The following is a 230,686-nucleotide window of genomic DNA, read 5'->3' on the forward strand; positions in this document are numbered from 1 at the left end:
AGGCAAAAGAAGGCAACAATCGAAAACTAATGGTGAATGAAAAATGGGAAGAGCAAAAAGAATATGTGAGAGCGAAGCTTTCAGAAGAGAAAACGAGTGCCATCTATCGAAAACGCAAAATTGATGTGGAACCAGTTTTTGGATTCCTGAAGGCTAATTTGCGTTTCACTCGATTTTCTGTACGAGGAAAATCAAAGGTAGAAAACGAAATGGGTCTCGCGTTAATGGCAGTGAATTTAAGAAAATTCACTGCCATTAACTAAGGTAATAGAAAAATTAACACACAAAAATAGAGAAAGGTGAATTTGAGTACCCTCAAATTCACCTTTCTCATTATTTGAAGCTAGTTATGTCCCAGCCTCTAAATATTTTTTCAGAATCAATTATTCAGTAATTTCCTCGTAAATCAGTGTTGGTGCAGCTGCTTTTTCAGCAGAAATTGTGATATTGTTGTAAAGTTTATTTTTAACTTCTTCAATATTTTCCGAGTTACTATAAATAGTAACGAGAGATTCCCCTTTTTGAACGGAATCACCAATTTTTTTATTGAGCATGAAGCCTACTGCCAAATCAATTTCAGATTCTTTTGTAGCTCGCCCAGCTCCAAGTAGCATAGCAGCTGTTCCGATCTCATCCGCTACCATATCAGAAACATACCCATCTTCTTTTGCTTCAAGTTCATAAATGAATTTGGCCTGCGGAAGCTTTGCCGGATCATCGACAACAGTTGGGTCTCCACCTTGTGATGCTAAGAAGACTTTAAATGCTTCAAGCGCAGCTCCATTTTTCATGACTTCCTGAAGTTTTGTACGTGCCTCTTCAAGAGTTTCTGCTTTGTTTGCTAGAAGGACCATATGACTACCTAATGCTAAGCAAAGTTCTGTTAAATCTTCAGGACCTTCACCTTTTAGGGTATCAATTGCTTCCTTTACCTCTAACGCATTTCCAATAGCAAATCCAAGTGGCTGGGTCATATCGGAGATAATAGCCATCGTCTTTCTTCCAACATTATTCCCGATGCGAACCATTGCTTTAGCTAGTTCTCGTGAATCATCAATTGTTTTCATAAATGCGCCTGCACCCGTTTTTACGTCTAAAACAATTGCGTCAGCGCCTGCCGCAATTTTTTTACTCATAATTGAGCTTGCAATTAACGGAATACTATCAACCGTTGCTGTTACGTCACGAAGAGCATATAGCTTTTTATCAGCTGGTGTAAGGTTTCCGGTTTGACCAATTACAGCAATTTTGTTTTTGTTTACTAGGTCAATAAATTCTTCCTTACTAATCTCAACGTGGAAGCCATCAATCGCTTCAAGCTTATCAATCGTTCCTCCAGTATGCCCAAGACCGCGTCCTGACATTTTTGCAACAGGTACACCAAGAGCTGCAACAAGCGGCCCTAAAACAAGTGTTGTTGTATCACCTACACCACCGGTAGAGTGCTTATCAACTTTAACACCTTCTATTGCAGAAAGGTCAATCTGCTCACCTGATTCAACCATAGCCATCGTTAAATCAGCTCTTTCTTTTTCCGTCATCCCTTTAAAGTAGATCGCCATTGTTAATGCACTCACTTGATAATCAGGGATCGAGCCATCTGTGTACCCTTCAATAATAAAATTAATTTCCTCTGTAGAAAGCTCTAATCCATCTCTTTTTTTCTCTATTAAGTCGACCATTCTCATATCATTCACCACTTTATTTAAGATAGAAGTTTATGCGCCCATTTCTTTAACCATTTCTTTTACAAAGCGAAGGAAGTTTTCTTTTACTCTCTCTGTCGTTTCAATAACTTCTTCGTGGTTTAACGGTTGATCCAAAATACCAGCAGCCATATTTGAAATACATGAAATTCCTAAAACTTGAAGTCCACTATGGCGAGCTATAATTACTTCTGGAACAGTTGACATTCCAACTGCGTCTCCACCTAGCGTTCTAAACATGCGAATCTCAGCCGGAGTTTCGTATGTAGGTCCAGTATTTCCAACATAAACTCCCTCTTGGAGCTTGATATGTAGGTTATTTGCTACAGCTTTTGCCTTTTGAATTAAATCCTTGGAATAAGCCTCAGACATATCCGGGAATCGAACACCCAATCTTGAATCATTCTTACCGATTAGTGGATTTGAACCCATATTGTTAATATGATCGGTAATGAGCATCAAGTCGCCTGGTTCAAAATCTTGGTTCACTCCACCGGCAGCATTTGTAACGATAAGTGATTCTACGCCAAGTTCTTTCATCACACGCACAGGGAAAGTTACTTGCTCAAAGCTATAGCCTTCATAGTAGTGGAATCTTCCTTGCATCGCGACTACTGGTACACCGTGGATTGTTCCAAATACGAGTTGACCAGCATGTCCCTCTACCGTTGAAACCGGAAAATCAGGGATTTGATCGTAAGGTGTGCGCACAGCATCTTCGATTTCCTCAGCCAAAACACCTAGTCCCGACCCAAGAATGAGACCAATTTTCGGTTGTACTTTTGCTTGTTCCTTTAAATAATTTGCAGCTTGCTGGATTTTTTGATAATCCATCTTATTCCCCTCCGAATCAATAGAAGTTAGTAGGCACCGCTTTAAAAAAGTTAGTGCTTATTTAGAGTTTTTTATTTCAATTCGCCAAGGAAGCTTTTGCCGTAGTTTGGCATTTTAACTGAGAAGTTCTCAGCAACCGTTGCTCCGATATCAGCGAATGTCTCACGTAATGGTAATTCCTTGCCTTCTAATTGCTTTGAATAAACTAATAAAGGTACATATTCACGAGTATGGTCTGTTCCAGGATGAACTGGATCATTCCCATGGTCAGCCGTAATGATCAGCAAATCATCGTCCTTCATTTTTGCAAACACTTCTGGAAGTCTAGCATCGTATTCTTCAAGTGCTTTTCCATAACCTTCTGGATCTCTTCTATGACCAAAAAGGGCATCAAAGTCTACTAAGTTTAAGAAGCTTAAGCCTGTGAAATCCATATCAAAAGTTTGTACAAGCTTATCCATTCCATCCATATTAGAAACGGTTCTTAATGATTCGGTTACTCCTTCTCCATCGTAAATATCAGAGATTTTACCGATAGCAATGACATCTAGTCCAGCATCCTTCATTTCGTTCATAACAGTTCGATCAAATGGCTTAAGCGCGTAATCATGACGGTTCGCCGTTCTTTTGAATGCCCCTGGCTCTCCGATAAATGGTCTTGCTATAACGCGTCCTACCATATATTTCTCATCAAGAGTTAATTCACGAGCAATTTTACAAATCTTATATTGTTCTTCAATAGGAACAATGTCTTCATGTGCAGCAATTTGAAGAACAGAGTCGGCAGACGTATATACGATAAGTGCCCCTGTTTTCATATGTTCTTCTCCAAGCTCATCAAGAATTTCTGTTCCACTTGCAGGTTTGTTTCCGATAATTTTTCTCCCAGTACGAGCTTCTAGCTCTGAAATTAATTCATTAGGAAATCCCTCTGGAAACACTTGAAATGGTGTGCTGATGTTCAGCCCCATGATCTCCCAGTGTCCGGTCATTGTATCCTTACCGCTTGAAGCTTCCTGCATTTTTGTGAAAAATGCTAGTGGTTTCTCTGCTTTCGTAATTCCTTTAATTTCACGAATATTGCTTAAGCCTAATTTCCCCATATTCGGCATGTCCAGCCCGTTCATTTTTTCAGCAATATGACCTAATGTATCTGATCCTAAATCACCAAATTTTTCTGCGTCTGGAGCTTCACCAATCCCCACAGAATCCATCACAACTAAAAATATACGTTTGTATTGAAAAGACATCTATATTCCTCCTAGCTCAAAAATCCTAATAAAAAATATAAAGCGTTTTCTAAAATAAGACTTTTACACCCATCTTATTTTCTCCTGCTTCTTCTTATAATAATCGAACAAATTCTATTTGTCAGAAGTCTGACAACTGTATTTTACTAAAAAACATAAAAAAAAGCTACCAACATCGGTAACTTTTCTGTGTCTATTCTATTAAACTATTAAGCGCGAGGATGAAATTGACTATAGACATCCTTAAGTCTCGTTTTCGTAACATGGGTGTATATTTGCGTTGTTGAAATATCAGCATGACCAAGCATTTCTTGTACAGCCCTTAAGTCTGCCCCATTTTCTAATAAATGGGTTGCAAAAGAATGGCGCAAAGTATGCGGTGTAAGCTCCTTCTGTATGCCAGCTTCAGCTGTAAGACGCTTTAGGATTTTCCAAAATCCTTGTCTTGTCAACCTTTTCCCATGATGATTCAAAAACAGTGCATCATCTTTATGCTTTTTTGATACAAATTGGGGGCGTCCCTCATCTAAGTATTTCTGGATCGATTCCGTTGCAGTTTTGCCAAGAGGTATAATTCTCTCTTTATTCCCTTTTCCGATACAACGAACAAATCCCATTGATAAATGAGCGTCTCCTGTATTTAAGCCGATAAGTTCACTAACACGAATGCCTGTCGCATACAAAAGTTCAAGCATTGCCTTGTCTCTTAATCCATAGTGGTCATTACTTTTTGGAGAATCTAGCAATCGTTCTACTTCTTTTAAATTCAAGACCTTCGGAAGCGTTCGTTCAAGCCTCGGTGTATCGATGTGAACAGAAGGGTCTTGGTCTACAATCTTTTCTCTAAATAAAAACTGATGAAAAGCACGGATAGATGCTATATGGCGTGCCAAAGTTTTCGATGATTTTCCCTGTTCCTTTAAATGACCTAAAAAATGAACAATCTGTAGCCTTTGAACATCTTGTAAATTTGTGATTTTTTCAACCTTTAGGAGAAAGTCAATGTAGCCTTTCAAATCTCTTTCATAAGAAATAATTGTATTTTGAGCTAGTCCTTTTTCTACGATTAAATAATGTGTAAAATCCTTGAGTTGAAGCTCCATTTTCATTACTCCCCGTTTAAATAAAACAAAATTAACCGATCGAGCCACGTGGGCTCCTCTTGAGTTCCGCTCGCAGACACCTTTACTGCCGTTCCATTCGGCTCATCATAGCGGTGATAATTTTGATATTCTTCATTTACCCACATGATACCATAGTAAAAGAGAATTGTGCATGTAGTGAACAGCAAAAATACCTTCAATGTATTAAATACTAACTTTAACCACGATCTCATTTGTTCTTTCCTCCAAAAGCAGCTTTTATAGTAAAGGTATGCCAAGTAGGACAAGAAATATACCTGTGGATATACAAAAGCGCAGGCGCCTTCGGAACAATCGAAGTACAGATTGCCCCTGTATTTTCTTCTTCTATGGAGTTTTCATTGATGTTCAACCCGACAAACGTTGGAAGAACCACTGGGTCTGAAACAACCCATGAAAAATTGAACTATATTTTTCAAAAAGAGGGGTTAGGCGCTCCTCCCACAAGCTATCGCATTCATGCGTGTGATATAAAAGCTACCTAAGCCTTCCTTTTGGAGCTAAACGTAGATACACCAAATCCATAACAGCGAAATCTGTAATTTCCTAGAGATCAAAAAAGCCTTTTTCCCATCGGAAAAGGCTTGGTTTCTATTCTTCTGTATCTTCCGCCTGCTCTTCGTCATTGTCGGAGCAACGATAGCAAATACCGTGAAATGTTAAACGATGGTCTTTAATTTTGAAATTCCATCTACGTTCAACAATTGCTTCTACGTCTTCTAATAAATCCTCTTGAATTTCATCAACCGCTCCACATTCTATACAAACAAGATGGTGGTGGAAGTGAGCAGCACCTTCCTGTCTCAAATCATAGCGTGAGACTCCATCTCCAAAGTTAATTTTATCTACTATTTTTAATTCAGTTAACAACTCTAGTGTTCTATAAACAGTTGCTAATCCGATTTCAGGCGACTTCTCTTTCACAAGGAGGTACACATCTTCAGCGCTTAAATGATCCTCTTCATGTTCTAATAAAACACGTACGGTAGCTTCACGCTGCGGTGTCAATTTATAGCTCGATGAATGTAAATGTTTCTTTATTCTCTCAATTCTTGTTTCCATTACGATAGTCCTCCTCGCCACTGTCACTTACTTATTATAACAGATGCTTCTTCGATTTCAAATTGAAAATTATTATAAATAAGCAACAATAACGATTATAAAATAATAATTATTATTAGATGATTTTATATTTTAAAAAGAATACTAGAATGATACAAAAAAATAATTAGCGCTTGAGTATCATATCCTATTTTTCTATATTGTGCAATTCGTCCTATGACTGTACGGCGTTCACTACAAGCTTCATGAGAGCTGGAGAAACGTACGCCTCGATACTTGCTGCTGCAACGAGTAAAAAGAGAGCTCCTAAGAAGGCAAGTGCATAGCGCCCTAGTAATGGAAAAATAGGCTGTCCTAATTTTTTCATAAATTGCTTCCGTATCATTTTCAACGAAAAAGCGACAGATAATGTAGCTCCAAAGATAAAGATCGGAATGATGATAAGATTTTGTGGCAAAATGGACACAAATGAAAGAAGAAAACCGTCCCATTGCATTTGATTAACAAGAAAGCCTACAGTGAAACCTACAACCATTCCCTTTATAAAAAGTAATACGAGTATAACGGGTAACCCAATAATTGAAATGCCCAATATCCACATTAATCCGACAAACTTAATGTTGTGAAAGAAGCTTTGAAGTAATATGTCATTAGAGGCAGCAACTTTTCCCGTTGACACCTGCCCAAAAAATTGTGACAAATAATAGAACAAATCTTCCTTCTGATTAAAACTTAAACTATTAACAACGATCGCTCCAAAAATGACACCCATTAAAAACAGTACAATCACAAACAAATATATGGACGAGTGCTCTCGGAAATGATTTGCTACGATATCCTGGTACATTCTTTTTTTCATGTGCTTCGAGCCTCCTAGAGATTATTCCGAACAACTTACATTAAAATGTATGCTCGTCTATTCCTCTCTATGACATGAGAATCTATTAAATTTCGCAAATCTATCAAAAAGACTAGCTCCTTCGATGCGAGCTAGCCTTGTTCAGATATTTTCCCGTAGATACCCCCGCCACCAGCATCAACCGATAGAGTTCCCCTACGGGCGCGAATGATAAGCCTAGCCACTTTAGCTGGGACCACTTTCTCTAACGCCGCTTCTGGCACGTCGTGAAGAATCGCCATTTCCGTTCCAAAATACTGAAGTAGCTTGTCTAGCAATTTTGGACCAATTCCCGGAATAAACTGCAGCGGCACTTGATGGATATAAGGCGGTCTACTTGAAGGACCTTTCTCCGCCGTTTTTAATTCAAGAATCCGTTCTGCCACGCCCTTTATGAATTTCTTATGGCCACATTCACTGCATTCTTCCGTTTTAAAATTAGCTTTGGCTGAACATTTAGCGCATACCGTTTGATGGTATTTTCCGAGCATGGGATCAAGTCCGTAATTCGCTAGAATCCGCTGATTATTTTCTCCTCGTAAAGCTTCTTTTAAATTTTCAAAAGTCGGCTCTAGCATTTGAATCAATTGATATTCTCGAGCAATTTTGGCAAGAGAATGCGCATCAGAATTCGTTAATAACGGATATCCATGTAGCTCTGCTAATTTGTCGGCCATATCCGTATTCGCGCTTAGACCGATTTCAATTCCATCTATTAAATCTGGATGAAATACTTCTTCTAAAGAGCTCTTAACCCCTTTTCCGTAAAGACTCTTAAACGGAGTGAATACATGAGCCGGAATGAACAAGCCTCCAAGTTCCTTCGTTTTTTCCTGTAGCATTCTTCCTGTAACGTAGACACGCTGGGAGCTTAGCTGAATGTTTTTTAAATGCTGAGAGAGCCAATGCGAAAATTCCTTCATTATATTCAAAGTGGGGAAATAACAAAGTACATGAATCGGTCCATTCGTTCCCTCATCATAAATCTCAAGCTCAGACCCCGGAATGATTGTTAAGCCTTCGTAAAAAAGCCCACCTTTTTCAAGCTCGATCAACTTTCCTTCATTTAAAAGTCTTTCCATTTCAATGATCACTTCAGGAGAATGACTATCGATGATTCCAACCATATGTAACCCTTTTAGATCTCTTGCATGTTCAATAATATTGGTAAAGGTGAGTGTACGCGAGCCAGTAATCTTAACCGGCTTTCCTGTTTCTGTTCGTCCAATATGAATATGCAAATCTACAAAGTATCGGTTCACTTTTTCAACGCCTCTTGAAGTTGAAGATATTGAATTGCATAAGCTGTTTTCGCATCATATACCTTTTGTTCTTTTACTAGCTCTAAAGCCTCTTCTAGCGTTACTTCGATCACGTTCACAAATTCATCCTCATCTAAGCTTGCCGCATCCTTTTTCTTCGATAATCCCTTGGCTATATACACATGGACAATTTCATCTGCAAATCCCGGAGATGTGTAAAAAGAGATTAACCACTCTAGGGATTCACATTCGTAGCCTGTTTCTTCTTCCAACTCTCTTACAGCTGTGTGCGCAGGTTCCTCACCTTTTTCAAGCTTTCCAGCTGGAATTTCTATCAATACCCTATCCATCGGCTTGCGATATTGCTCAACCATGACGATTTTATTGTCATCGGTTATTGGAAGAATCGCCACTGCTCCAGGATGCTTGACTATTTCACGTGTAGAGGTTTTTCCATTCGGTAATTCTACTTCATCTACTTGCAGGCTAATGACTCTTCCTGAAAAAATAGGTTCTGACTTAAGCGTTTTTTCTGCGAGGTTACTCATTTATTTGTCACTCCAGTTCTATTCCTAATTTGATTGTACATATAGTTTAGCATACTTGAATTGGAGGAGTAGGTATGAAGCTGTATGTACATGACAAAGGAGTCATACTTGTCGGGAAGGCTTGGGAAATTCGGCAAAAATTAAAGGAATACAATCAACATTATGATTTACTTTATGATTGGGTTCAAAACGTTCAAAAACAAGAAAACTCTTAAATTGTTTTTTCTTTTCTTTTTTCTATAAAATAGGCTTTAGAGGTGAAACGAAAATGAAGAAAAGAAGATTAGGAAAATCAGATCTACTAGTAACTGAATTAGGTCTTGGCTGCATGTCGCTTGGAACAGACAAGAATCATGCACAAAAAATCATAGAGGCAGCCTTGGATGAAGGAATCAATTATTTTGATACAGCTGATTTGTATGACTTCGGAGTCAATGAGGAAATCGTTGGTCAGACATTAAAATCCGTTCGAGACCAAGTGATTATTGCGACGAAGGTAGGGAATCGTTGGAATGAACAAAAAGACGGTTGGAGCTGGGATCCTTCCAAAGCGTATATTAAGGAAGCCTTGAAGCAAAGCCTGAAAAGACTTGATACGGATTATATTGATTTGTATCAGCTTCATGGGGGAACAATCGAGGACAATATTGATGAAACGATAGAAGCGTTTGAAGAATTACGTGAAGAAGGATTCATCCGTTTTTACGGTATTTCATCTATCCGTCCAAATGTTATTCGTGAATATGTCCAAAAATCCAATATAGTTTCGGTGATGATGCAATACAGTATTTTGGATCGCAAGCCAGAGGAAGAGGCACTTCCCATTTTACACGATCATAATATTAGTGTCGTAACCAGAGGCTCGGTTGCAAAAGGATTGTTAAGTGACAGAGCGCATGAAAAATTAAAATCTGGCTATTTAGAGCACAGCTCTGAAGATCTAAAAGAAATTATTCAAGGATTGCAGGAAAAAGTTGCTCATTCCCGTTCATTAACAGAGGTGGCACTTCGTTACAATCTTGCCCATCCGGCTGTGGCATCTGTAATCGTTGGCGCAAGTTCTGTCGGACAAATACAGACAAATGTAACGGCAGTTAACTCCACGCCATTAACTACCGTAGAAATCGCATTAATTCAAGAAATTGCCAAAGCACATACTTACCCTGCTCATCGATAAAAAGAAGGAAGCGCGTGCTTCCTTCTTTTTATTTATTTGAAACTCTTCCAGTCCATCGAACTTTCGTTTAATAGCTCTTCAAAGGATTTATTTTTTTCACGCTGACGGCGCTCTTCTCTTTTACGTTCTTCTTCCTCAATCTGCTTCTGCTCTTCCGCAGCCTTTAACTGTTGCTTTTGATCTTTCAACTGCTTCAGTAAATCTGCATTTAGCATGTCACCAAGTGTGACTGGCTTTTCTTCATTTCTTTTTTGAGAATTGTGTTGTTGTTTCTTTTTCTTCATGTGAACCCCTCACTAAATCTTAGTGAACTCATTATAACATTTTATGATAATTCGACCACTGTCGCGACTCCTTGGCCACCACCGATACAAAGCGTGGCAAGACCTGTTCTTGCTTCTCTTCTCACCATTTCATGAATCAAGGTCACAAGGATACGCGCTCCACTTGCACCAATTGGATGTCCTAGTGCAATGGCCCCACCGTTTACATTCAGAATTTCCTTTTTAAAATGTAGCTCCCTGTCAACAGCTAAACTTTGTGCAGCAAAGGCTTCATTTGCTTCAACAAGCTCGATTTCCTCAAGGGATACTTGTGCTTTTTTCAGTGCCTTCTTCACAGCTTTGACTGGCCCAATTCCCATGATACTTGGATCTACCCCAGCACTTCCATTTCCTCTAATCGTCACAAGCGGAGTGATGTTCAGCTCTTCGGCCTTTGCTTTACTCATGACAACTAATACAGCAGCTCCATCATTGATTCCTGAAGCATTTCCCGCTGTCACAGTGCCATCCTTTTTAAATGCTGGTCTTAATGTGGCAAGCTTTTCATGAGTTGTCCCCTTTTTCGGATATTCATCTGTATCAAAAACAATTGGCTCACCCTTACGCTGTGGAATGGCAACAGAAACAATCTCATCCTTAAACTTCCCTTGTTCGATTGCTTCTTGCGCCTTTTCTTGGCTCCAAGCCGAAAATTCGTCTTGTTCCTCTCGTGTAATTTCATATTGGTCAGCTAAATTCTCTGCCGTAATACCCATATGATAGTCATTAAAGGCACACCATAAGCCATCAGAAATCATGCTGTCGATAAGCTTTTGATCGCCCATCCGAAAACCATCACGTGCATTTTTTAACAAATATGGCGCTTGGCTCATATTTTCCATACCACCTGCTACAACAATATCTGCATCTCCTGCGATGATTGCTTGTGTTGCTAAATGAACGGCTTTTAAGCCTGAACCACATACTTTATTAATGGTCAATGCAGATACAGAGTCAGGTAATCCAGCCTTTAGCGCGGCTTGACGTGCCGGATTTTGGCCTAGACCTGCCTGCAACACATTTCCAAGGATTACTTCATCAACCTGTTCTGGCTTTACGCCCGCTTTTTCGAGGGCTCTTTTTATCGCAATGGCACCAAGCTCTGGTGCAGAAAACTTTGCAAGACTTCCATTAAAGCTTCCAATTGGCGTACGTACTGCACTAACTATCACTACCTCTGTTGACATTCTCTCATCCCCTTTTATCTTCTTAAATCTAAAATTCGACACGATTCAAGAAAACCCTTTCATTTTTGTATAACCCCTATAGTTTTTACTCAAGCTATTTATGATGTTATTTGAAGGGAGCCATAATTATGAGTCAAAAGAGAGAAAAAGGGTATAGTCAAAAAGGCCGTTCTAGTGCTCAAAATGTTAAGCAGACGATTGCCGCTGAAGAACTTGATCAAGCTACCCATCCAACAAAGAGACAGAATTCGAAGCAATAAGATAAATATTCACTTTAAAAAGGATCTCACATTTTTAGCAACCTCAAAATGTAGATCCTTTTTTCTTTTATTTATGTTCCGAAAATTACAAACATTAATTATAATAAGCTTATCAATGAACAAGGAGGAAAATCATATGAAAAACTTTAAGAAAATCGCACAAACATATAAGGGTCGGACACTTTCTTAAATTTAAAATGTGTATCCCCTTATATGTGTTTATTTAAATAACACAAAAAGGGGTAAATCATGAGTTTTCCAATTAAAAAATTTCTATCATATTATAGACCATATTTAGGGTTGTTTGTTTCAGTATTGGTATGCACTTTGATTGTATCAGGCGTTACTTTGGTATTTCCATTACTCGTTAGATATATTACAAAAGATGTTCTAGCAGGAGATTTGTCCAATGCCCTCAATGAAGTGTATTGGATTGGTGGACTAATGCTTGTATTAGTAGCTATTCAAAATATCGGGAATTATTTCGTTGACTACAAAGGACATGAAGTCGGGGCTCGGATGGAGAGTGATTTACGAAGAGAACTATTTGACCATATGCAACAGCTTTCCTTTTGTTTTTACGATAAGCATAGAACAGGTCAGCTCATGTCGAGATTAACGAATGACCTTCTTCTACTTTCTGAGCTGTACCATCATGGTCCAGAAGACTATCTTAAATATCTTGTTCGCTTAATTGGTGCATTTATCATTCTGTTTTTTATTAATGCACCTTTGACCATCGTTGTATTCTGCTTTTTACCTTTTTTAGGTGGTTTTGGTCTGTATTTTAATAAGATTTTGAATAAAGCTTACACAAGAAATAAAGAGCGAATTGCGGCTATAAATGAGCAAGTTGAAGATAGCCTATCGGGTATCCGCGTAGTAAAGTCCTTTGCTAATGAACAAATAGAAATGGATAAGTTTAATATTGAAAATAATCGTTTTCTCGATAGCAGGAAGAAAACCTATAAAGCAGAAGCATATTTTTATAATTGTTTTGAAACGATTATTCAATTGATTACGATCACAGTGATCATTTTCGGAAGTGTCAATATTGTTGGTGACAAGTTAGATTTAGCCGATTTGATTACGTTTATTCTGTATACGAGCTATTTTATTGAGCCAATCCAAAAACTGACTCATATGAGTACTCAGTTTCAGGAAGGAATTACTGGCTTTCAACGTTTTATGGAGATTATGAATCTTAAGCCGACAATTCAAAACAGATCGAATGCCATAACCCTTTCAGAGGTAAAAGGGGAAATTGAGTTCAAAGAAGTTTCATTCCGGTACGAAGAGCATGTGGACCCTGTTTTCATAAACCTTTCACTGACTATTCATCCAGGAGAATATGTTGCATTAGTTGGTCCTTCTGGTGTGGGTAAAACTACATTATGCTCACTCATCCCCCGCTTTTATGACGTAACAGATGGGGAAATGTTACTTGACGGGATCAATGTCTGCGACATCGAGATGCAGTCATTAAGAAAAGCCATTGGGATTGTCCAGCAAGATGTTTATCTTTTTGCAGGAACTGTTATGGAGAATATTCGCTACGGAAATCCGTCAGCACGTGATGAAGAAATTATCGAGGCTGCAAAGTACGCAAATGCCCATGATTTTATTATGAGCTTGCCAAACGGCTACTACTCTGAGATTGGACAACGAGGTGTCAAATTATCGGGCGGTCAAAAACAGCGCCTTAGCATTGCTCGTGTATTCTTAAAGAATCCGCCCATTCTCATTTTTGATGAGGCAACAAGTTCACTAGATAATGAGAGTGAAAACTATGTCAAAGAGTCACTAGAATTCTTAGCAAAAGGTCGCACAACGATTGTGATCGCCCATCGATTATCTACTATCCGTAATGCCCAGAGAATTATCGTATTATCAGACAATGGTATTGTCGAAGAAGGTACACACGATACATTGCTTGTAAGAAATGGATCATATGCTCATCTTTATTCTAAACAGTTTGAATTACAAGTATAAATGAAAAACGACCCGAGCTTGATCGTAAAGGGTTCTGTTTAAAGATGCATATCGATTAAATGACATTATAAATGACGTGCGAATTGGCACGTCATTTTTTCCTGCAATCAATGGGTTTTACCTTCTTTAAGAGGAAATTGACAAACAAAATGACACACCTTTTTCACTACGAGAAGAGGTGTGGTACAAACTAAAAGAATTGTCAGTTACTATCTCAATTTAAGTGTCAATTTGATAAAAAATTAACCCTGAAAATTTCCAATTATTAATATAATTATGAAAATCTTATTAAGCTACCGAAGCAGTTTTGTTGAACAACGTTCCTTCCCAAATTGATTTGAAACTTTTTAAAATTAAAATCGTACTTATAGTTAAAGTAAGTGCATTCTTATTGGAAAAACTTATTCCATATTAAGAATAGGGAGGGGCAATGGATGAAAACAGATTGGTATTGGTTACTAATATTCATTGTGTTGATGACAACTGTTGGATTTCTTTTGTTTGACAATATTGCTTCAAAGCTCATTTTTGGAATTGCAGTTGGTGGTATATTTGGTTGGATATTTATTACAAAAAAAACTAATAAAAAAGATAAACAATGATTCTTGTCTATTTTTGAATACAAATTTGCTTATTTTGGAAACAATGCATTTGAACTAAGAGGGATTAACGCTTTTGATGAATTTACTAACGAACAGGGCAGGATAATTGAAGAAGTGCAGGAGTAAATACGGTTATTATCGAATACACATTTATGGAAAATTGATTTAAGCGTGTAATTTTCTATGTTTTCTTGTTGAAAGGATGCTAGTTAAATAAAGGTTCGTCTTGGATATTAAGACAAACCTTATTTTTATGTTTTTTGTCTGCCATTTCATTAGTAATTTCTGCTGACATTTCTTATCTTTTTTTGAAAGTGCACCTCAAAACGGAATCCTTTAAGCTTGATCGTGGGTCGTTTTTTGCCATTACAAATTGAAGCTGTAGTTTAAATCTAAGCATTTTTCTCGATCAACTGAACGAACGTCCACACAACAGTGGAAATCAGTAGCGCTTGACCTACTCCAAATAATAATCCTGTTATGAAACGTAGGGTATTTGTACTTTTTCTCCATTTCCAAGCTTGAGTAAATCCGTCTATAATCATAGGGATTGCCATTACCAACGGGATCCACAAGGGAATGATTAGACTTGCTAGAACAGCAATAGGTGTTAACAAATACCCTAGCAAAATAGCGAAGCATCTTGTGCAAAGTAGCATTGGTTTCCCTTTAATATGTAAGCAACGTTCAGGGATTCGATGACATGGAATAACCATCAGAATTTCTTTCATTATCCTCATCCCCTTCTTAAGGCGAGCAATCTGGTGTACAATCTGGTGCACAATCACAATCTAGTTTCTTAGGAAATGGAACATCAATGCAACAATCACCATATCCACAATAGTCACTAATATCGCCTTTTTTCTTTTTTCTCTCTTTCTTCCTCTTTTCATAAAACCGAAAAAGCACAAAGGATGCACCGGCCCCAAATAAGACAACTGGTCCCCCAACTATATAAGATTGGAGAAAAAGTAGAACAATTCCTGTCATGAGTATCACTTGTGAAACAGTTAAGCCAACGAAAAACAATGTGGGTTCCTCCACTCATAGGATGATTTAGATATCACTTTAATTTAAATTCTATTATTTAGAAATGCAGTAATATTTTTTCCACTTATATTATTCCATACTTTTTTAAAGCAACATCAATACCATCTTCACTCGACTTTTTAGTGACAAAATCTGCAACCCGTTTCAATTTTTCATTCCCGTTTCCCATAGCTATGCCGAGTCCTACTAGTTCCAACATATCTATATCATTTTCTCCATCTCCAAATGCTATAGCCTCAGATTTATCAATACTAAAATACTCTAAAACTTTTATAATAGCTAAGGATTTTGAGACGTCTTCTTTTAAAACATTCAGTATGAATGGATGCCATCTCTTAAATGTTAACTGCGGGAAATGTTTAATATATTTCTCAAGCATTTTGTCATCTGCGAACAGACACATTAAGAATACTTCTTGAGCTACAACATCTTGGTTCACTTCTGGATAATCTTTTAAAGATAAAGTTTCTCGCAATGCTTGTAATATGTTGCTATCTTTAACACCATTCATACTGAAATCTTCCGTATAAAATGAGAGACCATGATTTTCAAGATGTGCAAAATCTACCACTTCTTTAACTATTCTTTTATCCATCGGAACTTTATAAATAACAATTTTATTATGTTTTACATATGCACCATTGGCGGTAATGAAAGTATCAATTCCTAATGCTTTTATTTCATCGCACATAGACAGTGGTCTACCTGTTGCGGCAACAACCTTTATTCCTTTCATTCTCAACGCTTTTATCGCTTTTTTTGTACTAGACGAAATACTTCCATTCTCATGATTCGTAATAGTTCCATCCACATCAAAAAATACAATCTTGTAGTTCATTTAAAATCCCTTTACCTCTACTTTTATACGAATTATATCAAAAATTGGTATTTTATGTTAATAAAAATACAAGAAATTCATTTTAAAATGGTGATTCAGTTGCTCGATATGTTTTTTCCAAGTCACGGGTAAGGGAAATGGGACAAAATCAATTTCTTCAGTTTTGATTATCAGAGACTATATTTGATGCAGGAAAATGTCAAGGTCATCTTGAATTAAGAATCCATAACTTAATTTTGGAGGATTACATATGTTATCTGAGTCAGAATTAATGGAGCATCATGTCAATGTGTTATTTAGACATGATAGTGGAAATCGAGTAACAGTAGTGAATGAGCCCCCATTCGAGGTTGCACCACGAATTTTTATAGGGGCTACTAGAGCCGGGAACATAGTGAGATTTTCAGATTCGCTGGATGAAAGTATTGTAAAGAGTTTGGGACAAGTTATAGGAGCAAATCCTGGTGCTCATTTAGGAGAGGTTATCAAGGTACTAACTAATGAACAACCAGTAAGTAATCTATGGATTGGACCAGCTTATGTATTCCCTAATGTCGTTGGTAGTACTTTTCCGAGAGCCATTAAAGTAACTCACGAAAACAAGGAAATTTTAAAACCTCATTTCCCTTATACATATGAGGATTTTAAGTATAAGCAGCCTTGCTTTGTCATACTGGAAGATAACATACCTGTATCCATTTGTTGTAGTGCCAGACAAACCTCAAAAGCATCTGAAGCGAGTATATTTACACATGAAGATTATCGTGGAAGAGGATACGGTGTTGAGGTTGCAAATGCTTGGGCACAAGATGTCCAAAACCAAGGACGAATCGCTCTGTACAGCACAGCTTGGGACAATTTCGCTTCCCAATCGGTAGCAAGGAAATTACAATTAGTTCAATATGGAACTGATATTCATATGAGTTAAATTTAAAAAACACTTGAAATATAAATCAAGTGTTTTTGTACTAATTATTGAGAACCATATAAATATGAATCCATCACCTGCCATTGTATAATTGTCCCATCCTTTATATGATACTTCAATAAAAGATACCCTCCTGTATGCCCATCATCAAATGGTGCAAATACCACTCATGAGACAATACTTTGAGTTTATCATAGAGAAAATGCATTTCACCGCCTAAAACACCTTGATATGGGATGATATCTTCATGTTTATTTAAATCCTCTTTTATATCATTGACCGTGCCTTTAAATCCTAGATTCGTAAGTTCTGCCTGAGCAAGTGCTGGAAATTCATTTTTCTCTTTTACTATAGTCGCCTCTTCAACATTGTCTGATCCTTTCAATGACTTAATCTCATTCTGCAATTCTTGTACTTGAATCACCAGATTTTCTATTTCTTTATTATTTTGTGGTTGGCGGGCGGTGACAGTTTCTTTTTGACATCCCATTAACAAGAAACAAACGAATGCACTTAGAAAAACGACAGATTTCCGCATCTTTTTAGCTACCTCTCCTAGAAATATTTTCCTCCTCATATTAATTAGACAGATTCTCCTCTATATCCTTTCATCAATTTGAAACATTCAAGTCATTTTCATGTTTCAACTGCTTCCAAAATGGTAAAATTAAGTAAAAATACTTCTTGGAGGGATCAGCTTGAAGAGAGCGTTCCGCTTCATTGTGTCGTTTCTATTCGCCTTCGTGACTATAGGTGTCTATTTTTCCAACCGCATCATGTATATGAAAAAGAAGGATGATGAATTTATCATCAATCGTGAAAAGTCAGCAGGAAGACTTGATTCAAATGTCTTCGAGCGTCTGCCTAAGCGAGAAATTCTGATTCCATCTCACTTCGGCTATAACTTAAAAGCACTTGTTGTAGAACCTCATAATACCAATAAATACATGATTTTTTGCCATGGTGTGACCGAGAATAAAATGAATTCCATTAAGTATATGAATTTATTTTTAGAGAGAGGCTTTAATGGGTTAATTTATGACCATCGAAGACATGGGGAATCTGGCGGCAAAACAACGAGCTATGGCTATTATGAAAAATTTGATTTAAAAACCATTGTGGATTGGCTAAAGCTCAATCGTGGGCCCGATTTAGTTCTGGGAATTCACGGGGAATCGATGGGTGCTGCAACGACGCTTCTTTACGCGGGAATGATTGAGGATGGAGCGAATTTTTATATTGCCGACTGTCCGTATTCGGACTTCAAAGAACAACTTGCCTATCGTTTAAAAACAGAGATGAAGCTACCCCCAAAACTGTTATTGCCTGTCGCAGACCTCTTTATCAAAATGCGCCAACGATATTCACTTAAAGACGTTGCTCCCATTTCAGTTATTGAAAATATCGAAAAACCGATTCTTTTCATCCATAGCAAAAAAGACGATTTTATTTTACCAACAATGACAGAAGCTCTTTATGAACATAAGCAGGGACCTAAAAAGCTGTTCATAGCTGAAAATGGTGTTCACGCACAATCGTTGAATGAGAATAAAGAGGACTATGAGAAGGTCGTAGATGAGTTTTTGGAGGAGTATGGGTTTTTGTAAGAATAAAGCTGACATACAATGACTGTTAATAATCGGTCGGATGTCAGCTTATTTTATTTCTACTCTAATAATTTACAAACTGGTAAAGGATAAACTATCGTCATTATTTTGATGTATTTTTCTATCAAGACAAAACACCTATTTTACAAGGTGGCCATTACTGTGAATTAGCTCTCTTTCGAACTAAATTGTTCACATGGATTTCTGGTATGTAGGCTCTATAAATACGGAGAAGTTGTTCGGACATATAAAGAGGAGTTTGCTCAAAATCATTTTCAATCCATTCTAATAGTAAGCCAATTGCCCCATGAATTCGATATGTAGCAAAGAGATGAATGTCCAAGTTATCATCATCTATCGTAGCCGAATAATCAAAATCCTTTCTAAATAATGGTTCTAAGTGTCTAATCAGCTTTTCTCTAAAACTATAACTTGAATTCTCTCCTAGCATCACTTGATAAAACTTTTTATACTCTAAAAAGTGGTCAAAAAAGGCAATGGATTCAGGTTGTAACCGGTTAAAATCAAGTACTTTTTGATCAAGATATGGCTTGCGATATGCCTCTGTTGCTTTTTTTAAAACTTCTTCAATCATTTCATTTAATAGGTCCTCTTTTCTTTCATAATGAGCATAGAAAGTTCCCCGATTAAAATTTGCTTCCTTTACTATCTCTGAAATAGTAATAGCACAAAAATTCTTTTTTTCCATTAAGGAAAATAGAACTCTTTTAAAATGATCCTTCGTTCTTCTCACACGTTTATCAGGATACTGAGTACTCATTAGTTACTCCCTCCTACTTTTAATCAACAATACCAGATTTTTTGTACGTTTCTGTACACTTTTCTTAATATTGTATATTGAGTTCCTACGATTTAAATCCTACAATAATTGTAATTAAATTTTAATTATTCTGTCAATTATGTAATTTGTAATCGGTTACATCCTTATTTTGTAATAGTGTCATTTATTGAAAAAACACTATTCTTGTAAAATTTATAGTGTTTATAAAATTTCTAAGGAGGAGACGCAATGGAAAACCATGCTCTTTCTGAGTTAAGGCTTTTAAATCAATTACTTCTCGGTATCATTATCGCCACGAATATTGGATTTTTCTTATTTTTATATACTTCTTCCTTTCCAGGATTAAGTTATGTTGGGATAGGGATTGGTGCTTCCATAATTCTTTGGTGTTGGCTTGGGAATCGATGTCTATTGTTTGTTTTTGGATTTATTGCTACTACAACTGTATTCACTATTACCTATGAATGGACAACAATTTTTCACTAATCAATTTAACGAACGGAGGGTCAATATGTCAGAAACCGAAAATAAACAAACACATAATCAATCAAGACGAAATTTCCTTAAAAACTCTGGCTTAACAGTTGGTGGACTCATCGTTGGTGGGGCCATAGGTAGGATCATCAGTATGAAACCTAATTCAACACCAACAACCACGCAACCAGTTGAAACACATCAAATGGCCAATTATAATGAAGCACTACAATTTTTTACACGGAAAGAAGATTTTGAAGCACTAGCAGCCGCAACAGAAGTTATTTTTCCAGAAGACGAAAATGGTCTGGGTGCAATAGGCTTAGGGGCACCCTATTATATCGACAAACAACTAGCTACTCCTTGGGGCAGAAATGCTGATGATTATATGATCCGACCATTCAAAAACGGACAAACGCCGTTAACTCGTGGAGATATCATGCTACAAGGCGTACGAAAGATAAACGAAGTTAGTCAAAAAACGCATAATGCATTATTCAACACATTAAGTGAAGAAGAGCAGGTTGCTATTTTACAAGAGTTTGAAGGTGGAACAGTAGAAATGGCCTATGTTTCATCGACTTCCTTTTTTGCTCTGTTAAGACAATTAACACTAGAGGGTTGTTATTGCGATCCAATGTATGGTGGTAACAAGAATATGGAAGGTTGGAAGATGAAAGAATGGCCTGGTGCACAGATGTCTCATGCTGATGTCGCTGATGCGAGTGATTTTGTTAAAAAAGAGCCTAAAAGTTTAAGCGATCATATGTAATACGAGAGGGGAAAAATCATGGCACAAAAATTACCTAAAGTTGATGTTGTAACTGTTGGAGTTGGCTGGTTCGGAGGTATTGTCGCTGCGGAACTTACAAAAGCAGGTTTTAATGTTGTTGGTCTTGATAAAGGGAAAGAAAAAAATCTGAAAGATTATATGCATACACATGATGAAGTTCGTTATCCTATCCGAGGGGAGGGTTATCAAAAATTAACAAAAGAATCTTACACTGTTCGAAACACTCTTAACCAAGAAGCCTATCCGATTCGAGATAAAGCGACTGCTGTAATTGGAGAAGGAGTTGGTGGAGGCGGTAGCCACTGGGGGGCGCAAACACATCGCTATTATCCATACGATTTTGAAATCCGATCAAAAACAATTGAAAAATATGGTGAAAACAAAATTCCTGAAAACATGACAATTCAAGACTGGGGTATCACCTATGATGAATTAGAACCCTATTATGATAAATTCGAAAAAATGGCAGGTATATCTGGAGAACCTGATCCGAACTATCCAGAACGAACAAATCCTTATCCAACACCACCTCTTAAGAAGAATATACAAATGCTTATGTTTGAAGAAGCAACCAAAAAAATGGGCTACAAACCATTTACGATTCCAACAGGTACACTCTCTGAAGTATATAAAAATCCAGATGGTGAAACGATTAATGCCTGTCAATATTGTGGATTCTGTGGTAGTAACTATTGTGAGTATGGTGCTAAAGCAGACCCTGTTGTAACAGTAATACCAACAGCCCAAAAAACTGGAAAATTCGAACTTCGTACTCATGCAAAAGTAACTCGAGTATTACATGACGGTACCAAAGCAACTGGCGTATTGTATCAAGATACAATAACAGGAGAAGAATTCGAACAACCAGCAGATATTGTGGTACTGACCAGCTATGTATTTAATAATGTACGTTTGCTATTGTTATCTCAAATTGGCAAACCTTATAATCCTCAATCGGGAACTGGGATTATCGGCAAAAACTTTACAGATCATCACGGAGTTACTATTAGTTACGGTTTATACGATGATAAAAAATTCAATAATTATGTATCAACTGGCGCTTGGGGAATGGCTATAACTGATTTTACTGGAGATCTATTTGACCATAGCAATTTAAATTTTGTACATGGTGGACAAATTGAATGTCGTATTACTGGTAATGATCCGATTTCAAATAGTATTACACCACCTGGCACTTCGAGTTGGGGAAAAGAATTCAAAAACAGTCCCTTTTTTATCACAATCGTTTCCTAATGTTATTTAGTCAAAAAGCTACCTTGCCTTATAAAGACCATTATCTAGATTTAGATCCAAATTATAAAGATGAAAACGGCGACCCACTTATTCGGATTACTTGGGATTATTCGGAGAATGACCGTGAAATTCATAAATTTATTCAAGCAAAGCAAGTAGAAATACTAAAAGAAATGGGTGCAAACCACATAATTGAAGTTCCGCTTGCTGAACATTATACAGGAGGACTTGCTTTCCAGCATAACTCTGGTGGAGTTATTATGGGATCTGCTCCTGAATCTTCAGCTGTTAATAAATATCTACAAATGTGGGACATGGAAAATTTATTTGTTTGTGGAGCTTCTGCATTCCCTCATTTTAGCTGTACAAACCCTACAACTACTGCAGCAGCATTAACCTATCACGCAACCGAAGGCATGATTAAATATCTGAAAGTAGGCGGTGGGCTTTTAGTTCAAGCGAAAAATCAAAAGCAATTTGCGTGAAATTTTTATGCGCATAAATCATTTTTAGAGGTGACATTATGTTTTCAAATATTGGTATTCCAGGTTTAATTCTTATTTTAATACTTGCATTAATCATATTTGGTCCAAAAAAGCTGCCCGAAATTGGCAGAGCATTTGGGCAGACTCTCCGTGAATTTAAAAAATCAACGAGTTCGCTTTTAGAGGATGAACCACCTAAATCGGAAAAAGATTCATCTCAAGTTGATAAAATATAAAGGTAAATAAAGGCGCTTAGACTTTTCGGTCTTTAGCGCCTTTTCTTCCATCCATTTATCCAATCTTATTCAAAAAGCTCATTCTTGGATTTAAGTATTCGCCTGGACTCTTTAGTTGAAAGCTGTTTGTACTTGGAGAAAAATCAATTTTAAGGTTGTCATTTAAAAAGACTTCCTTTGATTTTTCTACGTAAATTGGACCAATGCTCGTTTCGATTGCTCGATCCTCCTCATGAAGTTGATCGACAAGCCATAGTGCTGTTACGCCACTTACTACACAGCCACAGCCTTCTGTATCGTATTTCAGCTTAAGGAATCCTTCTTGTTGCCCCTTTTTCTCTGCTATTTTTTGCGCTGCTATATCTGTAATGGTAATTTCCATCTGTCATCCCCCTCTACTACTGTTATTGTAGCATAATCCACCTTTTCTTCCACGCTACTACGCCTCGGTTAACCGCACATCAACAATCGAAGAAAGGGAAATTCGATGCACTTCCTCAAATCGGTCGAGAACATGGAGCTTTCCGTTCAGTTCATCCCAATAATGAATATGTCCAATGACCACCTCATATTTGTGATTTTGATGGTGGGTAATCGTGACACTTTGGCCAAAACCCATTGCTTCAGAAATGGTTTCGTTCATTACCTCTAGATACTGTTCATCAACTTCCTTGATTTTTTCATAGGCATCCTCTTTCGCCCAATCGCGCAAAAGCTTCACATGCTCAGGGAGCATCATCGAAGTCCATTTCATTTTTCCACGGTCACGAATCACGCTAAGTCACCTCCCTACATTTTATGACCGCCGACTAGCTTCGCTCGCGCTAGTGCTGTTCCTGCATCCGTGTAAGATATCGCTCTTAATAACGAACCTGGTCCATACCTGCCACGAATCCGATCCACTACATACCCAAGCTCTCGTTTTTTCCAAGATCCTAAGTCAAACAAATTTAACTGGAACTCATTATCATCCACAATATTCCCTAAGGAAATCATAATTTGTCTGACTGTTTTTCCAGTGTAATGCTCCTCTAAAAGTTCAAGGCACACCTCATAAATTTCCATTGTCACATTGGTCGGCTGCTCAATCGATCGAGAACGGTAAAATCCCCCACCAAATTCATTCTTGCTATAGCCAAGACCAAAGCTAATCGTTCGCCCTGCCTTCCGTTGAAGACGCGCACGCCTCGCCACCTCTTCACACATTTCAAGAACAACATGCTTCACATCTTCCTTATCCTTATAATCACGAAGCAAAATTTGACTTTTTCCAAAGCTCACCTGCCCTTCCATAATCGGAGCGCCAACCTCAGAAAGGTCCACTCCCCAGGCATGGTAATAAAGCTGATTACCCATCACACCGAATTTCTTCTCCAGTTGTTCTAAGTCATATCGAGCCAGCTGTCCGACTGAAAAAATGCCCATGCTATTTAACGTTTTCTCCACTCTTCTTCCAATTCCCCACATTTCTCTTAATGGAGACACTGGCCAAAGCTTCTCGGGCACATCTTCATATGTCCACTCAGCGATTCCTTTTTTCTTGGCATCTAAATCAAGACAGAGCTTAGCAAGAAGCATGTTTGGACCAATACCAATGGCACAGGGAAGCTGAAATTCCCTATCAATATCAATCCTAATTTTCTCTGCAATCGTTTTAGCATCTCCCCAGAGCTTCAATGCTCCATCCACTTGAATAAAACTTTCATCAACGCTATACGTATGAATTGCTTCCTTCGGCACGTAGCGATGGAATACACGGGTAATCTCTAACGAAACCCGCATATACGTACCCATCTTCGGCTCCTCAACATGGATACGTGGATCATCAGGAATTTCATAAAGTCTTGAGCCTGTTTTGATTCCAAATTCCTTTTTTAATTTCGGCGAGGCAGCAAGGACAACACTGCCCTTCTGGTCCTTCGCACCAACTACTGCAAGATAGCATTCAAGAGGATCCCAGCCTTCCATAACCGCTGTACAGCTTGCATAGAAACTCTTCATGTCGACACATAAAATATTGTTTCGGGGCATCATGCTGTAATCGACCATTCCCCTTCCACCTCACAAGAAAAACACAAATTCGAACATCCGTTCTATTTTATCCTAATTCTAAGCGAATATACGTTCGTTTTCAATGGGCATTTTATGGAAATTAAAAAATCACCTCCTAGAAGGTGATTCAATCGTTTCTCTATTTCTTATTAAAGGACCGCTTCCCAAATCGCTCAAACAGGTTTGGAAAAAGTGCATAGAAGACACTACCGACATTCATCCATCGTGGTAGATTAATTTCTCGTCTCTTCGTTAGCATTGCGCTCACGATCTTTTCCGCCACATAATCAGGCTTAAGCATGATTCTCTGTACATTTTTCACGTACGTGCCCTTTTCATCCGCAATTTCAAAAAAGTTCGTCGCAATTGGACCTGGATTCACAGTCGTCATAAAAATATTCGAGTCAGTTACCTCCATCCTCAAGCTATTTGTATAACCAAGAACCGCATGCTTTGTGGCCGAATATACACTCGATTTAGGAGTAGCTATTTTCCCTGCTTGAGAAGCCACATTGACGATATGTCCACTTCGCTGAGTCTTCATTTTAGGAAGTACCACAGCGGAACACACCCTTTCCTAACTTTTTGGTCTGCAAAAAAAAAGCGATGGTGTTCATTTTTATATTAAAAGTTAAATGAATCCTTTTTCCATTTTTCACTTTTTAAATCAATGCAATAGTTAGTTTTTTACTGCGTGTATATAATGAATTGTTTCAAAAGCTTGCAAATCATCATCACGATTAGAAAAATACTGATTTTGAATATCTTGTGGAGACAAGTGTTCATACATTAATAGCTGTTGTTCAGCAAGTAATTGTTCAATTTCCGGAAGCGACGTAGCAAATTTCATCGATTCTCCGGAAGCATCTGCCATCTGAACCATATTTTGTACACGATTGTAAATACCTTGTTCTGTAAATAAGCGTTCATCAGCAACATCAAAAACAATTGAACTCCCTTTTGGCAAAACTTTAAATAGCGTACCTAATAGCTGTTGCAGCACTTCTTTTGTTAAATAATAAGTCACACCAAGCATACTAAAAATCGTTTTCTTTTTGGGATCAAATCCTGCGGAAATTAACTTTTCGAGTGAATGCTCCTTTGTAAAATCCATTGCTACAAATTTTAGATGGTTCGGGCATTCTAGTCCAGCTTGCTGCAAACGTTGTAATTTAAACCGTTGTGTCGATGGATGGTCAACTTCAAATACTTTTGTAGTGGAAAGCGCATGGCGCCAAGCAAATGTATCTAGACCTGCGCCTAAAATTACGTATTGTTCAGCTCCAAGCTTTATTTCATTTTCTACGACATTTTCAGCGAATGCAGCTCTAGCTAGTGGGGTCGGTGACAACTGGATTTGTGTTACCCATTTTAAAATCGCATCATTATTGCCTTTCAGCTTTTCAGCTGTTTTGGGACTAAAAAAAGAAATTCCTTTCACCATATTTGATGAAATAGCATTGTATTCTTCATTAGATAAAAATACTTGTGCCAGCGTATCGTTGAAGATAATAGGGCTGTCTTCTTTTACGTGATATGCTCTACTAAAAGCTGAAACAAGGGATGTTAAACTAGATTCATTATTTTTCATCTAAAACACTCCAATAAAAAAAGATTCCCCTGGCCAGGAGAATCTCATTTTATCATCGTAAATTTTTTTTGTAAATAATATCACACAAAAATATTTTTGTCAAATATTTTAACTGTAAAAACATCTCTTTTTTATGATTTTTTAAAAAAAATGTACCAAAACACTGTTTGGAAATCTTTTGTAAAACACCCGATACTCTTCTATACAATGGCCCACTTGTTGAATAAACGCAACTTCAAAAAATATGTATAAATATAAGTACTTCTACTAGAAAGGTGATTTAAATAATTCCTCACTTTTTATTAAAAGCCCGCTTTCCGAGTCGCTCAAACAGGTTTGGAAAAAGTGCATAGAAGACACTACCAGCATTCATCCATCGTGGCAGATTAATTTCTCGCCTTTTCGTTAGCATCGCACCCACGATCTTTTCTGCCACATAATCAGGCTTGAGCATGATTCGCTGTACACTTTTTACATACGTGCCCTTTTCATCCGCAACGTCAAAAAAGTTAGTCGCAATCGGACCTGGATTCACAGCTGTTACAAAAATATTCGAGTCAGCTACCTCCATCCTCAAGCTATTTGTATAACCAAGAACCGCATGTTTTGTGGCCGAATATACACTCGATTTAGGAGTAGCAATTTTCCCTGCTTGAGAAGCCACATTGATGATATGTCCATTTTCCTGTGCTTTCATTTTAGGAAGCACGACAGAGGTACAAGTCATCAAACCGACCACATTCACATCAAACATTCCTTTAATCTCTTCAATTGTTGCCTCATGGGCTGCGCGAAAGACACCATAGCCAGCGTTATTAACGAGTACATCAATACGACCAGCTTCATCAAGTGCTTCCTTAAACACACGAAGAATTTCATCTGTATTCGAAACATCCAATCGATACACATGAACCTCTCCAGAAAATTTCTGTTCTAACTCTTCTTTTAACGCCTCAAGCTTATCTAGACTTCGGGCAAAAAGGTAAAGATTCGCCCCTCTTTTCGCACAAAGTCGTGCTACTTCCGCTCCAATTCCCCCTGAAGCCCCCGTAATAAAAATATTCTTTCCTTGCAAATTCATGTTCACACCTCAGCTTGCAGTATAACGAAATACGCCATTCTCATCGTACTTCTTAATTTCCCCTAAATCGATTAAATAGTCAAATTGTCCAACTGTCTCTGACATTGTAAGAGACAACTGACGCTCGTATACCTTTGGAAAAAGCTTCTGACATGTTTCAAAAATCGTCAATGCATCCTCTTCTAAGAAATGCTTGACCTTTTGTGCTCTTTCATACTGACTAGCTAATCTTTTATGAATCAATTCATTTTTATTATATATTTCTTCTCCATGCCCTGAAAAGACCAGTTGCATCGGAATGTCTAGTAGTTTTTTCAAAGATGCATTGTATTGAAGCAACGATTTTGGTCGATCTCGTTCACCTGGGAGCGGAGGCTCCATAATGGGATTCGGCGAAACATGGGCGATTAAATGATCTCCTGCAATATAGTAGCCATCCTTTTCCCGATATAAACCGATATGGCTTTGGGCATGACCTGGCGTCTCAATCACTTTCCAGTCTGATAATCCTAGTGGAGAATCACCTTCCACTAATTGGCCAGTCAAAGTTCGACTACAAGAATACTTCAAATCCTTCTTGAGAGCTCCCGCTGCAGGTGACAGGTAGAACTCTGGAATACCAAATTCACGAAAAGCCTTTATAAAATACTGCATATTCTCTGTTAAAAAAGATTCTGTCGGGTTAAGCCATCGATTATTTAAAGGATGCCCATATACCGGTAAGGAAGCCGGAAAATAATCTAGTAAACCTGCATGGTCCGGATGATGATGAGTTAAAATCACTTGTTCAATATCTGAAGGCTTCAAGCCAAGTTCATTTAATTGAGTGGATAAAGACTCCCACGCCTCATCTGTTTTCGGTCCCACATCAACTAAGGTTAGGCACTCCCCTTTAACAACGTATACATTCACATCTCCAACTGCAAAAGGAGTTGGAAGGATGATTTTTGCAATTCCGTTCTTCCATTCGGTCATTTTAAATCTCCTTCAACATTATTTTTCTATAAATATTTATATACGTTCACGTGTCAATCATTCTTATATATGGATTAGTTTACTCTTATTCCATTCAATTGTCATTATTTTCACATAACTTAATGTTTGAAAATTTAAATAAATAATCTTGTTGTACTTGACAGACAAGCTGTTCCTCTTGCATAATCACTATTAATATTTCATAAAGGTTCTTTTCTCGAACTTTGTTGCTTTTGGAGCAAAAATATAAGTAATCAAGTAATGTTTTTTTACTAAATTGCTTAATATTAGTGAGAAAAGAGCTACAAACAGCGTAATAAGTACAAAATACGTATTACTACGTTAAAATCAGCTGATAGCCAGCGGCTGATAGCCAGCGGCTGATAGCCAGCGGCTGATAGCCAGCGGCTGATAGCCAGCGGCTGATAGCCAGTGGCCGCTGGCCTTTAGGCTTCAGGATTTTAACAACAGGTTTTTTTCGATAGAAAATAAACAATGATTACGAAAACAACCTTCATAAAAAGCGATGACTAGGACTAGTAAATGGGAAATGATGAAAGAGAGTGAGGCTCAACGGCTGAAAGGCTTCACCATCCACTTGACCATTGAACCTACCTTACGAGCTGTTAGCGAAATCTAACCGCAGGCCTGCGTTAACGGATATTGAGATCACCTATTTCTGTTTTAATAGGTGAAAAAAGGTGGTACCACGGAAGCAAGACCTTTCGTCCTTTACAGGATGAAGGGTCTTTTTATTTTAAAAGGGAGGGTGACGTGACGATGAATAAGATAGCGGTTATCGGAGCAGGTTCAATGGCAGAAGCGTTGATTTCTGGCATAATTGAAAAGCAATTAATAAAAGGTGAGCAAATTTGGGTTACCAATCGGAGCAATCAAGAAAAACTGAATAGCTTACAGAATCAATACAGAGTCCAAACTAGCTATGATTTGGAACAAATCCTTACAGGTGCTACGATCGTTATTTTAGCAATGAAGCCAAAGGACGTCGCCTCAGCTGTGGAACAAATTAGACCATATTTATCAGCTGATATTTTGGTTGTTTCATTGTTAGCCGGTGTATCGATGAATAGCATTGAAATGCTAGCAGGTATGTCTATTCCGATTATTAGGGCGATGCCAAATACTTCTGCCGCCATTGGCCAATCAGCTACTGCCCTCGCAGCGAACTCCATCGTATCGGATGAACAATTAGCATTAATCAAGACGATGTTTGATACAGTCGGTTTAACCGTAAATGTGAAAGAAGAACAGTTAGATGCCGTTACTGGGTTATCTGGAAGCGGACCAGCCTATATTTATTACCTAATCGAAGCAATGGAAAAAAGTGCTACTGAAATTGGCCTCGAAGGTGAGTTGGCACAAAAGCTTATTGTTCAAACGCTCATTGGTGCAGCTGGAATGGTTGCGAAATCAACCAAGCCACCAAAGCAACTAAGAAAAGAAGTAACGAGTCCAGGAGGAACAACTGAAGCTGGTTTAAAGGTGTTAAAAGAGAAGCAAGTGCAAGAAGCATTTATTCAATGTATCAAAGAAGCCACAGCCCAATCTGAACGAATGGGTGGCGCATTAGCGAAAGAACTAGAAGAAGGAAATCCGGAATTGGAGTAAGCAGATATTTTTAGAATTCTTCCTTTGACTGATATAATTTTAGAGGAATTAGATTCAGTCAGAAGGAGGATTCACAAATGGAGACAAAGCTTTTTTCTAGCTATACCATTAAAGATTTGACCTTGAAAAATCGGATTGTTATGGCACCTATGTGTATGTATTCAAGCGAAAATGAGGATGGGAAGGTAGAGGATTTCCACATTACTCATTATGTTAGTCGAGCAATTGGCCAGGTTGGTTTGATCATACAAGAAGCAACCGCTGTGACACCCCAAGGAAGGATCTCTTCAAAGGATCTCGGAATTTGGAGTGATGACCATATTGAGGGGCTGTCGCGATTAACGAGCCTCATTAAGAGCTATGGAACAAAAACAGGAATTCAGCTAGCACACGCTGGTCGAAAAGCAGTGTTAGATGGTGAAATCATCGCACCTTCGGCGATTCCATTTAACGAAGAAATGAAAACACCAAAGGAAATGACAATTGCGGACATTCGTGAAACGATAGAAGCTTTTAAGGAAGCAGCTGTAAGAGTTAAGAAGTCTGGTTATGATGTCATTGAAATTCATGCAGCACATGGATACTTAATTAATGAATTTTTATCTCCACTTTCTAATAAACGAGATGATGAGTATGGTGGGACTCCAGAAAACCGCTATCGTTTTTTACGAGAAGTCATAGATGCAGTGAAAGAAGTTTGGGACGGACCTTTATTTGTCAGAGTATCTGCTTCTGATTATCAGGCAGAAGGATTGCAACCTGAAGACTATGTAGTATTCTCTCGTTGGATGAAGGAGCAGGGCGTTGACCTAATCGATGTAAGTTCAGGTGCAGTCGTTCCTGCCCGAATTCATGCATATCCTGGCTACCAGGTTCCTTTTGCAGAGGCAATCAAGCATGGTGCAGATATTGCAACAGGAGCAGTCGGCCTTATCACAACAGGAAAACAAGCTGAAGAAATCTTGCAAAATGATCGTTCTGATCTGATTTTTATTGCTCGTGAGTTATTGCGTGATCCTTATTTCCCGAAAACCGCGGCTAAAGACTTGGGAATTTCGATTGAACCTCCAAAGCAATATGATCGTGGATGGTAATTAGTTTAGCGAAAGTTGAAAGGATTTGTACGTCAAGATTACTTAAATTAAGCTAGAGTTGGCGGGCAAATTCGATTTGCCGGTCACGTTCTGCGAAATCCTGCTTGAGCTGGCGTACAATCTCGATTTGTCGGTCACGTTTTCCGAAATTCGGCTTGAGCTGGCGCGTAAATTCGATTTGTCGGTCACGTTCTGCGAAATCCTGCTAGAGGTGGCGTACAATCTTGATTTGTCGGTCAGGATCTCCGAAATTCAGCTCGTGCTGGCGTACAAATATGAACAATATCAAAAAAGCTACCCTCCAAAGGTCCATCGACCATCACTAGGGTAGCTTTTTTCCATTACTCCTCTTTATCCAACGGAATAACGATTTCTTTAAAATCCTCTGCAATATCAGTCATTGGAAAAATTTCTTTTGCTTCCCCTACTAGCGTTCTCCAAGCATCTCGGTCATACCTTGAGCTAATATGGGTTAAACAAAGCATCTTTGCTTTAGCATCCTTCGCAACCGTGGCAGCTTGAGTCGTCGTCGAATGATAATACTCACGGGCTAGGCCTTCTTCTCCTGCCGCAAACGTCGCCTCATGAATCAGTAAATCAGCGTCCAAAGCTAATTCCTTTGAAGCCTCACAAAAACGTGTATCACCTAAGATAGTCACAACTCTGCCTTTGATATCTGGACCTGTAAACTGACTTCCCGTAATGACCGAACCATCCTCTAAGGTAACATCCTCACCATTTTTGATTTTCTTATAAAGAGGTCCAGGAGGAATTCCCGCTTCCTTCAATTTATCTACTAATAAAACACCAGGACGATCCTTTTCAACAATTCGATAGCCATAAGAAGCAATACCGTGCTCTAGCAGGCGGGCCTCTACCCTAAATTGTTCATCCTCAAAGACGATTCCCTCACTCACTTCAACAAAATGAATACGATATTTCAAGTAAGTTTGACTAACAGATAGATTCGTCTCTACAAAGGTTTGAATTCCTTTTGGGCCATAAATTGTTACGTCCGACTCTCCACCTTGAAAGGAACGGCTTGATAAAAAGCCTGGTAGTCCGTAAATATGGTCGCCATGTAAATGAGTAATAAAAATCTTTTCTACTCTTCTAGGTTTTAAAGATGTATGTAAAATTTGATGTTGGGTCGCTTCACCACAGTCAAATAGCCAAACAGAACCTCGTTCTTCCAGCAATTTTAAGGCAATGGACGTGACATTCCGAAGTTTCGCTGGAATCCCTGCTCCCGTCCCAAGAAAAAAAACTTCCACTTCAAATCCCCTTTCCTTTTAAACATATTACCAATACTATACCATAAAGAGATTTGCAAATATGGACATAAATGGATAGAACATACTTGATAGACAAAAAATAATTGCGTGCTCGCAACAAATTATTTGCGCATTAGTAGTAAAACCGATAAAATTCATATCTGGGTAACTTTTTTTCAGCGTCAATATTCATTTATACGAACTCTGAGAATACATAATGCGAAAAGAGGTCTAGAATCGTGAATCAAAACGATAATCAAACTGCACTGATTATGATATTTGGAGCTACTGGAGATCTTGCAAAACGCAAGCTATTTCCTTCTCTATATAGATTATTTGAGAAAAATAAGCTCTCAGATAAATTTGCCGTTATTGGGGTTGCAAGAAGACCTCTTACGAACGAAGAATTTCAACAGTCGATCAAGGATTCTGTGGAATCAGCGATTGAAAAAGAGGATCGAATCGAAGAATTCGCTTCTCACTTCTACTATCATTCACATGATGTCACTGATTCAGATTCTTATGCGGCTTTAAAAAATATGGCCAACGAATTGGACAATCGTTACGAATTAAACGGAAATCGCATCTTCTATTTAGCGATGGCTCCTGAATTTTTCGGACCAATTGCCCTTCATTTAAAATCTGATGGACTTACTGATGTGACCGGCTTCAAGCGTCTTGTGATCGAAAAACCATTTGGTCATGATCTTGAATCTGCAAAAGAACTAAATAATCAAATAAGAACAGCTTTTTCTGAGGATGAAGTCTACCGTATTGACCATTATCTTGGAAAAGAAATGGTTCAAAATATTGAAGTGATTCGATTTGCCAATGCGATTTTTGAACCGCTATGGAATAACCGTTTTATCTCCAACATCCAAGTAACTTCAAGTGAAACGCTTGGGGTTGAAGAAAGAGGAAGATACTACGAGAAAAGTGGCGCCTTACGAGATATGGTTCAAAACCATATGATTCAGATGGTAGCCTTACTTGCGATGGAACCACCTATTCGATTAAATACAGAAGAAATTCGCTCTGAAAAGGTCAAAGTGCTTAGAGCATTAAGACCTATTGAAGGAGAAGAAATTCATAAGTATTTTGCACGCGGTCAGTATGGTGAAGGAACTCTTAACAATCAATCCTTACCAGCTTACCGCCAAGAGACGATGGTCGACCCTAGCTCAAATACAGAAACCTTTGTTGCTGGAAAGCTTATGATTGATAATTTCCGCTGGGCAGGTGTTCCATTCTATATTCGCACAGGAAAAAGAATGGAGACGAAGTCCACTAAGATTGTCATCCAGTTTAAAGATATTCCGATGAATCTTTATTACCAAACAGAACAGCAATTAAAGCCGAATTTACTTGTTATTCATATTCAACCTGAAGAAGGAATTACCCTCCATCTGAACGCTAAAAGAGCTGGAACAGGAATGGAAGCAACTCCTATCAAATTGAATTATGCGAACAAAGGAATTGACGGTTTAAATACACCGGAAGCATACGAAAAACTGTTGTATGATTGCATGCGTGGAGATGCAACAAACTTCACTCACTGGGATGAGGTTGCCCTTTCATGGAGCTTTACTGATAAGATCTCAGCTGTTTGGGAGAATACGAAGGATGAAAGCTTCCCGAACTACGCTTCAGGAACAATGGGACCAAAAGCTGCTGATGAATTATTAGAACAAGACGGCTTTTTCTGGTGGCCAGTGACGAATTTAGATGTAGATAACTGTTAAAAAATAATGTAATCAACAAAAAAAGCTTGGGACTTCCAAGCTTTTTTTACTTTATAAGTCAATACAGATAGCTTAGTGGGTAGACAACCTCACACATTTCACTTTCTTCAAGAAATTTGTTAACTATAGTTGAATGTGAGCTACCTACGATGAATAAAATACGTTCTTCCTCCATTTGAAAAAGGCGTGTTAAATTTGAGAACATGATTAAATTTCTTTTGTACCACCAACTTAACCAGTTCATTCCAATATAATTGTTAAAATCACCTATACGTGAAATATTTACATACAATTTATGCAATCTATTAAGCAAAACTGGTTCATTGATCTCTTTATAATAATCTAATATACTCTTATTTTCCGTTAATTCAGGGTAAAAAAGCCCCTCATATATGTTACTTAAAAGTTCCGGCTGATTTACTTTTGCCCAAGTTTCAACTTCTCCATAATCCATATCAGCCTTACCCATCCAGTCAATTGGATAGATTTGTTCATGCCCCAGCAGTAATCCCAAACGAAATCCTATTTGATATATTTCGTTCATTTCTAAGTTGTATGTATTCAATTTGTATTGCCTATATTTTTCATTTAGGGCCTCATTCTCTTCTACTACCATTTCAACAGCAATTTTTGTTGGCTCAAAGTTTGCTAATTTAGATACTAATTCTGTAATCTCAGTTTGCCTTTTTTCAGAACATAAATCTTCATGTTCAACCATGTGAAAAGTTCCAAGTACAAGAACCTTCGCTTTTTGCCAGTTCAAAAAAAATCCCCCTGTTTAGTTCACCGTTTAGGAAAAATTAAATTATGTGTTGATCCAAAAACAACAAACTTCAAGAACAGCTTTACTTAATTGTTAGCTTGAGCCACAACACTAACCTCATTTGCATCATGGTCAGGAAGTTCTGTTTCTAAATTCCGAACCCTTGGATTCATATAGATGATAATAGCCATTAGAGCCCAACCTATTCCAACAATAGAGTTTAATAACCCCATCCCTCTTCCTTCTCCTACGCCAAAAAAAATTCCAAATGTGCTCGCAAGAATCCCATTTTCCTGCATCGCTGGTTCAAAAACATAGTCGATAAGTGGACCTGCCAAGACATAAGCAATAGGGCTCAAAGACATGGCAACCATCCTTCTTAAGGCAAATACTCGACCTTGCACCTCAAGAGCAACCTTGCTTTGCCAAATGGCCTGACTGCATCCATTGGTGATTGGGATAAAAAGACCAATCAGTGCGATCGAGATTGCGACTAAAACAGGGTCTGATCTAAATCCACCAAAAGTAAGAGCGATCCCTGATAATAAACCAAAGACCAAAAGTCCTTTGATTTTCTTCTTCGGTCCTCCCCAAATCCCCATTAAAATACCACCAACTAACAAACCTATTCCAAAACAAGAAAGAACCATTCCTAATACTGTTTCATTTGAGAAAGACAATATATACGGCTGCAGAAGGATATTAAAAAACCCAAGTAGAAAGTTTGAGACAGCAAAGAAAACAAGTAACCATTTTAATCCCGGACGCTCAACAATATATCTCCATCCGAATGCCGCTTCCTTCCAAATTGATTTCTTTATCTTGACTTCAATCTCCTCTCGAACATTTGGAAACCTAACAAATAACAATGTCAGCATAGCTATTATGAAAGTAGCGAAATCCAATAGGATAATACCCTGTAGATCAATAACATTTAAGAGAAATCCTGCTAGTACAGGAGCTACAATTATTGAAATGGATTCTGCCACTTGAACCAATCCACTCGCTCTACCTAGATGTTCTTTTTTCACGAGTGTAGATATCGCTGCTTGATAGGCCGGAAATTGCATTGAGCTAGCTACTGAGGAAATGGATAAAATAATATATAAATGCCAGATTTCCATCATTCCAGTTAAGTATAGAAAGAACATCGTCAGGGTTCCTAGACCAGCAATCGAGTCACTTACCATCATAACTGTTCGTCTGTTATACCGATCAACGATTACCCCAGCAAAGGGAGAAAAAAGAATCGCTGGTAGCGAAGAAAATAACAGAATAAGAGAAAACAAAGTAACCGAACCAGTATCCCTTAATACCCACACACCCAATGCAAATGAAGTTAATCCCGAACCAACCACCGAGAATAATTGACCCACCCAAACAATTAAAAATATCTTAAATCCGCCATTTCCCATAAGTATCCCCTTCACCCTTACTGACCTCAATTTATTTATCTTAATTACGCGATTTCTTAACTATATCTAATTTAGCGAAAATTCACAATTAAATAAACCATCATTTGACTGTTTTCACTTCAGTCTAAAGGCGGATACAATATTCAAAAAAAAAGACGCTCATGCGCCTTTTACTGTTCAACTTCAGTTTGACTTAGCTCTTCCTCGTTTGTCTTTTGAGACGTTGTATTAGCTTCAGTTTGTTCAAGCTCTTCTAGTTTTTTTCTGAGTTTCTGATTTTCTTCTTCTAGTTGAGCCATTTCGTCTTGTATAGAAGCATTCTTACTTTTTAAATTCTCCAATTCATTATTTTCCTCTATCAGCTTCTTCAAATGACCCATTAAATTAGGAGCAATGGCGCGAATCATGCTATCCTGATAAGATGACAGCGAATAATTCGATGTAAGTGAATTCATTCCCTTTGTTTCTTCCCAATTCATAGTTGAAGCCATTGTACTGATGAGTGTAGCCACTTCCATTTTTGCTACATCCTCATGCATCATTTTCTTTATCTCAGCTTCACTATTTATGATGTCTGCATCTATTCTGTTAAGTAAGTAATCAATATCAATCTCAATCACCTTTTGGTCAATCACTTTTCCGTCAAAATTTTTCACCTCTACAGAACCAGATACAGTATTCTTCTCCTGTGAAATCTTCATCAACAATAACTTCCAATACTGATGAAAATTAATATTTGGTACGATCGGAACATGATAAATGCCATTTTTATCAACTTTTACAGGATTGATATGCAAAATATATTCACTAATGTCCCCTTCAATCGCGAACCCTACGTCTGGCCTATATCCATACTCACTATCTCTCATGATCTCAATGACTAAGCTTTTATCTTCTTGTTCAATAATTTGAACATATTTAATTAAGTTCTCTGCGGAGGCTGAAGATGCTCCTAGCTGTTCCTGATACTTTGTAAAAAACAATGCATAAGAATCTTGGTTCGCCGTCATCAACAGTAACAACACGATCACTAAAAAGACAATACTCTTAAAACTTGTTTTTACAAATTTCATCTAGCTACCTCCTCCTAAAAAATCAGAATATGTATGTTTAACGGCATAGGCACTGCATTCTACCTATGCCATTAAACGATAAATTACTTGCCTGTAAACCAGTTATAAAGCTCTTGAGATTCAATAGAAAGATATGGTCCATTAATTTTGTTTAATCGAAGAACTCCCTTAACAGAGGTATCAACCTCACTAACTCTCCAAATCTGAGTTTCACTAGCGTAATATTCTTTGTCGGTATATACTCGGTACCATGTTGTTTTGCCTTCAACGGATTCAATGATTTTAAAGTTTCCTACTTTTTGTTCAAAAGTCCCTGAACCTTCTCCCATTGTTACTTCAATGACTTTTTTTCCTTGCTCGTTTTTATAAACATTTACTGTCTTATTAGAGGTTGTAAATGTTGAACCATTTGGTGTTGCCTTAAATGAAATGTCCCCTGAAGTGTACGGTGGTGTAGCAACTTCATCTTCATCTACCTGTGTAGCTAAAACCTCTAGCTTAATGTTTCCATTTTTTCCTTGGAAATCAATATCATTGTCACTATGTGGCCAATCAACTAAAACTCGATAGCTTTCCGTCTTACTTTCAGGTCGGATAGTTGTAGAATAATCCACATCTACCCACTCATTATTAATCGATCTTTGTAAGCTCAGCTTAATTGGCGTATTTTTCGAAAATAATTTTCCGCTTGGAGTTAACTGAACGGTATACTCTACCGGCACCTCAGTTTTGTTTTTGTTAATTTCAAAACTATAAGCCTCTAGCGTTTTCATACCAGGGTAAAAATCTTCCCCTAGGTCGAATTGTCCATCCCCAATAAGTTCACCCTGAGCATTCACTGCTTCTACATTAAACTTGGCTGCGGCTGCGGCGTTTCCGTCACTTGTAAAACTCTTGCTAAAATACGCAAGCGTACCAATACTTGCTATCGCTAGTAAAATGACTCCTATTAAACTAATGAACAGCTTATGTTTCATAAGAAATTTCATATTCATTTCTCCCATCTCTAGTATTTTCTCAAAATCAACTTAATAGAATTTAAAAACAGTCCTCAATAACGAACGTCTTGAGCGAAAAAATCCGTTCATTTTCCTGCGCACCATTCCTTCAAGTCATTTGAACCATCTTTCCTATAAAATCACCCCCTAAAGTTTTGAGTGGTTTCTTGGACTTGCTCTTTAGCGATCATTTTTTGGACGATACTAATGCTTATGAGAAGAAATGGAATCAAGATTAAAATTGTCATACCCCAAAAAGTTCTAAAAAAACCTAGTAATGTTCCGAGTTTCGGAATCTTTAAAATTACTGTTCCTATTAATTGATTCATAGATACCAAATCATTATCCACGACATTATTGGCATCCCCTTTTGTCTGGTAGAATATTGTTTCTTCCTCACTCACGATGTTCACAATCCTGTGGGTTACTAATGTACCAGCTTTATTCCGATACGTTACTACATCATTTATCTTTCTATTTTCCGAAGGACGAACGATGATTAAATCTCCACGCTTTATCGACGGCTCCATGCTACCAGATTGTACGGTCAATACATTAAATCCTAATATTGATGGTAGGTCGTCAGGGTTTCTTTTCGACTGAATTAAGGAATAGAGCGATGCTAGTAAAACCACGATAACGAGAAGCAATAATAGATTTCCTGAGAGAGTTAAAAATTTCTTAATCATATATTCACTCCTCTGTCAGTTTCGTTCTTTAAAAAGAACACTTTTGTTTAGTATAATACAATTTTACTAGTCAAACAAGACTAAATGTTCTTAATAATGTAATATCTGATAGGGTATGTTAGAATATTACAAATAGTTTCCTGGAGGGGTGAAGAGGATGAAGGTTAATAAAAAAGAAATACAGGCTAATAACGGAGTTATCAGTTATACCCATTATGAAAAAGGCGGCAATTCGATTTGCTTTATGTTTCGAGGAGGAGGCTATGGTTACGATAGACCTCTGTTTTATTATTCTACACGGATAATGCTTCGAAACAACATTGATGTCGTCCACATCCATTACTCCTACGATCAACAAACCATGAGGAAATCGGAAATAACGAAAATAATGATGGATGATATTAATCCAGTAATAGACGATGTTTTGAAAAATGGCCAATATAACGAAACGATGTTTTTAGGGAAATCGAACGGAACCATTCCTATTGCGAATGACCTAATGAAGAGAGAGGAATTTTTGGCATCAAAGATGATTTTACTGACGCCTCTAATTAAGTTTGATTCTGTATTTAACTCCATCTTGAACAGTGTACATCAGGGACTTTTAGTAATTGGTGACAATGACCTGCATTACAATCCAAGCCGAATTGAACAGTTAAGCGAGACAAATTTTATAATTGATGTTGTCCAAAATGCAGACCACTCCTTAGATATTGGAGAATTTGAAGCAACTGAATCAATACTAGCTTTACATAGAATGATGGAAAAACTTCAAGAAGCCATCAGTTCAAATTAGCGATAGCTTTAAATACTTAGCTAAAAACAAAAGCAAAGGAGGCGCTAAATTGTTTTGCACCTCCTTTGCACTCTTATATTTTTTATAGCCATGAACCACCCTAGACTTATTCTATACCTCAGCATATCGTTCCATATGCTGACGGAACAATTTCCAGGAGCCCTCCTCACACTTAAAAACTTCCATAGCCAAGGCTGAAGCCACCTTTTGGTCTGAAAAATAGAAATCAACGATGGCAGATAAGATAAGTTCATTTTCCGTTCTCATATTTCTAGTTAGATCTTGATAGACCCATTTAGCATTTTTATCTTTATATGCCCCAATGGTTTCAACATTCCCAAATTTATAGGCTTCTCCTCGATAAATCTCATAGTCTCTATCCGCATAATAGCCAAAGTATCCAATAAAATCATCAGAGATCCACTTATTTACTTCGTGTGCATTTCCACTATTTAATACATCCCTATATTTTTCGACAGCTAGTAAAGCTTCTTCTAGCACACACTTCCCTCCAATCATGCATCACTTTTTTGAATATTACTTTTCTCTAGTAATTCTATGATTCTCTTATTTTGATCAATTAGAGTTTGGTTCTGCCCAATCATTTTTGCAAAATCTAAAAACATAGCAAATAATAGTAGAATTATTATAATTAAACCTATGAGCACTTCCTCACCCCTTTAATTGTAAAACCATTAGTTCTTCATCAAAGTAGGTATCCCTGACTCTTAATGCACGTTTATCGAGTCCGAAAACTGCAAAACCTAAAGACTGATAAAGCTTTTTTGCAGGGACATTTGTGGCAACTACCGTTAAATAGATTTGTTCGATATAAACAGTTTCCTTCACTTTTTCAATCGCTTGCTCCATTAGGCTTTTGCCAATTCCGTTCGAGCGATAGTCTGGAAGAACATACATCCCGTAAATATTGGCACGATGTTTCATTTTTTCAGACTGCTCTAATACTAATCTAACTACGCCAACTAATTTGTCTTCTATCAATGCTCCAAATGTGAAAGCATGAGGATTTTCCAGCCTAGCGATAAATCTTTCTATTGGATAAAGTCTCTCTTCTTCATAACTTGCACTGAAGCTTTCCGGATTCGTTTGCAATGCTGTTAAACGAATCTCTCGATACTGCTCAGCAAACTCTGATTCTAGTGTTTTTATTTCCATATTTTCACAACCTAGTTTTTTTGATGATTATATCCCAATTTTTAAAAAGTTACAATTTTAAAAATGAACGCAAAAAAGCAGCTCGAAAATAATTTCGAACTGCTTTTTTAGCATTAAATTAATCTTCTAACCATTCTGTATGGAATGTGCCTTCTTTGTCCACACGTTGATACGTATGTGCTCCAAAGTAATCACGTTGAGCTTGTAAAAGATTTGCTGGTAATGTTTCTGTTCTGTAGCTATCATAGTAAGCTAATGCAGAAGCAAAACATGGTACTGGAATACCATTTTGAACAGCAGTTCCAATAATCTCACGCAATGCAGTTTGATAATTTTCCACGATATCCTTGAAGTAAGGGTCAAGTAGAAGGTTCTTCAGACCTGCATCTCGATCGTAAGCATCTTTAATCTTTTGTAAGAATTGTGCTCGGATAATACAGCCACCACGGAAAATCATCGCGATATCGCCATATTGTAAATCCCAACCGTATTCATCAGAAGCTGCACGCATTTGTGCGAAGCCTTGAGCATAAGAAACGATTTTGCTCATATATAGAGCTTTACGAACTGACTCAATGAACGCTTTGCGATCGCCAGAGAAAGGCTGAATAGCAGGACCATTTAATACCTTGCTTGCTGCCACACGCTCTTCCTTCATTGCTGAGATAAAGCGAGCGAATACCGATTCCGTAATAATCGGAAGTGGAACACCTAAGTCAAGAGCACTTTGGCTAGTCCATTTACCAGTTCCCTTTTGACCAGCTGTATCTAGGATAACATCGACCATTGGCTTGCCAGTGTCAGCATCCTTTTTCTTGAAAATATCAGCTGTAATTTCAATTAGATAGCTATCTAGCTCACCCTTGTTCCAGTCTGCAAATACTTCATGAAGCTCATCTGCAGATAAACCTAATACATTTTTCAGTAAAAAGTAGGATTCAGAGATAAGCTGCATATCACCATATTCAATCCCGTTATGAACCATTTTCACATAATGACCAGCCCCATCAGGACCGATGTAAGTTGTACAAGGCTCACCATTCACTTTTGCAGAAATATCTTGGAAAATAGGAGCAACTAATTCATAAGCTTCCTTTTGACCCCCAGGCATAATAGAAGGACCTTTTAATGCTCCCTCTTCACCACCAGAAACTCCAGTTCCGATAAAGTGAATACCTAGTTCACTTAGTTCTTTATTACGTCTTTGCGTATCAACAAAGAATGTATTTCCGCCATCAATAACGATGTCACCTTTATCTAAAAGAGGCTTTAACTGTTCAATTGTTGCATCAGTTGGTCCGCCTGCTTTTACCATAAGCATGATTTTGCGAGGCTTTTCTAAAGACTCGACAAACTCTTCCATTGTATATGTACCGACAAAATTTCTGCCTTCAACTTCCTTAAGCATTTCGTCTGTTTTTTCTCGAGAGCGATTGTATACAGAAACAGAATAGCCTCTGCTTTCAATGTTCATGGCAAGGTTTTTACCCATTACCGCAAGTCCAATCACACCAAATTGTTGTTTTGTCATTTTGCTACTTCCCTTCTTACCTTGATTACGATTGAAACATGAATCCACTTTACTTTAGCAAGAAATGAACAAAGATGCAAAAAATTGTACACATAAAGTAAAAAAATCCTTGCTCGTATATCAAAAAAATAAGCGCCCAGTGGGAGCTTTATTTTACATGATAAAATTTATCCCCTAATTTCATTTTTGCGTAATTGAATAGCAGACCTTTTTTCCGTTTTCGGATTCCCTCTATATTCCTTATTAAAAGTAAATAGGTGATGAATTCCAGAATCCCATAAAAAGCAAGTGTAGTTAATGAAATGGTTAAAATGCTGACAAAGCTCACTCCTTTTTCAAAGAAAAATGAAAGCTCTAAAGTAGATTATGTTATCAACATTCAACCTATTACATTTCACAGTTTGTGATAATACAGCAAGCACCCAAAAATAGCTAATCATCCTGTTTTTTCATTTTGTCTACTTGCAAAAAATCCTTATTAAAGCTTGTCTCAGTTCCAATCTGTTGCTTTTTGTCATTCGAAAGATTGCTTGCCTGTTCAATAATATGGGCACCGAATTTTTCTTTTAGCTTTGACACTGTATTGATAAGAGGCTCTTTCTTCGCATCCTTTTCATACGAGAAAAGGTCAAGTTGTTTCACTGCTTGATCGTTTTCAACTAAATCTGTTCCGGTAATCCCCAGGAGTCGAACCGCGTGCCCCGTCCAATGACTGACAAAAATTTGCTTCGCCATTTTCAAAATTTCCTCTTGTGTAGATACAGGATTCATCAGTTTTTTACTTCTCGTAATCGTATGCCGGTCCTTATATCGAATCGTAATACTTAATGTCGTAGCCATCACTTTTTTTCGCTTTAATCGAACCGAAACCTTCTCTGCTAATCGGTCAAGCACCTTAAATAATTCCTGCTGATTAGCTATATCTTTTGGAAGGGTCGTTGAGTTGCCAATACTTTTGAATTCAGAAATTGCATCAGGGTCGACTGGTCGATTATCAATACCATTCGCTCTTTCCCTAAGCCTGATTCCATTGATCCCAAGCAATGATTTCAATTGAATTTCATTCGCCTTCGCTAAATCTTCAATCGTATGGACACCTATATTTTTTAGCTTTTCAGCTGTTTTCTTTCCAACCCCATGCATTTCTCCCGCTTCCATCGGCCAGAGTACAGTCGGAATATCTCTTTTTCTTAAAACGGTAATCCCAAGAGGTTTTTTCATATCGGAGGCCATTTTCGCAAGAAATTTATTCGGAGCAATACCAATGCTGCAAGGTAAATCAAGCTGACGGATCAACTGCTTTTGTATTTGCTCAGCAATTTCAAGTGGAGAACCCAATTCAAAGCTATCGGTAATATCCATATATCCTTCATCAATCGATACTGGCTCAACAAGCTTGGAATATTGATTTAATAACTCGAACATCCCCATAGATGCCGCTCTATAGCGTTCAAAATCCGGCTTTTTCACAATCAGATTTGGGCAAAGCTTTTTTGCTTCCCATAGAGGCATTGTTGTTTTCACGCCAAATTTTCTGGCCTCATAGCTGCACGTCACAATAATGCCCCTTCTTTCCTCAGGATTGCCAGCAATCGCAAGCGGCTTTCCTTTTAAGGAAGGGTCATAAGCCATCTCTACAGAAGCATAGAAGCTATTCATATCCACATGTAAAATTACTCGACCGTTTTTCGGGTACATGTCTTTCATACTGGTAACACTTCCATAAGTAGAAATAAATACAACTTTAATTTTATCACAATAAATGCAAAAGAACCTTGCTCTGATTTACAGAATGGAGAACTAGATATAGATAAAAGAAATGACCGATACTGAAAATTTTATTTAATAATAATCTTTTTTTAGAGTCACTTTGGATTTATACCCCATATTTAAAAGGTTACAATCACAAACACAGCTCTTGTAGATTTGCTTATTCCACTTTTCCTTTTTACTTAGTTCTTCCTCACCTATTTACACGAACATATAAAATCAGTGAATTCTTTAGTCAGTATGATATATAACGGTAGATATTTAGGTGCTTATTTTTATAACAATTAATAAATACACAAATTAATTCTGTTTTCGAAAGACTAGATATTTCAACCAACTAGTTGTAATATTAAATAGATGATTCTGAATATTTTTAACAAATATATTACATTTATTTTTCCATATAGTGTTTGAGTTCCTAACATACGACTAAAATATTGTGGAAACAGAGGTGTTTCTATGGATGAAAAAGATTGGTTAATTTTAAGAACCATTCATGAAGAAGGTAGCATCACGAAAGCATCTGAAGCTTTATTCATGTCGCAACCCGCTTTGACTAAGCGAATCCAACTACTTGAACATGATTTCAAAGTGAAGATACTTTCTCGAAGTAGAAAAGGAATCACCTTCACCTCTGAAGGTGAATATTTGGTTAAATATTCAAGCCAAATGCTTTCACGTTTAAACGAAACTAAAGATCACCTAGTAAATATGAAAAGTAATTCCTTACAGGGTACACTTAAAATTGGGGTGTCTATAAACTATGCCTATAATATACTCCCAGGAGTATTAAAACAGTTTTCTAAACACTTTCCAAAAATAAAAACTAAAATTACGAGCGGTTATAGTAATGAGATGATTGATTTATTCAAACAAAAGAAGTTTCATATCGCTATCGCCCGAGGTGATTTCATTTGGGAGGGACCACGGCATCATATTGATTCCGACTATATTTGCATTGTGTCCAAAGAAAAGATTAAATTCGAATTACTGCCAGAGCTTCCACGACTTATTTACAAAACAGACACCTCTTTGACACGAATCTTAGATGACTGGTGGAAAGATCACTTTGACCACCCTCCATTTATTGCCTCAGAGGTGGATAATAGTCAAACATGTTTCGAGATGGTTACTCAAGGTTTAGGTTTTGCGATTATGCCTAGATTTTGTATAAAAACATTCAAAGACCTTTATGTAGAAAATATTTATTGGAAAAACGGTGACTTATTAATGAGAGATACATGGATGATTTATAGAGAAGAAGACTTAGATTTATCTGCAGTTAGAGAATTCATTTCTTTTATGGACGATAATAATCAATCTTTTATTTCAAAGAAAATTTATTAAACTATAATCGCTCTAAAATGAAACCGTTTTCCTTTTTACCCATAAATAAAAAACCGATTGAATAATCGGTTTTTTCATGAACCTTTCTAATCCCTGCCTTGTGCATTTTTTACTGCATTTTCAAAAGCCTTTCGTATGAGAAGAAGATCATGTCCAAAGGATAGAATATTAGCACCCTTTTCTAACCATTCTTCTACCAATGAAGAAAAATTTGGGACTGTCGGATCAAGTTGGGGAGAGATGGCAATGCCTCTTGATTTTGCTAATTGGAAGATTTTCTCTTCCGCCTCAAGAACGAGTGGATGGTTTTTTTGTCCAGGGACCCCTAAAGAATTCGATAAATCACCTCGTCCGCTCAATACCATATCAATACCCGGAACATTCAAAATTTCTTCAATATTCTCAATCGCTTCGATACTTTCAATTTGAATGGCTACAATGATTTCTTCATTTGTCCATTTTTTAAAAGAAGCACCATCGATAACTCCATAGCCAGATTTTCTTGGACAAGAAAACATCCCTCGATTTCCTATTGGAGAAAATTTTGCAGCATTTACAACTGCTTTTGCATCTTCTGCTGTTGAAATATCGGGAATGATTATTCCCATTATCCCCATTTCTAATACACTTGAAATCTTTTGTTCATTATTTTCTATTCGAATGAATGGAACAATATTATGACATTCTGCTGCCCTTACCATATTCTCGATTGTGGATAGATCTAATGGAGAGTGGCACCAGTCAATACGTACCCAGTCCAAACCAGCTAAACCAGCTAGCTCCACAATAATTGGTGAAGGAGTAGCCAAATACATTCCAAAAGAAGTTTTTCCTTCCCTTATCGATTTTTTCACAGGATTTTGTTTCAGCAAAAATGTCATTAAACATTCTCCTCTCTATCCCTGTTCAGAAAAATTAATAGCCGAAACAACTATTCCATCTGAATCAACGTATACATAATGTCCAGGAGTCCAATCAATTCCGCCAAAATCTAGTGTTGTATCACGTATTCCATCTTTCTCTTTTTTTGTAGCGAATCTACTAGATAACGGATGACTTCCCAAGGCCAAAACTCCAATATCCAAATTGGCTAATCCCTCGATATCACGGACATAGCCATTAATGATAATACCAGCGATCCCTCGATTTGCTGCAATGCCTGCCTTCCTATCTCCCATCCAAGCACATGGTTTAGATTGAATTCCATCTAAGATGATAACGGAACCTGGTTCCGCTATTTCTATTGCTTTCATAAAGACCTCATTGTGATTGTCATAAATTTTGACAGTTGTAATTGGTCCAGAAAAAGTTTTTATTTTCCCATAAGATTTAAAAACTTTTTCACAAATATAAAGTTCCCGATGAAATTGGTCACATAAATCAGAAGTTTTGATTTGTTTCATTTCGATCCCTACTCTCCTTTTTTACTTTTTCTATTTAAGGGGATATCCTTGTTCTTCTAAAAATGATTTCATATTCATCCTTCTGGGTATTTTACGTTTATCTGTAATCGTTTTGGACCATGTATCCTCTCTTTTGCTTTCTGACCTATTTCGATAATATTCCTTCATGGTTTCATCATATTTATTTATATATGGGTATACCTCATCAAAGTTTGGATATTCATTTTGATAAAAAACAGCTCCTAACGGGAGACGAGGTTTTTTCTCTGGAATTCTATTAGGATCGGGGTAACCAATACAAATTCCAAAGACAGGAAATGTTCTATACGGTAAGTTCAATAATTCGCTGACTTTTTCAGGATTATTTCGTATTCCACCTGTATAGACAATCCCATATCCTAGACTCTCAGCAGCCACAACTGTATTTTGTGCGACTAACGTAGCATCAATCGTAGCGATTAAAAACATTTCGGTACTATCTAATACTTTTTTCATTTCCACATTTAATCTTTGAGAAATTTGCTCCAATCTAAACAAGTCCGCGCAAAAAACTAAAAAGTTTGAACAGTCTTCTACTTGTTTCTGGGAACCGGCATAGTTTGCCAATTTTTTTTTCATTTCTTGATCTGTCACATTAATAATCGAAAACGCCTGACCATTACTCGATGTTGAGACGGATTGAGCAGCTGTTATTATTCTTCTAATATCGAAATCTGGTATCTTTTTATCAAGGAAATGGCGAATCGAACGATGATTTTCTAATAGTGATAGAAAATCGGATTGAACCTTATTCATATGAACCCTCCTCGTTACTTTTGAAATTCTATGATTAATCTACATTTAAGAACCTTATAATTTCATTTAGTTTGCATTGAGAAAGGGTCTCGTTTATTATCCGATAGATTTACCATGATATTTTTCATATGGGTATATTCATATAAAGTGTGCCAGCTACGTTCTCTTCCAAATCCGCTTTGCTTAATCCCCCCAAACGGAGTTCCCACCTGTGAAGTTCGATAAGTGTTAATCCAAACTGTTCCAGCTTCAATTTGTTGAGCCAATCGATGCGCTTTTTTAATATCTCTTGTCCAGATACCTGCTGCCAAACCATATACTGAATCATTCGCTAAGTGTATGGCTTCTTCCACTGAGTCAAACGGAAGGATGGTTAGGACTGGACCAAACACCTCTTCACAGGCGATATTTACTTTAGGATTTTCTGTATAAAAAATGGTCGGTTCTATATAGAATCCCTTCAAGTTAGAATTTTCAGATGATTTACCTCCGCACAGCAGTATAGCCCCTTGATTTTTTGCTTCCTCAATCATTCCAATTATTTTATTGAACTGATTAATATTTGCAACAGGGCCCATTTCAGTTTCAGAGTCTAGCGGATTTCCAAGCTTTATCTTATTTGTTTTTTCGACCAATGCCTGTTTAACGATTTCTAATATCGAACGCTGAACTAACAATCGTGAACCTGCGATGCAAGTCTGACCTGATGCACCAAAAATCCCAGCAACTGCCCCAATCACCGCTTCATCAATATCTGCATCTTCAAAAATAATGTTAGGAGATTTCCCACCTAATTCTAGGGTAATTGGAATTAACTTTTCACTTACCGCCCTTGAAATAACTTGAGCAGTTTGTGTTCCACCTGTAAAACTTACTTTCCCGACTAATGGATGACGAATCAGAGCATCACCAGCTTTACCATCTCCTGTCACAACATTGACAACTCCTGCTGGAAAACCTGCTTTTTCTATTAATCTTGCAAATTCTAAAGTGGATATACTTGCATGCTCGGACGGTTTAATCACTACGGTATTACCAGTGGCTAGAGCTGGAGCAAGCTTATTTGCCAACAGTGGTAAAGGTGAATTCCAGGCAGTGATTAAGGCTACAACTCCAATAGGCTCCATAATGGTATAATCAAGCAATTCTCTATTATCCAGAGGGATTGCTTCTCCCAATAATTTATCAGCATAACCTGCAAAATAACGATAATTTCTAGCAGTGAATAAAATTTGGTTTTTCGTTTCCCTTATGACTTTACCATTGTCAGTAGATTCAATTTCAGCTAGGTAGTCAGCATGCTCTTCAATTAAGTCGGATAATCGATGTAAAAGGGTAGCGCGATCGAGTCCACTCATATTCTTCCACTCTTTGAAGGATCGATGTGCACATTCTACCGCTTCAGAAATTTCCTCATTTGTTAACAAAGGGATTTGAGCCCATTCTTCTTGGTTATACGGATTGTAAGAAGGTAAGAACCGTTCACTTGAGCTTACTTTCCATTGTCCTCCAACTAGAGCCTGATAAATCTTCATTTTCTCCCTCCTTCTTACAATTCTCGGATAGCCTCAAATTGAGCATGATAGGAAGATGCATCAATTTTTGCTTCAATGATACTAGGCATTTGATTGGTCGATTGTAAGGCTTCTTGAATAGCACTTCTCAGTTCATCCTCAGTATCTGCAGTCCAGCCATTTGCCCCAAAGCTTTTCGCAAAAGTGACATAGTCGGGTGCTCGAAAACCATTACCTGCAGTTTTTTCATATCCTTTACTCTTTTGCTTCACATCCATTAAACTTAACCGTTGATCGGAAAAGATTATGGAAATAACAGGCCATTTATTCTGTACAGCTGTTGCAATATCAGGGAGTCTCATCATAAAACCACCATCTCCGGTTAATGAAGCAACTACTTTATTTGGAAAAAGGTGCTGAAGAGCCATTGCAGCAGGAAGTGCAAATCCCATCGTTGCTAATCCGTTTGACATGAAAAAACTTCTTGGGAGTGTAGAATTCCATAACTGAGTGACAATTAACTTACTTGCCCCCACATCAGTTGTCATCAAAGTATCAGCTGGTAAAACTTCTTGCGCAATTTCTACCACCCGATTCGCTGACAATCCTTTTACTATAATATCTAATTTTGCTTTCACACTTTCTTTATAAATAGTAATTTCATCTATGCTCCAATTACTATTGCTTTCCGTGATAGACTCATAAACCGCCTTTAGTCCAGTTTCTAAATTTCCTACTACTTCTACTTCAGCAAAATACATTTCCTCATTATTTGGAGCATCACTGATTGAAATTATAGAATGCGTGTACGGCCACTTCTTAGGCAAAAGTTCGACCGGATCAAGACCAATGGCTATAATTAAATCAGATTTCTCCAGAATCGGAGATTCTAATTTCCCACCCATAAACAGTCCAAGTGAAAGTTCATGGTCATCGGATACAGCTCCTTTAGCCTTTCCTGTTTTAAAAATGGGAATGTTCCATTTGGTCACCATACTTTCAAGGAGAGAAAACTGTTTGTTACTACCAAAATTGATTCCTAATCCAGCTATAATAATGGGATATTTAGCCTGTTCAATAACCTTTACTGCCTTTTTCACACATTTTTCATCTGGTAACACTTCATATCGACATGCGCCGCTTGGCTGAATTTCATCTTCTACTTCCTTTTTCACAATGTCATTGGGGACATCAAAGTGTACTGGTCCATAATTTGGTGTCAATGCTACTTTAAACCCACGATTTAACATTGAATTCCAATTTGTTGCTGATAAGGACGTCGAAAGTTTAGTAATTGGCTTAAAGCAATCGACATGAGGAATTTTTTGACGCAATGCATACTCTACATTTTCACTACCATACCGATCAGTTAGGGTAATTAATGGAGCCCGATCAAGTTGAGCATAAGCTAACCCTGGGGCAAGGGATAATGCCCCGGGCCCTAAGTCCGCAACACACACTCCAGGTATTTCTCTTATTTCTCCGACGATACTCGCCATAATAGCTGCCGTCGTTTCATGCTGTGTCAGGATGAAGTCAAGCCCATGATCATTCATATTACAGAGAAGATCACTGGAAGTTCCTCCTCCTGGAATTCCAAAAACTGTTTCAACTCCTGAAGCTCTTAATTTATGAACAATCGCTTCTCCTAATTTCATTGGAAACCTCCTAATCTAATTCTCAAAAAATCACAATCTAGAAAACAACACTTGTGTTTCTGAATTAAACTGACACATAATCAGGGAGCTGAATTTGTTGTTCATGGCAAAAAGAGAGAATCCTATCGAATATCCTTTCCGGTAGTTTAATTTTGTCATTCTTAAGACTTAACTTCGTTTTCCATTCCAGTTCACCTGGAAGATAGATTTCTGTATTTTCATTTATTTTTGGTACCGATTTTATCATGTTGATCAATTCATTTAATCGATTCTTAAACTCTTCTATACTCATAAACGCTTCTGGATTTAAGGAAATAAACAGGTGTCCATTATTTCTTTTCCCATCCTCCTCAATTCCTGGATTCTGATTTCCAAAATAGGCACCAGTTAACACACCAGTAAGAATATCAACCATAAGCGTAATTCCATATCCCTTATGATCACCAACTGGTAATATAAGCCCTTCTAGCGCTTCGTTTGCATCAGTGGTTGGTTCTCCTTTTGAATTAAGGGCCCATCCAACAGGTATAGGTTCCCCATTCAGGGCTTTTATCCTGATTTTCCCTCTCGCCACACTGTTAGCCATATCTAATGTAATAGGGTGTCCTATATGTGTAGGTACAGAAATGGACCAAGGATTATTTCCTAGTACTGGTTTTTTACCGCCCGTTGGTGCAATCGCAGGAGAGGCATTAGTCATGACAATTCCAATTTTATTTTGACTCGATGCTAATTCTGCGTAATAAGCAGCTGTACCAAAGTGGTTACTATTTCTCACACCGACTATACCGATGCCTTTTTCACTACTCAACTTAATCGCTTCTTTCATTGCATAGAAACTATTTACACTACCAAGTCCACTGTCTCCATCTAGTAATTTGATGTTTGACCCTTTTTCTATCAACTGAATAATTGGCTGGGGGTTAATATTACCTCTGCTAATCTGTTTAATATAAGTTGGTAGACGGAAAAGACCATGTGTATGAATTCCCTTTTGATCCGAATCTAGCAAGCTTTGGATGACAATATCTGAATGCTCTGTTGAAACACCCACTTGAATCAACGCAGATTTTCCTACCCGTATATATTCTTCATTACTGAGTAAATAGGTAGTTTCCACTAAAGAAATCATCTCCTTTCATATTTTTACAATTTAAGAACAAACTTAAAAAGTGATATTATAAATTCGGAATCTCCGTATCTTTAGATTTTCCTTTGGGATTTCGTTTTTGAAAAATCATAGCACCAAGCAAAAATAAAATTAAAATTAAAATAACGATGCTATATCCTCTTGTAAAAAAGATGCTGAAACTGCCATCTGAAAGACTTAGTGATCTCCTTAGACTCGTTTCAATAATTGGACCAAGGATAAAAGCGAGTATAAAAGCAGGTAATGAAAAATCTAATTTTTTCATAAAGTAGGCAACTACACCCGCAACAATCGCTACCCAAACATCAAAGATATTCATATTTGATGCATACACACCAATTAGAGCGATAATAAGAATAATTGGCGTAAGAGCATAGTTTGGCATAGTTAACATTCTTGCCCATAAAGATGTGGTATATTTCCCCAAGTAATACATAGCAATAGTTGCAACTAAAAACCCCCAAAAAATCCCATATACAAGATCCGGATGGGTTTCAAATACCTTTGGTCCTGGTTGAATCCCTTGTATTAGGAAGGCTCCTAAAATAACAGCTGTAGCCGGCGAACCTGGAATCCCTAAGGTTAATAAAGGAACTAGTGCTCCACCTACTGCCCCATTGTTAGCAGCTTCTGGAGCTGCTATTCCATTCGGTTCTCCCTTCCCAAATGTCTCTGGATTTTTGGAAGCTCTCTTTGCTTCAGTATAGGCAAACCACGAAGCTGGTCCAGCACCTAATCCCGGGAGAACTCCAACAAACGATCCTATGATGGAACCTCTTATCATCTCTTTGGCTACCATTTTTATCTCTTTCCAAGTTAATTTCGTTTTAAGATTTTTACTTTCAGTTACATAACGTTTATTTAGATCCCCAAGAGTAAACAGCACCTCAGATACAGCAAACATCCCTACTAGTAAAGCAATCATCGATACTCCATCTAATAGGCTAAGACTACCAAAGGTAAATCGTTGTGAACCTGTAAATCCATCTAAACCTACCATACCTAGCAACAAACCTAATAGAACAGAAATGATACTTTTGGGAATATCACTTGAACTAAGCCCCGCCACACATACTAATCCCAAGATTCCAAGTAAGAAAAATTCGGGATCTCCGAATTTAATGGCAACAGTAGATAAAGGTATTGTCAGTGTCATAAGTACCAAAGCCCCAACAAGTCCACCAATGTAAGATCCTGTAAGTGAATACCCCAGTGCTTTACCTGGATAACCCTTTTTAGCCATAACAGATCCGTCTATGACAGTTGCCGTTGCTGCAGGTGTCCCTGGTACGCCTAGTACAATCGATGAAATCGATCCACCGTATTCAGCTCCCTGATAGACAGCCACTAGTAGTAAAATGGCTCCCAATGGGGACATGGCATATGTGAACGGAAGAATCAAGGCAATTCCAATAGTGGCACCAAGACCAGGGAGTGCTCCAATCAAAAGACCATATAAGGTTCCTATTACGATGGCTATTAGATTTTCTATAGTGAAAAGGGTAGAAAAATCCATCGAAAAAAGTTCCATCGTCTCGCCTCCTTTGCATTTATCCTAAAATAGAACATTTAATAATTTTCCGAAAACAGCATATACAAAAAGAATTACAACCAATGAAATTCCAAGTGAGGTTAGAATTTTTTTGAACTTACTTCCATTGTTGTTATACAAATAAAGCAGGGCAAATAGGAAGATAAATGAGCACACATAAAAAAGCCCTAAAAATTGCCAACACATAACAAAAACAATAGCCGCCACAACCGTGTATATGACAAATTTAAATTTCTCTAACTCTACTTTTCTGTCTTCAGTCTTTTTCAGGGTTGTTATGAAACTAATAATGCAAGTAATAATTAACAAAATGGATATTACTTTTGGAAAAAAATCTGGTCCAATCGGCTGGTTCGTAGTCAAGGTCTTTAATGAAAAAGATTGATAAAGAAAAATTGCAGATACCAAAGTTATGAGAAGCAGCATTACATTTGTTCCTTTTTTATAACTCATTGAATTACCTCACTTTCATCTGGATAAAAGCATGGAGAGCATTCTGCTCTCCCGCTCCAACCATTTTTTTACTTCTTAATACTTTCAAACAGTTCTTTTCCATCCTCATAATAGTTGTTGAATACTTCTGTTAATTCCTCTCCAGTTTTAAAGTAAATATCTTGATTTGTGTTTTTAGCGTATTCCTTAAATTCAGGAGTCTCAGATACCTTTCGTAAAACCTCTGTTATTTTTTCCACTATTTCTTCAGGGGTACCTGGCCTAACAAAATAGGCTCTCCAAATAAGTTCATCATCAATACTTGTAATTCCTAATTCTTTAAACGTCGGTACATCCGGATGTGTTGGAAGTCGTTCTGCGCTGCTTACACCTAATAATCGAAGGTCGCCAGACTCAACCTGTTGCTGTACAACTTCACCGGAAGAAGTGATAGCGTCTCCATTCCCACCAAGAATTCTCGTTAACGCCTCAGAACCTCCGTCATAGGCAATATAGTTAAAGTTAATATCTGCTTCCTCCATAATTTTTAGAGAGAAAATATGTGTTGTACCATAAGTTTGTGAAGAAACAACATTCAATTTCCCAGGATTGTTTTTTGCATACTCAACAAAATCCTGAAAAGTTATGAATGGACTATCTTTTGGGACAGCTAATACCTGGTAGTTTGAAACCATTGTCGCTACCGGCTGTATATCTTTTGCTTCAAATGGAATTTCGCCAGAAGCCATTGTTAGTGGTAGAGTTGAAGAGTGGTTTAAGATAGTGTATCCATCTGCAGGTTTACTAAGCGCATAATTAAGTGCAATCGCACCACTTCCACCTTCTTTATTTTCAACAATAATTGTCTGGCCAAATTCTTTTTCAGCAAGTTTAGCCACTTCTCTTGTCATAATGTCTCCAGAACCACCAGCTGAAAACGGAACGACGAAAGTAATTGGTCTATTTGGGTAATCACTTGTGTTTTTTTCCCCACCTGACTGATTAGAATTTTCATTCGTTTTTGTACTAGAACTACACGCAACTAGAACGGTAGCTAATAATAAAAAAGTAATTACTAATATAGAACACTTTTTCCCCATCCATAGCACCCCTTTAATTATGATAAATAGTATCGCTAATAACTCTTTATTATTTGTAAATTTCGCCCTAAAAAGAAAACGCTTCCATTAATATTCTAAAAACATACCTCTATATCGAACAAGATTGAAGTTCGTTAAAGTTAACAATGTCTTTTTCATTCGGAAGTTTCCCATTGCTTAAGACAGAATTGATATTAAGGCATGCTTTCTGAATAACCGCTTCCATTGCTTCATTTGTTCCACCTCCGATATGGGGTGTTAGTATCACATTCGGTAAAGAAGCCAGTTTGTTATCTTTCTCTATTGGTTCAGTTTCAAATACATCCAAACCTGCACCTGTCAACCGTCCAGATTTTAACACGTCATAAAGAGCATCCTCATCAATGACTCCTCCACGACAAGTATTTATTAAAACCGCTGTTTCCTTCATCAACAAAAGTCGTTCTTTATTAACTAAGTGATACGTTCCAGAGTTTAAGGGAACATGTAATGAAACAACATCCGATTCTTGAATAAGTTTATCTAAATTCTTATAAGATACTCCTAACTCCGCTTCCTTTTCATTTGACAAACGATACGTGTCATAGTAGGAAATTTCACATTCAAATCCTTTTAAAAGTCTGCAGACTTCCCGTCCAATATTTCCAAATCCTATTAAACCGACTTTCTTATAAGAAAGCTGATAAGAATGGTCACGTAGCTGTGTCTTTAACCATTCACCTTTGTGAACAATATAGTTGTGAGCTGTGACTAAATGTTTAAAAACCGATAGCATTAAGATAACGGAATGCTCAGCAACAGCTGTTGAGTTTAATCCTGGCGCATTAGCTACTGGAATCTTACGTTTTGAAGCTTCTACTAGATCAATATTGTTTATACCTGCACCTAGTTTTTGAATAAAAACACAATCATCAGCCTTCTCAATCCATTCCTTTGAAATCCCGTGAGTAAACGTTATCAAAACATTAGCAGTTCTAATATGCTTTTCCCAATCCTTCTTGTCTTTACAAAAAACAATGTCTATCTCTTTTGATAGTTGCTCCATTATCAAAATTTCCATCCTCTTCGAGATGCTATCTAAACAAAGTACTTTTTTTCTATTCAATCCCATTAAAATTCCCCCTATCATGGATTAACTTTTAATTTCGTTTCTTATATTACTATCACCTCTTTTATTCCAGATTATTCTGAATTTTCCTTCTGTTATAATCATACTAAATTCTTTTCAATTTGAATAATAGATATCCGTTATCGTATACATAACCAGAAGTTATAAATAGCCAGTCATTTCCCCTAGTAGAAAAAAGTGATTTTAAAGCAAAATCTTTAGGTTGAGTAAATAACAATAATTTTAATGAACCAATTAGTATTTACTACTAACACAAAAAACAAATAGTTCGAATATCTTCTAAGATTTTTCGAACTATTTTACATGGATCTGATTTTCGGTTTCTTCTTCATAGTTGGTCCTTCTCTTGTTCTGATGCCTTTCGCTAATACGGCTCCTGCTCCAAGCAATATTGCTTCAAATATAAAAATTGCTCCCAAGCCAATTAAATTACTTATACCTGCAAATATTACAGGTGTGATAATTTGTGAAAATCTATTTCCTGCCAGACGAATTCCTAATACTTCGCCAGTATGTCCAATCGGGGCTAGATTATAGGAAACTATCGTCGTAAGGGGCTGAGTAATGCCCAATCCACATCCTAGTAATATCGAAATTAAAATGATTAAAGGATAATAGGAGGTTAATGGAACAGCAAGGTAAGAGACTGCACCACAAAACATAAAAATAGAAATAAGTTTTGCTCGGCCCAATTTCTCTGTAAGGGTAGAAATAAAAACTCGGATGGCTACACTTGCTAAAGCCGTAATCGTCAATATCCACCCAATTTCTGAAGGGCTCATGCCGATAGAACTTGAATAGAGAGGATAATAAACATTAAAAATATCTATAGCTGCTAAATTAATCATACTAATAAAAATGGATAGCTTTAGTTTAGGAATGGACAGCAATTTTCTTACACCCATCGTCTTAATTTTATCGCTGTTTAGCTTCTGTTGATTTGATTTTTTGATAATAAGGGATAACACAAGCGGAACGATTGAAAAAAACACAAATAACAAAAATGAATGCTGAAAGCCTAAATGCTCAGTTGAATACCCTCCAATTAATGGTCCAAACATTAAGCCAAGTGATGTAAATAGACTCATATTGGCAAAGGCTTGGTCCCTTTTTGAAGGTGGGACAGAGCTTGCAACCCCATTTTGAATGGCCACTATAGCAAGTAATTGAGCCCCTCCTAAGATTAATTGGGAGATATACAGAGTTAACAAAACTGGAAATAGATACGGAAGTATTAATGCAATCACCAAACTCACAGACCCAATTAGGATAGGAATTTTCTCACCATATTTATCAACAAACCTTCCCGCAAAAATGGCAAGCAAAAAAGGTGTTACTGAATAGCAAGCAGTGATAAATCCTATTTCTGTCATCGTTGCATCTAATGTTTCAGCAAATAAAGAAGTCATAGGACGGACTGCAGCTACGGGAAGTAAGACAAACAAAGCAGAAATTAAATAAATATAATGATTTTTCATATAATAAACCACCTTGTGTGGAGTTAAATTCTGCAAGTGTAAGTTAATTACATAAACTAGACAGTGTTTTAAAGAATGGAGAGTTACAATCAACCCTCCATTCTCCTATTAGTAAACTCTATTGGTCCTTAATATATTTTTAGCAATTAAGTCCCTTTGTATTTGCGATGTACCTCCACCTAACGTTCCGTACCTGGCTCCCCTTACCATTCTTTCAACAGGATATTCCTTAGTATAGCCATATCCTCCATGCAGTTGTAGGGCCTGATTTGTTACTCGAATAGCCATTTCATTCGTCATTAATTTTGCTACTGAAGCTTCTTGTTGATTAGGGAATCCCTTTCCTGCATTGATAGCTGCCCTATAAAGTAGGGTTTTACTTGCTTCAATATCCACATACATATCAGCAAGCATCCATTTGACTCCTTGGAAATCAGCAATTTCTTTGCCGAATTGTCTCCGTTCCTTTGTGTATTTCACCGCTTCATTAAATGCTCCTTCTGCTAAACCTAGACTTATAGATGCGTTTAGACAACGTTGGGTATTAAAAGCGGTCAATAATTTCTTAAACCCATTTTCGCGGACTAAAATATTTTCTTTCGGTACCTGACACTGATCTAAGACAACTTCCCACAAATATTCTCCACCCATTGTTTTAAAGCCTTGACTGACTTTCATTCCAGGAGTGTTTTTTTCAATTAATAAGCATCCGACTCCATTACTTCCTGGCTCTCCTTCAAATCTTGTAAATAATAAGAACAAATCCGCTACATCTGCACGGCTAATTAATGTTTTAACACCATTAACAGTATAATTCTCACCATTTAAAACGGCATTTGTTTGAATATTAGCCACATCTGATCCTACATCAGGTTCTGTCATACAAATTGCTAAAATTTTCTCTCCTCTAGCAACTCCTGGTAAGTACTTCATTTTTTGTTCTTCAGTCCCATATGCAACAAGTGCTTTTGCTTGGACTCCTACTTCACCTAAAGCTGCCATCGCTGTTACATAACATCCTTTTGCTACTTCCTCTAAAATAAGGACAGCATCCATTATTGTTCCGTCAGATCCGCCATATTTCTCAGGAATTGATATCCCTAGCAAACCTAATTCTCCCAAAATTTTAATTGTTTCAAAAGGAAATTCTCCTTTTTCACATATTTCTGCTGCTCTAGGTTTGATTTCCTTCTCAGTTATTTCTCTTACTGTTTTCACTAATAATTTTTGCTCATCTGATAATGTAAAATTCATTTCTTTTTCTCCCCCATCATTTTCTTTAAGATAGTAACAACTTCAGATATAGAAGTTGCAACTTGAACACCACTTTCCTGTAAATACTGTATTTTTTGTGCATATCCACCTTGATTATTTGCGATCAATGCACCAGCATGACCCATCGGTACATCCTTAGGGGCTGTTCTTCCTGCTATATAAGCAACAACAGGTTTCGAATTATTGTTATCTAAAAAAGTAGCTGCCTCTTCTTCATCGTTACCTCCTATTTCTCCAACCATAACAATATAGTCCGTTTCACCATCTTCATTAAACAATTTAAGTACCTCTTTAAAGGATGTTCCTCTTATCGGATCTCCCCCTATACCCATGATTGTTGATTGCCCAATGCCTTCTTTGGTCAATTGATAACAAATTTCATAGGTTAAAGTACCACTTTTTCCAACCACACCAACATTCCCTGGTAATGTAATAATGTCTGGTAGGAAACCAATTTTTGTTTTTCCTGGTACCGTAATTCCTGGTGTACATGGTCCTAGCAATCTAGTTTTTGACTTCGAAAGTTTCTCGTATACTTTTAACATATCCAGCTTTGGGATACCTTCGGTCACACACACGATTATCTTAATTTCCGATTCAATACTTTCAATAATGGCATTGGCTGCCGATTGAGGAGGTGCATAGATAATAGAGAGATCTATAGTGTGCTTGTTTAGCGCTTGTCTGACCGTGTCATAAATGGGCCAGTCTTCAACATATGAACCACCTTTTCCAGGAGATACTCCAGCTATAATTCGAGTATTATTTGCCCTCATGTTTATAGCATGTTTTTTAGCAGTGTAGCTCGTTAATCCTTGAACCAATACACTTGTATTCTCATTAATCAACACACTCAATTTGTTACTACCCCCTTTGCAATTTTCTGTAAAGATTCTTCCAATGAATTGGTTACATATAACCCTGTATTTTGGAGCATCTTTTTTGCTTTTTCGAAATTATTACCTTCCAATCTTATTATCCATTCTACATGTCTAGTAAAAATCACCTGACTCTTCGCCTTTAATAAGGTTTCGACAAACTCCTCTAAATCAGTAATACCTGCAAAGATACTGACAAAAATACAATTTATATTTTTACATCCTTTAAATTTTTCAAGCATTAAAACTAACCTTGTCGAGTCACCTTTCAGTTGCCCAGACCGAACATCTGAAAAATTAATAGGGTTTATCCCCCTATAACTTAATTCATCAATAGTTGCCATTGTTAAACCGGCTCCTGTTGTAATCAATCCTACTGTTCCGTATGGATTCAACAGCACAAAATCAAAACCATAATTGTATTTATACCAGGCTTGTGGATATACTTGAGGCATTTCATTAATAATTTTTTGTAGTACGGGTTGGCGAGAAACAGCATTATCATCCATATATAAATGGACATCTAAAATTTGAATACTACCATCATTAGTCAAAACGAGAGGATTAATTTCCAATAGTTCACAATCGTACTTCCAAAAAAGTGAATACAATTGTTGAATCATTTTCATAAATTGATTCAAATACACTCTTGGAACGTTAGCTTTAGCTAACATTTTCCCTAACCTGTGTTCCTCCAATCCATTCTGAATAGGAATTGGATAAGTTAATAATGTAGTAGAATCATTTCTCTCTTCTACTTCGACACCTCCGTTCGAACTAAAAAGCATAATAATCTCTTTAGCTTGTAAATTTAATGTAAAACTTAGATAATATTCTTTCAGAATTTCAATTGGCTCCTCAGCTAAAATACTTTCAATCCTTTTTCCATTAAGATCTTTACCTATTTTTTTCTCATACCAATCTTCTGCTTCTTCAACGCTATAAATAAATTGAATTCCACCCGATTTCCCCCTGCCTCCAATTAATGTTTGAGCTTTAAATATCAAAGGTAAGCCAATCTCTTGGATGGCATACTGAATTGTCAGTCTATTCTTGATCAAAACGGACTTTGGTACTGGTAACCTCTCATCCCGTAAAATCTGCTTGGCATCATACTCAAAAAGTCTCATTCTTCTAAATTCCTCCTAGTACCAATTATGTGGCTATTAAATTACTGAAATATTCCATCATCGTTTTATATTGAAACCCCTTTCATTAAAACAGATACACATTTTAACAAAATCATATAAAAGAGTTTTATATTATGAACACTAATATTTGCACAAAATATGATGCGATTCTGTAAAGAAGTACAATCCTATACTTGAGTCATATTTGATATCTCCTAAAAACTTTTGGAGTTTATTTTGACTTAATCATTAAGATGGTACAAAGAACTAAAAAAGGTTTAACTAAGAAATACCTCAGTCAAACCAAATTCTGGTCATTTCTTAGCCAAATACGGTGCTATTCCTCTTCTCTGAAAATTTGGCAGCATGATTACCAGCAACTTTCCCAAAGACAGAACCTGCCATTAGGCCAGTACCACCAGGATAATTGAAATAGAATAAACCACCTACCAATTCACCTGCTGCATATAGCCCAGGAATGGAGGTTTCAGCTGTATCTTGAACTTCACAATTATTATTTATTTTTAGTCCTCCGAATGTAAAAGTAATCCCACAGGTAACCTGATAAGCTTCAAATGGTCCTTGATCAATCGTATTAGCCCAATTTGTTTTCGGTATATCAAGTCCTTTTGTTGAACGTCCATCCTTAATATTTGGATTAAATGGAATATCTGTTTGTACAGCTTCATTATATTGTTTGATATATTCTAAGAAACCCTCTGGATCTACACCTTCCATTTTTTGAGCAAGTTCTTCTAGAGTATTAGCTTTTACTTTTGTAACTTGTTTAATTCGGTATTCATCTCTTAATAAATGAGTAACTTTTTGGTCAAAAATTTGCCATGCAAACTGACCTGGTTGTTCTAAAATGACACGACCATATTTTGCATACGTATAGTTTCGGAAATCTGCTCCTTCATCCACAAACCTTTTACCAGTCGCGTTTATCATAATTCCAAATGGGTAACTATGCTTCTGAAATCCGTCACCTACTGTAAGATCACCATGTTCCGGTGCATTAAAATCCCAACCGACCGCATGAGAACCAGACCAATGCCCGTAAGATCTTGCACCAATATCTAATGCCATTTTAATCCCATCACCTGTATTAAAACGGGTTCCACGTACTTTGGCTAGTTCCCATCCAGGACCCAAATAGCGAGTTCTCATTTCTGTATTCGCTTGGAATCCCCCGGAAGCTAGTATAACAGCATTACATTTTATGTTTACGGTTTTTCCTTTCAATTTCAGTTTTACTCCGTATACTCCATCATCATTACTAAGTAAAGTTGTTGCATGTGCATCATATAAGACTTTAATGTCTTCTTTTTCCGCAGCTTCATGTAATGCATCTACCAACCCAGGACCGCCACCAATAGCTTCAACTGTTAAGCCACCCCAAAATTTGAATTTCCCATCCACTTTAAAAGCTTGTCTTCCATAGATTGGAGCAAATCGAATTTTTTTAGAGCGCATCCAAATCATCGTGTCCAAACTTTCACTCGTTAGAATCTCTGCCAAATCGGCATCAGTGCGATATTGAGTTACTCTACACATATCCTCATAAAACTGTTCTTCTGTATATGTTCCAAAATCAGTAGATTCAATTTCTTCTTCCGTCAAATCAGGTACAACCTTAAGTAAATCCTCAACTCCACTATAGGCAAATCGGATCGCTCCAGCAGTAAAAGTACTATTTCCACCCCGTTCTTTTTTGGGAGATTTCTCCAAAACAATTACATTTGCCCCTTGTTCCCTAGCTGATAATGCTGCACACATCGCAGCATTTCCGGCACCAACAACTATTACATCTGTCGTATATAAAAATTTTTCATCCATGTAATTTCCTCCCCTGAATCATTATACCTTTATGTTAATCGAATATTTAGAATAAATAAAATTCCATTCTTTTATCCGTTTCCATAAAAAAAAGTAATACCACCATTAAACAAACATAGAATCCATTCAAGCTCACTATACTCACATATTAGAATTTAGAAAACGTTATGTCGACTAAGACTCATATATCCAAATACCCGTCATAAATTTATATAGTACAGGTTGGACAGACATTCAATTTGGCTCAATTAGAACTTACAAAAAAGGAGTAATTAATTTTGATGGAGTTCCTTCAAGAAACATTCAATCATTTTGGTACATTTTTTTCTTTAGATTCATTAAAGCAAGTGTTGTTTGATCCGGCTAACTGGGGAATCATTGGGACTCTTATCATCCTTGAAGGATTATTATCCGCAGACAACGCCCTCGTGTTAGCCATGATGGTCAAGCATTTGCCGGAAGAACAAAGAAGGAAAGCACTTTTTTATGGAATTATTGGTGCTTATTTTTTCCGTTTCCTCATAATTGGACTAGGACTTTCCATCATCCATATTGGATGGATTAAAATTGTCTGCGGTCACTATTTGCTATTTCTAGTATTACAGAACCTCTTTCAGAAAAATGATGATGATGACGATGTTGCGACGAAAAAAATGGGATTTTGGAAAACCGTGTTAACCGTGGAATTGGTGGATATTACATTTAGCTTTGATAGTGTACTTGCGGCATTTGGCGTTTCTAATCAGGAATGGGTTTTACTCTTAGGAGGAATCTTGGGGATATTAATGATGCGGGGTGTTGCTAGATTATTTCTTGCATTGATTGACAGAGTGCCTGAATTGGAAACTACTGCTTTTGTGCTTATTGGTGTAATTGGTCTAAAAATGATTGGTACCGCATTTGGCTTTCATATGGAAGACATCTTATTCTTTAGTGTATTAATCACGATCTTCTTCGGAACATTTATTATACATTGGTTCAGGAAAACTTTAGGAAATAAAACGGTTGGGTAGACAGTAGACTATTTGAGGAGCTCTTATCTAGAGCTCCTCCATTCATTTTAATATTCCACCATATCTTCTTTCTCTTTCCCGGTATTTTTCCAACGCATGCAGGAATTCCTTTTCAGAAAAATCCGGCCACAGCACATCGGTAAACCAGAACTCCGTGTAAGCAAGCTGCCAAAGCAAGAAATTGCTCAGGCGTTTTTCCCCTCCTGTACGAATAAGGAGATCAGGGTCTTTCACACCAGCTGTATATAGATATCCTGAAAACTGTTGTTCATCTAGTTCATCCAAAGATACTTTTCCATTGTTTATGTCCCTGATCAGCTCTTTCGTTGCATTTAGAATCTCATGTCTACTTCCATAGTTAAGTGCAAAATTCAGCTGAAGACCGTCATTATCCCGCGTACGATTAATCGCATGCTGAATGGCCTCTCTTGTATAGAATGGTAGATTATTCATATCACCGATTGCCTCAATACGTACATTTTGAGATATAAGCTCTGGCAAATATATAGACAGAAACTCCTTGGGAAGTTTCAAAATGAAATCAATTTCGTGCTTTGGACGTTTCCAGTTTTCCGTGGAAAACGCATAAATTGTCAATACCTTCACCTTTGATTTGATTGCGGTCTTGACAATTTTCACAATGGTAGATACTCCTTCTTTATGGCCAGCAGCTCTAGGCATATCCCGTTTCTCTGCCCACCTTCCGTTTCCGTCCATAATGATGGCTACATGGTCCGGTGTATCATCTTCCCGATAGTGGAAGGATTCTTCCAATTGGGTGTTATTGAAAAAGGGAACTTTCATAGACATTTTCACCTCGCGAAAATTAAGTGTTTATTCATCGAAATGACATCTCACTTATTTACTGTCATTCAGAAATTTACCATATAATTTATCGTTTTGCAATAAATTTTTATCTCACGAGAATTATTAATTATTGAAAAATGGTGTTTTTCTGTAACAAAAAAAAGCATTCAACAGTACCGATAAATGCTTTATCCCAAATCAAAATTATTCATTTACTAACTTATTGATCAAAAAAAGTAGCCGAACACTCGGCTACTTTTGCAATTGATTTTCCATATATTCTTGTATTTCTCGTATACCTTCTAGTGTTTTGACTAACACCGTTGGAGAAATAATTGTGATTAGACGGCCGTCTAAATTCGCTACTCCTGTAAAATAGCTTGTCTTTTGATAAGCTACCAGTCCGACTTGTTTGATGTCTTCCGCTGGGATATCAAGGATTTCCTTCGCTTCTTTCACCAACACACCTAATGAAATATCATCCGTATTTAAAACAATGACACGAACAGAATCACTAGATTCCATTTCCCGATTATAGAGAATATTTTCTGTATCAATGGCCGGGATTAATTCTCCACGGACCTTCATAATTCCTTTCACATACGTTGGTAAATGAGGAATTGGCGTAATCCCTTCTAATTTCTCAATAGAAATAACATTTTCGATCGGGATGGCATATTCTTCATTTCCTACTGTAAAAACAACTAGTTTATTTGAATCTTGCATGATCTACCCCTCCTTACCACCTATTTCTATAGTACTAATCGATGAGGTTTCTTGTCTACGAAAAATTATGAAAAAACGAAAATTAGAGAACCAGAAGACTGGTTCTCTAATCATATCTTAAGCTTCAGTTACTTCTCCAATAATGGCAATAACCATTTCCGCAAGCTTGTTCAGCTCTTCAATTGGCATACGTTCATTAGTCGTATGAATCTCTTCATAACCAACCGCAAGATTGACAGTAGGGATTCCAAAACCAGCAATTACGTTAGCGTCACTTCCGCCACCACTTTTTAATAGTTCAGCGCTACGTCCAATTTTCGCAGCTGCACGACGTGCCACTTCAACCACATGGTCACCTTCGCCATATTTGAAGCCAGGGTACATAACTTCTACCTCAACTTCTGCTTTCCCACCCATTTCAGCTGCAACTGATTCAAAAGCATCTTTCATCTTTTGAACTTGAGCTTCCATTTTTTCAGGAATTAAAGAACGTGCTTCTGCTAGGATTTCAACGCGATCACACACGATATTCGTTGGACCTTCCCCTTTAAATGCACCAATGTTTGCTGTTGTTTCTTCATCAATACGACCTAAAGGCATTCTCGCCACTGCTTTTGCTGCCATCGTTATTGCAGAGATTCCTTTTTCAGGCGCAACACCAGCATGAGCTGTCTTTCCTGAAATCGTTGCTCTTACCTTCGCTTGTGTAGGAGCTGCAACGATAATATTTCCAACTTTTCCATCGCTATCGAGCGCATAACCAAATTTTGCTGTTACCAATGAGGAATCTAATACTTTTGCACCTACTAGGCCAGATTCTTCTCCAACTGTAATAATGAATTGGATTGTCCCATGAGCAATATTTTGTTCTTTTAATACGCGAATAACTTCAAGCATAACGGCAAGTCCAGTCTTATCATCTGCACCAAGAATCGTTGTCCCATCCGTTACAACGTATCCGTCTTTAATAGATGGCTTCACACCTTTTCCTGGAACAACAGTATCCATATGAGACGTGAAATAGATTGTATCTACTCCTTCTTTATTGCCTGGTAAGGTACAAACTAAGTTCCCTGCTCCATGACCCGTTTGAGAAGTAGTATCATCCTCAAACACTTCTACGCCTAGATCAGAGAATTTTTTCTTTAGTACTTTCGCAATTTCAGTTTCATATTTTGTTTCAGAGTCAATTTGCACTAACTCCAAAAATTCATTTAATAATCTTTCTTCATTAATCATTTGATGTATCTCCTTCCAAGTTTCATCTTATTTCAGTATATCTTTTTTAACAGAGAATCGGCAAATTTTTCTTCCTCGCTCCTACAATGGAATATTCCCATGCTTCTTATGTGGACGGGATTCCTTTTTATTCCTCAACATCTCTAATGCTTGTATGAGCTTAATCCTCGTTTCTCTTGGGTCAATAACATCATCAACCATTCCCATGCTTGCAGCCACATACGGGTTGGCAAATTTATCTCTATATTCTTCAATTTTTTGTGCCCTAGTTTGCTCCGGATTTTCACTGTTTTGGATTTCCTTTGCAAAAATAATATTCGCAGCACCTTGTGGACCCATAACGGCAATCTCTGCATTTGGCCATGCATAGACTAAATCGGCCCCAATTGATTTACTATTTAAGGCCACATATGCACCACCATAAGCTTTTCGTAAAATAACCGTCAGCTTTGGCACAGTTGCTTCTGAATACGCATACAGAATTTTCGCCCCGTGACGAATAATTCCCCCATGTTCTTGCTTAACACCTGGGAAAAATCCAGTCACGTCTTCAAACGTAATAATCGGGATATTAAAGCTATCACAAAAACGGATAAAACGAGCTGCTTTGTCGGAGGAATCAATATCGAGACCACCTGCCATAAATTTCGGTTGATTACAAACTAAACCAACTACCTCACCCTTAATTCTAGCAAGACCAACTACGATATTTTTGGCAAAGTCCTGATGAACTTCAAAAAAAGATCCTGAGTCAACGACCTGATCGATCACAACCCTTACATCATAAGGACGAATCGCATCAAAAGGAATCACATCGGTCAAGTCAGGTCGAAAATCATCCGCTTCCTCTACCTCAGTAATCGGTGCCTTTTCCTCACTATTTTGAGGTAAATAGCTTAATAATACTCTTACCTTTTCGATAATCTCTTCCTCAGTTTCACTGCGAAAATGGGCATTTCCACTAATCGAGTTATGGACCCGAGCTCCACCCAAATCTTCTGGTGAAATCTTCTCACCTGTTACAGTCTCAATCACCTTCGGGCCCGTGATAAACATTTGACTCGTTTTTTCCACCATGAAAACAAAATCGGTAATCGCCGGTGAATACACAGCTCCTCCAGCACAGGGCCCTAAGATAACAGATATTTGTGGAATTACTCCAGAATAAATCGAATTTCGGTAAAAGATTTTTCCATATCCATCAAGAGAAACTACCCCCTCTTGAATTCTTGCTCCACCTGAGTCATTCAATCCTACAAAAGGAGCGCCATTCTTAGCTGCTAAGTCCATGACATTGGCAATTTTATTAGCATGCATTTCCCCAAGGGCTCCACCAAATACCGTAAAATCCTGAGAAAATAAGTAAATCGGACGGCCATTCACTTTACCATATCCAGTAACAACTCCGTCACCGGGCCCTTTTTGATTTTCCAAACCAAAATCACGGGAACGGTGTTCAATAAATGGATTTAGTTCGACAAAAGTGCCTTCATCAACAAGCAATTCAATCCGTTCTCTTGCTGTTAATTTCCCTTTTTCATGCTGTTTTTCAATTCTTTCGTCTCCTCCACCTAATTCGACAACTCTTCTACGATCATACAAATCATTAATTTTTTCATAGATGTCCATCGTGCTACTCTCCCTTTTCCCTTTTTTCACACAGTTCATATAGAACTCGACCAGTAGATTTTGGATGCATAAACGCTACAAGTGCTCCCCCTGCGCCTGTTTTCGTTTTATCCTGAAGCATTTGAATGCCTTTTTCCTGCATATCTTTAATTCTTTCCTCGATAGAGTCTACACCTAGTGCGACATGATGAATTCCCTCTCCACGCTTTTCTATCGCTTGAGCTATTGGACTATCTGGACTTGTTGGTTCTAGTAACTCTAATTTCGTTTCCCCAACCTTGATAAAGGCTACCTTAACTTTTTCACTATCAACCTCTTCTATCGCTTGAACTTCAAGGCCTAGAACCTCTGTGTAAAAAGGCAATGCCTTCTCAAGTGACCTTACGGCAATCCCAATATGATCGACTTTCTTAATCATGTTTAACCCTCCAACTGTTTCAATCAGTCTGTATCTTTTTAATATTCGATAAAATCATTGTTTTTCCTGCCAAATTTCGAGCGGTTGTTCAATTTCGAACTTCCTAGTAAAATAGAGTTAAGGATATCTGTCCAGGGAGGGAAAAAAGTGAGTAATAGAAAAGCAAGGAAAGTAGTCGTCTATTTAATGATTTTCGCCATTCTAGCTTCAACTTTACTAGTTGGTTTATCGATGTTTTTTTAAGAGATTAGAGGAGATTTCCTCTAATCTTTTTTATTCCCTGTAGTAACTTTTTTCAAAGAGAGGAAGTCTAATTTAGTGAATAACCAAAAGAGGGGTTTACAAAATGAGGGCGAAACGAAAGAACTTAGCAGCACTTGCCATAGCCTTATTTTTCACTATGTTAGCAGGCTGCGGAACATCTAGTGGAGACAATCCGGACGAGGTGAACGCAGAAGGAGAAATGAAAGTATCCATCGAGAAACAGAGTAACCATCAATATAAGTTAATCATCGAAAACGGAACGACCAAAGATGAGACATTAACCTTTGGTTCTTCTCAGAATTATGACTACTCCATTAAGAAACCAGATGGAACGATTGCCTACACTTATTCAGCTGATAAAAGCTTTTTGGCTGTTATCAAAGAAGAGGTCATAAAAGCAGGAGAAAAATTAGAGTTTGATTTGGATATAACTGAAGCATTGCAGTATCTTGAAGAGGGAGAATATACCATCGAGGCATGGGTATCAGCGAATGAACTGGCTCATAAAAAAGTAACGATTGATTTCATTTATGATTAGTTCTATTAAGCATTTTTCCAATAGCTAATGCAATAATCCCCAAGGAGACATGAACAAATCTTCTTGGGGCTCTTTTTTATCATTTAAACTAAATGACAGGATACTTCTCTACCTTCTATTTCACGTACTTCTGGTTTACTCACCTTACAAATGTCCTGCGCATATATGCACCGAGGGTGGAACTTGCATCCTGTTGGTGGATTAGAAGGTGAAGGAAGCTCTCCTTTTAAGATAATTCTTTCTTTCACCTCATCTGGATCCGTTTTAGGGATAGCAGAAATCAGTGCTTTCGTATAAGGAAGAGTTGCTCCTTCCCCCCCATTTCTACCATCTCCCCTAAATACATCACGCCTACACGATGGGCAATATGCTCAACTACACCAAGATCATGAGAAATAAGAATATAAGATAACCCTAATTCTTCCTGTAAATCCTGTAATAAATTCAAGATTTGGGATTGAACCGATACATCTAGAGCTGATACAGGCTCATCCAACACAACAATTTTAGGTCTTAAGATAATGGCTCTTGCTATGCCGATGCGTTGACGTTGTCCCCCTGACATTTCATGCGGGTATCGCTCTAAATGATTCTCAGATAATCCCACTAATCGAAGCGTCTCATTCAGCAGTGGTTCACGCTCCTTTTGGGGAACCTTGTGAGCAATCAGTGGCTCCGACAATATTTCTCTAATCGTCAACTTCGGATTCATGGATGCCATTGGGTCTTGGAAGACCATTTGAATATCTTTACGAATTTCATTCATTTCTCTTTTACTCAATGTAGTGATATCTTTTCCTTGAAAAATCACTTCGCCACTCGTTGGCTCAATCAAGCGAAGGACACAACGACCAGTCGTCGATTTTCCACAGCCGGATTCCCCAACAATTCCGATCGTCTCTCGTTCATTCAATTCTAAGCTCACTCCGTTGACAGCATGAACATATTTCTTTGATTGAAACCACGCTGATTTTGAGGAGAACTTTTTTTCCAAATTTCTAACTTCAAGCAGCGTCGTTGTCATATGACGTCCCCCTTATTTTCATATAACCAGCAACGACAGGATGTATGACTGTCCACATCATAGAGTGGGGGAGCAGTACTTTGACAAATCTCCATTGCTTTTGGGCAACGTTCTACAAAACGACATCCATGAGAAAATTGATCAGGGGTTGGAACTTGTCCTAATATCGATTTTAAACGTTTCTCCCCTTTTGATTGATGGGGAGTTGATTGGATCAAACCTATCGTATATGGATGCTTTGGATGACGGAGCAATGTTCTCGTATCTGTTGTTTCGACAACCTGTCCAGCATACATGACAACAACCCGATCACACATTTCCGCTACCACTCCTAGATCATGCGTAATGAGTAACATCGACATATCCATTTCATCTTTTAGCGAGCGTAATAAATCAAGAATTTGCGCCTGAATTGTTACATCTAAGGCTGTTGTCGGTTCATCCGCAATTAATAATGTAGGATTACAAGCGATCGCAATCGCAATCATTACACGTTGCTTCATGCCTCCAGACAGACGATGAGGATATTCATGATAAATTTCATCGGCTCGTGGGATTCCAACAAGTTGTAGAAGCTTGACCACTTTTTGCTTTACTTCTTGCCCCTTCAATTTTTCATGTTGTTCAATCACTTCTCCAATCTGCTTCCCAATTGTTAGAACTGGGTTCAGAGAGGTCATTGGATCTTGGAAGATCATTGAAATTTCTTTTCCTCTTATTTTCTTCATTTCTTTTTCATTTTTTTCTACAAGATTGATATTTTGATAAAATACCTCGCCGCTCGAAATTGTCCCATGCTTATCTAAGAGCTGAAGAATAGATAATGAAGTGACACTCTTCCCACAACCAGACTCTCCAACTATTCCAAGGACCTCGCCTTTTTCCACAATAAAGTCAACTTGATCGACAACCGTTAATGGACCATTTTTACTTTCAAACTGCGTTGTTAAGCCCTTTACTTCTAACACTTTTGACATTTTCACTCACCCCACCTCCTTGCACTTTGCTTTATCTTCTCGGGATAAGATTAATAAAAAAGAGCTTAACCTGATGATTTAGGATCAAAAATATCTCTTAATGCATCCCCTAAAAAGTTAACTGCAAATACGACCATAGTAATCGCTATTCCTGGAAAAGTAGCTAACCACCAAGCGTTTTGCATATAGTTTCTCCCCTCACTAAGCATCGTTCCCCATTCTGGAGTAGGCGGTTGTGCTCCTAGTCCAATAAAGCTTAGTGCAGCTGTATCCAAAATGGCCACTCCAATAAAAAGTGTTGTATAAACGAGTAAAATCCCGGTCACATTGGGCAGAAATTGACGTCGAAGAATCCAACTATGCGAACTTCCAATCGACCGACTAGCTTCCACAAACATCGATGACTTGATCGTCAAGGCTGCTCCTCTTATTAATCTTGCAAATCCGGGTATCGACGCAACCCCGACCGCAATCATTGCATTGGTTAAGCTAGGCCCTAAAATCGCCACAATCGCTAGAGCTAAGATGATACTTGGTAAGGCAAGTAAAATATCCATGATCCGCATTAACACATTGTCCACCCAACCACCTACATAGGCACATACTAAACCGATAAATGTACCAAGAAAAAAAGTGATTGCTACAGCTAACAAAGAAACAGTCAAAGTTACACGAACGCCATAAATAAGGCGAGAAAGAAGATCCCTTCCTATCGCATCGGTTCCTAGTAGATGTTCTTTATTTGGCGCTTCTAATATGGAATCATAAAATAATTCCTCTGGGTCGAAAGGGGCAATTATAGGAGCGAATATTCCGACAATAGAAACAATAAAAAGAAACAGAATGCAAACAACAGCACGCTTATCCTTGAAGATTCTTTTTAAGAAATCAGCTCTTAATTTCATAGGTGATTTCGACGTTACTCTTGCCTGTATCGGTTTGTAGATTTCTGATTTTGCCATTTAGCTTGCCTCCTTTACGCCCATTTCAACTCGAGGATCTATCACACTATACAAGATGTCTACCAAAATATTTATGGTCACATAGACGACTCCCATAAATAGAACAGTTCCCTGAATGAGAGGGAAATCCCGTGACATAATGGCACCAAGTGCTAATGTACCCAAGCCTGGCCAATTAAACACTTGCTCAATAATTACTGCTCCCCCAAGTAAACCAGCCAATTGTAATCCGATGACCGTCACCACAGGAATTAAAACATTTCGCAATGCATGTCTAAACAATATCAAACGATCCTCTAACCCCTTTGCTCGAGCTGTGCGTATATAATCGTTTGAAAGTACTTCCACCATTCCATTTCGAGTTAGTCGCATGATCATCGTCGATGCAACGACTCCAAGGGTACACGCAGGAAGAATAAGGTCACGAAAATTGGTACCATTGGCTATCGGAAACCAAGCTAGTTTTACAGAAAACACCATCACGAGTAAAATCGCTAACCAAAAGCTTGGAATCGATACTCCTAAGGTAGCAAAAACCGTACACAGCTTATCAATGATTGTATCTTTAAATCTAGCAGCCAAAATACCTAAAGAAATTCCGATAACAACTGCTATAAGTAACCCAAAAACAGCGAGTTTCACAGTTTCAGGAAAACGATCTAAGATCTCGGTCAAAACAGGTCTTCCCGTTTTCAACGATGTTCCAAAATCACCTTGAAAAAGATTGGCAATATACTGTCCATATTGAACCAAAAGGGGCTTATCCAGCCCCAAGTGGTGTGTCAAACGTTCTACTTGTTCAGGAGTTGCGTTTATCCCAAGCATTATTCTCACTGGATCCCCAGGAATAAAGTGAATGAGCAGGAATGAAAATATCGAAACGCCAAAGATGACTAGAATCCCGGATAAAATCCGGTTTAGGATAAACTGTTTCATTATTGTTGCACCCAGCTATCTTGGAATTCAACGCTCACATTATTCATCTTTACATCCTTCACTCTGCTATTCACCACAACAAATACCTTCTCAGCAAAGATTGGTACCCAATAGGCATTTTCAACGACATTTTCTTGAACCTGTGCATAGACTTGCTTTCTTTCCTCAGGCTCAACCGTTGTTCTGCCCTTTTCTAACAAAGCGTCAAGTTCGGGATCTTGCAGGCGAACATGGTTTAGACCACCAATTTGACTTGAATGGAAAAACATCGATAAGATATCAGGATCGCTATAAGAATAGGATAACAAGGACATTTGGTAATCTCCTTGAGCTACCTGTTCCATTAAGGTTCCTGCCTCTAATGATTGAATGCTGACATTGATTCCGACATCCTTTAGCATGGCTTGAATCATTTGAGCTGCCTGATTATGTGGACCCATAATGGAAAGTTCAAATGCAAGCTCCTGTCCATCCTTCTCCATAAAGCCGTCACTATTTTTTGTATAGCCAGAGCTTTCTAATAGACTAGTAGCCTCTTCTGGATTTAATTTATGGCCATAACTTTCGACATTTGGATCATAACCAAAAATAGTAGATGGTATCGGACCATAAGACGGAGTTCCTTCACCATTGATCGTAGCCTGAATAATAGCATCCTTATTAATAGCCATATTGATCGCTTTTCTAACATTCAAATCTGCAAGTAGCTCGTCTTCAAGGTTCATTTCAAGAAATAACCCTAATCCTTGACGGTCTGCCTCTAGAACATAGTAATCAGGATTATTACGGTATTTTTGTACATCTTTCGGTGCTACATTTATCGCCACATCAATTGAACCACTATCAAGTGCAGCTAGCATCGTTTGTTCATCAGGGATAAACTTATAAACCATTTGATCTGGATAGGCTTTCCCTTGATTAACAGCAGAGCTTTGAGGCCAATTGAAGTCATCATTTCTTACTAGCGTGACGGATTGGCCGGTTACCCATTCCTTAAATTTATAAGGTCCAGCACCAACTGGGTTACGTCCGTAGTCCTCACCAAATTGTTCAATAGCAGCCATCGATAATGGTTGGAGATACCCTTGACTTGTTAAGCTATTTAAAAATGGTGCTGATGGAGCCTCGAGTTCAATCACAAATGTTTGTTCATCCGGCGCTGACGTCGACTTGATTCCAGCTACGAGACCTGCTGCCACTGTTGCTCCCGTTTCAGGATTCAAAATTCGATCAAAGGTGTCCTTGAACACTTGTGCCGTTAATGGCGTTCCATCGGTAAAAGTTACTCCTTGACGAAGTTTAAACGTAAGCGTTTTTCCATCGTCGGAGACAGTATAATCTTCAGCAAGATATGGTTCTAATTCATTAGTCTCTGGATTGACACCAAGCAATGTCCCCCCAAGATGATTTGTAATAACACTGGCAATACTCATAGCCGTCTTATGAACATCTAATGTATCAGGCTCTTGCAACGAACCAACGGTGATTGTACCACCTGACTGAGGAGTAGAAGCCTCCTCTGGCGTATTCGTATCCGTACCTTCTTCTCCTTCAGTCGATGAAGTATCAGAGCTACACCCAATGATCAAGAACACAAAAAATATGAATATAGCGAATAGTAATAATGATTTTCTAGGACTTTTTAGCTTCATTAACTTGTCCTCCTTATTCGACTTTAACTGATTGTCGATATCCAAATGCTAAACGAATCACGTTTTCTTCTTCATCTCTTATAAAACGGAGCCCCAACTCTGCTTCTCTAAAGGGCACCATAAATGAATCTTCACCAATTGGAGTGATACCCTTTAACTCCATTCCATCAGCGCTAATTTGAAGCTTGCCATCTACAACAGACACGGTATAGTTAGCACCTTCACCAGAAGCATATACACCTTCATATTGCTTTATTTCCTCTTCTGAAAGCTCGACTTCATCGTAAGATACATAAGATTCTTTAACTGGTTTTCCTAATTGATCATTAAAGGCACTAAATAATAGTTTAGTAGACGGCACACCTGCTAGATTTGCAAATGCCGCCCCTGTTAGTCCTAATTCTGGGAGAATATTCAATTGTGCTGCAACTCCTTTAATAGAGCCACCATGCTCAATTAGTTTATGTCCGTAAAAATCAGGTATAACCATAACACCATACCCATAGTAGTGGCCTTTTTCACACTCAATGTATGGTGTTGTCATTAATTCAACACTTTCTGGCGTAAGGAGTTGTGCATCTCCTACCTTACCTTGATTACGGTAGATTTCAGCGTATTTAAGCATATCGTTCACAGTTGATTTCAAGAATCCGGCTGCCCTCATCGATGGTGCATCCCATGGATTATTCGATTCAAAAATAATCGTTTCCCCATCTTTTGTGCGAGAATTATAAAGGCAAGTAACATCATCGTGACCATCTAATTCTTCCAGATGAAAGACACTATTCTTCATTCCAGCAGGTTCTAAAATATATTCCTTTACATAATCTTCGTAAGTAATTCCACTTACTCTTTCAACAATGGTCCCTAAGAGTGAATAACAATCATTCGAATAACTAAACTCTGTTCCAGGTGCTCCGAGTAAAGTAAACTCCTGGCTGGCGATATCAGCCATTAACTCTTCGTACGTATCTACACTTGCGCCAGGTTCCTTTGATGCTTCCGCCTCTACTTTTCCAATATCGCCTTCTGTTTGACCCTCATCATCAAACTTTGGATCATTAGCAATGCTCTTGCTCAAAGCTTTGAATAAAGTTGGAATTGGTGGTAAGCCAGATGTATGTGTCAAGAAATGATGAATAGTCATTAGCTTTGTGTACTCTTCATTTGGAGTCTTAAATTCTGGTAAATATTTGATTACAGGGTCATTCACGTTAAGCTTTCCAGCCTCTTGTAATTGCATGATGGCTACAGCTGTAAACGATTTGGTGACCGATCCAATTCCAAATACCGTATCGGATGACAACGGGAGCTTATTGGCGACGTCACGATACCCATAACCTTTTTCATAAAATAATTGACCTTCTTTTGCGAGCCCAATTGAAAAGCCTGGAATCTCAAATTTTTCTACCAACTCTTCACAATACTGTTCAAACTCACGAGTAACTGTACTTAACGTCATTAAAAACCTCTCCCTTTTCCGATATTTTTTTATTATAAATTTGTACAATAGTACAACTCATAATCCCTAATCAAAATGTCTCGCTAAAAGTAAAATCGGCAAAAAGCTTACAACCATTGCCTCCAAACCGAATATCTAGGCTAAGATATTATTCTTTGAATAGACTGTTTTCTCCACTCGGTAAGACTCTAGCACTTCACGATTGACCTCGTAACCAATCCCTGGTTTACTTGGCACATGAATGACACCCTTATCTACAAAGACTTCTGGATCAATAATGTCTTTCTCCCAATACCTAGATGAACCTGCTGTGTCTCCTGGTAAAATAAATTGTGGTAGGGTTGTCAAAGCAATGTTGTGTGCCCGCCCAATTCCAGCTTCAAGCATTCCACCACACCAGACAGCAATTCCTTTTTCAGCACAATAGTCATGGATTTTCTTGGATTCCGTCAGCCCACCAACACGACCAATTTTTATATTAATAATTTCACAACTACCTAACTCAACCGCTTTTCTGGCATCCTCTACTGAATGAATGCTTTCATCTAAACAAATCGGAGTTGATAAAACAGACTGTAATTTGGCGTGATCCACAATATCATCATGGGAAAGTGGTTGTTCAATCATCATTAAATTAAGTTCATCAAGTTTCCTTAGCATGTCTATATCCGCTAACGTATAGGCAGAATTGGCATCTGCCATAAGTAAAATATCAGGAAAATATTTTCTTACTTCTTTTAACATCTCGTAATCCGCACCAGGTTTAATTTTTATCTTCATACGTTTGTAGCCTTCATTCACGAATCCTTCAACTACATTTACGAGCTCTTTCGCTGTCGGTTGAATCCCAATACTAATTCCTACATCGATTTGCTGCTTCGTTCCACCTAAAGCATTATATAAAGGGGTGTGGTTTCGTTTAGCATATAGATCCCATACGGCACCTTCTAATCCAGATTTCGCCATATTGTTTCGGCGAATGGGTTCAAATCGCTTCGACACTTCATCTGGATGGTCGATTGGGGATTCGAGTAATAAGGGTATCAAGAAATTCTCCATAATATGTTTGTTGGTTTCAACCGTTTCCTCGCTGTACCAAGGACTGGAAAATGCAACGGACTCTCCAAATCCACTACATCCTGATTCATCCTCCATTTCAATTACAAAAAACTCTTTATCTTGAAATGTGCCAAAGCTCGTGGTGAAGGGATCTTTTAATCGCATAACCATACGGTGTAGGGTCACTTCCTGTATGGAAATTGGCTTATTGGTCATGATGTTTCCTCCTTAATTGAAAATCCTTTGAAAATTTTTCCCCAATAGTGCTTCTAAATCATCTTCTGTATACCCACGTTTTAAGAGTCCTTCAACAAAGATAGGAATAGACCGATGACCAGGAACAACATCAAATGGTTTTCGAGGAAAACTAGCCAATTCATCCAGCGAAACATATTTCATAACGTCCTCGCAAAGATCAAGTCCAAGTCCCACATGCTGAATTCCCGCCACTTTGATAAGATGATCGAGATGGTCTAGCAACTGTTCCATTGTTGAACTTTGATCATCATCGCCAACAAGCATGCTTGCAGCATTTACACCAATTACTCCATTTGTTGCCGCTATTGCCTTAATTTGTTCATCAGTTAGATTACGCATTGTTTGGCAGATAGAGCGAACATTAGAATGAGATGCAATCACTGGATTTTTTGCAATCTCTATGACATCCCAGAAGCCTTCATCATTTAAATGGGAGACATCAATCACGATCCCCAACTTTTCCGCTTCTTCAATGACCTTTACACCGAAACTACTAATCCCTCCTTTTTTGCCTTCTTTTGTCGGTTGAAAGAAACTACCATCACCAACTGCATTCCTGCGGCTCCACACCAAGCCAAGATTACGAACGCCCAGTTCATAAAACACCCGCAATAAACTGAGATCCGTTCCGATAGGCTCAGCACCTTCAAGTGATAGAAGAAAACCAATTTTATTCTCTTGCTTCGCAATATTCATATCTTCACCTGAATAACAAATCATTAGCTTATCAGGTGATTCATTAACCTCTTCATACAAGGAACTAATTTGACTTAATGCCTTTCTCAATGCCATTTCTGGTAAAAAGCTACTCTCTATAAATAGAGATGCGACAATGACATTTACCCCTCCTTCCACAAAACGAGGATAATAGTCCGACTCAATGACCTTTGTTCTCCCTCTCTCTCTCTGAATTTGCACATCCATTAATAAGTCAAAGTGACCGTCAACTACTAGTTTGCTATGTGCTATTTTAGTAGAAAGTTCAATACTCATTAGCTTCACTCCTTAATTCTTCATCCATTTTCTCGGTTTTCGTAAATGGATAATATTCAGTGCTATTTTGATCATAGCTAGCCAAATGATTTTGCACTTTTGGATTTTCTGAAGCAGCGATACTTGTTACAAGTAAGTTTAAAAGAGAGAATGTGGGAGTAATTCCTTTTAAAGGAATCGGCGTTGGTGCAATAACCTTAAATAAGATGTCTGCATATTGACCAATAGGTGATAATTGATCGTCCGTTATCGCAATAATGAACGCACCTTTTTTCTTGGCCGCTTTTACAAAGGAGAAGGTTTCTTGGATGTAGCGCGGGAAGGTAATAGCAACAACAGCTGTGTTTTCGTCAACCGAGGATAACAAATAATTTGCATCCTCAATTTCACCACGATAAAGTGTTGTATTTCCAATTACTATATTGAGTGCAAACATGAACCAGTTCGCAGGACCGTAAGAAGGGCGAAAACCAAGAACAATTCGATTCTCTGTTTCTATAAGTTTTTCAACTGCTTTTTGAAATTGATTTATATCAATATCCTCTAATGTCGCTTTTATATAGGCATTATCCTGCTCTATCACATATTGAATCAGATTAGTATCTTTGAGCGAACTAGACATTTTTCGAAAATTTTCGATGGGGTTTTTATAATTCGTATCTTCCAGCAAGTTCGTTTGAATCTCTTTCTGAAGCTCGCTGTATCCGGAATAACCTAAAAGATAACATAAGCGAATGACTGTCGTTTCACTAACCCCACAAGATTTCCCGCTTTGCTTTGCTGTTTGTAAAGCCACTTCCTTTGGAAAATCAATTATGTATTTAGCAATCACTTTTTGCCTTTTTGTAAACGTGTTATAGTTCTTTCTAATTTTTTCTGTATATAGTTCCATCAAATTAAACCCTTTCTTAGGATTACTGGTGGTTGGTCTCAAATACCTTTACCAATGCATGGCTTAAGATTTTCACTCCATTTAAAAGAGCGTCTGGGTTAAAGTTCATTTTCGGATGGTGCAACCCTGGGGATAGATCAGTTCCTAATCCCACCATCGTTGCTTCCAAGTTTGGGAAGTATTCTTTGTAAAAATGAAAATCCTCTCCTCCTGGAGTAACAGGTACTTTGGCCAGCCCCGCCTCACCAAGAGCTTCCACAATGGCTTCTCTAACAATTCCTTCAAAATATGGACTTGACTCTGCGGCTACCATGGAGGCCTCCGCTTCAAGCTTTACCTCAGCGAAATTAATTGAACCTGCCGTTACTACTGCATGGAAAACCTTCTCAAGCAGTTCGTCCATCACTTCATTCCTCTCTGCTCGAACATCAATACCAAATTCAGCGAAGTCTGAAATAATATTTAGATTTGCTCCACCTGCTTTAACCATTGTTACTTTTACTGAAGCTGAAACAGTCGGGTCAATGTTGATAGAATTTACAGCTTGGATAATGGACGCTAGTGAATCAACGACGTTTATTCCAAGATTCGGTCTTGCACCATGAGCTTGCACACCTTTAATTTCACCCTTTAATAATGTCGTTGCCCCGTGATAAATTGCGGGAGATGCCTTACCAAATGGCATTTCCTGAATGGGTCGAACATGTAAACCTAAGAGAAAATTGAGATCATCTACTACTCCTGCATCAATGATAGCTTGTGCTCCCTTTCCTGATTCCTCAGCCGGTTGAAAAATAACTTTTAAGAGTCCGTTTGGCGTAAATCCGATTTCCTTCAAACATCTAATGGTATGAAGGACCATAGTCATATGCCCATCATGACCACAAGAGTGATTTGCCTGCCACTTTCCATCAACAAGCTGCCATAATGCATCCATATCGGCCCTAATTCCAACTGTTGGACCTTCAGACTTATTGCCCCAGTAACCTACTACTCCTGTATGATCTTGGAACGTTTCATACGGAATACCTATTTGTTCTAACTGTGAACAAAGAAACTTTGTCGTTTCAACTTCCTTCCAACTAATTTCAGCATTTGTATGAAGGTAATGATAGGTTGATTTGATCGTTTCCTCTTGTTCTCTCACCCAATCATGGATTTCGTTCATCACGTCAATCCTCCGCCAACTTATTTTCAAGTATGTAAAAATGAAGCATAGAATTTGGATTTCTTTTAACTCCTGTCACAACAAATCCTTTTGAAAATGCTGTACTAATCGCTCCGCGTACTGCGTATCTCCACGCATATGCCCCTTCGGATGTCCGTTTTTTAATCACTTGGATGTCGGATGGAACCGGAACCAAATATCCACTTTCCTGCTCGCTAATCAAAAGCTCAGTCTTTACTGGTATTGGAAAATTGTCCTCCTTTTCTTCCCAGCCGAACAACAGCTTATACTCTGATTCAGTTTGTTTCTCTCTTTCAGCTAAAAGAGTCCTTACCACCCGCTTCGAACAAATCTCCCACTCTATTAATAAACGGTCTGTAGGTAGCCCTTTATTCAAGTTATCTTCCATCTCACCATAGTAGGAGGCAAAATAACGCTTCGAATAAGCACCTAACTTATGAATGTTAAAATAACCATTTCTAATTTCCAATGGATCAAAGGTCCAGACAATCTTTTTATAGCCATAGTTTATCGCCCAATCTCGCTGCTTTACTTTTAGTTGATAGCCTATTCCTTCATTTTGATAGCTTGCTAATATTCCAGCCATGTGTGAGATTAAATACGTCTCGCCATCCTTGAAACCAGGAAATCCGTAGCAGAAACCAACTAATCTTTCACCATCAAAGGCTCCAATGACGATCCCTCCATGGTGAATGGAAGCGATCAGCTGAGGCTTGGGAGAAACGGTATCCTTACCCCAAATTTCAGCCTGGAGGTCAACAACTTTATCTATATCCTTAAAATCATCTATTTTTTTATAAATGATATTCTTGACGGAACCCATCGTTCATTTACCCCCATTCCAAGATGGCATTAGACATACGTTTACCATAAAAAAACTGGACTCATAAAGTTCACACTTTAATTATCTGAATTTTTTGAAGCATTGACTTTTTTTCATTATATACGAATGGATTGCGCATAACAATACAAATAATTTAAAATTCAAAATTTTTAGATACATAAACTCAAAGCTGTTTGAATGAACTAAAAAAAGACTTAGAAAACAACATTTTTTCGCTGTTTTCTAAGTCTTTTTTTATGATAAATTCCATCATTGTTGTTCTTAACTTAACCATTTAATCCTATAAATTCAGATCCAGACAATTGCTTTAATTGTATATTAATTCAATTCCACACTACCTTTTCGATACTTTTTCTTTTCTCTTTTTAACGATTTGAAAAAGTTTTTAAGGATTAAATATTGTTCAATTTCTTTTGTGATTTGAAGTAGTGTTGCACGAACTTCGAATTCCTCGCGCGTTTTCGGAAGCTCCATTTTTTGAAATTGTTCCCTCATGTCCAATAGCTTTTCAAGAAAGTTCTGCGGGACCTCACCAGGACAAATGTAACCGGAGAGCTCTTCTAAGAAATCGGCGATCATTTTTCCTTGAACAACCGTGATCGGAAGTGCTGCAATAAGAACAAGAATCCTTTCAATGATCTCAAACTGCTTTTCCCTCATTTTAAAATAATGATAGTAGAGATTTTCATTCCGGCGGAAATGATTTTCTACATCTCGAAAGGCTAATGCTTTTGCTTCATCTATCAAGCTTGCGGTCGATGTTAGCTCTTTTCCATCCCAACGATTATCATTTGTCCTTAAATAATGGACAATTTCCATCATAATTTTGCTGAAATTCTGTTCTAGTTTATCCTGATACTCGAGTAACTTTTTCTCAGCACTCGGCATATACAAATTCATTACAAGGGCCATCCCAACCCCAATAAGTACAATCCCGATCTCATTTAAGAGCAAACCAATCGTGACATTCTTCGCATTATAGATATGAAAAATGATAACACTGCTAGACACGATTCCTTCTTGTACCTTAAAAAACACCGCTGTTGGGATAAAAAATAGCAGCATTAACCCAATCGTAAGCGGATGATATGTAATTCCCTCAAAAAATAGAGTCGAAAAACCCATCGCTATCAGACAAGCAAGGACTCTATCTAAGGATGCTTTCACTGATTTTACCTTCGTTGGTTTAATGCACAGAATCGTTAAGATACCAGCTGAGGCAAAATTGGTAAGTCCAATTGCTTGAGCTAGAAAAATAGATAGAGTTGTTCCTAATGCAGTCTTAATCGTACGATAACCTATCTTAAATTTCATAAAATCCCCCAAAATTGTTTTGGTGTACTTCTAGAATCAAATGCTTGAAATACAAATAAACTTATTACATTGTGAATTTTACTACATACGATTAGTATTTGGAATAACCGGTTCTTAATATGAAAAAAAACCTCGGAATAACCGAGGTTTAAAAGTCTAGATATTATTATACTTCTTCACAATACTGTTCGAATGCATCCTGTAGCTTTTGCACAACTTCCATTGGACCATGACCTTCAATATCATGACGCTCAACCATAGTAACTAGCTTTCCATCCTTTAATAATGCGAAAGACGGTGAGGATGGCGGATAACCAGTAAAGTAAGAACGTGCCTTTTCAGTCGCTTCCTTATCTTGACCAGCAAAGACAGTCACTAATTGATCAGGTCTCTTATCATAATGTAGGGAGTGCATAGCCGCTGGACGAGCAATACCACCTGCACATCCACAAACTGAATTGACCATTACAAGTGTTGTCCCTTTTTGTTGTAATGCTTCGTCAACTTGCTCTGGAGTTGCCAATTCTTTATAACCCGCAGCAACAATTTCTTGTCTCGCTTGGCGAACAACATCATTCATGAATAAATTAAAATCCATGTTCATCTATATCGCTCCCTTATTTCAAGTAAGTATTTATCTCCTCTACATGATACCAATATACGTACATCCTTTACAAATAAAATTATTCGAAAAAACAAGGTTTAGGCAATCTAGGATTGGGTATATACACCATAAGCAACATCTATCCCATAATTACCCCTAATTGGCTGCCATGAATATATGGTGGCTCTTTTTATCCTTATTAACAAGAAGCCCCCTTCCTCAGAATCCATTTAGAATTTTGAAGAAGGGGTCGGTCATTATTTCGCTTCAAAGTATTTTTCAAAAAGACTCGCCACCGCGGAAGTAACCGTTGTACTACCGGCAATCACTTCATTTTCGAATTTCGGAAGTAAATCCTTTACAACTGGATGATAGAAAAAGTCTGTTTGTAGCTGATCGATAATCATCGCTCTCAGCCATTCCTTCGTTTGTGCTCGACGTCGCTCTTCAAATACGCCCGACTTTTTTGTTGTTTCCTCAAAGTCTTTAACTGTCTCCCAAACGTTTTTAATCCCTTCATCATAAAGGGCGGAACACGTATACGCTTTGGTTCCCCATCCCTTTGTGGCTGGTTGTAAAAAATGGAGAATTTGATTATATTCTTTCATTGTTTTTTCCGCGTTTTTTTTATTAACTCCGTCCGCTTTGTTGATAAAAATTCCATCAGCCAGTTCCATGATGCCCTTTTTCATACCTTGAAGCTCATCCCCAGCTCCTGTTAAAACAAGGAGCATAAAGAAATCGACCATTTCACGAACAATGACTTCACTTTGTCCGACGCCAACCGTTTCGATTAAAATCACATCAAAACCAGCAGCCTCACAAATGAGCATCGTTTCTCGTGTTTTTCGATGGACACCGCCTAATTTCCCGCTTGAAGGTGAAGGACGAATAAAAGCTCGTGGATTTCGAGCAAGCTGCTCCATCCGCGTTTTATCTCCTAGAATACTTCCTCCACTAATTTTGGAACTCGGGTCGACTGCAAGGACAGCGACCTTCATTCCTAAACTACAAAGATAGCTCCCGAAAGCTTCAATAAACGTACTTTTCCCTGCACCCGGTACTCCAGTAATTCCAATACGCAAAGCTTTCCCTGAATGAGGAAGAAGCAATTGCAAAAGTTCCTGTGCTTGCTTGAAATGATGCTCAGCATTGCTCTCAATCAGAGTAATCGCTCTTGCTAAAGATTTGCGCTCTCCATTTAGTACCCCTGAATAAAGCTCTTCTACAGATAGTCCGCTCGCACTCTTTTTTTGAAACCGAACAGTTTTTTTATCAAACCACTCAGTTTGCACACCTTCAACCCCTTTTCGTACAACAGTAGAAAACTTTTCAGGGTGCTCTGGATCTGTCCATTCTGGCTTCTTATCATTTGTCATTTAGCTCGACACTTCCTCATAGCCAAGTCTTTCATAAATAGCTCGAACGACCTTTTGCGCTGCAACTGGAATTACTGTTCCTGGTCCAAAAATTGCAGCTGCCCCATTGGCATAAAGGAACTCGTAATCCTGTGCGGGAATAACGCCACCAACTACTACGAGAATATCTTTACGACCAAGCTTTTTTAATTCCTCGATTAATTGCGGAAGCAGGGTCTTGTGACCTGCGGTCAAAGAGCTCATGCCTATAACATGAACATCATTTTCTACCGCTTGCAACGCTGTCTCTTCTGGAGTTTGGAACAATGGACCAATATCCACATCAAAGCCTAAGTCGGCAAATGCAGTTGAAATGACCTTTGCTCCACGATCATGCCCATCCTGACCCATTTTCGCGATTAATATTCTTGGTCTACGACCTTCATTTTCTAAAAACTCTTCCGTCATTCGCTGAATTTCTGCAATCTCTTCCTCATTAGAAAATGCTGAGCTATACACACCCGAAATGGAACGAATGACTGCCTTATGGCGATTGACTACTTTTTCTATCGCATACGAAATTTCCCCTAAGGTTGCCCTCACTCTTGCCGCCTCGACAGCCAGCTCCAGTAAATTCCCCTCACCGGTTTCTGCCGCAAACGTAATAGCTGCCAATGCTTCTAGCACCTTAGATTCATCACGATTTTTCTTCAATTGTTCAAGTTTTTCAATTTGTCTTAAGCGAACTGCTGTATTATCGATGTCGAGAATTTCTATCGGCTCTTCCTTATCTAGACGATATTTATTGACCCCTATTATCGTCTCTTTCCCTGAGTCAATTTGCGCTTGACGCTTTGCTGCAGCCTCTTCAATTTTCATTTTTGGAAGTCCCGTTTCAATCGCCTTTGCCATTCCACCTAAATTCTCAATTTCCTCAATATGCTCCCATGCCCGCTGTACGAGCTGGTCTGTTAAGGCTTCTACATAATAGGAACCACCCCAAGGATCAATAACATCCGTGATTCCCGTCTCCTCTTGTAAAAATAGTTGAGTATTACGAGCGATTCTTGCTGAAAAATCAGTCGGGAGCGCAATCGCTTCATCGAGTGCATTTGTATGAAGTGACTGGGTGTGACCCATCGCTGCTGCGTGTGCTTCAATCAAAGTCCGCGTGACGTTATTAAACGGATCCTGCTCCGTTAAGCTCCATCCGGATGTTTGCGAATGCGTTCGTAAAGCAAGCGACTTCGGATTTTTCGGTTCAAAGGACTGCATCATTTTTGCCCAGATCAAGCGTGCTGCTCTCATTTTTGCTACTTCCATAAAATAGTTCATTCCGATTGCCCAAAAGAATGATAGGCGTGGCGCAAAGGAATCAATTGGAATGCCCGCTTTTAGCCCTGTTCGCACATACTCTAATCCATCAGCGAGCGTATAGGCTAATTCAATATCAGCTGGGGCACCAGCTTCCTGCATATGATAGCCAGAAATACTAATGCTATTAAACTTCGGCATAAATTTTGATGTGTATTCAAAAATGTCGGCAATCACTTTCATTGACATCTCAGGTGGATAAATATACGTATTGCGAACCATATATTCTTTTAAAATATCATTTTGAATCGTTCCTGACAGTTTATCTTGCGTGACACCTTGCTCTTCTGCTGTCACAATATAAAAAGCCATAATCGGTAATACTGCTCCATTCATCGTCATCGAGACTGACATTTGATCAAGGGGAATCCCATCAAACAATGTCTTCATATCGAGAACCGAATCAATCGCGACACCCGCTTTCCCCACATCACCTACTACACGAGGATGATCAGAATCATAGCCACGATGTGTCGCCAAATCAAAGGCAACAGAAAGTCCCTTTTGCCCCATTGCTAAATTTCTGCGATAAAAAGCATTGCTCTCTTCGGCGGTAGAAAAGCCTGCATATTGCCGGACCGTCCACGGACGATTCACATACATCGTCGGATACGGTCCTCTTGTATATGGAGGTAATCCTGGTAAATGGTCTAACTGCTCTAAACCAACACGATCCTCATCTGTATATAGAGGCTTGATCTGAATATTTTCATTGGTAGCAAATATTAGTTCCTCTATCGCTTCATCGATTTCCTGTTCCGCTTTCTTTTGCCAATCTTCCTTTGATGGTTGTTTCTCTGAAAATAGAGAAACACTTTTAAAATTCGGCTTAGTCATCGGCTCCCACCTCCATATCAGCTAGAAGATAAGAAAGAGTTTCATAGCAATTACTTTTCACATGGATAAAATCTTTGATTCCGGATTGTTCCCATTTGGCTTTTTCTTCTGGGATACCTGCCAAATAGAGCTGAACATTATGATAAGTCACCTTTAGTTGTTCGGCTACCGCTAATCCGAAAGCTTCATATTGTTCATTCGAACCACAAATAATATAGTGTTGGAGATTTGTTTCCTTGATGAATTCTTCAGCGGCCTCTGCCTTTAGAATTTCTCCACTCACTTTTGACTCAATTCCCCCCGGCGAAAGAAATCCTTGGATAAAATCCATCCGCATTTTATAAGACTTTACATCTCCTAAAGTGATTAGCCCAACAACTGGTGAGATTCCTTTTTCCTTTAATAGAGTCGCTTTTTTACGCAAGCGCTCAAAAGGCTCAGCTAATCTTCCTTGAGGAATTGGTTCAATGAATCCTGTTGCTTTATCACCTGGCTGTCCCTGGACATCTAGTGAGTCTCCTCTTAAATCAGCATACTTATTCGTCCCTACGATTGTCTGCTTTCTAGTAGAAACTGCCGTCTCTCTTTTCTCACGAACACTCGCAATCTCTGACTGAATCCAGCCCTGTTTTAGTCCTTCTAAGATACCGCCCTTTTCATCGATTCCGAGGAATAACTGCCATGCTTTGTCTGCAAGCTCATTCGTTAAATGCTCGATGTACCAGGAACCACCTGCTGGATCAATTGTCATCGTTAAATGTGCTTCTTCTCTTAGAATCAACTGGGTATTGCGTGCGATCCGCTCCGAAAATTCTGTTGCTGCACCTTCAGGCTCATTGAAAGGACTAACATGTAAATATTGCACCCCTCCTAGGACTGCCGCAAAAGCTTCATTCCCAGCCCGAAGCATATTAACATATGGATCAAAAACTGTTTTCGTATAACTTGAGGTAGTTGCTGAAATCATCATTCCTTGACTTACTGCCCCGTACGCTTCTGTTACTTTGCTCCAAAGGATTCTCGCTGCCCTTAGCTTCGCCACTTCCATGAAAAAATTCGCCCCAATGGAAAACTGAAAGACAAGTTTGGATAAAATCGTGTCCAATGAGAGACCACGAGATGATAACTCCTCGATATGCGTCACACCTGTACTAATCGCAATCGCGAGTTCCTGAACGGCATTTGCCCCGCCATTGTGATATGGTGTCGTATCTACTAAAATCGTCCGCACATTGGGCAAGGTCTGTGCTGCCTTAGAGATAGCTTCGTATAGTTCTTTGTATGCCACGTTCACGTTGTCTTCAGCTGCTCCATTTTCAGCTAAAATAGCAATCGGGTCCTGTGCAATAAAACCGGTTCCCTCCACAGCAGAGGCGAATCTACTGACCGTATCTAGTAAGCGACCATGATACGCTTTCCCATTCAAACTATAAGGATAATGTCCGTGAAATTCTTCTAAATCCTCTAGCTGAGTTAAAATGACATCATTTACCTCAAAAGAGATAGCCGTTTGTCCCTTCTCCATTGCCTTTTGGAGCGACACTTTTAGTTCATCTACATGGATTTTTTGTGCAACTTTCCATTCCTGACTTACATAACCAAGAGCATATACACCTCTTCTGAAATCGCCTTGAGCAGGAAATGGACTCGCCACAGTTTGATCTTGACGAGTATAAAGCGGTTTCATTTTAATCTCTTCATATATATCTTTAGCTAGGGTTTCGATCGTTCTTCCTTTTAGAGACTCTTCACTTTTTGCCTTCCAATCCTCTAAGCTGGCGCTTGGAAAAGACTGGTCTCGCATTTCCTTCATCCCCATTCAAGCCTCTCCTCCCTGAAACTGTTCTACCTTAATATTATTAAAATTCAAATTATTCTTAGATAATTCTATTGTAGTACACAGACAGCTTTCTCGCAATGAACAGAAGGATCGAAAAAAGCCGCTGTTTCCACAGCGACTTTCATCTTAATATATCGAAGTATTTTCTTTACTCGTGTTTTCTAGAATCTCTTTTACTCTTTGAAGGAATCGACCACACACAAGTCCATCAAGAACACGATGGTCTAGAGATAAGCATAGATTTACCATATCTCTAACAGCAATCATGCCATTAATCACGACAGGTCGTTTTACAATGGACTCTACTTGTAAAATCGCAGCCTGCGGATAGTTGATAATCCCCATTGATTGAACAGAACCAAAAGATCCTGTGTTATTAACTGTGAATGTTCCACCTTGCATATCTTCACCAGTTAATTTGCCACTGCGTACCTTTGAAGCATACTCCGTAATTTCTCGGGCAATTCCTTTGATTGTCTTTTCATCAGCAGCTTTAATAACAGGAACAAATAGAGCATCCTCTGTTGCAACCGCGATAGAAATATTAATGTCTTTTTTCTGAACAATTTTATCGCCTGCCCACATCGAATTCATTTGTGGGAATTCTTTTAACGCTTGCGCAACAGCTTTTACAAAGAAGGCGAAGAATGTTAAATTGAAGCCTTCCTTAGCCTTAAATTCATTTTTAAGAGCGTTACGGTAGTCTACAAGGTTTGTAACATCAACCTCGATCATTGTCCAAGCATGAGGAATTTCATGCTTACTGCGAAGCATATTCGTCGCAATTGCTTTACGCACACCAGTAACCGGTATTTCCACATCTCCTGTCGCAACAGGAATGCTAGGTGCCGCAGCTGGCTTAGCAGAAGCCACAGGTGCAGTTGGAGCGGCTGCCTCAACCTTGCTAGACTGTGCTGGGACTTCAGTAGCCGTTGGAATTTGACCAGATTCAACCACTTTTAAAATATCTTTTCTCGTAATACGTCCACCAGCACCAGTTCCTTGCACAAGATTTAAGTCAATTCCATGCTCCTGTGAAAGCTTTAGGACAGCAGGTGAATAGCGAGCCTTATTGCTCACGTCTTGCTCAGCTGTAATGGCAGTTGTTTCCTCAGGTGTAGTAGCAGCTTGTTCTACAGTTTCCGTTGCGCCACCTTCAACCTCGATTGTACAAATGATTTCACCAACAGCCAACGTATCTCCCTCTCCAGCGATCAATTCCTTAATCACTCCAGAAAAAGAAGATGGGACCTCTGCATTGACCTTATCCGTCATTACTTCAGCCAGTGGATCATACTTATTCACTTTATCTCCAACAGAAACGAGCCATTTACTAATTGTTCCCTCTGTTACACTTTCCCCTAATTGAGGCATCTTAATTTGTTCAATTGCCAATTCGAATAACCTCCTTCATCCTCGAACATTGCTATTTAAAATTCAGCCAACTCTCTCATGGCCTTTTCAACTTTATCAGGATTCACCATAAAATATTTTTCCATTGTTGGTGCATAAGGCATTGCCGGCACATCTGGGCCAGCTAATCGCTTGATCGGAGCATCTAAATCGAATAGGCAATTCTCTGCAATAATCGCTGATACTTCGCTAATAATGCTGCCTTCTTTATTATCCTCTGTAACAAGTAATACTTTACCTGTCTTACGGGCCGCTTCAATAATCGCTTCCTTATCAAGCGGATATATCGTTCTTAGATCTAAAATATGAGCAGAAATCCCATCACTCGCAAGTCGCTCTGCTGCCTGTAGAGCAAAATGCACACATAAGCCGTACGTAATAACGGTGATATCTTCGCCTTCACGTTTTACATCAGCTTTCCCGATCGGAAGAACATAATCATCCACCGGAACTTCACCCTTGATTAGGCGATAAGCTCTTTTATGCTCGAAAAAGAGAACTGGATCCTCATCACGAATTGCCGCCTTTAATAATCCTTTTACATCATAAGGAGTAGAAGGCATGACAATTTTAAGACCTGGTTGATTCGCAAATACCGCTTCAACTGATTGTGAATGATACAACGCACCGTGAACGCCACCACCGTACGGAGCACGGATGACAATTGGACAATTCCAATCGTTGTTCGACCGGTAGCGAATTTTAGCAGCCTCAGAAATAATTTGGTTCACAGCAGGCATAATAAAATCAGCAAATTGCATTTCAGCAATTGGACGCATGCCGTACATCGCTGCCCCAATACCGACACCTGCGATTGCAGATTCAGCTAATGGAGTATCCATTACACGGTCTTCCCCAAATTGTTCGTATAACCCTTGGGTCGCTTTAAAAACGCCACCTTTTTTTCCAACGTCTTCACCTAGAACGAACACCTTCGGATCTCTTTCCATTTCCTCTCGAATAGCCATCGTTACTGCATCTATATAAGAAATGACTGCCATTTCACATTCCCCCTTACTCTGCGTACACATGCTTCATTGCATATTCTGCTTCTGCATATGGAGCATTTTCCGCGTAATCTGTTGCCTCGTTCACGATTTTCATGACAGCATCATTGATTTCTTTTTCCTTCGCATCATCCATGACACCTGTCTCTTTCAAATACGCACCAAAAGTGATAATTGGATCCTTCGTTTTCGCTTCAGCCACTTCATCTGGAGCGCGATAGCTACGATCATCATCATCAGATGAATGCGGTGTTAATCGATAAGAAACTGTCTCAACTAAGGTAGGGCCTTCGCCACGACGACCACGGTCAGCCGCCTCTTTCACAGCTTGATACACCTCTAATGGATCATTTCCATCTACCGTAATTCCTGGCATGCCATAGCCAATTGCACGATCCGATACTTTTTCACATGCTAGCTGTTTTTCAATCGGAACGGAGATTGCATATTTATTGTTCTCACACATAAAAATAACCGGAAGCTTATGAACACCAGCAAAGTTTGCACCTTCGTGGAAATCTCCTTGGTTCGATGAACCTTCACCAAAGGTTACAAAAGTAACAAGGTCTTTCCCTTCCATTTTTCCAGCTAAAGCAACACCAACAGCATGTGGAACCTGCGTTGTTACAGGAGAAGAACCTGTAACAATACGGTTTTTCTTTTGTCCAAAATGTCCTGGCATTTGACGTCCGCCTGAATTCGGATCTTCAGCCTTCGCAAAGCCTGAAAGCATTAAGTCTTTTGCTGTCATCCCAAATGTTAAAACAACACCCATGTCACGGTAGTATGGTAAAACATAGTCTTTTCCCTTATCTAACGCGAAAGCAGCACCTACTTGAGCTGCCTCCTGACCTTGACAAGAGATTACGAATGGAATCTTCCCAGCACGGTTTAGAAGCCACATCCGTTCATCAATACGTCTTGCTAGAAGCATCGTTTCATACATATTTAACACCTGCTCATCACTTAAACCGAGAGCACTATGACGATTTTCAACCAATTTAATTCCCTCCCGAGAAAAATTTTAATAGGCTCTTTTCTCAACCTTTGTTGCTTTTGGAGCTAATAAATCAATGAATTTATCTTTGTTTTCAATAAAAACTGATGATAAATGAATGAGAAAAGAGCTTACAAACTAGTTACGATGTACCAAATGGCTATTTCTACGTTAAAATCGGCAGTAAGATTTTAACAACTTTCTTACGAAAACAGCCACTCGATTCAATTATCCATGGATTGCTTTGCCATCTACAGCTAAAGCAGCTTCACCAATTGCTTCAGATAAAGTTGGATGTGGATGAATCGTGTGAGCAACCTCCCACGGCGTAGCATCCAATACTTGTGCCAATCCAGCTTCAGAAATCATATCAGTCACGTGTGGACCAATCATATGAACACCTAAAATATCATTTGTATCTTGATCAGCGATCATTTTAACAAAACCATCTGATTCGCCAAAAACAAGTGCTTTTCCAATAGCGCGGAATGAAAATTTGCCAACCTTCACATTAAAGCCTTTTTCTTTCGCTTCATCCTCAGTATAGCCAACACTCGCTACCTCTGGTGAGCTGTATATACATTTAGAAATCAAACGATAGTCAATCGGTTCTGGCTTTTCCCCAGCAATATGTTCAACTGCGACAATTCCTTCATGAGATGCAACATGAGCAAGCTGTAATCCACCGATACAATCACCAATCGCATAAATATGAGATTCTTTTGTTTGATAAAATTGATTCGTTACGATGACACCTTTATCGATTTGAATCTCAGTGTTTTCAATTCCAATTCCTTCGACATTCGCTATACGTCCAACAGATACAAGCATTTTTTCTGCTTGAAACGCTTTTACTTCACCTTTCACCTCAGCGGAAATTGTTACTCCATCTCCTTTTTGAAGTGTTTCAGGCAATACCTTTGCACTTGTCACAACGTTAATCTTACGTTTCTTGAATAAACGCTGCATTTCTTTAGAAATTTCCTTATCCTCTGTTGGAATAATACGGTCTGCATACTCGATAACCGTTACTTCAACACCGAAATCTGCAAGCATGGAAGCCCATTCGATTCCGATAACTCCTCCACCAACGATAATGATTGATTTTGGAAGTGACTCCATTTGCAATGCTTCATCAGAAGTCATGACAACATCTCCGTCAATTTCCAAACCAGGAAGAGAACGTGGTCTAGAGCCTGTTGCGACAATGACATTTTTCGGAATTAGCATCGCATTATCTTCGCCGTTATTTTGTTCAACGGAAATGGTGCCAGGCATTGGAGAAAAAATTGATGGACCTAAAATTCTTCCAATCCCTTCATAAACATCGATTTTCCCTTGCTTCATCAAGTGTTGAACCCCTTTATGAAGCTGTTCAACTATGTTATTTTTTCTTTCTTGAACCTTGCCAAAATTTAATGTAACGTCTCCTGTTACGACTCCAAACTCTTCGCTCTTCTTTGCTGTTGCAAAAACTTCAGCACTTCTTAGCAATGCCTTACTTGGAATACATCCTTTATGTAAACATGTTCCACCAAGTTTTGATTTTTCAACAATGGCTGTCTTTAATCCAAGCTGTGAAGCACGGATTGCAGCCACATATCCTCCTGTGCCTCCACCGAGAACGACTAAATCGTATTCTTCTGCCATTTCATTACCTCCCTTTAAGAACCGTCTCGCCTTTTTTTATCGGATTCGGATATTGTTTTTCTTCTTCTTCCCCTCGTAACACTCGAAGAGCGCCTTCTGCTAACGCCTGAAGTTCATTCTCTCCAGGTTGAACAATGACATCCGCAATCCAGTTGACTTGATCACTTATCGAACGAACAAATTCTTTCCCGTATGCTAAGCCGCCTGTTAAAACAATGGCATCCACTTTCCCTGAAAGAACGACACTCGCTGAGCCAATTTCTTTTGCTACTTGATAAGCCATAGCCGTATAAACTAAACTCGCAGTTTCATCGCCGCTTTCAATCATTTTTTCAACCGTAATTGCATCATTTGTATTTAAATAGCCAACTAATCCACCTTGACCGACTAGCTTCTTCATCATCTCATCATAGTAGTACTCACCTGAATAACAAAGGGCAACTAAGTCACCTGCAGGGACTGTACCCGCACGCTCAGGACTGAAAGGACCATCTCCGTGAAGTCCATTGTTCACATCCACAACTCTTCCTTGCTTATGAACTCCTACAGTGATACCGCCACCCATATGAGCGACAATTAAATTTAGCTCTTCATATTTTCTTCCTAATTCTTTTGCAACTCGTCTTGCCACAGCCTTTTGATTTAATGCGTGAAAAATGCTTTTTCTTTCGATTAAAGCAAAGCCTGAAATTCGTGCAACTGGGGCTAATTCGTCTACAACTACAGGATCGACAATATACGCAGGAATATTCAATCCAGAGGCAATTTCATGGGCAATAATTCCACCTAAATTGGAAGCATGCTCTCCAGCATAGCCGGCTCGTAAATCCGTCAGCATTTCTTCATTGACCCGATATGTTCCACCTTCTATCGGGCGAAGTAACCCTCCGCGTCCACAAACAGCTTTCAACTTTGATATATTGATCCCTTCAATGTCCAATGATTCTAATATCACATTCTTACGGAATTCGTATTGTTCAATGATATTGTTGAACTGACTAAGGACCTCTTGATCATGACGAATTGTTTTCTCAAAAATAGGTACTTCATTATCGAAAACTCCAATTTTCGTTGAAGTAGAACCGGGATTAATAACGAGAATTCGATTGTTTAAATCCGACACAACGTAAACCTCCAATTAGAATACAAAAACATCTATTTGCATGGAAAAAAAGCTGAACTCCAAAATCTCCATTCAGCCTTTTTTCCTTGTCTTGTTATCTTCTACTTAAGATATGGTGACCATTTTGTAAGAATTGACTGCGAGAGTTACGCATTTTTTCAATTCGTTCTTCCGCCATTCTGTCTGCTGCTTTATAAGTAGGAATACCATCACGCTTAGAAATATCGATAACCTTTTCGATGTTTTGATAAATCGTTTCTACTCTCTTCATCGCACGGTCACGATTATATCCATAAAGTTCGTCAGCTACATTAATAACTCCACCAGCATTGATAACATAGTCAGGAGCATAAATAATGCCCATTTCATGAATGATGTCGCCGTGACGAGTATCCTTTAACTGATTATTTGCTGCTCCAGCAATAACCTTCGCTTTGATTTGTGGAATTGTATCATCATTGATAGTGGCACCTAAAGCACAAGGAGCATAGATATCGCAATCTACACTGTAAATTTCGTTCGGCTCAACTGCTTTTGCACCAAACTCTTCAACTGCTCTTTGGACAGCTTCTTTATTAATGTCCGTGACAATTAGTTGAGCGCCTTCTTCATGGAGATGACGGCATAAATTATACGCAACGTTTCCAACACCTTGAACCGCAATGACTTTACCTTCAAGAGAATCATTGCCGAATGCTTCCTTCGCAGCAGCCTTCATCCCACGGTAAACACCGTACGCTGTAACAGGTGAAGGATTTCCCGAAGAACCGAATGCTGGAGAAATTCCAGTAACGTAATCTGTTTCTTCATGGATTAAGTCCATATCTGCAACAGTTGTTCCTACATCCTCAGCAGTAATATAACGACCATTCAATCCTTGGATATAACGACCGAAAGCACGGAATAGTTCTTCACTTTTATCTTTGCGCGGATCTCCGATAATAACGGTTTTTCCCCCACCTAAGTTCAATCCAGCAGCGGCATTTTTATATGTCATACCCTTTGCTAGACGAAGAGCATCTTCGATTGCAGCTTCTTCTGATTCATAAGTCCACATTCTTGTCCCACCTAAAGCAGGTCCTAATGTTGTATCATGAATGGCAATAATGGCTTTTAGACCAGATTGTTTATCTTGGCAAAATACTAACTGCTCGTAATCGTAAGTTTCCATGTATTTGAAAATTTCCATGTTGTATCTCTCCTCAGACTTAGTATTATTATTTAGGTTTATAGTGCTTATCTTATTTCATGGTTTGCTGAACAAATGGCTACAGCTAGCGAATAGAGTTTACTCTCAGCAGAATCTGCACGGGAAGTTAATACGATTGGTGCTTTTGCACCTGCAATAACTGCCCCAACCTTTGCGTTTGCAAAGTAGGTTAACGATTTATAAAGGGCATTCCCAACTTCGATAGTTGGTACAAATAAAATATCTGCCCGACCCGCTACTTCACTTTCAATTCCTTTATGCTCTGCTGCAGCTATCGAAATCGCATTGTCCAATGCAAGGGGTCCATCAACTAAACAATCTTTAATTTGACCTCTTCGATTCATTTGTGTAAGTAATGCAGCATCAGTTGTTGCTGGCATATCAGGATTAACAACCTCTACAGCTGCAATTGGGGCAACAAGTGGACGTTCGATTCCTATTCTGCGAGCGATTTGTACAGAATTATGAATAATTTGGACCTTCTGCCCTAGATCCGGAGCGATGTTCATCGCAGCATCAGTTACAAAAATAAAGCGGTCAAAGTTCGGAACTTCAAAAACGGCAACATGAGAAAGAACATTTCCTGTTCTTAAACCAAAATCTTTATTCAATACTGCCTTTAACAACGTCGCTGTAGGGACATTTCCCTTCATTAATACATTCGCTTCATTTAAAGAAACAGCTTTCACTGCCCTTTCAGTAGCTAATTGATTCGTTGGCGTATGAACAATTTTTAGCCTTTCATTACCTACGATATTCGGAAATCTTTCCTCAAGTATTTCCTCAATCTTTTCTTTGTTTCCAAACAACAAGAAGCGAGCAAGCTCTCTACTTATGGCTGCCTGTACTGCTTCAAGGATATCTTCATCCTCAGCAGCTGCAATAGCGACCGTTACTTCATCAAATTGGGTTGCTTTTTCAATCAACGATTCCAATTTCATTTTTGTATCCAACCCCTTTCGGCTATGTCTCATATTCTCTCTATTCGGTCGAATACACTTTTTTTGCATCCCAAATTACTTTTTTGCAAGTTTCGTGCCAAAACGAATTATTTAGAAAGCGTTTTAATAATGAACTCGACTATGAAATTTATTGCATGATTATGAAAAATTTTGCGTGCTATCATTTGCAATCTCTAATTTTTCAAGCTTGTAATATAAATTCCGTAGCGAAAGTCCTAAGGCTTTTGCTGTCTCCGTTTTATTCCCTTTCATTTTTTCCAACGTGTCGATAATAATATTCCTTTCATACTGCTCCAATACGCTATTCAAGGATTCTCCGTTAGAAATCGGCGAAAAAGAAGGCTCGACTTTCGTTTCTTGGCTCATTTTTAGTTCAGGAATATGATGGACGTCGATTTCATTTTCATGATAGTTCATAAAAATGACGGCTCGTCCAAGAATATTATCAAGTTCCCGCACATTCCCCGGCCAATTGTATTGAAGCAAAAGCTTCATAGCAGCAGGTGTAATTCCTTCAACATTACGACCATAATCCTGGTTTATCTTTTGTAAAAGTCGATTGCACAATGATGGAATATCATCTTTTCTATCTCTTAATGGCGGAATATGAATCGGCATTCGATTGAGGCGATAATATAAATCCTCACGGAATGTTCCGTTTATGATTCCTTTTTCAATATTAACATTTGTAGCTGCGATGACTCTTACATTGATGGAAATCGGCTTTGTTCCGCCAACTCGGGTAATTTCATTTTCTTGTAGGACTCTTAATAGTTTCGCTTGTGTATTAGCTGATAATTCACCAATCTCATCCAAAAAAATACTACCATTATTGGCTTCTTCAAAAAGCCCTCGTTTCCCGCCTCTCTTTGCTCCTGAGAATGCACCTTCCTCATATCCAAAAAGTTCACTCTCTAACAAAGATTCTGAAAGAGCTGCACAGTTTACTCGAACGAATTTATTGTACTTTCGATCACTTGCATTATGTATTGCATGGGCAAATAACTCCTTGCCCGTACCTGATTCACCACGAAGAAGAACTGTCGCTGGTGTCTTCGCTCCAAGCTTTGCTTGTTCTATCGCTAATTGAAATTCGGTTGAGTCGCCAATAATATCTTCAAAGGAATACTTAGCCTCAAGCGTACGAATAATCTGCCTTGCTCGATTTAATTCTCGATTTAAGTTTTTTATTTCAGACATATCGTGAATGACGCCAACACTGCCCTTTAGCTTCCCATCAACAATTACAGGAGCTACATTGACAATTACTTCACGTTTATGAGGACCTAATCGCATAGCAACTCCACGGACAGGTTTCCTTGTCTTTAGCACCTTATAATGCATACTTTCATCGCCTTCGGAGATATCCGCTGTTGCTGGCTGACCAATTACCTCATCTTCACTTAAACCCGTAATTCGTGTATAGGCGGGATTGATAATAATCCCTTTTCCATACTCATCAACTACAGAAATGGCTTCCTCACTTGACTGGATTACAGCCTCAAGCATTGTTTGGATTTCTTTTTGGTTCGTTAATTCTTCCGCGAGATTAACAACCTCGGTGATATCCTTAAACACGGCAAAGGCACCGATTAACTGATGGTTTTCATCAATCATAGGAATACGGGTTGTAATAATTTTCAATCCATTTGCGAGGACTTGCTCCTGGTTCGACTCTGGACGGCCCGTTCGTATTATCATTGGCAAACGACTTGTCGGGATGACATCTAAAACATTTTTACCGATGATGTCTCTCCTCTTTATCCCAATCATCCTGGCTGCACTTTTGTTTATCAAAATGATCCGAGCATCCTTATCAACAACCAACATGCCGTCATCCGTTGCATTAAAAATCAAATCGTGCTTATAGGTTTCATTTTCCAGTCTTTTAATGAGCTCTTCCTTTTCCTCAATTAATTTTGCAATAAGGTAAGCTACACTTCCAGGAATTAAAACTGTATTTCGATTCCTTTTCTCAAGAATCGCTTTAAAAACATCATCTTTCCCGGTTACCTCAATAATGATATCAACCGGATCATTTAGGTAGGCTGTCCAATCTGCGTCTGTTGAGATACCCTGTTCTTTCGCAAATAGCATCCCCGGAGCATTTTCATCTACATCGATGACAACTTTAACATCTAAGACGGCCGTTTCTTTTAAAATTTTAAGAATGGCCAGACCACCGGTCCCTGCGCCAACTATCATCACCGTTTGCATGATGCTTCTCCCGCCTTTAGTTTAATCAGTTTCATATGGGAAGTGCTAAAAAATTTTATGTACATTGCAGAATCTATTTAGTAAGAAAAATTTTTCATGGTCGATGATTCACTCTACCTTGAATATTTTTGCATACATTCTTATTGTAGTGTTTAATTTTCACTTTGACAATTTTTCTTTGGAAAGTTTTCGCCTATTTATGTAGGAAAAGGCATGCTATAATATAGGGGAAGAATAAGGAAAGAGGATTTTTATGATACGAATTTTCGCGTTATTAATATTAGTCATACCTGGAGCATTTGCAGCTTACGGAGTGAAATTAATGAGGGACATGGTATTCGGAATTACGAATGGTCCTTTCACAGCTTCTTTTCTATGGCTCCAATTTCTCGTAGGATTGCTTCTTTTTGTGGCAGGATTAGCCTTCATCGGAGGATTCATCTTACATCGTGATCGAAAGAAAAACAAAGTACAAGGCCGATTTAAAGCATAAATGCTTGGTGAGAATGATTTCACCAAGCATTTTTTTAATATTGTTTGCGAATTTTTAGCGCTTTTACTGGGTCGTCTGTAATAAATGCAGAGCAGCCAATTTCAAACAATCTCCGCATATCTTTTTCTTTGTTAACAGTGTATGGTCGTACTTGAATGCCATATTCTTCTGCCGCTTTAATAATCTCATTCGGTGCAACCTTGTGATTCGGATGCATCCCCTTTGCCTTAATCGACTCAGAATAGATCCACGGCATAAATAGTCCTTCAGCATAAAGTGGCGCTATCTCGATTTCTGGAGCGATTCTATGGCAGTATACAATACTATAATGATTAAAAGACGAGATAATGATTCTTTCTGACAGCCCATATTCTCGGATAAGCCCAATTAGAGGTGCCTCAATTTTCATATACGATTCCAGACTACTTTTAATTTCAATATTGCATTGAAGCTGGTTTGTTTTGAGCCACTCAAGAACTTCCTTTATCGATGGAATTGGCTCTTTTTTTAATAAAGTCTTATGCTTGTAACCGGCATCAAGTTTACGTAATTCGTCAAACGTATAATCCTTTACAAACCCAGTTCCATTTGTAGTCCGATCTACTTTGTCATCATGAATAACAACAATTTCGCCATCCTTCGAAAACTGGACATCTAGTTCAATCCCATCAGCACCAGCCTTCTCTGCTTCCCTAAAAGCCCTCATCGTGTTTTCTGGATATTTAGCAGAATATCCGCGGTGAGCAAAAATGAGTGTCAAGCAAATTACCTCCTTCAAGTCTCAGAGCATCGCCCGAACTTTTTTATTCGTACTGCAGTATACTCCCTGTCACATAAAAAGTACCCATGACGGAGGTAGCAATTCTTTTACCTGCGTTTTTGATTTCCAAAAATGTTCCAGGATAGGCAACCTTTTTAATGGTAACCTCTCCTTCCCCTTTTATTTCGAGGAGATTAGCGACGTATTTACATTTGTCATCTAGCTTCGAAAGACTCGACAATCTTTGATCGAATTCTTCCTGCATTACTTGTAGCTGACTGTCTTCTTCTTTTCTTCTCGAAGAATTTTCAAAGGCATCGATTCGTTTTTTTAATGTTTCGAAAGCAGTTAATTCCTTTTTGTACTCTTGGAGCATTTCTTCCAGCTGTTCTGTTAAAACGGAACGGTTGAATCCTTCAATATGTATAAATGTTTTTCTTTCCATACTATTTCCAATAATAGCAGCTACAACCTTCCCCTTCGCTTCAAGCTTCCCACCAATTATTTTCCCGTGTCTTTCTTCAGTAAGAATATGGCGTGCATTTAAAGAGCTCCCAATCGCGTAATAGCCAATATGTATATCCTCTTTCGCAATAAGATGACTGTCATTGGCATGCTTGAGGAATATATTTCGACCAGCCTTGACTTTCGATGTACCCTGTCCAAAAATGCCACCTTTAATAAAAATATCACCATTTTGCGATGTAATCGATTTGATCCCACTAAGTCCCATCTCACCAAGAATCGAGATATCTTTAGTAGCTGCGACTGAAAATCCCGGTTGGACAATCCCACGAATGGTTACACTTCCATCGAAAATGATATTCCCAGTTTCAATCCCTACATCTCCATCGATTCTCAGATGATCACCAACGGAAATTTTTCCTTGCTCAAATGAAACGACCCCATCAATTATGGCTCTTAGAACCATCTTACTGCCGTCTTCTTCCTCTTCGACAACGGACTTTCGGTCATACAGGAGTTTGAGATCTCGTCCCTTTATAGGGACAACCATTTCACCAGTTATGGTTCGGCCTGATGTCCCATTCGTGGCTGGGATTTTTTCGCCGAGCCAATCCCCTTTTTTCACTTCATCGATAAAGTTCATATCATAATAATCCGCTGTACCATCCTGACGAATCGTAGGTTTCCGTTCAGAAAGAGAGAAATAACGAATCTGGGCGTCTTTCCCATCAATTGGTTGAACTCCGCGAGCGATAAGTATTTCCTGCTGAGGACGAAGTCCGTCTTGTAACCTATCAACTAGAATCCCTTCAGTTACTTTATTATCATGTATCGTTTTCAGGATTTCCCCGATATAAAATTCTCTTCTAGCGTCCAAATCCGCCTGCGTACAATTCAATACGATGGACGCTTCCATTTTATCTTCTGAAACGGATAAACAAATAAGAGGTAAGTTTTCACCAATTTCCACTCTGACATTTGATGCTAAAACGAGCGCTTCTTGAAGGTTTTTGTCTTGCGTAATCTTAATCGTTGGAATATCACGAATGATTTCAAGAAAATGCCTTAGTAAAAAGCCTCTCTTAAAAACGGTTACATAAATAGTATGATGTTCTTCTTCGATCAAGATATATTCATTTTTAAATTTTTCCATTTGAAAGTACCTTTCAAAAATAAAAGTTCTAACATCAGTATAAATCATTAATTGTAGAAATTGTATGAAAAAATAGTTCTCTTTTCACAAGCCTATTTCTTTAGAACCAAAAATCTAAGTAATCCTTAGGATTTTTAAATAACTCAACAAAATAAAAGACGCCATTTCGGCGCCTTTCACTTGTATGACTATTCTTTTCAAGAAGCTTTATGCTCCAAGCGTAATTTATCTGCCACCATTGCGATAAACTCTGAGTTTGTTGGTTTTGCCTTAGACATGGATACTGTGTAGCCAAATAAGGACGAAATTGAATCAATATTACCGCGACTCCAAGCTACTTCAATTGCATGACGGATGGCGCGCTCAACACGGCTCGCTGTTGTATTGTACTTTTTCGCAATATCTGGATATAACACTTTTGTAATGGAACCCAATAATTCAATATCGTTATAAACCATGGAAATCGCTTCTCTTAAATATAAATAACCTTTAATATGCGCAGGAACACCAATTTCATGAATAATGCTAGTAATGCTTGCATCAAGATTCTTTGGTTTTTCTTCTACAACCATTCTAGATGCAGATAACATTGGTTTTCTCATAACAGGGCTTGGTCTGCCACTAACTTGGCGGATATGATTTCCCAAGTGCTCTAGATCAAATGGCTTCAAAATAAAATAAGAAGCGCCTAGTTCCACAGCTTTCTTCGTTACATCCTCTTGTCCGAATGCTGTAAGCATAATTACACTAGGAAGAGAATTCTTTTTCAATTCACGTACTCGTTCTAATACAGCTAATCCATCTAAATGCGGCATGATAATATCTAAAACAAGAACATCAGGGTCAGTTTCAGCCAAAACTTCGAGGCATTCCTGACCATTGTGAGCAACACCCACAACTTCCATATCTTCCTGCGAAGATACATAATCCTCTAACAGACCCACTAGTTCTCGATTGTCATCCACGATACAAACTTTTATTTTCTTCACGTACAGTTTCCTCCTCGACCTTTTGAGTTTCTCGTCTCTTATTGAAATGTCTATATTTCTATTCTAATTATTCAATTCGACAAAGCCAATAAAAATCCTCTTCATTTTTTAATTTTTTCTACGAAATTGATTAAAATCTTTAATTTTCTCCCGTTTTCTTGTATTTTCGACTTGTTTCGTCAGTTGATTTTTTTCTTCACATCATTTTGTCGAAAAATCTTTATTTTTAACGGAAGAAAAAGGCGGAAAAGTTTCCGCCTAATCTTCTCAGCTTTTAGTTAACTCGCTTTTTGTTCTTCTTTTTCATAAATATCAATTCCTGCTTCGTTTAACATCCATTCAATGTGGACACCGTATCCTGATGTCGGATCATTAACAAACACGTGAGTGACCGCTCCAACAACCTTTCCATCTTGAATGATCGGGCTACCCGACATCCCTTGAACAATCCCTCCTGTTTTCTCTAGTAGTTCTTTGTCCGTTACCTTAATGACCATTCCTTTAGTTGCTGGAAACTTTTGTGGAATCGTACTGACAATTTCTATATCGAAGAGCTTTACTTCGTCATTATCAACTACTGTCAGTATTTGAGCAGGACCTTCTTTTACTTGATGAGATAAAGCAATTGGTAAAGCTTTATCCATAACTCCATTTTCAATTTCCCGATTAAGTGTACCGAAAATCCCAAAAGGGCTGTTCCTTGTGATGTCACCAATTACTTCTTTATCTGAAGAGAACCTAGCCAGTTTCTCGCCGGGATCCCCATTGCTTCCTTTTTCAATAGACGTTACAGTAGAGCGAACAATTTGTCCATCTTCTACAACAATTGGCTTTTTCGTGTCCATGTCCGAAATGACATGACCTAAAGCCCCATAGCGTTTTGATTGAGGATGATAAAACGTCATCGTCCCAATTCCCGCAGCTGAATCTCGAATATAGAGACCGAGCTTATATTTTTCTTCCCCTTTTTCTTTCTGAGGTTTTAACTCTGTTGACATTTTACCACTCTCACGGCTAATTTCAAGCTTAAGTGGTTCGCCAGATTCTCCTGCTTCTTGAACAAATGGAGCTACATCTGACATTTTCTCAATCTGCTTTCCGTTTATCTTCGTAATAATGTCTCCAACTTTGATTCCTGCCGCTTCACCAGGAGACTGCTTTCCTTCTTGTGTATTTACTTGATGGTGCCCGACCACAAGCACCCCTACTGTGTTAAGCTTTACACCAATTGATTGACCGCCTGGGATTACTTTAAAATCCTTTAAAACATTCACATCAACCTTTTTAATCGGAAACCCAGCTAACTCTAAAAGCATTTCATTTTTCCCGTACTTTTTCGCATTTAAGGAAACGGTATTGTCCGCATCATCAACTGACACACTAAGATTGTCGTCTTTTACCTCTGCCGAAACCGGCTGTGATTTTTGAAAAGAAAACTCTTGTCCTTCAAATAGGGTAATTTCTTTCGGTAATTGAATATATTGTTGAACTGGTTTGGAAAATCCAATTGCAACGATTGAAACAAGGAGAATTCCACCAATTATTTTTCTAAGAAGTTCAAAACTCAACATCTTCACTCTCCTCGCTTCTAGTCCACACACTCACTCTTTAATGGCTACATCATTAATTTTGCCTGCTTCAGACTCATTTATAACCAGAACACATATAAAAAAGCTACCCAGTCTGGATAGCTTTTCAAATTATTTTAATTTCTTTCGCTAATTGGAGCAGTTCCTTGGCATGTTCTTTTGTTAAATCCGTAATTTCAACACCAGAAATCATTCGCCCAATTTCACTGATTTTTTCATTTTCTTCCAATTTCTTCACAGATGTTCTTGTTCTTCCATCCAAGATATTTTTTGCAATATAAAGATGGGAATCAGCCATTGCGGCAACTTGCGGCAAATGGGAAATACAAAGAACTTGTGAATCAACAGAGACATGATAAATTTTTTCAGCTATTGCTTGTGCAACTCTTCCACTTACACCAGTATCAACTTCATCAAAAATAATCGATGTAACACCTTGATGCTTGGAGAAAATACTTTTTAATGCAAGCATGATTCTTGAAAGCTCTCCTCCAGAAGCCGTTTTTGAAAGCTGCTTTAATGGTTCTCCTGGATTCGTGGATAAATAAAATTCAACTTTGTCAGAACCAGCAGGAGTGAAGTTTTCATAATCACTTCTGAATCGAACTTCAAACACGGTCTTTTCCATATATAGCTCTTTAAGCTCTTTATGAATAAGAGCCGTTAATTCTCCGGCATATTTCTGTCTGATATTGCTTAATTCACGGGCCTCAACAGCGAGATCTTTCTTAATGATCGAAAGTTCTTTCTGTAGTTTTTCAATATGGGTTTCTTTATTTTGTAAGGTTTCTAATTCTTCTTCAATCTTAGCCCCATATTCCAAAATTTCCTCAATGGTCTTTCCATATTTACGTTTTAATTGATTAATTTCATTCAAACGTTCTTCAATATTGCTTAGACGTTCTGGATCAAACTCAAGGGAGTCAAGCTCATTACGTAAGCTTCTCATGACATCTTCAAGCTGGTAAAAGCTATTTGATACTGTCTCAGCCGTTTCCTTATATTCTGTATCTATGGAAGCTGCATCCTCTAGATGGCTCATAGCAAGACCTAGCCAATCAAGCCCTTTGTTATCCCCCTGAAGGGCAGAGTAACTCAAATTAATGGCTTCATGAAGTTTTTCATAGTTGCTCAGTCGTCTTTTTTCTTCGATGAGCTCTTCATCTTCATTTAATTTTAGATCAGCTTTTTGAATTTCATCTAATTGAAAAGAAAGCAAATCGACACGGTGTGCCATTTGTTGTTCATTTTCACTTAAGTCTTTTAGTCTTTTTAATGTTTCTACATAGGATTGATAAATGCTTATGTATTCCTGTGAAGCACCCTCAATCTCTTCCCCTCCAAATTGGTCAAGCAATGAAAGATGCTTTGTTTCATCCATCAATTCTTGATGCTCATGTTGTCCATGAATATCCACTAGTGTGCTGCCAATTTCTCTAAGAGTAGAAATGGTCACAAGCTTCCCATTGATCCTACATACGCTTTTTCCACTTTTGGAGATCTCTCGTCGTAAAACAATCATCCCTTCTTCTACATCGATGCCGAATTCCTCAGCCTTTGAAAATAAAGGATGTCCGTCACTATCGATTTGAAAAAGCCCTTCGATCTCTGTTTTATCTTCCCCATGGCGGACAAATTCCGACGAGCCTCTTCCACCAACTATTAAATGAATCGCATCAATGATAATCGATTTTCCAGCACCCGTTTCCCCTGAAAGTACGGTCAAACCTTTTTCAAAGGAAATGGAGAGTTCTTCGATAATCGCAAAATTTTTGATGGATAATTCACTAAGCATGAATGTCACCTCGAGATTTATAACATTTCAAGAAAACGAGCCTGAATTCCTTCTGTCTCGGCTTCTGATTTACAAATAATCAAAATCGTATCATCACCACAGATTGTCCCAAGAATTTCTTCCCAATCAAGATTATCAATGAGAGCACCGATGGCCATAGCATTCCCAGGCAAAGTCTTCATGACTAACAAGTGACCTGCATGGTCAATTCTGACGAATGCATCCATTAAATTTCTTTTAAGCTTTTGTAATGGGTTAAAACGTTGGTCAGCTGGGAGGCTATATTTGTAGCGTCCATCCATGAGAGGTACTTTGACTAAGTGAAGCTCCTTAATATCTCTTGAAACGGTTGCCTGTGTTACATTGAATCCAGCACTTTTTAGTTGATCAACGAGATCATCCTGGGTTTCAATATCATTATTCGTAATAATTTCTCGTATTTTAATATGTCTTTGACCTTTATTCATACCATCACCTCAAGAATTATACAATTCTACTCTTTGCTGTTATGTATTCCCTAATATGTTAGCGGAATTTCGTAAAAATGTATACTTTTTCGTATATTTATTCGGCAAATCCTGACAAAATCCTCTATATTTGCATAAAAATGTTTAGAAACAAATATAATTTGAATAGTTCATGACACACAGACGAACATACATTCTATTATAGAGGTGTAGAAAACGAAATACAAATGAAAGTTGCGCTTATCCAAAAATAAGAGCAAAAAAGTCCAATCGAGATGATTGGACTTATTGCTATTCTTCATTTTGTTTACTCTTAAGTTGTTGATGGGCATCTGACACTATTTGAGAAGGAGGCGTTGGTAATTCCAATTCTCCTTTTTCCTTTGCGCCATTCCACCGAAGATGTAGAAGAAATTCGATATTGCCATCTCCACCGGTAATCGGAGAGAATGATAAATTCTTCACATCATAGCCTTCGTTTATGGCAAAGTCGATCATTTTATCTACGACAGCCTCATGCACCTTCGGGTCTCTTACAATCCCCTTTTTTCCAACCTGTTCTCTACCTGCCTCAAACTGAGGCTTTACTAGTGCAACAATATCACTACCTGTTACGAGCAATGTTTTTAACACTGGTAAAATCAACTTGAGTGAAATAAAGGAAACATCAATCGATGCAAAATTAGGCATCTCACCAACTAAATCAGCAGGTGTGACATAACGAAAATTCGTTCTTTCCATTACCACAACCCGCTCATCCTGTCTTAGTTTCCATGCTAACTGATTGTAACCTACATCAAGGGCATATGACATTTTTGCTCCATTTTGGAGAGCACAGTCGGTAAACCCGCCTGTAGAAGCCCCGATATCAATTAACACTTTATCTTTTACTTCAACATCAAAAACCTTTAAGGCCTTTTCAAGCTTTAATCCACCCCTACTCACATAGGGGAGGACATTGCCCTTTATCACAAGAGGACTATCAACGCTAATCTTCTCTCCTGGCTTGTCTACACGTTCTTCATTACAATATACAAGACCAGCCATAACGGCTCTCTTTGCTTTTTCACGAGTTTCAGCTAAGCCTCTTTCAACTAGCAAAACATCGATCCGTTCCTTTTTTGTTTTCATCGCTTAAGCCCTTTTTTGTTTTTTTCTAGCTAGAGATTGTAGCTTTTTCACGACATCCTCTGTTGTTAAACCGATTTCCTCTAACAATTCATTAACACTGCCGTGCTCGATAAATTTATCCGGGATTCCCATACGATCAATTTGAAGATGGTGGTAACCTTGATCCGCAGCGAATTCTAATACAGAACTACCGAATCCTCCCTGGAGAACAGCTTCTTCGAGTGTGAGGATTGGGATGTTCAGTTCAAAAAGCTCAAGAAGCATTTTTTCATCCAGTGGCTTAATGAAACGAGCATTCACCACTTTGATTGAAATGCCTTGTTTTTCAAGAATTTCCGTAGCCTTTAATGCCATCGGAATCGTCGTTCCAAACGTTAAAATAACGCCGTCAGTTCCTTCCTTAAGAACTTCCCAAGTCCCAATTGGAATCTCTTTAAGCTCTTTATCCATCGGAACGCCGAGACCATTACCGCGCGGAAATCTCATCGCAATCGGACCGTCATCATATTTTATCGCTGTATTGACCATGTGCTGCCCTTCATTTTCATCCTTCGGCATCATCAGTACAAGATTCGGGATATGTCTTAAAAAGGCAATATCGAATACACCTTGATGAGTCTCGCCATCGGCACCAACGAGGCCTGCTCGGTCAATACCGAAGAAAACATTTAAATTTTGACGACAAATATCATGGACCACTTGATCATATGCACGTTGAAGGAAAGTGGAATATATGGCTAAAAACGGCTTCATCTTCTGTGTTGCCAACCCTGCCGCAACTGTAGCTGCATGCTGTTCAGCAATTCCTACGTCATACATTCGATCTGGGAACTCACTCGCAAAACCTTCAAGCTTCGAACCAACAGGCATAGCAGGAGTAATCGCGACAACGCGCTCATCCTCGCGAGCAATTCTTCGTACCGTTTCACTAACTAATTTACTCCATGCCGGTGGTGCATCAACAGGCTTGATAAAGTCACCTGTTTCAATTTTATAAGCACCTGTTCCATGCCATGTACCAACCTTATCATTTTCAGCTGGCTCATAGCCTTTCCCTTTTTTCGTAATAACATGAAGCAAAACAGGACCTTCTGTTTTCTTTGCATAGGCAAGATTTTCAAATAACGCTTCATAGTCGTGGCCATCAATTGGACCTAAGTACGTAAATCCTAACTCTTCAAAGAAGACGCCAGAAACAAGCAAATATTTTAAGCTATCCTTAATTCTTTCCGCAGTAGAAGCAATTTTTCCACCAACAGCTGGAATTTTCTTGAGGAGAAGCTCTAATTCATCCTTTGCCCATTGATACTTCCCTGCTGTTCTTAAACGACCTAATACATTATGAAGAGCACCGACATTTGGCGCAATCGACATTTCATTGTCATTTAAAACAACAATCATATTTTTCTTTTCGTGACCAATATGATTTAGCGCCTCAAGAGCCATTCCACCTGTTAATGCTCCATCCCCGATGACAGGAACGACAAAGGATTTTTCCTTTTTCAAATCGCGCGCAATCGCCATTCCCATTGCAGCAGATAGCGATGTAGAGCTATGTCCTGTTTCCCAAACATCATGCTCGCTTTCAATCATTTTCGGAAAACCACAAAGACCTTTATATTGTCTCAAAGTATCAAATTGATTAGCTCTTCCAGTAAGAATCTTATGAACATATGATTGATGCCCAACGTCCCATAAGATTTTATCCTTAGGACTGTCAAAGCATTTATGAAGAGCAATCGTTAATTCAACCACACCTAAATTAGGACCAATATGTCCACCCGTTTCGGAAAGCTTTTCGATCAAAAATTTGCGGATGTCTTGACTGAGCACTTCCAATTCTTCATTGGACATTTTCTTTAAAAAGGCTGGGTCTTTTATTGATAATAGATCCATAATGGATCACTCGCTTTCATTTCTTATTCGGTTCAACTTTTAGAAAAACTTATTCTTGTCACATCGATTTTAGTCATCAGAAATTTAAAAAATGTTTTATTCGTACTCCATATGCAACAAAGCTTGAGAAAACATCCCTGAAAAAAGAACCGCTAACACTAATGTGATAACGGCCGAACTGACACCACGTCAGAGTTGATTTTGTTCTTATATGGAATCATTTATGTAACGAAAATCAATCTGTATTATAACATATATATAGTCTTTACTCAATTAATCCTAGTATCAGTGGTCCCGCGTTGCGACAAGATCGGTTAATTCCTCTAATAACTGCGTATTAACACTTGTCGCTTTTAACAACGATTTAGCAGCCTCAATCTCTTTTTCTAATGTATGTTTTGCCCCATCCATTGTCAACAAAGCCGGATAAGTGCTCTTATGATTATGCTCATCACTTCCAACTGGCTTCCCAAGCTTTTCCTCTTGCCCCTCTAAATCGAGAATATCATCACGAATTTGAAAAGCTAGTCCCAGATGGAGTGCAAACGCTCTAAATTTCTCAATAATATCATCACTTGCCCCTGATAAAATCGCTCCAGCAACAGCACAAAAGGCTAAAAGCTTCCCTGTTTTATGATTATGAATGTATTCGAGTTCCTCTAAAGTAAGAACTTTATTTTCCCCATTCATATCTGCAACCTGGCCACCAACCATACCTTCAGCCCCTGCAGCGATCGCTAGTTCACGGATTAAACGGATTTTCGTTTCCGCATCTACATTCTTTGAATCCGTAATTAATTGAAATCCATATGTTAAGAGGGCATCACCTGCTAAGATCGCAAAGGCATCACCAAACACCTTATGATTAGTTGGTCTGCCCCTTCTGAGATCGTCATTATCCATGCTTGGCAAGTCATCGTGAATTAAAGAATATGTATGAATCATTTCTACAGCTGCTGCCGTCATAAGTCCCTTTTCCGCTTGTTCTCCAAACGCATTTACAGTTGCAAATAGTAGGAGCGGTCGAATTCTTTTTCCACCTGCTTCAAGGGAATAGAGCATTGCTTCTTTAATAATCGAAGGCGCGTTCATCTCAGTAACGCTTGTCCTTAGTTGCTGTTCCAGTAATTCCTTATATTTATGAGAAAAGGAATTCAAGAGAGAACGTTCCACTTTATTCCTCCTCTTGAATGGAAAAGTCTTCTTTCTTTCCATCTTCCGTTAAAATCTGGGTTAGCTGCTCTTCAACGTCTTTTAGCTTATCGTGACATAGCTTAGAAAGCTCCATTCCTTGACGATAAATGGAGATCGCTTCCTCAAGAGGGACATCTCCTTCTTCTAGTCGTTCCACGATATCTTCAAGTTTTTTCATCGCCTCTTCAAAAGATACTTTATCTGCCATCACTTTTTCTCCTCCCCTTGAACATCCACTACTTTACAAAGCAGCGAACCGTCCGACATACGAACCTTAATCGGATCATCTGTAGATATTTGCTTCACACTTTTAACAAGCTTGTCTTCCTCGTCATAAACCAGACTATAGCCACGATCCATGATCTTTAATGGGCTTAGTGCCTCAAGAGTGACAATCATTTGACGAAAATCCTTTTGTTTTTCTGAAAAAATCCCTGTCATTGCTCGGTTCATTTGTTTTGCTAGTCTTTCATGCTGCAAAAGTGCTTGTTTTAACAATTCATTTGGACTGTTTCTTTCAATTCGTCTATGTAAGTTTGTAAAGGTTTCCTTTTTACCTAAAAAGACTTTTTCTGCTCCACGAATGAGCCGCTCAGTCGTTTTATCAACTTGCTCCATTTTTTGCTCATACACTCTACGAGGATATTTAAAGGCATAGGATTTCTCAATCCGATTTAGACGTTGTCTGTCAAATTGAATTCGTTCTTTCATGACTCTAAGTAATCTTGTTTGCCTTGTCAGTACTCTTTCCATGAGCTCTTCAATATGAGGAACTGCCATTTCCGCAGCCCCTGTCGGCGTCGGAGCTCTCATATCCGCAACAAAATCAGCAATCGTAAAGTCTGTTTCGTGTCCAACAGCAGATATAATCGGGATTTTTGAAGCGTATATCGCTCGAGCGACCATTTCCTCATTGAATGCCCAAAGCTCCTCAATTGATCCTCCACCACGGCCAACAATCAAAGTATCTATTTCGGCCATTTCGTTTGCTTTCTCAATTGCTTTTACAATCGAATTTTTCGCATTGTCTCCCTGAACAAGGGCAGGAAGGATAAGAATATGGGCAATAGGGTATCTTCTCTTAATCGTTGTAATAATATCGCGGACGGCAGCACCAGTCGGAGAGGTAATAACCCCAACCGTTTTTGGATATTTGGGTAATATTTGTTTATGAGCAGCAGAGAAAAGTCCTTCTTTTTCTAGCTTTTCCTTCAACTGTTCATAGGCTAAATATAAATCCCCGATTCCATCTGGCTGCATACTTTTGACATAAATCTGATACTGGCCACTTTGTTCATAAAGCGTAATACTTCCCGTAATGAGAACCTTCATCCCATTTTCAGGGTTAAATTTCATCGAGCGAGCACTACCTGAGAACATAACAGCTAAGATTCTTGCCTTTTCATCCTTTAAGGTGAAATACATATGACCGCTGGAATGCTGTTTGAAATTTGATATTTCTCCCTTAACAAGTACATCTTGAAGGTGCGGGTCGGCATCAAATTTTCTTTTTATATATTTTGTTAGGGCCGTAACCGTGAGATAACGTTGCTCCTTCATATAAAAAACTCCTTTAGTAAAGGCTCTTTTCGTATAACTAAGCAGAGAGAGTCAGCAAAATTTTTTCTGGTTTTAAAAAAAATTTCACGAAAAATGCTATAAGCCTTTAAATCGTTACAAATTCTTTCGTACAACTTTAAAGGCTCTTTAGAGGCTTTTCTTATCCGTTCACTTCGCTTACTTTTGAAAGGATTCCATTCACGAATCGACTGGATTTGTCGTCACCATATATTTTCGCAATCTCAATCGCTTCATCAATCGCTACTTTCGTCGGTACTTCTTCTTTGCAGTAAAGAAGCTCATACGCCGAAATACGAAGTAGATTTCGATCAACGGTTGCTAAGCGATCGATTGTCCAATTTTCAAGATTCGCTTGGATTATTTCGTCGATTGCTGCTAAATTTTCAACTACACCAAGAACCAATTTGTATAAATATTGATCGTTAGGTGCACCTTCTAGAACGTGCTCAATCGCATCCTTAGGGTCTACTTCACTCACGTCAATTTGGAATAATGCCTGTAAGGCCTTTTCTCTAGCTGTTCTTCTTTTCATCATCTATTAAATGCTCCTTTTAGGATTGTTATAATCTTCTTTGTACTTTTGAATTGTCTAGCTCGGGTGGCTTGAACGTCTAATACCCTTCTTATAAAAGAATGAGTCAGCCCATTCGCCACTTTTCTACAAGTCATTAAAAATAATAGCATAACAAAAAGACAATGTTAAAGGAATTGTGAGCTTATAGTCTCACTATTTCCTATTTTTTTGTTCCGTAATACTCCTTTTAGACACAATGTTGACATCCTTCAATTAAAATTTTGCCTCAAAAAAGAGAAAAACCAAAGACATCTTACTGTCTTTGGCTTTTGCATCTTACATTTCTTGTTCAGTTTCAACTACTTCTTGTTTTTGATTTTCAAACTGAATTCCGACAATATGAACGTTCACTTCTTCAACTTCTAGCGCAGTCATATTGAGTAAGGCTTGACGAATGTTATCCTGTACTTTATTAGCGATAGTTGGAATCGAAACACCGAATTTCATAAAACAATAGACGTCAACTTTAATACCTTCTTCCGTTAACTCTACCTTTACGCCTTTTCCATGATTCTTCTTCCCTAATCTTTCAACTACACCCGTTGCAAAGTTGCCACGCATTTGTGATACGCCTTCAACCTCTGTTGCAGCAATACCTGCAATAACTTCAATAACCTCAGGAGCAATTTCAACTTTTCCAAGTCCAGCCGTTCCTTGACTCATTTCTAGAATGTTATTTTCACTCATATCTATTTACCCCCTGATTCAATCAGTTTTCATTACCTCATACATTTCTAAAAACTTCGTGTTAAAATCACCGTCCACGAATTTTTCATGGGAAAGTAATTTCAAATGGAATGGAATCGTTGTATGGATTCCTTCCACTACAAATTCACTTAGGGCTCTTTTCATTCTCGAAATCGCTTCTTCCCTTGTGCTTCCATATGTGATTACTTTTGCAATCATAGAATCATAGTAAGGAGGAATCGAGTACCCAGGGTAGGCAGCTGAATCAACTCGAACTCCTAAACCACCTGGTGGAAGATACATATTTATTTTACCAGGAGAAGGCATAAAATTCTTCTCTGGGTTTTCAGCATTGATACGACACTCAATTGCCCAACCATTAAACTGTACTTCTTCTTGACTGAAAGGTAGCGCCTCTCCAGAAGCCACTTTAATTTGTTCCTTAATTAAATCGACTCCTGTTACCATTTCGGTTACGGGGTGCTCAACCTGAATTCGAGTATTCATTTCCATGAAGTAAAATTTGCGATTACGGTAATCATATATAAATTCTATCGTACCAGCACCCGTATAATCAACTGCTTTTGCTGCTTTTACAGCTGCTGAGCCCATTTCTTCACGAATTTCGCTATCTAAAGCAGGTGATGGCGTTTCTTCCAGAAGCTTTTGTAATCTTCTTTGGATCGAGCAATCACGCTCACCCAAATGAACAACATTTCCAAAACCATCTGCTAATACTTGAATTTCAACATGACGGAAATCTTCAATGAATTTTTCAATGTATACGCCAGGGTTCCCGAAAGCGGTTAAGGCTTCCTGCTGAGTAATGTTAATCCCTTTTAGCAACTCAGTTTCATTTTTAGCAACGCGGATCCCTTTACCACCGCCACCAGCTGTAGCTTTAATGATGACAGGATATCCAATTTGATTTGCCAGTTCAATCGCTTCAGGCTCGTCCTTAATAATTCCTTGAGAACCTGGAACAATTGGTACACCCGCTTCTTTCATTGTTTCACGGGCAATGTCTTTTGTTCCCATCTTCGTAATCGCTTCTGGAGACGGTCCAACGAAGATAATATTACATTCGCGGCAAAGATCTGCGAAGTCTGCATTTTCAGCTAAAAAGCCATAGCCAGGGTGAATCGCATCACAACCTGTTAGCTTTGCTACGCTAATGATATTTGTAAAGTTTAAATAACTGTCCTTTGAAGAAGTTGGCCCAATACAATAAGCCTCATCTGCAAGTTGAACATGTAATGCTTCTTTATCAGCTTCTGAGTAAACAGCTACTGATTCAATTCCTAAATCGCGGCAAGCACGAATAATCCGAACAGCGATTTCTCCTCTGTTGGCAATAAGCAATTTTTTAATCATTCTCGGCATCTCCTTATTGAAGCTTTACTAAAAATAATGGCTGACCGTATTCAACTAATTGGCCGTCCTTAACAAGGATTTCCACAATTTCTCCACTTACTTCAGCTTCGATTTCGTTAAATAATTTCATTGCTTCTACAATACAAACAATGGAATCATTCGAAACTTTATCGCCTACTTTTACATAAACATCTTGATCTGGTGATGGCGACGCATAAAAAGTTCCAACCATTGGAGATGTAACTTGATGTAAATTTTCATTTGCAACAGGTGCAGGTGCTGCTTCCGCCTTCGGTGCTTCTTGTTGAACAGCAACTGGTGCTGATTGAGGCTGAGGGGCTTCAACAACAACTGGTGCAACTGCCGGTTGACTAGCAACGGTAACTACTCCTGCCTGATTTTTCTTCATTTTAATTTTACAATCATCAACTTCATACACAAACTCATCTAGATTTGATTGATCAACAAGTTTAATTAATTCACGAATTTCTTGTACTTTTAACATGTATGACACTCCTTATTTTACGGAAATTTAGCACTAGATACTAATACTATACGATAAGACCTTATGAAAGTTCAATCCTAATTGATTTTTTGTACATACCTTTATTGGGATAATCAGCTTTAAACACAAGGATATTCAGGGACATTTTTTTTGGTTCTATTTCTGCTGTCCATAAAAATTAATGCAAAAATATTAATGCTTACTACCATGTGGGAAAGTTCTTTTCTCCATCGGTGTCTTTTTCGACTCATTGAGAAAATAACTTATCTTAGCATTAGTTTTTAAAGTAATAAGGTTCGAGAAATGTGCCTGACAAAAAATCGTTCTACTAGAATTTTATCCATATCTACGCAAATAGATAATACGAAACGAAAAGTTCATTTCAGGCACTTGATTTCATTATACCAAATTTTATTTTCAGAATTTTAAAAGGATTTTAACGATATGATAGCGAAAAAATAACGATAGGTAAAAAGGAGGTATATTTTTGAAAACGATTGCAGAGATAAAACAGGAGGATATGACTAGAAAGAATTCCTTAGTAGTAAAAGCAACATTCGTATGTGTAATCCTTGCAACAGTTGTTGATATTGTGATGAAAAAAGATTTGGCTCTTATCCTATCAATTATTATTGGCGGTGGCTTAGGCGTTGCCCTTATTGCCTTTCTTCATTACACCCGAAAACTTATTTCGTTTATCCCATATCTTGCTGTTGTTCTAGTCACCATCGTCATGTATGTCATTATGGCAAATAGCGTTTCACCCGCCGCATTTGTCCTACTGTATTTCATTCTTGCAACGGCAGCCATTTATATGGATAAAAAGGTTTTGTGGACAGGCTCAATTTTCGGCTTTATCGCAAATACGATGTTTATTTGGCAAAACAATAGTACTTTACCACTAGAAGCAAAGAATTATGCAACCGTTTATTTACTCTATTTATTAGTATCTATTTTACTAGGCTTTCAGTTGTCCATATCCAAGAAACTATCCGAGAATATTGTTGCTGCTCAACAACAAACGGAAGAATTATTGTTAAACGACCGCAAAATTAGAATGACTGTTAAAGAGAATACGGTAAGTCTTTCTGACCTCATCCACTTTGTCAGAAATAAAAGTCATGAAAACTATGAGGCTTCTCAAGAGATGAACGACTCTATTGGAGAAATCGCAGCCGGAATTCAAACACAATCTGATTCCATTGTTGGAATTACGAAGGCATTAGAAAACTCCAATCAGCTGATTCGAGACACCGATAGTCTTGTGAACAAGCTTCATCAAGACGCAATTGCAGCAGAAAAAGTTACGAATAACGGTGAACTTCTAATTACCAAACTAAAGGAAGAACTTTCCGTATCATTCACAGATATGGAAAAAATGAATCTACAAATGACATCCCTTTCTAATCTAGTAAAAGAAACTTCTTCCTTTACAAAAGTGATTCAAGAAATTGCCGAACAAACAAATCTCCTCGCCCTAAATGCATCTATTGAAGCAGCTCGAGCTGGAGATTCTGGGAAAGGTTTTGCAGTGGTAGCAGAAGAAGTTAGAAAGCTAGCAGATGTCACAAGAAAAACGGCATCGCAAATTTCAGATAATCTCGCAAATGTGATCAGTAGAACATATGGAACAATGGATACAGTTTCCATTACCGGAAAGAAAATTACCGATAATTTGCGACTAGCTGTTGATTCACAAGATGCCTTCTCGAAAGTCCAATTGACTTTCCAACAACTAAAAGATGACATATCAAAATATGAAACATTAACAAAGAATATCCTTCATTCATCAAGATCCATCGAACAGTCAGTCAATGATTTCAGTTCTATTATTGAGCAGGCTAGTGCTGTCTTGCAAGAACTATCATCGACCGTCGGCTTACAAACCTCACAGCATGAAGTACTCCTCCAGTCAGCTACTGAAGCACATCAATCTATCGAAAATTTAATGAACATACAAAAGTAACGGGAAAGCAGATGCTTTCCCGTGTTTTCTTTTCAAATTAACTCTCGACTTTGAAAATTGTTTAGCTCCAGCGTTTCCGCTTTTCTTATTTATCCGGTTGAAATTCAACTGCTACAGCTTGCATTTGTCCTAATTCATCCTTGACCACTTGAATGATGTCATTTGCAGCTGATGCAGACGGCTCATTTGATTTGACAGTGATTCGCACCTTTTCTCCATCAGCACGAACAAGTGCATCATCATATCCCATGGCCACAATCAATGTTTCTAATACCGCTTCTTTTTGAGCAACTTGGTCTAATTCTTCAATTTGATCATATGCTTCGCTACGCTGATCTGCTGGGAGGTCTGTTGAAGCCATGATATCTCTTAATTCCTCTTTCATCTTGCTTCTTTCTTCATCTAGCTTTAAGCGTAGGCCTTCAAATACCTCGTCACTTGCTACGCTTGATACAATTTCTCCTTCTGTCTCAGTGGTCACTTCTTCTTGTCCACTATCAGTGGCTTGTTTTTGCTCTTCCGTTGTTGCTAGTTCATTTTTTTGCTGATCAGGCGATGTCATGTAATAGACTGATAGTACCACTACTAAACTTAACATTGTTAATAACCAAACAGTTTGCTTTTTAAGTAACATTTATGGAATCCCCCTTCTTAATTGACTACTATTTATTGATAAAATCTAAATCATTTCTTTGGCATAACGGAAACACGATGGACTGGGACATCAAGCAACTTGGTAACCGATTCAATGATCCATTTCTTTACTTGTATATTGTCTGCTCCTTTTGCCACTACGAGAACACCTCTAATTTCAGGTTTCTTCGTTTCTAGTACAATCGGAACCTCTTTTTCTCCATTTCGGATAATCACGATTTGACTATCCTGTGATTGGTCCTCAACCGTTCTCTCGCCACCTTCTCGATCCTTTTCACCAGTTGTTTGAGAACGGGTAACCGTATTTTTCTCCAAAACCTTCTTCTCAGTTGCATCTACATTGACGGCGACCATCACATCACTAACTCCAGTAATTCCTTCTAATGCTTCTTTCAATTGGGTTTCATACTGCTGTTCATAATCCGCGATCATGTCGTTTCCAGCTGCTTTTGTTTGGCCCAAAGTTTCTACTTCCTCAGTAGCCTCTTCTGAACTTCCTACAACAGGAATGCTTGATTGATTATTGTCTCCACTAAATAGCGTATTACTGACTACCATGATTGCAGCTCCAAACAATAGGACAACGATCAAATATTGATACTTTTTCTCTGATTTTCCCTCTTTTGAGAACAGCTTTTTTAGCCATGATAACGGCCCCTTCTCTTGCTCCATCGCTTAACTGTTCCCCCCTTCTACTACGACTTGTATATCTTCTTTTTCAACATCCCATTTTTCCGAAAGAAGAGATGCAATCCTATTGCTGTCCTGCGTATCTTCATTGGATGGAAGAGGTTCTTGTGTATTGATCTCTACTTGTTTTACTACTTCAACCGCTTGAGGCTCACCATCTGGTTCCTTAAGGTGAACGATGACTGTTTGCAGGTTCCCTGGAAAATCACGCTGACCATTTTCATCTACTAAAAGTTCAATGTTTGAAATCTCTAATCCGTACTGCTCCATCAACTCCTCCTCTACGCCCGCTTTTAGTTGGACAGCCGTTTCTTCTAAAATATATGCATCAGTGGAGGCTTGTATTTCTTTTTTCTGCAAATCTATTAAATTTTCCATATTTTTTTCATCAATATTGGTATTCATCGATGGAATGGAAGCAATTGCTGTTTCAAAATCCTCAGAAAAGAGCTTCAATATTGGTGATAAAATAATCACAATCAATAATAAACCTGCCACCATTTTTGTATATTTCTGCATGCTTGTATTCGGGAGGAGAAGATCAATAACCGTGGCAATAAGAACAAAGAGAATAATATTCGTGATCCACTCGGTAATAAAATCCATTGGTCCTCCCCCCTTTATCGAACCATCATCGTTAAATTGCCGGCAGCAATAATGACCGTTAAGCTTAAAAAGAACATCAAAGAAACGATTCCCAAAGCTGCAAAGACATAAATAACGCCTGTACTAATAATATCTAAGCATTTTATAACAGGGCCTCCACCAAGAGGTTGCAAGATCGCTGCGGCAAATTTATAGATGAAGGAAATCATCAAAATTTTGATTGCTGGAAAAGCCACAATGAGCAGAAGAATTACTACCCCTGCAATTCCAACTGTATTTTTTAACAAAACGGAAGCACTGATTACCGTATCTGTTGCGTCAGTGAACATCCTCCCAATGACTGGGATAAAATTTCCTGTAATAAATTTTGCCGTTCGAATTGTAACTCCATCCGTGACCGCCGCAGATGCTCCTTGCACGGAAATAACCCCAAGAAATACAGTTAAGAAGAGTCCTAGCAAACCAATGCTCCAATTTCGTAGAAGATTCGCTAATTGGGTTACTTTGTAATGGTCTGTTAATGTACTTACGATATTCAATAAAACAGACAAAAAGAGAAATGGAAGTACTACAAATTGAATAAAGGTCCCACTAATATTCATAAGAAATAGGATCACTGGATGGAAAAATGCAGCTGAGATGATTCCTCCCGAGCTTGCGATTAATGCAAGTAGAAGTGGAATAAGGGCGATTATGAATGATGTCATCGAGTGAATCGCCTGAGTTGTATATTCAATCGCGACATGAAAGCTGTTCAGCGCAATGATGATGAGTACCATGAAGACAATCGAATAAGCGACTTTGCTAACAGTTGTATTTTCAAAGGAGTTCTGCAGCAATTGCAGGAACATCGAGAAGATTGTAAGCATGATTAATGTTCCAAGTAATTTTCCATTTACAAGAAATTCATGGAAGAGATATTTTAGTAGTCCCGAAGACCACTCCTTTAAGGAAAACTCTTTTTCCCCTTTGATAAAATCGTAAAGGCTTCCCTTCTGGCTTTCAGGCAAAAATCCTCCATATTCATCCTTAATCTCTTCCCAAAACCCAATTAATTCGTCAAAATTAAGGGCTTCTATTTGTTGATCGACAAGTGCCTGTGGATCGAGTACGTTGCTGTCAGACTCCTCGGCAGAGGCTTGTCCACTTGCACTAAATAACAAAATTATGGCGAATATGATCGTGGAGATGAACTGAATCCATTGCTTCATTTTTTTCACCTTCATTTAGGGAGATTAGTTAGAAATTAGTTTGGTATTAGTTGAATGATCGTTTCAATAAGCACAGATAAAATCGGAATCGCCATCGCTAGTATTAAAACTTTTCCTGCCAATTCAATCTTCGAAGCAATCGCACCTTGTCCAGCATCCTTTGTAATTTGAGCTGCAAATTCAGCAATGTAGGCAATGCCAATAATTTTCAAAATCGTTTCCACATATATGATATTCACCTTGGCATTGACCGCTATCACCTCAAGCATATGAATAATCGCGTAGATTTGATCAATTAAAAATAAGAAGATCGAGCATCCGACAAAAACAATAAGTAAAAATGCAAAATTGGGCTTCTGTTCTTTTACAATTAATGCTAAGAATGTAGAGATAAGAGCTACTCCTACAATTTGGATGATTTCAATCTCTGAGCCCTCCCTTACCCTTGGAAAAGAAACACGGATTTAATTTTTTGGAATAATTCATCAACAATCGATGCGACCATAAACAAGATATAAATAAATCCAAACAGTGTAACCCACTGGGCATATTCCTTTTTTCCAACTTGGTCAAGTATTGTGTGCAAGAACGCTACGACAATCCCTACTCCAGCAATTTTAAAGATAATATCTACTTCTAAACCCATGTCTTTTCCTCCCTAAGTACAAATAAGGTCCCAGTTAAGTACACTGCACTATGCTTAAAGTTGGACTAAGGATTACATCAATAAAATGACAACCAATAGTCCTGATAAAAACCCTAAGCTTTTCACTAGCTTTTCGTATTTTGCTTGCCTGTCAAATGCATCTGCTTCTTCACGTTCTAGATGGGTTAACGTTAATTGAATTTGCTTTTGCTGGGACACTCGGTCATGTCTCCCAAGGGTTTCTCCAAATTGCTTCATAATTTCAAACTCTCCTTGCTTAAAAGCCGTTTGCTTCCAAACCTCAGTCAAGCTTTCCTCCCACGCATCCTTAACAGTTGTTTCAGAATGTGTCAGTTTTTTGGCAAATGATTCAAAAAATATAGATAATGGCTTTGACATTTGGGCAGCTAATCTTCTTGATGCTTCATGCAAAGGAGTATGTCCGTACATAATCTCTGCCTCTAAAGACTGAAGAGCGGATTTTAGCAGACGTAACTGTCTTGGCCTCTCGTTAAAATGCTTAGCAGCTTCAAAGCCCGTCCATGTTGTGGCAAGAATAATCAGTATCGCCCCGATAATCTTTATCATTTAAGTCACACTCACTTTTTCAACAATATCAGAACCATTTCCATCCTTAATTGATGTAATGGTCCCTGGTCCTTCAAGTCGACTCAACCCAATATATCTTTGAAAGATTCCCATCTCAATTAACGGTTTTAAAATCGGACGTTTGCTTATCTCTTCAAGTGAATTTCCATGGGTCGTCATAAATAACTTAATCCCAGCATGAATCGCTTCCATAATCGCATCACAATCTTCTTTCCTACCAATTTCGTCGATCACAAGGACATCCGGACTCATAGAACGAATCATCATCATCATTCCTTCCGCTTTCGGACATGCATCTAATACATCAACTCGGGGGCCAAAGGTAAGCTGTGGAATCCCATGAACACTTCCCGCGATTTCAGAACGTTCATCGACGATTCCAACCTTCTCAGGTAAGAAGCTTGGATTTCCACCTGAAATGATTCGAGCAAAATCTCGTAAAAGTGTTGTTTTCCCTGTTTGCGGTGGGCCAATGATCATCGTATGTAGCCAACCATTTTCATATATATAGGGAGTAAGCTTTTCTGCTATCCCGATCTTTTCCCTGGCAATTCGGATATTAAAGGAAGAAACATCCCTAATCGCTTTAACTGCACCTTGTTCAAGGATCACTTTTCCTGCAAGTCCAATTCGATGTCCCCCGGAAATCGTGACATACCCTCTTCTTAATTCCTCCTCCAGCGTGTAAATCGAGAAGTGGCTGATTTTATTCAATAAGTGAATCGCATCGTCTTCCTTCACGATATACGGCAAAAACCGAGGAGTACCTTTCACGGCCACTTCAATCGGTCTATGAATACGGATTCTAATTTCTTCTACTTCATTCAATAGTAGAGGAGGGAGCTGTTCCAATTGTTCTACCACTCTGTTTGGCAACATCTTCATTACTTGCTCCACTTTGTACGCCTCCTGGATTAATCTCTATCAATTGTGAGAACAACCTATTAAAAATGTATGCCTGCTTGGACACATTATGACTATGTTCAAAAGAATCACCGTTTTTATTAATGGCTCTTTTCTCAAACTTTGTTGCTTATGGAGTTAAGGAGAGTTATTTTTTCCTGTCGTCGAAAAGTAAAGGAAAGTTATTTTCTCCTGTCGTCGAAAAAATAAAGGAAAGTTATTTTCTCCTGTCGTCGAAAAATATAAAGGAAAGTTATTTTCTCCTGTCGTCGAAAAAACTTGGCTGAATAGAATGTAATAAATGTTTCAAACTGGAGGGAGAAATTTGTATTATTATCAGCCGATTTATCGAAAGCCTCCTGATACGACACATCGAAAAAGTGAAATAAAGGTTACGGGGGAAGGTAGGATATCAATCCAGCCAGATACGGCACAAGTACTTATTGGGGTTGAAACAGAAAACACAGAATTAAGGACGGCCCAAGCAGAGAACGCACAAAAAATTTCCGATATCACCCATGCTTTAATAGATATTGGGATCCTCGCTGAAAATATTCAAACGGATAACTTTACGATCTTTCCAATGTATGATTTTGTTGATGGAAAGCAAGTCTTTAGAGGATATCGTGTAGACCATATGCTCCAAGTTACAGTCTTAGATATAGATAAAGTTGGGCTTGTTGTAGATACGGCCGTTGAACATGGGGCGAATCGTGTATCCAATATTTCTTTTCAAATCTTAAACTCTTCAAATCTTTACCAAAGAGCTTTGACAATGGCTGTTGAGGATGCCCTTCAAAAAGCAAAAACCATCGCAAATGCATTTAACCTAACATTAATACCGACACCAAAGTCAGTGGTAGAAGAAAGAAGATTCCTTGAAACACCCATTCCTTTGCAAAAGACGCAAATGGTCTTGAGTGCTTCGACTGAAATTCAACCTGGAAAAGAGGATATAGAAGCAGTCGTAACAGCTGTTTTTTCAACAATGGCCGGGTAGAGAATTCCATTTATTCCCTCTTGAAGAGACAGTCCTGACATTATAAAATACTAGTACAGAGGCTGGGTTGTTCGTTTGGATATGTAGTTTCAACCTATAGTGAGTAATAGGGAATCCTATATGATGAGGAAAGACAGCATGCCTTCACTATGTGCAAGGACGCCTGAAAACCTGATTGCGGATGCCCACCTGGTGGAACAGGTTTTGAAACTCCATATTAATTCGACGGCAGCAACGGCTTTATCTAACATGAATTTTTCAAGCAACAGTCTTAGGGCTGTTGCTTTTTATATTGGTTTGAACGAATACATAAGGATTTAAATCTTGCGAACACTAGAGAGGAAAGGAGTTGGTGGAATCGTGGTTAATCCTAATCAAGATAAATTTTTGAAGGAACAAAGGGACTTAAAACAACAATATTTAGGTGGGGCTAGAGATAATCGGACGGAGAGGACATCTGATCCTGAATATAACAATAAGAATGATACAGATATCTCAGTTGGTGCAACCGGTAGAGAGGTTGAGTAGGAATAAAAAAATCCCAAATGGAAATCACTCCATTTGGGATTTTTTTACGCTGTCTTGGTATTGATTATTTTTTTCGTAAATGTCCAAAAGCCGACATTTACACCTCTTACGTGGTTTAGTGCTTCATATTATTTTCGCACGGCACTTTTCGCTGACTTTGAATGTTTTTAAGAAGAAAAATTGCTATCCATATAACCAATTTATTTCTAGGAGCAAAAATCTTTGCGAAAAGAGCCTTTTATATTATGCACGTGATACGTATGAACCTTCAGCTGTGTTGATGATTAGACGATCACCTTGGTTTACGAAGAATGGAACTTGAACGATTAAACCAGTTTCAAGTGTAGCAGGCTTTGTACCACCTGAAGCTGTATCACCTTTGATTCCTGGTTCAGTTTCAGTTACTTCTAGTTCAACTGTGTTTGGTAGTTCAATACCAAGTGTTTCACCTTGGAACATCATGATTTGAACTTCCATATTTTCTCTTAAGTATTTTAATTCATACTCAATTGCAGTTGCTGGTAATTCGATTTGGTCATAAGACTCGTTGTCCATGAATACGTGTTGATCACCATTTGCATATAGATACTGCATTCTGCGGTTATCAATTTGTGCTTTCGCAACTTTTTCACCAGCACGGAAAGTTTTTTCTTGTACAGCACCTGTACGAAGGTTACGAAGCTTAGAGCGTACAAACGCAGCTCCTTTTCCTGGCTTAACATGTTGGAAATCCATTACACGCCAAAGCCCTCCGTCTACTTCAATTGTTAATCCTGTACGGAAATCGTTAACAGAAATCATGCGTAAAATCCTCCTACGAAACTAAATTATAAGATAATGAGTTCTTTTGTAGAATGAGTTAGCGTCTCATTCCCATCCTTTGTTATTACAGTATCATCTTCAATACGAACGCCGCCAAGTCCTGGTATGTATATTCCTGGTTCTACAGTTACGACCATTCCTGGCTCCAATTTAAGCTCAGATCTGAAGGACAATGCTGGACCTTCATGAACTTCTAAGCCAATTCCATGTCCCGTAGAATGACCAAAATATTCTCCATAGCCCTTTTCAGAAATATAGTCTCTTGTTAACGCATCCGCTTCTTTTCCACTCATACCTGGTTTGATTCCATTAACACCACGTAATTGAGCTTCATAGACGATTTGATAAATTTCTTTCAATTTTGGATCTGGCTCACCGACTGCCAGTGTCCGTGTAATATCAGAAACATAACCATTATAGTAAGCGCCATAATCTAATGTGATGAAATCACCTTTTTCAATGATTTTATCAGATGCCACACCATGAGGGAGAGCAGAACGTTGACCTGAGGCAACGATAATATCAAAGGAAGAAGACGTAGCGCCAGCTTTTCTCATAAAGAACTCTAATTCATTCGAAACATCAAGTTCAGAAATTCCAGGTCGAATGAAATCTAAAATATGCTTATATGCAGCATCAGCAATATCTGCTGCTTCCTTTAATATCTTAATCTCTGCATCGGTCTTAATCAAGCGAATTTTTTCAACTAGCCCAGAAACCGGTACTAACTCTGCCTGGACAGCGTCTTCATATGATTTGAAGCTTGAGAATGTAACATGATCCTGTTCAAAGCCTAACTTCTTGATTCCCATCGCTTTGACTTGTTCTGCGACTTCTTCTGGAATCGTCCCAGTATGTTTGACAATATCAAAGCCCACACATTGCTTTGAAGCTTGTTCAACATAACGAAAATCAGTAATGAACTTCGCTCCATCTAATCCAACTAATACCACACCGCTTGATCCCGTAAAATTGGAGATATAACGACGGTTATAACTGCTTGTAATAAGTAATCCATCGATTCCTAACTTGCCCAAGCTTTCTCTTACTTTTTGTAATTTATCCATAAATTCCTCTCCCCTTCTACATATTCACTAATCTCACAAGCTAGATTTACCTTTATTAAGAATAGTGAGAAAAAAGCAACCTACGAATATTTTACCATACTGTTTTTTACATGGACTATTTTTTCCTCCGTTACGACGATACTTCTTTTTCTCTAACTTCTTGATTTTCACGATATTCCTGCTCTTGGTACTCATATGAAATCGAATAGCCAATAAAGGCACCATATAATGCATACAAGCAAACCGAGGTAATGATCGTATTCAAACTTAAATCTAGAAATGGCTTTATCCCTGGAAAAATTGGATTAAGAATTAAAAAGACTAGAAGAAATATCCCAATTCCAAACCCTATCCCAATGAAAATGCTTTTCATTTTTTTCAATACTGCATAGTACACTAACGCCACTCCAATAGAAAGTACCCCCATCAAAATAATCGAAATCACTGTTCCGAGCCATTGTTTTTTCCAAGCCCCAAGAGCCCAAGGTTCTAATATGACATTGGGATGAATGTCTGTAAAATTAAATAAATAAGCCAAGTACCCGAGTGCACTCCAAAAAATCCCACCAATTAATCCTGTCAATATGACCATTGCCATAAACGAAAGTGGTTTCTCTTTCTGATTTTGTTCTAATTTAGCTTTTTCTGCCATTTTAAGACACCTCCACTAGTATTATGTCCTAGCAATATGATTCCTTTTCATTTCTGTACGAATACTTTTGATGTAAAAAATAATTACTACATTATGGAGGTTTTCTCGACTTTCTAGTAGAATAAAATTAACAAAGTAGCTTTTTGAACGGTTTATAAATTATGTAAATAGTGCGTCAATGTATATAAAAATGCATAAAATGATAATAACATTCCCATAGTTCGTTAGTTTAAAAATAAGAAATATTGCTTATCATGCTTATAGGGAGGTGGCTTTCTTGAAAAATCGAACATCTTTTTATTTTGTTATTGGGATGATCATACTAGCGATAATCGGTGTTGCAAGTCGCTTCATATCCAATCCGACTGCCTTTTTTCAAAGTGTCCTCGTTTTCCTAGTCATCGGATTCGCTATTTTCTTTTTGGTTCGTCGCTTTAACGGAGGTAACCCTCAAAAGCATGAGCAGAGTGCTTTTAGAAAGGCAGCAAAAAAATCAAAGAAACGATTTCAACAAAAGGATATCCGAAAGCCCTCTGTTAAACCAATGAACGGAAACGTCAGCACACTGAAAAAAGGAAAAAATAAAGCAAAATCCGCTGCTCACCTAACCGTGATTGAAGGAAAAAAAGGGAAAAAGAAAAAACGGGCCTCTTTTTAAAGAAGGGCTCGTTTTTTAATGTTTATGAAAGCAACCTTTTAATAGGTCCATTTTTCTAAAAACTTTTTTGCTCTAGCATATCCCAAATCAAATAATTCCTGCTTCTCGTCAGCCGATAGTTGGAAATCTGTTGTTAACACTCCCTCAACTGGAATGAAGATAATATTCTTTTCATGCTTACGAGAGATGTAGCGTGAGTCATGGGCATCTTTCATGGTGTCAAAAATCGCTTCAAATAGATTGATGGCATTATTGATTTGTTTTTTATGATGTTCATTTGCTTGTGAACTGAGCTTTATACCCAGTACTGGACGAACTTTTTTGACATTCTCCTTATCAAATAACCACATTGGAAAATTGCTTAATACCCCTCCATCTACAATCACACTCGAGGTTCTTTCGTTTTTTATTTTGACAGGTTCAAAAAAATAAGGAAGACTACAGCTCATTCTTATCGCTTTTGATATGGGAAATTTACTCGGATCGATCCCATAGTTCGGAAGGTCATCTGGAAGAACAACTAAACGACCATTCGTTAAGTCTGAAGCAATTACTCTTAAAGTTTGCGGAGGTAAGTCTCCAAAGGTTTGAATCCCACGCATTGCTAATTTCGAAGCAACCCACTCTTCTAATTTATGTCCTTTATAAAGACCCATGCGCCAGTAGAGGAGTAACCATTTCGTGACAGATATAGGGAGAATTGTTTTTCGTTGATCAAGTAAATCTTCAAGGGTTAATTCATCAATAAGAGTGTAGATTTCTCGACTCGAATAGTTTACTGCAATCAAGGCGGCTACAATCGAACCCGCACTCGTCCCGGCTACTCGCTTAAACCGTATTCCCCTGTCCTCGATCGCCTGGTAAGCACCTACAAGAGCAAATCCTTTTATCCCTCCGCCAGAGAACACACCGTCGATGTACATCGTCGCCACTCCCTAGATGTGGTTTTGTTTGTAATGGCCAGGCGCTGGAGTAAATTACAAATTGCCATTGTTACATTTTTAATCGGCAATGCGTCCAAATAGTACGGGGGACAAGCAAAAAACACAAAATAAAAATATATTTGTAGCTTTATAGAAAAGATTGATCACTTTCTTGCTGATATCTTCAACAAAGTGCTCAATTCTGGAATAACTTCTGAGCTTCTTTTAGCCTATAAACCTTGTCATAAAACTGGATCGCACAATAGCCAAGCAGTCCCCCAGCGGTGTTTAGTATTAGATCATCGACATCGAAACTTCCGATAGTAAAGACAACCTGTAAGCTTTCCAAGCATAAACTTAAACTCAAGGTTAGAGCTAATGCACCTTTGAATGAAATGCCTCTCTTTTTAGACAATAACACAAGAAAAATTCCAAATGGGATGAAAGCTACGATATTCCCCACCAAATTACTTAGAACATGCCACCCCGATAGATTCTCAGTATAAATAAATATTGTTTTAAACGGGATAAAATTTCCTCTTTGTAAATGGTCTATGAGAATATCAGGGTTTTCAAAATTCCTCTGAAGTTGATGCATGAGAAAGTCCATATCTCTCCAGCGGAACTTAAATAGTATGATTCTAACAATTCCGTACATATAAAAGATAAATAGTCCTAGTACAATAAATCTTTTCATTAATTTCATTCCCTATTCCTTCCCTCCTTGAAGTTAGTATCTGCTGATTCGGGAAACACTGTCACAATTACACCATCCATATTGTCACCTGAAATCTCGTAACGAAGATTGGAAGGTACCTGAATGGTTATATCTTTGGATACAGGGTAATAAGAGATTTCATATTTTTCACCGTTTATAGTAGTTGTTATGGACTTTTGTTCTTTTAGGAAATCCAAATATTCTTCTAAAGCAAAATTCTTTTCCTTCATAATCATGCTGTGAGGCAAACCAACATAACGGATATGCCAAGGTTCATATTGAATACCAGTAACTTCAGTTTTATCCTTTGGATACCGTAAAATAAAGCCGTATTTCCAAGCGTTATTTTCGAGCCACTTTCCTTCAGGTGCTGCCTCCATTTTCATTTGAGTTGATCCCACATCAAGTGATAGACCCAAATTGTGTTCACTATAACCTGCAGGCAAGGCATAGTCAGACCCCATTTCCTGGTAAAGGACACTTTGCTCATCAAAGTCTCGAAATCCACTATTAATCGCAAAATGGTTCACCCCTTCTTTTCCGGCAGCAGCTATCATCTCGGAAAATTTATGCGCAACATCCTCTGACAATTCTATTTCGCTATCCAGCACCACGTACCCCTGTGTCAATTCATGATGCGTAAATAAATTGACAATATCTGATTTTATGCTATTTTGGTGAACCGGATATTCATTATTAACCAATAGTAACTCCCCTTGATAGATTTGTTCTTTTGTAATCTCAATCGTTCTGAAACCTTCGGAGATTCCACTTTTCTCTATTTGAACATTGTTATTTTTTTCATTTTTTTGAACCTCTACTTTATCTTGATTAGACGATTCTTTACCCACAAATACAAAACTCAGACACAAAACTAAGAACAATAAAAATCCCCACTTCTTCATTTCAAGCTCCTCCTTATTCTGATAGATACTAGAATAGGAAAAACTTTTTAAAAAAAGAGTAGGGTAAAGTTTAAATTTTTCTTAAATCCTTTATGAAATTTTTAATTTTGGTCACTTGTAGCACTTTCCTGCGGTAAACGAACTTCAAAAACAGTACGTATCAAACTACTTTCAGCCGTAATCGTTCCATTATGTTGCTCCACAATATTCTTGGCAATGAATAAACCAAGACCTGTGCTATCTTCTCGATGAGTTCGCGCTTTGTCACCGGTATAAAACATATCAAAAAGGTATGGAAGTTCCTCTGGAGGAATACTATCTCCATAATTAACAATCTGCACTACCACTTCTCCCGCATCTACAGACCCGTTAATATCTACAAACTGACCATCATATCCATAACGATTCGCATTAGTTAAAAGGTTTTCAAATACACGAGCTAACAACTCTCCGTCACCCAATATAGGTAAATGAGGAGGAATATTCATTCGGGCTTTCAAGTGATTTTTTTCGAAAATAGGATATAATTCTTCCTTTAATTGATTCAGAAGATCAGATAAATCAATTTGCTTTTTCTCTACTGGCAACATGCCATAGTTCATTCGCGTTATTTCGAATAATTCATCAATCAGTCGTTCTAATCGCTGAGATTTCGTAAAAGCAATCGTTAAGAAATGTCTGACCTGTTCTTTCGTCAACTTCTCATCCTTGAGGATTAAATCTAAATAACCTAAAACAGAAGTGAGAGGAGTACGCAAATCATGAGCCAAATTGACGACTAACTGTTCTTTACTGTTTTCGGAAAAATCTCCTCTTTGTATGGCTTCTTCTAATTTTTCACTTGCTAAATTTATTGCTTGTGCAATAACTCCAAATTCATCATTTGATTGAATATCAACCCGATGTTTGAAGTTACCACCCGCGAGATAATGAATTCCGTTTGATATTTCATTGAAATAGGTAGAATAGGGCTTAGTCAGTAAATAGAAAAACAAGAAAGCAATTGAGATAAATAGGATAAAAAAGAAGTTAAAGTCTCCAATACTTTCTATGAATTGACGAAGTTGGGCCAACGGTTCACCATGAAGAACTCTCGTATGATAATAAAGCTGTAGGCCTTTAAAGAGTAAGTAAGTTACAATACCAGCCAAAAGCATACTTAAACCAAATAATCCGATTAATTTGGAGCGGAAACTGCTTATAAATTTAGCCATTGAATGTATACCCCACTCCCCAAACCGTTTTGATTAACTTGTTTTTTCTCTTATCTTCCCCCAGTTTTTTCCTTAGGGTTCGAATATGCACCATGACCGTATTCCCACCTTCGAAATATGCATCACCCCACACTTTTTGAAAAATATTTTCTACACTATAAACTTTCTTTGGATGACTGGCTAGTAAATACAAAATATCAAACTCTTTCGGCGTTAGCTCCACTGTTTCACCATGAATGGAAACTGTACGTTGATCAGGAGAAATCACGATTTCACCGAATTCTAAGTTTGCTATATTATCATCTACTTTGGGTTGATTAAACTTCATAAATCGCCGTAATTGAGCATTCACACGTGCGACTAATTCAATGGGGGTAAATGGTTTCGTTATATAATCATCTGCTCCAATCACTAGGCCATGTACCTTATCGAAATCAGAAGTTTTCGCACTCAAAAAAATGATCGGCATATTATGATGTTCACGAATCTGACGGGTCACTTCATATCCATCCATTTTCGGCATCATAATATCCAAAATGAGTAAATCAATAGATCGAGTCTGGATCACTTGCAGGGCATCTTCCCCGTTATGTACTTTAAGGACATTGTAACCTTCTTTTTCTAGATGAATTGCAACCAGTTCAGCAATCTCCTCCTCATCATCTGCAATTAAAATCGATATATTTTTCATCTATTACACTCCTACATCAAGTTGCATTTGGGTATTTGGTCATTAAAACTCTAAGCTGCAAAATTTTTGCTAGAGATAAGTTAGCAGCAGAATCTTGATTAACATCGTATAATTTAGAACTTGTATTTTATTGTCTATTATTTCGATTTTTTATTCAAGGATATCACTATTTTTTGGGATTAAGATTAGTTCAATCTCGATAGATTTTCTAAGTATCATCCCTTGGAATTAAAAAGCTTCACCCAAATGGAAAGTACACTTTACATTGTTGATATTGCATGATATGCTCCTCTTATGGAAAGTTCACTTTCCATAAGGAGGACGAACGCATGAACAACCGTTTAGAAGAAATCCGTAAGAAGCGCGGAATTAAGCAAGAAGAATTAGCAAAGGCTCTTGAAGTGTCAAGACAAACAATCGGTTCGCTAGAAAACGGGCGTTATAACCCATCGATCCTTTTAGCGTTCAAGATTGCTCGTTTTTTCGGTATGAGTATAGAAGAAATCTTTATTTATGAGGAGGAGAACAATGTATGAAAAAAACAACTTCGTTATATTTTCTTACCGTTATTGGCGTAGGACTACTAGTTAGTGGTGTATATTTCATCAAAACAATGGAAGATCCACAAGGTATGCTGCGAGTGTTGCCTTATATTTCTTTTGGGCTTGGCTGTGTTATTTTCGGCCACGGTATAGGAGAAATAATCGTGCGACAGGCTATGAAGAAAGATCCTGCCGCAGCAAAACAGCTAGAGATTGACAAAAAGGATGAGCGCAATTTGGCAATCGCTAATCTGGCAAAGGCGAAAGCATATGACATGATGTTTTTTGTGTTTGGAGCCTTAATTTTAGGATTTTCCTTGATGGGTATAGATTTAATCGTGCTATTACTATTGGTTTTTGCCTATCTGTTTATCGTTGTATACAGCACTTATTATCGTTTCAAATACAATAAAGAGATGTAATAGCATATAGATGATAAATGATTAATTATTAAGGAAGAGTTGAAGTGTATTAATCAGCAAAAAAGGAATGACGACGATGACGAAATTATATTATAGTGGTTTAAAATATGGGGAAGATGATGTTGAAGTAAAATTATTGGTAGATATACAGAATGATTGGTTTGAGATAACACATACCAAGGCAGTGTCTCAAGTAATGAATAAATCAACAGGTGAATATATCGTAGTAAATCGAAACACCTTGAAATTTGAGGTTGTTTCATAATACGATGCGAACGCATAATAAAGTAAAAACCACAAAGAGTACATAATATTCTTTGTGGTTTTTTGTTATATTAATTTCTAAGTTTCTTTTTTATAAACCGCATTTTAATTGCGTGTTACAGTTTGTACATGTATTACAACCGCCGAGTTCTTCTACTTTTCCTTTGCGACAAACAGGGCAAGTATTTCCTACTTCAGAGCCAAATGTCACATTTGTTGAACGTATTTCACTAATCGTGTCTACGAGTACAACATGCTGCTTTGGTGCCTCTGATTTTTGTGGAGTTTCCTCAAAGCTATTTTCATCTGCTGTTAAGGTTAATACTTGTGCATCACGAGAACCGTCTACGTAGACTGTACCGCCTTTTGCACCACCACGGTATAATCTCTCGTATACTTTTTCTACTTGCTCAACACTGTACCCTTTCGGCGCATTAACCGTTTTACTGATTGAGCTGTCAATCCAACGTTGGATTACACATTGAACATCAGCATGTGCCTCAGGAGCAAGCTCCATCGCAGTGACAAACCAATTAGGAAGGTTGTTTTCGTCTGCTTCTGGATGCTGTTCTAAGTATTCTTGCACGATATCAGCTTTTACTTCGATAAACTTCCCTAAACGTCCACTTCTGAAGTAAGAGAAGGAGAAGTAAGGCTCAAGTCCAGTTGATACCCCAACCATTGTTCCGGTGCTCACATTTGTTACTCTCTATTATTGAATAGAGGGTGGGATTATCAGTACCCACTCCATATGTCGCCATATGGGTCAGACTATATCATCAACCACGAGTTACTTATTTAGTGGTTGCTCAGCATGTAGTCGTTGAGGGGTCAGCCACGACTTCCCTGCGGATTGTCTGGTAGGTTATTTAAAAACCAACACTTTTGCATTTTTACCTTTTGTTAGCTGGCAAAGCTAGGTAGCAAAAGATACGCCAGAGTTCCCCGCATACAGCTAAGTTTACGCTACATTTTTACAAATGTAGGGGGCAACTTGTTTACCCGTCGGAGCAACAGTTAGTAAGTGCGAGTTACGAATACCGTGTTCTAAAATCGATTCACGAATGTCCTCAGGCATTTTTTTCATAAAGCCTGTTTCAGTGAATGCCTTACGTAGACGATTTGTGCCTTCTTCAGTCTCACCAACTAAGAATGGGAAACTTCCCTTTTCTTTCGCTAATTCAACAGAAGTTCGGTAAGAAGTTGTTGCAATCGTCTCAAACACCTTATCGACTAATTCATTTCCTTTTTCAGAACCGTACTCTGTTTCACAATAGATGAGTAAATCGTGTAATCCCATAACACCTAGACCAACACGACGCTCACCTAGTGCTTGCTTTTTATTCTCTTCAAGGAAGTATGGAGTTGCATTAATAACGTTATCTTGCATACGTACTCCAACTTCTACTGTTTGTTTTAATTTTTCAAAGTTCACTGTTTTGTTTTCTTTATCTGCCATTTCAGCTAGGTTAACCGCTGCAAGGTTACAAACTGAGAATGGTGCGAGAGGCTGTTCCATTTTGTTATCCTAAAGGCTTTTTATCCTTTAGTTCTACCCTTTGATTTCAGCATGCTTTCAGAGCACGTCTTCACTCCTTTGGAACGAAGAGGTAGTTCAGCATATCTTTTCACTTTTTTACAAAAGTGCTGCGGCCTCGTGGCGAGATTATATTCTGTCTTCACAGGTTCACTCGCTATGCGTTGCCCCTGGCCAATCTTTTACAATCGGCCTTCGGTTCGGATTCCCATCTCAGGGTTCCCGCTTCATTCCGCAGTTTTTTACATGAGGCAAACTAAGCTACTCTACCACATGGATTTGTTGCTACAACCTTTTGACCGTATGCTTTTGCATTTGTCATGTCGTTGGCATTGTCGATAAAGAAGATACCTGGCTCTGCTGAGTATGTTGCGCAAATATTGATTAGATTCCAAAGTTCCTTCGCTTTAATTTTACGATAAACACGAACTTTGTTGCCCATCTTTTCCCATTCGCGAACGTCTCCAACATTATGCCATTCTTCGTTATAAGTCTTCATTTCTTGAGGATTATATCCTTCAACATCTGGGAAACGAAGTTCATATTCTGCATCATTCTCAACAGCTTCCATAAATTCTTTAGTTAAGCATACAGAAATATTTGCACCTGTTAAGAACTCTGAATTATGAACTGAGTAATTTCCACCAGTTGTAAGTTTTTCTTCTGCTTCAGCCATAATGCCTTCGCTGAATCCACCTTGTCCAGGAATGCTTCGGTAATTCAAGATTCCTTGATACATTGCTTTTTCTTGCTCTGTAAGTGGAGTAAATTTCAATTTATCTTTTGCATATCTTTTAATCGTTTCATCATTTGTTGTTTCAATTAAGAAACGAAGAATTTTTGGATTTTGCATTTTAGAAATAATAAACTCAATGATGTCTGGATGCCAATCAGCCAGCATGATCATCTGTGCACCGCGTCTACTCCCACCTTGCTCAACCAAATGTGTAAGCTTCGCAATATCATCTAACCATGAAACTGAACCAGATGATTTTCCGTTTACCCCTCTTGCAAGGGCATTACGTGGTCTTAATGTCGAACCGTTTGTTCCAACCCCGCCACCGCGACTCATGATTTCCATGACCTGCTTGCGGTGCTCAGAAATTCCTTCACGAGAGTCTTGAACGAAAGGCATTACATAACAGTTAAAATAGGTAACATCTGTATCAGCACCAGCTCCATACAGAACCCTTCCCGCTGGTACAAAATTCATACTTACGAGCTCATGATAGAATTTTTCAAACCATTCTTGTCTTTTTTCCTCAGTTGTTTCAACTGACGCTAGGCCTGTTGCGTTGCGTTTCGCAATTTGCTCATAAAACAATTCAAGTGGCTTTTCAATAACATCTAATGAACGATTAATAACTCCTGTGCTCGACTCTTCAGGATCGTCCAATACTCCGCGAAATTCTTCATCAACAAGAACTTGAGCTCTTTTCTCTTCCCAATCAATTTGGAGAATTTGTCCTAGCCCTCTAGCAGGGAACTTCGGATCTTCTTTAATGGTAAGAACAACAAAATCACCATTAGTTAGAGTAAGTTTCTCAGTGTCCTTAAACGTGTATCGGTCCAACATAACCAACCGTGAAACACCCTTGTGAGTGATTTTCATATCTGGGGTGATTGGATGAACTTGAGGAAACAAACGGATATCCTTGTTCAAGCGCTCCACATCAATATTCAATTTTTGTCCTAACGCAACAGACATACACACAACTCCTTTAAATGTACTTCTTTAAATCTATTGAAAAAATAATAGAAAACATATGCTCAAATCTAGCTGTCCAATAAATTACTCTTAATGTATCACTTTGACTCCACGAAATCAATATATAGTATCTTAAATATTTTCACACATACTACATATTGTGTCGCGAGCAAAAAAATAAAATTTTGTCAAACGTAAAAAAAACTATAAAACGGAGAAAAATGGAGATTGTGACGAGTTTTCAGCAAAAAATGATAAATTTTAGCAAATTTCGCTACTTGCACTTTAATAGTCATGGTACGAAAGTTCCATATCGATATTCATATCCTCTTATCTAGCTCAAAAAAGAAAAAAACGACAATGTCGTTTCAAAATCTCTGACCTTGAAACGACCCTCATCGTTTATCTTTTGTAGTTCCACTCATCGCTTTCATATCTATCTTTCGCTAATTGAAGAACATATTCCATTTGTTCTTCTGACAACTCAAATGGTTTTAATTCAATATTGAGTCCATCCTCAAATCCTTTTTTAAAGGCAACTTTTGCTTCGTCTAAAGAAATTTTTCTAGGACTTATATCATTCATGGCTACAGCTTTACTTTTAAAAGCTTTCTTCATTCTTTCTTTGACTCTATCATTTGAGTAGTTAAATAAACTAAATAACTTATCTTCATCTAGATCAAGTAAAATCGAACCATGTTGAAGAATAACTCCCTTTTGTCGAGTTTGCGCACTTCCTGCCACTTTTCTTCCCTCAACAACTAGTTCATACCAGCTTGGAGCATCAAAGCAGACAGCAGAACGAGGATTCTTTAACGACTCTCTTTCCTCCGCTGTTTTCGGAACTGCAAAGTAAGCCTCTAAACCTAACTGATGAAACCCCTTCAAGATTCCTTCCGAAATAACACGGTAGGCTTCCGTCACCGTTTTAGGCATTTCAGGATGCTCTTCAGAAACAATGACACTATAGGTAAGCTCCTGATCATGAAGAACACCTCTTCCGCCAGTTGGACGGCGAACAAATCCAAGTCCATGCTCCTTAACGGCTTCCATATTTATTTCTTTTTCGACTTTTTGAAAATAACCGATCGATAATGTCGCTGGATTCCAACCATAAAAACGAATAACCGGTGGAATTTTCCCAGCACTATGCCAATCAAGCAAGGCTTCATCCAAAGCCATATTGAATGACGGAGACTGGTCTCCCGAATCAATAAAACCCCAAATTTCCTTCTCCATATGTAACCCTCTTTTGTCCATAAAATTCATGCCATTAGCCGGACACTGAATAATAGCATAACAAATGCCGCTCTAAAATTAAAGAAAGAGGTTTTTCCAAATCAACTATTCCTTATAGTTGATTTGAACTATAATCAATATATAGTGTTTTTGAAGAAGCTTTCTTTTCGGAGGGAAGAATCATGATGAAAAGAGTCATATTTTATTTCATGGCGATAATATTTTTCGTCATATATTTTCAAATTCTTAAATTTATCTATACCACGTTTATACCAATTACCGTCATCACAGATATCATAGTCATTTTCATCACGTTGATTGTTCTAATGCCTCTATCTATTTATACAACAACTAAAGCATTTGAAGTTATAAGATCATAATAACTCAACTGATATGTTTGAACAGATACTAGATACATAAAAAAGAAAATCTAGAACTTTTTGATTATCCTTTACTAACATGCGGAAATCCCTATATAATATTATGTGGCGTAAGCTTTTTGGAAGGAGAAACGGACATGAATTCACTTTATATTTTACTAATAGTAGTAGTTGCCTTTCTTTTATACAGCCTAATCATGTGGCTATATCAAAGAAAAATCGTTAAGACATTAACTGAAGAAGAATTCCGTGCTGGATATCGAAAGGCTCAATTAATCGATGTTCGCGAGCCGAATGAATTCGATGCAGGACATATTTTGGGAGCAAGAAACATTCCTCTTTCCCAATTTAAAATCAGAATGAAAGAAATTCGTCCAGATAAGCCTGTTTATCTATATTGTCAAAATGGTTTACGCAGTGGACGAGCTGCTCAGAGCTTATATCGTAAGGGCTACAAAGACCTATCGCAGCTAAACGGCGGATTCAAGAAATGGTCAGGAAAAATTAAATCAAAGAAATAAAAATTGTTCGTACATCACTTTTATTGAAGTGGTGTACTTTTTTTATGCATAAATACGAGGCACTTACATAAGTTTTGTAATTGTATCGAGAGTAAGCCTTGAAATAACTAAAAGAATAGGGGGATTACAAATGAATATTATTCGTGCTTATGAAGCAGAAAGAAATATAAGAAATGGGATGAGCACAATTTTTGTCGACGGCTTTTATCAGTGGCTGAAATATTTTTCAAAGGATAAAGCTAAACTCTACAAGACATTTGCCCATATTTTTAATAGGGACGTCTTTTATATAGTTGTAGTTGACGACAGTATAGCTGCTCTTGCAGCCTGCACCACTAACAATATACCTTCAGTAAGATTGAAATATAGTGAATTTAGAAGGCATCTTGGTTTATTCACAGGAAGTATTGCTTATATGATTCTTAAAAATGAATTTGAAAATAAACAATATCCTTTTCAAATCTCTGAAAATATGAGTGCTATAGAGTTTGTTGCAACGTCGGTAAATTATAGGGGAATGGGAGTGGCAACTGAACTGCTAAAATCGATAATAGAATCAACTTCATATGACGAATATGTTTTAGAGGTAGCAGATACTAACACAAATGCTATCAAGCTTTATGAAAAACTGGGTTTTGCAGAGTTCATGCGTATACCTCAAAAGAATAGTAAAAAAAGTGGTGTCAATTATCTTGTATATATGAAGTATGTGAAGATAAAGGACATTGAATTTCAGGAGCCAATCCTTTGATTTGAAAGCTAATCAAAAATATAAAAAGGATAGATGCTTCAGGAGAAGTCCTGTTCATCTATCCTTCAAATTATTAATTCTTCTTATATCGCAAAATTGGCTTTCTGGCCGCTGTTGTTTCATCAAGTCGACCAACAACAGTTGTGTGTGGTGCCTCTTGAACGATTTCCGGATTCTCTTCTGCTTCCTTCGCAATTTGAATCATCGCATCGATAAACGCATCGAGTGTTTCCTTAGATTCTGTTTCAGTTGGCTCAATCATAATACACTCTTCCACATTTAATGGGAAGTAGATAGTTGGTGGATGATAACCAAAGTCTAATAGACGTTTTGCAATATCAAGTGTTCTAACTCCAAGCTTCTTTTGACGCTTTCCACTTAACACAAATTCATGCTTACAATGCTTATCAAATGGAAGATCAAAATACTCCGCTAATCTTCTCATCATATAGTTCGCATTCAGTACTGCATTTTCCGTCACGGCTTTTAATCCATCTGGACCCATTGTGCGAATATACGTATAAGCGCGGACATTGATACCGAAGTTTCCATAATAAGGCTTCACACGACCAATTGATTGTGGACGGTCATAATCAAGTACGTACTCTTCGCCTTTTTTCGTCACAATTGGTTTTGGTAAAAATGGAATTAAATCTGCCTTCACACCGACTGGACCTGAACCTGGTCCACCGCCACCGTGGGGGCCTGTAAAGGTCTTATGAAGATTTAAATGCACAACGTCAAAGCCCATATCTCCAGGTCTTGCTTTTGAAAGAACGGCATTTAAATTTGCTCCGTCATAATACAGCTTTCCGCCCGCACTATGGACAATTTCTGCCATTTCTAAAATATTTTCTTCAAATAATCCAAGTGTGTTCGGATTGGTGAGCATTAATGCCGCAGTATCCTCACCTACAACATTTCTTAAATCCTCTAAATCTACAAGACCTTGCTCGTTAGATTTTACCGTGATGGTTTCAAAGCCTGCAACTGTTGCAGAAGCAGGGTTTGTTCCATGAGCAGAGTCAGGAACGATAACCTTCGTTCTCTTTGCATCCCCGTTTGCTTCATGGTAAGCACGGATCATCATCAAACCCGTCCATTCTCCGTGAGCTCCTGCTGCTGGCTGCAATGTCACTTCATCCATACCTGTAATTTCAATTAAATGCTCCTGCAGATCGTACATCAACTCTAACGCACCCTGTACTGAGCTTTCATCCTGCAATGGGTGAATATGAGCAAACCCATTAAAACGAGCAACATTCTCATTAATCTTCGGATTGTATTTCATTGTGCAAGAACCTAATGGATAAAACCCAGAATCAACCCCATGATTACGTTTTGAAAGGGCTGTATAGTGACGCATAATATCGAGCTCTGCTACTTCCGGTAATTCAGCCTCTTCTTCTCGTAAATAGCCTTCAGGAAACAGCTCTTTCACGTCTACTTCTGGAATATCCATTTCAGGGAGGCTATAGCCGATTCTGCCAGGTGTGCTTAGTTCAAAAATCAGCGCTTGATCTTCTTTATGCATGATAATCCCCCAATTCTTGTGCAAATGTGTCAATTTCTTCTTTGGTTCTTAATTCTGTTACGGCAACCAACATATGATGAGAAAGCTCTGGATAATCTCGACCTAAATCATACCCGCCAATAATTCCTTTTTGTAAAAGAGCTTGGTTAACTTCCTTTACAGGCTTTGCTAATTTAATGACAAACTCGTTGAAAGATGGTCCTTCAAATACAAGCTCTAAACCTTTTTCCTTAAGCACTTTTTTCGAATAGTGAGCTCTTTGAATATTTTGCAAAGCCATCTCTTTGACACCCTTTTTACCAAGGGCTGTCATTGCTACGGAAGCAGCTAATGCATTCAAAGCCTGGTTAGAACAAATGTTAGAAGTCGCTTTATCTCGACGAATATGCTGTTCACGCGCTTGAAGGGTAAGAACAAATCCTCTTCTGCCTTGGTCATCTGTTGTTTGCCCAACTAAACGACCTGGAACCTTACGCATTAATTTCTCTGTTACTGCAAAATAACCACAGTGTGGACCACCGAACGCTGTTGGAATCCCAAATGGTTGTGCGTCACCGACAACAATATCCGCTCCGAATTTTCCTGGAGGTGTTAAAGCTCCAAGGGAAAGTGGATTGCTTGATACAACGAACATCGCTTTTTGACTATGAATGATTTCCTCTAATTCTTTTAACGGTTCCACTCTTCCAAAAAAGTTTGGATATTGAACAATTACTGCTGCAATTGAATCATCCATCATATTTTGAAGAGCAGCCAAGTCTGTTACGCCATCTTGCTGAGGGATTTCTACAACTTCAATGTATTGACCCTTCGCATATGTTTTCACTACTTCCTTTGATTCCGGATGAACTGCACTTGAAATCAACACTCTCTTCTTCTTCGTTTGACCAGTACTTAGCATTGCAGCTTCAGCAAGAGCAGTACCGCCATCATACATGGAAGAGTTTGCTACATCCATACCAGTTAGCTCACAGATCATCGTTTGAAATTCAAAAATCGCCTGAAGCTCCCCTTGTGAAATTTCTGGCTGATAAGGCGTATAAGCTGTATAAAATTCTGAACGAGATAGAACATGATCAACAATTACAGGCATATAGTGGTCATAAACTCCAGCCCCAAGGAATGAAGTATTTGCTCTCAAATCAGCATTTTTACCAGCTAAACGTGTTAATTCCTTCAATAAAGCTGTTTCCGATTTTGCTGCTTTAATCTTGTATTCACCTTTAAATTGAACACTTTCTGGAATATCGTTGAATAGCTCTTGTACAGTAGATACGCCAATCGTATCTAACATCGCTTTTTGGTCTGCTTCTGTCATCGGTAAGTATCGATGTTTCATTGTTGATTCTCCTCTCTTACTTCGCTCTTTTATAAAATGGGGTAGGAATTATTTTCGCTTTTACTTTCTTACCTCGAATCTCTACTTCTACTTCAGTTTCCAATGTGCTATAGGCTTGATCGAGTAACGCAAGACCGATATTAGTCTTTAAAGTAGGTGACAGTGTACCAGTGGTTACTTCACCAATTTGCTCGTCACCGCTGTAAACAGCATAACCATGACGTGGAATTCCGCGTTCAATCATTTCAATACCTACTAATTTTCGTGGAACACCATTCTCTTTTTGCTTGACTAATGCTTCTTTCCCGATGAAATTTGCCTCTTTATTCAGCTTAACAGCAAAACCAATGCCCGCTTCTAAAGGAGAAATCTCCGGAGATAGTTCTTGTCCATATAAGGCTAGAGTTGCTTCAAAGCGCAAGGTGTCACGAGCGCCTAATCCACAAGGAAGAACACCTTCTTCTTTTCCTGTCTCTAAAATACTGTTCCAAATATGAACGGCATCTTCACTAGCACAGTAAATTTCAAAACCATCTTCACCTGTATATCCAGTTCTCGAAACAAGTGAATTTTTACCAGCAACTTCTATGTCCTTTTGAAACTTAAAAGATCCAATTTTATCAAGCTCAGTGGCTGTTAACTTTTGTAAAACCGCTTCTGCAAGAGGACCTTGTAAAGCAAGCTGAGCTACATTTCCAGAAATATTATGAATGGTTACACCATCTTCAAGGTGCTTTTCAAGCCATGCATAATCTTTTTCAATATTTGCTGCATTGACGACTAAAAGGTAGTCTTCATCAGCACGTTTGTAGACGAGTAAATCCTCTACTGTTCCTCCATTTTCGTAACACATGGCTGTATATTGAGCGCCACCTGTACTTACTTTAGAGATATCATTTGTCATCATTTTCTGAAGATAGGGAAGGCTGTTAGGTCCTTTTACTTCAATTTCTCCCATATGAGAAACATCAAATAGACCTGCTTTTGTACGAACTGCCTCATGCTCCTCCTTAATACTTGAAAACTGAACTGGGAGGTCCCAGCCACCAAAGTCAATGGTTTTTCCCCCATAATTTTTGTAAATATCAAATAGTGGCGTGCGCTTTAATTGCGACATTTCATGTTCCCCTTCCTCCAGATTATTTGAATATCTAATCCGCTAAATAGCGAAGATTTTCATTTCTTAGAAAAACAAAAAGGACAGAGTACCCCCTTTTCAAAAAAAGGAAGGTCTCTGTCCTGGCACCTGAAAGTTTACCTAGCTAAATTCGACTCGCAGTTCTTACAACTGCTCACCTCCATAACTTAGGCTTTCCCCTTTGGTGGCTTCCATAAAGAAGCACTCTCCAGAGCTGCGTCAAACAAGTGTACTTTTGCCTGAGAGATTCACAATTTCTTGCTTGCTCCTTCGGCGCTACAAAATGTAGTCTCTCCCCTTGTTCTCATCCGCGATTCATAAAATTTACCAAATTGGTCATACTAACCTATACAGTAAATATATTTGTCAAACCCCTTGCTTAAAATACGAATAAAATTTAACATTAAGTTTCATTTCATTCGTACTATAACGATTGTTTTTAAAACACACTAATCATTTCATTCGTCTTTACATGTTATATTATAAAATTTTTAACTTTCAAATACATCCTACCATTTACATATTATCAGGGCAATACATTTTTATAGAGCATTTGGATGTGGTCGCTTATTTTTCACAAAAAGGAGCTGTTTTTATGGCGGTAGACATCGAGTTTGATTCCTCATGGCTAGATGGATTCTTTCAAAAAATTGAGGATGATGGACCTTGGGGAAATTGGGATCTTTATAAGCTTGCCATCGAGGTCGAAAAGCATACTGTCATTGAAGACTTTGAGGGATTACAAGCTCCCAAGCATTTACCGAACTTAACACCGCTTCCTCATCAAATCGAAGTGGCTAAGCAAGTAATAGAAAATATGAATGGGAAAGCAATTTTAGCAGATGAGGTTGGACTTGGAAAAACAATCGAAGCTGGACTCATTCTGAAAGAATATATGATTCGTGGTTTGGTTAAGAAGGTGCTAATTCTTGTACCCGCTTCCCTTGTTTCCCAATGGGCGAGTGAACTTACAAGCAAGTTTTATATTCCTGCTGTCGCCCAAAAAAAGAGCTATGTGTGGGAGCAATGCGATGTGGTCGTGTCATCTATTGACACGGCTAAGCGTAATCCTCATCGGGATATTATTTTTGGACTGGATTATGATCTCATCATTATTGATGAAGCACATAAACTCAAAAATAATAAAACAAAAAACTATGAATTTGTCCAAAGCTTAAAAAAGAAGTTTTGTTTATTGTTAACAGCCACACCCATTCAAAATCGGATTAGTGAAATCTTTAATCTTGTTTCTCTCTTAAAGCCTGGCCACCTAGGCAATGAAACGGTCTTTTACGAAAAATACAAGAGGGATTCTCGTTCCTTAAATGACGACCAGCATTTAAAAGAGCTCGTTAATAAAGTTATGATCAGAAACCGTCGTGCTGATACGGGCATCGAGTGGACGGAGCGGCATGTTGAAACCATCCCGATTCAATTTTCAGCTGGAGAGAAAGCTCTGTATGATGCGGTCTCTGAGTTACGTAGCGAAGACAATTGGATGGCGACAAGCGCATTTTCTGTCATGACCCTCCAGCGCGAAGCTTGTAGTAGTCGTGAAGCTGTATTCGTTACATTAAAGAACATGCTGAATAAGAAGGAAGATCCCAGCCCTTATTTCCAGGCACAAATCGAAAGTCTCATTGAAAAAGTTCAAGCTGTCCAAATGAATTCTAAAGCAGAAAAAGCGCTCGAATTGATTAAAAAAATAGATGATAAAGTGATTATTTTTACCGAATACAGAGCAACACAGCTATACCTACAGTGGTTTTTAAAACAGAATGGGATAACGTCTGTTCCTTTTCGTGGTGGGTTCAAACGTGGAAAGAAGGATTGGATGAGAGAGCTTTTCCAAAAGCATGCCCAAGTGTTAATTGCGACTGAAGCAGGCGGGGAAGGAATTAATCTTCAATTTTGCCACCATATTATCAATTTTGATTTACCTTGGAATCCAATGCGTCTCGAACAAAGGATTGGTCGAGTCCACCGACTTGGACAAGAGCAAGACGTTCACATTTATAACTTCGCCACTAAGGATACAGTGGAAGAGCATGTACTCAAGCTTCTTCATGAAAAAATCGCCTTGTTTGAAAAAGTCATTGGCGACCTAGACGATATTCTCACAAAGCTTGAGTTTGGTAATTTCGAAGACTATCTAGTCGATATATTCGGACATTCCACTTCTGAAGGTGAAATGAGAATTAAAATGGACAACTTAAACTCCATGATCCAACTAGCTGAAGAAATTAAGGAGAGTGAATCTAGTGCAGCAGCAGGAAATTCATCAATTTCTTGAAAACTACTTTCAAGCAAACGGATGTGAGATTGTTGAAAACGAAAAGGGCTATATGACCGTACAGCTGACGATTGAGCTCGATAAAGAATTAATGAATAGACCTTTTTACTGGCATTATTTAGAGAAAACCGGTGGCATTCCTAATCCAATGAAATTAACTTTTATCACCGATCAAAATGCCGCTCCTGAAGAAATAAAAGGAGAGGTCATTCATTTCGGTTCACCACGCCTTCACCAAATCTTTGAATCGACCAAAAATTTGGCTGGTTACATTCGCTTATATGAAAAACAATCGCTTAGTTACGGACAACAAGTTTCCTTAAGACCTTGGCTCGGAATGAACTTAAAAATCTCCTATCAATGTGACCGTAAACGTGATGTTTTTAAATCAATCGGTCTGCAGCTGATCAATGGCCAGGTCGTTGAAAACTTTCACGAAAGGCTCCTTGAACTTCAGCTCACACCCAAAATACCTGATTATTCATTTACCTTGTCTCCCCTCATCATGCCTAAGAGTGGCGTAATGAGGATCGAAAATCTGCTGCGGAATGAAATCGAGGTTGAGGACCACAATTGGGCAATGGAAGCTAGGGAGCGTTGGCAAAAAGACCTTCAATTGCTAGAGCATTTTTACGAGGAAGCAGAGGAAAAAGGAGAAAGTTACGAGAACGAAAAAAAAGCCCTCCAAGAGCAATACGAACCCAAAGTAAAGATAACAATTGTCAATGGCGGACTTTTTTATTTAACTGAAAAAGCTGTTTGAAAGGTAAGTCTATTGCCCTCTACTTACCTTTCCTTTTTAGAGTTCCCATAAAAATATATGGAAGTATTCCAAACCAACGAAACAAAAAGCTCGCCTTTTCCTCTTTTCGTTCCTGCTTCATTTTCACACGAACATCCTTTGGCTGATCGATATATTTCACAACAGTCTGTGTTAAATACTTAACATAGTCATTCGTTTTCATTAGATATACCTGCCTTCTGATAATGGTCTCTTTCAGTATGCAGTATATCCTGATACGTACTTTCTAATCCTAGTTCTTCTCCAACCACTTCGTTAGTTTTTTCAAATCTCTATTATAATAACCAATCCCCATTGCCTCTTCAGTAGTATCAAACTTAGACCGTAGGGTAATTTGCAGAAGATTAGCTCCCCCAGAAGTGATACTATAAGTCACCAAACCTTTTTCATAAGTAAAGCTTCCCGATGTTTCAGAACTACCTTCCTGCAATTGTTTTTCTACTTGCTGCAAGGATTGCAAAAAGTAATATTGATTTCTTTCAAAGTTCTCAATTTCAATAAGAGATCTTTTCTCGATAACGTATTGATTAAATTGGACAGATAGAAAGATCGTAAACAGAAGCAAAATACAGAGGGTAACTGGAAACATAAAACCTTTTTCATTCATACTCATTCCCCCTTTGTAATGAAGGAAAAAATAGTAGCCTCTTTTATCTGATTAAAGCTCGTCTCCACTACAATCGTGACCGATTGAGCATTTCTAGCAAAAGACACAGATTGTACATTCTGTAAAACAACCTCATGGCCTGTTCCATTTACTTGTTTACGAAGTATGTTTTGATACTTTTGATAGGTGCTCACGTCCTCCCCATTTATTATTCTCAACTGACCATTCACAACCTCAACACTCTCACCCGCCTGAACTTCTTTTTTCAATAGATTCACAAAAAGCTCCCACTCCATATTCTGTATCCTCGACTCAACGGAATGAGAATTAAAGATAATTTGAAATATGATTGGCAAAAACGTCGAAATAACACAAAAAATTGAGAAAGCAAACAACATTTCAAGCATGGTAAAACCATGGTCATTTAACCCTTTCGCACTTTTCTTGCGCTCGTTGAAAGGCATCTTCATAATTCACACACACCCTTTTTGGCTCCCCATCACTTTCTTTCTCCCAAGTAACTGCAAATACAAATTTCTCTCTTGTTATTGATTTGTCTTCAGCTGCACCCTCTATTACATAACTTTGAAGAACTTCGTAAACTATATGTGTTGCCTGTACCTCCTGCTGAATATCTAGTGACTGCTTACTGACATGTATATAGAGAGGAAGAAGACTAACCGTCATAACCATCCAAATGGATAATGAAAGAAGAAGTTCTACCAAGAAAAAACCTCTACAATTCCTTAACATAAAACCTTCCCCTTCCTAATTGAAAGGTCATTTGAAATTTTTCTTCCCCAATATAAATAAAAATCGAGCCAATACTGCTAATGCTTCCATTGGAATGAAAGCGGAAGTGTAGCTTTTGTGAACCTTCTGAAACGGTAATCTTGTTAGAGTACTCTCTTCTCAGCAATGTCTCCCCATTTTGCTTTGAAACATAGTAATAATGATCGGAACTAATAAAATTGACATTTACATACTTCTGATTCGTTAGTACATATTGCTGGGCATACAAGAGATCCGACTTCAATTGAGAAAAAAAGAGCTGTTCTTCGAGCTGTTGATTGTGAGGTCGTAACAAGAGGACTGAAAGAGACATGATCAGGAGGAAAATACTTAAGACAAACAAGGATTCAAGGAGGGTAAAACCGTGATTATTATTGTGCAACAGCGGTTTCTTCAGCCGGCGGAATAACACTTCCATCTGCTCCAATCGTGACCTTTTCTCCATTTGGACAAGAGGTTTGCGTTAAATACTTCTCCTCTTTAAGCTCATCAATATTCGATGGCAGCCTATTTTGATCCATTTCAAATGCCTGTACCTGCGCCTCTACCATTCGAACGAAAGCCTCACACCCTTTGGTGTTTATCGTCGAGTTGTTCTTCGTCACATTCGGTATCGTAATAATAAGCAGCACAGAAATAACGAGAAGGACAATCAGCATTTCGATTAGGGTGAATCCAGATTCTTTATTTTGTTTCAGCCATTGCAATAGTGTCGTACTTCTTTTATTTTTCACTTTAATAGCCCCTTTCTAAAATCCATCTAATAATTGAAACATTGGTAGCAATATCGCTAAATACATCGATACGATGATGATTCCAATAAAGGAATACAATATGGGTTGGATAATTTTAAAGCATTTATCGGTCTTTAGCTCGAGTGTGGACATGCAGTACTTACTATAGAAGAGAAGCTCCTGTTCAAGCTTGCCGTTTTCTTGCCCATGCTTGACGATAAAGGATAATTCCTCTTCAAAAAACTTATACCGCTTTAAAATATCTTCGAATGAATTACCAGTTGAAAGCTGCTCCTGCATTTCTTTCCCTAACTGGCGATCAAATGAATGCTTATCATGTTCCTCAAATAACTTCAGAGACTCTAAAATCGACAAGCCCCCGCCTAATAAATAGCTAAGTTGAATGGAAAAATAATGGGTTGTAAAAAGGCGATAGAACGAACCTAAGAACGGAGTCGAGGATAGAAGCGTCTTCTGTTTAATAGGAGAAAACTTTTTAAACTTAAAGAAGTAATAATTGAGGGATAGAAATAGAGTAAGTAAAGTGACACACACAATGAGAGGAAAAATATCTCCTGTAAAATAAACTACCTTCATAAATAGATTAGGTTTCAAATTCATCGATTGAAACAGGGATGTATATTGAGGCAGGAGAATTTTTTCCACAAACAAAAACAAGAAAAACGTCATGAAGATCAAAACAACAGGATAAACGAGGAGTTTTTTCAATTTTTCCGTATCGGAATTTCTTCGTAGCATCATCGCACTACCATCACGAAAAGCGTCTGATAAAGAGCCATGCTGTTCAGCAAAGTACACAAAGCCGACCAATGTTTTATGAAACCGCAAATCCAATAAAATTTTGTGTAATGGGTGACCTTCCTTTAAATCACTCAAAAATTGAGTAACTTCCTCTTGATGTGCTTTTTTCATTTGATAGGATAACGATTGAATTGCGTCAGCAAGGGGATAACCTCTTGCTAATAGCTCACCCGTTTTCTTAAGAAAATCAGCTTGCTCCTTTAACGACCATTTACGTCTTTTCATCTTCATAAACCCATCGCTCATATTCGGATTCCTTAATGTAGCCTAATGCGATGCCTTTCTTGATAACATCCTTTAACGTCTTATACGGATATGCCTCTTCATTATGCATAACACTTGTTAATGCTCTGCCCGTTAATAACTCAAATACACTAGCTCTTTTTAAGCGATGATTGGTAAAGCAATAAGGTGGGCAGATGCCTTCGCAAAAAGGACATTCTAATTCCACTAATCTTTGCGCAGCAACCGCCACAAGCGTTTGTTCCACTTCTAATTTATTGACTCCAAACTCCAATAAGCGGTAAATCGCTCCCTTTGCGTCCCGAGTATGCATGGTGCTTAAAACGAGATGCCCTGTTAAAGAAGCACGCACAGCTATCTTTGCCGTTTCGCTATCGCGTATTTCGCCGACCATAATAATGTCTGGGTCATGCCGTAAAATTGCTTTTAAGCCTGTGGCATATGTCACCCCTGCTTTTTCATTTACCTGTACCTGCAAAATGGATTCTTGCTCCTTCTCAATTGGATCTTCAAGGGTAATGACATTTCGGTCAAAAATATGGGAAACTTCGTTTAGTAAGGAATATAAAGTCGTGGATTTCCCAGATCCAGTTGGACCTGTAAGGATCACTAATCCGTGGGCATGATTAAGGAGCGCTAATAATTTTGTCGTAATCTCAGGGAAAAGGGAGATTTTATAAAAAGGAATTTGCTCTTGCTGAGGGAGGATACGGATGACGAGGCTTTCTTTTTGGTTTGCCGGCAAAGTAGATAAACGAAGTCCAACGTCAAAGCCTTTATATTGAATGGAAAAGGCTCCGCTTTGAGGACGTCTTTTTTCTCCGATATCCATGGATGCAGTAAATTTGAAATGAGAAATTAATCTGTCGCAATCTTCTTTCGGAAAATGGAATCTAGGGACCAGTCTGTTCCCCATTCTAAATTGGATGAGAGTATCTTTTTTGCGAGGAACAATGTGGATGTCTGAGGCATTATTTCGAATAGCATCTTTCACAATGCGGTCGGCTATCGCTTCAATTGATTTCAAAAATAATAACACCACCTTTTCTTATCTCTAACTGATTTATTTCGACAGATTTCCTCCTTTTCCTTCTTAGACACATAATGTTCGAAAATTGCCCACATTTTTCCTATCATAACCTGCGAATACCTTCAAAACCTAAGGATGTTCAATAATTCGCCATTTAAATGTGAACATTTTCTAAACTTATAGTGATTACAGTGTTAACCTCTATCCCCTGTATTATAATGGAATAAAATTATGCGGCCCTGAGGTGAATAATATGGAGAAGACACTAAAAATCACGAACGTACTATCTGATCCAACCCGTTACTATATTTATCAGTACATTACCAAAAGACATCAAGACGTAACCGTTCAAGAGATTGCTGATCACTTTGAGATCCATCCAAACGTAGCGAGATTACACCTAACAAAGCTAGAAGATGTCAATATGCTTATTTCTGAAACGAAGAAAACAGGTAAAGGTGGAAGACCAAGTAGACTTTATCGACTTTCCGATGATGTAATCCAATTAAACTTTCCATTCAGAGATTATCAATTGCTCTCCAAAATTGCCATTGAGACATTTATCTCTTTAGGTGACGAAGGCAAGCAAGCTTTATTTACGACTGGTAAAAAATTCGGGGCTGAATTAATCAATCAAGACATATCCAGAAATCAAAGCCAAGAGGACCTATCTTTTGAACAGAAGTTAACTATTCTAAAAAATGCTGCGACAATGGCAGGCTTTTATCCTGAATTTGAAGCAAACGACGACTATTCAAAGATTTATTTTCAAATTTTTAATTGTCCATTCAAAGAGTTGGCTCATGAGCATACAGAAACGGTATGTACGACACATTATGAATTTTTAAAAGGAATGTTTGAATCATTATTTGATAAAGTGGAATTAATCGAAAAAGAAAATATGCTTGATGGATGCAGTTCTTGTTCTTATCACGCATTAGTTGCAAAGTAGAAATTCAAACTATTATTTACTTTTTGTTGCCGTTTACTTTATAATATGAAAGTGATGGACTCGCAGGAAAAAGGAGGGAAAACATATGGATCGTATGTACAGAGTAATGGGCTTCTGGACTGGTATCTTCGCCGTGATGTTCTACCTAGGCGATATGTACACGATGTCTCTAGTTTTCTTTGGTCAAACAGGATTTTTTGTATTGCTTAGCTACTTAAAGCTAACTGAACGTATGTATATTTATGTTTTTGGAGCATATTTAACTGTCTTCTTCATAGGATTTACATACTATACAACATTCCTCATGACTCCAGGAGTGGGACATTAATAAGCACGTCAGAACTCATCTATACTTAATATAAAAAAGCGATGGAACTCCATCGCTTTTTTATATACCCTTTTTCTGAATGCACACATGGAACAGCGAGCTCATGCCTGAAGGAAGAATAAGACTTCTAATCGCACGATTTCTGCGACTCACTTCTGAAAAAGGATTCGGGTCATAATGGTCTTCTAATTCCTGTAATAGCCCAATCGATAGGAAAAACTCATCTTGCCGTTGCTTACTAACAAAGCATAAGCCTTCTTTTTCTCCTGAACGAATCAATCCATCAAAATGAATATGGCTGGTAATATCCATCTCACCAGGCTCCTGCAAAACATTATGTACCTGTTCGTGCTTGTAATAACCTCTTAAGCTTCCGTCTCGATGAATAGGCTCCATCCATTCTTCATCCGTATATCCATAATCTACGGATATCACTAATCCTCGTTCTAGCATTTGCGAAATTCGCTGAACTAGCTCTTCCATCGCTAATGGGATTTCAATTCGCTGATTTTCGGCCAGTGTTAAATTACTTTCTCTCAAAAACTGTTCAATATCGTTATTTTCCAACAATACATATTTCTCTACAAACTGATCGTTTTCAACAGATACCATGACCTCCATCATTGTTCCATTCTTCTTTTCTACGACATGAACAGGAAGTGCATCAAACAACTCATTAGAAAAGACTAGGCCTGTGAAAGGTTTCAACTCTTCAAGATTCTCAACCTGAAAGATTTGCTCGCCGATTGGAAGTATTTCTTTTTGCAACTCTCGATGATATGGACTTTCCTCGACGATAAAATATTGCAATAGCTCGCTCGTGTTTTTTGACCATTCATCAAGGAAGGCTGCAGCAAAACGACCATTTCCTGCTCCAATTTCACAAATCTTTGCTGGCAAGTCATATTCCTTCATCAACTTCAAAAACCACTTGGCCATGATTCTTCCATAAATATCGGATATATTACTTGTCGTAATAAAATCTCCGCGTCTTCCTACTTTTTCCCCTTGTTTTATATAATAGCCCCATTTTGGATGGTACAGAGCGTCGCTAATAAAAGTCGCGTACGTAATCATTTTACTAGGCTGAGACAGGATTTTCTCCTTTAAATATGCTTTCATAAGTTCTCCTTTTCTATTTTCCACTATTGACATAGTGGAAACTTTGTACTATCCTAAAAGTAGTAGCTAAAACTTATCCCCTCCCATTGAATGAATAGAACATCCCCCAGAAAAGCCCTTCTCTTTTGAGAAGGGCTTTTCTATTTGTTCCTTTAAAATCCATTCAAAAACGGATTCGAATCCATCTCATTTTCAATTGTTGTTGTCTCTCCATGACCAGATAGCACAATCGTTTCCTCTGGTAGGACTAACAATTTTTTATGAATGCTGCTGATCAAAACCTCATGATTTCCGCCAGGTAGATCCGTTCTACCGATACTTCCTTGAAATAATGCGTCACCCGCTACGACAAATCCATCATTTTTAAAATAGAAGGAGACACTACCAGGTGAATGCCCAGGAGTTTCAAATACTTCGAACGTAAAATCTCCTACTGTCATTTCACCCTCAGAAGTAATCAATTGATCCGCCTGCTTCGCTTTAATTTGTCCCATCATAAAAAATTGAGAACCATTAAGAGAAGGATCCATCAACCAATTCTTTTCATTCGTATGAATATAAACAGGGATGTTATATTTATCTCGAATATCATCTACTGCGCCAATATGATCAAAATGGGCATGAGTTAAAAGGATGGCCTGCGGCTTAAGCTTTCTTTGCTCAAGACGGTTTATCAATTTTTTACCCTCTTCGCCTGGATCAAAGATTAAGCAATTTTTCTTATAATCTGCAACTATGTAACAATTCGTTTGTAAAGGGCCTAAAGGGATTTGTTCCCAATTCATGAATGCCCACCTCCTGAAAAAGAAATACTAATTCTATATTACACAAAATGTATGCATTTTCACAATTCTAATATCTCTTGAAGCACAATGACATAGAAGTGTCATTTTTAAACCTCGACAAACATTCAGAAAAGCTTTAAAATAGTAACGAATGCAATCATTATTGATCAATCATACATACGGGTGTAATGCCTGAATGCGAAGTTAACCGATGATTATGACATAAAGGGGGCTATAAAATGGGATTAGTAATCATTTTTGCTTTAGTAACCTTATTCGCAGGATACGGTACATTTTCAGCATTAAAAAACAAAAATGTTCTTGGCATACTGTTTGGCGGAGGTTCATTTCTTGTTTTTGGATGGTTTACTGTTATGACTGTAATTAACAGCGGATACCCTGCTTTACACTAAAAAAATCATGTTAAAAAGGACTGAAACGCTCAGTCCTTTTTTTCATTTACCAGAGTTATTATTTTTTTCGATTCAATATCAATCAACTTTTCCAAATAATATCCGCTCAAACATTTTTGTCCATCTGGAGAGCAGCTTATTGGCGTGTTCTCCATTCCATCAAACAGAACCTCATTCTCTCCGCTATCCAATTGATAAGAAACTAATTGAAAGCCTTCCTGGTAAACATCTGCCTCTGTCGAATACAAAGGCTGATACGTCAAAAAGGTATTCGTTTTTTCATTATAGTCGTAATAAGGAACTAGCCAATCCGAATATCTCGAGAGATGGGGAGTTTCAAATGAAAAAATCTCATTTGTATCTTGATAAAAAGTGTAGCGAGCTTTTTTCTCATCTAGCTCATCTGCTCCGACAGCCACAGAAACATCCCCAAACGAATCAACTTGAAAAATTTCGGCTAAATAATCATTACTGGCGCCTGTTTCCAAATCAAATTTCTTGGCATCTGCATACAGTGAAGGCTCCTCGATATTCCAGTCCAAATACAGGAGCTTCTCTTTTGATAGCCAATATCCAAAAGGCTGAGGCATAGCCACTTCGGTCATGGATGATTGCATCAAATCCATTTCCCAAACGGTAAAATCCCAATCCTCTGTAAAGGATGTAATGAGGATAGATGAGTCGTCAAACGGATTCCATTCGATACTTAGTTCTGAAGAAGGAATGCTTTTTTCCATTACGGGTTCTCCATTTAATGTAAGAACAGTTAGTAAAGCTTCATTCGTAGAAGGAGCTGAATGGACGATGAAGTATTCTTTTGATGGACTTATCATAACGGACACAATCGGAGATTCACTTTCAAAGAGTAGATTATCTGATCCATTTTTAATACTATGAGAATACACATTTGCCCCAGAACTACCCTCTAATATGTATAAAACGTGCTCATTGTCTGCCCAACCACTAATGGTTTGAAATACACCATCTTTCACTTGTATAGGGGCAATTCTGTCTGTTGATATTACTTCTTCTTTCTCCTCTACACTGGTCTCTTGTTTAGGGGACGAGTCGGAAGTTTTTGTTTCATCTTTTTCATTTTCATCGTCTCTTTGACATCCTTCCAATATCAATAATAGGGTAAAAATACCTAAAAACAGAAATATTGTCATCTCTGCCGGTAATACATTTTTTTGCATTCCTCTCACTCATCCACCTCCGTCCATAAAGCATCTATACTAATAATACGACAATTTTACATAAATGTTTCAAAAATATTTCAAAAATGTCTTTTTTGTAACTTTAGATGTATATTAACAAGATTCCCTCGGAAATAAATGAACCAAGAGACCTATATTTCATCAAAAAAAGCCGCAATAACGGCTTTCTCAAATTTACATATATATTGATGCCAAGAATATCCCGAAAAATTCATCATAGATTTCATCGAATTGGGAAAGTGGCAAAGGATTGATCCCTAATCCAAGCTCTATCGTAAATCCTGGTTTGCGAAACTCTTGGATAAACCAGTCTTTATAGCCGGCATAGCTATCAATATAGCGTACAGACTGATAACCACTCACACGTTCAAATTCCTGCGCAAGAAGGATCGATTCACTTGGCTCCATCCCTTCATATCCCCAATAGAATTCCTCTCCTTGGGTGTGAATCGCAAGGAGCCTATCAAACTGTCGTACACGTGCTAAATTAGCCATAGCGATGGTCTCGGGTTCAGATAATGGAGTTTCACCAGGATAGTCACGAGGTGCCGGAGCCTTTTCCTCTTTTCTTTCCTTTTCAATCTCCCATTTAGCCGGAAACTGATTGTTCAAATCAACACCCCTGATATTAGCTTTCCAGCCTGTAAAATCTGTACTTCCTCGATTGATTCCAACAAGCTCTTCTCGCATCTCTGAAGGCGGGCCATTTAGTACTAGATCGACACCATCTGGATTTACCATTGGAACAATGGAGAGCTCCGCTGTCTCGTATAAGGGTAGAGGTGAGAATCCACGAATGGAGTTTCCATTTGTTAATGATAACAAGAAGGTATTTAGACATGCCATTAAGATAGCTGAAGTAATCCATTCATTTGCGTGAAAGGAAGCATTGAGATGGACCTTCTTTTCTCCTTTTCCTATCCGTATTTCTTGAATCGGCTTTCCTAAGACACTTTGACCGATCGTTTCAATTCGTATAAAGGGATATACCTCCATTAATGCATTCAAATCTCGGCTTAAGGTGGAAAAATCGTACTCGATTTGCCTATCCAGAACAGGCGTAATCACTCTTTGTGGCAAAATAACCGATTGACCAATGACCAATTGTGTCGGATTTTGATTTTGATTTAAGAGTAATAGGGCATCTACTGTTAAATTTCGTCTTGTTGCAAGCCGCCAAAATGTATCTCCACCTTTTACGGTGTATGTTTGCGTTGTGAAACCCGGAATATGAACTGTCCGCCCAATTATTAACTGATTTGGGTTGAGATTAGGGTTTGAATCAATGAGTAGATTAAATGGAATCTGAAATAATTGACTATAGTACCACAGGGTATCTCCCGATCGGACTCGTACTTCCATTCTCTTTGCCTCCTTACTTCCATATATCCATCCTTGCGTAAGATAGATATCGAAAACTAGGTAGAAGCCTAATACGATACATACTATGAGAAAGCATCAAAAAAATGACCATAAAGTAAACAACAAAAAACCTGCCATATAAGCAGGTATTTTCATCTAATCCTTCAAATCTAAATTCGTTATCGCTTCTCCATTTCTCATATTTTCGTAGAAACGGAGCAAATCACCATATACAATCTTGTCCGAGTATTCCAGTTCAAATTTGGCTTTTTCGAAATATGGCTCACAGCCACTGCCGTCCGTGACCTCCCCTGTTCGCTTATCATAACAAGTATCACGTGTATAAATATAATCCTTCGTGATAAAACTTCCATCTCTTAACACAGTAAATTCAAGCTTATCTTTAGTAAATAAATCAGTTCCAAAATTGATATCTCTTTTTGTATCGACACCAAGCAAATGAAGGATGGTTGGTTTCAAATCGATTTGACCTGAAACAGTGGAAATCGTCTTTCCTTTGTGCCCTGGAATATGAATAATTAAAGGGACCCGTTGAAGTTGCGTGCTGACAAATGGAGTAACCTCTTCTCCCAAGTATTCCCCCATCGCTTTATTATGGTTTTCCGAAATCCCATAATGGTCACCATATAAAATAATTACTGAGTTCTCATATAATCCTTCATCTTTAAGACTTTGAATGAATTGCTTTAAAGCCTCATCTTGATACCTTACTGTTGGAAAATAATCATTTAGTGTATTGGAATTTGATGTGTACGGTTCAATCAGCTTATCTTCCTCATTTAAATCAAACGGAAAATGATTGGTTAAAGTAATAAACTTTGCGTAATAGGGGCTCGGCATTTCTTTTAAATGCTGTATTGACTGCTGAAAGAATTCAGCATCCTTCAGACCCCATCCTACCGAGTTTTCTTCAGTAACTTCATAATCACCAAGCTCATAAAAACGCTCGTAACCAAGAGATTCATACATAATATCACGATTCCAAAAGCTCTTATTATTGGCATGAAGAGAGGCTGTATAATATCCATTATCGCTCAGAATTTTAGGGGTCGCCCTAAACTCATTGCGCGAATGTGTAAAAAATACTGCTCCTCTCCCTAGAGGATATAACGAGTTATCTACCAAAAATTCTGAATCCGAAGTCTTCCCTTGCCCGGTTTGATGATAGAAGTTATCAAAATAATAGCTTTCCTTTATAAATTCGTTCAAAAAAGGGGTAATCTCTTCCCCATTGACCGTATTATTAATGACAAAGTTTTGCGTCGACTCCATGGAAACTAAAATAATATTTTTCCCTTTAGCTGCACCAAACATCTCTTCATTCGGTTCTTTATAATTCGCCCGAATATAGTTGCCAATATCGACTAGTTCGCTTCCATCCGCTAAAGCCCTCTGAGCTGAGGATTTGGATTGAAGGAATATATCATAGATGTGATAACTGTATGTACCAATATTCTTTACAAGCATTTCTCTATCAAATGTACGAGTTAATAATTGCGGTCTCTCTGTCTCTGCCAACCCAAGATTCAAAAAGGTAACTCCAACGGCTACAAGAAAATAAATTCTTTTTCCAACCTTTCCATAATTGGGCATGGCCACAAATGTCGGTTTGAATTTTAAAATGACTAGCAACAGAAAGAAATCAAGAAAATAAACCAAATCCTTCAGGTGCATCAATTCACATGCACTGCTACCTAAGTCAGACATATTACTTGTTTGAAGTAGGACAGGCACTGTTAAAAAGTCATTAAAAAAGCGATAAAACACGACGTTCGCAAATAGAACAACTGAAATGATGAAACTCGTTATTACAACATAGCGCTTTCGGTTTTTTTCTTTTAAAAGAAGGCTAATCCCTAATACAAACATCAGAAAGCTTAAAGGATTAATAAATAGAATCAATTCTTGCTTCCAATTTTCAATATTTATTTCAAAACTAGTTTTATAGACAATATACGTTTTAAGCCAAAGAAGTACTATGGCCACTGCTGTGAATGACATGGTTGAAGGTACATATTTACGCATCTATTTCCCCCCTTGTTGCTTGGACACGCCCTATATTTTTTACATTTTTTAGTATATCTAAAAGAATCAAGGATTATCTTAATACTTTTTTTACAAAAGATCAAACCGATTTTTTGCAAAATTTTGTAATGTAAATTATTTTCCACACAAGTATAAGACGATCGAAGGAAGAAAAGGTTTCAAGTTTGTCCAATTTTGCAGTTGATTTTCAAAATCAACACTTTGGAACCATAAAAAATCCCACAGCAACGAATAACACTTAAGTGTTATTCACAAAACTGTGGGATTTGCATTTATTTAATCATCGAATTAATTTTCATTCATAACTAGACATGCAGCGCCGATGACACCTGCATCATTTCCTAGTATAGCAATCGATATTTTCGTTGAATCTTTTACACGTGAAAAAGCAAATCTGTCGAAATTGGCTTGAACCTTGTCTAAAAGAATTGCTCCTGCTTTTGAAACGCCTCCACCTAAAACAATTTTTTCAGGATTTAATGAATTACCTAGATTAGCAAGAACCAGCCCTAAGTGAAATGCTACTTCATCAATAACAGCCAAGCTAAGTGAATCCCCTTCACGGGCACAATCAAAGACGTCTTTTGCCTCTACTTTTCCTTTATTCTTGAAGACTTCCATTAACTTTCCTTGGTATTCAGGTTCACCGTTTAACTTCTGCGTAGCGAGTCGTACAATGCCAGTAGCTGAAGCGACTGTTTCCAGGCAACCTGTTTTTCCACAGTTACAAGGGGCACCACCTTCAGGAATCACAGTAATATGACCAATTTCTCCCGCTGCACCACTGATTCCTTGAACAATTTTTCCATTGGCAATAACTCCACCACCAACGCCTGTACCGAGAGTTACACAAACTAGATCCTTTGCTCCTGCTCCTGCACCTCTCCACATTTCCCCAAGAGCGGCACAATTCGCATCATTATCAATATATACCGGCAATGAAGTGACCTGTTCTAGCTTTGCCTTTAAAGGATAGTTATCTTCCCATGCTAAATTTACAACGTTGTAAATAATTCCATTGGTATAATCCACTGGGCCTGGTGCTCCCATTCCGATCCCTAGAAGATTCGCTTTCGATTGACCAAGCTCTTGTAATTTTTGCTCAATCGCTTCTCCAATATTAATCGTAATATATTTTCCATCTTCACGATTATCAGTTGGGATTTCCCATTTGTGTAGTATGTCTCCAGTTGTATTTAAAAAAGCGATTTTCGTTGTTGTTCCCCCAAGATCTACTCCTACTACCCATTTCTCTGTCATAGTGATTCTCCTCTATCTATTTACAATTTTTAGATTTATCTACTTCATACTGGCTTCCTAAGTAAGCGCTTTTAATTAATTATAGAGCTTGATTCAAATGTACAGTCAGCTCTTCTCTTTCTTATCCTTCAACATTTGAATTTCATGTCTTAATATCAGAATTGCTGTCTGAAATTCTTTAGTTTCGATAAGCTGAGCCTTGTATAAATCTTTTAATTCTTCTTCCATTAGCTCGAGCGTTGCAACTCGATCTCCAATATAAATAATCGTTCCAAAACTTTTAAGAAATTGTTGTATATCATATATGCTTTTCATACAAGACCTCATTATGTTTAAATTATTCCTTCATCGACTCAAGTATAATTCAAAATTCTGAGGTACTCAACAAAATTCACTAGAAAACTCTAGCGATCTGGGTCCTTCGGATGTAAAAATCTCGGTCTTCGACTTTTCAGAGGAATCGGGGCACGAAATAATACATCAACCATTGCTCGAAAATTAAACGGAATAAACGGCCACAGATAAGGCACTCCAAAAGACTGCATTCGGACAAGCAAAATAATAATTAAGGTTATCCCAATGACGAGTCCATATTCGTGAAAAGCCGCTGTTAAAAGGAGTAAAACTATTCGCACAAGTCGATTGGCTAGACTCATTTCATAGCTAGGCGTTGCAAATGTACCAAGGGCAGCAATCGACAAGTACAAAATAACCTCGTTCGTCAATAACCCCACTTCCACCGCTACTTGGCCAATCATAAGAGCAGCGATTAATCCCAGTGCGGTTGCTAAGGCGGAAGGGGTATGAATAGCAGCCATCCTCAGCATATCTATGCCGATTTCTACGAATAGAAATTGGAGCAATAAGGGAATTCTTCCGTCCTCATTGGGACCTAAAAATGACATATTATCTGGTAGTAAGCTTGGGTCCATCACAAATAAATACCATAAAGGCAATAGAAAAATCGATGCCCAAACAGCCACGAAACGAACAAAACGTAAATAGGAACCAATAACAGGTTTGTTCCGATACTCCTCCGCATGTTGCATGTGATGCCAATACGTGACGGGAGTAATAATCGCACTTGGTGAGCCGTCAACTAGAATGCAGACATGTCCCTCATAAAGGTGACTAGCAGCTGTATCGGGCCGCTCCGTGTATCGCACAACAGGAAATGGGTTCCAATGACGTCCAGATATATATTCCTCGATCGTTTTTTCAGCCATTGGTACGCCATCCGTATCAATGGCTGAGATGGCGTCTTTTATTTCCTCTACCATTTTTGGTTCAGCAATATCTTCAATATAACTAATGACAATGTCTGTTTTCGACCGTCTCCCCACTTGCATATATTCCATTCGTAGTGTGCGGTCTCTTATTCGTCGTCTCGTCAATGCTGTATTAAAAACAAGTGTTTCAACAAATCCATCCCTTGAACCACGGACAACTCGCTCCGTATCCGGTTCTTCGGGTCCTCTAGCTGGATAAGTACGGGCATCAATCATGATGACCTTATCGATTCCATCGACTACTAAGGCCGTTGGACCAGCTAGCACCATGTCAGCGACTTTTTCCAAATCATCCACCGTCTCAACTTCCACGTAAGGAATATCTGTTTTCAAAAGCCTATGAAGTACGTCAGGCTCTAATTCTTCTGGCTTCAATTTGGCAAGGAATTTCATTAACAAATGCATAATGTCGTCCTTCACAAAGCCATCAATAAAGTAAAAAGCCATTTTTCTTTCCGCATATTCTACATCTAATTGAAGCACGTCAAAGCTTTTTCCTACCCCTAATGCTTCCTTCAAGTAATCTACGTTTTCTTCTATGTGTTCGTGTACAGGCTTTTTTATTTTTTCCTCCATAGTCCACCTCAAATGATATTTCCTAGATTCCTCATCATCTTAGACATTCGCCAAAAAAATAATACTTACCGATCGAAAAAGAGATGGCTCGTCTTAATTAGACAAAACCATCTCTACTCATTAAAATTGGTTTAGCAAATCAACATAATTTTTATTAGTTGGCTCAATTTCCACTGCCTTTTCAGCATGGAGCTTGGCATTTTCGTAATCCTGTAGTTCCAGATAAACAAGGGCCAAATTATAATGAGCCTCATGGAATTTTGGATCTAATTCAAGAACCTTCAATAATGTTTTTTCCGCTTCATCCAAATGGTTTAATTTGATTTCAGTATAGGATAAAAGAAAATAAATCTCTTCTGATGCCTCTTCCTCTTGGGTGAACTCAGCTAATAAATCATATGCCTTTTCATATTCCTCACCTTCAATATACCCTTGAGCCGTTTCCCATACACCTACTTCACCGATCACTTTTGTCGGATGGGTAAAGCCATATTGTAATAATCCGATTGATAGAAGTAAAGTTACGATTAAAGCCCCACTCTGCATAAGTAATTTTTTCTTTTTTGGAAAATGGACTATTCCTGCAGCTAAAAATCCACCAATCAACCCGCCAATATGTCCGGCATTGTCGACATTAGAAACGGTAAATCCAAAAGCGAGATTGATCGCTAACACCATAAAAAGATTTAATCCCATTGTTCGAAGAAATAGTTTTGGATATATTAATCCGAAATAAAGAAGCGCTCCAAAACATCCAAATATTGCACCACTCGCTCCAGCCGATAAATTAGGACTAAAGATAAAGCTAGCAACAGAACCTCCGAAGCCTGCGATCAAATAAATGAAAAGAAACCTTAGTCTGCCAAAAATTCTTTCAACGGTAGTCCCGATATAATACAGTCCAATCGTATTCATCACTAAATGGAGGAATCCAATATGCAAAAAGATCGGCGTCAAAAACCGCCACCACTCACCTTCAAGTATAAGCGGATTAACCTTCGCTCCAAATTGGATAAGCGTGTTTGTTGTTGTACTTCCCCCGAATAGTTCTAGCAGGAGAAACATTACTACTTGTATAGCTATAAAAATGTATGTAAAAAAAGGTTTACCTTGATCAAATAACGCTCTTTCTTTTTTGACCTTATTAACCGCCAATGCTAATGTATCGCTTTTTAGGCTCTCAATGACTTCTTCCTGAACTTCTCCATAGTCTCGAAAATTAATATTAGCACCAAAAAATTTAGCTAAATGCTCAATTTTTTCATGAGTCTGAGCCCGCTCAATGAGCATGGAAGTAACAATCGTTTTTTTACGAGTTGGCTCAACAAACGGCTTATTAATTCGAAACTCATAATCATCTACTGGTGGATTTGAAGTAACGTAGATGTTGAGAAGATTTAGTTCACCACGTGTCATTTGCTTGCGAATATTCTCTCCGTTTAAAACTGTTCTTTCAATATCCTTTTGTAACCAATTGCTCCAATCAATATTATGATTAAGCAACCGTATGACTTGCGCATCTTTGTTTTCCCGTTTTTCTAGCCATAATTCCTTCTGATCTTGCGATAACGTAATATATCGATAATCCAGTTCGGAAATGAAAAAGTTAGCTAACTTCCAAAAAACATAGTCCTCAGTATTCAACATTTCCCCTACTTTCATTTCTCCAAATAAAACTTGTCTCTATGATTATATACAACTTTATTCGATTAGAAAAAAGTTAGCTTATTAAAATCAACACTTTTTATAGAATAAGCTGTTTCCAGGCAACCACATTCCGTGGGACGTCCTTGAAGCGGTCATAAGGACATGATTCAATCCACCGGACAAACGACTTCATCTATCTTCATAAAACAAAAACCAACATCAAAAGATCACATGATCGACCTTTTGATGTTGGCTTATTTAAAAATTACTATGAAGATTATTAATAATGACTTTGACTCCTCGGTCCGCCTGAGAAAACAGCCTTCATCAACTTATTTTGCACGAATGGAAGGCTCAAAAAAGAAGAAACAAAGAATCTCCGTAGGAATCGCATTCCTAAAATAGCATTTAAAACTCGAAAGCGATTTTGAAGAATCCAATAGCCTCCTAACGCAAGAAGAATAATCGAAAGTAAACGACTCATTTTTCATCCCTCCTATATAACCATAGTTTGAGATGATTTCCATTTTTTATCCGAAAAAAATGACAACCGTTTAATCTTTCTTCAACACAGGCTCCATTGTACTCTTTAATACATTCACCGAGTGATTGAACTTCGCTTTTTCATCTTCATCAAGCTTCAACTCAACTACTTCTCGTATTCCTTTTCGATTAACGACAGCAGGTACACCAATAAAGACGTCTTCATGGCCATATTCTCCATTTAAGTAAGCAGAAACCGTTAAAACAGCGTTCTCATTTTGTAGAATTGCCTTCGTAAGTCTTACTAACCCCATCGCGATTCCATAATAGGTTGCACCTTTTCGTTCGATGATTTGATATGCTGCATCACGGACATTTAAAAACAATTGGTCTAAGTCTTCTTGCTTATATTGGTCATTTTGTTCGAGCCATTCAGAGACAGTTATCCCCGCTACATCTGCACGACTCCATACAGGAAGCTCTGTATCCCCATGCTCACCAATAATATAAGCATGGACATTGCGCGTATCAATATCAAAATATTCACCAAGTAAGAATCTAAATCGAGCTGTATCTAAAATAGTCCCTGAACCGATAACACGTTCTTTCGGAAAGCCTGAAAACTTCCATACAGCATAAGTTAAAATATCAACTGGGTTGGTGGCTACAAGAAATATCCCCTCAAACCCGCTTGCGACAATCTCATCGACAATTCCTTTGAAAATCCGAGTGTTTTTCTCTACAAGATCTAGTCTCGTTTCCCCTGGTTTCTGATTAGCCCCTGCACAAATAACAACCAAATCAGCATCCTTGCAATCTGAATAATCACCGAACCATATTTTTGTTGGTGAAGGAGCAAATGTAATACCATGATTTAAATCCATTGCATCCCCTTCAGATTTTTCTTTATTTAAATCCACTAGGACTAGCTCTTCGGTTACTCCTTGATTTAATAACGCAAAAGCATAGCTTGAACCGACAGCACCAGTCCCCACTAATACCACCCGATTGACACGATCACTCATCGAATCTCCTCCTTCGAATTACAAATAAGTATAAACAACAAATCCAACAAGTGCTGCTATAAGGCTGGATAAGAAGTTTACGAGATCATTATTTAAGAACGAGAAACCTCTAGTCTTTTTTGTTTTATGACCACAGTGTACGGTTTTTTCTGTTTCCGTATGACATTGTGTACATTGGTAAGAGGCTTGAAAAAAAGCACCCAACATCGTATCGATGATATTCCCTAGAAACCCGAAAATAAAAATTAAAATTGCCAAATCGTAGCTGAAATCAAAAAGGATAAAGGATAAGAGTGCAATTAATAACGCACCAGATACTCCTGCGAACGTTCCTAGAATACTCATAGCACCCGATGTACCATTTTCAGCAATTGAAAGAGTACGAATGCTAATGGGTGCTTTCTTGCTAAGTGTGCCAATTTCAGATGCCCACGTATCAGAGTTAGAACTCGCAATAAAAATGGAGAACAGGTAGATCCACACTGGTTCTGGGGAAAAGTAGTAAAGTAAACTTGCGACTGCCGCTCCCCCTCCATTGGCGATTACTTGTTGCCAATCTCTTTGAGAACCCTTGGCATGCCTTTCTTCTACTTTATTCTTTTGCATTCTTTTATACTTCGACCAGAAGCTTGATGTAACAAAAAAAACGCCAAGTAAAAATAATCCTTGGATATGTAGACCCAACATCGTTAGTATTCCAACCAATGCAGCAGCAATACTTCCTGATATCGTCAAAAACCGAAAGGAATAGCCTAAGACTACTGTGATCACGATAATGAGAAGATATATGTAATTATCCATTTATTTCGATGGTCTCCTCCTCGGTGATAATTTTTTGGAGCGGTATATCATGACTTTCTACCGGAAGTGATGAAACGACTTGTTGTTGAAAGGCAAGGGAGATTTTTTTCCCATCATACCCTTCCAAGTAACGGTCATAGTATCCACCACCAAATCCAAGCCTCTCCCCACTCTTAGTAAAAGCAAGCCCCGGTACTATCATTAAATCAATATGTTTTTTATCAACTTCATCGGTCACATCTTCTTTTGGCTCATACAGCCCGTAAAAGACACTTTCTAGCTCGTTAAAAGCTTTTAAGACTCTGAATTTCATCGTCCTATTAGATGGATAACATTTCGGTACCACAACCGTTTTTTTCTCTTCCCATGCCCTTCTAATGATTTGATATGTATCGACCTCAGGCATCCTTGATATTGTGATACTTATTGTATTAGACACTTTCCAAAAAGATTCAGCGAATAATCGCTGAGCAATCTGATAAGAAAAATGCTCGTAATCCGGTTTGGATAGATCGACTAATTGCTGCTGTATCTGTTTACGTATCTGCTTTTTCTCTTTCATATGGATGCCTCCATTTTTAAGTAAAACCAAATTTTTTTATAAAAAAAACAGTAGGAAATAAATTCCCACTGTTTACTTTGTTTCGCGATGTGTAGTACTCTTTTTGTCTCTTGGGCAATATTTTTTTAGCTCAAGACGATCTGGATTGTTGCGTTTGTTTTTCTTTGAAATATAGTTACGCTCTCCACATTCTGTGCAAGCTAAAGTAATGTTTACACGCATGAATTTCCCTCCAAACTACTATCTAACTGTTATTTCACATACGACTTTTCTATAATATCATCTTTTTAGTGGAAATGCTAGTAGGTTTTTAAACGATTGCGCAACATCTGACACAAATGTTCTCGTTTTTATAAATTTCTTTGTCAAAAGTCGTTTTATGATAAAATATTCTTCGTAAGATACTAACAGATATCGACAACGTTCGCAAAAAATCAGAGGTGAAAAAACATGGACTATGTGATGCCAGGCTTAATTGTATTAGCCATTTTACTATTAATCCTATCCTTTTTTCTAAAGGATCCATACAAAGAATTAAAAAATGAACTCGATCAATTTTCGATGCAGCAAATTCAAGACATGTACCAATTGAAGAGAAAAATTAAGATTTTAGAAGAAGAGCTATTGATTGATGATAGTGAGTTTAAATCACCAACTGTATTTAGCCCTTCAAATAAAAAGGAAATTCATGCGATTTTAAAAAATCAAGTATGGTCCTTAGCCAAGCAGGGTCTAACGATCGACCAGATTGCCAAACAATCTTCTTTATCATCAGATGACGTGCAAGCAATCATAAATGAGTTTTCTTCAGGTGAGCGCTATGAATAAAAGAAGCGTACGAGCATTTTCGATGGGGATTCTTTTTGCTGCACTATTGCTCTTTATTAGTGGCTTTGGCAAGGAAGCTGACATGAGCGTAAAGAATGCAAAAAAAGTACTTACAGATGAAGGCTTTGTTGTGATTTCAAAAGATGATTACAATAAGCTTTCAGCTGCTCAAACGAAGGAAGTTCCTGAAAAAATCGAAGAACAAAAAGTAGAAACAAAGGCTCCGGAGAAAGAAGAAGCAAAAACCATTTATTATGTTCTTGAAATTAAGAGTGGGATGAGTACCGGGGAGATTTCAACTAAATTAAAAGAAGCCAATGTCATAGATAATGAAGAAAAATTCGAGCAATTCCTTATCGACAATGGCTATCATACCAAAGTTCAGGTTGGCACGTTTGAGCTAAATAGTTCCATGGACTATGAAGCAATCGCCAAAATAATAACAAAAAGCTAATTAAGTAGAGGAAGTCCGTTTAGACTTCCTCTTTTCATTTTGGCCTTATGAAAACAGCCTTTATTAGTCATTTAAATCATAATGTTTTCCTTTGACAAGGTAGAAGATGCTCTCGGCAATATTCGTCACATGGTCAGCCGCTCTTTCTAAGTAACGAGCAACAAAAGATAGTTGAACGATTTGATCCGTTCTATCTGGTTGATTTCTGTTGATTTCTAATAGTTCACGAATCGTTTCCCCGTATAAATCATCTACTTTATCGTCCATTGCCGCTACATTTTTCGCAATAACGACATCTTCCTCGCTGAACGCACGTAATGACTCTTGGAGCATCTCAGACGTAATTTGATACATTTCCTTCACATGAACAATTGGCTTTACATGCTCTTCTTTCCCAATTCTAATGGTTGACTTCGAAACGTTTACGGCAAAATCAGCGATACGTTCAATATCAGTGGCAATTTTAATAGCAACAATAATTCTTCGTAAATCAATCGCTACAGGTGCTTGCTTGGCAATGAGAAGGATCGCAAAATCGTTAATTTCCTCATATAAGACATCAACTGCTGTGTCACCATCCATAATTTCCAACGCTAACTCAATATTTTTCGTTTCTAACGCCACTATGGATTTTCCTAGTGCAACATCTGCTAAACGGCCAAGCTCAAGCAGCTTGGATTGTAAATCATTTAAGTCTAGCTGAAATTTTTCACGTACCACCAATGGTTACATCTCCCATTCAAATTAGATTTATCCGAAACGACCTGTAATATAATCCTCTGTACGCTTATCCGAAGGATTTGAGAAAATTTTATTCGTATTGTCGAACTCAACTACTTCCCCGTTTAAGAAAAAGGCTGTTTTATCAGAAATACGCGCAGCCTGTTGCATATTATGGGTTACGATAATAATACTGTAATCCTTTTTAAGTTCTTGGACAAGCTCTTCAATTTTCAATGTTGAGATTGGATCAAGTGCAGATGTTGGTTCATCCATTAAAATGACATCCGGCTCAATCGCAAGACAGCGGGCAAGACAAATTCTTTGCTGCTGTCCACCTGAAAGACCATAGGCATTTTCATGAAGTCTATCCTTTACCTCATCCCAGATAGCTGCTCCACGTAAGCTCTTTTCTACGATTTCATCTAAGATTTTTTTATTACGTATGCCATGAATTCTTGGTCCATAGGCAATATTATCGTAAATTGATTTCGGAAATGGATTCGGCTTTTGGAATACCATTCCTACATGAGTTCTTAAGTTTTCAACCTTGTAAGATTTCTCTAATATATTTTTTTCACGATATAAAATATCTCCTGAAACCTTCACAACAGGAATGAGTTCAACCATTCGATTTAATGTTTTAATAAAAGTAGACTTACCACAGCCGGATGGTCCGATAATCGCCGTAACTTCATTTTCATATATTTCGAGATTGATGCTTTTTAATGCTTGGTCTTCCCCATACCAAAGATTTAGGTCCTTCGTTTGAAAAACTGTACTTTTATCTGCTTGATTATGAACTGATGAAGTTCCCGAAACATCACTTACGAAATTATTTTTATTTGGTGTAATCACAGTCATTTGTTCATTCCTCCATTAATATCTCTTTTGAAACTTATTTCGAATAATGATTGCAACTGAATTCATCAAGAATAATAGAACTAAAAGTACAACAATTGTTGCTGCTGCAAGGTTTGCGTATTCAGCAACTAGTGCCGCGTCGATTGTCCAGTAATAAATTTGTAGTGGCATAACCGTAAATTTATCGAAGATTCCATCTGGTAAAGGAAGCAATAAAGCTGGTATTCCCAACACTACTAATGGTGCAGTCTCTCCAATCGCACGGGAAAGTGCTAAAATGACCCCAGTTAGAATACCTGGTAAAGCAGCAGGCAAAACAACATTTTTAATCGTTTGCCATTTGGTTGCTCCCATCCCATAGGAAGCATCTCTCAAGAATTGTGGCACTGCACGAATTGCCTCTTGTGCACTTACAACAACGACAGGTAATACAAGGAGTGCCATCGTCAATCCACCCGCCAACACGACAGCACCCATGCCTAAACCTCTGACGAAGACTGTCAATCCAAGAAGACCAAAAACAATAGAAGGTACCCCAGCAAGATTGGAAATATTGATTTGTATGAACGCTTGGAAACGTCCCTTCTTCGCATATTCTTCTAAATAGATGGCAGTTCCTACACCTAATATAAAAGTTATTGGGGCAACAACGAGCATTAACCAAAAAGTACCCGAAATGGCTCCCATAATTCCTGCTCTCTCTGCATCTGTTGACAATTTACTCGTAAGGAAATCGAAATCAATCCACCCTATACTATCTGTAACAACGCGATAAAAGAGTATAACGAGAACTACTAATCCAACTAATGTCGCAAGAAAAAATAGTCTTTTTGCTAAGTTATTTAGGACTAAACGGGAGCCTAATTTTTTCTGTACTTGTTCCGCATCAATGTATTTCATAATTAGTACTCCTCCCTAAATTTACGAGAAATATACTGGGCGATTAAATTCATAATGAGTGTAAAGACAAACAATGTCATTGCCACAGCATAAAGACTATAATATAAAGTCGATCCAGCAGGAGCATCTCCACCAGTTACTTCTACTATATACGCGGTCATTGTTTGCATCGATTGGGTAAGATCAAAACTAAAGTTCTTCGAGCTTCCACTTGCAATCGTAACAATCATTGTTTCACCAATAGCACGTGAAATTCCTAGCACAAAGGAAGCAACGATACCAGAAATAGCTGCAGGTACGACTACCTTCCAAGTCACTTCTAATTTTGTCGCTCCAAGTCCCAATGCTCCTTCTCTCATCGCATTCGGTACAGCACTAAGAGCGTCTTCCGATAATGACGCAACCATTGGAATGATCATGATTCCCATGACAATTCCAGGACTAAGGATATTTGTTGGGTCTAAGCCTGGAATAATCGCTCTTAAAATCGGAGTAACGAACGTTAAAGCAAAAAATCCATATACAATTGTCGGAATACCTGCAAGTATTTCTAATATCGGCTTGACTACTCTTCTAACCTTCTCCGACGCATATTCACTCAAATAAATCGCAGTCATTAGGCCAATTGGAATTGCCACAATCATCGCAATGACCGAAGACATTAATGTTCCCATAAGAAGTGGTAGCACACCAAACTGAGCATTATCTCCTAATGGCTTAAGAATCGTTCCAGTGAAAAAGTCAATAAACGGTACAACTTTAAAAAACTCTATTGTCTCAGCAAGTAATGTTATTAAAATGCCAGCTGTCGTCAGAATTGAGATAACAGCAATAACCAATAAGATTTTTGGGATAAGTAATTCCACAATATTGGTAAAAGAAACAGATTGTTTGTTCTCTTCAATCATTTTTCTAATACTTACGTTTTTGTCTCTATCTTTACTTTTTGATTTATCCAAAATCATTTTCTCCTTCCAGAAACTGACCCTTTTATTATGAGAAGAAGTTTTTTCATACTTGAAGCGATTTATTGCAAAATTCTTACGTTATCACCAAAGCATACATGGCTCTTTTCTCAGCAATAATTTTTGAGAAAAGAGCCTTCATTTATAAATGTGTAAGAAGACGAAAAGGGTTTTATCCCTTCTCATCTTCCAATTTGATTATTTCAATGCTTCTAATGCATCTAGTGAAGCTTGAATTTCATCATCAGTTAAAGGAGCAAACCCAGTTTCAGCCGCTACGTCTTGAGCATTTTCAATTGTGTACTTAGCGTAATCTAATACTTGTGGTTTTTCCTTCGCCATATTTACATTAAGATAAGTAAATACCGGGCGTGTGAATGGGCTATAACCAAACTCTTCGCTTTCACCAATTGTATCTAAGCTTGGAGCAACTGCACCATTTCCGAAGTCAACACTTACAGCTGCAAGCTTATCTTTGTTGCTGTCATAGTATCCATATCCAAAGAACGCGATAGCATTTTTATCCTTTGATACTAAGTCAACTAAGATTGAATACTCTTGTTGAAGATTAATATCAGCATCTAAATCTTGCTCTTCAAGAATGTTTTCCCAGAAGAATTCATATGTTCCATGGTTTTCATTTGGTCCTAATTTTGTAATGGGCTCATTTGGAAACTCAGGACGTACATCAGACCAATTTTTAAGACCTTTACTATCTAAGAAGATATTCTTAACTTCTTCTGCAGTTAATTCTTTAGCCCAGTCGTTTTCTGGGTTAATAACAAATGTTAAACCATCTAAAGCAACTTTTAACTCTTGTACTTCGATCCCTAATTCGTCAGCAGAAGCTTTTTCTTCATCTTTAATTGCACGAGAAGCGTCATTGAAATCTGTTCCGCCTTCTTCAACTAAGAATTTCTTAAATCCTGCAGAAGTACCAGCACGACCAACCTCAACAGAAACATTTTCTTGAGCGTTTGTCATATAGTTTTCAGCCATTTTCGCCATGAATGGATATACAGTACCTGATCCATCAATAACAACACTGCCTTCTAATTCTGCTGTTTCTTCAGTGCTTCCATTTCCACCATCTGTTGTTTCTTCTGGCTCTTCAGAATTGCTACCACAAGCAGCAGCAAATACCATTAGAGCTGCTAGGATAAAAAATAAACCTAGTTTCTTAAGACTTTTCATTTTTCTTTTTCCCCCTAAGAGTGGTTGTTTTGTCCTACATGCTTAATATTAAAACTTCTCTGTAAACAGCGTTTTAATGAATTGTAAAGGTTTAGTAAATTTGCATCGAATAGGAATAAAATTCGTCGAATATGGGAAATGAGCCTTAGTCCTTGCTGAATTCAGCCAATAGAATAGAAAAAAGCCGTCCCTCGATAATCGAAAGACGACTTTATGATTTGCTCTATTCTTCTGTTTGCTCTTCTTGTTGTTCTTGTTGTTCTGTTTCTGCTCCTTCAGCTGCACCATTATCCGTAGTTGAAGGACTCGCTAATTTGCTTTCTTCTCTTGTCTTTTTCAAATCAAAATATGCATCAAGAGCTCTTCTAGCTATATTATAGTTGGCTGAGTGTCCACTATGTCCTTCATAGGCCCATGGTACAACAACTGCAATAGCAACTTCTGGATTATCATGTGGTGCATAGCCAATAAAGCTTAAATTCATTACTTCTACTGGATTCTTGAAATTCTTTCGTAAAGGTCCATCGTAAAATCCTTGGGCTGTTCCTGATTTACCGGCAGCTGCGTAATCAGCCCCCAAGAATTTACTATATGCGGTTCCTTCTGGATTCGCTACTACTTGACGGAAGCCTTCATGAATATTTTCCATCCAACCATCTTCAAGATTAATACGGTTTAATACTTTCGGCTGAATTTCTTTGATTACAGGTCCTAATTCATTCGTTTCTTCCAATGGAGCATGGATTTCCTTTACCATACGTGGCTGAATACGATATCCACCGTTAGCAATAGTCGAAACATACTGAGCCAATTGCATTGGGGTATACGTATCATACTGACCAATTGATAAGAAGAGCAATTGGGCTGGCGTTTTTTCTGGTCCTACGTATCCAGTTGACTCATTTGGCAGGTCAATACCCGTAGAGGAACCCAAACCAAATTGAGCAAAAGATTGCCGAATTGTATCGAAAGCCTTTTTGTTAATTGGTAAGGCTTTATTAGGTCGATAATTTCCTTCCCCGATAGCAATAGCCGTTTTAAACATATAAACGTTCGAGGAAACTCGAAGAGCGCGGATATCGCTTGTATTTCCAAAATTTTTCCAAGAACTTATTTCCTTGGATCCCGCAATGTGTAACGGTTCGTCGTAAAACACAGTTCCAGGCTTGATTACACCCGTTTGATAACCAGTTAAAATAGTTGCACCTTTTACCGTTGATCCAACGTTATAAGAGGTTGAAATGTTTCCAAGTGCAAAATCCTGCATTTCGGTTTTTCCAGTTTCACTATCTTTCACTAACTGTTTACCAGCCATTGTTAAGACATCCCCCGAATTCGGGTCCATCATGACAACAAATGCTCGATCCAATAAACTTGTTCTACCAGATGACTTTGCATTTCTTAATTCTTCTTCAACAACTTTTTCAACCTCAAGCTGTAGATCCATATCAATAGTTAGAACGAGGTCTTTTCCTCTTTCACCTTCAGAGATAACTTCTGTTTCAACTACTTTTCCTGACTTGTCAGTAACATTCTTCACTTTTGCTTTTTGTCCATGAAGAACCTCTTCGTATTGCTTCTCGATATAACTTTTTCCAACTCGGTCATTGCGGTTATAGCCACGTGCCATAAAGTAATCGAGTTGTTCTTTCGGAATCCCTTCATCCGAATCTGTTACTTTTCCAAGAACAGTCTTCAATGTACTGCCAAAGGCATAGGATCTCTCCCAATCGGTTGTTGTATCAACCCCAGGAAGATATTGAAGATTTTCACTAACGAGCGCGAATTCTTTTTGCGTAACATCTTCATTTTTCACAATTTGCGGGGTTAAAGCATAGCCGCTATTAAAAGCGCGATAAATAGCTAGAATTTCTAAATCGTCTGCTGTTAGTTCACTTAATTCCTCTTCAGTAATACGTTCTAACTGCAGGTTATAAATCTTTTTATCATATTCTTTAGCTTCTAATTCTTCTTTTAGCTTTTCTTTCTCTTTTTCCGATACCTTCTTAGTGGCACGTTCAGGGTTTAAAAGAATCCAATAGTCCTTCTTGTCCCGTTCTTGAACTTTATCTGGCTTCAACTCAATTAGTTTCGCTAATTTTTTCGCAACATCCAGCATTTCATCCTGACTAGCACCAAAATTGGTATATGTAATCGCATTTTTCGGTGTATTATCAACAATAACCTTTCCATTACGGTCATACATTTTCCCTCTTGGAACAGGATTATTTACCGTGATATCCTCCGTTCTTTCAATTTCTCGCTTATAATCATCTCCGTACACAATTTGTACAACCCCAAGACGGAGGATTAAAACAGAAAAAAGAAAAAACACAATAAAAAATAATAAATTTAAACGAACAGGTATTATTCTCTTTTTCTTTTTTTCACTCTTATTAACCAATGTTTATACCCACTTCCCAGATGCTTTCTTACAATAATACTATTTTAAAGGAAACGTCCCTAAATTTCTATTGTGACACAACAAAAAGATTTTTCCAAAAGAAAAGGAAAGGCAAAAAACCTTTCCATTCATTGGGAGAACTCTATTTTTCGGACAAAGAAGTAAATCAACGTATGTCCAGCGCCGAGAATTAGTAAAATGATAGGGGTAATTTTCTCTGGGTTAAAAAAAGCTATACCAATGAGGAATAACACAATGGAGACGGCTCTTCCCGCGTTTAAATAAATTTCTCTTACAACAATATACTCAATTCTCATTTCAGCAGCTTTCCAGCCACTCCCGATGACGTCATAGGTCATAGACATGTATGGAACTAGTAATAATGGATAGGCAACGGCGATTACTCCTGCGTAAATAAGTAACTTTATATAGGATGGTTCAAAGACAATGACGAAAATAGATAAATATAGAAGGATTCCTCCAATTAAAATTGCTTTCTTTCGCATGTCTTTTTTGATCAATTTTGAAACCAAATAGTAGGCAATAAAGGATATTCCCGAATTAATCAGCCCAAAGGTGCCCAAAGAAAGCTCACTGCCTGTCGATATAAAGACAAACACAGAAATGATGAAGGCAAAAGTTCCTTCACGAAAGCCTTGAAAAAAATTGGCATTCGTGATCAGACTCCAATTTCGATTTTCTTTTCGTTCTTTAAGGATACGGACGAAATAATATTTCCCCTTCGCTGGCCTTCTTTTAATAAAAAAGCTCAGGAATACCGCTAGTGAAAACAGTCCCAGTGAAATGCCAAATACGATCGAATACCCTACCATTTTATCCATTTTTGAAATAATAAATCCAGCCGCAATTGGGCCAATCATACCACCAATTGAAGACAAAATTCCTAAAAAACCGTTAAAAAAATCTCTTGATTCTGGCTCAGTGATTTCGAAAGTTAACACATTATAAGCAAGCCAGTAGAATCCATAACCGATTCCCAATAATCCACCTAGAAGAAGTAAAAACTTCGAAGCACTCGTTCCAATTAACAAGACCGTCAAATAAAAGAGAGCTAAAAAAATGACACCGATTCTAAACACAATCACCCTGTCAATTTTTTTAGCCCACCTACCTGCAAGAATAAAGGTAATCGGCTGCATAATGACGACAGCTAAATTATACATTCCCAAATCTGAAAACTCACCTGATTGCTTCCATAAATATATATTTACGAATGTATTTGATAACGCCACACTTAACGAATACAAACCACCAATGATCAGTAACAAAGTCAAATCTTTAGTTAATTCTACATCACCAAGCATTTTACGCATAAAAAAACTCCCCTTTATATCTAGGGGTAGTTTCTAACAAAAACAAGTTCGTTATTCACTTTTAAATATGTTGATTGTTTTTAACATCGAAATTTTTGAAAAAAGCCAATAAAAAAGCAAAGGGTAAAAATCCCTTTGCTTTAAAAAGTCAGCTTATTTTGCTGCGCTGTAAAGCTTAGCAACTTCATCCCAATTTACCACATTCCAGAAAGCACCGATGTAGTCTGGGCGACGGTTTTGATAATTTAAGTAGTAAGCATGCTCCCATACATCAAGTCCAAGAACAGGAGTCTTGCCTTCCATTAATGGAGAGTCTTGATTTGGAGTGCTTGTTACTTCTAATTCACCATTGTTTACAACTAGCCAAGCCCAACCAGAACCAAAGCGTGTTGTAGCAGCTTTTGTGAATTCAGCTTTGAAGTTATCTAAGCTTCCAAATTTGCTGTTAATTGCATCAGCTAATTCTCCAGTAGGAGCTCCGCCACCATTTGGAGAAAGGATTGTCCAGAATAGTGAGTGGTTAGCATGTCCGCCACCATTGTTACGTACAGCAGTACGTGCAGCTTCTGGGACTGCATCTAAATTAGCAACAACTTCTTCAACTGATTTAGAAAGAAGTTCTGCGTTTCCTTCTAATGCAGCATTTAAATTTGTTACATAAGTGTTGTGATGTTTAGTGTGGTGAATATTCATTGTTTCTTTGTCGATATGTGGTTCTAATGCGTCATAAGCGTACGGTAATTGTGGTAATTCGAAAGCCATGATTCATTTCCTCCCTATGTATCCTCAAATTTTTTAGAAGCATTCTTAGACTCATTATGAGTTAAAAATTTTTCTAATGTGATTAAGTTAAGATTACCAAAACTGGATTATTGTTTCAAATAATTTGTCTTTTCGTAACCATAACTATAATAACCATTCCACTTATTAAGTATTCCACATTCATGGCCAATCTCCTTTTTAATTTCAGCACAAAGTTCGATAATTTGTCATGAATCTACCAACCCATATATAGCAACGATTAAGGCGATAAACACCGTATCAATAGAGGTTTTTAAGGGTCAGCTGATATTGACAGTCGACCCAATAGTTGCGATATTTTAAGTAAGTGAAGAATATCACAATCTAGTTTTAAAAATTCGCATTTCATTAGGAGTGGTATTGATGAATGAGCTATCTCTATCTTTGTACAGTTTACTCATACAAGAGTTTGTTGATAAGGAAACAATTCAAAAATATAAAGCTGGAACAATACTTTTTAACGAAGGCGATTCGGTCGATTACGTCTTCATCTTATTGCGTGGAAGTGTCTCTCTCGGTCGTGTTCATGTAAAAGGAAAGGAATTCATTCTTAAAATCCTTTCTGGAGAAGAGCTATTGATTGAATATCAACTCTATAAACAACAACCTAAATACCACTTTTATGCAAAAACTCTTTCAGATTGTGAAATGCTGATGATCAAACGGACTGATTTTGAACGTTTTGTGCAAAAGGATCCAGTAACTCAAAATACTTTATCTGCTTGGCTAAGTACGCGATATTTAAAGGCTCAAATGAAATGCCAGGATTTAATGATGAACGGAAAAAAAGGTGGACTTTATTCCATCATAATACGTTTATGCAATAGTTATGGAATTATGACTGATGAAGGAATATTAATTGATCTTCCTTTAACCCACCAAGAGCTCGCGAATTTCACTTACGGAACACGTGAAGTCATCCAACGTATGTTAAAAGAACTTCGAGAAAAGGATGTTATTGCTTACAACCAACAACGGTTGGTCGTCAAGAATATAAGCTATTTAAAAGACACCGTTGATTGTCAAAACTGCCCTTATGAAATATGTGGGATTAACTAAACAAATGATAAAAAGAAGCTGTTTCAAAAAGGTTGTCATGGTCCTTTTACGAACAGCTTTTTCTAATTTGATAGCTCATTAAATAACAATAAAAAAATAAATGATCTGTAATGCTTGAATAATCCCTTTTGTAATTACACTGCTAATAAATCCAATCACTGAACCAAAACCGATCGATACCGCACTCTTAAAATCTTTCTTATTGACAATTAACTCTGCTAAAATTGCGCCTAAAAAAGGGCCAATGATAATTCCTAAAAACGGAATGACAAATGGGCCAACTAAAAGACCAATTGTACTTCCCCACACTCCCGCTTTCGTGCCTCCATATTTCTTCACACCGATCATATTCGTGACGAAATCTGCTCCAAATAACAATACAACTAGCAGCCCCTGTACAAGCCAGAAAATCCAATTAAATGGTTCGAAGCTGAAGAAAACACCATATAGTAAGAACCCTCCAAGCAAAAACAAGACACTCGGGACGATGGGATAAATTAATCCAACGAACGAAATAACAAAAAGCGCTATAATAATGACCCAATAAACGATATCCATAAAACGACCTCCTTTTCTTTAGTTATGCTTACTAACTATGTAATCATACTCCCTTAGAAAAAACCAATATTATAGGTAAGCAAGAAATTTATTTTGAGTTGCTATTATCTCATGAGTCCAGAAACTGTGTCCTTATGCCGTTACTGAAAAAAATGAGAAGCTCCCCCAAACGCTTTTTGGGACAGCTTCTCAAATCATCATTAATGTCTTTCACCTAGAACAGCTTCAGCAATATTCACAGCGTGATCACCGATTCTTTCGAGGTTACTAATAATATCTACATATACTATTCCAGCTTGAGCACTACACTCGCCAGCACTTAAGCGAAGAATATGTTGCTTGCGCAATTTACGCTCCATTTTATCAATAAGTTCTTCTTTCTTTATAACATCCCTAGCCAGGTCTTTTTCGTTATGATCAAGAGCATTAATCGCTTCTTTAACAGTTGTAATCGTTAGTTCAAACATTTCTTCAAGCTCTACCATTGCTGAGCCCGTAATTTTCACCTTGTTTGCTAACTGATACTCTACTAGTTCCAAAATATTTTCGAAATGATCGCCGATTCTCTCAATATCTCTAATTGTATCTACTAAAACAGAATGTTCTTCCGATTCATGTTCAGATAAAGAGCTTGAAGCTAGTTCAACTAAATAATCCGTAATTTTTCTATCGAGATTATTAATTGCCTCTTCTAGCTGTACAGCTGTATCAGCATGCTTTTGCACCTTTGTTCGCAAATATTGGTTTGATTCTGTTAATCCCAAGATAGCAAACTGGCCCATTCTTAAAACCTCTTCCTTGGCTTGTCCAAGCGCAATAGAAGGTGACTGTTCGATAAAATTAGGGTCCAAATGCTTTGCCTTATATTCTAAAACAGAATCCTCTCCAGGAATAAGCTTTGTTACCAAGACCGCCAATAAGGCAATAAACGGAAATTGAATAATCGTATTTGTTGCATTAAATGTACCATGCGCAACCGCAATGACCATTTCCGGATTTAAATTTAAAACATCTTGTAAATACGTAATGAACATTGTAAATGGTTTTAATAATATCATAAAAATGGTTGTACCAATTAAATTGAATAATACATGAGTTGCCGCCGCTCTTCTAGCAGCTATCGAAGCACCGATTGAAGCTAATACGGCTGTAATCGTCGTTCCGATATTGTCTCCAAATAAAACAGGTAGGGCTGCATTAATATCTAATAACCCTTCTGAAAATAATCCTTGTAAAATACCGATTGTCGCACTTGAACTTTGGACAATAACTGTAAATAACGTTCCAATCACAACACCTAAAATTGGGTTATCACTCATACTCACTGTAAGCTCATGAAAAGCCTCTAAGCTTCTTAGCGGTTTCATCCCACTACTCATTAATTCTAATCCAAAGAATAATGCCCCGAATCCAAAGACAATTTGTCCAATGCTATGGATTTTCTTACTCTTAAAGAAAAACAGTAGAATAGAGCCTAAAGCCATAATTGGCAAAGCATATTCGCCAACATCTATACCGATAATAAAAGCTGTTACAGTCGTACCGATGTTTGCCCCCATAATAACACCGATCGCTTGACGCAATGTCATAAAACCAGCACTCACCAACCCAACAACAATAACAGTTGTCCCAGAGCTACTTTGAATTAACCCTGTAACAAGAATCCCGGCCAATACGCCCATAAAAGGATTGGAAGTAAAGCGATCTAGGATATCGCGGAGTTTATCTCCAGCTGATCTTTGGAGACCATCTCCCATATACTTAATCCCGAATAAAAAGATCCCTAGTCCACCTAAAAACTCAAAAATCATTTGCTGCACATTTATCTCCAAAGTCTTCCAACTCCTAATTCCTTTAGTAAATTAGTTTGTCAAAACCTCTCTCATTATGATGAACAAAAGCTTCAATGTAAATGAAATGTTGATTAAATTTACAATACATTTACAAAAGGGAGTTTTATTACAATTGTGTTACAAATTATATTAATTATAATCAGAAATATACATTTTTTTCACAACAATGTTCTATTTTAAATTAGACAAGCATATGAATGGAAAAATCCCAATTAAGGAGTAGTATCCATGAAGCGATTATTCGGACTAGTAATCATTGCCCTAATCTTGTTTATTATTTATTATGATCTAAGCAAAGGTACTCTACCGATTACAATTGAAACTACTACTGCTGCACAAGTGGAGAATACAGAGCAAGAAAATGTAACCGTCGAAATGGATTATTTTGAAAAAGAGGTTGTAAGTGGCGATACGGTGCTTTCTATTATTGAATCGCAGCTAGACTCGGCAATTCCCGTTTCTATCCAAGAAGTCATTAATGATTTCAGCAGTCTTAACAAAGGAATATCAGTTGAAAAGATCCAAATTGGAAAGACTTATAAATTCCCAAACTATGCCAATTTACATGAATAATCCAATTCAACCAGTAAGTTTCTTGTCAAGTTGATTCCTTCACTGATACAATTAATGTATATTAGCGTTATAATATTGAAGTAGTTTTACGATGCTCAAGTTAGAGACACGTTCTCGACTTGTGCGAATCATTACTTTCATAACGCTTATTTCTTTTTAAAAAGGAGCGAATCACTCTTGAGTGAAATTATACATCGTACAAAAACCCGCCCCGTTAAAGTTGGAAATCTAACTATCGGGGGAAATAATGAACTAGCAATTCAAAGTATGACAACGACAAAAACACATGATGTGGAAGCAACAGTTGCTCAAATCAAACGTTTAGAGGAAGCAGGCTGTCAAATCGTCCGTGTAGCTTGTCCAGACGAAAGAGCAGCAGATGCGATTGCAGACATTAAGAAGCAAATCAATATTCCTCTTGTGGTTGATATTCATTTTGACTATAAGCTCGCCCTTAAAGCAATTGAAGGCGGAGCTGACAAAATCCGTATCAATCCAGGTAATATCGGAAAAAGAGAGAAGGTTGAAGCGGTTGTAAAGGCTGCTAAAGCCAAAGGGATTCCGATTCGAATCGGGGTTAATGCAGGTTCACTTGAAAAAAGAATTATTGAAAAATATGGTTACCCAACTGCAGACGGAATGGTTGAGAGTGCCTTACACCATATTAAAATTCTTGAAGACCTAGATTTTCACGATATCATCGTGTCCATGAAGGCTTCAGATGTTAACCTAGCGATTGAAGCATATGAAAAGGCCGCAAAGGCTTTTGACTATCCATTACACCTTGGAATTACAGAGTCAGGAACATTATTCGCTGGTACAGTTAAAAGTGCTGCCGGACTCGGAGCTATTTTAAGCAAAGGAATCGGAAACACTTTACGTATTTCATTAAGTGCGGATCCTGTAGAGGAAGTAAAGGTAGCAAGAGAACTTCTTAAATCATTCGGACTTTCATCCAATGCCGCAACGCTTATTTCATGTCCAACTTGTGGCCGTATTGAAATCGACCTTATTAGCATTGCCAATGAGGTAGAAGAATATATTTCAACCATTAAGGCACCAATTAAAGTAGCCGTGCTCGGTTGTGCTGTAAACGGTCCTGGTGAAGCAAGAGAAGCTGATATCGGAATCGCTGGAGCACGTGGCGAAGGTTTATTATTCCGTAAAGGAAAAATCGTTCGTAAAGTTCCTGAGGAAACGATGGTTGAGGAATTAAAGAAAGAAATCGACCAAATTGCTGCAGAATATTTCGCAAAAAAAGAAGCGGAAGAAAAGGAAGCAGCACTAAACAAATAAGGGAAAGGCTTGGCGAATAATCGCCAAGCCTTTTTTGCTATTCAAGTGCTCCACTCTTAAATAGCTTAGAAAAACGGGAGAATGAAGATCCCAAGAATAATCGATACTACTCCAATTCCGATTGCCCAACTACCGAGACTTTGTGCGCCTCTTCTTCGTGCTACAAAGCCAAGAATAATCCCAGCTGCCCCAAACAATATTGGTGCTACGAATAAAGACAAGATGGAAAGGATAATGGCAGCAAAGCCCATTCCTGTTCCTCCTGTACGAGTGTCTCTATCCGTATCATAGTCTCTGTCGTTATCGAACTCTCGTCCAAATGTAACTGGTGCAGCCATTTCAGCTGAGGTTTCCTCTAAATAATCCGCAGTTCTAGGTGAATCGTTCTCTTCAACCCCATTGTCTTTTCTTAAATTTGCATAAGGGGCTTTTCCGTATTGATCTGCCATATTTGAAATCCCTCGCTTTCTTTGGAGCATTATTATTGTTTATCGTTCACATCAATTTTAAAAGTGTAAATGTCTGTCATTCTTTTCAGAAGTAAGATCGGTTAAAATAGAGAAGCAAGAAATTAAAGGAGTTTATTATGAGAAAAAAATTTGGTATCGACATCGATGGAACTGTTACTAGCCCCGATACGATTGTTCCCTATATGAATCAAGATTTCGGATTATCATTAAGCTATTCTGATATTAAGGAATATGATTTATCTGTTCATGTAGACATTTCTAAATCAGATTTTGCGAAATGGTGGTTAGATAATGAAGCAAGAATTTACGAAGCATCCCCTCTAACAAAAGAAGTCCGCGCCGTTCTACGCGAATGGGAAAGTGCTCACGATTTATTCTTTATTAGCGCAAGAAGTAAACACCTTTTAGAATTAACAAAGGAATGGTTTGTCAAACAAGATTTGCCCTTCCATCACATTGAATTAATTGGATCACATGACAAAATAAATGCTGCGAAACAATATGAGGTAGATATATTTTTCGAAGATAAACACGATAATGCTGTTGCCATTTGTGAACAGTGTAAAATTCCTGTCATCCTTTTTAATACACCTTATAATCAGGAGCCGGTCCCAGAAGGTGTAATTAGGGTTAATAACTGGTCTGAAGCAAAAGCATGGGTTGATACTTGGCTAAAAGAAAATGCGTAGAGAAGATTGTCTCTACGCATTACATTCAGGGCAGCGCCCATAAATTTCGAATTTATGACCAGAAATATCGAAGCCATTTAAATTTTCTCTTAAGCTTTGCATCGGGCAAGTATCGATTTCCTTTGTCTTCCCACAGTCTAAACAAATAAAGTGATGATGGTGTTCTTTATGGGAACAGGCAAATCGAAAATGCTTCTCCCCTGATAACTCAGTCATTTCAAATATTCCTAAATCCACAAATACGGATAAATTACGGTAAATTGTATCAAAGCTTAAACCTGGATAATCGTCCTTCATTTCGTCGAGAACATCCTTGGCGGTTAGATATTTCTCGCTATTAGAGAACAATTCAAGCATTTCTTCCCTTTTTCCCGTATGTTTATAACCTTTTTCTTTCAATAATTGAAGAGCCTCATTTACATTCATACGCTCACCCCATTTTTACAGGTCTTGCCGAATTTATCTTCTTTATCAATATTGTTATAACTAATATTAACACAGAAATCATGACAATTGTGCCACCAGGAGCTAAATCGAGATAATAGGAAAGGACTAATCCTCCGATCACAGATGTCTCTCCGAATACAAGGGAATAAAAAATCGTCTGCTTAAAACCCTTCGCAATCCGAATGCTCGCGGCAACTGGCAAAGTCATTAATGACGATACTAAAAGAATGCCGACAATTCGCATAGATGAAGCAATGACTAAAGCAACCATAATGATAAAGACGAAATGAATGCTCTTAACGGCAATTCCCGACGCTTTTGCATGCTCTTCATCGAATGATAATAAAAATAATTCCTTGTACAATACAATAATAGCAGCAATCACGAAAACACTGATGAAGAGAATCGTGTATAAATCAGCTCTGCTGACGGCGCTCACACTACCAAACAAATAGCCAAATAAATCGGTATTAAAGCCATCGGCAAGCGAAATAAAAATCGCTCCAAGGCCAATTCCTCCCGATAAAATAATGGGGATGGCTAGTTCTTGATAATGTTTATACACACTTCTTAGTTTTTCAATAAATAAAGAACCTCCAACTGAAAAGACCATTCCCATATATAAAGGATTCAGTCCACTAAAGATGAGGAATTTTTTTTCAAGAAGTAAGCTTGCAGCAATCCCAGCCAATGTCACATGGCTTAAAGCATCGGCAATTAATGACAGCCTTCTTACAACGATAAAAACACCTAATAACGGCGCGATAATCCCGATAATAATCCCGGCCAAAAAAGCATTTTGGAGAAATTCATATTGTAAAATATCTTGAATCATTTTCTTGCTCCTTCATGATGATGCTCATGCTCATGTGAAAGCAAATGAACATCATGTCCATAAAACTGCGACATCTCGTTAAGCTGTAGCTTTTCAAATTCTTCCGATTTCCCATGAAAATGCATATGCTTATTTAAGCATGCTACGTCCGTCACCTTGTCAGAAATCGTACCAACATCGTGAGTAACGAGTAATAAAGTAATACCTCGAACTTTATTTAAGTTCTCCAGCATTTCATAAAAGGACTGCACATTTTGCGCATCTACCCCTACAGTTGGCTCATCTAATATTAACAGCTTGGGTTCACTCACTAACGCTCTCGCAATAAAGACACGTTGCTGTTGTCCACCAGATAGCTCCCCAATATTCTGATTCATGTATTTCGTTAAACCGACCGAGTCGATCGCCGCTTTAATTTTACGATGATCATTTTGGTTCATAAACTTAAATAAACCAATTTTTTTTGTTAAGCCGCTCCCGACTACTTCATAGACAGTTGCTGGAAAACCGGAATTAAAGGAATTTGCTTTTTGTGAAACAAAGCCGATTTCATGCCAATTCTTAAATCGATGGATATCTTCTCCGAAAATCTTGATTTCCCCTTCTTGAATTTTTAAGAGGCCAAGAACGAGCTTCAAAAGAGTTGATTTCCCTGAACCATTCGGTCCTACAACGGCTAAGAAAGAACCTTGAGGGACTGTCATGTCGATATTTTCTAGGACATTTTCTTTTTCATACCGATAAGATAATTGCTTTATTTCAATAATAGGTTGACCTGAATTCATGCTATCACCTAGTTTTTTAAATTAGAATCATTACGATTTAGTAGTATACAGGAAGTATACCTCAAAGTAAAGCTTATTGCACGTCACGATTAGAAGCTATGTCTCATACATTAAAAAAGAAGGGGTGTGGGACGATTGAATATCTTTCAAAGCATCATCAATCATAAAGTGAATACGATCACTGGAAGAGACTTAATAAAATATGGAAACCAGTTTCAAATATCTATTACGAAAGACCAAGCTGAAACAATCGCTTCTTACTTAAGAGGAAAAAATGTCAATGTGTTTGATGAGGCAGAGCGAAACAAAGTTATCAAAGAAATTGCTAAAGTTGCTGGTTCTGACACAGCGCAGCAAGTAAATCGTCTACTACTTGGATTAGTGAAATGATGAAAAGCTGACGAGAGCTACCAAAATGGCAGCTCTCGTCAGCTCTTACTTTCTATTCAGCCAAAATATTAGCCAATAAGTTTTCATTAAATTCTTTACTACGAAGCATTGCAATTTCATGCTTGTACGGAGCCTTCTTATTATTCTTATCTTCTCCTACAAACGGTGTTTCTAATATTTTCGGAACGGACTCTAATTGTGGATGGTGCACAATATAGTTGAGAGCCTCAAAGCCGATATGACCAAATCCAATATTTTCATGACGGTCTTTGCTAGCACCACGCTCATTTTTACTATCATTAATATGAAGTACCTTGATGCGGTCAATGCCCACAATCTTATCAAACTCATTGAGCACGCCATCAAAATCTTCAACCAGATTGTAGCCTGCATCATGTGTATGACAAGTATCAAAGCATATAGAAAGTCGATCGTTGTGCGTAACTCCATCAATAATCATCGCGATTTCTTCAAAACTTCTTCCACATTCTGAGCCCTTACCTGCCATCGTCTCTAACGCAATTTGCAATGTTTCTTGGCCAGTTAAAACCTCGTTTAAGCCCTCGATGATTTTCTTAATCCCCGCTTCTGCTCCAGCACCTACATGAGCGCCAGGATGAAGTACGATTTGCTTTGCACCAAGTGCCTCTGTTCTGTCAATTTCAGTCCTAAGAAAACGAACCCCTAAATCAAACGTATCTGGATTTGTCGTATTCCCAATATTAATGATGTACGGAGCATGTACAACAATTTCATCAATACCGTGTTCCTTCATATGCAAAAGGCCCGCTTCAATATTTAATTCCTCGATTTTTTTTCTTCGAGTATTTTGCGGCGCACCAGTGTAAATCATGAATGTATTGGCTCCGTATGATACTGCTTCTTGACTTGCCCCTAGCAGCATTTCCTTTCCACTCATGGAAACATGTGATCCAATTTTCAACATACAATCCTCTCCCTTTGCTTTACTTTTTACGCTTTATACGATTTTGTCGCTTCTTTATTTTGTCCATTTCCCATTGCATCTTTTTCTTGTAACCAGGCTTAACCTTTGACGGCTTCTTCACAAACGATTTTGCCATTGCATCGACTTCGTTCTGCTGTCTTACACGTTTTTTCCGCTTATTGCGGTCACCGATTTCCACAATCTCCCCTTGCTTGATGTCCACATTCTTGAATTCAATGCCAAGGTTTTCTAATCGGTTCAAAGCATCCTCATCAGACTGGGTGTAGATCGTGAGGGCAAGTCCCGCTTTTCCTGCACGAGCTGTACGCCCTACACGGTGCACATAAAAGTCTAAATCACTTGGAAGCTCATAGTTAATAACATGGCTGACACCTTCAATATCAATGCCTCGAGCAGCTAAATCTGTCGCAACGATATATTGGTATTCTAAATCCCAAATTTGCTTCATCATTTTTTTACGTTCTCTCGGACTTAAGTTTCCATGGATTCTACCAACCTTTAGTCCTTTCTGAGTTAAGGAGTCCGCCACTACATCAGCCATCTTTTTCGTGTTTGTAAACACAATAGCCAAATAAGGATTTACTGCAGATAATACTTCATAGACCATTTCCTTTTTATCGCGATGTCTTGAAGGAATAAGATAATGATCAATTTTTGCAGCGGTTAATTGCTTCGGTTCGATTTGAATAAACTTCGGATTTTCTAAATATTTTTTCAAAAATGGCTTGAGCTTTTCTGGAATTGTTGCTGAAAACACAAGGATTTGTAGCTTTTGAGGCATTTTTGAAGCAATTTGATCCACGTCTTCAATGAAGCCCATATCAAGCATTAAATCTGCTTCGTCCACCACAATTGTATTTGCCTTATGAACAAATAAGGCTTGATCCTTTGTTAGGTCATTAATTCTTCCTGGCGTACCTACAACAATATGTGGTTGTGTCTTTAGCTTTTCGATTGCTCTTTGCTTGTCTGTACCACCGATAAACAATCGAGTTGTGATTTCATTTTCCGTTGCATGTTCTGTAACCTTCAAAATCTCTTGGTAAATTTGATTGGCTAACTCTCTAGTCGGAGCTGTGATAACAGCTTGTACCTCTTTTTTAGCTGGGTCTATTTTTTCGATAATCGGCAATATGTAAGAATGCGTTTTACCCGTTCCTGTTTGCGATTGTCCAATGGCACTTTCCCCTTTTAAAGCTACAGGGATAAGTTTTTGTTGAATTTCCGTTGGTTCATAAAAACCAATTTTGTTCAACGCCTCTATTATAAACGGTTTAAACTCATATATCTTAAATTTTGATTCTGTCATTTTCCTGCTCCTTTTAATAAATCCTACCCTTAGGTATTGTCATCATTCCATTATAATAAAGTTTTCCCTATTGCGCCAATTTGCTTGGCATCTTTTTTCAAATTCGTAGGTATTCTTAGTTTTTAGTAGAAAAAACTGTCTCATCGAAAATCAGACTAACATCCGCAAAAGTCTTAAACCATTCCCAATTTTATGCATAGGTTAATAAGAGAGATGAACTTCCAATAACGAACTGCGCGTTGATGCTGTGAATATACGCGATCATCCATAGAAAATGCGCATAACGGAAACTTGAAAGATTGAAAGGAGGGCTTAGCTTGCAACCAAGAATGAGAGGACCTCTTCCACCACGTATGATGCCACCGAGAATGCCCAGAGGTAGTTTCCCTCAGATGAATCGAATGGGAGGCGGGATGCGAGCACCTGGTCCGTCAAGAGGCGGCGGTGGATTACTCGCTAAGATATTAGGTAGAGGAGGAAGGCAAGGAGGAGGAGCAAATCCATTTTCCTTTGGAGCAGCTTCAGCTGCGGGACGTGCTAGTGGTGGTGGAGGGCTTTTAAAAACATTAACAGATCCTAGTGCCCTGAACGGTTTTCTAACAAATACGCAAAAAGTGCTAAACACTGCTCAACAAGTTGGACCAATGGTTCAACAATATGGGCCAATTGTGCGAAATCTCCCTTCCTTATGGAAACTTTATAAAGGATTTAAAGATTTACCATCTGATTCAGAAGAAAATTCTACCACTGAAGAAGCCACTAAAGAAACAAAAAGTACCGCAAAACGCAAGCCTGCCAGAACTCGAGAAAACAAAGAAGAAAGTCTTGAGCCTGTTGAACAAGAACGCTCTAATAAAGGTCAGTCGATGCCAAAATTATATGTGTAGAAAGAATGCTGTTTTGAAAGCATTCTTTTTCTTCGCTGTTTTCTATCGATCATTGTTTTTTCGTAAATGTCCAGAACCCGACATTTACACCCCCTATATGGTTTAGTGCTACATATTATTTTTTCACGGCACTTTTCGCTACCCATTTAAGGAAATCTGGCTATGTATTTTAGTCAATTTTTATATAAAAGCTTCAATCTTTGTGAAAAGAGCCTTTTAATTTCCAACTTCCTCAAATTGAGGTTTTCCTAGAAGTCCGATATAATGGTTTCATAGATTGAGTGTTTTGCTTTTTATAGGAGGTTGGATTTTAAATGGAAGTAATCAAAATTTCTCCACGTGGCTATTGCTACGGTGTTGTCGACGCCATGGTGATTGCAAGAAATGCTGCTTTAGATAAAACATTACCAAGACCTATTTATATCCTTGGTATGATTGTTCATAATAAACACGTTACGGATGCTTTTGAGGAAGAAGGCATTATCACTTTAGATGGTAGTAACCGCCTTGAAATCCTTGAAAAAGTGGATACAGGAACGGTTATTTTTACGGCTCATGGTATTTCACCTGAAGTACGAGAATTAGCGCAAAAGAAAGGACTTGTAACACTAGATGCTACCTGTCCAGATGTAACAAGAACCCACGACCTCATACGTGATAAGAAGGAAGAAGGTTATCAAGTCATTTATATCGGTAAAAAGGGGCATCCTGAGCCTGAAGGAGCAGTAGGTGTTGCTCCTGATATCGTTCACCTTGTTGAATCAGAAGAGGATGTCAAAAACCTTAATCTTGATTTTGACAAAATTATTGTGACGAACCAAACGACGATGAGTCAATGGGATGTTAAACATATCGTTGAATTATTGTTAGAAAAATATCCTCATGCAGAGTTTCATAATGAAATTTGTAATGCGACTCAGGTTCGTCAGGAAGCTGTAGCCCAAAAGGCTGGAGAAGCGGACGTAACGATTGTCGTGGGTGATCCAAAGAGTAATAACTCGAATCGTTTGGCACAGGTGTCAGAAGAAATTGCTGGGACAAAGGCTTATCGCATTGGCGATTTGAGCGAGCTTAACATTGAGTGGATTAAGGATGCAAAAAATGTCGCTGTAACGTCTGGAGCTTCTACTCCAACACCGATTACAAAAGAAGTTATTGCATTTATTGAGCAGTTTGATCCAAATGATGAATCAACTTGGAGAACCGAAAAGAAGGTTCCTTTAAACAAAATTTTACCTAAAGTGAAAACTGTAAATTAAAATAAGAGGGCGCAAATTTTGCGTCCTCTTTTTATGCTTACACAAATTGAAACGGGTCTGTATTAAGTTTAGAAGCCACAAATGTTACGTCTAGTCCTTTGTCTTGGGTCATTTTAGCTAAAATTTTCGCCACTCCATCTTTCATGACTTTCTCAACATTATGACCAGGGTCAATAATGTTTACCCCTTCCATTTGTGCATCATGGGCAACATGGTAATATAAATCACCCGTTACATATACATCCGCTCCCTTGAATTTAGCTGAGCGATAATATTTATTGCCATCTCCACCTAATACAGCCACCTTTTTTACAGGGGTCTGTAAATCTCCAACAACACGAACACCTTTGACATCAAGAGCTTCCTTAACACGCTCTGCAAATTGTCCTAATGTCATTTCGTCGATATACCCCACTCGACCAAGCCCTAGCGTTTCTCCTTGATTATCTAATGGGTAAATATCATACGCAACTTCTTCATATGGATGAGCTTTCAGCATGGCAGAAAGGACTCTTTTTTCAATGTTCTCAGGAAAAATCGTTTCAATTCTGACTTCATTCACTTCTTCAAGCTTTCCTTGTGTGCCAATATGAGGGTTTGTCTGTTCACCAGGAAGGAATTGACCTACCCCACTCGCCGTGAATGCACAATGACTATAATTACCGATGGCACCTGCACCAGCTCTCCCTAACGCCTCTTTTACTGCCTTAGCATTTTCTTCGGGCACAAAAACAACTAGTTTCTTTAATTTTAATTCATAGGTTGGCACAAGTACCTCTGTATTCGTAAGTCCTAATGCTTCTGCTAATAAATCATTGACTCCGCCTTTTGCCACGTCTAAATTCGTATGGGCTGCATACACGGCAATATCATGCTTGATCAATTTTTCAATAATTCTCCCAGCTGTTTGTTCCGTGGCTATCTTTTGTAATGGACGATAGATGATTGGATGATGGGCAATGATCAGCTGTACGTTTTCTGCAATCGCCTCATCAACCACTTCCTCAAGAACATCTAATGCAATGAGTACTTTTTCGACCGGTTTATTTAATCGGCCAATTTGAAGTCCGACCTTATCGCCTTCCATGGCATAAGCCTTCGGTGAGAATTGCTCAAATAATTGAATGACTTCATATCCATTCGCTTTCTTCATCCTTATCCAAGAACCTCCTCTATCATGCGAAGCTTATTATGTAATTCTTCTTTCTTTTGACGATTTTCTTCAGTATCAGCAGCTTGCTCAAGCTTACTCAATATTCTCATCCAATTGTTCATTTCACCTTTCCATTTCTTCACAAAAGGTTCCGTTCTTTTAATCGATAAGAATGGACCCATCAATAATTCCGACTGTAGTTTTTCCTGATTATAGGACTGAAGTGGTTCCCCTTTTTCAGCTACAAGGATTTCGTAGATTTTTCCGTCCTCTTCTAAAATTTCTTCCTCTACTAACTTCCACTCATGATCCATTAGCCAAACTCTGATTGATTGAGCGCTTATATTCGGCTGCAGAATTAACCTTGAAACACCTTCAAGTTTGTCCAATCCTTGTTCGAGAATACTTGCAATCAAAGCTCCACCCATGCCAGCGATTGTAATGCAATCTACTTCTCCTGGAGAGATGACTGCAAGACCATCTCCTTTTCTCACTTCTATTTTATCCGTTAAATCTTCTGACTCCACTTGCTTTTTCGCTGATTGAAAAGGACCTTCTACAACTTCACCCGCAATTGCAAAAGGTACAAGCCCTTTTTTTACAACATGACAAGGCAAGTATGCATGGTCTGAGCCAATATCAGCCATTCGGCTTCCTTCTGGTATGTACTCCGCTACTGCCTGCAATCGATGCGATAATTTATCTATATTCATTCCTTCACCACTTTACTAATTCTATGGATGACTCCATTTAATAAGTATAAAAAAAGTCCTTTACATATGCAAAGGACTTCTGTTACTTATTTCGAACTTATTTTAGTGTTGCGAGCCATTCAGCCATTTCTGCCTCTTTACCAGCAACTAATCCACCAGGCATACCGCCATCAGTACCATTTGTAAGAATGTCTACAAGCTCTTCTTGACTATGTTTGTCGCCAACTCCGATTAATGATGGACCTGTAACACCCTTATAGTCTCCACCATGGCAGCCTACACAGCCTTTTTGTTGGAACAATTCTTCAGGTGTTGCATTTGCAACCTCTTCTGTTTTTTCTCCGCCATTTTCATTCTCTTCAGCGATTTCTTTCATATCGCCAAGACCTTTAAATGACATTAAGAACATAACAGCAATTCCTAGTACCATAATTAAAACGAACGGAATAATTGGATTACGATTCATTGCAATAACCTCCCTTATGTAAGAACAATCAGTCAAATAAATATTTTATATACAAACAACCTTTATTTTACTCGAAAAACAAAAGAAGGAAAAGACCTAAAGTAAAGTTTGTCACACTAAGTTCATAAAAAAGTCAAAAACTTCGCGACAATTTCAACCTAGTTTTCGTTTGTTGTCCATATTTTATCCTCACATATTTATTTTAATAAAGTTACAAAACCTGATGAAAGTAACTGAGGAAAATACAAAGTTTTAAAAATTATTCTTGACCTATGAATGAATTCGCTTACAATATGATTATAAGGGTGTTTATTGAATTTTCTTAATATTATTAAAGAAACATTGAAATGACAATCAACGCCATTCCCACATATCCGGATAAATGAAAATACATGAGCTTGAACTTTTTTCCTGCTAACAACCATAACAAGCAGTTTCCTAAAAGGACAATGTATAAAATAAAGACTCCTTCAGGAAAAAAATGAACAATCAACTCAACACTAAAGAGTAAAAGTAAAAGTGCAGTTATGACTAATGAAATTTGAAATGCCATCCCTTTTTTGAAAAAATAAACAGTAAAGGCGACTCCACTTAGCAATATAATACTAGAAAGACCCATTTGCAAATCGAAAGATAATTCTGTAAAATATAATAAAAAAACAAATACTGGAATTAATAACAAAGGCATCATATTGTATTTAGCTAGCTTCGTCTTTGATTTTCCTTGTTCCACGGGTTGATTCCCCTCTGTGTACAAGGCTAATAAGTAATCACAGTATTGTTCTGGAAGCATTTTATTCTGCTTCCAATATAGAATTTCAGTAACTATAACTTTTTTACGATTTTCATCCATACCGTCGCATCCTTTTTATAACAAAAACAAAAAATAGTTTACCTCAATTGTATGAAGTAAACTATTTTCTGGCAATATATTTTTTTAGACTCTATTCTAAAAAGTCCTTTAGACGCTTGCTTCTGCTTGGATGTCTTAGTTTGCGAAGGGCTTTTGCTTCGATTTGTCGAATACGTTCGCGCGTTACACCGAAGACCTTACCGACCTCTTCAAGTGTTCTTGTGCGTCCATCATCAAGTCCGAAACGAAGACGTAGAACATTTTCTTCTCGGTCCGTTAAGGTATCAAGAACGTCTTCTAACTGCTCCTTCAATAATTCGTAAGCTGCATGCTCAGCAGGTGAAGTTGCATCTTGGTCTTCAATGAAATCTCCTAAGTGTGAATCATCCTCTTCACCAATTGGAGTTTCAAGGGAAACTGGCTCTTGAGCAATTTTTAAAATTTCTCGAACCTTGTCAGGAGTTAAATCCATATCTTCTGCAATTTCCTCTGGAGATGGTTCACGTCCTAAATCTTGAAGAAGCTGACGCTGAACACGAATTAACTTATTAATGGTTTCAACCATATGAACTGGAATACGAATAGTTCTTGCTTGGTCGGCAATCGCACGCGTAATCGCCTGACGAATCCACCAAGTAGCGTAGGTACTGAATTTGAATCCTTTACGGTAATCGAACTTTTCAACTGCTTTGATTAATCCCATATTACCTTCTTGGATCAAATCAAGGAACAGCATTCCTCTACCCACGTATCTTTTAGCGATACTTACTACTAAACGAAGGTTTGCTTCCGCCAAACGTCTCTTGGCTTCTTCATCGCCTTGTTCAATTCTTTCGGCTAAGCGAATTTCTTCTTCAGCAGAAAGCAAGTCAACACGACCAATTTCTTTTAGATACATACGAACAGGGTCATTAATCTTAACACCAGGAGGGACACTGAGGTCATTTAAATCAAATTCCTCTTCTCCTTTAGACAGTTCTTGTACGTTTGGATCACTTTCATCGTTCTCATCAACTAGCTCTACACCTTGTTCTTCCAAAATTGCATAAAATTCGTCCATTTGATCGGAATCTAACTCGAAACTAGATAGCTTTTCAGCAATATGATCATAGGCTAACACGCCTGTCTTTTTTCCTAATTCCGTTATCTGTTCTTTTGCTTGTTCTAGGGTCAAATCTGAATCAACCTCTTTTGAACGGGCCGACTTTTCAGCCATATGTACCCCTCCTTCTAAAAATCACAAAACCAATTTATTAAAACTAAATCCCGCATCATAAAGTTTTACGAAGCTGAATAATTTCCATCGCAATCCTCGCAGCACTGGCAAAATCACCATGTCGCTCGGCTTCTTGTTGCTCTTTTTCTTTTTCCTTTATTTTTAACATTTTTTGATGTTTCAACACCTGATTAATATAATCGGATAATTCCTGGTCGCCTATTTCTTCATTTATGGACATCATCTCAATGTTGGCAATGATTCGCTTGAGCTTATCATCTGTCAAATAATTCATAAAGTGACTTGGATTGGGCTCCATTCCATCTTCAAAATATCCATATAAATAGGTAATAATCGCCTGGTGTTCATCAATATTAAAGGAATGACCTGCTAGCATATCTTGCACTTTGTGAGCAATATTTGGATCTCTCATCATGTGGTAAATTAATCTTCTCTCAGCATTGTGGAAAGCTTTCTTAGGTAGCTCTGGCTGCCTTGGAGCAATAACCAATTTTTTCTGTTCACTTATGGCTTGCCCTCGGCTATTTTTCTTATTTGAAAAATATATCTGCTTCTGCTCTTCCTGTAAGGCTTCCAATGAAAGTGAGAATTCATTCGCAATTTGCCTTAAATAATGATCTCTTTCAACTGCTTTATCGAGCTGACTAATTTCCTTTAATACTTTTTCGATATATTGGAGCCGATCTCCTTCGTTTTGAAGATCTTTTCCTCTTCTAAAGTAAAGAAGTTTGAATGACATCAATGTCATGCTTGAACCAATGATTTCTTTTGTAAACTTAGCTTCCCCGTATTTCTTAATATAATCATCAGGGTCTAATCCATCTGGCATCATCGCTACTCTTACTTGCGCACCAGCTTCTATTAAGAGGCTAGACGCGCGATAGGCAGCCTCGATTCCAGCATTGTCTGAGTCATAACAAATGGTAACTGCATCTGTATTCCTGCGAATTAAAGAGACATGTTCAGCAGTTAAAGAGGTTCCCATCGTGGCAACACCATTCTCTACTCCTGCACGGTCAGCAGCAATACAATCTGCAAAACCTTCAAAAAGTATAACTTGTTGCAGCTTTCGAATACTTGGTCTAGCTAAATGAAAATTATATAAAATTTTACTTTTATTAAAGATTGCCGTTTCGGGACTATTTAAATATTTGGGCTCATCTGCCCCGAGTGATCTCCCAGAAAAAGCAATCGTATTTCCCTTTTGGTCAAATATTGGAAACATTATTCGATCTCTAAATCGATCAAAATAAGTTCCATCTCTTTCCCGCTTTATAATGAGTCCCGATTTTTCCAAGATTTCAGGTTCGAAATTCCGCTTTGTCAAAAATTTATAAACAAAGTCCCATGAATTTAAGGCATATCCAATTTGAAATTTCTCAATCGATTCTAGTGTGAATCCTCTTCCCAATAGGTACTCTAACGCGTGCTGACCATCTTTTGTGTTTACAAGTAAATGATGGTAGAATTTACGTATTAACTCATGAGCTTCCATCATTTGTCTAATTTCAGGGGGTACAGAAGATTCTTTCGAAACCGATGAAGGAGATATTTCAAGTTCAATATTCGCCTTTTCTGCTAGCTTTACTGCAGCTTCCTGAAAGGAGAGGCTTTCGAGATCCATTAAAAACGAAAAAACATTTCCTCCAGCTCCACAACCAAAACAATGAAAAATTTGTTTGTCAGGGGAAACGGAGAACGACGGCGAATTTTCGCCATGAAATGGACATAATCCAAAATAGTTACGCCCTTGTTTTTTTAGTTGCACATAGTCGCTTACTAAATCGACTATATCAACTGCTTGGCGAATTTCATTTATTTTTTCTTCAGCAATTCGCGCATGCATTGAGAACAACTCCATATTTCAGTCATATTTTCAAAAAGGTAGTTCTCAGGAAACCTGGACTCATTTATCAGATATTCGGCAAAAATTAAAAATCACCTTTAATTTTCGACAATATTTTTATAAAATTTTTCTCAAATCGGATTCGATCTTCACGGGTAAAAGGTTTTGGGCCTTTTCCATATTTTCCGCTCCTTCGAGCTTTTGCTGATAAATATCTCATATGTAATGCGGACTCAATGTCCTTTTCTTCATAAAGATTTCCCCGTGGATCTAGAACAGTTACCTTTTTTGAAAGAAGAGTTGAGGCTAAACCGATATCTTGGGTAACGGCAATATCTCCGGCATTGGCATGATTCATAATAAACAAGTCTGCAGCCTCTTTATCTGAATCCACATAATGCCACGAGCCACCTAATGAATCATTACGCACATGATTATAGGAAGCAACAAAGATAAGACTTACACCGAACCCTCTAGAAATTTCGACAATCTCCTCTTTTACAGGACATGAATCTGCGTCCACAATTACCTTCAGTTTCTCTATTGTACTATAAATTCTACATCACTCCATATATTCCTGCTTAAAAAAGGAATAACTTTCGGAATCACTATTTGTCGAATTTTCTTTCGGCTCTAGTCTTGACTTCTATCCATAATTAGTTTATTCGTTCAGTAGTCAGTCTAAACCTATTATAAACATTTTTATCACAATTTTTTATTATAGTATAAACAATTGCAGTTTTCCATTATTTTTTCTCTCTAATTTAGAAAAAAATAAAGTTTTGTTGATTTTGGCTATTATATGAGCTTTTTTACGGGTTGTTCTTTCTCTCTTGACGTCCTCATGATTTGGTCACAAAGACATAGTTCTTAAAGTTTCACCTAAAAATATCTTTATGCAGAAAGTACCAAATCAGAAATCTAAATTCACAAAAAAAAGAAACTAGCCATATTTCCGTACTAGTTTCTCCATCAATCATTTAGTTATTTTACTTTTATAATACTGGTTTAGAATGATGTTGGCTGTTTCTTCTACTGCTTTGTTCGTCACATCAATTGTTTGGCAACCGATTCTAGTAACAATCTTTTCGAAATACTCCAGCTCTTCCTTGATGCGCGACACATTCGCATAGCTTGCTTGATCGTTTAAGCCAAGAGATAGTAGACGCTCTCGTCTAATACTATTAAGTTTTTCCGAACTGATCTTAAGTCCGAAGCACTTTTCCGGTGAGGTTTGGAATAGCTCTTCAGGAGGGTCAACTTCAGGTACGAGAGGAACGTTTGCTACCTTTAGTCGTTTGTGCGCTAAATATTGAGAAAGAGGGGTCTTAGACGTTCGAGAAACTCCAACCAAAACAATATCAGCCTTTAGAATCCCTCTTGGATCTCTCCCATCATCGTATTTAACCGCAAATTCTATTGCTTCGACCTTTTTAAAATAATCTTCATCAAGCTTACGTACTAACCCTGGTTCAAACAATGGTTTCAATCCACTTGCCTGTTGGATATCATCGATTAGGGGCCCAATAATGTCACAAGCATAGATTCCTTCTTTTACACTTGCTTGCTTCATATATTCACGAATTTCTGGTTTTACCAATGTATAGGCAATCATACCCTTGTCCATTTTAACAAGGGAAATCACTTCATCAATATCCTCTAGGTCTTCCACATATGGAAATCGTTTTATCGTTGCATTACTACCATTAAATTGGCTCACAGCAGCTTTCGTTACAAGTTCTGCTGTTTCCCCAACAGAGTCAGATACAACATAGATGATCGGCATACTTCCCATTTCTAAAAATCATCCCCTCTGTCACATTTTTAAACCGGTCTATTTATTATGTGATGTCACAATTCCTATTCATTACTAGCCAAAGCAACCATCGCTTTTGTTAAATTAGTCTTTGTTACACGTCCGATTACTTCATAGCCTTTATCAGTTTCTTTTACGACTGGTAATGCATCAATTTGCTTATCTATAAGTTTCTGAGCTACATCAATTAGTAAATCTTCTTTTACACACATCGTGATGTTAGGCATCCGTGTCATAATTATATTTACTGGAAGTGTTGTTAATTCCTGCTTTCCAATGCTTGCTCGGAGAAGGTCTTTTCTTGACAGTACACCAACTAATAGATTTTGTTGATCCACTACAAATAGTGTCCCCACATCCTCTAGAAACATAGTTACAATTGCATCATAGACGGAAACATTTTCACTTATTACTACTGGAATAGACTGATAATCCTTTACATAAAGCTTTTTCAGGTTTTCTGTAAGGAGCTGCACACTTGATTTACCTGTATAAAAATAGCCGACTCTTGGTCTTGCATCTAAGAATCCGGACATCGTTAAAATAGCTAAATCAGGACGTAATGTAGCACGTGTCAAATTTAATCTTTCAGCAATTTGTTCTCCTGTGATTGGACCGTTCTCCTTCACAATCTCAAGGATTTGCTCTTGTCGTTTATTCAGTTCTATTGTACTCACCACCTAACATGCTAGTTCAAACACGAATAATGTTATACTTTATATTCATTATTATATACTACATAATGGAAATGAAAAGAATATTTGTTGATGATTACGCAACACTTTTCAAAATATTTCTATTTTAAAGTTAGAAGGAGCCAAGTTCTTTATGAACCGGCCCCTTTTTTGAAACTCTTATTTTACGATGATTTCTGTTACATTTGCAAAGTTCTTGATGATTTGCGCAAGCTTAACCATCAGGTTTAAACGATTATTCTTTAGCTTTTCATCATCTACCATAACCATCGTGTGGTCAAAATAGTCATTAATTCTACCCTTTAGAGAAACAAGTAGTTCATAAGTTTCTTGTTCAGATACATTGCCCTCTAACGTTTTTTCTACTTCTAGAAGCTGATTATAAAGATTTCGCTCATAATCATTTTCAAAAACTTCCGGCGCAACTGCTCCTGGAGCATTTGCTTTACTAGAAATATTGATGACCCTGCTTAATGCTTCCATACTTTCCTTAAAGCCTTCTTCATCCTTTTTCACATTCAGGATTTCTGCTTTACGAACTAACGATGCGATCACGCCAATTTTTCCAGCTAACAATGCGTCAATTAAGTCATAACGAACGCCACGTTCTTGAAGTAAATGCTTGATTCTGAGCTTAAAGAAGCTTAATAGCTCTTTTTCAAGCTCTTCACGGCTAAGCTTTGCAAAATTAGCCGCTTCAATCATTTCGATGCTTAAGCTTATAAGTTTTTCTAATTCAATATCCCAATTTTTATGAATGAGAGTCTGTACAATCCCTGTTGCCTGTCTACGTAGTGCGTAAGGGTCTTGTGAACCACTTGGAATGACACCGATAGCAATCGTTGATGCGATTGTGTCCAATTTCTCCACAATCGCAAGGGCCGCACCAGCATTCGTTTCTGCTGGAGAATCCTCTGCATTTCTTGGCATATAATGCTCGTTAATCGCTTTTGCAACTAGTACATCTTCACCTTTTTGGATGGCATATTTTTCACCCATAAATCCTTGTAGCTCAGGGAACTCATAAACCATATTCGTGACAAGGTCGAACTTGCTGATTTCCGCTGCTCTAGCTGCAACTTTTTGGTCTGCTTCAGTGAAATTCAGCTCAGCCGTTAACTTATTTGTTAAAGCTTTTACTCTTTCCACCTTTTCAGCAAGGGTTCCAATTTCTTCGTGATAAACAATCGTCTTGAATTTCTCAAGAGCCTTCGCGATTTCCATTTTTTGATCTTCTTTATAGAAGAAGGCCGCATCTGCAAGTCTCGCTCTTAGTACTTTCTCATTTCCTCTAGCGACCGTTTCTAAATGCTGATGATCCCCATTTCGAACGGTTACGAAAAATGGAAGTAGCTTTCCGTCCTTCGATTTTACTGGGAAGTAACGTTGGTGCTCCTTCATTGATGTAATGAGCACTTCCTCTGGTAATTCAAGAAACTCTTCTTCAAATCGGCCAAAAAGAGCTGTCGGATATTCTACTAGGTTATTAACTTCCTCTAATAACTCTTCATCAATCGGGATGATCCAATCATTTTCTTCCTCAATTTTTTTCAATTGAGAAACAATCGCATCTTTTCGTTCTTGACTATTAACAATAACGTATTGACCGAGCAGTGACACTACATATTCTTCTGGAGAAGAAATTTCAACCTTATCCCCTAAGAAACGGTGACCTCTCGTCCATGTACCTGTTGCTACATCTGTAATCTCAAACGGGATCACTTCAGTTCCGAACATAGCCACTAGCCATTTAATCGGTCTAATGTATTTGATTTCCTCATTCGCCCAACGCATATTTTTCGGGAAGGTTAACCCTGTAATAATTTGCTTCAGTTCAGGTAAAAGTGACTTTGTTTCTTGACCTTTAGTGAATTTCTCTACATGAGCGTATTCCACACCATTTATCTCTTTAAAATAAATGTCATCGACACTCATTCCTTGTCCTCGAGTAAATCCAATTGCAGCTTTTGACCAATTGCCATTTTCATCTAAAGCAATCTTCTTAGCAGGTCCCTTTGCTTCCTCTTGAATATCCTCTTGAGCTTCTGAGACGTCATTGATTAGAACTGCTAGGCGACGAGGAGTGGAGTAAGATTTGACGTCACCAATTTCAATTTGCTTTTCAGCAAACCAATTTTTTAGTTTATCTGTCAATTGCTCAATCGAGCTCGTCACAAATCTCGCTGGCATTTCTTCTAAACCAATTTCAATTAGTAAATCCTTACTCATGACGATTCTCCTCCTTTGCCTTTAAAATAGGGAAACCAAGTTTTTCCCGCTCTTCATAAAATGTCTTCGCAATTTTTCTCGCTAAATTACGGCAACGTCCAATATATCCCGTACGTTCTGTAACTGAAATAGCTCCCTTTGCATCTAACAAATTAAAGGTATGAGAACATTTCAGCACATAATCGTAGGCAGGGTGTACAAGACCCTCATCCATTTGGCGGTGAGCTTCTTTTTCATACGTATTAAATAGATTGAACAGCATCTCTGTATCTGAAGTTTCAAACGTATATTTTGAATGCTCATATTCTGGCTGCATGAAAATATCTCGAACTGTGAATCCTTTAGTCCATTCTAAGTCAAATACATTCTCTTTATCTTGAATGTATGAAGCTAATCGTTCAATACCGTAAGTGATTTCAACAGAGACAGGCTTACACTCTAAACCACCAACCTGTTGGAAGTACGTGAACTGTGTAATTTCCATCCCGTCTAACCATACTTCCCAGCCTAAACCAGCACAGCCAAGAGATGGATTCTCCCAGTTGTCCTCAACAAAACGAATATCATGCTCCAAAGGGTTAATTCCTAATGCTCGTAAAGAGTCTAAGTATAGCTCCTGGATGTTATCTGGTGAAGGTTTCATAATAACCTGGAACTGATGGTGCTGATAAAGACGGTTTGGGTTCTCCCCATAGCGACCGTCTGCTGGACGACGAGACGGCTCTACATAGGCCACATTCCAAGGTTCCGGACCAATCGCTCGCAGGAATGTATAGGGACTCATTGTCCCTGCTCCTTTTTCAACATCGTAAGCTTGCATAAGAATACAGCCTTGTTCAGACCAATGCTTCTGCAATGTTAAAATCATGTTTTGAATGTTCATTTTTTTAACTTCCCTTCCTTTTGATTTTCTAGCATATAGAAACAAAAAAAACTCCCGCTCCCATATGCTGTAGTAGCATAGGGACGAGAGTTTACCCGCGGTTCCACCCTATTTGCTGCACAAACATGCAGCCACTTTAAAAGCCAAAAGGCACTCAACGCTCCGGAACGCCTTCCTTAACGCTCTATCTCCTAGCTCACACTATCCTAGGATCGCTTTCATAGAGGGATGTTAAGTACTCTTTTCCATCTTTGCGTTTTAATTAAAAATTATCATATCTAAAAATAATCTCATTGTCAATCTTGACCTAAACCTTTTAAATTTTCCATTTGTTTCAGAAATTTCTTCGTTTTTAAATTCAAACCAGAATACTCATCATAATAAGCAGAAATAATCGTTTTTAACTCTTTTTTTGTTTCATCTTTAACGGAAATATTGCCTAATCTTGAGATATCCAAATAATAAAATAGCCGAAGCAGCTTTACCGTTGCTTGTGAAATTTTAAAGTGGTAAGGATCCTTATCAAGACAACGATGACAAATAAAGCCACCTTCCCGAATAGAAAAAGAGAACTCCCCCTCCGTATTTCCACAAACAGAGCACTGATTCAGTACAGGATATAAACCAAGGGAGTTCAACATCTTCATCTCATATATATTGGACAAAATTTCTGGATCATAGCCTTCGTTCATATAATTTAACGTTTGATAAAGGAGTTCGAACAAAAAAGGATTGGGCTTTCTCTCATCAGTACATTTATCCGTCAAATCAATGATATAGCTTGCAAAGGCTGTGAGAAAGATGTCTTCTTTAATGCTTCTCATAGATGAAATAATATCACCTTGCTGGAGGTTTCCTAATCCGGAACCCTTTTTAACTAAAAAATAACCATATGTAAAAGGTTGGGTGACAGCCGCCAGGCGACTATTCGGCTTCTTAGCCCCGCCTGCCATCACACCAACCTTTCCCCATTCTCGGGTATATAAAGTAACAACCTTATTTGCTTCACCATAGTGACTTGTACGAATGACGATGCCTTCACATTTTTGAAGCATCGGTCAACACCATCCTATTACAGGACAAACACTAGAGGTATGGAAACTTCTCTGCTAGCTCGTGCGTCTGATTTTCGGGTATTTCTTGATTCTCTTTCTCCAATTCCTTGTAGAGAAGATACGTGTCAATATTACCTGTCTCCGAAAATACTTTCCAGGTAAAATCTAACATCAAAAACCCCACCTTTCAATTTTTCGACTAGCAATTACTATCCCAAATCCTTAACTATATCTTAGCCCTGCCATAATAATTTCATGTGACGTAAATTTTGTTAATCACTTTTTACACATACATTTCGAATTACAAAAACATGCATAATCCTAGAGCTTGCTTAATACCATAGAAAAGGACAATAGATCCGATTAATACTCATCTTCTCGGAATCCAAAATCGCGTAACTGTGTCATTTTATTACGCCAATCCTTTTGCACCTTAACCCAAAGTTCTAAAAATACTTTCGAGCCTAAAAGATTTTCAATATCGATTCGCGCTCTTTTTCCGATTTCTTTCAGCATACTTCCTTGCTTACCGATAATAATCCCTTTTTGTGAATCTCTTTCGACGATGACAGTAGCCATAACATGGATGACATCCTTATCGTCCATCTTTATCATTCGATCAATAACAACTGCAAGTGAATGAGGAATTTCCTCTCTTGTTAAATGGAGAGCCTTTTCTCGAATTAACTCAGATACAATAAAGTGTTCTGGATGATCCGTGACCTGGTCAGCTGGATAATATTGTGGACCTTCAGGTAAGTATTTTTTAACTTGCTCAAGAAGCGTTTCTACATTGTTTCCTTCTAGCGCTGAAATCGGAAGGATTTCTGCGAATTGATACTTCTCTTTATACGATTCAATAATTTTAAATAGATCGTCTGGATGAATTTGATCAATTTTATTAATCACAAGGAAAATCGGTGTTTTTACGTTGCTGAATTTCTCGATGATGAATTCCTCACCACGACCGTATCCTTCCTCTGCGTTCACCATAAATAGGACAATATCTACTTCTTTTAAAGTGTTTTGGGCAACCTTCATCATAAAGTCACCAAGCTTATGCTTAGGCTTATGAATTCCAGGAGTGTCGATAAAAATCAATTGTGAGTCGTCTGTTGTTAAGACTCCTTGCACCTTATTACGAGTTGTTTGTGGCTTATCACTCATAATCGCAATTTTTTGTCCAATAACTCGGTTCAAAAAGGTTGATTTCCCAACGTTAGGGCGTCCGATAATAGAGATAAAGCCTGATTTGTGTTCTTGTTGTTTTTTGTTATTCATGTAAGTCCTCCGGTGAAAATGCCCCTGGCAATAATTCTTCTAATGTTAGTTCTTTAATATCCCCTTTTAGGTTCGTTAAAACAATTTTCATGTCTTTTGGGCACAATTCGGTAATGACCTGACGACATGCTCCACATGGAGGTACTGGTCTGTCCGTATCTGCAACCACTGCTAGGGTCGTAAAGTTCTTATCCCCTTCCGAAATTGCCTTAAATAGCGCAGTTCTTTCAGCACAATTCGTCATGCTATATGCCGCATTCTCTATATTACAGCCATGGTATACTTTTCCGTCTGACGTTAGAAGGGCTGCACCAACTTTAAATTTGGAATATGGTACGTATGCTTTTTCTCTTGCAACTTTTGATTCTGCAATTAAATCCTCAAGCTTCACAAAAATACTTCCTTTCGTTTCAAAAGACTACTGTTCCTATATTTTACCGCATTTTCACTTCATTTTCATTATTTGTTGCAAAAATGTAATAAAAGAATTAGAATTTTCTAAAAACTTATCCATAATTCAAAACATATGGTTATGTTATTTTAACCCTTTCTATAAGCAGATACAAACTTTTACGGAGTTCTTTTATCAGCAATGGTTGAATCAAACGCAAAAAGAACTGCCAAAAAGACAGTTCTAGGTTGGTTATATAATTTTCGGCAGGAATATAATGATTCCGACAATCACCGATAGAATCGCATAGACAAATGTGGCTCCTGCTGCAATATCCTTTGCTTGTTTTGCCAAAGGATGATAATCCTTTGTAACAAGGTCAACAATTCTTTCAATTGCTGTATTCACAAGCTCTAATGCAATCACGCCACCAATGGCAAATAGGATAAAGAGCCATTCAATTGTGGATAATTTCAAGACAAAACTAGCAATCAATACAATCACCGAAACACTCACGTGAATGCGCATATTTCGTTCTTTTATGAGTGTATGGGTAATCCCCTGTATAGCATTTTGAAATGAACGAATGACGTTTCTGGACTTAAACCTATTTTTATCGTTGTAATCCGTATTCATCTAAAATATCCTTTTGCCGACCGAACATAATTTTTTCATCTTCCTCATTTTCATGGTCATAACCTAATAAATGAAGAAGCCCATGGACCGCTAAAAATCCCATTTCACGTTCAAAGCTATGTCCATACTCCGCAGCCTGTTCCTCAGCTTTTTTAATCGAGATAATGATATCGCCAAGTACTCTTGGCATATCCCCACCGCTTACTTCGATTTCCCCTTCACCCATTTCCTCTAGGGCGAAAGAAATTACGTCAGTTGCATAATCTTTGTCGCGGTACTCACGGTTTATTTCTTGGATTCTGTCGTTACTCACAAAGGTTACAGATAGCTCACTACCTGCTTCGACTTCCTCTTTACGAGCTGCAAAATTAAGTAATTCCTCCAATGTACTGAGCATTTCCTCTGATAATTCATTTGTTTCATCTAAAAAATCAATACTTAAACTCATGCTTGTTTCACCTTCTGCTTTGTCATTTCTGGATATTCGATTCGAGAATGAAAAATTCCCTTTAATGTTTCACAAAATGTATTTGCGACAATTTCCAATTCCTTCAGAGTCAAATCACATTCGTTCAATTGCCCATCCTGAAGCCTGTCAGCAATAATGTTACGAACCAATCCTTCAATTTGCTCTGGCGTTGGGCTGGTCATCGACCGGACAGCTGCTTCAACACTGTCAGCAATCCCTATGATTGCCGTTTCCTTCGTTTGCGCCTTAGGACCTGGATAACGGTAATCCTTTTCTTCAACATCTAACCCGCTTTCCTTCGCCTTATGATAAAAGAATTTTAATAATGTGGTACCGTGATGTTGTTCAGCAATATCCACAATTTCCTTCGGCATTTTATGCTTACGTAAAATCTCTGCCCCATCTGTTGCGTGAGCAATAATAATATTCTTACTCGTTTGCGGCGGCAGGCGGTCATGAGGATTCTCAATATTCATTTGATTCTCGATAAAAAACTGCGGACGGTTTGTTTTCCCAATATCATGATAATAACAGCCTACTCTCGCAAGTAACCCATTGGCTCCAATCGCTTCACACGCTGATTCAGAAAGGTTTGCGACCATGACACTATGATGGTACGTCCCTGATGCTTCGGTTAATATTTTTCTTAACAATGGATGATTTGGATTCGACAATTCAATTAGCCTCATCGTTGATAAAATTCCAAATCCAGCTTCAAAAAATGGTAAGAAGCCGATCGTTAATACAGCAGAGATAATTCCTGAGATAAGAGCTGCTGAAATATAAAATGTGTAATCTAGGGCATTATAATGTGCATTTTGCATAAAACCTAACGCAAATATAACAACTAAGTTAATTAAGGAGATAAACAGCCCAGCCTGCAGTATTTTACTCCGCTGATTCTTTTTATTTAAGAACAGAATCCCCGCAATTCCACTGCACAATATGTAAATACCAACATTCATGTTTAAAGAACTGGTGATCCCTTCGTTAAAAATGATGCTTGCGCAAAGCGCTACAATCACTGTCCAAATGAAAGCAATGCGTTCGTCAATCATGATTTTTAAAAGCATAGCTCCCATTGCGACTGGGTATACATAGCCAATTTCTGAATAGCCAATATTGATATAGCTAATCCCTTTGAGGATCCCTATTGATAATATAAAAATAATACTGAAAAGGAGCAAATAATTTTGCTTCGTTTCTCTTCTCACATTTAAATCATTAAAATAATAATATACTGCAAGTATCATCAAACCAATTACTAAGAAAAGGCCAAGAAAAGGTAAAAGAGAATTTTCACTATCCAGCAATCCTACAAGCTCCAATTGACGGTATATCTCGGGATTGATCAATTGATTCTCTTCAACAATAATTTGCCCCTGCAAAATTTTAGCAGGCTCGACTCCTTCTCTTGCTTGCTGTCTAAGCTCTTGAGTAGCATTTACATCAAAGAACTCATTTTGCATGATCGCATATCGACCTAGCTCGATGACAGCATTTCTTAAACCGTTTTCAAGGTTTGTGAACTTTAATTCCTCTTCCACACGCTTCTTACCGTTTTCTACTTCATCAGCCGGGATACGATTGCTCATCACATTATTAATGGCCGTAACAGTTAAATCCTTGGCAATGGAAAGCTGTGATGCAGAAGATGAGACAAGTGAAGTAAACGTCGTATCTGAAACATCCTTTGCTACATCCTCAGTTAGTCTCTCTTTGAGCATTGTTACTTTTTCTTCGACTGTAGGAGGTTCAATAACAGGGGCGTCCTCATTTTCAACCCCAGAATCTTCGGAAATAACTTCTGCTTCTGCCTCTTTAACGACTTCAGCAGCTGAATCAAAAATAGAGGTAACGAGATCAACCCGATTTTCATTAATTTCTTTTTTTAGAACATAAACATCTTTTACCTGTGATTCCGCAGCTTCTCTCTTCTTTTCCGTACTCTCTTGATCAGAAACTGTTACAGGGGAGCGAATCGCTTCTGTAGCAACTGAAAAAAGATTTAAATTAAGCTTTTCAGGTTTCACATTGCTAAACATGGCCACATAAAGAATAAAACCTATGATCAAAAATAACAGCACTCTGAAAAAAGTGACGTCTAATAGGTTACGAATTTTGGCTAATTGTCGCTGAAGCTTTTCCATTTCATTTCCTCCTATCTTGGCAATTGTGAGCCAGATAAGCCTTAATGCGATATTTTTCTCCATAAATGGGCACATGCTATTTATAATATACAGAATCTATAATGACTTATGAAAATGATAACAGTTTTCCAAGTAACTTTCACCTAAAAAAAGGAATCTGTAATTAAATAATTACCGTCACATCTCCATTATAGACAGAATATGTACAAAAAAGCCGTTTGGTGCGTCCAAACGGCTTAATTTTCATTTGATTCAGTTTCGTAGGCTTGAATAATTTTGGCGACTAGCGGATGACGCACAACGTCACTTTGCTCTAAATAAATGACACCAATGTCATTAACCCCTTGAAGTCTCTTCTCTGCTTCTATTAAACCAGACTGTACCCCTTTTGGAAGATCAATCTGCGTTTTATCTCCTGTAATAATCATCTTTGAGCCAAACCCCAGACGAGTCAGGAACATTTTCATTTGTGCTTTTGTTGTGTTTTGAGCCTCATCCAAGATAACATAAGCATCATCAAGCGTACGACCGCGCATATAAGCAAGAGGTGCAATTTCAATCGTTCCTCTATCGATTAGCCTGCCAGTATGCTCAACTCCTAATATATCATGGAGCGCATCATAAAGAGGTCTTAAATACGGATCAACCTTTTCCTTTAAATCTCCTGGTAAAAATCCTAGGCTTTCCCCAGCTTCAACGGCAGGGCGAGTTAGAATAATTCGCTTCACCTGTCCATTTTTCAGAGCTGTGATAGCCATTACAACAGCCAAATACGTTTTTCCAGTCCCAGCAGGTCCAATTCCAAATACCAAGTCATTCTTTTTCATTGCTTGGATATATTGTCGTTGGCCTAGGGTTTTTACACGAATCGACTGGCCTTTTGCATTCTTTGTTATTTCTTCCTCATACATATCCTTAAAATAGTCGAGCGTTCCTTTTCTTGCCATTTGAACAGCATACATCACGTCTCGACCTGAAATATTAATTCCTTTTCGAATAACATATAGGAGTTTTTCAATGATTCTACTGACCAATTCAACGTCTTCTTCGTTACCGGAAAGGTAAATCGTTTCCCCTCTTGTAACGACAGAAACCTTTAATTCATCTTCAATGATTTTAAGATTGGCATCAGCATTCCCTAATAAGGATATTGCTTCATTTGGATTTTCTAATTGCATTTTAATCGTCGTCAATTCTTCTGTCATTCCGACACTCCTTGAATGATTGGGTATGATTTTGCAATATTCTCGATGACTTGGAAATGTATTAATAAATATACTTTACCATTCTGGGTTGTTTGGCGCAAAACTTTTTCCCCTTTAATAGTAGCATCTTCCGGAATATCATTTTTTATATCTTGTCGTGCCATTTCTTTCGCAACCTCTATCGCTTCATTCTCAGAATACGTTCTCATAACCTTTTCACTCTCTCTATGCGTTTCTTCAATATAAGAGATAGGTAATTCCCATTTAAGAAAGCGAAAAGTTTTTTCCTCTTTTTCCGTTTCGTACGTTTTAAACTCAGTCTTTCCAAAGCCCCAAATAGGCAGTGAAAATGAGCCCAATTTAAGATAATGCTTTCTCTTTTCATTTCCAGTAAAGACTTTAAAGTTTGTTTTTAATGAAATCGATACTTCAGACTTGTACCATGTTTCCCCAAAAACTTCTCCTTTAGCAGAAACAGACTTCGTTTTCCCTTCTTTTCCAATACTTCCGGAGACAAGTAATTGCCCTGGTTTTACATAGTCATTTATGTCAACGACAGGCTGACCTTCCTCAACAAACATATCAACAATGACTGCTTTCTTGGTGGCAATTAAATTTTGCGGACCAAGCTTCTCAGGTTGTTCTGGAATCGTTTTTTCAACAACCTGAAGATGATAGGTTGTCCCTTGTAATTCCACTCCAACCCATGTGATTTCCTCTAAATTGTCTGTAATGGCTCGTTGAATTCCTTCCGGGTCCGCTAAAAAAAATTGTAGTTTCCCGGTTTGAACACCAATTTTATCAAGTTCTTTTCTAATCTTATGTTCCGTTTCTGGGTCCGCTCCGTTTATTTCAATGCCCCAAACCATGTTGGACAGTACAAAAATAACCGCTGCAAAAATGAGAGCTCCGACGAAGAAACCGCTATTCTTCAGTATCCTTTTGAGTATAAACGGAAAGCCTGTCCTTCGTAAAAATTCCACTTTACAGCCTGATTTTCGAACAATTGGCCGCAATCTTTTTATTTCTGCTAAAGATATTTTAAAGGTTAATGTTTCTTCCCCGTGCTTTTTCAAATCCCAAATTTTAATTCCACTTCTTGTCAAATTATTAATAAATCTTTCCAAACCTTGACCTGATGCTTTCGCTGTGACGACTCCTGTATAATAATAAATCCATTGGTTTCTCATCACTACCCTCCTAAACATCTACACTTATATAAACTTGAATGTTGATTTCGCACTAGCTCTTAAGCAGGTCAGTCCCGTAAGCTTTTAATTTAGTCTTACGAGACTTACACTTCCCACTCCAATCAACATGAAATATAATTTGTGTTTGGTCTCAATCATTCACATAAATCACTTGATCAATCTTTCCTTCGAGCATGATTTCTTCAGGGAGGATTGTTTTGATAACAAAGGCTTTTCCTTTTACTAATAGTTGCCCTTGTTTTAAAAGAAGCCTGACTTCCTTATCAGAAAAAGCAAGTAATCCTCGGTGGTTCTCAATGTATATGTGAATTTGTCCAATCATTGTAATACGGGGAAGGTCCATCATGACATCTTGTGGAAGCTCCATATGCTTCGTCATCCAGTTCTTAACCTGATGTCCCCACTTTTTTGCCATAAAAAAAGAACCCCCTTTCATCTCATAATATGAGATAAAAGAAGGTTCTAGCACTTCTTTTTAATTCCCCTACCTATGCATCGAACGGTGGGGCTTTCGCGCTCTTGGAGGTCCAAGTATTTCAGACCAAATAACCGCATCCGCAAGCTTGTTTGAATCTACCTGAAAATCACTTTTTTCTTGAAGGGTCGGGGCGTCAATACTACGTTTTACCTCGTTCGACCTAATTTTTCGCTCTAGCTCTTCTGCATCACGCTTAAGTGAATCAGCTTTCCTTTGAGCTTCTAGATAATCATCCTGAATAGACCTAACTGGTTGGACAGGCTCTTCATGATAAACCTCCGCTTTTTGCAAAGGTTTAACTTCAGGAATAGAATCAAAGTTAGGCAGTTGTACCGTTTCCCAAAAATTCTTCGACTTTTTCTTCGTAGGCTTTGTCTCGTTTTTCCCCTTCTTAAAAATGGACGAGATGATCCCTACAAGAATCACAATAATTAAAGGATTGTCTAATAAAAATTGCAAGAGAGATTACCTCCCTTCTATTTTGGAGAGCTTAATCCTGCTTCTTATCTTTTTTGTCTCCAGAAATTTTGCCGATAGAATCTCTCATTTCTGTATCAGCTTCAATATTGCGGATATTCATATAATCCATGACACCCATATTTCCTGATTTAAGCGCATCAGCCATAGCAAGAGGTACAGTCGCTTCTGCTTCCACTACCTTCGCTCTCATTTCCTCAACTTTTGCCTTCATTTCTTGTTCTTGTGCAACCGCCATCGCACGACGCTCTTCTGCTTTTGCCTGAGCGATTTTCTTATCCGCTTCAGCCTGATCCGTTTGAAGAATCGCACCAATGTTTTTACCGATATCAACGTCGGCAATATCAATCGATAAGATTTCAAAGGCAGTACCTGAATCTAATCCTTTTGATAATACAGTTTGCGAAATCAAATCCGGATTCTCTAACACTTTTTTATGGTTTTCCGAAGAACCGATCGTAGAAACGATCCCTTCACCTACACGAGCGATAATCGTTTCTTCCCCTGCACCACCGACAAGTCGTTCGATATTTGCTCGCACTGTAATTCTTGCTTTTGCCTTTACCTCAATCCCATCCATTGCCACACCGGCAATAAACGGTGTTTCGATAACTTTCGGATTAACACTCATTTGAACCGCTTCTAATACATCACGTCCAGCTAAATCAATTGCTGCGCAACGTTCGAAAGTAAGCTCGATATTTGCTCTTTGAGCCGCAATTAACGCATTTACAACACGGTCAACATTTCCTCCTGCTAGGTAATGGCTCTCTAGCTGATTCGTCGTCACATTAATTCCTGCTTTATGGGCCTTAATTAATGGATTGATAACACGATTTGGAATAACACGACGAAGTCTCATTCCAATTAATGTAAAAATACTAACTCTGACTCCTGCAGCTAATGCTGAAATCCACAGCATCACAGGGACAAACGTTAATAAGACACCGATAAGAATAATTGCTAAAACAATAGCAACTATTAATAGGGCAAATGGAGCTGTAATATTCATGATTTATTCCTCCTTTTGATCTGGTACTTCTCTAACAACAATTCTTGCGCCTTCCACTTTAACAATTTTTACTTTTTTGTCCTTTAAAATGAAAGAACCTTCACTTACGACATCAATCCGTTCATCTTTAACCAAAACTGTTCCAGCTGGACGAAGCGCCGTCATTGTAATACCTTCTAATCCAAGTAACTCTGTTCTGTTTTTATTTGAAACATAGCCACTTTCTGTATTCGTGGAATCGGTTAAAATAATCTTTTTAAATAGACTCATCTTTTTACCAAACACCTTTACCATTAGGATAGATGCCAAAATTGAAATACCTATTGCAATAAGCAAAGAGATTCCCATATGAATGATATTATCAGTCGCTAAGAACAAGCTTGCTAAAATGGAAATGAATCCAATTATTCCTGCAATCCCACCTGGAAGGAAAAATTCTAAAATAATTAATCCGACTCCAAGGACAAACAAAATTATCGTTTCCATGCCTGCGAGTCCGGCTACTAGATGTCCGTAGAAGAAAAGCAGTAACGAAGATAAGCCCATAAATCCTGGGATTCCAAAGCCTGGTGAGTATAACTCAACGACAAGACCAAGGCTACCGATAGTGAGCAAAATAGGCACGACCACGGGATGAGTAATAAAACGAGCAAGCTTTTCCGCAAAGCTTTCTTCAACCGAACGAAGTTCTGCATTTGGGTAGCCAATCTGTTCTAAAACATCGTTCAAATTGGTAACAGTACCATTTGAATAGCCAACCTCCGCAGCTTGATTCGACGTTAAGGTAAGAAATTTGCCTTTTGGAGCTCCGTATTCAGGGAGATCGACCTCTGGATCAGCCATTGCCAAAGCATAAATCGGATCCCGTCCACTTTGCTCAGCAGCACCCTTCATCGCACTTAACCAATAGGACTGCGCCTTTTCATCAGCTGCATTTCCTTCTTGATCAATAATGCCAGCTGCTCCAATACTTGAGCCTGGTACCATATAAATTTCATCCGTATTTAAAGCAATATAGGCACCTGCTGACAACGCTTTGTTGTTGATATAGGAAACCGTTTTTAGCGAGGTAGAAGTTAATAACTTCCCAATTTCACCGGCTGCATCAACGACACCACCAGGAGTATTAATTTCAAAAATAATTGCTCTTGCATTCGCTTCTTCGGCAGTTTCAACAGCCCTTGTTAAAAAAGCATGTAATCCTTTTTCAACATTTTCTTTCAGCGGAACGACATAAACAACATCATTATTAGCTTTACCATGAGCTGGGAGAAGCATAACGACTAATGCCGCTAAAAAAGAAAGGGTTATGACCAATCGTCTAATTGTCAACTGGTTTCCCACGAACTTCCCTCCTTTCAAAAACGTATCGACAATAATATTACGAACAAGTATGAAAAAGGTTTCATTTTATTTACATTAATGTACGCTGTTTCCCTATTGATTGTTGTTTTTTTCGTAAATGTCTTAATTTTTTTCTTCGAAAAAAATCTAAAGCCGACATTTACACCTCATAGGAGGTTTGGTACTACAAATGATTTTTGCACGGCACTTTTCGCAGCATTTTATTGTTTTTAAAAGGCAGTATCGCTTGTTATTTAATCACAATTATCTAGAAGCAACATCTTTGCGAAAAGAGCCTTAAATGTAAAAAGACCATAGGACGAATCCTATGGTCTTTAATACAATTATGAAAGGTGTTGTTGTACAAGTTTATTAACGAGCGATCCATCTGCTTTGCCTTTTACTTTCGGCATTATAGCAGCCATCACTTTCCCCATTTCAGCTTTTGATGAAGCTCCAACTTCTGCAATTGACTCTTGGACAATTTTAGAAACTTCTTCTTCAGTTAACTGTTGGGGCATATATTCTTCCACATACTGCAATTCAGTACGAATTTTTTCAACTAGGTCCTCGCGGCCTGCTTTTTCAAATTCATGGAGGGAATCCTTGCGTTGCTTTACTTCACGAGAAAGGACTGTTAGCTCCTCATCCTCGGATAACTCTTGACCGAGCTTTAAGGCTTCATTTTGAAGTGAAGCTTTAACCATCCGAATGACGGAGAGTTTGTCTTTTTCTTTGTTTTTCATCGCCTGCTTCATATCCTGATTCAAACGCTCGAGAAGACTCATTACTTACACCCTCTCTTTACCACTTACGTTTTCTTGCAGCTTCAGACTTTTTCTTACGTTTTACACTAGGTTTTTCGTAGAATTCACGCTTTCTAGCTTCTTGTATAGTACCTGATTTAGATACAGTACGTTTAAAACGACGAAGAGCATCTTCAAGTGATTCGTTTTTACGAACAACAGTTTTAGACATTCTCTTTCCCTCCCTCCGAACACAACACACTTACACCACATGAAACCATGTACTTTGCAATTATAATATAATGAAGGAGCAAGGTCAACAGTATTCTCGCCCCATTGCCATCCTACTTATCAGGCGATAACTTTTTCAGATAAAAATTGTTAAATAATGTGCATGCCGCACTCTTCTGAGCCATAAAGTTTATGGAAAGGGTGGAGGACATGCTCTATTTATTATTTTTCGTACTTTTTATTTTGTTATTTATCGTGGGAATGACTTTTTTGAGAACAGGTTTGTTCAATGCCTCTGCTGAGAGCTTAAAGTACTGGTTAGTAAAATTAACCGATACGCCCATTAAAGGACTGCTCGTTGGAACAGTTGTAACGGGAATTCTTCAAAGCAGTTCAGCAGTCATGGTCATTACCATTGGGTTAATTTCAGCAAGAATGATGACTTTTCGAGGGTCCATCGGAATTATTTTAGGTACAAATATCGGAACGACATTTACAACAGAATTCATTACCTTTAATATTGGTTCCTTAATTGTCCCAATGGCAATAATCGGAGCTCTATTGTCGCTAATTCGTAATCCTAGGATTCGCAGTATTGGAATCATTTTTCTTGGACTTTCTTGTATTTTTACAGGAATGCAAGGGTTCGAATTTCTAGCCCTTCCTCTCTCTGAGCTTTCCTTTATGAAAGAATCGATTTATCAATTGAACGAAAGTTCCTTGTTAAGTGTCATTGCTGGTATAATTCTCACGGCCATTATCCAGTCAAGTACGGCAACAACAGGTATTGTCATGGGATTTTTGAGTTCGGACGTCTTTCATATTGCTACCGGAATCGCCATCATGCTTGGGGCCAATATCGGCACATGTGTGACTGGTTACATTGCAAGTATTGGGAGTGGAGAAGAGTCGAAGCTTTGCGCATATGCACATATCTGGCTGAACTTGTTGGGGGTTGTAGTGTTTTTTCCGTTCATTGAAACGCTATCTAATCTAGCTGAATTTCTAGCCGATAAACCAGAAGTACAGCTTGCCCATATAAGTGTTCTTTTCAATTGTATTTCCTCGGTATTAGTTTTACCTTTTGCATATAAATTTGGAGATTTTATTGTGAAGATGCATGGAAAAAAACAAGTACACTAAGAATGTCAACATATTTTCAGCATGGAAATACAGATAAGATACGTTGATTTCCGCTCCAGGCACTTGCTTTCCGGTGGGCAGGCGGTGAGCTGGATGGCGCTAGCGCCAGTAAGTCTCACCTGTTCTGCAGATGAGGCCAATGAAGAACTGTGATTTTCGAAAAAGCATTTATTTTGGTAGCATGAAGACTCTAATTAGGAAGATCGTAAGAACAATCTCTGCATGGAGCATTCATGAAGACAACTATTTCAAGAAGTACGAGAAAGCTGTCCACATGAAGCGTTCATAAAGACAACTATTTCAAGAATCCTATGAAAGATGTCCGCGTATACCCTTTTAGATCTACCCCACTAAAGATTAGTATTGTTTTCTATTTAAGCCTTAATCTTGAATAACCGCTTTTCGTAAGTTTATAACGTTATTAGGATTAGACGACCATTGTTTCATCAATACCATTTGCTTTTCTTTCAAATCATCAAATGGTTCTTCAATTACTTCGACCTCACAGAATCTTTTATCAAATATCTTTGTACCTTGTATTTTTCTATAACCTCCAAAGCCCATATCATCATTAAGTAACCAGACCACTTTTTTTATATTTGCAAATAATATACCACCAGTACACATCGGACAGGGTTCTAATGAGGTATAAATCGTAAATTTTTCACGGTTAACTTTTGCACTTAATATGGATTTACCAGCATTTCGTATTGCATCAATTTCAGCGTGAGCCGTTGCATCTTGTTTGGTATATACTTTGTTACGACCCTTGGCAACTAAATTATAGTTTTCATCCACTATAACTGCTCCGATGGGATATGTATTCTCATTCAATGCCTTTTCTGCTTCTTCAAGTGCTAATTCCAAAAAATATCTATCTCTCTCAATATTCATACACCCCGACACCTCCTGAACCCTTCTTTCTTAATTCTTCGTAATATAACCATTTGTTACAATATGGAAATTTTCAATTATCTTAGTTTATCATAGGTAATTTCTATTGAGAACAGACAGCTTTCAAGAATTAGTTTTTAACAACGGGAGTGTCGTCATTACAGTATTTAATTTGGTCAAGAACTCAAAATCACCAGAGTTTTTTAACGTCCATATTCTAATAGAAAAGACCATAGCAAAGTCGAAAAATTTTCGAGTTTGCTACGGTCTTAAATGTCGAAATACATTTCTTTCTAGCACTTGTTTGTCTTAGTAACTTGAATCAGATGTTAACCCTTTTACAATCGCAATTCCTGAGCTTGCTCCGATGCGAGTTGCTCCAGCTTCGATCATGTTATTTGCATCTTCAGCGTTTCTTACTCCACCTGATGCTTTAACACCGATTTCAGGTCCAACCACTTTACGCATTAAGCGAATATCTTCTACAGTTGCTCCTCCAGTTGAGAAACCAGTTGAAGTTTTTACAAAGTCTGCACCAGCTTTTACAGATAGCTCACATGCAGTAACCTTTTCTTCGTCAGTTAATAATGAAGTTTCGATAATAACCTTTGTTAAAGCTTTTCCTTTTGCTGCTTCAACAACTGCACGAATATCCTTCTCCACTAATTCAATGTTTCCACTCTTTAATGCTCCAATGTTGATTACCATATCAACTTCAGTTGCACCATTTTCAATTGCATTCTTTGTTTCAAAAGCTTTTGTTTCAGGAGTGTTGGCACCTAATGGGAACCCGATAACTGTACAAACATCTACACCTGTCCCATTTAACATTTCACTAGCTAGTCCCACCCAAGTAGGATTTACACATACGGATGCGAAGTTAAATTCCTTTGCTTCCTGACAAAGTGTTTCAATTTGCTCTTTTTTTGCATCTGCTTTTAAAAGTGTATGGTCAATATATTTTGCAATATTTGTAGCCATTAAATAAGCCCCTTTCATTCCATGCAAAGTCTTATTTCTTTGCCAATAATATTAGTTGTACGTACCTCTTCATCATAACATTGAATGCGCTCATTTTCGAGGTTATTTTTTGTTGTTTTACAAAAAATAACCTCATAATGACAAATAAAAAGGAACTGCAAAAACTTAAAATGCAGTCCCTTCTATTCTTAGATTGCTTCGTTAAGTACTTCACTGTTCTCAACAACGCGAACAAATTGTCCTTCGTTATATGGGTAGCCAGCCTTCGTAACCTTAACCTTCACAATTTTTCCAACCATATCTTCAGTTGCTGGGAACACAACCTTTAGATAGTTGTCGGTATATCCTTCATATAAGTCACTCTCAGGGTCATCCTTGAACTTCTCTTCAGGGATGACTTCAAGAACTTCATTCTCAAATTGAGAAGCATATTCTTTCGCTAGCTGGTCAGAAAGTGCAATTAAGCGATGAACGCGCTCATTTTTAACGTCCTCATCAACTTGATCATCCATTCTAGCTGCTGGAGTACCAGTACGTTTAGAATATGGGAATACGTGAAGCTCAGAGAATTTATGTTCTTTAATAAAATTATAAGTCTCCATAAATTCTTCTTCTGTTTCTCCTGGGAATCCAACGATAACATCAGATGTAACCGCTAAGCCAGGTAGTACTTCTTTTAATCGCTCTAATCTTTCAGCAAAGAATTCCATCGTGTATTTACGACGCATTCTTTTTAGCACTGTATTGGAGCCTGATTGAATTGGAATATGCAAATGTCTTACGATAACATTTGATTGATCAATTACTTCAATCACTTCATCTGTAATTTGACTTGCTTCAATGGAAGAAATACGTAGTCGCTTCAAGCCCTTAACTTGAGCTTCTAAGTCTCTTAAAAGACTAGCCAAGTTGTAATCCTTCATGTCTTCCCCGTATCCGCCAGTATGAATACCAGTTAAAACAATCTCCTGATAACCAGCATCTACTAATTGTTGTGCTTGATGAATAACCTCTTGTGGATCTCTTGATCTCATTAAACCGCGAGCCCAAGGGATGATACAAAACGTACAGAAGTTATTGCAGCCCTCTTGGATTTTAAGAGATGCACGAGTTCTATCAGTAAAAGCCGGAACATCTAATTCCTCGTACACCCGATTTTTCATGATATTGCCTACCGCATTGATTGGTTGGCGCTCTTCTTTATACTGCTCAATATACTCAAGCATTTTCACACGGTCCTGTGTACCGACAACAATGTCAACACCCGGAATCGCCATGATTTCAGCAGGAGACGTTTGCGCATAACAACCCGTTACACAAATCACCGCATCTGGATTTTTACGAATCGCGCGGCGAATAACCTGACGACTCTTTTTATCTCCAGTATTCGTTACCGTACAAGTATTGATCACATATACATCTGCTGTTGATTCGAATTCTGTTCGATCATAGCCTTGCTCTTTAAACAATTGCCAAATGGCTTCTGTCTCATAATGATTTACCTTACAGCCTAGTGTATGAAAAGCAACTGATGCCATTTAAATTCACCTCATTAATTCAGTTTGATAGGAAACAGCTGAAAGTGCATATAATGGCGCTGTTTCTGCCCTTAATATTCTTGGACCAAGGCCGCAAGATTGGAACCCATTTTCTTTTAAAATTGATACCTCTTCATTTGTTAGCCCACCCTCTGGACCAAAAACAAACAGAAGAGATTGTCCTTTTTCAATATCCTTCAATATTGAATGAAGAACTGCTATCTCTCCCTGCTTTGCATCCTCTTCAAATGCAATCAGTTTGTAGTCATAGTCCTTTGCAAGAGCAATAAATTGCTTCAAGCTTACAGGACTCTGAACCTCCGGAGAAATCTGGCGATGTGATTGTTCAGCCGCTTCTTTCGCAATCTTATTCCACCGCTCAACTTTTTTTGCCGCCTTTTTTTCGTCCCATTTCACAACGGAGCGAGATGCAGTAAAAGGGATAAACGTAGATGCACCCAGTTCTGTCCCTTTTTGAATAATCCATTCAAGCTTATCCCCTTTTGGCAGTCCGCTCGCAATTGCCACATGTACAGGCAGTTCAACAGATTCTTCTTCCCATTTTACAACTTCTGCAACAACCTGGTCATCGGTAATTTCTTCTATTGCACAAATCGCGCTTCTCCCGTTATTCACACAAATAATCTGATCACCTATTTTTAAACGCATAACAGTGACGATATGGTGCCGGTCATCCTGCGAAATATAGAAGGTATCATCCCTTAGATCATTTACAAAATAGCGTTGCATCGTTACACCTCATTTTTTCTCGCAATGAAGGCGACCCAATCTTCCATCTGAATCGTTTCAATAATCTCAAAGCCAGCTGCAAGAATAGCATCTTTAACTTCTTGCTTTTTTTGAAGAATAATACCAGCTGTTATAAAATGCCCACCTGGTTTCACAATTCGTGCCGCATCATCGGTAAAACGTAGGATCACTTCTGCTAAAATATTTGCAACGACAACATCGACCTTTTCATTGATTCCATCGAGTAGATTATTTTGTGAAACGGTTACTCGATCATGTACCTTATTTAATTTAATATTGATGCGGGCTGAATTGACAGCTACCTCATCTAAATCTAAGGCATCAATTTTAGAAGCACCAAGCTGTGCAGCAGCAATACTAAGTACACCAGAGCCTGTTCCAACATCGATAACACGATCTCCACGCTTCACTGTTCTTTCAAGCGCTTGAATACACATAACGGTAGTTGGATGAGTTCCAGTCCCAAAGGCCATCCCTGGATCCAGCTCAATAATCAGCTCATCACTATGAACTGGGGTGTAATCTTCCCATGTAGGAACAATCGTGAATTTTTCCGAGATCTTAACAGGATGATAGTATTTCTTCCATGCTGTTGCCCACTCTTCCTCATTCACTTCACTAATTGTTACGGTATTTCTACCAATGTCGATGTTATATAAAATCAAACCATTGATTGCTTCTTTGATTTCCTCAACTGTTTCGCCGAGAAAGCTATTGACAGGTAGATAGGCTTTCACAATGACTCCTTCTTCCGGATAATCATCAGGATTAAGTTGGTAGATTTCTCCGAAACGGTCTTCCCTCTCCTTTTCAAGCTCGAAAGGATCCTCAATGACAACTCCCGAAGCTCCAGCTTCATGTAATATATTTGAGATCGGTTCTACCGCCTCATTTGTTGTATGAATGGCGATTTCTGACCATTTCATTTCTACCAACTCCGTTTCTATCTGACCTTTTCTCTTTACTATATCTTTACTATTTGTAAAAAATTGTACAAAAATTAGTTAGTCACCCTTAAATGCTCTTTTCACTTTTGAAAAAAAGCCTTCTTCTTGTTCCCCTTGTGGTACTTTGCCACTCACTTCAGCAAATTCTTGAAGTAACTGTTTTTGCTTCTCTGTTAGCTTTGTTGGGGTAACAATGCGCATGATAACATGTTGATCTCCAACACCATAACCTCTAACATTTGGAACACCTTTTCCTTTTAACCGGAATTTTGTTCCTGATTGAGTACCAGCTGGAACCTTCAGTTTTACCTTCCCATGCATTGTTGGAACTTCAATTTCATCCCCTAATGCAGCCTGGACAAATGTGATCGGCATTTCACAATAAATATCATCATCATGACGCTCAAAAAATTCATGTTCGCGAACACGGAAGACTACATATAGATCTCCAAATGGACCACCATTAACTCCTGGCTCGCCTTGTCCAGATACTCTTAATTGTTGGCCATCATCGATACCCGCAGGAATTTTCACATTGATTTTGCGACGTTTCTTAACTTTACCTGCACCGCCACAAGTTGAACATTTATGTTTAATTTCCTTACCAGTTCCATTACAGTAGTTACATGTTCTTCTATTAACAATTCGACCAAATGGTGTATTTTGTTCAACGTTTAATTGACCAGTTCCGCTACAATGCTTACATGTTACCGGTTTTGTTCCTGGCTTTGCACCACTTCCGTTACATGTATCACAAGTTTCCTCACGAGGAATTTCGATCTCAGTCTCTTTTCCAAATACCGCATCCTCAAAGGAAAGTGTCATTGTATATTGAAGATCCGCTCCTTGTCTTGGTGCATTTGGATCACGACGTCTTGTACCACCGCCGCCAAAGAACGTTTCAAAAATATCTTCGAAGCCACCGAAACCGCCGCCTCCGAAGCCTCCACCACCAAAGCCTTGATTTGGATCTGTATGTCCAAATTGATCGTAGTGGGAACGCTTTGAATCATCGCTTAAGATCTCGTATGCTTCCTTTACTTCTTTAAATTTTTCATCAGCATCTGGTTCTTTATTTATATCTGGATGGTACTGTTTTGATAGCTTACGATATGCTTTTTTTATTTCATCTTTAGAAGCACTTTTGCTCACTCCTAAGACTTCATAATAATCTCTTTTACTCATCCTACCAACTCCCCCGAAACTTTCACGTAAAGGTTATTTTAACACTCAATTAAAGATATGTGCAAATAAAGTATGTGCTAATCGTGACAATCTTTAAAAGAAGGACTACATAGAAAAAGCCAAAGCCATAAAGATGGTGACTTTGACTTTTCTATATTTCTAAAGTGAGTTGTTGATTTCCGTTCCAGGCACTCGCTTTCCGCGGGGAAGTCCGTAAGCCTCCTCGGCGCGATCGCGCCTGTGGGGTCTTACGAGACTTACTCTTCCCGCAGGAGTCTCATGCCTTCCTCTCCAATCAACATTAACTCAGCTTTCACAACAGCTAATTCACTGCATTTTATTTATCGTCTTTAATCTCTTCGAATTCAGCATCTACAACATTGTCGTCGTTTCCTGCGTTTGCGCTACCTTCAGCACCTTGTGCGCCTTGAGCTTGTTTAGCAGCTTCTTCGTAAAGCTTAACAGAAAGATTTTGTACGATTTCTTGTAGAGCATCTTTCTTTGTACGAATTTCGTCAAGGTCATTTTTCTCAATTGCCGCTTTAAGAGCATCCTTCGCTTCATTAGCTTTAGCTACTTCATCTGCGTCAACCTTGCCTTCTAAATCCTTCAAAGTCTTATCAACTTGGAATACAAGCTGATCTGCTTCGTTACGTAATTCAACTTCTTCTTTACGCTTTTGGTCCGCGTCAGCATTTGCCTCTGCTTCTTTGATCATTTTATCGATTTCTTCATCGGATAGACCCGTAGAAGATTTGATTGTGATTGTTTGTTCTTTATTTGTTCCAAGATCTTTCGCACGAACATTTACGATACCGTTTTTATCAATATCGAAAGATACTTCGATTTGTGGAATTCCACGTGGTGCTGGTGGAATATCTGTTAATTGGAAACGACCAAGTGTCTTGTTATCTGCAGCCATTGGACGCTCACCTTGTAATACGTGAATATCTACTGCTGTTTGGCTATCAGCCGCTGTAGAGAATACTTGGGACTTAGATGTTGGGATTGTTGTATTACGGTCGATTAACTTTGTGAATACTCCACCCATTGTTTCAATACCAAGTGAAAGTGGCGTTACGTCTAGTAAAACAACATCCTTAACGTCTCCAGTGATAACTCCACCTTGAACTGCTGCACCCATTGCAACTACTTCGTCTGGGTTAACCCCTCTATGAGGCTCTTTACCAGTTGCTTTTTTGATTGCTTCTTGTACAGCTGGAATACGAGTTGAACCACCAACTAAGATAACTTTATCAAGTTCAGAAGATGATAAACCTGCATCTTGTAACGCTTGGCGAACAGGTCCCATTGTTCTTTCAACAAGACTTGAAGAAAGCTCATCAAATTTAGCGCGAGAAAGACTTACTTCTAAGTGAAGTGGTCCTTCAGCTCCAGCAGTGATGAAAGGTAAAGAAATTTGTGTAGTTGTTACACCTGATAAATCCTTCTTCGCTTTTTCAGCAGCATCTTTAAGACGTTGCATTGCCATTTTATCTTTAGAAAGATCGATTCCATTATCCTTCTTAAATTGCTCTACTAAATAATCAATGATAACTTGGTCGAAGTCATCTCCACCTAAACGGTTGTCCCCAGCAGTAGATTTTACTTCAAATACCCCGTCACCTAATTCTAAGATCGATACGTCGAATGTACCGCCACCTAAGTCATAAACAAGGATTGTTTGGTCTTCTTCCATCTTGTCTAAACCATAAGCAAGAGCTGCTGCAGTAGGCTCGTTAATGATACGCTCTACTTCAAGACCAGCAATTTTACCAGCATCCTTAGTTGCTTGACGCTCAGCATCGTTAAAATATGCTGGAACAGTGATAACAGCCTTTGTTACAGGCTCACCAAGATAATCTTCAGCGTAGGATTTTAAGTGTTGTAAAATAATCGCTGAAATTTCTTGTGGTGTATAATCCTTACCTTCAATTGTCTCTTTATGAGAAGTACCCATATGACGTTTGATAGAAAGAATTGTATTCGGATTTGTAATTGCTTGACGCTTTGCAACTTCCCCTACTTGTCTTTCCCCATTTTTAAATGCAACAACAGATGGTGTTGTACGATTTCCCTCTGGATTAGGAATAACCTTTGGCTCTCCGCCTTCAAGGACAGCTACACAAGAGTTTGTTGTTCCTAAGTCAATACCGATAATTTTGCTCATGTTACTACCTCCCAAAATAATATGTAATCACTAATATCTTTAATGGTTCATTTTAAGACATCAATTGCCTTATTGATTTACTTTTACCATTGCCGGACGAATGACGCGATCCTTTAACAGATAACCCTTTTGGAATTCCTCAACAACAATATTTGAGTCAAATCCCTCTTCTTCAACCTGCATAACAGCTTGATGGAAGTTCGGGTCGAATTCTTTCCCTTGAGACTCAATTGGTTCAACGCCTTCTTTTTTCAAGGCGTCTAAAAGAGTTCGATGAATCATTTCCATTCCTTGAAGCAATGATTTCGTTTGTTCATTATCTGTTTCTACATTCAATGCCCGTTCAAAGTTATCTAATACAGGCAGTAGATCAGAAATTAAGCTTTGTGCTCTATATTTTTGCGCCGCTTCGTAATCTAATCTAGCTCGACGGCGGGAATTTTCAAAATCAGCTTGTAATCGAAGGTAACGATTTTCCTTTTCTTCAAGCTCGGCTTCTAAAGAAGCAATCTTCTTTTCTAATTCCTCAGTAGCTGAAGTCTCGACAACAACTTCCGCTTCGCCAAAAACTTCTTCGATTGTTTCCTCTTGTTCAGTATCGTTGGTAGCCACAGCTTCTTCATTCAGTGTATTTTTTTCTTCAGCCAACGTATTCACCTCCCTTAAAGTAAAAAACAAGTTGTATGTGCAAGGAAAAGAGATGGAATTATATAAAATTCCACCCTTAATCAATATTTCCTTCGCTACTTACTTTGATACAGCTTTGTTAAGGCTGTACTTAAATCGGTGCTCAAAAACTTCAATAGGCTTATCACCCTAGAATACTCCATTCGTGTTGGTCCTAAGATGGCGATGGTTCCTAGTTGTTCCGAAGCTATCGAATACGTAGCCGTGATTAGGCTACAATCCTCCATCGCAGAAACGCCATTCTCTTTGCCAATTTTCACATTGATTCCTGAAGGGTTCTGTCGAATAATATCGTACATGTCCTCTTCATGCTCAATCATTGTTAAGAGATTCTTCACCTTCACGATATCATGAAATTCAGGCTGACTTAACATATTTGTCTTCCCGCCGAAAAACAATCTTTCGTTTACAGGAAGCTTTAACGAGTCAGCAATAGAAGAAAGCATCGCATCGTAGCTACGGATATGCTGGCTTAAGACAAGGGCTACCTCTTTATAGATTTTACTATTTAACTCTTCTAGAGGAACACCTGTTAACCGTTCATTCAGAATATTGACGAACTTTTCGATATCGCCAGTATCAATACCTGGTGGCAGATGAAACATCTTATTTTCCACATACCCTGTATCTGTAACGATAATTGCAATAGCTGCTTCATTATTTAAGGGTACAATTTGAATTCTTTTTAATCTATTTTCACGTACTGCTGGACCAAGAACAATTGATGTGTAGTTTGTCAGCTCTGATAAGATTTTTGCTGATTTTTGCACAAGCTTTTCCATTTCAAAAATTCTTTCCGCAAAAATCGAACGAACGGAGTCGACATCTTTTGCATCGAGCTGTTGTGGAGAAAGCAAGTGATCAACGTAAAATCTGTACCCTTTTTCGGACGGAATTCTCCCCGATGAGGTGTGTGTTTTTTCAAGAAACCCAATCTCCTCTAAATCCGCCATTTCATTACGAATCGTAGCTGAACTAAATTGAATTTCTTCTTTTTTTGACAAGCTTCTCGAACCGACCGGTTGAGCAGACCGAATGAAATCATCAACAATCACCTGGAAAATTAACAATTGACGATCTGATAACACTTTATATCACCTCTGTTAGCACTCTTTTATAACGAGTGCTAAATCTAATATTAAATTATCAAAAGAAGGGGGATAATGTCAATCATTTACGCTCTATAATTAGACTTTATTATCAGCTTCATCCTCAACTACACCTAAGAAGGACTGAAATACTTCATTTCCTAAAAAGCGCCCTTTTTTCGTTAACATGATCTGATTGTTTTGTACATCAATTAGGCCCTTTTCTGTTAGTTCTTTCATTTCCTTTTTAAATAATTCGAGAGGATTCTTTCCATATCTATCGATAAACCTTTGGATCGAAACACCTTTATTTTTTCTTAATCCAAGAAACATTTCCTCCTCCATTTGTTCTGCTGCAGTCGGTACAGTTTCTTCAAGAATTGGCAGATTCATTTGCTGAAGAGGTTCCATATATTTTTTTAACGGACCAAAGTTTGAGCGTCTTTTCCCACTGACATACCCGTGCGCACCTGCGCCAAATCCATAATATTCATCATTATTCCAATACGTTAAGTTATGCTTACTCTCAAACCCAGGCAGAGCAAAATTACTGATTTCGTATTGGGCAAAGCCATGCTTCGCCATTTCTTCCATTAGCACTTCGTACATCGCTGCTTCTGTATCTTCCCCAGGTAAAGGAAGACGACCTTTTCTCATCAAATTATAGAAAACGGTTTTAGGCTCGATAATTAAGGAATAGCCAGAATAATGATTGATATCTAGCGAAAAAGAAGTTTCCAATGTTTCACGGAAATCATCTAAAGTTTGCCCCGGTAAGCTATAAATTAAATCAACTGAGATATTTTCAAATCCCGCCGTTTTAGCTAGTTCTATTGATTTAAAGACATCTGCTGCACGATGTGTCCGACCAATACGCTTCAGTAATTCATCATTAAAGGTCTGCACACCAAAGCTCAATCGATTGACCCCTGCATCGTGAAGGATTTGAAACTTCTCCTTCGACAAATCTCCTGGATTAGCCTCAAAGGTAAATTCCGTTTGTTGATTATACGGAAGAAGGTCATTAATGGTTTCACACAAGAATTGTAATTGCTTCTCATTAAGAGCCGTTGGTGTTCCACCTCCGACAAAGATCGAGTCTAAATGAGTCGTCGGCGCTGTTTCTAGCGTAAGTTCTGTTTCTTTTTTTAATGAATTCAAGTATTCATCAACAGGCTGTCCCTGTAAAAAAACTTTATTAAAATCACAATAATGGCAAATATGCTCACAAAAAGGGATGTGTATATAGGCCGCTTTTATCATTTAGATCACTACCTTGATTAAAATATGAAAAAGAGGTTAGCGTGCTTGCGGACAAGCCAGCCTAACCCCTCATCATGTTATTTTTTCGAATTACTATCGTCCATTTTTAGGACAGCCATAAACGCTTCTTGTGGTACCTCAACGGAACCTACTTGCTTCATGCGCTTTTTACCTTCTTTTTGCTTCTCCAATAGCTTTCTCTTACGGGAAATGTCTCCCCCATAACATTTAGCCAATACGTTCTTACGCATCGCCTTAATTGTTGAACGAGCGACAATTTTTTGTCCAATAGCTGCTTGGATTGGCACTTCGAATTGCTGTCTAGGAATTAATTCCTTTAATTTCTCAACAATGATTTTTCCGCGATCATAAGCAAAGTCCTTATGAACAATAAAGCTTAACGCATCGACTTGTTCAGCATTTAAAAGAATGTCCATTTTTACAAGCTTTGATTCTTTATAACCAATCAGCTCATAATCAAATGAAGCATAGCCTTTTGTGCTAGATTTCAACTGGTCGAAGAAATCATAAACGATTTCAGAAAGTGGGATTTCATAAACAATACTTACACGAGTTTCATCTAAGTATTGCATGTCAATGAAGGTTCCACGCTTTTCCTGACAAATTTCCATAATCGCACCTACATAATCATTCGGAGCCATCATTGTCGCTTTTACATAAGGTTCTTCAATGCGATCAATTTTTTGCGGATCAGGCATATCGGATGGGTTGTCAATCTTAATCTGTGAACCGTCTGTTAGAACTACTTCATAGATAACACTTGGAGCAGTTGTAATTAAGTCAATCTTGAACTCTCTTTCAATTCTCTCTTGAATAATTTCCATATGAAGAAGTCCAAGGAATCCACAGCGGAAACCGAATCCTAATGCTTGGGAAGTTTCAGGCTCGAATTGAAGAGCTGAATCGTTCAACTCTAGTTTTTCAAGTGCTTCTCTTAAGTCATTGAATTTCGCACTATCAATCGGATATAAACCACAATATACCATTGGGTTCAAACGACGATAGCCTGGAAGTGCTTCAGTTGCACCATTTTTCGCATTGGTAATCGTATCACCCACACGAGTATCGCCAACATTTTTAATCGCAGCTGTTAAGAATCCTACATCTCCGACAGAAAGTTCTTCTGCAAGAACTGGTTTCGGATTGAAAACCCCTACTTCTGTAACTTCGAATTCTTTTCCAGTTGCCATCATTTTAATCTTGTCGCCTATTTTAACCGTACCTTCAACGACACGAATATAAGCTACTACCCCACGGTAGGCATCATACAAGGAATCGAAAATAAGTGCTTTCAATGGAGCTTCTGGGTCTCCAGTTGGAGCAGGGACTTTTTCGACGATTTGTTCAAGAATGTCTTCAATTCCAATTCCTGCTTTTGCACTCGCTAATACAGCTTCAGATGCATCTAACCCAATAACCTCTTCAATCTCATTTCGAACGCGTTCAGGGTCTGCACTAGGTAAATCAATTTTATTGATTACTGGGACAATTTCCAGATCATTGTCTAATGCCAAATAAACATTGGCCAATGTCTGAGCCTCAATCCCTTGCGCTGCATCTACAACTAAAATTGCACCCTCACACGCCGCTAAGCTACGAGACACCTCATACGTAAAATCGACGTGTCCAGGAGTATCTATTAAATGCAATGTATAGATTTCTCCGTCTTTTGCTTTGTATTTTAATTGAACTGAGTTCAGTTTAATTGTAATTCCACGTTCTCTTTCAAGATCCATTGAATCAAGGAGCTGGTCCTTCATTTCACGGGATGTTAAGGCATTTGTTTTTTCTAAAATTCTATCAGCTAAAGTCGACTTTCCATGGTCGATATGAGCGATGATGGAAAAATTTCGAATCTTTGACTGTCTATTAAGCCGTTCTTCTCTGTTCATATCGTTCACTCCTACTATACTCGCACAAGAGTTAGCTTCACCAAATATAATCTCTATGTACACTATTTTTGATTATATCAGTCGACTCTGCAAGATTCAACGGAAAAAACATTGGATGGAGCACCGTATTTAGCCTTCTATTATATCAGTGATCAACT

The 230,686-nt window shown here is 38.0% G+C and carries 230 protein-coding genes, 1 other RNA gene, 7 pseudogenes, 1 riboswitch and 2 other annotated features (1 of these 241 cut by a window edge); of the genes and pseudogenes, 47 read left to right on the forward strand and 191 right to left on the reverse strand.

The features are described 5' to 3' along the window. A partial coding sequence (locus FAR12_RS04345; protein ID WP_143252519.1) for a transposase occupies window positions 1-263 on the forward strand: 263 nt, incomplete at its 5' end. A gap of 120 nt (window positions 264-383) precedes the next feature. Here the strand turns inward: FAR12_RS04345 and FAR12_RS04350 are convergent. From FAR12_RS04350 to FAR12_RS04390, 9 genes are all read right to left on the reverse strand, one after another. After that, the gene (locus FAR12_RS04350) at window positions 384-1,688 is read right to left on the reverse strand and encodes a pyrimidine-nucleoside phosphorylase (RefSeq protein WP_126406746.1); all 1,305 of its coding nucleotides are present in this window, start codon (window positions 1,686-1,688) and stop codon (window positions 384-386) included. A gap of 30 nt (window positions 1,689-1,718) precedes the next feature. Further along, window positions 1,719-2,540: a purine-nucleoside phosphorylase gene (locus FAR12_RS04355; RefSeq protein WP_126406748.1), complete on the reverse strand. Its 822-nt coding sequence runs from the start codon at window positions 2,538-2,540 to the stop codon at window positions 1,719-1,721. Between the two features lie 71 nt (window positions 2,541-2,611). Then, window positions 2,612-3,790 (reverse strand): phosphopentomutase, encoded by a 1,179-nt coding sequence (gene deoB, locus FAR12_RS04360; RefSeq protein ID WP_126406750.1) that lies wholly within the window; start codon window positions 3,788-3,790, stop codon window positions 2,612-2,614. 209 nt (window positions 3,791-3,999) lie between these two features. Further along, window positions 4,000-4,893 (reverse strand): site-specific tyrosine recombinase XerD, encoded by an 894-nt coding sequence (gene xerD / locus FAR12_RS04365; RefSeq protein WP_126406753.1) that lies wholly within the window; start codon window positions 4,891-4,893, stop codon window positions 4,000-4,002. A gap of 5 nt (window positions 4,894-4,898) precedes the next feature. Continuing rightward, a complete protein-coding gene (locus tag FAR12_RS04370) occupies window positions 4,899-5,126 on the reverse strand; it encodes a YqzK family protein (protein WP_126406755.1) in 228 nt (75 codons plus the stop codon). 397 nt (window positions 5,127-5,523) lie between these two features. Then, window positions 5,524-5,994 (reverse strand): ferric iron uptake transcriptional regulator, encoded by a 471-nt coding sequence (gene fur / locus FAR12_RS04375; protein WP_126406757.1) that lies wholly within the window; start codon window positions 5,992-5,994, stop codon window positions 5,524-5,526. Between the two features lie 214 nt (window positions 5,995-6,208). Next, a complete protein-coding gene (gene spoIIM, locus FAR12_RS04380) occupies window positions 6,209-6,853 on the reverse strand; it encodes a stage II sporulation protein M (RefSeq protein WP_126406759.1) in 645 nt (214 codons plus the stop codon). 131 nt (window positions 6,854-6,984) lie between these two features. Next, a complete protein-coding gene (locus FAR12_RS04385; protein WP_126406761.1) occupies window positions 6,985-8,154 on the reverse strand; it encodes an endonuclease Q family protein in 1,170 nt (389 codons plus the stop codon). Next, window positions 8,151-8,702 carry an NUDIX domain-containing protein gene (locus tag FAR12_RS04390; RefSeq protein ID WP_126406763.1) on the reverse strand — a complete coding sequence of 184 codons (552 nt, stop codon included), beginning with the start codon at window positions 8,700-8,702 and terminating at the stop codon, window positions 8,151-8,153. The genes FAR12_RS04385 and FAR12_RS04390 overlap by 4 nt, the downstream gene beginning before the upstream one ends. Before the next feature lie 74 nt (window positions 8,703-8,776). On the opposite strand from FAR12_RS04390, the gene mciZ reads away from it, so the two are divergent. Further along, a complete protein-coding gene (mciZ, locus tag FAR12_RS04395) occupies window positions 8,777-8,917 on the forward strand; it encodes a Z-ring formation inhibitor MciZ (RefSeq protein ID WP_126406765.1) in 141 nt (46 codons plus the stop codon). 53 nt (window positions 8,918-8,970) lie between these two features. Continuing rightward, window positions 8,971-9,879: an aldo/keto reductase gene (locus tag FAR12_RS04400; RefSeq protein WP_126406767.1), complete on the forward strand. Its 909-nt coding sequence runs from the start codon at window positions 8,971-8,973 to the stop codon at window positions 9,877-9,879. A gap of 32 nt (window positions 9,880-9,911) precedes the next feature. On the opposite strand, the gene FAR12_RS04405 is transcribed toward FAR12_RS04400, so the two are convergent. Beyond that, window positions 9,912-10,163: a YqkE family protein gene (locus FAR12_RS04405; RefSeq protein WP_126406769.1), complete on the reverse strand. Its 252-nt coding sequence runs from the start codon at window positions 10,161-10,163 to the stop codon at window positions 9,912-9,914. Window positions 10,164-10,204: 41 nt separating this feature from the next. Further along, window positions 10,205-11,389 (reverse strand): acetyl-CoA C-acetyltransferase, encoded by a 1,185-nt coding sequence (locus tag FAR12_RS04410; RefSeq protein WP_126406771.1) that lies wholly within the window; start codon window positions 11,387-11,389, stop codon window positions 10,205-10,207. A 128-nt stretch (window positions 11,390-11,517) separates the two neighbouring features. On the opposite strand from FAR12_RS04410, the gene FAR12_RS23925 reads away from it, so the two are divergent. The 3 genes from FAR12_RS23925 (at window position 11,518) to FAR12_RS23295 (ending at window position 14,243) form a co-directional block, all read left to right on the forward strand. Then, a complete protein-coding gene (locus FAR12_RS23925; protein WP_281275633.1) occupies window positions 11,518-11,649 on the forward strand; it encodes a hypothetical protein in 132 nt (43 codons plus the stop codon). 249 nt (window positions 11,650-11,898) lie between these two features. Then, window positions 11,899-13,641 (forward strand): ABC transporter ATP-binding protein, encoded by a 1,743-nt coding sequence (locus FAR12_RS04415; RefSeq protein WP_126406773.1) that lies wholly within the window; start codon window positions 11,899-11,901, stop codon window positions 13,639-13,641. Window positions 13,642-14,075: 434 nt separating this feature from the next. After that, entirely contained in the window at window positions 14,076-14,243 is a 168-nt protein-coding gene (locus FAR12_RS23295; protein ID WP_170972094.1) for a hypothetical protein, read from the forward strand. A gap of 392 nt (window positions 14,244-14,635) precedes the next feature. Here the strand turns inward: FAR12_RS23295 and FAR12_RS04420 are convergent, their stop codons facing one another. The 3 genes from FAR12_RS04420 to FAR12_RS04430 form a co-directional block, all read right to left on the reverse strand. Continuing rightward, window positions 14,636-14,974: a DUF2085 domain-containing protein gene (locus FAR12_RS04420; protein ID WP_126406775.1), complete on the reverse strand. Its 339-nt coding sequence runs from the start codon at window positions 14,972-14,974 to the stop codon at window positions 14,636-14,638. Between the two features lie 16 nt (window positions 14,975-14,990). Then, window positions 14,991-15,272, reverse strand: a complete 282-nt coding sequence (locus FAR12_RS04425) for a hypothetical protein (protein WP_126406777.1) — start codon at window positions 15,270-15,272, stop codon at window positions 14,991-14,993. A gap of 85 nt (window positions 15,273-15,357) precedes the next feature. Next, entirely contained in the window at window positions 15,358-16,131 is a 774-nt protein-coding gene (locus tag FAR12_RS04430; protein WP_126406779.1) for a Cof-type HAD-IIB family hydrolase, read from the reverse strand. Window positions 16,132-16,381: 250 nt separating this feature from the next. Between FAR12_RS04430 and FAR12_RS04435 the strand changes: the two genes are divergently transcribed. After that, window positions 16,382-17,059: a GNAT family N-acetyltransferase gene (locus tag FAR12_RS04435; protein ID WP_126406781.1), complete on the forward strand. Its 678-nt coding sequence runs from the start codon at window positions 16,382-16,384 to the stop codon at window positions 17,057-17,059. A gap of 115 nt (window positions 17,060-17,174) precedes the next feature. On the opposite strand, the gene FAR12_RS04440 is transcribed toward FAR12_RS04435, so the two are convergent. Then, complete coding sequence (locus FAR12_RS04440) at window positions 17,175-17,597, reverse strand: hypothetical protein (protein WP_126406783.1); 423 nt, start codon at window positions 17,595-17,597, stop codon at window positions 17,175-17,177. A gap of 160 nt (window positions 17,598-17,757) precedes the next feature. Between FAR12_RS04440 and FAR12_RS04445 the strand changes: the two genes are divergently transcribed. After that, window positions 17,758-18,666, forward strand: a complete 909-nt coding sequence (locus FAR12_RS04445) for an alpha/beta hydrolase (protein ID WP_126406785.1) — start codon at window positions 17,758-17,760, stop codon at window positions 18,664-18,666. A 157-nt stretch (window positions 18,667-18,823) separates the two neighbouring features. Here FAR12_RS04445 and FAR12_RS04450 read toward each other — a convergent pair whose 3' ends face one another. Then, window positions 18,824-19,447: a TetR/AcrR family transcriptional regulator gene (locus FAR12_RS04450; RefSeq protein WP_126406787.1), complete on the reverse strand. Its 624-nt coding sequence runs from the start codon at window positions 19,445-19,447 to the stop codon at window positions 18,824-18,826. 249 nt (window positions 19,448-19,696) lie between these two features. On the opposite strand from FAR12_RS04450, the gene FAR12_RS04455 reads away from it, so the two are divergent. From FAR12_RS04455 to tatA, 4 genes and pseudogenes are all read left to right on the forward strand, one after another. Beyond that, a complete protein-coding gene (locus FAR12_RS04455; protein WP_126406789.1) occupies window positions 19,697-19,954 on the forward strand; it encodes a hypothetical protein in 258 nt (85 codons plus the stop codon). Between the two features lie 25 nt (window positions 19,955-19,979). Further along, entirely contained in the window at window positions 19,980-20,714 is a 735-nt protein-coding gene (locus FAR12_RS04460) for a gluconate 2-dehydrogenase subunit 3 family protein (protein WP_126406791.1), read from the forward strand. Window positions 20,715-20,732: 18 nt separating this feature from the next. Beyond that, a pseudogene (locus FAR12_RS04465) lies at window positions 20,733-22,474 on the forward strand (GMC family oxidoreductase). 38 nt (window positions 22,475-22,512) lie between these two features. Next, a complete protein-coding gene (gene tatA, locus FAR12_RS04470; RefSeq protein ID WP_126406793.1) occupies window positions 22,513-22,710 on the forward strand; it encodes a twin-arginine translocase TatA/TatE family subunit in 198 nt (65 codons plus the stop codon). A gap of 55 nt (window positions 22,711-22,765) precedes the next feature. Here the strand turns inward: tatA and FAR12_RS04475 are convergent, their stop codons facing one another. The 7 genes and pseudogenes from FAR12_RS04475 to FAR12_RS04505 form a co-directional block, all read right to left on the reverse strand. Then, a complete protein-coding gene (locus FAR12_RS04475) occupies window positions 22,766-23,092 on the reverse strand; it encodes an iron-sulfur cluster biosynthesis family protein (protein ID WP_126406795.1) in 327 nt (108 codons plus the stop codon). 57 nt (window positions 23,093-23,149) lie between these two features. After that, window positions 23,150-23,485 (reverse strand): YolD-like family protein, encoded by a 336-nt coding sequence (locus FAR12_RS04480; RefSeq protein ID WP_126406797.1) that lies wholly within the window; start codon window positions 23,483-23,485, stop codon window positions 23,150-23,152. A gap of 14 nt (window positions 23,486-23,499) precedes the next feature. Further along, on the reverse strand, window positions 23,500-24,759 hold the full coding sequence (locus FAR12_RS04485; protein ID WP_126406799.1) for a Y-family DNA polymerase: 1,260 nt from the start codon (window positions 24,757-24,759) through the stop codon (window positions 23,500-23,502). Between the two features lie 142 nt (window positions 24,760-24,901). Continuing rightward, a pseudogene (locus FAR12_RS04490) lies at window positions 24,902-25,330 on the reverse strand (SDR family NAD(P)-dependent oxidoreductase); the annotation flags it as partial. 111 nt (window positions 25,331-25,441) lie between these two features. Continuing rightward, the gene (locus FAR12_RS04495) at window positions 25,442-26,353 is read right to left on the reverse strand and encodes a class I SAM-dependent methyltransferase (protein ID WP_126406801.1); all 912 of its coding nucleotides are present in this window, start codon (window positions 26,351-26,353) and stop codon (window positions 25,442-25,444) included. A 292-nt stretch (window positions 26,354-26,645) separates the two neighbouring features. Then, window positions 26,646-27,434: an SDR family NAD(P)-dependent oxidoreductase gene (locus FAR12_RS04500; RefSeq protein ID WP_170972095.1), complete on the reverse strand. Its 789-nt coding sequence runs from the start codon at window positions 27,432-27,434 to the stop codon at window positions 26,646-26,648. A gap of 9 nt (window positions 27,435-27,443) precedes the next feature. Beyond that, window positions 27,444-28,409 (reverse strand): MBL fold metallo-hydrolase, encoded by a 966-nt coding sequence (locus tag FAR12_RS04505; protein ID WP_126406805.1) that lies wholly within the window; start codon window positions 28,407-28,409, stop codon window positions 27,444-27,446. Window positions 28,410-28,926: 517 nt separating this feature from the next. Continuing rightward, window positions 28,927-29,145: a binding site (T-box leader), on the forward strand. Between the two features lie 44 nt (window positions 29,146-29,189). On the opposite strand from FAR12_RS04505, the gene proC reads away from it, so the two are divergent. The 3 genes from proC to FAR12_RS23300 all read left to right on the forward strand — a co-directional run bounded on the left by proC (window position 29,190) and on the right by FAR12_RS23300 (window position 31,463). Beyond that, window positions 29,190-30,038, forward strand: coding sequence for a pyrroline-5-carboxylate reductase (proC, locus tag FAR12_RS04510; RefSeq protein ID WP_126406806.1), 849 nt, complete (start codon window positions 29,190-29,192; stop codon window positions 30,036-30,038). Window positions 30,039-30,115: 77 nt separating this feature from the next. Further along, window positions 30,116-31,132, forward strand: coding sequence for an NADPH dehydrogenase NamA (namA, locus tag FAR12_RS04515; RefSeq protein ID WP_126406808.1), 1,017 nt, complete (start codon window positions 30,116-30,118; stop codon window positions 31,130-31,132). A 58-nt stretch (window positions 31,133-31,190) separates the two neighbouring features. Further along, window positions 31,191-31,463 carry a hypothetical protein gene (locus tag FAR12_RS23300; RefSeq protein WP_170972096.1) on the forward strand — a complete coding sequence of 91 codons (273 nt, stop codon included), beginning with the start codon at window positions 31,191-31,193 and terminating at the stop codon, window positions 31,461-31,463. A 10-nt stretch (window positions 31,464-31,473) separates the two neighbouring features. Here FAR12_RS23300 and rnz read toward each other — a convergent pair whose 3' ends face one another. Beyond that, window positions 31,474-32,406, reverse strand: coding sequence for a ribonuclease Z (rnz, locus tag FAR12_RS04520; protein WP_126406810.1), 933 nt, complete (start codon window positions 32,404-32,406; stop codon window positions 31,474-31,476). 272 nt (window positions 32,407-32,678) lie between these two features. On the opposite strand from rnz, the gene zwf reads away from it, so the two are divergent. Further along, window positions 32,679-34,148 carry a glucose-6-phosphate dehydrogenase gene (zwf, locus tag FAR12_RS04525; protein WP_221767345.1) on the forward strand — a complete coding sequence of 490 codons (1,470 nt, stop codon included), beginning with the start codon at window positions 32,679-32,681 and terminating at the stop codon, window positions 34,146-34,148. Between the two features lie 58 nt (window positions 34,149-34,206). On the opposite strand, the gene FAR12_RS04530 is transcribed toward zwf, so the two are convergent. From FAR12_RS04530 to FAR12_RS04550, 5 genes are all read right to left on the reverse strand, one after another. Beyond that, window positions 34,207-34,911 carry a DUF5694 domain-containing protein gene (locus FAR12_RS04530; RefSeq protein ID WP_126406814.1) on the reverse strand — a complete coding sequence of 235 codons (705 nt, stop codon included), beginning with the start codon at window positions 34,909-34,911 and terminating at the stop codon, window positions 34,207-34,209. An 86-nt stretch (window positions 34,912-34,997) separates the two neighbouring features. Beyond that, on the reverse strand, window positions 34,998-36,326 hold the full coding sequence (locus tag FAR12_RS04535) for an MFS transporter (RefSeq protein WP_126406816.1): 1,329 nt from the start codon (window positions 36,324-36,326) through the stop codon (window positions 34,998-35,000). Window positions 36,327-36,496: 170 nt separating this feature from the next. Continuing rightward, on the reverse strand, window positions 36,497-37,399 hold the full coding sequence (locus FAR12_RS04540; RefSeq protein ID WP_126406818.1) for a hypothetical protein: 903 nt from the start codon (window positions 37,397-37,399) through the stop codon (window positions 36,497-36,499). Between the two features lie 83 nt (window positions 37,400-37,482). Beyond that, entirely contained in the window at window positions 37,483-38,388 is a 906-nt protein-coding gene (locus FAR12_RS04545) for a hypothetical protein (protein WP_126406820.1), read from the reverse strand. A gap of 149 nt (window positions 38,389-38,537) precedes the next feature. Then, entirely contained in the window at window positions 38,538-39,086 is a 549-nt protein-coding gene (locus tag FAR12_RS04550) for a signal peptidase I (protein ID WP_126406822.1), read from the reverse strand. Between the two features lie 157 nt (window positions 39,087-39,243). Here FAR12_RS04550 and FAR12_RS04555 point away from each other — a divergent pair, with 157 nt between their 5' ends. Further along, entirely contained in the window at window positions 39,244-39,882 is a 639-nt protein-coding gene (locus FAR12_RS04555; protein ID WP_126406824.1) for an alpha/beta hydrolase, read from the forward strand. 111 nt (window positions 39,883-39,993) lie between these two features. Here FAR12_RS04555 and FAR12_RS04560 read toward each other — a convergent pair whose 3' ends face one another. The 4 genes from FAR12_RS04560 to FAR12_RS04575 all read right to left on the reverse strand — a co-directional run bounded on the left by FAR12_RS04560 (window position 39,994) and on the right by FAR12_RS04575 (window position 44,296). Continuing rightward, on the reverse strand, window positions 39,994-40,383 hold the full coding sequence (locus FAR12_RS04560) for a DUF4440 domain-containing protein (RefSeq protein WP_126406826.1): 390 nt from the start codon (window positions 40,381-40,383) through the stop codon (window positions 39,994-39,996). 171 nt (window positions 40,384-40,554) lie between these two features. Then, entirely contained in the window at window positions 40,555-41,058 is a 504-nt protein-coding gene (locus tag FAR12_RS04565; protein ID WP_126406828.1) for a GNAT family N-acetyltransferase, read from the reverse strand. A gap of 118 nt (window positions 41,059-41,176) precedes the next feature. Continuing rightward, on the reverse strand, window positions 41,177-42,589 hold the full coding sequence (gndA, locus tag FAR12_RS04570) for an NADP-dependent phosphogluconate dehydrogenase (RefSeq protein WP_126406830.1): 1,413 nt from the start codon (window positions 42,587-42,589) through the stop codon (window positions 41,177-41,179). Window positions 42,590-43,021: 432 nt separating this feature from the next. After that, the gene (locus tag FAR12_RS04575; protein WP_126406832.1) at window positions 43,022-44,296 is read right to left on the reverse strand and encodes a DNA polymerase IV; all 1,275 of its coding nucleotides are present in this window, start codon (window positions 44,294-44,296) and stop codon (window positions 43,022-43,024) included. A 522-nt stretch (window positions 44,297-44,818) separates the two neighbouring features. Here FAR12_RS04575 and FAR12_RS04580 point away from each other — a divergent pair. Next, window positions 44,819-45,706, forward strand: coding sequence for a LysR family transcriptional regulator (locus FAR12_RS04580; RefSeq protein ID WP_126406834.1), 888 nt, complete (start codon window positions 44,819-44,821; stop codon window positions 45,704-45,706). Window positions 45,707-45,792: 86 nt separating this feature from the next. On the opposite strand, the gene FAR12_RS04585 is transcribed toward FAR12_RS04580, so the two are convergent. From FAR12_RS04585 to tcuA, 15 genes are all read right to left on the reverse strand, one after another. Further along, on the reverse strand, window positions 45,793-46,587 hold the full coding sequence (locus FAR12_RS04585; protein ID WP_126406836.1) for an HpcH/HpaI aldolase family protein: 795 nt from the start codon (window positions 46,585-46,587) through the stop codon (window positions 45,793-45,795). 15 nt (window positions 46,588-46,602) lie between these two features. After that, window positions 46,603-47,109, reverse strand: coding sequence for a ribonuclease E activity regulator RraA (gene rraA / locus FAR12_RS04590; protein ID WP_126406838.1), 507 nt, complete (start codon window positions 47,107-47,109; stop codon window positions 46,603-46,605). 30 nt (window positions 47,110-47,139) lie between these two features. Further along, window positions 47,140-47,904 carry an oxygen-insensitive NADPH nitroreductase gene (gene nfsA / locus FAR12_RS04595; protein ID WP_126406840.1) on the reverse strand — a complete coding sequence of 255 codons (765 nt, stop codon included), beginning with the start codon at window positions 47,902-47,904 and terminating at the stop codon, window positions 47,140-47,142. Between the two features lie 62 nt (window positions 47,905-47,966). Beyond that, window positions 47,967-49,439, reverse strand: coding sequence for an aldehyde dehydrogenase (locus FAR12_RS04600; RefSeq protein ID WP_126406842.1), 1,473 nt, complete (start codon window positions 49,437-49,439; stop codon window positions 47,967-47,969). Between the two features lie 14 nt (window positions 49,440-49,453). Then, entirely contained in the window at window positions 49,454-51,076 is a 1,623-nt protein-coding gene (locus FAR12_RS04605; protein ID WP_126406844.1) for a thiamine pyrophosphate-binding protein, read from the reverse strand. A gap of 64 nt (window positions 51,077-51,140) precedes the next feature. Next, window positions 51,141-52,196, reverse strand: coding sequence for an Ldh family oxidoreductase (locus tag FAR12_RS04610; protein WP_170972098.1), 1,056 nt, complete (start codon window positions 52,194-52,196; stop codon window positions 51,141-51,143). Between the two features lie 58 nt (window positions 52,197-52,254). Continuing rightward, on the reverse strand, window positions 52,255-53,757 hold the full coding sequence (locus tag FAR12_RS04615) for a tripartite tricarboxylate transporter permease (RefSeq protein WP_126406848.1): 1,503 nt from the start codon (window positions 53,755-53,757) through the stop codon (window positions 52,255-52,257). A 24-nt stretch (window positions 53,758-53,781) separates the two neighbouring features. Further along, window positions 53,782-54,231 (reverse strand): tripartite tricarboxylate transporter TctB family protein, encoded by a 450-nt coding sequence (locus FAR12_RS04620; RefSeq protein WP_126406850.1) that lies wholly within the window; start codon window positions 54,229-54,231, stop codon window positions 53,782-53,784. A 68-nt stretch (window positions 54,232-54,299) separates the two neighbouring features. Then, the gene (locus tag FAR12_RS04625; RefSeq protein ID WP_126406852.1) at window positions 54,300-55,310 is read right to left on the reverse strand and encodes a tripartite tricarboxylate transporter substrate binding protein; all 1,011 of its coding nucleotides are present in this window, start codon (window positions 55,308-55,310) and stop codon (window positions 54,300-54,302) included. 109 nt (window positions 55,311-55,419) lie between these two features. Continuing rightward, window positions 55,420-56,421: a 2-hydroxyacid dehydrogenase gene (locus FAR12_RS04630; protein ID WP_170972099.1), complete on the reverse strand. Its 1,002-nt coding sequence runs from the start codon at window positions 56,419-56,421 to the stop codon at window positions 55,420-55,422. Between the two features lie 317 nt (window positions 56,422-56,738). After that, window positions 56,739-57,917 (reverse strand): MFS transporter, encoded by a 1,179-nt coding sequence (locus tag FAR12_RS04635; RefSeq protein WP_126406856.1) that lies wholly within the window; start codon window positions 57,915-57,917, stop codon window positions 56,739-56,741. Window positions 57,918-58,025: 108 nt separating this feature from the next. Next, window positions 58,026-59,171 (reverse strand): acyl-CoA dehydrogenase family protein, encoded by a 1,146-nt coding sequence (locus tag FAR12_RS04640; protein WP_126406858.1) that lies wholly within the window; start codon window positions 59,169-59,171, stop codon window positions 58,026-58,028. Next, on the reverse strand, window positions 59,168-60,043 hold the full coding sequence (sucD, locus tag FAR12_RS04645; protein ID WP_246010300.1) for a succinate--CoA ligase subunit alpha: 876 nt from the start codon (window positions 60,041-60,043) through the stop codon (window positions 59,168-59,170). Before sucD ends, FAR12_RS04640 begins: the two co-directional genes overlap by 4 nt. Window positions 60,044-60,045: 2 nt before the next feature. After that, window positions 60,046-61,200, reverse strand: coding sequence for an ATP-grasp domain-containing protein (locus tag FAR12_RS04650; protein ID WP_126406862.1), 1,155 nt, complete (start codon window positions 61,198-61,200; stop codon window positions 60,046-60,048). A gap of 321 nt (window positions 61,201-61,521) precedes the next feature. Continuing rightward, complete coding sequence (tcuA, locus tag FAR12_RS04655; RefSeq protein ID WP_126406864.1) at window positions 61,522-63,039, reverse strand: FAD-dependent tricarballylate dehydrogenase TcuA; 1,518 nt, start codon at window positions 63,037-63,039, stop codon at window positions 61,522-61,524. 281 nt (window positions 63,040-63,320) lie between these two features. Between tcuA and FAR12_RS04660 the strand changes: the two genes are divergently transcribed. Continuing rightward, window positions 63,321-64,052: a TerC family protein gene (locus FAR12_RS04660; protein ID WP_126407406.1), complete on the forward strand. Its 732-nt coding sequence runs from the start codon at window positions 63,321-63,323 to the stop codon at window positions 64,050-64,052. A 42-nt stretch (window positions 64,053-64,094) separates the two neighbouring features. Here the strand turns inward: FAR12_RS04660 and uppS are convergent, their stop codons facing one another. From uppS to mce, 5 genes are all read right to left on the reverse strand, one after another. Then, on the reverse strand, window positions 64,095-64,862 hold the full coding sequence (uppS, locus tag FAR12_RS04665; RefSeq protein WP_126406866.1) for an undecaprenyl pyrophosphate synthase: 768 nt from the start codon (window positions 64,860-64,862) through the stop codon (window positions 64,095-64,097). Between the two features lie 249 nt (window positions 64,863-65,111). Continuing rightward, the gene (locus tag FAR12_RS04670; protein ID WP_126406868.1) at window positions 65,112-65,585 is read right to left on the reverse strand and encodes a chemotaxis protein CheW; all 474 of its coding nucleotides are present in this window, start codon (window positions 65,583-65,585) and stop codon (window positions 65,112-65,114) included. Between the two features lie 117 nt (window positions 65,586-65,702). Beyond that, window positions 65,703-66,824, reverse strand: a complete 1,122-nt coding sequence (locus FAR12_RS04675) for a tripeptidase T (RefSeq protein WP_126406870.1) — start codon at window positions 66,822-66,824, stop codon at window positions 65,703-65,705. An 81-nt stretch (window positions 66,825-66,905) separates the two neighbouring features. Continuing rightward, window positions 66,906-68,453 (reverse strand): acyl-CoA carboxylase subunit beta, encoded by a 1,548-nt coding sequence (locus FAR12_RS04680; protein ID WP_126406872.1) that lies wholly within the window; start codon window positions 68,451-68,453, stop codon window positions 66,906-66,908. Between the two features lie 4 nt (window positions 68,454-68,457). Continuing rightward, entirely contained in the window at window positions 68,458-68,871 is a 414-nt protein-coding gene (gene mce / locus FAR12_RS04685) for a methylmalonyl-CoA epimerase (protein WP_126406874.1), read from the reverse strand. Between the two features lie 147 nt (window positions 68,872-69,018). On the opposite strand from mce, the gene prli42 reads away from it, so the two are divergent. Both prli42 and FAR12_RS04690 read left to right on the forward strand, forming a co-directional pair. Beyond that, window positions 69,019-69,114, forward strand: coding sequence for a stressosome-associated protein Prli42 (gene prli42, locus FAR12_RS23305; RefSeq protein ID WP_170972100.1), 96 nt, complete (start codon window positions 69,019-69,021; stop codon window positions 69,112-69,114). 103 nt (window positions 69,115-69,217) lie between these two features. Continuing rightward, the gene (locus FAR12_RS04690; RefSeq protein WP_126406876.1) at window positions 69,218-69,673 is read left to right on the forward strand and encodes a BsuPI-related putative proteinase inhibitor; all 456 of its coding nucleotides are present in this window, start codon (window positions 69,218-69,220) and stop codon (window positions 69,671-69,673) included. Window positions 69,674-69,756: 83 nt separating this feature from the next. On the opposite strand, the pseudogene FAR12_RS04695 reads toward FAR12_RS04690, so the two are convergent. The 24 genes and pseudogenes from FAR12_RS04695 to FAR12_RS04810 all read right to left on the reverse strand — a co-directional run bounded on the left by FAR12_RS04695 (window position 69,757) and on the right by FAR12_RS04810 (window position 99,827). After that, window positions 69,757-70,697: pseudogene (locus tag FAR12_RS04695) on the reverse strand (ABC transporter ATP-binding protein). Then, entirely contained in the window at window positions 70,694-71,674 is a 981-nt protein-coding gene (locus tag FAR12_RS04700; RefSeq protein WP_126407408.1) for an ABC transporter ATP-binding protein, read from the reverse strand. The pseudogene FAR12_RS04695 and the gene FAR12_RS04700 overlap by 4 nt, the downstream one beginning before the upstream one ends. Before the next feature lie 65 nt (window positions 71,675-71,739). Further along, window positions 71,740-72,636 (reverse strand): ABC transporter permease, encoded by an 897-nt coding sequence (locus tag FAR12_RS04705; protein WP_126406878.1) that lies wholly within the window; start codon window positions 72,634-72,636, stop codon window positions 71,740-71,742. Beyond that, complete coding sequence (nikB, locus tag FAR12_RS04710; RefSeq protein ID WP_126406880.1) at window positions 72,637-73,572, reverse strand: nickel ABC transporter permease; 936 nt, start codon at window positions 73,570-73,572, stop codon at window positions 72,637-72,639. It abuts the gene before it with no gap. After that, window positions 73,572-75,224, reverse strand: coding sequence for an ABC transporter substrate-binding protein (locus tag FAR12_RS04715; RefSeq protein WP_126406882.1), 1,653 nt, complete (start codon window positions 75,222-75,224; stop codon window positions 73,572-73,574). Before FAR12_RS04715 ends, nikB begins: the two co-directional genes overlap by 1 nt. A 13-nt stretch (window positions 75,225-75,237) precedes the next feature. After that, the gene (locus FAR12_RS04720; protein ID WP_126406884.1) at window positions 75,238-76,686 is read right to left on the reverse strand and encodes a serine hydrolase domain-containing protein; all 1,449 of its coding nucleotides are present in this window, start codon (window positions 76,684-76,686) and stop codon (window positions 75,238-75,240) included. A 135-nt stretch (window positions 76,687-76,821) separates the two neighbouring features. Then, window positions 76,822-77,961 (reverse strand): o-succinylbenzoate synthase, encoded by a 1,140-nt coding sequence (gene menC, locus FAR12_RS04725; RefSeq protein WP_170972101.1) that lies wholly within the window; start codon window positions 77,959-77,961, stop codon window positions 76,822-76,824. Between the two features lie 12 nt (window positions 77,962-77,973). Next, window positions 77,974-78,996, reverse strand: coding sequence for a dipeptidase (locus FAR12_RS04730; protein WP_126406886.1), 1,023 nt, complete (start codon window positions 78,994-78,996; stop codon window positions 77,974-77,976). Continuing rightward, a complete protein-coding gene (locus FAR12_RS04735) occupies window positions 78,986-79,888 on the reverse strand; it encodes a MurR/RpiR family transcriptional regulator (RefSeq protein WP_126406888.1) in 903 nt (300 codons plus the stop codon). Before FAR12_RS04735 ends, FAR12_RS04730 begins: the two co-directional genes overlap by 11 nt. A 22-nt stretch (window positions 79,889-79,910) precedes the next feature. Beyond that, window positions 79,911-81,056: a M20 peptidase aminoacylase family protein gene (locus FAR12_RS04740; RefSeq protein WP_126406890.1), complete on the reverse strand. Its 1,146-nt coding sequence runs from the start codon at window positions 81,054-81,056 to the stop codon at window positions 79,911-79,913. 4 nt (window positions 81,057-81,060) lie between these two features. Then, the gene (locus FAR12_RS04745) at window positions 81,061-81,900 is read right to left on the reverse strand and encodes a GNAT family N-acetyltransferase (protein ID WP_126406892.1); all 840 of its coding nucleotides are present in this window, start codon (window positions 81,898-81,900) and stop codon (window positions 81,061-81,063) included. Window positions 81,901-82,239: 339 nt separating this feature from the next. Continuing rightward, the gene (locus tag FAR12_RS04750; RefSeq protein WP_126406894.1) at window positions 82,240-83,235 is read right to left on the reverse strand and encodes an aromatic acid exporter family protein; all 996 of its coding nucleotides are present in this window, start codon (window positions 83,233-83,235) and stop codon (window positions 82,240-82,242) included. 166 nt (window positions 83,236-83,401) lie between these two features. Further along, window positions 83,402-83,839, reverse strand: a complete 438-nt coding sequence (locus tag FAR12_RS04755; protein WP_126406896.1) for a BrxA/BrxB family bacilliredoxin — start codon at window positions 83,837-83,839, stop codon at window positions 83,402-83,404. A 257-nt stretch (window positions 83,840-84,096) separates the two neighbouring features. Then, on the reverse strand, window positions 84,097-85,218 hold the full coding sequence (meaB, locus tag FAR12_RS04760; RefSeq protein ID WP_126406898.1) for a methylmalonyl Co-A mutase-associated GTPase MeaB: 1,122 nt from the start codon (window positions 85,216-85,218) through the stop codon (window positions 84,097-84,099). Continuing rightward, the gene (gene scpA, locus FAR12_RS04765; RefSeq protein WP_126406900.1) at window positions 85,219-87,408 is read right to left on the reverse strand and encodes a methylmalonyl-CoA mutase; all 2,190 of its coding nucleotides are present in this window, start codon (window positions 87,406-87,408) and stop codon (window positions 85,219-85,221) included. After that, complete coding sequence (locus tag FAR12_RS04770; protein ID WP_170972103.1) at window positions 87,401-89,227, reverse strand: methylmalonyl-CoA mutase subunit beta; 1,827 nt, start codon at window positions 89,225-89,227, stop codon at window positions 87,401-87,403. The genes scpA and FAR12_RS04770 overlap by 8 nt, the downstream gene beginning before the upstream one ends. Before the next feature lie 147 nt (window positions 89,228-89,374). Continuing rightward, entirely contained in the window at window positions 89,375-90,643 is a 1,269-nt protein-coding gene (locus FAR12_RS04775) for a dihydrolipoamide acetyltransferase family protein (protein WP_126406902.1), read from the reverse strand. A 35-nt stretch (window positions 90,644-90,678) separates the two neighbouring features. Further along, window positions 90,679-91,662 carry an alpha-ketoacid dehydrogenase subunit beta gene (locus FAR12_RS04780; RefSeq protein ID WP_126406904.1) on the reverse strand — a complete coding sequence of 328 codons (984 nt, stop codon included), beginning with the start codon at window positions 91,660-91,662 and terminating at the stop codon, window positions 90,679-90,681. Between the two features lie 13 nt (window positions 91,663-91,675). Next, entirely contained in the window at window positions 91,676-92,668 is a 993-nt protein-coding gene (locus FAR12_RS04785) for a thiamine pyrophosphate-dependent dehydrogenase E1 component subunit alpha (RefSeq protein ID WP_126406906.1), read from the reverse strand. Window positions 92,669-92,893: 225 nt separating this feature from the next. Next, window positions 92,894-94,315: a dihydrolipoyl dehydrogenase gene (lpdA, locus tag FAR12_RS04790; protein ID WP_126406908.1), complete on the reverse strand. Its 1,422-nt coding sequence runs from the start codon at window positions 94,313-94,315 to the stop codon at window positions 92,894-92,896. A 4-nt stretch (window positions 94,316-94,319) separates the two neighbouring features. After that, the gene (buk, locus tag FAR12_RS04795; protein ID WP_126406910.1) at window positions 94,320-95,438 is read right to left on the reverse strand and encodes a butyrate kinase; all 1,119 of its coding nucleotides are present in this window, start codon (window positions 95,436-95,438) and stop codon (window positions 94,320-94,322) included. Between the two features lie 94 nt (window positions 95,439-95,532). Then, complete coding sequence (gene bcd, locus FAR12_RS04800; protein ID WP_126406912.1) at window positions 95,533-96,627, reverse strand: branched-chain amino acid dehydrogenase; 1,095 nt, start codon at window positions 96,625-96,627, stop codon at window positions 95,533-95,535. 47 nt (window positions 96,628-96,674) lie between these two features. Beyond that, window positions 96,675-97,589 carry a phosphate butyryltransferase gene (gene yqiS, locus FAR12_RS04805; protein WP_246010291.1) on the reverse strand — a complete coding sequence of 305 codons (915 nt, stop codon included), beginning with the start codon at window positions 97,587-97,589 and terminating at the stop codon, window positions 96,675-96,677. A gap of 159 nt (window positions 97,590-97,748) precedes the next feature. After that, window positions 97,749-99,827 carry a sigma-54 interaction domain-containing protein gene (locus tag FAR12_RS04810; protein ID WP_126406914.1) on the reverse strand — a complete coding sequence of 693 codons (2,079 nt, stop codon included), beginning with the start codon at window positions 99,825-99,827 and terminating at the stop codon, window positions 97,749-97,751. Between the two features lie 253 nt (window positions 99,828-100,080). Between FAR12_RS04810 and FAR12_RS04815 the strand changes: the two genes are divergently transcribed. Continuing rightward, complete coding sequence (locus FAR12_RS04815) at window positions 100,081-100,320, forward strand: DUF2627 domain-containing protein (RefSeq protein WP_126406916.1); 240 nt, start codon at window positions 100,081-100,083, stop codon at window positions 100,318-100,320. 34 nt (window positions 100,321-100,354) lie between these two features. On the opposite strand, the gene FAR12_RS04820 is transcribed toward FAR12_RS04815, so the two are convergent. From FAR12_RS04820 to accB, 15 genes and pseudogenes are all read right to left on the reverse strand, one after another. Further along, window positions 100,355-101,080: a glycerophosphodiester phosphodiesterase gene (locus FAR12_RS04820; RefSeq protein WP_126406918.1), complete on the reverse strand. Its 726-nt coding sequence runs from the start codon at window positions 101,078-101,080 to the stop codon at window positions 100,355-100,357. A 43-nt stretch (window positions 101,081-101,123) separates the two neighbouring features. After that, window positions 101,124-102,698, reverse strand: coding sequence for a flagellar assembly protein A (locus FAR12_RS04825; RefSeq protein WP_126406920.1), 1,575 nt, complete (start codon window positions 102,696-102,698; stop codon window positions 101,124-101,126). A 197-nt stretch (window positions 102,699-102,895) separates the two neighbouring features. After that, entirely contained in the window at window positions 102,896-103,687 is a 792-nt protein-coding gene (gene spo0A / locus FAR12_RS04830; RefSeq protein WP_126406922.1) for a sporulation transcription factor Spo0A, read from the reverse strand. A 278-nt stretch (window positions 103,688-103,965) separates the two neighbouring features. After that, window positions 103,966-105,258, reverse strand: coding sequence for a SpoIVB peptidase (gene spoIVB / locus FAR12_RS04835; protein WP_425456140.1), 1,293 nt, complete (start codon window positions 105,256-105,258; stop codon window positions 103,966-103,968). A gap of 124 nt (window positions 105,259-105,382) precedes the next feature. Next, window positions 105,383-107,071, reverse strand: a complete 1,689-nt coding sequence (recN, locus tag FAR12_RS04840) for a DNA repair protein RecN (protein WP_126406924.1) — start codon at window positions 107,069-107,071, stop codon at window positions 105,383-105,385. Between the two features lie 17 nt (window positions 107,072-107,088). After that, window positions 107,089-107,538, reverse strand: coding sequence for a transcriptional regulator AhrC/ArgR (gene ahrC / locus FAR12_RS04845; protein WP_126406926.1), 450 nt, complete (start codon window positions 107,536-107,538; stop codon window positions 107,089-107,091). 291 nt (window positions 107,539-107,829) lie between these two features. Next, window positions 107,830-108,669, reverse strand: coding sequence for a TlyA family RNA methyltransferase (locus FAR12_RS04850; RefSeq protein WP_126406928.1), 840 nt, complete (start codon window positions 108,667-108,669; stop codon window positions 107,830-107,832). Then, a pseudogene (gene dxs, locus FAR12_RS04855) lies at window positions 108,629-110,565 on the reverse strand (1-deoxy-D-xylulose-5-phosphate synthase). The gene FAR12_RS04850 and the pseudogene dxs overlap by 41 nt, the downstream one beginning before the upstream one ends. Before the next feature lie 285 nt (window positions 110,566-110,850). Next, window positions 110,851-111,738 carry a polyprenyl synthetase family protein gene (locus FAR12_RS04860; RefSeq protein WP_246010292.1) on the reverse strand — a complete coding sequence of 296 codons (888 nt, stop codon included), beginning with the start codon at window positions 111,736-111,738 and terminating at the stop codon, window positions 110,851-110,853. A gap of 1 nt (window position 111,739) precedes the next feature. Further along, window positions 111,740-111,967, reverse strand: coding sequence for an exodeoxyribonuclease VII small subunit (locus FAR12_RS04865; RefSeq protein WP_126406934.1), 228 nt, complete (start codon window positions 111,965-111,967; stop codon window positions 111,740-111,742). After that, window positions 111,967-113,319: an exodeoxyribonuclease VII large subunit gene (gene xseA / locus FAR12_RS04870; RefSeq protein ID WP_126406936.1), complete on the reverse strand. Its 1,353-nt coding sequence runs from the start codon at window positions 113,317-113,319 to the stop codon at window positions 111,967-111,969. The genes FAR12_RS04865 and xseA overlap by 1 nt, the downstream gene beginning before the upstream one ends. A gap of 160 nt (window positions 113,320-113,479) precedes the next feature. Then, window positions 113,480-113,872, reverse strand: a complete 393-nt coding sequence (gene nusB, locus FAR12_RS04875; RefSeq protein ID WP_126407418.1) for a transcription antitermination factor NusB — start codon at window positions 113,870-113,872, stop codon at window positions 113,480-113,482. A 318-nt stretch (window positions 113,873-114,190) separates the two neighbouring features. Further along, on the reverse strand, window positions 114,191-114,601 hold the full coding sequence (locus tag FAR12_RS04880) for an Asp23/Gls24 family envelope stress response protein (RefSeq protein WP_126406937.1): 411 nt from the start codon (window positions 114,599-114,601) through the stop codon (window positions 114,191-114,193). Window positions 114,602-114,619: 18 nt separating this feature from the next. After that, window positions 114,620-115,975: an acetyl-CoA carboxylase biotin carboxylase subunit gene (accC, locus tag FAR12_RS04885; protein WP_126406939.1), complete on the reverse strand. Its 1,356-nt coding sequence runs from the start codon at window positions 115,973-115,975 to the stop codon at window positions 114,620-114,622. Window positions 115,976-115,988: 13 nt separating this feature from the next. Further along, window positions 115,989-116,480, reverse strand: a complete 492-nt coding sequence (gene accB, locus FAR12_RS04890; RefSeq protein WP_126406941.1) for an acetyl-CoA carboxylase biotin carboxyl carrier protein — start codon at window positions 116,478-116,480, stop codon at window positions 115,989-115,991. Window positions 116,481-117,849: 1,369 nt separating this feature from the next. Between accB and FAR12_RS24135 the strand changes: the two genes are divergently transcribed. Continuing rightward, a complete protein-coding gene (locus FAR12_RS24135) occupies window positions 117,850-118,446 on the forward strand; it encodes a methyl-accepting chemotaxis protein (protein ID WP_425456142.1) in 597 nt (198 codons plus the stop codon). 85 nt (window positions 118,447-118,531) lie between these two features. Here the strand turns inward: FAR12_RS24135 and FAR12_RS04900 are convergent, their stop codons facing one another. The 8 genes from FAR12_RS04900 to spoIIIAA all read right to left on the reverse strand — a co-directional run bounded on the left by FAR12_RS04900 (window position 118,532) and on the right by spoIIIAA (window position 123,759). Then, window positions 118,532-119,080 (reverse strand): SpoIIIAH-like family protein, encoded by a 549-nt coding sequence (locus FAR12_RS04900; protein WP_126406945.1) that lies wholly within the window; start codon window positions 119,078-119,080, stop codon window positions 118,532-118,534. A gap of 50 nt (window positions 119,081-119,130) precedes the next feature. Then, window positions 119,131-119,772 (reverse strand): stage III sporulation protein AG, encoded by a 642-nt coding sequence (spoIIIAG, locus tag FAR12_RS04905; protein WP_126406947.1) that lies wholly within the window; start codon window positions 119,770-119,772, stop codon window positions 119,131-119,133. Window positions 119,773-119,775: 3 nt separating this feature from the next. Next, window positions 119,776-120,396 carry a stage III sporulation protein AF gene (spoIIIAF, locus tag FAR12_RS04910; RefSeq protein ID WP_126406949.1) on the reverse strand — a complete coding sequence of 207 codons (621 nt, stop codon included), beginning with the start codon at window positions 120,394-120,396 and terminating at the stop codon, window positions 119,776-119,778. 14 nt (window positions 120,397-120,410) lie between these two features. Then, complete coding sequence (spoIIIAE, locus tag FAR12_RS04915; RefSeq protein ID WP_126406951.1) at window positions 120,411-121,607, reverse strand: stage III sporulation protein AE; 1,197 nt, start codon at window positions 121,605-121,607, stop codon at window positions 120,411-120,413. 35 nt (window positions 121,608-121,642) lie between these two features. Further along, a complete protein-coding gene (gene spoIIIAD, locus FAR12_RS04920) occupies window positions 121,643-122,071 on the reverse strand; it encodes a stage III sporulation protein AD (RefSeq protein ID WP_246010301.1) in 429 nt (142 codons plus the stop codon). Further along, window positions 122,047-122,253, reverse strand: coding sequence for a stage III sporulation protein AC (spoIIIAC, locus tag FAR12_RS04925; protein WP_077213937.1), 207 nt, complete (start codon window positions 122,251-122,253; stop codon window positions 122,047-122,049). The genes spoIIIAD and spoIIIAC overlap by 25 nt, the downstream gene beginning before the upstream one ends. Window positions 122,254-122,325: 72 nt before the next feature. Continuing rightward, on the reverse strand, window positions 122,326-122,841 hold the full coding sequence (spoIIIAB, locus tag FAR12_RS04930; protein WP_126406955.1) for a stage III sporulation protein SpoIIIAB: 516 nt from the start codon (window positions 122,839-122,841) through the stop codon (window positions 122,326-122,328). Then, the gene (gene spoIIIAA / locus FAR12_RS04935) at window positions 122,842-123,759 is read right to left on the reverse strand and encodes a stage III sporulation protein AA (RefSeq protein ID WP_126406957.1); all 918 of its coding nucleotides are present in this window, start codon (window positions 123,757-123,759) and stop codon (window positions 122,842-122,844) included. 331 nt (window positions 123,760-124,090) lie between these two features. Here spoIIIAA and FAR12_RS04940 point away from each other — a divergent pair, with 331 nt between their 5' ends. From FAR12_RS04940 to FAR12_RS23310, 3 genes are all read left to right on the forward strand, one after another. Next, window positions 124,091-124,765, forward strand: a complete 675-nt coding sequence (locus FAR12_RS04940) for an SIMPL domain-containing protein (protein WP_126406959.1) — start codon at window positions 124,091-124,093, stop codon at window positions 124,763-124,765. A gap of 56 nt (window positions 124,766-124,821) precedes the next feature. Then, window positions 124,822-125,010: non-coding RNA, 6S RNA (ssrS, locus tag FAR12_RS04945), on the forward strand. Window positions 125,011-125,125: 115 nt separating this feature from the next. Next, on the forward strand, window positions 125,126-125,293 hold the full coding sequence (locus FAR12_RS23310) for a hypothetical protein (protein ID WP_170972104.1): 168 nt from the start codon (window positions 125,126-125,128) through the stop codon (window positions 125,291-125,293). 243 nt (window positions 125,294-125,536) lie between these two features. Here the strand turns inward: FAR12_RS23310 and efp are convergent, their stop codons facing one another. From efp to FAR12_RS04960, 3 genes are all read right to left on the reverse strand, one after another. Further along, complete coding sequence (efp, locus tag FAR12_RS04950; RefSeq protein ID WP_126406961.1) at window positions 125,537-126,094, reverse strand: elongation factor P; 558 nt, start codon at window positions 126,092-126,094, stop codon at window positions 125,537-125,539. Between the two features lie 26 nt (window positions 126,095-126,120). Further along, the gene (locus FAR12_RS04955) at window positions 126,121-127,182 is read right to left on the reverse strand and encodes a M24 family metallopeptidase (protein ID WP_126406963.1); all 1,062 of its coding nucleotides are present in this window, start codon (window positions 127,180-127,182) and stop codon (window positions 126,121-126,123) included. Window positions 127,183-127,312: 130 nt separating this feature from the next. Beyond that, the gene (locus tag FAR12_RS04960) at window positions 127,313-127,834 is read right to left on the reverse strand and encodes a YqhR family membrane protein (protein WP_126406965.1); all 522 of its coding nucleotides are present in this window, start codon (window positions 127,832-127,834) and stop codon (window positions 127,313-127,315) included. Between the two features lie 268 nt (window positions 127,835-128,102). Between FAR12_RS04960 and FAR12_RS04965 the strand changes: the two genes are divergently transcribed. After that, on the forward strand, window positions 128,103-128,492 hold the full coding sequence (locus FAR12_RS04965; protein ID WP_281275634.1) for an SA1362 family protein: 390 nt from the start codon (window positions 128,103-128,105) through the stop codon (window positions 128,490-128,492). A gap of 38 nt (window positions 128,493-128,530) precedes the next feature. Here FAR12_RS04965 and FAR12_RS04970 read toward each other — a convergent pair whose 3' ends face one another. The 5 genes from FAR12_RS04970 to vanR all read right to left on the reverse strand — a co-directional run bounded on the left by FAR12_RS04970 (window position 128,531) and on the right by vanR (window position 132,943). After that, entirely contained in the window at window positions 128,531-129,415 is an 885-nt protein-coding gene (locus tag FAR12_RS04970; protein WP_126406969.1) for a patatin-like phospholipase family protein, read from the reverse strand. 196 nt (window positions 129,416-129,611) lie between these two features. Further along, window positions 129,612-130,112 (reverse strand): VanZ family protein, encoded by a 501-nt coding sequence (locus FAR12_RS04975; protein WP_170972105.1) that lies wholly within the window; start codon window positions 130,110-130,112, stop codon window positions 129,612-129,614. A 5-nt stretch (window positions 130,113-130,117) separates the two neighbouring features. After that, window positions 130,118-131,038, reverse strand: coding sequence for a VanY-A/VanY-F/VanY-M family D-Ala-D-Ala carboxypeptidase (gene vanY / locus FAR12_RS04980; RefSeq protein ID WP_126406973.1), 921 nt, complete (start codon window positions 131,036-131,038; stop codon window positions 130,118-130,120). Window positions 131,039-131,139: 101 nt separating this feature from the next. Continuing rightward, window positions 131,140-132,252 carry a HAMP domain-containing sensor histidine kinase gene (locus FAR12_RS04985; RefSeq protein WP_126406975.1) on the reverse strand — a complete coding sequence of 371 codons (1,113 nt, stop codon included), beginning with the start codon at window positions 132,250-132,252 and terminating at the stop codon, window positions 131,140-131,142. Next, complete coding sequence (gene vanR / locus FAR12_RS04990) at window positions 132,245-132,943, reverse strand: vancomycin resistance response regulator transcription factor, VanR-F/VanR-M family (protein WP_126406977.1); 699 nt, start codon at window positions 132,941-132,943, stop codon at window positions 132,245-132,247. Before vanR ends, FAR12_RS04985 begins: the two co-directional genes overlap by 8 nt. 329 nt (window positions 132,944-133,272) lie before the next feature. On the opposite strand from vanR, the gene FAR12_RS04995 reads away from it, so the two are divergent. The 3 genes from FAR12_RS04995 to FAR12_RS05005 all read left to right on the forward strand — a co-directional run bounded on the left by FAR12_RS04995 (window position 133,273) and on the right by FAR12_RS05005 (window position 134,172). Continuing rightward, the gene (locus tag FAR12_RS04995) at window positions 133,273-133,479 is read left to right on the forward strand and encodes a helix-turn-helix transcriptional regulator (RefSeq protein WP_126406979.1); all 207 of its coding nucleotides are present in this window, start codon (window positions 133,273-133,275) and stop codon (window positions 133,477-133,479) included. After that, on the forward strand, window positions 133,476-133,907 hold the full coding sequence (locus FAR12_RS05000; RefSeq protein ID WP_126406981.1) for a hypothetical protein: 432 nt from the start codon (window positions 133,476-133,478) through the stop codon (window positions 133,905-133,907). Before FAR12_RS04995 ends, FAR12_RS05000 begins: the two co-directional genes overlap by 4 nt. Window positions 133,908-133,983: 76 nt before the next feature. Beyond that, complete coding sequence (locus FAR12_RS05005; protein WP_126406983.1) at window positions 133,984-134,172, forward strand: hypothetical protein; 189 nt, start codon at window positions 133,984-133,986, stop codon at window positions 134,170-134,172. Between the two features lie 90 nt (window positions 134,173-134,262). Here the strand turns inward: FAR12_RS05005 and FAR12_RS05010 are convergent. The 4 genes and pseudogenes from FAR12_RS05010 to FAR12_RS05025 all read right to left on the reverse strand — a co-directional run. Then, window positions 134,263-134,865: pseudogene (locus FAR12_RS05010) on the reverse strand (hypothetical protein); the annotation flags it as partial. A gap of 306 nt (window positions 134,866-135,171) precedes the next feature. Then, window positions 135,172-135,687, reverse strand: a pseudogene (locus tag FAR12_RS05015) (vitamin B12-dependent ribonucleotide reductase); the annotation flags it as partial. Between the two features lie 289 nt (window positions 135,688-135,976). Continuing rightward, window positions 135,977-137,416, reverse strand: a pseudogene (locus FAR12_RS05020) (vitamin B12-dependent ribonucleotide reductase); the annotation flags it as partial. A 402-nt stretch (window positions 137,417-137,818) separates the two neighbouring features. Then, window positions 137,819-138,655 carry a lipoate--protein ligase family protein gene (locus FAR12_RS05025; protein WP_126406987.1) on the reverse strand — a complete coding sequence of 279 codons (837 nt, stop codon included), beginning with the start codon at window positions 138,653-138,655 and terminating at the stop codon, window positions 137,819-137,821. A 517-nt stretch (window positions 138,656-139,172) separates the two neighbouring features. On the opposite strand from FAR12_RS05025, the gene FAR12_RS05030 reads away from it, so the two are divergent. Together FAR12_RS05030 and FAR12_RS05035 are read left to right on the forward strand one after the other, a co-directional pair. Then, on the forward strand, window positions 139,173-139,556 hold the full coding sequence (locus FAR12_RS05030; RefSeq protein WP_126406989.1) for a rhodanese-like domain-containing protein: 384 nt from the start codon (window positions 139,173-139,175) through the stop codon (window positions 139,554-139,556). 130 nt (window positions 139,557-139,686) lie between these two features. Continuing rightward, window positions 139,687-140,307, forward strand: coding sequence for a GNAT family N-acetyltransferase (locus FAR12_RS05035; RefSeq protein WP_126406991.1), 621 nt, complete (start codon window positions 139,687-139,689; stop codon window positions 140,305-140,307). A 73-nt stretch (window positions 140,308-140,380) separates the two neighbouring features. On the opposite strand, the gene gcvPB is transcribed toward FAR12_RS05035, so the two are convergent. The 3 genes from gcvPB to gcvT are packed head-to-tail and all read right to left on the reverse strand — an operon-like array spanning window position 140,381 to window position 144,297. Then, window positions 140,381-141,841 (reverse strand): aminomethyl-transferring glycine dehydrogenase subunit GcvPB, encoded by a 1,461-nt coding sequence (gene gcvPB, locus FAR12_RS05040; RefSeq protein ID WP_126406993.1) that lies wholly within the window; start codon window positions 141,839-141,841, stop codon window positions 140,381-140,383. Beyond that, entirely contained in the window at window positions 141,834-143,180 is a 1,347-nt protein-coding gene (gcvPA, locus tag FAR12_RS05045; RefSeq protein ID WP_126406995.1) for an aminomethyl-transferring glycine dehydrogenase subunit GcvPA, read from the reverse strand. The genes gcvPB and gcvPA overlap by 8 nt, the downstream gene beginning before the upstream one ends. Before the next feature lie 16 nt (window positions 143,181-143,196). Then, window positions 143,197-144,297: a glycine cleavage system aminomethyltransferase GcvT gene (gene gcvT / locus FAR12_RS05050; RefSeq protein ID WP_126406997.1), complete on the reverse strand. Its 1,101-nt coding sequence runs from the start codon at window positions 144,295-144,297 to the stop codon at window positions 143,197-143,199. A 238-nt stretch (window positions 144,298-144,535) separates the two neighbouring features. After that, window positions 144,536-144,626, reverse strand: a riboswitch (glycine riboswitch). Window positions 144,627-144,913: 287 nt separating this feature from the next. Here gcvT and FAR12_RS05055 point away from each other — a divergent pair. After that, complete coding sequence (locus FAR12_RS05055) at window positions 144,914-146,611, forward strand: DEAD/DEAH box helicase (RefSeq protein ID WP_126406999.1); 1,698 nt, start codon at window positions 144,914-144,916, stop codon at window positions 146,609-146,611. Next, window positions 146,580-147,374 (forward strand): YqhG family protein, encoded by a 795-nt coding sequence (locus FAR12_RS05060; protein WP_126407000.1) that lies wholly within the window; start codon window positions 146,580-146,582, stop codon window positions 147,372-147,374. The genes FAR12_RS05055 and FAR12_RS05060 overlap by 32 nt, the downstream gene beginning before the upstream one ends. Window positions 147,375-147,393: 19 nt before the next feature. On the opposite strand, the gene FAR12_RS05065 is transcribed toward FAR12_RS05060, so the two are convergent. From FAR12_RS05065 to comGA, 8 genes are all read right to left on the reverse strand, one after another. Further along, complete coding sequence (locus FAR12_RS05065) at window positions 147,394-147,576, reverse strand: YqzE family protein (protein ID WP_126407002.1); 183 nt, start codon at window positions 147,574-147,576, stop codon at window positions 147,394-147,396. 69 nt (window positions 147,577-147,645) lie between these two features. Then, window positions 147,646-148,020 (reverse strand): competence type IV pilus minor pilin ComGG, encoded by a 375-nt coding sequence (comGG, locus tag FAR12_RS05070; RefSeq protein WP_170972106.1) that lies wholly within the window; start codon window positions 148,018-148,020, stop codon window positions 147,646-147,648. Window positions 148,021-148,022: 2 nt separating this feature from the next. Then, window positions 148,023-148,490 (reverse strand): competence type IV pilus minor pilin ComGF, encoded by a 468-nt coding sequence (gene comGF / locus FAR12_RS23315; protein ID WP_126407006.1) that lies wholly within the window; start codon window positions 148,488-148,490, stop codon window positions 148,023-148,025. Next, window positions 148,441-148,773 (reverse strand): competence type IV pilus minor pilin ComGE, encoded by a 333-nt coding sequence (gene comGE, locus FAR12_RS05080; protein WP_126407008.1) that lies wholly within the window; start codon window positions 148,771-148,773, stop codon window positions 148,441-148,443. Before comGE ends, comGF begins: the two co-directional genes overlap by 50 nt. Continuing rightward, window positions 148,757-149,230, reverse strand: coding sequence for a competence type IV pilus minor pilin ComGD (gene comGD, locus FAR12_RS05085; RefSeq protein ID WP_126407420.1), 474 nt, complete (start codon window positions 149,228-149,230; stop codon window positions 148,757-148,759). Before comGD ends, comGE begins: the two co-directional genes overlap by 17 nt. Further along, the gene (gene comGC / locus FAR12_RS05090; RefSeq protein WP_126407422.1) at window positions 149,184-149,519 is read right to left on the reverse strand and encodes a competence type IV pilus major pilin ComGC; all 336 of its coding nucleotides are present in this window, start codon (window positions 149,517-149,519) and stop codon (window positions 149,184-149,186) included. The genes comGD and comGC overlap by 47 nt, the downstream gene beginning before the upstream one ends. A 42-nt stretch (window positions 149,520-149,561) precedes the next feature. Continuing rightward, window positions 149,562-150,614 carry a competence type IV pilus assembly protein ComGB gene (comGB, locus tag FAR12_RS05095; RefSeq protein WP_246010294.1) on the reverse strand — a complete coding sequence of 351 codons (1,053 nt, stop codon included), beginning with the start codon at window positions 150,612-150,614 and terminating at the stop codon, window positions 149,562-149,564. Next, on the reverse strand, window positions 150,580-151,638 hold the full coding sequence (gene comGA / locus FAR12_RS05100) for a competence type IV pilus ATPase ComGA (RefSeq protein ID WP_126407012.1): 1,059 nt from the start codon (window positions 151,636-151,638) through the stop codon (window positions 150,580-150,582). The genes comGB and comGA overlap by 35 nt, the downstream gene beginning before the upstream one ends. 256 nt (window positions 151,639-151,894) lie before the next feature. Between comGA and FAR12_RS05105 the strand changes: the two genes are divergently transcribed. Beyond that, complete coding sequence (locus FAR12_RS05105) at window positions 151,895-152,593, forward strand: helix-turn-helix transcriptional regulator (RefSeq protein ID WP_126407014.1); 699 nt, start codon at window positions 151,895-151,897, stop codon at window positions 152,591-152,593. Window positions 152,594-152,678: 85 nt separating this feature from the next. Then, a complete protein-coding gene (locus FAR12_RS05110) occupies window positions 152,679-152,921 on the forward strand; it encodes a DUF2626 domain-containing protein (protein WP_126407016.1) in 243 nt (80 codons plus the stop codon). 60 nt (window positions 152,922-152,981) lie between these two features. Here FAR12_RS05110 and FAR12_RS05115 read toward each other — a convergent pair whose 3' ends face one another. Together FAR12_RS05115 and FAR12_RS05120 are read right to left on the reverse strand one after the other, a co-directional pair. Then, a complete protein-coding gene (locus tag FAR12_RS05115) occupies window positions 152,982-154,043 on the reverse strand; it encodes a class I SAM-dependent methyltransferase (RefSeq protein WP_126407018.1) in 1,062 nt (353 codons plus the stop codon). A gap of 152 nt (window positions 154,044-154,195) precedes the next feature. Then, window positions 154,196-154,828, reverse strand: coding sequence for an MBL fold metallo-hydrolase (locus tag FAR12_RS05120; RefSeq protein ID WP_126407020.1), 633 nt, complete (start codon window positions 154,826-154,828; stop codon window positions 154,196-154,198). Window positions 154,829-155,067: 239 nt separating this feature from the next. On the opposite strand from FAR12_RS05120, the gene FAR12_RS05125 reads away from it, so the two are divergent. Next, complete coding sequence (locus FAR12_RS05125; protein WP_126407022.1) at window positions 155,068-155,241, forward strand: DUF2759 domain-containing protein; 174 nt, start codon at window positions 155,068-155,070, stop codon at window positions 155,239-155,241. Window positions 155,242-155,270: 29 nt separating this feature from the next. On the opposite strand, the gene FAR12_RS05130 is transcribed toward FAR12_RS05125, so the two are convergent. The 12 genes from FAR12_RS05130 to rpmG form a co-directional block, all read right to left on the reverse strand. Next, window positions 155,271-156,437, reverse strand: coding sequence for a YqgU-like beta propeller domain-containing protein (locus tag FAR12_RS05130; protein ID WP_342772285.1), 1,167 nt, complete (start codon window positions 156,435-156,437; stop codon window positions 155,271-155,273). A 195-nt stretch (window positions 156,438-156,632) separates the two neighbouring features. Beyond that, complete coding sequence (locus tag FAR12_RS05135) at window positions 156,633-157,820, reverse strand: M14 family metallopeptidase (RefSeq protein ID WP_126407026.1); 1,188 nt, start codon at window positions 157,818-157,820, stop codon at window positions 156,633-156,635. A gap of 156 nt (window positions 157,821-157,976) precedes the next feature. Continuing rightward, complete coding sequence (locus tag FAR12_RS05140) at window positions 157,977-159,866, reverse strand: LTA synthase family protein (protein WP_126407028.1); 1,890 nt, start codon at window positions 159,864-159,866, stop codon at window positions 157,977-157,979. A gap of 309 nt (window positions 159,867-160,175) precedes the next feature. Continuing rightward, window positions 160,176-161,147, reverse strand: coding sequence for an ROK family glucokinase (locus tag FAR12_RS05145; protein WP_126407030.1), 972 nt, complete (start codon window positions 161,145-161,147; stop codon window positions 160,176-160,178). Window positions 161,148-161,252: 105 nt separating this feature from the next. Beyond that, on the reverse strand, window positions 161,253-161,462 hold the full coding sequence (locus FAR12_RS05150; protein WP_126407032.1) for a YqgQ family protein: 210 nt from the start codon (window positions 161,460-161,462) through the stop codon (window positions 161,253-161,255). Between the two features lie 89 nt (window positions 161,463-161,551). After that, window positions 161,552-163,012, reverse strand: a complete 1,461-nt coding sequence (locus FAR12_RS05155; RefSeq protein WP_126407034.1) for a spore germination protein — start codon at window positions 163,010-163,012, stop codon at window positions 161,552-161,554. A 120-nt stretch (window positions 163,013-163,132) separates the two neighbouring features. Beyond that, complete coding sequence (locus tag FAR12_RS05160) at window positions 163,133-164,659, reverse strand: rhomboid family intramembrane serine protease (RefSeq protein WP_126407423.1); 1,527 nt, start codon at window positions 164,657-164,659, stop codon at window positions 163,133-163,135. A gap of 280 nt (window positions 164,660-164,939) precedes the next feature. Further along, a complete protein-coding gene (locus FAR12_RS05165) occupies window positions 164,940-165,143 on the reverse strand; it encodes a hypothetical protein (RefSeq protein WP_126407036.1) in 204 nt (67 codons plus the stop codon). A 70-nt stretch (window positions 165,144-165,213) separates the two neighbouring features. Continuing rightward, on the reverse strand, window positions 165,214-166,167 hold the full coding sequence (locus tag FAR12_RS05170) for an L-lactate dehydrogenase (RefSeq protein ID WP_126407038.1): 954 nt from the start codon (window positions 166,165-166,167) through the stop codon (window positions 165,214-165,216). 18 nt (window positions 166,168-166,185) lie between these two features. Continuing rightward, window positions 166,186-166,968 (reverse strand): DUF92 domain-containing protein, encoded by a 783-nt coding sequence (locus tag FAR12_RS05175; protein ID WP_126407040.1) that lies wholly within the window; start codon window positions 166,966-166,968, stop codon window positions 166,186-166,188. Further along, a complete protein-coding gene (locus tag FAR12_RS05180) occupies window positions 166,961-167,530 on the reverse strand; it encodes a 5-formyltetrahydrofolate cyclo-ligase (protein ID WP_126407042.1) in 570 nt (189 codons plus the stop codon). Before FAR12_RS05180 ends, FAR12_RS05175 begins: the two co-directional genes overlap by 8 nt. Before the next feature lie 72 nt (window positions 167,531-167,602). Then, window positions 167,603-167,752: a 50S ribosomal protein L33 gene (gene rpmG, locus FAR12_RS05185; protein WP_019154508.1), complete on the reverse strand. Its 150-nt coding sequence runs from the start codon at window positions 167,750-167,752 to the stop codon at window positions 167,603-167,605. A 228-nt stretch (window positions 167,753-167,980) separates the two neighbouring features. Between rpmG and FAR12_RS05190 the strand changes: the two genes are divergently transcribed. Together FAR12_RS05190 and FAR12_RS05195 are read left to right on the forward strand one after the other, a co-directional pair. Further along, a complete protein-coding gene (locus FAR12_RS05190) occupies window positions 167,981-168,358 on the forward strand; it encodes a hypothetical protein (RefSeq protein ID WP_126407044.1) in 378 nt (125 codons plus the stop codon). Next, window positions 168,351-168,812 carry an endolytic transglycosylase MltG gene (locus FAR12_RS05195; protein ID WP_170972107.1) on the forward strand — a complete coding sequence of 154 codons (462 nt, stop codon included), beginning with the start codon at window positions 168,351-168,353 and terminating at the stop codon, window positions 168,810-168,812. The genes FAR12_RS05190 and FAR12_RS05195 overlap by 8 nt, the downstream gene beginning before the upstream one ends. A gap of 63 nt (window positions 168,813-168,875) precedes the next feature. Here the strand turns inward: FAR12_RS05195 and phoU are convergent, their stop codons facing one another. From phoU to sodA, 8 genes are all read right to left on the reverse strand, one after another. Continuing rightward, window positions 168,876-169,535: a phosphate signaling complex protein PhoU gene (gene phoU, locus FAR12_RS05200; RefSeq protein ID WP_126407048.1), complete on the reverse strand. Its 660-nt coding sequence runs from the start codon at window positions 169,533-169,535 to the stop codon at window positions 168,876-168,878. Between the two features lie 27 nt (window positions 169,536-169,562). Beyond that, window positions 169,563-170,396, reverse strand: a complete 834-nt coding sequence (gene pstB, locus FAR12_RS05205) for a phosphate ABC transporter ATP-binding protein PstB (protein ID WP_126407050.1) — start codon at window positions 170,394-170,396, stop codon at window positions 169,563-169,565. A gap of 15 nt (window positions 170,397-170,411) precedes the next feature. Further along, complete coding sequence (pstA, locus tag FAR12_RS05210; RefSeq protein ID WP_126407052.1) at window positions 170,412-171,296, reverse strand: phosphate ABC transporter permease PstA; 885 nt, start codon at window positions 171,294-171,296, stop codon at window positions 170,412-170,414. A 2-nt stretch (window positions 171,297-171,298) separates the two neighbouring features. Further along, complete coding sequence (pstC, locus tag FAR12_RS05215) at window positions 171,299-172,204, reverse strand: phosphate ABC transporter permease subunit PstC (protein WP_246010303.1); 906 nt, start codon at window positions 172,202-172,204, stop codon at window positions 171,299-171,301. Between the two features lie 255 nt (window positions 172,205-172,459). Then, window positions 172,460-173,455, reverse strand: a complete 996-nt coding sequence (locus FAR12_RS05220; protein ID WP_126407056.1) for a PstS family phosphate ABC transporter substrate-binding protein — start codon at window positions 173,453-173,455, stop codon at window positions 172,460-172,462. A gap of 223 nt (window positions 173,456-173,678) precedes the next feature. Continuing rightward, window positions 173,679-175,859, reverse strand: coding sequence for a peptidoglycan D,D-transpeptidase FtsI family protein (locus FAR12_RS05225; RefSeq protein WP_126407058.1), 2,181 nt, complete (start codon window positions 175,857-175,859; stop codon window positions 173,679-173,681). A 128-nt stretch (window positions 175,860-175,987) separates the two neighbouring features. Further along, window positions 175,988-177,193 (reverse strand): MFS transporter, encoded by a 1,206-nt coding sequence (locus FAR12_RS05230; RefSeq protein ID WP_126407060.1) that lies wholly within the window; start codon window positions 177,191-177,193, stop codon window positions 175,988-175,990. Window positions 177,194-177,346: 153 nt separating this feature from the next. Continuing rightward, window positions 177,347-177,955: a superoxide dismutase SodA gene (gene sodA / locus FAR12_RS05235; protein ID WP_126407062.1), complete on the reverse strand. Its 609-nt coding sequence runs from the start codon at window positions 177,953-177,955 to the stop codon at window positions 177,347-177,349. A gap of 402 nt (window positions 177,956-178,357) precedes the next feature. Here sodA and FAR12_RS05240 point away from each other — a divergent pair, with 402 nt between their 5' ends. After that, the gene (locus FAR12_RS05240) at window positions 178,358-179,053 is read left to right on the forward strand and encodes a Crp/Fnr family transcriptional regulator (protein WP_126407064.1); all 696 of its coding nucleotides are present in this window, start codon (window positions 178,358-178,360) and stop codon (window positions 179,051-179,053) included. 78 nt (window positions 179,054-179,131) lie between these two features. On the opposite strand, the gene FAR12_RS05245 is transcribed toward FAR12_RS05240, so the two are convergent. Both FAR12_RS05245 and FAR12_RS05250 read right to left on the reverse strand, forming a co-directional pair. Further along, window positions 179,132-179,611 (reverse strand): DUF456 domain-containing protein, encoded by a 480-nt coding sequence (locus FAR12_RS05245; RefSeq protein ID WP_126407066.1) that lies wholly within the window; start codon window positions 179,609-179,611, stop codon window positions 179,132-179,134. Between the two features lie 200 nt (window positions 179,612-179,811). Next, on the reverse strand, window positions 179,812-181,443 hold the full coding sequence (locus FAR12_RS05250; protein WP_170972108.1) for a Na/Pi cotransporter family protein: 1,632 nt from the start codon (window positions 181,441-181,443) through the stop codon (window positions 179,812-179,814). A 249-nt stretch (window positions 181,444-181,692) separates the two neighbouring features. On the opposite strand from FAR12_RS05250, the gene FAR12_RS05255 reads away from it, so the two are divergent. Next, on the forward strand, window positions 181,693-182,037 hold the full coding sequence (locus FAR12_RS05255) for a hypothetical protein (protein ID WP_126407067.1): 345 nt from the start codon (window positions 181,693-181,695) through the stop codon (window positions 182,035-182,037). Between the two features lie 177 nt (window positions 182,038-182,214). Beyond that, the gene (gene ispG / locus FAR12_RS05260; RefSeq protein WP_126407069.1) at window positions 182,215-183,333 is read left to right on the forward strand and encodes a flavodoxin-dependent (E)-4-hydroxy-3-methylbut-2-enyl-diphosphate synthase; all 1,119 of its coding nucleotides are present in this window, start codon (window positions 182,215-182,217) and stop codon (window positions 183,331-183,333) included. Between the two features lie 65 nt (window positions 183,334-183,398). On the opposite strand, the gene FAR12_RS05265 is transcribed toward ispG, so the two are convergent. Next, on the reverse strand, window positions 183,399-183,782 hold the full coding sequence (locus FAR12_RS05265) for a hypothetical protein (protein ID WP_126407071.1): 384 nt from the start codon (window positions 183,780-183,782) through the stop codon (window positions 183,399-183,401). 137 nt (window positions 183,783-183,919) lie between these two features. Between FAR12_RS05265 and FAR12_RS05270 the strand changes: the two genes are divergently transcribed. Further along, complete coding sequence (locus FAR12_RS05270; RefSeq protein WP_126407073.1) at window positions 183,920-184,492, forward strand: hypothetical protein; 573 nt, start codon at window positions 183,920-183,922, stop codon at window positions 184,490-184,492. A gap of 12 nt (window positions 184,493-184,504) precedes the next feature. On the opposite strand, the gene FAR12_RS05275 is transcribed toward FAR12_RS05270, so the two are convergent. The 3 genes from FAR12_RS05275 to FAR12_RS05285 are packed head-to-tail and all read right to left on the reverse strand — an operon-like array spanning window position 184,505 to window position 186,559. Continuing rightward, the gene (locus FAR12_RS05275; protein ID WP_126407075.1) at window positions 184,505-184,918 is read right to left on the reverse strand and encodes a Fur family transcriptional regulator; all 414 of its coding nucleotides are present in this window, start codon (window positions 184,916-184,918) and stop codon (window positions 184,505-184,507) included. Window positions 184,919-184,922: 4 nt separating this feature from the next. Continuing rightward, entirely contained in the window at window positions 184,923-185,774 is an 852-nt protein-coding gene (locus FAR12_RS05280; RefSeq protein WP_126407077.1) for a metal ABC transporter permease, read from the reverse strand. Next, window positions 185,771-186,559, reverse strand: a complete 789-nt coding sequence (locus tag FAR12_RS05285; RefSeq protein ID WP_126407079.1) for a metal ABC transporter ATP-binding protein — start codon at window positions 186,557-186,559, stop codon at window positions 185,771-185,773. Before FAR12_RS05285 ends, FAR12_RS05280 begins: the two co-directional genes overlap by 4 nt. Before the next feature lie 126 nt (window positions 186,560-186,685). Here FAR12_RS05285 and FAR12_RS05290 point away from each other — a divergent pair, with 126 nt between their 5' ends. Beyond that, complete coding sequence (locus FAR12_RS05290) at window positions 186,686-186,949, forward strand: DUF2624 domain-containing protein (RefSeq protein ID WP_342772284.1); 264 nt, start codon at window positions 186,686-186,688, stop codon at window positions 186,947-186,949. 52 nt (window positions 186,950-187,001) lie between these two features. Here the strand turns inward: FAR12_RS05290 and FAR12_RS05295 are convergent, their stop codons facing one another. Beyond that, on the reverse strand, window positions 187,002-187,895 hold the full coding sequence (locus FAR12_RS05295; RefSeq protein ID WP_126407083.1) for a deoxyribonuclease IV: 894 nt from the start codon (window positions 187,893-187,895) through the stop codon (window positions 187,002-187,004). Window positions 187,896-187,914: 19 nt separating this feature from the next. After that, on the reverse strand, window positions 187,915-189,225 hold the full coding sequence (locus FAR12_RS05300; RefSeq protein WP_126407085.1) for a DEAD/DEAH box helicase: 1,311 nt from the start codon (window positions 189,223-189,225) through the stop codon (window positions 187,915-187,917). A gap of 317 nt (window positions 189,226-189,542) precedes the next feature. Here FAR12_RS05300 and FAR12_RS05305 point away from each other — a divergent pair, with 317 nt between their 5' ends. Together FAR12_RS05305 and FAR12_RS05310 are read left to right on the forward strand one after the other, a co-directional pair. Next, window positions 189,543-190,112, forward strand: coding sequence for a YqfQ family protein (locus FAR12_RS05305; RefSeq protein ID WP_246010295.1), 570 nt, complete (start codon window positions 189,543-189,545; stop codon window positions 190,110-190,112). 314 nt (window positions 190,113-190,426) lie between these two features. Continuing rightward, window positions 190,427-191,371 (forward strand): 4-hydroxy-3-methylbut-2-enyl diphosphate reductase, encoded by a 945-nt coding sequence (locus FAR12_RS05310; RefSeq protein WP_126407087.1) that lies wholly within the window; start codon window positions 190,427-190,429, stop codon window positions 191,369-191,371. Window positions 191,372-191,408: 37 nt separating this feature from the next. Here the strand turns inward: FAR12_RS05310 and FAR12_RS05315 are convergent, their stop codons facing one another. From FAR12_RS05315 to rpsU, 26 genes are all read right to left on the reverse strand, one after another. Further along, a complete protein-coding gene (locus tag FAR12_RS05315; RefSeq protein ID WP_126407088.1) occupies window positions 191,409-192,524 on the reverse strand; it encodes a Nif3-like dinuclear metal center hexameric protein in 1,116 nt (371 codons plus the stop codon). A gap of 2 nt (window positions 192,525-192,526) precedes the next feature. Continuing rightward, window positions 192,527-193,237, reverse strand: a complete 711-nt coding sequence (locus FAR12_RS05320) for a tRNA (adenine(22)-N(1))-methyltransferase (protein ID WP_126407090.1) — start codon at window positions 193,235-193,237, stop codon at window positions 192,527-192,529. Window positions 193,238-193,334: 97 nt separating this feature from the next. After that, the gene (cccA, locus tag FAR12_RS05325) at window positions 193,335-193,703 is read right to left on the reverse strand and encodes a cytochrome c550 (RefSeq protein WP_126407092.1); all 369 of its coding nucleotides are present in this window, start codon (window positions 193,701-193,703) and stop codon (window positions 193,335-193,337) included. A 331-nt stretch (window positions 193,704-194,034) separates the two neighbouring features. Continuing rightward, window positions 194,035-194,556, reverse strand: a complete 522-nt coding sequence (locus FAR12_RS05330; RefSeq protein WP_126407094.1) for a hypothetical protein — start codon at window positions 194,554-194,556, stop codon at window positions 194,035-194,037. Window positions 194,557-194,647: 91 nt separating this feature from the next. Further along, the gene (gene rpoD, locus FAR12_RS05335; RefSeq protein WP_126407096.1) at window positions 194,648-195,772 is read right to left on the reverse strand and encodes an RNA polymerase sigma factor RpoD; all 1,125 of its coding nucleotides are present in this window, start codon (window positions 195,770-195,772) and stop codon (window positions 194,648-194,650) included. 55 nt (window positions 195,773-195,827) lie between these two features. Next, window positions 195,828-197,639: a DNA primase gene (gene dnaG, locus FAR12_RS05340; RefSeq protein WP_126407098.1), complete on the reverse strand. Its 1,812-nt coding sequence runs from the start codon at window positions 197,637-197,639 to the stop codon at window positions 195,828-195,830. An 85-nt stretch (window positions 197,640-197,724) separates the two neighbouring features. Further along, complete coding sequence (locus FAR12_RS05345; RefSeq protein WP_126407100.1) at window positions 197,725-198,162, reverse strand: YaiI/YqxD family protein; 438 nt, start codon at window positions 198,160-198,162, stop codon at window positions 197,725-197,727. A 453-nt stretch (window positions 198,163-198,615) separates the two neighbouring features. Beyond that, window positions 198,616-199,434, reverse strand: a complete 819-nt coding sequence (locus FAR12_RS05350; RefSeq protein WP_126407102.1) for a pyruvate, water dikinase regulatory protein — start codon at window positions 199,432-199,434, stop codon at window positions 198,616-198,618. Window positions 199,435-199,499: 65 nt separating this feature from the next. After that, the gene (ccpN, locus tag FAR12_RS05355; protein WP_170972109.1) at window positions 199,500-200,132 is read right to left on the reverse strand and encodes a transcriptional regulator CcpN; all 633 of its coding nucleotides are present in this window, start codon (window positions 200,130-200,132) and stop codon (window positions 199,500-199,502) included. A 177-nt stretch (window positions 200,133-200,309) separates the two neighbouring features. Next, on the reverse strand, window positions 200,310-202,379 hold the full coding sequence (gene glyS, locus FAR12_RS05360) for a glycine--tRNA ligase subunit beta (RefSeq protein WP_126407106.1): 2,070 nt from the start codon (window positions 202,377-202,379) through the stop codon (window positions 200,310-200,312). After that, a complete protein-coding gene (glyQ, locus tag FAR12_RS05365; protein ID WP_126407108.1) occupies window positions 202,372-203,262 on the reverse strand; it encodes a glycine--tRNA ligase subunit alpha in 891 nt (296 codons plus the stop codon). The genes glyS and glyQ overlap by 8 nt, the downstream gene beginning before the upstream one ends. 76 nt (window positions 203,263-203,338) lie before the next feature. Further along, window positions 203,339-203,523 (reverse strand) — a binding site (T-box leader). 35 nt (window positions 203,524-203,558) lie between these two features. Next, window positions 203,559-204,317 carry a DNA repair protein RecO gene (gene recO / locus FAR12_RS05370; protein ID WP_126407110.1) on the reverse strand — a complete coding sequence of 253 codons (759 nt, stop codon included), beginning with the start codon at window positions 204,315-204,317 and terminating at the stop codon, window positions 203,559-203,561. 31 nt (window positions 204,318-204,348) lie between these two features. Continuing rightward, window positions 204,349-204,489 (reverse strand): YqzL family protein, encoded by a 141-nt coding sequence (locus tag FAR12_RS05375; protein ID WP_126407112.1) that lies wholly within the window; start codon window positions 204,487-204,489, stop codon window positions 204,349-204,351. Window positions 204,490-204,680: 191 nt separating this feature from the next. Beyond that, entirely contained in the window at window positions 204,681-205,598 is a 918-nt protein-coding gene (gene era / locus FAR12_RS05380; RefSeq protein ID WP_126407114.1) for a GTPase Era, read from the reverse strand. Further along, complete coding sequence (locus tag FAR12_RS05385) at window positions 205,591-205,989, reverse strand: cytidine deaminase (protein ID WP_126407116.1); 399 nt, start codon at window positions 205,987-205,989, stop codon at window positions 205,591-205,593. The genes era and FAR12_RS05385 overlap by 8 nt, the downstream gene beginning before the upstream one ends. A gap of 252 nt (window positions 205,990-206,241) precedes the next feature. Further along, window positions 206,242-206,625 carry a diacylglycerol kinase family protein gene (locus tag FAR12_RS05390; protein ID WP_126407118.1) on the reverse strand — a complete coding sequence of 128 codons (384 nt, stop codon included), beginning with the start codon at window positions 206,623-206,625 and terminating at the stop codon, window positions 206,242-206,244. Further along, window positions 206,603-207,073, reverse strand: a complete 471-nt coding sequence (ybeY, locus tag FAR12_RS05395) for an rRNA maturation RNase YbeY (RefSeq protein WP_126407120.1) — start codon at window positions 207,071-207,073, stop codon at window positions 206,603-206,605. Before ybeY ends, FAR12_RS05390 begins: the two co-directional genes overlap by 23 nt. After that, window positions 207,070-209,244 (reverse strand): HD family phosphohydrolase, encoded by a 2,175-nt coding sequence (locus FAR12_RS05400; protein ID WP_126407122.1) that lies wholly within the window; start codon window positions 209,242-209,244, stop codon window positions 207,070-207,072. Before FAR12_RS05400 ends, ybeY begins: the two co-directional genes overlap by 4 nt. A 236-nt stretch (window positions 209,245-209,480) precedes the next feature. After that, window positions 209,481-210,449 carry a PhoH family protein gene (locus FAR12_RS05405; RefSeq protein ID WP_126407123.1) on the reverse strand — a complete coding sequence of 323 codons (969 nt, stop codon included), beginning with the start codon at window positions 210,447-210,449 and terminating at the stop codon, window positions 209,481-209,483. Beyond that, a complete protein-coding gene (gene yqfD, locus FAR12_RS05410) occupies window positions 210,446-211,639 on the reverse strand; it encodes a sporulation protein YqfD (RefSeq protein ID WP_126407125.1) in 1,194 nt (397 codons plus the stop codon). Before yqfD ends, FAR12_RS05405 begins: the two co-directional genes overlap by 4 nt. Window positions 211,640-211,790: 151 nt before the next feature. Further along, window positions 211,791-212,075: a sporulation protein YqfC gene (gene yqfC, locus FAR12_RS05415; protein WP_126407127.1), complete on the reverse strand. Its 285-nt coding sequence runs from the start codon at window positions 212,073-212,075 to the stop codon at window positions 211,791-211,793. A gap of 69 nt (window positions 212,076-212,144) precedes the next feature. Then, entirely contained in the window at window positions 212,145-212,597 is a 453-nt protein-coding gene (locus tag FAR12_RS05420) for a hypothetical protein (protein WP_126407129.1), read from the reverse strand. Between the two features lie 31 nt (window positions 212,598-212,628). After that, a complete protein-coding gene (floA, locus tag FAR12_RS05425; RefSeq protein WP_126407131.1) occupies window positions 212,629-213,627 on the reverse strand; it encodes a flotillin-like protein FloA in 999 nt (332 codons plus the stop codon). Window positions 213,628-213,630: 3 nt separating this feature from the next. After that, window positions 213,631-214,905, reverse strand: coding sequence for an NfeD family protein (locus tag FAR12_RS05430; protein ID WP_126407429.1), 1,275 nt, complete (start codon window positions 214,903-214,905; stop codon window positions 213,631-213,633). 410 nt (window positions 214,906-215,315) lie between these two features. Further along, window positions 215,316-215,759 (reverse strand): GatB/YqeY domain-containing protein, encoded by a 444-nt coding sequence (locus FAR12_RS05435; protein ID WP_126407133.1) that lies wholly within the window; start codon window positions 215,757-215,759, stop codon window positions 215,316-215,318. Window positions 215,760-215,775: 16 nt separating this feature from the next. Next, entirely contained in the window at window positions 215,776-215,949 is a 174-nt protein-coding gene (gene rpsU / locus FAR12_RS05440; RefSeq protein ID WP_019154564.1) for a 30S ribosomal protein S21, read from the reverse strand. Window positions 215,950-216,158: 209 nt separating this feature from the next. Here rpsU and FAR12_RS05445 point away from each other — a divergent pair, with 209 nt between their 5' ends. Next, window positions 216,159-217,091, forward strand: a complete 933-nt coding sequence (locus FAR12_RS05445) for a Na/Pi symporter (RefSeq protein ID WP_126407135.1) — start codon at window positions 216,159-216,161, stop codon at window positions 217,089-217,091. Window positions 217,092-217,472: 381 nt separating this feature from the next. On the opposite strand, the gene FAR12_RS05450 is transcribed toward FAR12_RS05445, so the two are convergent. The 12 genes from FAR12_RS05450 to FAR12_RS05505 all read right to left on the reverse strand — a co-directional run. Continuing rightward, the gene (locus FAR12_RS05450; RefSeq protein ID WP_126407137.1) at window positions 217,473-217,985 is read right to left on the reverse strand and encodes a nucleoside deaminase; all 513 of its coding nucleotides are present in this window, start codon (window positions 217,983-217,985) and stop codon (window positions 217,473-217,475) included. Window positions 217,986-218,294: 309 nt separating this feature from the next. Continuing rightward, the gene (deoC, locus tag FAR12_RS05455; RefSeq protein ID WP_126407139.1) at window positions 218,295-218,966 is read right to left on the reverse strand and encodes a deoxyribose-phosphate aldolase; all 672 of its coding nucleotides are present in this window, start codon (window positions 218,964-218,966) and stop codon (window positions 218,295-218,297) included. A 188-nt stretch (window positions 218,967-219,154) separates the two neighbouring features. Next, on the reverse strand, window positions 219,155-220,504 hold the full coding sequence (gene mtaB, locus FAR12_RS05460) for a tRNA (N(6)-L-threonylcarbamoyladenosine(37)-C(2))-methylthiotransferase MtaB (RefSeq protein WP_126407141.1): 1,350 nt from the start codon (window positions 220,502-220,504) through the stop codon (window positions 219,155-219,157). Window positions 220,505-220,510: 6 nt separating this feature from the next. After that, window positions 220,511-221,254, reverse strand: a complete 744-nt coding sequence (locus FAR12_RS05465; RefSeq protein ID WP_126407143.1) for a 16S rRNA (uracil(1498)-N(3))-methyltransferase — start codon at window positions 221,252-221,254, stop codon at window positions 220,511-220,513. 2 nt (window positions 221,255-221,256) lie between these two features. Further along, entirely contained in the window at window positions 221,257-222,201 is a 945-nt protein-coding gene (prmA, locus tag FAR12_RS05470) for a 50S ribosomal protein L11 methyltransferase (RefSeq protein ID WP_126407144.1), read from the reverse strand. Between the two features lie 78 nt (window positions 222,202-222,279). After that, complete coding sequence (gene dnaJ, locus FAR12_RS05475; RefSeq protein WP_126407147.1) at window positions 222,280-223,407, reverse strand: molecular chaperone DnaJ; 1,128 nt, start codon at window positions 223,405-223,407, stop codon at window positions 222,280-222,282. Window positions 223,408-223,744: 337 nt separating this feature from the next. Next, a complete protein-coding gene (gene dnaK / locus FAR12_RS05480) occupies window positions 223,745-225,577 on the reverse strand; it encodes a molecular chaperone DnaK (protein ID WP_126407149.1) in 1,833 nt (610 codons plus the stop codon). 69 nt (window positions 225,578-225,646) lie between these two features. Beyond that, the gene (gene grpE / locus FAR12_RS05485; RefSeq protein ID WP_126407151.1) at window positions 225,647-226,225 is read right to left on the reverse strand and encodes a nucleotide exchange factor GrpE; all 579 of its coding nucleotides are present in this window, start codon (window positions 226,223-226,225) and stop codon (window positions 225,647-225,649) included. A gap of 95 nt (window positions 226,226-226,320) precedes the next feature. Further along, complete coding sequence (gene hrcA, locus FAR12_RS05490) at window positions 226,321-227,352, reverse strand: heat-inducible transcriptional repressor HrcA (RefSeq protein WP_126407153.1); 1,032 nt, start codon at window positions 227,350-227,352, stop codon at window positions 226,321-226,323. Between the two features lie 99 nt (window positions 227,353-227,451). Beyond that, window positions 227,452-228,615 (reverse strand): radical SAM family heme chaperone HemW, encoded by a 1,164-nt coding sequence (hemW, locus tag FAR12_RS05495; RefSeq protein ID WP_126407155.1) that lies wholly within the window; start codon window positions 228,613-228,615, stop codon window positions 227,452-227,454. 77 nt (window positions 228,616-228,692) lie between these two features. Beyond that, window positions 228,693-230,528, reverse strand: a complete 1,836-nt coding sequence (gene lepA, locus FAR12_RS05500) for a translation elongation factor 4 (protein WP_126407157.1) — start codon at window positions 230,526-230,528, stop codon at window positions 228,693-228,695. A gap of 129 nt (window positions 230,529-230,657) precedes the next feature. Further along, window positions 230,658-230,686, reverse strand: the 3' end of a protein-coding gene (locus FAR12_RS05505) for a YqxA family protein (protein ID WP_126407159.1). 313 nt of this gene lie beyond the right edge of the window; only the last 29 of its 342 coding nucleotides appear in the window; its start codon lies off the right edge, out of view; the stop codon is at window positions 230,658-230,660.

It is taken from the genome of Bacillus yapensis (assembly GCF_005280205.1).
Taxonomy (GTDB): Bacteria; Bacillota; Bacilli; order Bacillales; family Cytobacillaceae; genus Robertmurraya; species Robertmurraya yapensis.

Excerpts from the sequence above, each read along its gene's own strand:
- FAR12_RS04880 (WP_126406937.1), bottom strand. The coding sequence starts at position 114,601 with ATGAGTGAAAATAACATTCTAGAAATGAGTCAAGGAACGGCTGGACTT.
- mtaB (WP_126407141.1), bottom strand. The coding sequence starts at position 220,504 with ATGGCATCAGTTGCTTTTCATACACTAGGCTGTAAGGTAAATCATTAT.
- FAR12_RS04960 (WP_126406965.1), bottom strand. The coding sequence starts at position 127,834 with ATGGCAGAAAAAGCTAAATTAGAACAAAATCAGAAAGAGAAACCACTT.
- FAR12_RS04420 (WP_126406775.1), bottom strand. The coding sequence starts at position 14,974 with ATGAAAGAAATTCTGATGGTTATTCCATGTCATCGAATCCCTGAACGT.
- comGB (WP_246010294.1), bottom strand. The coding sequence starts at position 150,614 with ATGAGCGATGGGTTTATGAAGATGAAAAGACGTAAATGGTCGTTAAAG.
- FAR12_RS05165 (WP_126407036.1), bottom strand. The coding sequence starts at position 165,143 with ATGAGTCGTTTACTTTCGATTATTCTTCTTGCGTTAGGAGGCTATTGG.
- FAR12_RS04415 (WP_126406773.1), top strand. The coding sequence starts at position 11,899 with ATGAGTTTTCCAATTAAAAAATTTCTATCATATTATAGACCATATTTA.
- FAR12_RS05110 (WP_126407016.1), top strand. The coding sequence starts at position 152,679 with ATGGATCGTATGTACAGAGTAATGGGCTTCTGGACTGGTATCTTCGCC.
- FAR12_RS05330 (WP_126407094.1), bottom strand. The coding sequence starts at position 194,556 with ATGGATGAAAATCGTAAAAAAGTTATAGTTACTGAAATTCTATATTGG.
- spoIIIAB (WP_126406955.1), bottom strand. The coding sequence starts at position 122,841 with ATGATAAAGATTATCGGGGCGATACTGATTATTCTTGCCACAACATGG.
- hemW (WP_126407155.1), bottom strand. The coding sequence starts at position 228,615 with ATGATAAAAGCGGCCTATATACACATCCCTTTTTGTGAGCATATTTGC.
- yqfD (WP_126407125.1), bottom strand. The coding sequence starts at position 211,639 with ATGAGAAACCAATGGATTTATTATTATACAGGAGTCGTCACAGCGAAA.
- FAR12_RS04545 (WP_126406820.1), bottom strand. The coding sequence starts at position 38,388 with ATGAAATTTCTTATGAAACATAAGCTGTTCATTAGTTTAATAGGAGTC.
- rpsU (WP_019154564.1), bottom strand. The coding sequence starts at position 215,949 with ATGTCTAAAACTGTTGTTCGTAAAAACGAATCACTTGAAGATGCTCTT.
- glyS (WP_126407106.1), bottom strand. The coding sequence starts at position 202,379 with ATGAGTAAGGATTTACTAATTGAAATTGGTTTAGAAGAAATGCCAGCG.
- nfsA (WP_126406840.1), bottom strand. The coding sequence starts at position 47,904 with ATGAATAAGGTTCAATCCGATTTTCTATCACTATTAGAAAATCATCGT.
- fur (WP_126406757.1), bottom strand. The coding sequence starts at position 5,994 with ATGGAAACAAGAATTGAGAGAATAAAGAAACATTTACATTCATCGAGC.
- spoIIM (WP_126406759.1), bottom strand. The coding sequence starts at position 6,853 with ATGAAAAAAAGAATGTACCAGGATATCGTAGCAAATCATTTCCGAGAG.
- FAR12_RS05160 (WP_126407423.1), bottom strand. The coding sequence starts at position 164,659 with ATGTTGAATACTGAGGACTATGTTTTTTGGAAGTTAGCTAACTTTTTC.
- FAR12_RS05280 (WP_126407077.1), bottom strand. The coding sequence starts at position 185,774 with ATGATTCAAGATATTTTACAATATGAATTTCTCCAAAATGCTTTTTTG.
- xerD (WP_126406753.1), bottom strand. The coding sequence starts at position 4,893 with ATGGAGCTTCAACTCAAGGATTTTACACATTATTTAATCGTAGAAAAA.
- comGF (WP_126407006.1), bottom strand. The coding sequence starts at position 148,490 with ATGAAGATGCCTTTCAACGAGCGCAAGAAAAGTGCGAAAGGGTTAAAT.
- proC (WP_126406806.1), top strand. The coding sequence starts at position 29,190 with ATGAATAAGATAGCGGTTATCGGAGCAGGTTCAATGGCAGAAGCGTTG.
- FAR12_RS04660 (WP_126407406.1), top strand. The coding sequence starts at position 63,321 with ATGGAGTTCCTTCAAGAAACATTCAATCATTTTGGTACATTTTTTTCT.
- FAR12_RS04625 (WP_126406852.1), bottom strand. The coding sequence starts at position 55,310 with ATGGGGAAAAAGTGTTCTATATTAGTAATTACTTTTTTATTATTAGCT.
- FAR12_RS04400 (WP_126406767.1), top strand. The coding sequence starts at position 8,971 with ATGAAGAAAAGAAGATTAGGAAAATCAGATCTACTAGTAACTGAATTA.
- FAR12_RS04640 (WP_126406858.1), bottom strand. The coding sequence starts at position 59,171 with ATGAATTTTACATTATCAGATGAGCAAAAATTATTAGTGAAAACAGTA.
- FAR12_RS05170 (WP_126407038.1), bottom strand. The coding sequence starts at position 166,167 with ATGAGTGATCGTGTCAATCGGGTGGTATTAGTGGGGACTGGTGCTGTC.
- FAR12_RS04680 (WP_126406872.1), bottom strand. The coding sequence starts at position 68,453 with ATGGACATCTATGAAAAAATTAATGATTTGTATGATCGTAGAAGAGTT.
- FAR12_RS04825 (WP_126406920.1), bottom strand. The coding sequence starts at position 102,698 with ATGGAAAAATTTAAAAATGAATATATCTTGATCGAAGAAGAACATCAT.
- FAR12_RS04555 (WP_126406824.1), top strand. The coding sequence starts at position 39,244 with ATGAAGGTTAATAAAAAAGAAATACAGGCTAATAACGGAGTTATCAGT.
- uppS (WP_126406866.1), bottom strand. The coding sequence starts at position 64,862 with ATGTCTATGAAAGTTCCCTTTTTCAATAACACCCAATTGGAAGAATCC.
- FAR12_RS04605 (WP_126406844.1), bottom strand. The coding sequence starts at position 51,076 with ATGAAATTAGGAGAAGCGATTGTTCATAAATTAAGAGCTTCAGGAGTT.
- FAR12_RS04715 (WP_126406882.1), bottom strand. The coding sequence starts at position 75,224 with ATGAAGCTAAAAAGTCCTAGAAAATCATTATTACTATTCGCTATATTC.
- scpA (WP_126406900.1), bottom strand. The coding sequence starts at position 87,408 with ATGACTAAGCCGAATTTTAAAAGTGTTTCTCTATTTTCAGAGAAACAA.
- FAR12_RS05035 (WP_126406991.1), top strand. The coding sequence starts at position 139,687 with ATGAATATTATTCGTGCTTATGAAGCAGAAAGAAATATAAGAAATGGG.
- gcvPA (WP_126406995.1), bottom strand. The coding sequence starts at position 143,180 with ATGAAACATCGATACTTACCGATGACAGAAGCAGACCAAAAAGCGATG.
- FAR12_RS05150 (WP_126407032.1), bottom strand. The coding sequence starts at position 161,462 with ATGAAAAGCATATATGATATACAACAATTTCTTAAAAGTTTTGGAACG.
- FAR12_RS04600 (WP_126406842.1), bottom strand. The coding sequence starts at position 49,439 with ATGAAGATTTATCAGGCTCTAGTTGGAGGACAATGGAAAGTAAGCTCA.
- FAR12_RS04780 (WP_126406904.1), bottom strand. The coding sequence starts at position 91,662 with ATGGCAGTCATTTCTTATATAGATGCAGTAACGATGGCTATTCGAGAG.
- gcvT (WP_126406997.1), bottom strand. The coding sequence starts at position 144,297 with ATGTCGCAATTAAAGCGCACGCCACTATTTGATATTTACAAAAATTAT.
- dnaJ (WP_126407147.1), bottom strand. The coding sequence starts at position 223,407 with ATGAGTAAAAGAGATTATTATGAAGTCTTAGGAGTGAGCAAAAGTGCT.
- FAR12_RS04650 (WP_126406862.1), bottom strand. The coding sequence starts at position 61,200 with ATGAGACTTTTTGAGTATGATGCCAAGCAGATTTTACGGGATGAGAGG.
- FAR12_RS04370 (WP_126406755.1), bottom strand. The coding sequence starts at position 5,126 with ATGAGATCGTGGTTAAAGTTAGTATTTAATACATTGAAGGTATTTTTG.
- era (WP_126407114.1), bottom strand. The coding sequence starts at position 205,598 with ATGAATAACAAAAAACAACAAGAACACAAATCAGGCTTTATCTCTATT.
- FAR12_RS04985 (WP_126406975.1), bottom strand. The coding sequence starts at position 132,252 with ATGGCTAAATTTATAAGCAGTTTCCGCTCCAAATTAATCGGATTATTT.
- FAR12_RS05175 (WP_126407040.1), bottom strand. The coding sequence starts at position 166,968 with ATGGATAATTACATATATCTTCTCATTATCGTGATCACAGTAGTCTTA.
- FAR12_RS05190 (WP_126407044.1), top strand. The coding sequence starts at position 167,981 with ATGGACTATGTGATGCCAGGCTTAATTGTATTAGCCATTTTACTATTA.
- FAR12_RS05275 (WP_126407075.1), bottom strand. The coding sequence starts at position 184,918 with ATGAATGTAAATGAGGCTCTTCAATTATTGAAAGAAAAAGGTTATAAA.
- pstC (WP_246010303.1), bottom strand. The coding sequence starts at position 172,204 with ATGATTGAAGAGAACAAACAATCTGTTTCTTTTACCAATATTGTGGAA.
- FAR12_RS05055 (WP_126406999.1), top strand. The coding sequence starts at position 144,914 with ATGGCGGTAGACATCGAGTTTGATTCCTCATGGCTAGATGGATTCTTT.
- FAR12_RS05450 (WP_126407137.1), bottom strand. The coding sequence starts at position 217,985 with ATGAATATTGAGAGAGATAGATATTTTTTGGAATTAGCACTTGAAGAA.
- FAR12_RS05445 (WP_126407135.1), top strand. The coding sequence starts at position 216,159 with ATGCTCTATTTATTATTTTTCGTACTTTTTATTTTGTTATTTATCGTG.
- FAR12_RS04900 (WP_126406945.1), bottom strand. The coding sequence starts at position 119,080 with ATGTTACTTAAAAAGCAAACTGTTTGGTTATTAACAATGTTAAGTTTA.
- FAR12_RS04505 (WP_126406805.1), bottom strand. The coding sequence starts at position 28,409 with ATGACCGAATGGAAGAACGGAATTGCAAAAATCATCCTTCCAACTCCT.
- FAR12_RS04705 (WP_126406878.1), bottom strand. The coding sequence starts at position 72,636 with ATGGCAAAATCAGAAATCTACAAACCGATACAGGCAAGAGTAACGTCG.
- FAR12_RS04495 (WP_126406801.1), bottom strand. The coding sequence starts at position 26,353 with ATGAAAAATAATGAATCTAGTTTAACATCCCTTGTTTCAGCTTTTAGT.
- FAR12_RS05120 (WP_126407020.1), bottom strand. The coding sequence starts at position 154,828 with ATGAATTGGGAACAAATCCCTTTAGGCCCTTTACAAACGAATTGTTAC.
- FAR12_RS04745 (WP_126406892.1), bottom strand. The coding sequence starts at position 81,900 with ATGGGTTCCGTCAAGAATATCATTTATAAAAAAATAGATGATTTTAAG.
- FAR12_RS05025 (WP_126406987.1), bottom strand. The coding sequence starts at position 138,655 with ATGGAGAAGGAAATTTGGGGTTTTATTGATTCGGGAGACCAGTCTCCG.
- FAR12_RS05350 (WP_126407102.1), bottom strand. The coding sequence starts at position 199,434 with ATGGGAAGTATGCCGATCATCTATGTTGTATCTGACTCTGTTGGGGAA.
- FAR12_RS05465 (WP_126407143.1), bottom strand. The coding sequence starts at position 221,254 with ATGCAACGCTATTTTGTAAATGATCTAAGGGATGATACCTTCTATATT.
- yqfC (WP_126407127.1), bottom strand. The coding sequence starts at position 212,075 with ATGGCAAAAAAGTGGGGACATCAGGTTAAGAACTGGATGACGAAGCAT.
- FAR12_RS04585 (WP_126406836.1), bottom strand. The coding sequence starts at position 46,587 with ATGACATTTTTGCTGAAACAAAATCCTGTGAAAAAATCGATAAGGGAA.
- FAR12_RS05195 (WP_170972107.1), top strand. The coding sequence starts at position 168,351 with ATGAATAAAAGAAGCGTACGAGCATTTTCGATGGGGATTCTTTTTGCT.
- spoIIIAE (WP_126406951.1), bottom strand. The coding sequence starts at position 121,607 with ATGAAGCAATGGATTCAGTTCATCTCCACGATCATATTCGCCATAATT.
- FAR12_RS05105 (WP_126407014.1), top strand. The coding sequence starts at position 151,895 with ATGGAGAAGACACTAAAAATCACGAACGTACTATCTGATCCAACCCGT.
- FAR12_RS04970 (WP_126406969.1), bottom strand. The coding sequence starts at position 129,415 with ATGTACATCGACGGTGTGTTCTCTGGCGGAGGGATAAAAGGATTTGCT.
- FAR12_RS05005 (WP_126406983.1), top strand. The coding sequence starts at position 133,984 with ATGACGAAATTATATTATAGTGGTTTAAAATATGGGGAAGATGATGTT.
- FAR12_RS05320 (WP_126407090.1), bottom strand. The coding sequence starts at position 193,237 with ATGAATATAGATAAATTATCGCATCGATTGCAGGCAGTAGCGGAGTAC.
- floA (WP_126407131.1), bottom strand. The coding sequence starts at position 213,627 with ATGAATATTACAGCTCCATTTGCCCTATTAATAGTTGCTATTGTTTTA.
- accB (WP_126406941.1), bottom strand. The coding sequence starts at position 116,480 with ATGTTAAAAGTACAAGAAATTCGTGAATTAATTAAACTTGTTGATCAA.
- FAR12_RS04670 (WP_126406868.1), bottom strand. The coding sequence starts at position 65,585 with ATGCAAGATTCAAATAAACTAGTTGTTTTTACAGTAGGAAATGAAGAA.
- FAR12_RS04735 (WP_126406888.1), bottom strand. The coding sequence starts at position 79,888 with ATGGAACTATATACAGAAAAAATTAGAAAGAACTATAACACGTTTACA.
- comGD (WP_126407420.1), bottom strand. The coding sequence starts at position 149,230 with ATGGAAGTGTTATTCCGCCGGCTGAAGAAACCGCTGTTGCACAATAAT.
- FAR12_RS05315 (WP_126407088.1), bottom strand. The coding sequence starts at position 192,524 with ATGAAGAAAGCGAATGGATATGAAGTCATTCAATTATTTGAGCAATTC.
- FAR12_RS04485 (WP_126406799.1), bottom strand. The coding sequence starts at position 24,759 with ATGGTCGATTACAGCATGATGCCCCGAAACAATATTTTATGTGTCGAC.
- deoC (WP_126407139.1), bottom strand. The coding sequence starts at position 218,966 with ATGGCTACAAATATTGCAAAATATATTGACCATACACTTTTAAAAGCA.
- dnaG (WP_126407098.1), bottom strand. The coding sequence starts at position 197,639 with ATGCATGCGCGAATTGCTGAAGAAAAAATAAATGAAATTCGCCAAGCA.
- FAR12_RS05000 (WP_126406981.1), top strand. The coding sequence starts at position 133,476 with ATGAAAAAAACAACTTCGTTATATTTTCTTACCGTTATTGGCGTAGGA.
- FAR12_RS05430 (WP_126407429.1), bottom strand. The coding sequence starts at position 214,905 with ATGCTTCTCCCAGCTCATGGTAAAGCTAATAATGATGTTGTTTATGTC.
- FAR12_RS05375 (WP_126407112.1), bottom strand. The coding sequence starts at position 204,489 with ATGTTAGATTTTACCTGGAAAGTATTTTCGGAGACAGGTAATATTGAC.
- FAR12_RS05295 (WP_126407083.1), bottom strand. The coding sequence starts at position 187,895 with ATGTTGAAAATTGGATCACATGTTTCCATGAGTGGAAAGGAAATGCTG.
- xseA (WP_126406936.1), bottom strand. The coding sequence starts at position 113,319 with ATGAAGGAGCAACGTTATCTCACGGTTACGGCCCTAACAAAATATATA.
- FAR12_RS05030 (WP_126406989.1), top strand. The coding sequence starts at position 139,173 with ATGAATTCACTTTATATTTTACTAATAGTAGTAGTTGCCTTTCTTTTA.
- vanY (WP_126406973.1), bottom strand. The coding sequence starts at position 131,038 with ATGAAGAAGTGGGGATTTTTATTGTTCTTAGTTTTGTGTCTGAGTTTT.
- FAR12_RS05400 (WP_126407122.1), bottom strand. The coding sequence starts at position 209,244 with ATGGAAAAGCTTCAGCGACAATTAGCCAAAATTCGTAACCTATTAGAC.
- recO (WP_126407110.1), bottom strand. The coding sequence starts at position 204,317 with ATGCTTCAAAAATGTGAAGGCATCGTCATTCGTACAAGTCACTATGGT.
- FAR12_RS04550 (WP_126406822.1), bottom strand. The coding sequence starts at position 39,086 with ATGATTAAGAAATTTTTAACTCTCTCAGGAAATCTATTATTGCTTCTC.
- FAR12_RS04865 (WP_126406934.1), bottom strand. The coding sequence starts at position 111,967 with ATGGCAGATAAAGTATCTTTTGAAGAGGCGATGAAAAAACTTGAAGAT.
- FAR12_RS23925 (WP_281275633.1), top strand. The coding sequence starts at position 11,518 with ATGAGTCAAAAGAGAGAAAAAGGGTATAGTCAAAAAGGCCGTTCTAGT.
- FAR12_RS05300 (WP_126407085.1), bottom strand. The coding sequence starts at position 189,225 with ATGACAGAATCAAAATTTAAGATATATGAGTTTAAACCGTTTATAATA.
- gndA (WP_126406830.1), bottom strand. The coding sequence starts at position 42,589 with ATGACAAAACAACAATTTGGTGTGATTGGACTTGCGGTAATGGGTAAA.
- FAR12_RS04740 (WP_126406890.1), bottom strand. The coding sequence starts at position 81,056 with ATGAACGAAATCCATGATTGGGTGAGAGAACAAGAGGAAACGATCAAA.
- FAR12_RS04635 (WP_126406856.1), bottom strand. The coding sequence starts at position 57,917 with ATGAAAAATCATTATATTTATTTAATTTCTGCTTTGTTTGTCTTACTT.
- FAR12_RS05285 (WP_126407079.1), bottom strand. The coding sequence starts at position 186,559 with ATGAATTCAGGTCAACCTATTATTGAAATAAAGCAATTATCTTATCGG.
- nikB (WP_126406880.1), bottom strand. The coding sequence starts at position 73,572 with ATGAAACAGTTTATCCTAAACCGGATTTTATCCGGGATTCTAGTCATC.
- FAR12_RS04565 (WP_126406828.1), bottom strand. The coding sequence starts at position 41,058 with ATGGAAATAAAAACACTAGAATCAGAGTTTGCTGAGCAGTATCGAGAG.
- FAR12_RS05220 (WP_126407056.1), bottom strand. The coding sequence starts at position 173,455 with ATGAAAAGTCTTAAGAAACTAGGTTTATTTTTTATCCTAGCAGCTCTA.
- tcuA (WP_126406864.1), bottom strand. The coding sequence starts at position 63,039 with ATGGATGAAAAATTTTTATATACGACAGATGTAATAGTTGTTGGTGCC.
- spoIIIAG (WP_126406947.1), bottom strand. The coding sequence starts at position 119,772 with ATGGAGCAAGAGAAGGGGCCGTTATCATGGCTAAAAAAGCTGTTCTCA.
- FAR12_RS05180 (WP_126407042.1), bottom strand. The coding sequence starts at position 167,530 with ATGAAAGAGAAAAAGCAGATACGTAAACAGATACAGCAGCAATTAGTC.
- spoIIIAF (WP_126406949.1), bottom strand. The coding sequence starts at position 120,396 with ATGGATTTTATTACCGAGTGGATCACGAATATTATTCTCTTTGTTCTT.
- FAR12_RS04440 (WP_126406783.1), bottom strand. The coding sequence starts at position 17,597 with ATGCGGAAATCTGTCGTTTTTCTAAGTGCATTCGTTTGTTTCTTGTTA.
- spoIVB (WP_425456140.1), bottom strand. The coding sequence starts at position 105,258 with ATGTTGAGTTTTGAACTTCTTAGAAAAATAATTGGTGGAATTCTCCTT.
- glyQ (WP_126407108.1), bottom strand. The coding sequence starts at position 203,262 with ATGAACATTCAAAACATGATTTTAACATTGCAGAAGCATTGGTCTGAA.
- FAR12_RS05145 (WP_126407030.1), bottom strand. The coding sequence starts at position 161,147 with ATGACAGAGAAATGGGTAGTAGGAGTAGATCTTGGGGGAACAACAACG.
- FAR12_RS04405 (WP_126406769.1), bottom strand. The coding sequence starts at position 10,163 with ATGAAGAAAAAGAAACAACAACACAATTCTCAAAAAAGAAATGAAGAA.
- FAR12_RS04675 (WP_126406870.1), bottom strand. The coding sequence starts at position 66,824 with ATGATTAATGAAGAAAGATTATTAAATGAATTTTTGGAGTTAGTGCAA.
- namA (WP_126406808.1), top strand. The coding sequence starts at position 30,116 with ATGGAGACAAAGCTTTTTTCTAGCTATACCATTAAAGATTTGACCTTG.
- FAR12_RS05310 (WP_126407087.1), top strand. The coding sequence starts at position 190,427 with ATGGAAGTAATCAAAATTTCTCCACGTGGCTATTGCTACGGTGTTGTC.
- FAR12_RS24135 (WP_425456142.1), top strand. The coding sequence starts at position 117,850 with ATGGAAAAAATGAATCTACAAATGACATCCCTTTCTAATCTAGTAAAA.
- FAR12_RS04720 (WP_126406884.1), bottom strand. The coding sequence starts at position 76,686 with ATGACGTTAAGTACAGTTACTCGTGAGTTTGAACAGTATTGTGAAGAG.
- accC (WP_126406939.1), bottom strand. The coding sequence starts at position 115,975 with ATGATTAAAAAATTGCTTATTGCCAACAGAGGAGAAATCGCTGTTCGG.
- ahrC (WP_126406926.1), bottom strand. The coding sequence starts at position 107,538 with ATGAATAAAGGTCAAAGACATATTAAAATACGAGAAATTATTACGAAT.
- efp (WP_126406961.1), bottom strand. The coding sequence starts at position 126,094 with ATGATTTCTGTTAACGATTTCCGTACAGGATTAACAATTGAAGTAGAC.
- FAR12_RS04450 (WP_126406787.1), bottom strand. The coding sequence starts at position 19,447 with ATGAGTACTCAGTATCCTGATAAACGTGTGAGAAGAACGAAGGATCAT.
- mce (WP_126406874.1), bottom strand. The coding sequence starts at position 68,871 with ATGATTAAGAAAGTCGATCATATTGGGATTGCCGTAAGGTCACTTGAG.
- FAR12_RS05390 (WP_126407118.1), bottom strand. The coding sequence starts at position 206,625 with ATGAATACGGATTACAACGATAAAAATAGGTTTAAGTCCAGAAACGTC.
- FAR12_RS05155 (WP_126407034.1), bottom strand. The coding sequence starts at position 163,012 with ATGGAGGAAAAAATAAAAAAGCCTGTACACGAACACATAGAAGAAAAC.
- comGG (WP_170972106.1), bottom strand. The coding sequence starts at position 148,020 with ATGAATGAAAAAGGTTTTATGTTTCCAGTTACCCTCTGTATTTTGCTT.
- vanR (WP_126406977.1), bottom strand. The coding sequence starts at position 132,943 with ATGAAAAATATATCGATTTTAATTGCAGATGATGAGGAGGAGATTGCT.
- lpdA (WP_126406908.1), bottom strand. The coding sequence starts at position 94,315 with ATGGCAGAAGAATACGATTTAGTCGTTCTCGGTGGAGGCACAGGAGGA.
- FAR12_RS04995 (WP_126406979.1), top strand. The coding sequence starts at position 133,273 with ATGAACAACCGTTTAGAAGAAATCCGTAAGAAGCGCGGAATTAAGCAA.
- yqiS (WP_246010291.1), bottom strand. The coding sequence starts at position 97,589 with ATGAAATTGGAATCGTTGATTGAAAAAGCAACCCAATTTGATGAAGTA.
- FAR12_RS04580 (WP_126406834.1), top strand. The coding sequence starts at position 44,819 with ATGGATGAAAAAGATTGGTTAATTTTAAGAACCATTCATGAAGAAGGT.
- FAR12_RS05240 (WP_126407064.1), top strand. The coding sequence starts at position 178,358 with ATGAATGAGCTATCTCTATCTTTGTACAGTTTACTCATACAAGAGTTT.
- FAR12_RS04630 (WP_170972099.1), bottom strand. The coding sequence starts at position 56,421 with ATGGGATTGAATAGAAAAAAAGTACTTTGTTTAGATAGCATCTCGAAG.
- ybeY (WP_126407120.1), bottom strand. The coding sequence starts at position 207,073 with ATGAGTTTAAGTATTGATTTTTTAGATGAAACAAATGAATTATCAGAG.
- FAR12_RS04755 (WP_126406896.1), bottom strand. The coding sequence starts at position 83,839 with ATGAACATGGATTTTAATTTATTCATGAATGATGTTGTTCGCCAAGCG.
- FAR12_RS04730 (WP_126406886.1), bottom strand. The coding sequence starts at position 78,996 with ATGAGTATTGAACTTTCTACTAAAATAGCACATAGCAAACTAGTAGTT.
- FAR12_RS05245 (WP_126407066.1), bottom strand. The coding sequence starts at position 179,611 with ATGGATATCGTTTATTGGGTCATTATTATAGCGCTTTTTGTTATTTCG.
- FAR12_RS04850 (WP_126406928.1), bottom strand. The coding sequence starts at position 108,669 with ATGAAAACAAAAAAGGAACGGATCGATGTTTTGCTAGTTGAAAGAGGC.
- FAR12_RS04350 (WP_126406746.1), bottom strand. The coding sequence starts at position 1,688 with ATGAGAATGGTCGACTTAATAGAGAAAAAAAGAGATGGATTAGAGCTT.
- FAR12_RS04500 (WP_170972095.1), bottom strand. The coding sequence starts at position 27,434 with ATGAATTTGCAAGGAAAGAATATTTTTATTACGGGGGCTTCAGGGGGA.
- FAR12_RS04435 (WP_126406781.1), top strand. The coding sequence starts at position 16,382 with ATGTTATCTGAGTCAGAATTAATGGAGCATCATGTCAATGTGTTATTT.
- gcvPB (WP_126406993.1), bottom strand. The coding sequence starts at position 141,841 with ATGCATAAAGAAGATCAAGCGCTGATTTTTGAACTAAGCACACCTGGC.
- FAR12_RS04535 (WP_126406816.1), bottom strand. The coding sequence starts at position 36,326 with ATGGGAAATGGCGGATTTAAGATATTTTTAATTGTTTGGGTGGGTCAA.
- FAR12_RS04475 (WP_126406795.1), bottom strand. The coding sequence starts at position 23,092 with ATGGAAATTACCATTACAGATATAGCAGCGCAAAAAATAGCAGAGAAA.
- dnaK (WP_126407149.1), bottom strand. The coding sequence starts at position 225,577 with ATGAGCAAAATTATCGGTATTGACTTAGGAACAACAAACTCTTGTGTA.
- FAR12_RS05435 (WP_126407133.1), bottom strand. The coding sequence starts at position 215,759 with ATGAGTCTTCTCGAGCGTTTGAATCAGGATATGAAGCAGGCGATGAAA.
- FAR12_RS05270 (WP_126407073.1), top strand. The coding sequence starts at position 183,920 with ATGAGAAAAAAATTTGGTATCGACATCGATGGAACTGTTACTAGCCCC.
- cccA (WP_126407092.1), bottom strand. The coding sequence starts at position 193,703 with ATGAATCGTAATCCAATTATTCCGTTCGTTTTAATTATGGTACTAGGA.
- pstB (WP_126407050.1), bottom strand. The coding sequence starts at position 170,396 with ATGACTGTGATTACACCAAATAAAAATAATTTCGTAAGTGATGTTTCG.
- rraA (WP_126406838.1), bottom strand. The coding sequence starts at position 47,109 with ATGAAACAAATCAAAACTTCTGATTTATGTGACCAATTTCATCGGGAA.
- rpoD (WP_126407096.1), bottom strand. The coding sequence starts at position 195,772 with ATGGCTGAAAAGTCGGCCCGTTCAAAAGAGGTTGATTCAGATTTGACC.
- FAR12_RS04410 (WP_126406771.1), bottom strand. The coding sequence starts at position 11,389 with ATGTCAACAGAGGTAGTGATAGTTAGTGCAGTACGTACGCCAATTGGA.
- FAR12_RS04690 (WP_126406876.1), top strand. The coding sequence starts at position 69,218 with ATGAGGGCGAAACGAAAGAACTTAGCAGCACTTGCCATAGCCTTATTT.
- FAR12_RS04955 (WP_126406963.1), bottom strand. The coding sequence starts at position 127,182 with ATGGATAAATTACAAAAAGTAAGAGAAAGCTTGGGCAAGTTAGGAATC.
- nusB (WP_126407418.1), bottom strand. The coding sequence starts at position 113,872 with ATGAAAAGAAGAACAGCTAGAGAAAAGGCCTTACAGGCATTATTCCAA.
- FAR12_RS04390 (WP_126406763.1), bottom strand. The coding sequence starts at position 8,702 with ATGAGTAACCTCGCAGAAAAAACGCTTAAGTCAGAACCTATTTTTTCA.
- FAR12_RS04460 (WP_126406791.1), top strand. The coding sequence starts at position 19,980 with ATGTCAGAAACCGAAAATAAACAAACACATAATCAATCAAGACGAAAT.
- FAR12_RS04620 (WP_126406850.1), bottom strand. The coding sequence starts at position 54,231 with ATGAGTTATAAAAAAGGAACAAATGTAATGCTGCTTCTCATAACTTTG.
- FAR12_RS04430 (WP_126406779.1), bottom strand. The coding sequence starts at position 16,131 with ATGAACTACAAGATTGTATTTTTTGATGTGGATGGAACTATTACGAAT.
- FAR12_RS05115 (WP_126407018.1), bottom strand. The coding sequence starts at position 154,043 with ATGAAAGCATATTTAAAGGAGAAAATCCTGTCTCAGCCTAGTAAAATG.
- tatA (WP_126406793.1), top strand. The coding sequence starts at position 22,513 with ATGTTTTCAAATATTGGTATTCCAGGTTTAATTCTTATTTTAATACTT.
- FAR12_RS04355 (WP_126406748.1), bottom strand. The coding sequence starts at position 2,540 with ATGGATTATCAAAAAATCCAGCAAGCTGCAAATTATTTAAAGGAACAA.
- rpmG (WP_019154508.1), bottom strand. The coding sequence starts at position 167,752 with ATGCGTGTAAACATTACTTTAGCTTGCACAGAATGTGGAGAGCGTAAC.
- FAR12_RS05265 (WP_126407071.1), bottom strand. The coding sequence starts at position 183,782 with ATGGCAGATCAATACGGAAAAGCCCCTTATGCAAATTTAAGAAAAGAC.
- FAR12_RS05125 (WP_126407022.1), top strand. The coding sequence starts at position 155,068 with ATGGGATTAGTAATCATTTTTGCTTTAGTAACCTTATTCGCAGGATAC.
- FAR12_RS05230 (WP_126407060.1), bottom strand. The coding sequence starts at position 177,193 with ATGCGTAAAATGCTTGGTGATGTAGAATTAACTAAAGATTTGACTTTG.
- pstA (WP_126407052.1), bottom strand. The coding sequence starts at position 171,296 with ATGAAATACATTGATGCGGAACAAGTACAGAAAAAATTAGGCTCCCGT.
- recN (WP_126406924.1), bottom strand. The coding sequence starts at position 107,071 with ATGCTTAGTGAATTATCCATCAAAAATTTTGCGATTATCGAAGAACTC.
- comGE (WP_126407008.1), bottom strand. The coding sequence starts at position 148,773 with ATGTTAAGGAATTGTAGAGGTTTTTTCTTGGTAGAACTTCTTCTTTCA.
- FAR12_RS23295 (WP_170972094.1), top strand. The coding sequence starts at position 14,076 with ATGAAAACAGATTGGTATTGGTTACTAATATTCATTGTGTTGATGACA.
- meaB (WP_126406898.1), bottom strand. The coding sequence starts at position 85,218 with ATGACAAATGATAAGAAGCCAGAATGGACAGATCCAGAGCACCCTGAA.
- prmA (WP_126407144.1), bottom strand. The coding sequence starts at position 222,201 with ATGAAATGGTCAGAAATCGCCATTCATACAACAAATGAGGCGGTAGAA.
- sodA (WP_126407062.1), bottom strand. The coding sequence starts at position 177,955 with ATGGCTTTCGAATTACCACAATTACCGTACGCTTATGACGCATTAGAA.
- FAR12_RS04750 (WP_126406894.1), bottom strand. The coding sequence starts at position 83,235 with ATGAAATTTAAGATAGGTTATCGTACGATTAAGACTGCATTAGGAACA.
- zwf (WP_221767345.1), top strand. The coding sequence starts at position 32,679 with ATGATATTTGGAGCTACTGGAGATCTTGCAAAACGCAAGCTATTTCCT.
- FAR12_RS05130 (WP_342772285.1), bottom strand. The coding sequence starts at position 156,437 with ATGCAAAAAAATGTATTACCGGCAGAGATGACAATATTTCTGTTTTTA.
- FAR12_RS04455 (WP_126406789.1), top strand. The coding sequence starts at position 19,697 with ATGGAAAACCATGCTCTTTCTGAGTTAAGGCTTTTAAATCAATTACTT.
- FAR12_RS05140 (WP_126407028.1), bottom strand. The coding sequence starts at position 159,866 with ATGCGTAAATATGTACCTTCAACCATGTCATTCACAGCAGTGGCCATA.
- lepA (WP_126407157.1), bottom strand. The coding sequence starts at position 230,528 with ATGAACAGAGAAGAACGGCTTAATAGACAGTCAAAGATTCGAAATTTT.
- bcd (WP_126406912.1), bottom strand. The coding sequence starts at position 96,627 with ATGGAAATTTTCAAATACATGGAAACTTACGATTACGAGCAGTTAGTA.
- FAR12_RS04815 (WP_126406916.1), top strand. The coding sequence starts at position 100,081 with ATGATACGAATTTTCGCGTTATTAATATTAGTCATACCTGGAGCATTT.
- FAR12_RS05065 (WP_126407002.1), bottom strand. The coding sequence starts at position 147,576 with ATGAAAACGAATGACTATGTTAAGTATTTAACACAGACTGTTGTGAAA.
- FAR12_RS05135 (WP_126407026.1), bottom strand. The coding sequence starts at position 157,820 with ATGGAAGTACGAGTCCGATCGGGAGATACCCTGTGGTACTATAGTCAA.
- FAR12_RS04700 (WP_126407408.1), bottom strand. The coding sequence starts at position 71,674 with ATGTCAAAAGTGTTAGAAGTAAAGGGCTTAACAACGCAGTTTGAAAGT.
- FAR12_RS04540 (WP_126406818.1), bottom strand. The coding sequence starts at position 37,399 with ATGAAATTTGTAAAAACAAGTTTTAAGAGTATTGTCTTTTTAGTGATC.
- mciZ (WP_126406765.1), top strand. The coding sequence starts at position 8,777 with ATGAAGCTGTATGTACATGACAAAGGAGTCATACTTGTCGGGAAGGCT.
- spoIIIAC (WP_077213937.1), bottom strand. The coding sequence starts at position 122,253 with ATGGGTTTAGAAGTAGATATTATCTTTAAAATTGCTGGAGTAGGGATT.
- FAR12_RS04575 (WP_126406832.1), bottom strand. The coding sequence starts at position 44,296 with ATGAAAGACATGTACCCGAAAAACGGTCGAGTAATTTTACATGTGGAT.
- FAR12_RS05405 (WP_126407123.1), bottom strand. The coding sequence starts at position 210,449 with ATGACAGAAGAATTGACGACGATTAAAATGCAATTAGAAAATCCAAAT.
- deoB (WP_126406750.1), bottom strand. The coding sequence starts at position 3,790 with ATGTCTTTTCAATACAAACGTATATTTTTAGTTGTGATGGATTCTGTG.
- FAR12_RS05255 (WP_126407067.1), top strand. The coding sequence starts at position 181,693 with ATGAAGCGATTATTCGGACTAGTAATCATTGCCCTAATCTTGTTTATT.
- menC (WP_170972101.1), bottom strand. The coding sequence starts at position 77,961 with ATGACCAATAAGCCAATTTCCATACAGGAAGTGACCCTACACCGTATG.
- FAR12_RS04975 (WP_170972105.1), bottom strand. The coding sequence starts at position 130,112 with ATGAAAAGATTTATTGTACTAGGACTATTTATCTTTTATATGTACGGA.
- FAR12_RS04810 (WP_126406914.1), bottom strand. The coding sequence starts at position 99,827 with ATGCAAACGGTGATGATAGTTGGCGCAGGGACCGGTGGTCTGGCCATT.
- FAR12_RS04615 (WP_126406848.1), bottom strand. The coding sequence starts at position 53,757 with ATGGAACTTTTTTCGATGGATTTTTCTACCCTTTTCACTATAGAAAAT.
- FAR12_RS04770 (WP_170972103.1), bottom strand. The coding sequence starts at position 89,227 with ATGGGGATGAAGGAAATGCGAGACCAGTCTTTTCCAAGCGCCAGCTTA.